General features: G+C 73.4%; 212 protein-coding genes, 1 tRNA gene and 1 pseudogene (2 of these 214 only partly in view). 83 read left to right on the forward strand and 131 right to left on the reverse strand.

The window, feature by feature from the left end:
• Positions 1-330, reverse strand: the 5' portion of a protein-coding gene (locus OG618_RS16730; protein ID WP_329488241.1) for a DJ-1/PfpI family protein. It extends 291 nt beyond the left edge of the window; only the first 330 of its 621 coding nucleotides appear in the window; it begins with the start codon at positions 328-330; the stop codon falls past the left edge of the window.
• Between the two features lie 285 nt (positions 331-615).
• On the opposite strand from OG618_RS16730, the gene OG618_RS16735 reads away from it, so the two are divergent.
• A complete protein-coding gene (locus tag OG618_RS16735) occupies positions 616-828 on the forward strand; it encodes a DUF4287 domain-containing protein (protein ID WP_329488242.1) in 213 nt (70 codons plus the stop codon).
• A 58-nt stretch (positions 829-886) separates the two neighbouring features.
• Here OG618_RS16735 and mqnP read toward each other — a convergent pair whose 3' ends face one another.
• Positions 887-1795, reverse strand: coding sequence for a menaquinone biosynthesis prenyltransferase MqnP (mqnP, locus tag OG618_RS16740; protein WP_329492146.1), 909 nt, complete (start codon positions 1793-1795; stop codon positions 887-889).
• Entirely contained in the window at positions 1792-3243 is a 1452-nt protein-coding gene (locus tag OG618_RS16745; RefSeq protein WP_329488243.1) for a menaquinone biosynthesis decarboxylase, read from the reverse strand. Before OG618_RS16745 ends, mqnP begins: the two co-directional genes overlap by 4 nt.
• Before the next feature lie 113 nt (positions 3244-3356).
• Here OG618_RS16745 and OG618_RS16750 point away from each other — a divergent pair, with 113 nt between their 5' ends.
• The 4 genes from OG618_RS16750 (at position 3357) to OG618_RS16765 (ending at position 6929) form a co-directional block, all read left to right on the forward strand.
• Positions 3357-3752, forward strand: a complete 396-nt coding sequence (locus tag OG618_RS16750; RefSeq protein ID WP_329488244.1) for a PLD nuclease N-terminal domain-containing protein — start codon at positions 3357-3359, stop codon at positions 3750-3752.
• A gap of 441 nt (positions 3753-4193) precedes the next feature.
• On the forward strand, positions 4194-5795 hold the full coding sequence (locus tag OG618_RS16755) for an acyl-CoA carboxylase subunit beta (protein ID WP_329488246.1): 1602 nt from the start codon (positions 4194-4196) through the stop codon (positions 5793-5795).
• Between the two features lie 60 nt (positions 5796-5855).
• A complete protein-coding gene (locus OG618_RS16760) occupies positions 5856-6068 on the forward strand; it encodes an acyl-CoA carboxylase epsilon subunit (RefSeq protein WP_329488248.1) in 213 nt (70 codons plus the stop codon).
• Positions 6069-6305: 237 nt separating this feature from the next.
• Complete coding sequence (locus OG618_RS16765; protein WP_329488249.1) at positions 6306-6929, forward strand: ScbR family autoregulator-binding transcription factor; 624 nt, start codon at positions 6306-6308, stop codon at positions 6927-6929.
• A gap of 48 nt (positions 6930-6977) precedes the next feature.
• Here the strand turns inward: OG618_RS16765 and OG618_RS16770 are convergent, their stop codons facing one another.
• Positions 6978-7583 (reverse strand): ScbR family autoregulator-binding transcription factor, encoded by a 606-nt coding sequence (locus OG618_RS16770; protein WP_329488250.1) that lies wholly within the window; start codon positions 7581-7583, stop codon positions 6978-6980.
• 349 nt (positions 7584-7932) lie between these two features.
• Here OG618_RS16770 and OG618_RS16775 point away from each other — a divergent pair, with 349 nt between their 5' ends.
• Entirely contained in the window at positions 7933-8985 is a 1053-nt protein-coding gene (locus OG618_RS16775) for a ScbA/BarX family gamma-butyrolactone biosynthesis protein (RefSeq protein ID WP_329488252.1), read from the forward strand.
• A 55-nt stretch (positions 8986-9040) separates the two neighbouring features.
• On the opposite strand, the gene OG618_RS16780 is transcribed toward OG618_RS16775, so the two are convergent.
• From OG618_RS16780 to hemL, 7 genes are all read right to left on the reverse strand, one after another.
• Entirely contained in the window at positions 9041-9445 is a 405-nt protein-coding gene (locus OG618_RS16780; protein ID WP_329488253.1) for a hypothetical protein, read from the reverse strand.
• Between the two features lie 123 nt (positions 9446-9568).
• Entirely contained in the window at positions 9569-10702 is a 1134-nt protein-coding gene (gene ccsB, locus OG618_RS16785; protein ID WP_329488254.1) for a c-type cytochrome biogenesis protein CcsB, read from the reverse strand.
• A 3-nt stretch (positions 10703-10705) separates the two neighbouring features.
• Positions 10706-12523 (reverse strand): cytochrome c biogenesis protein ResB, encoded by a 1818-nt coding sequence (resB, locus tag OG618_RS16790; protein ID WP_329488255.1) that lies wholly within the window; start codon positions 12521-12523, stop codon positions 10706-10708.
• A gap of 2 nt (positions 12524-12525) precedes the next feature.
• Entirely contained in the window at positions 12526-13299 is a 774-nt protein-coding gene (locus OG618_RS16795) for a cytochrome c biogenesis CcdA family protein (RefSeq protein ID WP_329488256.1), read from the reverse strand.
• Positions 13296-13904: a TlpA disulfide reductase family protein gene (locus OG618_RS16800; RefSeq protein WP_329488257.1), complete on the reverse strand. Its 609-nt coding sequence runs from the start codon at positions 13902-13904 to the stop codon at positions 13296-13298. The genes OG618_RS16795 and OG618_RS16800 overlap by 4 nt, the downstream gene beginning before the upstream one ends.
• 110 nt (positions 13905-14014) lie before the next feature.
• Complete coding sequence (locus tag OG618_RS16805; protein WP_329492147.1) at positions 14015-14662, reverse strand: histidine phosphatase family protein; 648 nt, start codon at positions 14660-14662, stop codon at positions 14015-14017.
• A gap of 62 nt (positions 14663-14724) precedes the next feature.
• Positions 14725-16056: a glutamate-1-semialdehyde 2,1-aminomutase gene (gene hemL, locus OG618_RS16810; RefSeq protein ID WP_329488258.1), complete on the reverse strand. Its 1332-nt coding sequence runs from the start codon at positions 16054-16056 to the stop codon at positions 14725-14727.
• Positions 16057-16346: 290 nt separating this feature from the next.
• Here hemL and OG618_RS16815 point away from each other — a divergent pair, with 290 nt between their 5' ends.
• A complete protein-coding gene (locus tag OG618_RS16815; RefSeq protein ID WP_380383597.1) occupies positions 16347-16976 on the forward strand; it encodes a hypothetical protein in 630 nt (209 codons plus the stop codon).
• 796 nt (positions 16977-17772) lie between these two features.
• Here the strand turns inward: OG618_RS16815 and OG618_RS16820 are convergent.
• The 4 genes from OG618_RS16820 to OG618_RS16835 form a co-directional block, all read right to left on the reverse strand.
• Entirely contained in the window at positions 17773-18381 is a 609-nt protein-coding gene (locus tag OG618_RS16820; RefSeq protein ID WP_329488260.1) for a hypothetical protein, read from the reverse strand.
• A 5-nt stretch (positions 18382-18386) separates the two neighbouring features.
• On the reverse strand, positions 18387-20156 hold the full coding sequence (locus OG618_RS16825; RefSeq protein WP_329488262.1) for a DEAD/DEAH box helicase family protein: 1770 nt from the start codon (positions 20154-20156) through the stop codon (positions 18387-18389).
• Positions 20153-22678 (reverse strand): ATP-binding protein, encoded by a 2526-nt coding sequence (locus tag OG618_RS16830; RefSeq protein ID WP_329488263.1) that lies wholly within the window; start codon positions 22676-22678, stop codon positions 20153-20155. Before OG618_RS16830 ends, OG618_RS16825 begins: the two co-directional genes overlap by 4 nt.
• Before the next feature lie 90 nt (positions 22679-22768).
• Positions 22769-24181 (reverse strand): PIN-like domain-containing protein, encoded by a 1413-nt coding sequence (locus OG618_RS16835; protein WP_329488264.1) that lies wholly within the window; start codon positions 24179-24181, stop codon positions 22769-22771.
• Between the two features lie 424 nt (positions 24182-24605).
• Between OG618_RS16835 and OG618_RS16840 the strand changes: the two genes are divergently transcribed.
• Entirely contained in the window at positions 24606-25943 is a 1338-nt protein-coding gene (locus OG618_RS16840; RefSeq protein ID WP_329488265.1) for a DNA cytosine methyltransferase, read from the forward strand.
• Here OG618_RS16840 and OG618_RS16845 read toward each other — a convergent pair.
• The 10 genes from OG618_RS16845 to OG618_RS16890 all read right to left on the reverse strand — a co-directional run bounded on the left by OG618_RS16845 (position 25936) and on the right by OG618_RS16890 (position 37289).
• Positions 25936-26388 carry a very short patch repair endonuclease gene (locus OG618_RS16845; RefSeq protein ID WP_329492148.1) on the reverse strand — a complete coding sequence of 151 codons (453 nt, stop codon included), beginning with the start codon at positions 26386-26388 and terminating at the stop codon, positions 25936-25938. The genes OG618_RS16840 and OG618_RS16845 overlap by 8 nt on opposite strands.
• Before the next feature lie 309 nt (positions 26389-26697).
• Positions 26698-27642 (reverse strand): EamA family transporter, encoded by a 945-nt coding sequence (locus OG618_RS16850; protein ID WP_329488266.1) that lies wholly within the window; start codon positions 27640-27642, stop codon positions 26698-26700.
• Positions 27643-27824: 182 nt separating this feature from the next.
• Positions 27825-29045, reverse strand: coding sequence for an ATP-grasp domain-containing protein (locus tag OG618_RS16855; RefSeq protein ID WP_329488268.1), 1221 nt, complete (start codon positions 29043-29045; stop codon positions 27825-27827).
• 66 nt (positions 29046-29111) lie between these two features.
• A complete protein-coding gene (locus OG618_RS16860; protein ID WP_329488269.1) occupies positions 29112-30452 on the reverse strand; it encodes a hypothetical protein in 1341 nt (446 codons plus the stop codon).
• Between the two features lie 143 nt (positions 30453-30595).
• Positions 30596-31336: a GNAT family N-acetyltransferase gene (locus OG618_RS16865; RefSeq protein ID WP_329488271.1), complete on the reverse strand. Its 741-nt coding sequence runs from the start codon at positions 31334-31336 to the stop codon at positions 30596-30598.
• Positions 31333-32574 carry an ATP-grasp domain-containing protein gene (locus OG618_RS16870; RefSeq protein ID WP_329488272.1) on the reverse strand — a complete coding sequence of 414 codons (1242 nt, stop codon included), beginning with the start codon at positions 32572-32574 and terminating at the stop codon, positions 31333-31335. The genes OG618_RS16865 and OG618_RS16870 overlap by 4 nt, the downstream gene beginning before the upstream one ends.
• Positions 32567-33823, reverse strand: a complete 1257-nt coding sequence (locus OG618_RS16875; protein ID WP_329488273.1) for an ATP-grasp domain-containing protein — start codon at positions 33821-33823, stop codon at positions 32567-32569. Before OG618_RS16875 ends, OG618_RS16870 begins: the two co-directional genes overlap by 8 nt.
• Before the next feature lie 89 nt (positions 33824-33912).
• The gene (locus tag OG618_RS16880) at positions 33913-34614 is read right to left on the reverse strand and encodes a hypothetical protein (protein WP_329488275.1); all 702 of its coding nucleotides are present in this window, start codon (positions 34612-34614) and stop codon (positions 33913-33915) included.
• A 357-nt stretch (positions 34615-34971) separates the two neighbouring features.
• Positions 34972-36258, reverse strand: coding sequence for an MFS transporter (locus OG618_RS16885; protein ID WP_329488276.1), 1287 nt, complete (start codon positions 36256-36258; stop codon positions 34972-34974).
• Between the two features lie 53 nt (positions 36259-36311).
• Entirely contained in the window at positions 36312-37289 is a 978-nt protein-coding gene (locus tag OG618_RS16890; protein WP_329488277.1) for an ArsR/SmtB family transcription factor, read from the reverse strand.
• Positions 37290-37376: 87 nt separating this feature from the next.
• Here OG618_RS16890 and OG618_RS16895 point away from each other — a divergent pair, with 87 nt between their 5' ends.
• On the forward strand, positions 37377-38654 hold the full coding sequence (locus OG618_RS16895; protein ID WP_329488278.1) for an MFS transporter: 1278 nt from the start codon (positions 37377-37379) through the stop codon (positions 38652-38654).
• A 16-nt stretch (positions 38655-38670) separates the two neighbouring features.
• Here OG618_RS16895 and yczR read toward each other — a convergent pair whose 3' ends face one another.
• The 4 genes from yczR to OG618_RS16915 form a co-directional block, all read right to left on the reverse strand.
• The gene (yczR, locus tag OG618_RS16900) at positions 38671-40107 is read right to left on the reverse strand and encodes a MocR-like transcription factor YczR (protein WP_329488279.1); all 1437 of its coding nucleotides are present in this window, start codon (positions 40105-40107) and stop codon (positions 38671-38673) included.
• The gene (locus OG618_RS16905) at positions 40104-40424 is read right to left on the reverse strand and encodes a hypothetical protein (protein ID WP_329488280.1); all 321 of its coding nucleotides are present in this window, start codon (positions 40422-40424) and stop codon (positions 40104-40106) included. The genes yczR and OG618_RS16905 overlap by 4 nt, the downstream gene beginning before the upstream one ends.
• Positions 40425-40485: 61 nt before the next feature.
• On the reverse strand, positions 40486-41481 hold the full coding sequence (locus OG618_RS16910; RefSeq protein ID WP_329488281.1) for an NAD(P)/FAD-dependent oxidoreductase: 996 nt from the start codon (positions 41479-41481) through the stop codon (positions 40486-40488).
• A gap of 210 nt (positions 41482-41691) precedes the next feature.
• A complete protein-coding gene (locus OG618_RS16915; RefSeq protein ID WP_329488282.1) occupies positions 41692-42669 on the reverse strand; it encodes a ParB/RepB/Spo0J family partition protein in 978 nt (325 codons plus the stop codon).
• Positions 42670-42862: 193 nt separating this feature from the next.
• Here OG618_RS16915 and OG618_RS16920 point away from each other — a divergent pair, with 193 nt between their 5' ends.
• On the forward strand, positions 42863-43036 hold the full coding sequence (locus tag OG618_RS16920) for a hypothetical protein (RefSeq protein WP_329488283.1): 174 nt from the start codon (positions 42863-42865) through the stop codon (positions 43034-43036).
• Positions 43037-43147: 111 nt separating this feature from the next.
• Complete coding sequence (locus OG618_RS16925; protein WP_329488284.1) at positions 43148-44392, forward strand: helix-turn-helix domain-containing protein; 1245 nt, start codon at positions 43148-43150, stop codon at positions 44390-44392.
• Between the two features lie 755 nt (positions 44393-45147).
• Here OG618_RS16925 and OG618_RS16930 read toward each other — a convergent pair.
• The 5 genes from OG618_RS16930 to OG618_RS16950 form a co-directional block, all read right to left on the reverse strand.
• Positions 45148-46665 carry a DHA2 family efflux MFS transporter permease subunit gene (locus tag OG618_RS16930; protein WP_329488285.1) on the reverse strand — a complete coding sequence of 506 codons (1518 nt, stop codon included), beginning with the start codon at positions 46663-46665 and terminating at the stop codon, positions 45148-45150.
• A 93-nt stretch (positions 46666-46758) separates the two neighbouring features.
• On the reverse strand, positions 46759-47247 hold the full coding sequence (locus OG618_RS16935; protein ID WP_329488286.1) for a MarR family winged helix-turn-helix transcriptional regulator: 489 nt from the start codon (positions 47245-47247) through the stop codon (positions 46759-46761).
• A 117-nt stretch (positions 47248-47364) separates the two neighbouring features.
• Positions 47365-48636, reverse strand: a complete 1272-nt coding sequence (locus tag OG618_RS16940; RefSeq protein ID WP_329488288.1) for a hypothetical protein — start codon at positions 48634-48636, stop codon at positions 47365-47367.
• Between the two features lie 215 nt (positions 48637-48851).
• On the reverse strand, positions 48852-50537 hold the full coding sequence (locus tag OG618_RS16945; protein ID WP_329488289.1) for an RICIN domain-containing protein: 1686 nt from the start codon (positions 50535-50537) through the stop codon (positions 48852-48854).
• A 250-nt stretch (positions 50538-50787) separates the two neighbouring features.
• Positions 50788-51027 (reverse strand): chaplin, encoded by a 240-nt coding sequence (locus tag OG618_RS16950; RefSeq protein WP_329488290.1) that lies wholly within the window; start codon positions 51025-51027, stop codon positions 50788-50790.
• 231 nt (positions 51028-51258) lie between these two features.
• Here OG618_RS16950 and OG618_RS16955 point away from each other — a divergent pair, with 231 nt between their 5' ends.
• The 4 genes from OG618_RS16955 (at position 51259) to OG618_RS16970 (ending at position 52950) form a co-directional block, all read left to right on the forward strand.
• Complete coding sequence (locus OG618_RS16955) at positions 51259-51510, forward strand: chaplin (protein ID WP_329488292.1); 252 nt, start codon at positions 51259-51261, stop codon at positions 51508-51510.
• A 311-nt stretch (positions 51511-51821) separates the two neighbouring features.
• Positions 51822-52064, forward strand: a complete 243-nt coding sequence (locus OG618_RS16960) for a chaplin (protein ID WP_329488293.1) — start codon at positions 51822-51824, stop codon at positions 52062-52064.
• A 110-nt stretch (positions 52065-52174) separates the two neighbouring features.
• Positions 52175-52444, forward strand: a complete 270-nt coding sequence (locus OG618_RS16965; RefSeq protein WP_329488294.1) for a chaplin — start codon at positions 52175-52177, stop codon at positions 52442-52444.
• A gap of 119 nt (positions 52445-52563) precedes the next feature.
• Positions 52564-52950, forward strand: coding sequence for a hypothetical protein (locus OG618_RS16970; protein ID WP_329488295.1), 387 nt, complete (start codon positions 52564-52566; stop codon positions 52948-52950).
• A gap of 90 nt (positions 52951-53040) precedes the next feature.
• Here OG618_RS16970 and OG618_RS16975 read toward each other — a convergent pair whose 3' ends face one another.
• A complete protein-coding gene (locus OG618_RS16975; RefSeq protein WP_329488296.1) occupies positions 53041-53697 on the reverse strand; it encodes a hypothetical protein in 657 nt (218 codons plus the stop codon).
• Positions 53698-53998: 301 nt separating this feature from the next.
• Between OG618_RS16975 and OG618_RS16980 the strand changes: the two genes are divergently transcribed.
• From OG618_RS16980 to OG618_RS16990, 3 genes are all read left to right on the forward strand, one after another.
• Complete coding sequence (locus OG618_RS16980; protein WP_313764319.1) at positions 53999-54343, forward strand: rodlet layer protein; 345 nt, start codon at positions 53999-54001, stop codon at positions 54341-54343.
• A gap of 75 nt (positions 54344-54418) precedes the next feature.
• Positions 54419-54763 (forward strand): rodlet layer protein, encoded by a 345-nt coding sequence (locus OG618_RS16985; RefSeq protein ID WP_329488298.1) that lies wholly within the window; start codon positions 54419-54421, stop codon positions 54761-54763.
• 221 nt (positions 54764-54984) lie between these two features.
• Positions 54985-55242 (forward strand): hypothetical protein, encoded by a 258-nt coding sequence (locus tag OG618_RS16990; RefSeq protein WP_329488300.1) that lies wholly within the window; start codon positions 54985-54987, stop codon positions 55240-55242.
• Positions 55243-55310: 68 nt separating this feature from the next.
• On the opposite strand, the gene hemB is transcribed toward OG618_RS16990, so the two are convergent.
• The 7 genes from hemB to OG618_RS17025 form a co-directional block, all read right to left on the reverse strand.
• Positions 55311-56291 (reverse strand): porphobilinogen synthase, encoded by a 981-nt coding sequence (gene hemB / locus OG618_RS16995; RefSeq protein WP_329488301.1) that lies wholly within the window; start codon positions 56289-56291, stop codon positions 55311-55313.
• 79 nt (positions 56292-56370) lie between these two features.
• Positions 56371-58038, reverse strand: a complete 1668-nt coding sequence (locus OG618_RS17000; RefSeq protein WP_329488302.1) for a uroporphyrinogen-III synthase — start codon at positions 58036-58038, stop codon at positions 56371-56373.
• Positions 58035-59048, reverse strand: coding sequence for a hydroxymethylbilane synthase (gene hemC, locus OG618_RS17005; protein WP_329488303.1), 1014 nt, complete (start codon positions 59046-59048; stop codon positions 58035-58037). The genes OG618_RS17000 and hemC overlap by 4 nt, the downstream gene beginning before the upstream one ends.
• 41 nt (positions 59049-59089) lie before the next feature.
• Positions 59090-60424, reverse strand: coding sequence for a glutamyl-tRNA reductase (locus tag OG618_RS17010; RefSeq protein ID WP_329488304.1), 1335 nt, complete (start codon positions 60422-60424; stop codon positions 59090-59092).
• Positions 60425-60524: 100 nt separating this feature from the next.
• Entirely contained in the window at positions 60525-61424 is a 900-nt protein-coding gene (locus OG618_RS17015) for a redox-sensing transcriptional repressor Rex (RefSeq protein ID WP_329488305.1), read from the reverse strand.
• Between the two features lie 101 nt (positions 61425-61525).
• Complete coding sequence (locus tag OG618_RS17020; RefSeq protein ID WP_329488306.1) at positions 61526-62269, reverse strand: 3'-5' exonuclease; 744 nt, start codon at positions 62267-62269, stop codon at positions 61526-61528.
• Positions 62270-62420: 151 nt separating this feature from the next.
• On the reverse strand, positions 62421-62705 hold the full coding sequence (locus OG618_RS17025) for a glutaredoxin family protein (protein ID WP_329488307.1): 285 nt from the start codon (positions 62703-62705) through the stop codon (positions 62421-62423).
• 152 nt (positions 62706-62857) lie between these two features.
• Here OG618_RS17025 and OG618_RS17030 point away from each other — a divergent pair, with 152 nt between their 5' ends.
• From OG618_RS17030 to OG618_RS17040, 3 genes are all read left to right on the forward strand, one after another.
• Positions 62858-63874 (forward strand): HAD family hydrolase, encoded by a 1017-nt coding sequence (locus OG618_RS17030; protein WP_329488308.1) that lies wholly within the window; start codon positions 62858-62860, stop codon positions 63872-63874.
• Between the two features lie 562 nt (positions 63875-64436).
• Complete coding sequence (locus tag OG618_RS17035) at positions 64437-65264, forward strand: ECF subfamily RNA polymerase sigma factor, BldN family (RefSeq protein ID WP_442906945.1); 828 nt, start codon at positions 64437-64439, stop codon at positions 65262-65264.
• 280 nt (positions 65265-65544) lie between these two features.
• Positions 65545-66843, forward strand: a complete 1299-nt coding sequence (locus OG618_RS17040; protein WP_329488311.1) for a DUF5667 domain-containing protein — start codon at positions 65545-65547, stop codon at positions 66841-66843.
• A 202-nt stretch (positions 66844-67045) separates the two neighbouring features.
• Here the strand turns inward: OG618_RS17040 and OG618_RS17045 are convergent, their stop codons facing one another.
• The 6 genes from OG618_RS17045 to OG618_RS17070 all read right to left on the reverse strand — a co-directional run bounded on the left by OG618_RS17045 (position 67046) and on the right by OG618_RS17070 (position 71678).
• A complete protein-coding gene (locus tag OG618_RS17045) occupies positions 67046-68056 on the reverse strand; it encodes a lysophospholipid acyltransferase family protein (protein WP_329488312.1) in 1011 nt (336 codons plus the stop codon).
• 7 nt (positions 68057-68063) lie between these two features.
• Positions 68064-69158, reverse strand: a complete 1095-nt coding sequence (locus tag OG618_RS17050; protein WP_329492149.1) for an NAD-dependent epimerase/dehydratase family protein — start codon at positions 69156-69158, stop codon at positions 68064-68066.
• 147 nt (positions 69159-69305) lie between these two features.
• Entirely contained in the window at positions 69306-69422 is a 117-nt protein-coding gene (locus OG618_RS17055) for a 30S ribosomal protein bS22 (protein WP_425311139.1), read from the reverse strand.
• 172 nt (positions 69423-69594) lie between these two features.
• Positions 69595-69804 (reverse strand): helix-turn-helix domain-containing protein, encoded by a 210-nt coding sequence (locus OG618_RS17060; protein ID WP_148644250.1) that lies wholly within the window; start codon positions 69802-69804, stop codon positions 69595-69597.
• A 226-nt stretch (positions 69805-70030) separates the two neighbouring features.
• Complete coding sequence (locus OG618_RS17065) at positions 70031-71227, reverse strand: acetoin utilization protein AcuC (RefSeq protein ID WP_329488313.1); 1197 nt, start codon at positions 71225-71227, stop codon at positions 70031-70033.
• 85 nt (positions 71228-71312) lie between these two features.
• Positions 71313-71678, reverse strand: a complete 366-nt coding sequence (locus OG618_RS17070; RefSeq protein ID WP_329488314.1) for an HGxxPAAW family protein — start codon at positions 71676-71678, stop codon at positions 71313-71315.
• Positions 71679-71807: 129 nt separating this feature from the next.
• Between OG618_RS17070 and OG618_RS17075 the strand changes: the two genes are divergently transcribed.
• Positions 71808-72287, forward strand: a complete 480-nt coding sequence (locus OG618_RS17075; protein WP_329488315.1) for a MarR family transcriptional regulator — start codon at positions 71808-71810, stop codon at positions 72285-72287.
• A gap of 24 nt (positions 72288-72311) precedes the next feature.
• Here OG618_RS17075 and OG618_RS17080 read toward each other — a convergent pair whose 3' ends face one another.
• The 3 genes from OG618_RS17080 to proC all read right to left on the reverse strand — a co-directional run bounded on the left by OG618_RS17080 (position 72312) and on the right by proC (position 75121).
• Positions 72312-73517 carry an MFS transporter gene (locus OG618_RS17080; protein ID WP_329488316.1) on the reverse strand — a complete coding sequence of 402 codons (1206 nt, stop codon included), beginning with the start codon at positions 73515-73517 and terminating at the stop codon, positions 72312-72314.
• A gap of 100 nt (positions 73518-73617) precedes the next feature.
• A complete protein-coding gene (locus tag OG618_RS17085) occupies positions 73618-74271 on the reverse strand; it encodes an HAD family hydrolase (protein ID WP_329488317.1) in 654 nt (217 codons plus the stop codon).
• A 22-nt stretch (positions 74272-74293) separates the two neighbouring features.
• On the reverse strand, positions 74294-75121 hold the full coding sequence (gene proC / locus OG618_RS17090) for a pyrroline-5-carboxylate reductase (RefSeq protein WP_329488318.1): 828 nt from the start codon (positions 75119-75121) through the stop codon (positions 74294-74296).
• A gap of 202 nt (positions 75122-75323) precedes the next feature.
• On the opposite strand from proC, the gene OG618_RS17095 reads away from it, so the two are divergent.
• Positions 75324-75758 (forward strand): hypothetical protein, encoded by a 435-nt coding sequence (locus OG618_RS17095; RefSeq protein WP_329488320.1) that lies wholly within the window; start codon positions 75324-75326, stop codon positions 75756-75758.
• A 114-nt stretch (positions 75759-75872) separates the two neighbouring features.
• Complete coding sequence (locus tag OG618_RS17100) at positions 75873-77222, forward strand: SCO2583/SCO2584 N-terminal domain-containing protein (RefSeq protein ID WP_329488321.1); 1350 nt, start codon at positions 75873-75875, stop codon at positions 77220-77222.
• Between the two features lie 4 nt (positions 77223-77226).
• On the opposite strand, the gene OG618_RS17105 is transcribed toward OG618_RS17100, so the two are convergent.
• The 9 genes from OG618_RS17105 to OG618_RS17145 form a co-directional block, all read right to left on the reverse strand.
• Positions 77227-77760: a hypothetical protein gene (locus tag OG618_RS17105; RefSeq protein WP_329488322.1), complete on the reverse strand. Its 534-nt coding sequence runs from the start codon at positions 77758-77760 to the stop codon at positions 77227-77229.
• Positions 77761-77866: 106 nt separating this feature from the next.
• Complete coding sequence (gene ilvD / locus OG618_RS17110; RefSeq protein ID WP_329488323.1) at positions 77867-79711, reverse strand: dihydroxy-acid dehydratase; 1845 nt, start codon at positions 79709-79711, stop codon at positions 77867-77869.
• Positions 79712-79830: 119 nt separating this feature from the next.
• Positions 79831-80610: a class I SAM-dependent methyltransferase gene (locus OG618_RS17115; RefSeq protein ID WP_329488324.1), complete on the reverse strand. Its 780-nt coding sequence runs from the start codon at positions 80608-80610 to the stop codon at positions 79831-79833.
• Positions 80611-80638: 28 nt separating this feature from the next.
• Entirely contained in the window at positions 80639-81442 is an 804-nt protein-coding gene (locus OG618_RS17120; RefSeq protein ID WP_329492150.1) for a sugar phosphate isomerase/epimerase family protein, read from the reverse strand.
• Positions 81443-82078: 636 nt separating this feature from the next.
• Positions 82079-83041, reverse strand: a complete 963-nt coding sequence (locus OG618_RS17125) for a Ppx/GppA phosphatase family protein (protein ID WP_329488325.1) — start codon at positions 83039-83041, stop codon at positions 82079-82081.
• A gap of 108 nt (positions 83042-83149) precedes the next feature.
• The gene (locus OG618_RS17130) at positions 83150-84010 is read right to left on the reverse strand and encodes a glycerophosphodiester phosphodiesterase (protein ID WP_329488326.1); all 861 of its coding nucleotides are present in this window, start codon (positions 84008-84010) and stop codon (positions 83150-83152) included.
• Positions 84011-84221: 211 nt separating this feature from the next.
• Positions 84222-85526, reverse strand: a complete 1305-nt coding sequence (locus tag OG618_RS17135; RefSeq protein ID WP_329488327.1) for an SUKH-4 family immunity protein — start codon at positions 85524-85526, stop codon at positions 84222-84224.
• A gap of 162 nt (positions 85527-85688) precedes the next feature.
• Positions 85689-88559 carry a toxin glutamine deamidase domain-containing protein gene (locus OG618_RS17140; RefSeq protein WP_329488329.1) on the reverse strand — a complete coding sequence of 957 codons (2871 nt, stop codon included), beginning with the start codon at positions 88557-88559 and terminating at the stop codon, positions 85689-85691.
• Between the two features lie 181 nt (positions 88560-88740).
• Positions 88741-89157, reverse strand: a complete 417-nt coding sequence (locus OG618_RS17145; RefSeq protein WP_329488330.1) for a hypothetical protein — start codon at positions 89155-89157, stop codon at positions 88741-88743.
• Positions 89158-89414: 257 nt separating this feature from the next.
• Here OG618_RS17145 and OG618_RS17150 point away from each other — a divergent pair, with 257 nt between their 5' ends.
• A complete protein-coding gene (locus OG618_RS17150) occupies positions 89415-90251 on the forward strand; it encodes a hypothetical protein (RefSeq protein WP_329492151.1) in 837 nt (278 codons plus the stop codon).
• A gap of 56 nt (positions 90252-90307) precedes the next feature.
• Here OG618_RS17150 and OG618_RS17155 read toward each other — a convergent pair whose 3' ends face one another.
• Both OG618_RS17155 and OG618_RS17160 read right to left on the reverse strand, forming a co-directional pair.
• The gene (locus OG618_RS17155; protein ID WP_329488331.1) at positions 90308-91477 is read right to left on the reverse strand and encodes an NADH-quinone oxidoreductase subunit D; all 1170 of its coding nucleotides are present in this window, start codon (positions 91475-91477) and stop codon (positions 90308-90310) included.
• Entirely contained in the window at positions 91474-92493 is a 1020-nt protein-coding gene (locus tag OG618_RS17160; RefSeq protein WP_329488332.1) for an SAM-dependent methyltransferase, read from the reverse strand. Before OG618_RS17160 ends, OG618_RS17155 begins: the two co-directional genes overlap by 4 nt.
• A 128-nt stretch (positions 92494-92621) precedes the next feature.
• Between OG618_RS17160 and OG618_RS17165 the strand changes: the two genes are divergently transcribed.
• From OG618_RS17165 to OG618_RS17255, 19 genes and pseudogenes are all read left to right on the forward strand, one after another.
• Positions 92622-93848 carry a sensor histidine kinase gene (locus tag OG618_RS17165; protein WP_329488333.1) on the forward strand — a complete coding sequence of 409 codons (1227 nt, stop codon included), beginning with the start codon at positions 92622-92624 and terminating at the stop codon, positions 93846-93848.
• A gap of 31 nt (positions 93849-93879) precedes the next feature.
• Entirely contained in the window at positions 93880-94569 is a 690-nt protein-coding gene (locus OG618_RS17170) for a response regulator transcription factor (RefSeq protein ID WP_329488334.1), read from the forward strand.
• A gap of 193 nt (positions 94570-94762) precedes the next feature.
• The gene (locus OG618_RS17175; protein ID WP_329488335.1) at positions 94763-95707 is read left to right on the forward strand and encodes a Rossmann-like and DUF2520 domain-containing protein; all 945 of its coding nucleotides are present in this window, start codon (positions 94763-94765) and stop codon (positions 95705-95707) included.
• A complete protein-coding gene (gene panC, locus OG618_RS17180) occupies positions 95707-96615 on the forward strand; it encodes a pantoate--beta-alanine ligase (protein WP_329488336.1) in 909 nt (302 codons plus the stop codon). The genes OG618_RS17175 and panC overlap by 1 nt, the downstream gene beginning before the upstream one ends.
• Before the next feature lie 90 nt (positions 96616-96705).
• The gene (gene panD, locus OG618_RS17185) at positions 96706-97155 is read left to right on the forward strand and encodes an aspartate 1-decarboxylase (protein ID WP_329488337.1); all 450 of its coding nucleotides are present in this window, start codon (positions 96706-96708) and stop codon (positions 97153-97155) included.
• A 17-nt stretch (positions 97156-97172) separates the two neighbouring features.
• The gene (locus OG618_RS17190) at positions 97173-98846 is read left to right on the forward strand and encodes an L-aspartate oxidase (RefSeq protein ID WP_329488338.1); all 1674 of its coding nucleotides are present in this window, start codon (positions 97173-97175) and stop codon (positions 98844-98846) included.
• Positions 98847-98850: 4 nt separating this feature from the next.
• The gene (nadC, locus tag OG618_RS17195; RefSeq protein ID WP_329488339.1) at positions 98851-99813 is read left to right on the forward strand and encodes a carboxylating nicotinate-nucleotide diphosphorylase; all 963 of its coding nucleotides are present in this window, start codon (positions 98851-98853) and stop codon (positions 99811-99813) included.
• A 35-nt stretch (positions 99814-99848) separates the two neighbouring features.
• The gene (locus OG618_RS17200; protein WP_329488341.1) at positions 99849-100634 is read left to right on the forward strand and encodes a type III pantothenate kinase; all 786 of its coding nucleotides are present in this window, start codon (positions 99849-99851) and stop codon (positions 100632-100634) included.
• A gap of 323 nt (positions 100635-100957) precedes the next feature.
• Complete coding sequence (locus OG618_RS17205; RefSeq protein ID WP_329488342.1) at positions 100958-102544, forward strand: peptidoglycan-binding protein; 1587 nt, start codon at positions 100958-100960, stop codon at positions 102542-102544.
• A complete protein-coding gene (locus OG618_RS17210; RefSeq protein WP_329488343.1) occupies positions 102541-103236 on the forward strand; it encodes an ABC transporter ATP-binding protein in 696 nt (231 codons plus the stop codon). Before OG618_RS17205 ends, OG618_RS17210 begins: the two co-directional genes overlap by 4 nt.
• On the forward strand, positions 103233-104468 hold the full coding sequence (locus tag OG618_RS17215) for an ABC transporter permease (RefSeq protein WP_329488345.1): 1236 nt from the start codon (positions 103233-103235) through the stop codon (positions 104466-104468). The genes OG618_RS17210 and OG618_RS17215 overlap by 4 nt, the downstream gene beginning before the upstream one ends.
• A gap of 99 nt (positions 104469-104567) precedes the next feature.
• Complete coding sequence (locus OG618_RS17220; RefSeq protein WP_329488346.1) at positions 104568-105320, forward strand: hypothetical protein; 753 nt, start codon at positions 104568-104570, stop codon at positions 105318-105320.
• Positions 105321-105458: 138 nt separating this feature from the next.
• A pseudogene (gene lysX / locus OG618_RS17225) lies at positions 105459-107006 on the forward strand (bifunctional lysylphosphatidylglycerol synthetase/lysine--tRNA ligase LysX); the annotation flags it as partial.
• 4 nt (positions 107007-107010) lie between these two features.
• The gene (locus OG618_RS17230; RefSeq protein WP_329488349.1) at positions 107011-107133 is read left to right on the forward strand and encodes a hypothetical protein; all 123 of its coding nucleotides are present in this window, start codon (positions 107011-107013) and stop codon (positions 107131-107133) included.
• A gap of 116 nt (positions 107134-107249) precedes the next feature.
• On the forward strand, positions 107250-107687 hold the full coding sequence (locus OG618_RS17235; protein WP_329488350.1) for a BlaI/MecI/CopY family transcriptional regulator: 438 nt from the start codon (positions 107250-107252) through the stop codon (positions 107685-107687).
• Between the two features lie 9 nt (positions 107688-107696).
• Positions 107697-108233 (forward strand): amino-acid N-acetyltransferase, encoded by a 537-nt coding sequence (locus tag OG618_RS17240; RefSeq protein WP_329488351.1) that lies wholly within the window; start codon positions 107697-107699, stop codon positions 108231-108233.
• A gap of 92 nt (positions 108234-108325) precedes the next feature.
• Positions 108326-108676, forward strand: coding sequence for a histone-like nucleoid-structuring protein Lsr2 (locus OG618_RS17245; protein WP_329488352.1), 351 nt, complete (start codon positions 108326-108328; stop codon positions 108674-108676).
• A gap of 709 nt (positions 108677-109385) precedes the next feature.
• Positions 109386-111905 carry an ATP-dependent Clp protease ATP-binding subunit gene (locus OG618_RS17250; protein WP_329488353.1) on the forward strand — a complete coding sequence of 840 codons (2520 nt, stop codon included), beginning with the start codon at positions 109386-109388 and terminating at the stop codon, positions 111903-111905.
• A gap of 351 nt (positions 111906-112256) precedes the next feature.
• Positions 112257-114611 (forward strand): immune inhibitor A domain-containing protein, encoded by a 2355-nt coding sequence (locus OG618_RS17255; RefSeq protein WP_329488354.1) that lies wholly within the window; start codon positions 112257-112259, stop codon positions 114609-114611.
• A gap of 162 nt (positions 114612-114773) precedes the next feature.
• Here the strand turns inward: OG618_RS17255 and OG618_RS17260 are convergent, their stop codons facing one another.
• Positions 114774-115937, reverse strand: a complete 1164-nt coding sequence (locus OG618_RS17260; RefSeq protein WP_329488355.1) for a threonine aldolase family protein — start codon at positions 115935-115937, stop codon at positions 114774-114776.
• Positions 115938-116311: 374 nt separating this feature from the next.
• On the opposite strand from OG618_RS17260, the gene OG618_RS17265 reads away from it, so the two are divergent.
• Positions 116312-117244, forward strand: a complete 933-nt coding sequence (locus OG618_RS17265; protein WP_329488356.1) for a M23 family metallopeptidase — start codon at positions 116312-116314, stop codon at positions 117242-117244.
• Positions 117245-117325: 81 nt separating this feature from the next.
• Here the strand turns inward: OG618_RS17265 and OG618_RS17270 are convergent, their stop codons facing one another.
• A complete protein-coding gene (locus OG618_RS17270) occupies positions 117326-117952 on the reverse strand; it encodes a TetR/AcrR family transcriptional regulator (protein ID WP_329488357.1) in 627 nt (208 codons plus the stop codon).
• 237 nt (positions 117953-118189) lie between these two features.
• Between OG618_RS17270 and OG618_RS17275 the strand changes: the two genes are divergently transcribed.
• Entirely contained in the window at positions 118190-119797 is a 1608-nt protein-coding gene (locus OG618_RS17275) for an MDR family MFS transporter (RefSeq protein ID WP_329488358.1), read from the forward strand.
• A gap of 114 nt (positions 119798-119911) precedes the next feature.
• On the opposite strand, the gene OG618_RS17280 is transcribed toward OG618_RS17275, so the two are convergent.
• Positions 119912-120859: an A/G-specific adenine glycosylase gene (locus OG618_RS17280; protein ID WP_329488359.1), complete on the reverse strand. Its 948-nt coding sequence runs from the start codon at positions 120857-120859 to the stop codon at positions 119912-119914.
• 237 nt (positions 120860-121096) lie between these two features.
• On the opposite strand from OG618_RS17280, the gene OG618_RS17285 reads away from it, so the two are divergent.
• Positions 121097-122002, forward strand: a complete 906-nt coding sequence (locus OG618_RS17285; protein ID WP_329488360.1) for a hypothetical protein — start codon at positions 121097-121099, stop codon at positions 122000-122002.
• Positions 122003-122189: 187 nt separating this feature from the next.
• Here the strand turns inward: OG618_RS17285 and disA are convergent, their stop codons facing one another.
• Positions 122190-123296, reverse strand: a complete 1107-nt coding sequence (gene disA / locus OG618_RS17290) for a DNA integrity scanning diadenylate cyclase DisA (protein ID WP_329488361.1) — start codon at positions 123294-123296, stop codon at positions 122190-122192.
• A gap of 140 nt (positions 123297-123436) precedes the next feature.
• On the reverse strand, positions 123437-124948 hold the full coding sequence (radA, locus tag OG618_RS17295; protein WP_329488362.1) for a DNA repair protein RadA: 1512 nt from the start codon (positions 124946-124948) through the stop codon (positions 123437-123439).
• 169 nt (positions 124949-125117) lie between these two features.
• On the opposite strand from radA, the gene OG618_RS17300 reads away from it, so the two are divergent.
• The gene (locus OG618_RS17300) at positions 125118-127184 is read left to right on the forward strand and encodes a sigma-70 family RNA polymerase sigma factor (RefSeq protein ID WP_329488364.1); all 2067 of its coding nucleotides are present in this window, start codon (positions 125118-125120) and stop codon (positions 127182-127184) included.
• A 101-nt stretch (positions 127185-127285) separates the two neighbouring features.
• Here OG618_RS17300 and OG618_RS17305 read toward each other — a convergent pair whose 3' ends face one another.
• The 3 genes from OG618_RS17305 to OG618_RS17315 all read right to left on the reverse strand — a co-directional run bounded on the left by OG618_RS17305 (position 127286) and on the right by OG618_RS17315 (position 130851).
• Complete coding sequence (locus OG618_RS17305; protein ID WP_329488366.1) at positions 127286-127957, reverse strand: GAP family protein; 672 nt, start codon at positions 127955-127957, stop codon at positions 127286-127288.
• 38 nt (positions 127958-127995) lie between these two features.
• Entirely contained in the window at positions 127996-129330 is a 1335-nt protein-coding gene (locus OG618_RS17310) for a DUF1254 domain-containing protein (RefSeq protein ID WP_329488367.1), read from the reverse strand.
• Positions 129331-129465: 135 nt separating this feature from the next.
• On the reverse strand, positions 129466-130851 hold the full coding sequence (locus OG618_RS17315) for a DUF1254 domain-containing protein (RefSeq protein ID WP_329488368.1): 1386 nt from the start codon (positions 130849-130851) through the stop codon (positions 129466-129468).
• Between the two features lie 301 nt (positions 130852-131152).
• Here OG618_RS17315 and OG618_RS17320 point away from each other — a divergent pair, with 301 nt between their 5' ends.
• Positions 131153-132220, forward strand: coding sequence for an NAD-dependent epimerase/dehydratase family protein (locus OG618_RS17320; protein ID WP_329488369.1), 1068 nt, complete (start codon positions 131153-131155; stop codon positions 132218-132220).
• Between the two features lie 215 nt (positions 132221-132435).
• Here the strand turns inward: OG618_RS17320 and OG618_RS17325 are convergent, their stop codons facing one another.
• Positions 132436-133485 carry a family 2 encapsulin nanocompartment cargo protein polyprenyl transferase gene (locus OG618_RS17325; RefSeq protein WP_329488370.1) on the reverse strand — a complete coding sequence of 350 codons (1050 nt, stop codon included), beginning with the start codon at positions 133483-133485 and terminating at the stop codon, positions 132436-132438.
• Positions 133486-133572: 87 nt separating this feature from the next.
• Positions 133573-135000, reverse strand: coding sequence for a family 2B encapsulin nanocompartment shell protein (locus OG618_RS17330; RefSeq protein ID WP_329488371.1), 1428 nt, complete (start codon positions 134998-135000; stop codon positions 133573-133575).
• A gap of 370 nt (positions 135001-135370) precedes the next feature.
• On the opposite strand from OG618_RS17330, the gene OG618_RS17335 reads away from it, so the two are divergent.
• Positions 135371-136435: an ATP-grasp domain-containing protein gene (locus tag OG618_RS17335; RefSeq protein WP_329488372.1), complete on the forward strand. Its 1065-nt coding sequence runs from the start codon at positions 135371-135373 to the stop codon at positions 136433-136435.
• Positions 136436-136553: 118 nt separating this feature from the next.
• Here the strand turns inward: OG618_RS17335 and OG618_RS17340 are convergent, their stop codons facing one another.
• The 3 genes from OG618_RS17340 to OG618_RS17350 all read right to left on the reverse strand — a co-directional run bounded on the left by OG618_RS17340 (position 136554) and on the right by OG618_RS17350 (position 137914).
• Positions 136554-137099 carry a methylated-DNA--[protein]-cysteine S-methyltransferase gene (locus OG618_RS17340; RefSeq protein WP_329488373.1) on the reverse strand — a complete coding sequence of 182 codons (546 nt, stop codon included), beginning with the start codon at positions 137097-137099 and terminating at the stop codon, positions 136554-136556.
• 136 nt (positions 137100-137235) lie between these two features.
• Positions 137236-137469, reverse strand: a complete 234-nt coding sequence (locus OG618_RS17345) for a hypothetical protein (protein ID WP_329488375.1) — start codon at positions 137467-137469, stop codon at positions 137236-137238.
• A gap of 371 nt (positions 137470-137840) precedes the next feature.
• Positions 137841-137914, reverse strand: a tRNA-Thr gene (locus OG618_RS17350).
• Positions 137915-138192: 278 nt separating this feature from the next.
• On the opposite strand from OG618_RS17350, the gene OG618_RS17355 reads away from it, so the two are divergent.
• From OG618_RS17355 to OG618_RS17365, 3 genes are all read left to right on the forward strand, one after another.
• Positions 138193-139284, forward strand: a complete 1092-nt coding sequence (locus OG618_RS17355; protein ID WP_329488376.1) for an ABC transporter ATP-binding protein — start codon at positions 138193-138195, stop codon at positions 139282-139284.
• 184 nt (positions 139285-139468) lie between these two features.
• Positions 139469-139909 carry a hypothetical protein gene (locus OG618_RS17360; protein ID WP_329488377.1) on the forward strand — a complete coding sequence of 147 codons (441 nt, stop codon included), beginning with the start codon at positions 139469-139471 and terminating at the stop codon, positions 139907-139909.
• A gap of 37 nt (positions 139910-139946) precedes the next feature.
• A complete protein-coding gene (locus OG618_RS17365) occupies positions 139947-140783 on the forward strand; it encodes a nucleotidyltransferase family protein (RefSeq protein WP_329488378.1) in 837 nt (278 codons plus the stop codon).
• Between the two features lie 112 nt (positions 140784-140895).
• Here the strand turns inward: OG618_RS17365 and OG618_RS17370 are convergent, their stop codons facing one another.
• The 7 genes from OG618_RS17370 to OG618_RS17400 all read right to left on the reverse strand — a co-directional run bounded on the left by OG618_RS17370 (position 140896) and on the right by OG618_RS17400 (position 148259).
• Positions 140896-142527, reverse strand: coding sequence for a DoxX family membrane protein (locus OG618_RS17370; RefSeq protein ID WP_329488380.1), 1632 nt, complete (start codon positions 142525-142527; stop codon positions 140896-140898).
• Positions 142528-142907: 380 nt separating this feature from the next.
• Complete coding sequence (gene rlmB / locus OG618_RS17375) at positions 142908-143903, reverse strand: 23S rRNA (guanosine(2251)-2'-O)-methyltransferase RlmB (RefSeq protein ID WP_329488381.1); 996 nt, start codon at positions 143901-143903, stop codon at positions 142908-142910.
• 134 nt (positions 143904-144037) lie between these two features.
• A complete protein-coding gene (gene cysS, locus OG618_RS17380; RefSeq protein WP_329488382.1) occupies positions 144038-145432 on the reverse strand; it encodes a cysteine--tRNA ligase in 1395 nt (464 codons plus the stop codon).
• Positions 145433-145548: 116 nt separating this feature from the next.
• The gene (locus tag OG618_RS17385; protein ID WP_329488383.1) at positions 145549-145944 is read right to left on the reverse strand and encodes a PPOX class F420-dependent oxidoreductase; all 396 of its coding nucleotides are present in this window, start codon (positions 145942-145944) and stop codon (positions 145549-145551) included.
• A gap of 231 nt (positions 145945-146175) precedes the next feature.
• Positions 146176-146748, reverse strand: coding sequence for a 2-C-methyl-D-erythritol 2,4-cyclodiphosphate synthase (ispF, locus tag OG618_RS17390; RefSeq protein WP_329488384.1), 573 nt, complete (start codon positions 146746-146748; stop codon positions 146176-146178).
• Entirely contained in the window at positions 146738-147496 is a 759-nt protein-coding gene (gene ispD, locus OG618_RS17395; protein ID WP_329492152.1) for a 2-C-methyl-D-erythritol 4-phosphate cytidylyltransferase, read from the reverse strand. The genes ispF and ispD overlap by 11 nt, the downstream gene beginning before the upstream one ends.
• A 280-nt stretch (positions 147497-147776) precedes the next feature.
• Entirely contained in the window at positions 147777-148259 is a 483-nt protein-coding gene (locus OG618_RS17400; RefSeq protein ID WP_030244332.1) for a CarD family transcriptional regulator, read from the reverse strand.
• 547 nt (positions 148260-148806) lie between these two features.
• Here OG618_RS17400 and OG618_RS17405 point away from each other — a divergent pair.
• Positions 148807-149478, forward strand: a complete 672-nt coding sequence (locus OG618_RS17405; protein WP_329488386.1) for a DUF461 domain-containing protein — start codon at positions 148807-148809, stop codon at positions 149476-149478.
• A gap of 219 nt (positions 149479-149697) precedes the next feature.
• Here the strand turns inward: OG618_RS17405 and OG618_RS17410 are convergent, their stop codons facing one another.
• Both OG618_RS17410 and OG618_RS17415 read right to left on the reverse strand, forming a co-directional pair.
• Positions 149698-150390 (reverse strand): response regulator transcription factor, encoded by a 693-nt coding sequence (locus OG618_RS17410; RefSeq protein WP_238863613.1) that lies wholly within the window; start codon positions 150388-150390, stop codon positions 149698-149700.
• A gap of 2 nt (positions 150391-150392) precedes the next feature.
• Entirely contained in the window at positions 150393-151679 is a 1287-nt protein-coding gene (locus tag OG618_RS17415; RefSeq protein WP_329488388.1) for a sensor histidine kinase, read from the reverse strand.
• 307 nt (positions 151680-151986) lie between these two features.
• Between OG618_RS17415 and phoU the strand changes: the two genes are divergently transcribed.
• Together phoU and OG618_RS17425 are read left to right on the forward strand one after the other, a co-directional pair.
• The gene (gene phoU / locus OG618_RS17420; protein WP_329488389.1) at positions 151987-152664 is read left to right on the forward strand and encodes a phosphate signaling complex protein PhoU; all 678 of its coding nucleotides are present in this window, start codon (positions 151987-151989) and stop codon (positions 152662-152664) included.
• Between the two features lie 355 nt (positions 152665-153019).
• Positions 153020-153196, forward strand: coding sequence for a hypothetical protein (locus OG618_RS17425; RefSeq protein ID WP_329488390.1), 177 nt, complete (start codon positions 153020-153022; stop codon positions 153194-153196).
• 145 nt (positions 153197-153341) lie between these two features.
• Here OG618_RS17425 and OG618_RS17430 read toward each other — a convergent pair whose 3' ends face one another.
• Positions 153342-153929, reverse strand: a complete 588-nt coding sequence (locus OG618_RS17430) for a lytic polysaccharide monooxygenase (protein WP_329488391.1) — start codon at positions 153927-153929, stop codon at positions 153342-153344.
• Between the two features lie 274 nt (positions 153930-154203).
• A complete protein-coding gene (locus OG618_RS17435; RefSeq protein WP_329488392.1) occupies positions 154204-154962 on the reverse strand; it encodes a phosphoglyceromutase in 759 nt (252 codons plus the stop codon).
• Between the two features lie 147 nt (positions 154963-155109).
• On the opposite strand from OG618_RS17435, the gene OG618_RS17440 reads away from it, so the two are divergent.
• Entirely contained in the window at positions 155110-156513 is a 1404-nt protein-coding gene (locus OG618_RS17440; RefSeq protein ID WP_329488393.1) for an MDR family MFS transporter, read from the forward strand.
• A gap of 35 nt (positions 156514-156548) precedes the next feature.
• On the opposite strand, the gene OG618_RS17445 is transcribed toward OG618_RS17440, so the two are convergent.
• A complete protein-coding gene (locus OG618_RS17445) occupies positions 156549-157064 on the reverse strand; it encodes a YbjN domain-containing protein (RefSeq protein ID WP_329488395.1) in 516 nt (171 codons plus the stop codon).
• 152 nt (positions 157065-157216) lie between these two features.
• A complete protein-coding gene (mshA, locus tag OG618_RS17450; RefSeq protein WP_396485874.1) occupies positions 157217-158593 on the reverse strand; it encodes a D-inositol-3-phosphate glycosyltransferase in 1377 nt (458 codons plus the stop codon).
• Between the two features lie 464 nt (positions 158594-159057).
• On the opposite strand from mshA, the gene OG618_RS17455 reads away from it, so the two are divergent.
• On the forward strand, positions 159058-159888 hold the full coding sequence (locus OG618_RS17455; protein WP_329488396.1) for a class I SAM-dependent methyltransferase: 831 nt from the start codon (positions 159058-159060) through the stop codon (positions 159886-159888).
• A 253-nt stretch (positions 159889-160141) separates the two neighbouring features.
• On the opposite strand, the gene OG618_RS17460 is transcribed toward OG618_RS17455, so the two are convergent.
• Positions 160142-160777: an O-acetyl-ADP-ribose deacetylase gene (locus OG618_RS17460; protein WP_329488397.1), complete on the reverse strand. Its 636-nt coding sequence runs from the start codon at positions 160775-160777 to the stop codon at positions 160142-160144.
• Positions 160778-161020: 243 nt separating this feature from the next.
• Between OG618_RS17460 and OG618_RS17465 the strand changes: the two genes are divergently transcribed.
• Positions 161021-162505 (forward strand): PP2C family protein-serine/threonine phosphatase, encoded by a 1485-nt coding sequence (locus tag OG618_RS17465; RefSeq protein ID WP_329488398.1) that lies wholly within the window; start codon positions 161021-161023, stop codon positions 162503-162505.
• A 138-nt stretch (positions 162506-162643) separates the two neighbouring features.
• Here the strand turns inward: OG618_RS17465 and OG618_RS17470 are convergent, their stop codons facing one another.
• The 5 genes from OG618_RS17470 to OG618_RS17490 form a co-directional block, all read right to left on the reverse strand.
• Entirely contained in the window at positions 162644-162997 is a 354-nt protein-coding gene (locus OG618_RS17470; protein WP_329488399.1) for a DUF2516 family protein, read from the reverse strand.
• 146 nt (positions 162998-163143) lie between these two features.
• Positions 163144-163671: a hypothetical protein gene (locus OG618_RS17475; RefSeq protein WP_329488400.1), complete on the reverse strand. Its 528-nt coding sequence runs from the start codon at positions 163669-163671 to the stop codon at positions 163144-163146.
• Positions 163672-163688: 17 nt separating this feature from the next.
• Complete coding sequence (locus tag OG618_RS17480) at positions 163689-164105, reverse strand: helix-turn-helix domain-containing protein (protein WP_329488401.1); 417 nt, start codon at positions 164103-164105, stop codon at positions 163689-163691.
• A gap of 127 nt (positions 164106-164232) precedes the next feature.
• Positions 164233-164424, reverse strand: coding sequence for a hypothetical protein (locus tag OG618_RS17485; RefSeq protein WP_329488403.1), 192 nt, complete (start codon positions 164422-164424; stop codon positions 164233-164235).
• A 394-nt stretch (positions 164425-164818) separates the two neighbouring features.
• The gene (locus OG618_RS17490) at positions 164819-165943 is read right to left on the reverse strand and encodes a DNA polymerase III subunit beta family protein (RefSeq protein ID WP_329488404.1); all 1125 of its coding nucleotides are present in this window, start codon (positions 165941-165943) and stop codon (positions 164819-164821) included.
• Positions 165944-166191: 248 nt separating this feature from the next.
• Between OG618_RS17490 and OG618_RS17495 the strand changes: the two genes are divergently transcribed.
• Positions 166192-166803 carry a YceI family protein gene (locus OG618_RS17495; RefSeq protein WP_329488406.1) on the forward strand — a complete coding sequence of 204 codons (612 nt, stop codon included), beginning with the start codon at positions 166192-166194 and terminating at the stop codon, positions 166801-166803.
• Between the two features lie 135 nt (positions 166804-166938).
• On the opposite strand, the gene OG618_RS17500 is transcribed toward OG618_RS17495, so the two are convergent.
• The gene (locus OG618_RS17500; protein ID WP_329488407.1) at positions 166939-167904 is read right to left on the reverse strand and encodes a LysR family transcriptional regulator; all 966 of its coding nucleotides are present in this window, start codon (positions 167902-167904) and stop codon (positions 166939-166941) included.
• 110 nt (positions 167905-168014) lie between these two features.
• On the opposite strand from OG618_RS17500, the gene OG618_RS17505 reads away from it, so the two are divergent.
• Positions 168015-169319 (forward strand): MFS transporter, encoded by a 1305-nt coding sequence (locus tag OG618_RS17505; protein ID WP_329488408.1) that lies wholly within the window; start codon positions 168015-168017, stop codon positions 169317-169319.
• A 10-nt stretch (positions 169320-169329) separates the two neighbouring features.
• On the forward strand, positions 169330-169815 hold the full coding sequence (locus tag OG618_RS17510; RefSeq protein WP_329488409.1) for an Appr-1-p processing protein: 486 nt from the start codon (positions 169330-169332) through the stop codon (positions 169813-169815).
• 18 nt (positions 169816-169833) lie between these two features.
• On the opposite strand, the gene OG618_RS17515 is transcribed toward OG618_RS17510, so the two are convergent.
• Positions 169834-170376: a GNAT family N-acetyltransferase gene (locus OG618_RS17515; RefSeq protein WP_329488410.1), complete on the reverse strand. Its 543-nt coding sequence runs from the start codon at positions 170374-170376 to the stop codon at positions 169834-169836.
• Positions 170377-170559: 183 nt separating this feature from the next.
• On the opposite strand from OG618_RS17515, the gene OG618_RS17520 reads away from it, so the two are divergent.
• Entirely contained in the window at positions 170560-171387 is an 828-nt protein-coding gene (locus tag OG618_RS17520) for a TetR/AcrR family transcriptional regulator (RefSeq protein ID WP_329488411.1), read from the forward strand.
• 113 nt (positions 171388-171500) lie between these two features.
• Here the strand turns inward: OG618_RS17520 and OG618_RS17525 are convergent, their stop codons facing one another.
• The 4 genes from OG618_RS17525 to OG618_RS17540 all read right to left on the reverse strand — a co-directional run bounded on the left by OG618_RS17525 (position 171501) and on the right by OG618_RS17540 (position 174311).
• A complete protein-coding gene (locus OG618_RS17525) occupies positions 171501-172805 on the reverse strand; it encodes a GNAT family N-acetyltransferase (RefSeq protein WP_329488412.1) in 1305 nt (434 codons plus the stop codon).
• Between the two features lie 123 nt (positions 172806-172928).
• Positions 172929-173714 (reverse strand): response regulator transcription factor, encoded by a 786-nt coding sequence (locus tag OG618_RS17530; protein ID WP_329488413.1) that lies wholly within the window; start codon positions 173712-173714, stop codon positions 172929-172931.
• A complete protein-coding gene (locus OG618_RS17535; RefSeq protein WP_329488414.1) occupies positions 173711-173935 on the reverse strand; it encodes a hypothetical protein in 225 nt (74 codons plus the stop codon). The genes OG618_RS17530 and OG618_RS17535 overlap by 4 nt, the downstream gene beginning before the upstream one ends.
• A gap of 79 nt (positions 173936-174014) precedes the next feature.
• Positions 174015-174311: a DUF4190 domain-containing protein gene (locus tag OG618_RS17540; RefSeq protein ID WP_329488415.1), complete on the reverse strand. Its 297-nt coding sequence runs from the start codon at positions 174309-174311 to the stop codon at positions 174015-174017.
• A 275-nt stretch (positions 174312-174586) separates the two neighbouring features.
• Here OG618_RS17540 and OG618_RS17545 point away from each other — a divergent pair, with 275 nt between their 5' ends.
• Positions 174587-175762 carry a sensor histidine kinase gene (locus OG618_RS17545; protein WP_329488417.1) on the forward strand — a complete coding sequence of 392 codons (1176 nt, stop codon included), beginning with the start codon at positions 174587-174589 and terminating at the stop codon, positions 175760-175762.
• Here the strand turns inward: OG618_RS17545 and OG618_RS17550 are convergent.
• The 6 genes from OG618_RS17550 to OG618_RS17575 form a co-directional block, all read right to left on the reverse strand.
• Positions 175678-177039: a C40 family peptidase gene (locus tag OG618_RS17550; protein ID WP_329488418.1), complete on the reverse strand. Its 1362-nt coding sequence runs from the start codon at positions 177037-177039 to the stop codon at positions 175678-175680. The genes OG618_RS17545 and OG618_RS17550 overlap by 85 nt on opposite strands.
• A gap of 235 nt (positions 177040-177274) precedes the next feature.
• The gene (locus tag OG618_RS17555; protein ID WP_329488419.1) at positions 177275-178354 is read right to left on the reverse strand and encodes a hypothetical protein; all 1080 of its coding nucleotides are present in this window, start codon (positions 178352-178354) and stop codon (positions 177275-177277) included.
• 152 nt (positions 178355-178506) lie between these two features.
• Positions 178507-180399 carry a threonine/serine ThrE exporter family protein gene (locus tag OG618_RS17560; RefSeq protein WP_329488420.1) on the reverse strand — a complete coding sequence of 631 codons (1893 nt, stop codon included), beginning with the start codon at positions 180397-180399 and terminating at the stop codon, positions 178507-178509.
• A gap of 178 nt (positions 180400-180577) precedes the next feature.
• Positions 180578-181231, reverse strand: coding sequence for a DedA family protein (locus OG618_RS17565; protein ID WP_329488421.1), 654 nt, complete (start codon positions 181229-181231; stop codon positions 180578-180580).
• Between the two features lie 151 nt (positions 181232-181382).
• Positions 181383-183740 (reverse strand): hypothetical protein, encoded by a 2358-nt coding sequence (locus OG618_RS17570; protein ID WP_329488423.1) that lies wholly within the window; start codon positions 183738-183740, stop codon positions 181383-181385.
• Between the two features lie 240 nt (positions 183741-183980).
• Positions 183981-185945, reverse strand: coding sequence for an ATP-binding protein (locus tag OG618_RS17575; protein WP_329488424.1), 1965 nt, complete (start codon positions 185943-185945; stop codon positions 183981-183983).
• A gap of 428 nt (positions 185946-186373) precedes the next feature.
• Between OG618_RS17575 and OG618_RS17580 the strand changes: the two genes are divergently transcribed.
• Positions 186374-186694 carry a hypothetical protein gene (locus OG618_RS17580; protein ID WP_329488425.1) on the forward strand — a complete coding sequence of 107 codons (321 nt, stop codon included), beginning with the start codon at positions 186374-186376 and terminating at the stop codon, positions 186692-186694.
• A gap of 151 nt (positions 186695-186845) precedes the next feature.
• On the opposite strand, the gene OG618_RS17585 is transcribed toward OG618_RS17580, so the two are convergent.
• Positions 186846-188018: a TetR/AcrR family transcriptional regulator gene (locus OG618_RS17585; protein ID WP_329488426.1), complete on the reverse strand. Its 1173-nt coding sequence runs from the start codon at positions 188016-188018 to the stop codon at positions 186846-186848.
• A gap of 320 nt (positions 188019-188338) precedes the next feature.
• On the opposite strand from OG618_RS17585, the gene OG618_RS17590 reads away from it, so the two are divergent.
• A complete protein-coding gene (locus tag OG618_RS17590) occupies positions 188339-189496 on the forward strand; it encodes an acyl-CoA dehydrogenase family protein (protein WP_329488427.1) in 1158 nt (385 codons plus the stop codon).
• Positions 189497-189802: 306 nt separating this feature from the next.
• On the opposite strand, the gene OG618_RS17595 is transcribed toward OG618_RS17590, so the two are convergent.
• On the reverse strand, positions 189803-190081 hold the full coding sequence (locus OG618_RS17595) for a hypothetical protein (protein WP_329488428.1): 279 nt from the start codon (positions 190079-190081) through the stop codon (positions 189803-189805).
• A gap of 169 nt (positions 190082-190250) precedes the next feature.
• On the opposite strand from OG618_RS17595, the gene OG618_RS17600 reads away from it, so the two are divergent.
• Positions 190251-190568 carry a cupin gene (locus OG618_RS17600; RefSeq protein WP_329488429.1) on the forward strand — a complete coding sequence of 106 codons (318 nt, stop codon included), beginning with the start codon at positions 190251-190253 and terminating at the stop codon, positions 190566-190568.
• Positions 190569-190631: 63 nt separating this feature from the next.
• Here the strand turns inward: OG618_RS17600 and OG618_RS17605 are convergent, their stop codons facing one another.
• Positions 190632-191222, reverse strand: coding sequence for a TetR/AcrR family transcriptional regulator (locus tag OG618_RS17605; protein ID WP_329488430.1), 591 nt, complete (start codon positions 191220-191222; stop codon positions 190632-190634).
• A 122-nt stretch (positions 191223-191344) separates the two neighbouring features.
• Between OG618_RS17605 and OG618_RS17610 the strand changes: the two genes are divergently transcribed.
• The gene (locus tag OG618_RS17610; RefSeq protein WP_329488431.1) at positions 191345-192943 is read left to right on the forward strand and encodes an MFS transporter; all 1599 of its coding nucleotides are present in this window, start codon (positions 191345-191347) and stop codon (positions 192941-192943) included.
• Between the two features lie 407 nt (positions 192944-193350).
• On the opposite strand, the gene OG618_RS17615 is transcribed toward OG618_RS17610, so the two are convergent.
• Positions 193351-194043, reverse strand: coding sequence for a response regulator transcription factor (locus tag OG618_RS17615; protein ID WP_329488433.1), 693 nt, complete (start codon positions 194041-194043; stop codon positions 193351-193353).
• Positions 194040-194876: a sensor histidine kinase gene (locus OG618_RS17620; protein WP_329488434.1), complete on the reverse strand. Its 837-nt coding sequence runs from the start codon at positions 194874-194876 to the stop codon at positions 194040-194042. The genes OG618_RS17615 and OG618_RS17620 overlap by 4 nt, the downstream gene beginning before the upstream one ends.
• Positions 194877-195015: 139 nt before the next feature.
• Between OG618_RS17620 and OG618_RS17625 the strand changes: the two genes are divergently transcribed.
• Positions 195016-195726: an ABC transporter ATP-binding protein gene (locus OG618_RS17625; RefSeq protein WP_329488435.1), complete on the forward strand. Its 711-nt coding sequence runs from the start codon at positions 195016-195018 to the stop codon at positions 195724-195726.
• Positions 195723-198032, forward strand: coding sequence for an ABC transporter permease (locus OG618_RS17630; protein ID WP_329488437.1), 2310 nt, complete (start codon positions 195723-195725; stop codon positions 198030-198032). The genes OG618_RS17625 and OG618_RS17630 overlap by 4 nt, the downstream gene beginning before the upstream one ends.
• Positions 198033-198080: 48 nt before the next feature.
• Here the strand turns inward: OG618_RS17630 and OG618_RS17635 are convergent, their stop codons facing one another.
• Positions 198081-198938, reverse strand: a complete 858-nt coding sequence (locus tag OG618_RS17635; RefSeq protein ID WP_329488438.1) for a DUF3626 domain-containing protein — start codon at positions 198936-198938, stop codon at positions 198081-198083.
• Positions 198939-199083: 145 nt separating this feature from the next.
• Between OG618_RS17635 and OG618_RS17640 the strand changes: the two genes are divergently transcribed.
• The 3 genes from OG618_RS17640 to OG618_RS17650 all read left to right on the forward strand — a co-directional run bounded on the left by OG618_RS17640 (position 199084) and on the right by OG618_RS17650 (position 200718).
• Complete coding sequence (locus OG618_RS17640; RefSeq protein ID WP_329488440.1) at positions 199084-199473, forward strand: YidH family protein; 390 nt, start codon at positions 199084-199086, stop codon at positions 199471-199473.
• A gap of 180 nt (positions 199474-199653) precedes the next feature.
• Positions 199654-199974, forward strand: coding sequence for a Sec-independent protein translocase subunit TatA (gene tatA, locus OG618_RS17645; protein WP_329488441.1), 321 nt, complete (start codon positions 199654-199656; stop codon positions 199972-199974).
• Between the two features lie 129 nt (positions 199975-200103).
• Positions 200104-200718, forward strand: a complete 615-nt coding sequence (locus tag OG618_RS17650) for a potassium channel family protein (RefSeq protein WP_329488442.1) — start codon at positions 200104-200106, stop codon at positions 200716-200718.
• A gap of 17 nt (positions 200719-200735) precedes the next feature.
• Here OG618_RS17650 and OG618_RS17655 read toward each other — a convergent pair whose 3' ends face one another.
• From OG618_RS17655 to OG618_RS17670, 4 genes are all read right to left on the reverse strand, one after another.
• Positions 200736-201104 carry a VOC family protein gene (locus OG618_RS17655; RefSeq protein WP_329488443.1) on the reverse strand — a complete coding sequence of 123 codons (369 nt, stop codon included), beginning with the start codon at positions 201102-201104 and terminating at the stop codon, positions 200736-200738.
• A 102-nt stretch (positions 201105-201206) separates the two neighbouring features.
• The gene (locus tag OG618_RS17660; RefSeq protein WP_329488445.1) at positions 201207-201491 is read right to left on the reverse strand and encodes a hypothetical protein; all 285 of its coding nucleotides are present in this window, start codon (positions 201489-201491) and stop codon (positions 201207-201209) included.
• On the reverse strand, positions 201488-201727 hold the full coding sequence (locus OG618_RS17665) for a hypothetical protein (protein ID WP_329488446.1): 240 nt from the start codon (positions 201725-201727) through the stop codon (positions 201488-201490). Before OG618_RS17665 ends, OG618_RS17660 begins: the two co-directional genes overlap by 4 nt.
• A gap of 37 nt (positions 201728-201764) precedes the next feature.
• Positions 201765-202139 (reverse strand): ATP-binding protein, encoded by a 375-nt coding sequence (locus OG618_RS17670; protein ID WP_329488447.1) that lies wholly within the window; start codon positions 202137-202139, stop codon positions 201765-201767.
• A 330-nt stretch (positions 202140-202469) separates the two neighbouring features.
• On the opposite strand from OG618_RS17670, the gene OG618_RS17675 reads away from it, so the two are divergent.
• Both OG618_RS17675 and OG618_RS17680 read left to right on the forward strand, forming a co-directional pair.
• Positions 202470-203336: a helix-turn-helix domain-containing protein gene (locus OG618_RS17675; protein ID WP_329488448.1), complete on the forward strand. Its 867-nt coding sequence runs from the start codon at positions 202470-202472 to the stop codon at positions 203334-203336.
• Positions 203337-203340: 4 nt separating this feature from the next.
• Positions 203341-203532: a DUF397 domain-containing protein gene (locus OG618_RS17680; protein WP_329492154.1), complete on the forward strand. Its 192-nt coding sequence runs from the start codon at positions 203341-203343 to the stop codon at positions 203530-203532.
• A 110-nt stretch (positions 203533-203642) separates the two neighbouring features.
• Here OG618_RS17680 and OG618_RS17685 read toward each other — a convergent pair whose 3' ends face one another.
• From OG618_RS17685 to OG618_RS17695, 3 genes are all read right to left on the reverse strand, one after another.
• Positions 203643-203867, reverse strand: coding sequence for a hypothetical protein (locus OG618_RS17685; RefSeq protein WP_329488450.1), 225 nt, complete (start codon positions 203865-203867; stop codon positions 203643-203645).
• A gap of 85 nt (positions 203868-203952) precedes the next feature.
• Entirely contained in the window at positions 203953-204789 is an 837-nt protein-coding gene (locus OG618_RS17690) for a helix-turn-helix domain-containing protein (RefSeq protein ID WP_329488451.1), read from the reverse strand.
• Complete coding sequence (locus tag OG618_RS17695) at positions 204786-205541, reverse strand: DUF6879 family protein (protein ID WP_329488452.1); 756 nt, start codon at positions 205539-205541, stop codon at positions 204786-204788. Before OG618_RS17695 ends, OG618_RS17690 begins: the two co-directional genes overlap by 4 nt.
• 330 nt (positions 205542-205871) lie before the next feature.
• Here OG618_RS17695 and OG618_RS17700 point away from each other — a divergent pair, with 330 nt between their 5' ends.
• Together OG618_RS17700 and OG618_RS17705 are read left to right on the forward strand one after the other, a co-directional pair.
• On the forward strand, positions 205872-206033 hold the full coding sequence (locus tag OG618_RS17700; RefSeq protein WP_329488453.1) for a hypothetical protein: 162 nt from the start codon (positions 205872-205874) through the stop codon (positions 206031-206033).
• Between the two features lie 3 nt (positions 206034-206036).
• Positions 206037-207209, forward strand: coding sequence for a methyltransferase domain-containing protein (locus tag OG618_RS17705; RefSeq protein WP_329488454.1), 1173 nt, complete (start codon positions 206037-206039; stop codon positions 207207-207209).
• A gap of 39 nt (positions 207210-207248) precedes the next feature.
• On the opposite strand, the gene OG618_RS17710 is transcribed toward OG618_RS17705, so the two are convergent.
• The 4 genes from OG618_RS17710 to OG618_RS17725 all read right to left on the reverse strand — a co-directional run bounded on the left by OG618_RS17710 (position 207249) and on the right by OG618_RS17725 (position 212713).
• Positions 207249-208625, reverse strand: a complete 1377-nt coding sequence (locus OG618_RS17710; protein WP_329488456.1) for an FAD-dependent oxidoreductase — start codon at positions 208623-208625, stop codon at positions 207249-207251.
• A 128-nt stretch (positions 208626-208753) separates the two neighbouring features.
• The gene (locus OG618_RS17715) at positions 208754-210271 is read right to left on the reverse strand and encodes a protein kinase domain-containing protein (RefSeq protein ID WP_329488457.1); all 1518 of its coding nucleotides are present in this window, start codon (positions 210269-210271) and stop codon (positions 208754-208756) included.
• Positions 210272-210860: 589 nt separating this feature from the next.
• Positions 210861-211919, reverse strand: a complete 1059-nt coding sequence (locus OG618_RS17720) for a hypothetical protein (RefSeq protein WP_329488458.1) — start codon at positions 211917-211919, stop codon at positions 210861-210863.
• Complete coding sequence (locus OG618_RS17725) at positions 211916-212713, reverse strand: RNA polymerase sigma factor (RefSeq protein ID WP_329492155.1); 798 nt, start codon at positions 212711-212713, stop codon at positions 211916-211918. The genes OG618_RS17720 and OG618_RS17725 overlap by 4 nt, the downstream gene beginning before the upstream one ends.
• 164 nt (positions 212714-212877) lie before the next feature.
• On the opposite strand from OG618_RS17725, the gene OG618_RS17730 reads away from it, so the two are divergent.
• Positions 212878-214341 (forward strand): VC0807 family protein, encoded by a 1464-nt coding sequence (locus tag OG618_RS17730; RefSeq protein WP_329488459.1) that lies wholly within the window; start codon positions 212878-212880, stop codon positions 214339-214341.
• A gap of 186 nt (positions 214342-214527) precedes the next feature.
• Positions 214528-215283 (forward strand): tyrosine-protein phosphatase, encoded by a 756-nt coding sequence (locus tag OG618_RS17735; RefSeq protein WP_329488460.1) that lies wholly within the window; start codon positions 214528-214530, stop codon positions 215281-215283.
• A gap of 25 nt (positions 215284-215308) precedes the next feature.
• Here the strand turns inward: OG618_RS17735 and OG618_RS17740 are convergent, their stop codons facing one another.
• Positions 215309-215881, reverse strand: coding sequence for a GNAT family N-acetyltransferase (locus OG618_RS17740; RefSeq protein ID WP_329488461.1), 573 nt, complete (start codon positions 215879-215881; stop codon positions 215309-215311).
• A 47-nt stretch (positions 215882-215928) separates the two neighbouring features.
• Here OG618_RS17740 and OG618_RS17745 point away from each other — a divergent pair, with 47 nt between their 5' ends.
• The 3 genes from OG618_RS17745 (at position 215929) to OG618_RS17755 (ending at position 218148) form a co-directional block, all read left to right on the forward strand.
• On the forward strand, positions 215929-216375 hold the full coding sequence (locus OG618_RS17745; RefSeq protein WP_329488462.1) for a GNAT family N-acetyltransferase: 447 nt from the start codon (positions 215929-215931) through the stop codon (positions 216373-216375).
• A 236-nt stretch (positions 216376-216611) separates the two neighbouring features.
• Positions 216612-217319: a class I SAM-dependent DNA methyltransferase gene (locus OG618_RS17750; RefSeq protein WP_329488463.1), complete on the forward strand. Its 708-nt coding sequence runs from the start codon at positions 216612-216614 to the stop codon at positions 217317-217319.
• 79 nt (positions 217320-217398) lie between these two features.
• On the forward strand, positions 217399-218148 hold the full coding sequence (locus tag OG618_RS17755) for a Clp protease N-terminal domain-containing protein (protein ID WP_329488464.1): 750 nt from the start codon (positions 217399-217401) through the stop codon (positions 218146-218148).
• Between the two features lie 42 nt (positions 218149-218190).
• On the opposite strand, the gene OG618_RS17760 is transcribed toward OG618_RS17755, so the two are convergent.
• Entirely contained in the window at positions 218191-218682 is a 492-nt protein-coding gene (locus OG618_RS17760; RefSeq protein ID WP_329488465.1) for an NUDIX hydrolase, read from the reverse strand.
• Between the two features lie 72 nt (positions 218683-218754).
• A complete protein-coding gene (locus OG618_RS17765; protein ID WP_329488467.1) occupies positions 218755-219192 on the reverse strand; it encodes an SRPBCC family protein in 438 nt (145 codons plus the stop codon).
• 59 nt (positions 219193-219251) lie between these two features.
• On the opposite strand from OG618_RS17765, the gene OG618_RS38035 reads away from it, so the two are divergent.
• Positions 219252-219737, forward strand: a complete 486-nt coding sequence (locus OG618_RS38035; protein WP_442906813.1) for an STAS domain-containing protein — start codon at positions 219252-219254, stop codon at positions 219735-219737.
• Here OG618_RS38035 and OG618_RS17770 read toward each other — a convergent pair.
• The 5 genes from OG618_RS17770 to OG618_RS17790 all read right to left on the reverse strand — a co-directional run.
• Positions 219648-220631 (reverse strand): sigma-70 family RNA polymerase sigma factor, encoded by a 984-nt coding sequence (locus OG618_RS17770; RefSeq protein WP_329488468.1) that lies wholly within the window; start codon positions 220629-220631, stop codon positions 219648-219650. The genes OG618_RS38035 and OG618_RS17770 overlap by 90 nt on opposite strands.
• Positions 220632-220715: 84 nt before the next feature.
• Entirely contained in the window at positions 220716-221954 is a 1239-nt protein-coding gene (locus tag OG618_RS17775) for a serine hydrolase domain-containing protein (protein ID WP_329488469.1), read from the reverse strand.
• 221 nt (positions 221955-222175) lie between these two features.
• Positions 222176-222442, reverse strand: coding sequence for a hypothetical protein (locus tag OG618_RS17780; RefSeq protein WP_329488470.1), 267 nt, complete (start codon positions 222440-222442; stop codon positions 222176-222178).
• A gap of 219 nt (positions 222443-222661) precedes the next feature.
• Positions 222662-222928: a UBP-type zinc finger domain-containing protein gene (locus OG618_RS17785; protein WP_329488471.1), complete on the reverse strand. Its 267-nt coding sequence runs from the start codon at positions 222926-222928 to the stop codon at positions 222662-222664.
• 162 nt (positions 222929-223090) lie between these two features.
• Positions 223091-223607: the 3' portion of a helix-turn-helix transcriptional regulator gene (locus OG618_RS17790; RefSeq protein WP_329488473.1), read on the reverse strand. 326 nt of this gene lie beyond the right edge of the window; only the last 517 of its 843 coding nucleotides appear in the window; its start codon lies off the right edge, out of view; its stop codon occupies positions 223091-223093.

The following is a 223607-nucleotide window of genomic DNA, read 5'->3' on the forward strand; positions in this document are numbered from 1 at the left end:
CCCGGCCGCGCCGAGCACCAGCGCGCCGGTGCAGACCGAGGTGGTGAACCCGCTGTCCCCGTGCACCGCCCGGACCCAGTCCAGGAAGTCCTCGTCGGCGACCAGCGCCCGGGCCCCGGCGCCGCCGGGGACGAGCAGCACGTCGCAGGACCCGATCTCCGAGTACCGGGTGGGGACGTCGACCGTCAGCGCCCCCAGCGCATCGGTGACCCGCCCCGGCTCGGGCGCGACGAAGCGCACCTCGGCGCCCGGGACACGGCCGAGGACCTCGTACGGCCCGATCGCGTCGAGCGGCTCGAAACGGTCGAAGAGCGGGATCACGATGTCCATGGGCGCAGCGTAACGGCGGCCCCGCCCGGGCCGGTCGGCCGCGCGGCCGGGTTCACGGGATGGAGTGATCGTGCGGCCGCGGGGGAATACCGGGGGCCGTCAGCGCAGCGCGTCGAGCCCGGCCCCGACGGCGGCCCGGAGGCCGTCCTGCGCCGGGCCGAGCGCGTACCGGGCACCCCTGTGACGCGGGTCACTCCGGCGGACCGATGAGTTCGGCGGTCCGCTCCGGTCCAACTCTCGTAAGCACCGCGCGAAGGCGACCGAACACCCCGACAGGAGACTCCCGTGACCGCGTCCGTGAAGGGCCCCGCCAGCTACTTCCCGTCGATCGAGAAGACGTACGGCCGGCCGGTCGCGCACTGGAAGGAGCTGATCCGCTCCTCGCCGCTGACCAGGCACGGCGAACTGGTCGGCTGGCTCAAGTCCGAGCACGGACTGGGCCACGGCCACGCCAACGCCCTGGTGAAGCACACCCTCGACGAGGACGCCGGCCGGTAGCACGGGCCGAGGCCCGGCCGGGGCGTCCGGGCCCCGGCCGGGTACGAGCGGATCCGGGTCAGGTGCCCAGACCGCGCAGGAGCAGGTCCACCAGGGCGAAGAAGAACAGCGAGATGCCGACGAAGCCGTTGGTCTGGAAGAACGCCCGGTTCAGCTTCGACAGGTCGTGGGGCTTCACGATGGTGTGCTCGTAGACGAACGCCCCGGCCACCACGAGCAGGCCGACCCAGAACGCCGGACCGGCGTCGGTCAGCACGGCGTACCAGCCGAGCAGCAGCGTGGTCAGCACGTGACAGGCGCGGGCGCCGCGGATCGCCGCCGGGACGCCGAAGCGCGCCGGCACCGAACGCACGCCCCCCGAGCGGTCGGAGGCGACGTCCTGGCAGGCGTAGATCAGGTCGAAGCCGCCGATCCAGATGCCCACCGCCACGCCGAGCACGACCGCGTCCCAGGACCAGGAGCCGGTGACGGCGAGCCAGGCGCCGACCGGGCCCATCGCCTGGGCCAGGCCGAGGATCGCCTGCGGGAAGTCGGTGAACCGCTTGCCGTACGGGTAGACCACCATCGGCACGACGGCGACCGGCGCCAGCGCCAGGCAGAGCGGGTTGAGCAGCGCGGCGGCGCCGAGGAAGACCACCAGCGCGACCGCCGAGCCGATGTACGCCGTCTTCACCGACACCGCGCCGGTGACCAGTTCGCGCCCGGCGGTGCGCGGGTTGCGGGCGTCGATCTCGCGGTCGATGATCCGGTTGGCGGCCATCGCGAAGGTCCGCAGTCCGACCATGCAGACCGTGACGATGAACAGTTCGGCCCAGTGCACCCGCTCGTCGGCGAGGAACATGGCCGTCAGCGCGGCGATGTAGGCGAAGGGCAGGGCGAAGACCGAGTGCTCGATCATCACCAGCCGCAGGAACGCCTTGACCTTGCCGGGCGGGACGTCGGGGAGGGCGGCGGCGGTACTCATCAGAGCCCGTACTCCTTCCAGCGGCGGTCCACCAGGGCGGCGGTGGCCGGGTCGGAGGAGACCATCTCCGGCCAGCCGCCGTCGCGCGTGTAGCCCTCCTCGGGCAGCTTCCGGGTCGCGTCGATACCGGCCTTGCCGCCCCAGAACTGCTGGTAGGAGGCGTGGTCGAGGTGGTCGACCGGGCCCTCCACGACGGTGAGGTCCCGGCTGTAGTCGACGTTGCCGAAGGCCCGCCAGGCGACTTCCTGGTAGTCGTGCACGTCGCAGTCGGAGTCCACCACGATGATCAGCTTGGTCAGCGACATCATGTGGGCGCCCCAGATGGCGTGCATCGTCTTCTGGGCGTGCTTGGGGTACTTCTTGTCGATCGAGACGATCACGCAGTTGTGGAAGCCGCCGGCCTCGGGCAGGTCGTAGTCGACGATGTCCGGGATGATGATCTTCAGCAGCGGCAGGAAGAACCGCTCGGTGAACTTGCCCAGCGGGCCGTCCTCGGTCGGCGGCCGGCCCACCACGATGGACTGCAGGATCGGCCGGCGGCGCATCGTCACGCAGTCGATCGTCAGCGCCGGGAAGGGCTCCTGCGGCGTGTAGAAGCCGGTGTGGTCGCCGAACGGACCCTCGGGCAGCATCTCGCCGGGCTCCAGCCAGCCCTCCAGCACCACCTCGGCGTCGGCCGGGACCTGCAGCGGGACGGTCTTGCAGTCGACCATCCGCACCCGCTCCCCCGCCACGAAACCGGCGAACAGGTACTCGTCGATGTCACCGGGCAGCGGCGCGGTGGCGGCGTAGGTGACGGCCGGCGGGCAGCCGAAGGCGATCGCGACCGGCAGCCGCTCGCCGCGCTTCGCGGCCACCGCGTAGTGGTTGCGGCTGTCCTTGTGGATCTGCCAGTGCATGCCGATGGTCCGCCGGTCGTGCCGCTGGAGCCGGTAGAGGCCCAGGTTGCGCACGCCGCTGTCCGGGTCCTTGGTGTGGGTCAGGCCCAGGTTGAAGAAGGAGCCGCCGTCCAGCGGCCAGGTGAACAGGGCCGGCAGGGCGTCCAGGTCGACGTCGTCGCCGGTGAGCACGACCTCCTGGACCGGGGCGTCCTTGACGTTCTTCGGCGGCACGTGGGCCATCGAGGCGAGCTTGCCGAAGGCGTCCCGGAAGCCGGTGAAGCCCTGCGGCAGCTCCGGCTTGAGCAGCCCCGCGATCTTCTCGGCGATGTCCTCGGGCCCCTTGAGGCCGAGCGACTTGGCGAGCCGGGCCTCGGTGCCGAAGACGTTCATCGCCAGTGGCATCGACGAGCCCTTGACGTTCTCGAACAGCAGGGCCGGGCCCTTGGCCTTCTGCACCCGGTCGACGATCTCGCCGATCTCCAGATGGGGGTCCACCTCGGCCTTGATGCGCTTGAGATCGCCCTCGCGGTCGAGGGCCCGCAGAAACGAGCGGAGATCGTCGTATGCCATGCCAGCCAGTATCCGCCACCCGATAGCCTGGCTCGGTCAAGGGCCCCCGTGAAGCCGTCCACCGCTTCCGGGCCGCCCGCCGCAAACCGCCGTCGCCGGGGGAGATCGCCGCCGTGCTGAGGATCCTGACCTTCGTACTCCCGCTCGCCCTCTGGGTGTGGGCGTTCATCGACTGCCTGACCACGCCCGAGGACGAGGTGAAGCACCTGCCCAAGGTGGTCTGGGTGATCATCGTGCTGCTCTTCCCGCTGGTCGGCTCGATCGCCTGGCTGGTGGCCGGCAAGCGGCGCGGCGCGGCGGTGACCGGCGGCCCCGGCGGCTCCCCGGAGTACGAGCGCCCGCGCGGCGGCCGGCCGCTCGCGCCGGACGACGACCCCGAGTTCCTCGCCTCGTTGAAGAAGGACGACAAGAAGCACGAGGACATGCTCAAGCAGTGGGAGGCCGATCTGCGCCGCCGCGAGGAGGAGCTGCGCGGCAAGGACGAGCCGGAGGACGGCCGGAAGAGCTGACCCGGCTACCCCGGACAGCCCAGCCGGACCGGTTCCGGGTGGGCTGCGGTGTTTTTGGCGCATCCCTACGAGTGGCGGACGCGCCGACCCGCTGCGCCGCGCCCGCCGCGACCGCCCGGCGGCCGTCGGCGGCCCCCTGCGGAGCGCCCCGCCCGGCCCCTTGGCGCACGCCCCTGACCTGCACGTTCCCTCATGTTCAGATCATCTTCCGGAAGCCGTGACGACGGCTTCGGGTAATCGAACGGACACCTACCGTACGCAGTCCCACCGACCGGTTTCTGTGCAGCCCTGACATCTAAACGGACCCGACCTTGTACGGAATCGACGCCGAAACCAGCGTGCGGCCCCTCGTACAGTCATAAGTGAAGAAAGTGATTCGCAGCCGGGGGCACAGCAGACGTTGGCTGTCGGACAGTTCCCTCACCCTTGGAGTGGTTCGAGATGACGGTTGTGCATGAGGCGCCGGTCGGCGACGAGATCCCCGAGATCGCGGCCGACGCCCACGGGCGGGTCGCCGAGCTGCACGAACTGCGCGACCAGGTCCGCCGCGGCCCGAGCGAGAAGGCCACCGAGGCCCAGCACGCCAAGGGCAAGCTGACCGCACGCGAGCGCATCGAGCTGCTGCTCGACGAGGGCTCGTTCCGCGAGGTGGAGCCGCTGCGCCGGCACCGCGCCCAGGGCTTCGGCCTGGAGGCCAAGAAGCCGCACACCGACGGCGTGGTCGTCGGCTGGGGCACCGTGCACGGGCGGACCGTCTTCACCTACGCCCACGACTTCCGGATCTTCGGCGGCGCCCTGGGCGAGGCCCACGCGCAGAAGATCCACAAGATCATGGACATGGCCATCGCGGCCGGTGCCCCGCTGGTCTCGCTGAACGACGGCGCCGGCGCCCGCATCCAGGAGGGCGTCACCGCCCTGGCCGGCTACGGCGGCATCTTCCAGCGCAACACCCGGGCCTCCGGGGTCATCCCGCAGATCTCGGTGATGCTCGGCCCGTGCGCCGGCGGCGCCGCGTACTCCCCGGCCCTGACCGACTTCATCTTCATGGTCCGCGAGACCTCGCAGATGTTCATCACCGGCCCGGACGTGGTCCAGGCGGTGACCGGCGAGAAGATCACCCAGAACGGTCTCGGCGGCGCCGACGTCCACTCCGCGGTCTCCGGCGTCTCGCACTTCGCGTACGACGACGAGCAGTCCTGCATCGAGGAGGTCCGCTACCTCCTCTCGCTGCTGCCGCAGAACAACCGCGAGATGCCGCCGACGGTCGTCAGCGACGACCCGGTGGACCGCCGCAACGACGTGCTGCTCGACCTGGTGCCGGCCGACGGCAACCGCCCGTACGACATGCGCAAGGTGATCGAGGAGATCGTCGACCACGGCGAGTACCTGGAGGTCCACGAGCGCTGGGCCACCAACGTGCTCTGCGTGCTCGCCCGGATCGACGGCCACGTCACCGGCATCATCGCCAACCAGCCCCAGTCGCTGGCCGGCGTGCTGGACATCAACGCGAGCGAGAAGGCCGCGCGCTTCGTCCAGATGTGCGACGCCTTCAACATCCCGCTGGTCACCATGCTCGACGTGCCCGGCTTCCTGCCCGGCGTCGACCAGGAGCACGACGGCATCATCCGGCACGGCGCCAAGCTCCTCTACGCCTACTGCAACGCCACCGTGCCGCGCATCCAGCTCATCCTGCGCAAGGCCTACGGCGGCGCGTACATCGTGATGGACTCCCGCTCGATCGGCGCGGACCTCTCGTTCGCCTGGCCGACCAACGAGATCGCCGTCATGGGCGCCGAGGGCGCCGCCAACGTGATCTTCCGCCGGGACATCAACGGCGCCGAGGACCCCGAGGCGATGCGGGCGCAGAAGATCAAGGAATACAAGAACGAACTGATGCACCCGTACTACGCGGCCGAGCGCGGCCTCGTGGACGACGTCATCGACCCGGCCGAGACCCGCCAGGTCCTGGCCTCCTCGCTGGCCATGCTGCGGACGAAGCACGCGGACCTGCCGTCCCGTAAGCACGGCAACCCGCCGATGTAGCACCGCGGTTACCACGCCACCGACCACACACCACACTTGCGCCGGGGGAGAAACCGAATCATGACCGCTTCCGCCGAACCTCTCGTCCGTATCGTCCGCGGCTCCCTCGACGACGAGGAACTCGCCGCCCTGACCGCCGTCCTGCTGGCCCGCGCCGCGGCCGCCCAGCAGGCCGCGGCCGCCGCCGCCCCGATCGAGCCGATCGCCAGCTGGCAGCGCCTGGAGCGCCGCCCGGCGTACTACTCGCCGGTCAGCTGGCAGCAGGCCGCCTGACGGCCCGACACGCCCGCCCGACGGCCGGCCACCCTCCCCGGGTGGCCGGCCGTCGGCGTACCGGGGCCCCGCTCACCGGGCGTCCCGGCCCGGACGGACCCGTCCCGGCCCCGGACGGTCCCGGTCGGGCCCGGGGCGGCTCGGTAGAATACCTACTGGACGGTATGTGATCTCCGCGCCGTCTCGGCCCTAGGATCAGCCGCTGCCGGAGCGTGCGAACTACCCAGGGAGGCTGCGATGGCCAGGCAGGCCCGGGCACTGGCGACCCGCCAGGCGGTGCTCCTCGCCGCGGCCGAAGTCTTCGACGAACGCGGCTACGCCGCGGCCACCATGGCGGACATCCTGGAGCGGGCCGGCGTCACCAAGGGGGCGCTGTACTTCCACTTCCACTCCAAGGAGGAGCTGGCGCTGGCCGTGATCGAGGGCCAGGCCGACTGGCTCGCCACCTGGCGGCCGACCTCCGACAGCCCGGTGCAGACCCTGATCGACCTGGGGTACGCCTTCGCCCACGCCCTGCTGGACGATCCGCTGGTGCGCGGCAGCATCCGGCTGACGATCGAGCACGGCAGCTTCACCCAGCCGCAGATCGAGGCCTACCAGGGCTGGTCGGACGCGGCACGCGCGCTGCTGGAGCAGGCCCGGGAGGCCGGCGACCTGCACCCGGGCCTGGACGTCGCGGCGGCGGCCGGGGTGATCACCGGGGCGGTGACCGGGATCCAGCTGAGCTCCCAGGTGCTGGCCGGCCGCCGGGACCTCCTCCAGCGGATGACCGACCTCTGGACGCTGCTGCTGCCGGGCCTGGTCCAGCCGCACGCGCTCGCCCGGCTCAGCGTGGCCGAGCGGGGCGCGGGCGGCGGCTGATCCGGCGGGGGCCGGTCCGGCGGCGGCCGCCGATCGCGGGGTGCGGCGCTACGGCGCGCAGGTCCGGTAGGCGGCGCAGCGGTCCCCCGGGACCAGCGCGGGCAGCGCCGCTCCCCACAGGCTCCGCACCGCCTCCGGGCGGAGCCGGTCGGCGTCCTCGGGGGCGAGCAGCACCAGCCCCGCCGCCAGGGTGGTGAGCAGTTCGGCGGCCGGGCGCGGGTCCAGCCCCGGGCGCAGCTCGCCGGCCGCCGCCGCGCGCTCCAGCAGCCGCCGGACCACGGCGGTCAGGCTGTGCCAGGCGTCCGAGCCGCCCCGGGCGCCCTGGCCGAGCTGGACTCCGGCCCGGACCACGACGTCCTCGCGGAGCAGCCGGGCCAGTTCGTGCGTGAAGTCGATCAGGCCCTGGAGGGCCGGTCCGCCACCGCGCAGGGCGCGGAGCGCGGCCGAGCCGATCTCGCGCCCGGCCGCGGCCCGGACGCCGTCGGCGAGTGCCTGCTTGGAGACGAAGTGGAAGTAGAGCGCGCCCTTGCTGACGCCCGCCCGGCGGCTGATGTCGATCAGGCTGGCGGACTCGAACCCCGCGTCCGCGAAGGTGACCGCCGCGGCGAGCAGGACGGCCTGCCTGGTCCGACCCGCGCGTTCCTGCTTGACCACTCGGCCCCTCCGGCCTCGGCGCCGGCGAGATCGCGGCTCGCCCGGCTGCTCTCAGGGCGTCGTCGTCGATGGTGCGACGCCTCGCATGCGGACGGGCCATCCCAAACCGCATGGTTGGTATCTAATCTAGCCCCTCGCTCGACGCCGCCGTCCAGGGGGGATCGGCGCCCGTCCGGGGCGCGGACTACTCCCCTCGGCACGTTCCCGCAGTCCAGCCCGCGGGTACCGTGATCACGCGGAGTGCTCGGCAGCGACGACCCCGCCAGTAGTGCGCAAACCGGGTGGTCTGTATGTTTTACCGAGGCCGTCTGCGCGGCCGGTCGGCCGAGACCCGGGAGTGGGGCCAGTCATGCCATTGATCGTAGATCCGGACGCCGGCATCCCCTATGCCCACCCCGGTCCCGGCTACGACTTCCACGAGCGGACCGTCTCCCGGCACCTGGTCCACCGCTCCTGCGTCTCCGACGTCCTCATCACGGGCTGGCAGTCGGCCGGCCCCTACGACTTCCTGCTGGGCGCCCAATGGCCGCGGCTGCACGGCTTCTACCGGCTGCCGGACGACCGGCACCACGACCCGCTGCTGATGGCCGAGACCGTCCGCCAGGCCGGTCTGCTGATCGGCCACGTCGGCTTCGGCGTGCCGCGCGGCCACCACTTCACGCTGGACGAACTCTGCTTCACGCTCGGCCCGGCCGGGCTGGACGGGCTCGCCGTGGGCGCCGGACCGGCCTCGCTGATGCTCAAGGTCGGCTGCCAGGACGTCCGGATGCGGCACGGCCGACCGGCCTCGCTGCGGGTGCACGTCGAGGTCGAGCGGGACGGCCGTCCGGTCGGCCACGGCTCCGGAGAGCTACGAGTGCACTCCCCCGCCGCCTACGCCCGGCTGCGCGGTCCGGGGCCCCGGCCGGTGCCTTCCCGACTGTCCGGCGCGCCCTCGATGCGGGCCGCGGCGCTGTCCGCGCCGACCGCGCCCGAACTCGTCGGCCGCGAGCGGTCCGCCGACGTGGTGCTCGGCGCGTCCCCCGCGCCGGACAGCTGGCTGCTGCGGGTGGACCCCGGCCACCCGGTGCTGTTCGACCCGGCGGCTGACCACGTCCCCGGGATGCTGGTGCTGGAGGCCGCCCGGCAGGCCGCCCAGCGGCTGCGGCACCCCGAGCCGGTGGTGCCGGTCGAGCTGCTGTCCTCGTTCGACCGCCTCATCGAGCTGGACCGGCCCTGCCTGGTGCGGGCCGTCCGGGAGAGCGGCGCGGACGGCCGGCGGGTACCGGTCCGGGTCCAGCTGGTCCAGGACGGCCGGACGGCGGCCGAGTGCCGGCTGCTGACCGAGCCGGCCCGGCAGGAGGCCCGGGACACCCGCCCCGCCGGCTCCGGACGCGCGAGGGGCCTGCCGCTCGCCAGCTGACCCCGGACCGGTGTCCGGGGCCGGCGGGCGGCCGGCAGGCCCCTCGTCCGCACCCTCAGGCGGCCACCAGCGCCGCGGGGCGGCCGGCGTGCATCACGCTGAGGTTGGCGGCCAGCCTGGTCGGGTCCTGGGCCAGCCAGAGCCGCAGCGCGGCGCCCAGCATGGCGCTGGCCGAGCCGATCCGCACCTGCGTCACCTGGGCGATCCGGGCCGCCCCCGGCACCAGCAGATCGGCCAGCGGCGTCGGCAGCCAGACGGTCAGCGCGCACGGCGCGGGGGCCGTCAGGGCGCCCAGCAGCCGGTAGGCGTCCGCCTGCGAGCTGAGCGTCGGAATGATGTCCAGCAGGCCGTCGGCCACGACCTCGGACACGTCGCTGCGGTGCCCCTGGGCGAGTCTGCGGAGCAGCGTGCGCTCGGCGGCGGTGATTCGGACGGTCAGCATGACCTCGTCGCACTCCATTGCGCGATTTCCTCCTCGGTTCCTCCCCGTGCCGGACCGGGTGGCCGGCACGAACTACCCCTGTCGCACCACGGCCCGGCTTCCTTGGTCGGAGCGCCGGGCCGGTGGGTGGTGCAGCCCCGGTCAGAGCCCCGCGTACGAGTGCTTGCCGGTGACGAAGATGTTCACGCCGTAGTAGTTGAACAGGTAGCAGGCGAAGGCCAGCACCGCGAGGTACGCGGCCTTGCGGCCCCGCCAGCCCGCCGTGGCGCGGGCGTGCAGGTAGCAGGCGTAGGCGACCCAGGTGATGAACGACCAGGTCTCCTTCGGGTCCCACTCCCAGTACTTGCCCCAGGCGGCCTCGGCCCAGATCGCGCCCGCGATGATGGTGAAGGTCCAGAGCGGGAAGACCAGGGCGTTGATCCGGTAGGACAGCTTGTCGAGCGTGGAGGCGGCGGGCAGCCGGCGCCAGATCGACGGCGAGGTGCCGAGCGGGCCCTTGGCCAGGCCGGCCGCCATCCGCTTGTCGAAGGAGTCCTTGCCGAGGTACAGCAGGGTCGCGATGAACGCCGCGTACAGGGCGCCGCCGCAGATGATCGCGGTGGAGACGTGGATCGCCAGCCAGTACGAGTGGAGCGCCGGGACGAGCTGCTCGGACTCGGTGTACAGCACCGAGACGGCGATGCCGAGGGTCAGCAGCACCGCCAGGGTGACCGGCAGGCCGAGCCAGCGGACCGGCTTCTTCGTGAGCAGCAGACCGAGGAAGGCCACCGTCATGGCGAGCGCGAAGGCGCAGGAGAACTCGTACATGTTGCCCCACGGCCAGCGTGAGACCGAGAGGCCGCGGGTGACCACGCCGCCCGCGTGCAGCATGGCGCCGAGCACCGTGAGCGAGATCGCGATCCGGCCCGACAGGTCGGCCTTCTCGCTGGTGCCGGCCGCGCCCGGGCCGTCGACCTCGCCGTCGCCGCGCCCGCTGGTGACCACCGTCGCGCCCTCGCCCGCCAGCGCGGTGCGGGTGAGCGTGGTGGTGCCGCCGCCGGCCGAGGCGACCGTGACGGTCACCTTCTTGCCGCTCCCGGCCGCGGGCGCGGCCTCGGCGACGGTCTCGGCCAGGCCCGCCTGCGCGGACGAACGGACGGCGACGGCTCCCTTGGAGCCGAACGTCCACTCGAACATGTAGGCGAACATGGCGATCAGGTAGACGGCCATGGCCGAGTAGATCAGCTTGTTGGACAGGTCGGCCAGCTGTGGGTCGACCGCCGAGGCGAGATGCACCGTCTACTCCTTGGAGTTCTGGTCGGCAGGGACTGCGGGGTCTGCGGGTGCCGAGGGCTCGGGGGCCGCTGCGGCCCCGTCGGGCCCGGCGGGCTCGGCGGGTTGATCGGGCTCGGCGGCCTCGACGGCCCCGGCGGGTTCATCCGGCCGGTGGGGACCGGTCGCGCCGGAGTCCGGCTCGTCGGCCGCCGGAGCGTCGTCCTGGAGGTCGACCGCCAGCTCGGCCAGCTCCTCGGCGGTCTTCGCCGACTCGCTGCGGCCCAGCCCGGCCAGCTCGACCAGGGTGCCGCCGCCGGGCAGCGCCACCGCGCGCACCCAGATCCGCCGGCGCTGCACGAAGAGCGAGCCGATCAGGCCGAGGATCGCCAGCACGCCGCCGGTCAGGGCGATCGCGTTGCCCGGGCGGTGCGAGACGTTGAAGCTGGCCCACTGCTTGTAGCCCTCGAAGGTGACGCTGCCGTAGCCGTCCGGCAGGTCCCACGCCTGGCCCGGCTTCAGCCGGACCTTGGCGATCTTGCCGTCCTGCTGCAGCTGCGTCAGGTTCTTGGTGTTGAGCTGGTAGACGTTCTGCGGCAGGCCGGAGTCGGTGCCGAGGTCGCCCGCGAAGGCGTTCAGCACCAGCGCCGGGTCGGCGTCGCCGGGGAAGAGCGAGCGCGGACCGGTGTTGGCGTCGAAGGCCACCGGGGCGGTCGGCAGGAAGAAGCCGGAGAAGCCCATCTGGGTCCGCCTGCCGTCCTTCTCGCCGTAGTCGGAGACCTTGATGACGCCGGTGGAGGTCAGGTTGGGGTCCTGCGGCAGGAACGGCGTCGCACCGGTGTAGACCACCGTTCCGGCGGCGTTGCGCACGGTGACCACCGGGGCGTAGCCGTGGCCGATCAGGTAGACCTTGCTGCCGCCGATCTCCAGCGGGTGGTTGACCTCGATCGAGCCCTGCTTCAGCTTCGACGCGTCGCTGCCGGAGTAGTACTCGACGTTCGCGGTGAACTCCCGGGCGGCGCCGATCTGGTCGCCCTTGGTCTGGAAGCGCGAGGTGAAGTCGTTGAGCTTCAGGTAGAACGGGTCGAGGTCCTGGGAGCTGTAGAACCGCGAGCCGGTGAAGTCGTCGAGCTGGGTGATCGTGTTGGAGTAGCCCTCGCCGGCGACCATCAGCTTGCCGCCGGTGCCGCTGGCCAGGCTCGCCCAGGCGAAGCCGCCGAGCAGCGCGAACAGCGACAGGTGGAAGACCAGGTTGCCGACCTCGCGCAGGTAGCCCTTCTCGGCGGCCACCGCGCCGCCGGCCAGGTTCGCCCGGAACCGGCGGCGCCGCAGCAGCCGGTGCGCGGCGGCGTTCACCTCCCGGGCGTCCGCCTCGGTGCGCCAGGCCGCGTAGACCGGCATCCGGGTCAGGTTGCGCGGCGCGGCCGGCGGCTGGGCGCGCAGCACGCCGACGAACTGCCAGGTGCGCGGGACGATGCAGCCGGCCAGCGAGACGAACAGCAGGATGTAGATCGCCGAGAACCAGACCGAGCTGTAGACGTCGAACAGCTGGAGCTTCTGGTAGATCGGCGCGACCGTGGTGTGCCGGGCCTTCCAGGTCTCGACCTTGAACTCGTTCTGGCCGCTCTGCGGGATCAGCGAGCCCGGGATGGCGGCCAGCGAGAGCAGGAAGAGCAGGATCAGCGCGACCCGCATCGAGGTCAGCTGGCGCCACATCCAGCGCAGCCAGCCGAACGCCCCTATCCCACCGGGGCCGTCCGACTCGACCGGGGCGCTGGTCAGCCGCTCGGCCGCGTCCTCGACCGCCTGGGGGGGCAGCTCGGTATCGGTCGTGGTCTTGCTCACGGTCAGATTCCGATCTGGAAGTCGGCGGTCCAGGACTGCAGTTCGTTCACCATCGAGTCCCAGACCCCGGTGACGAGCAGCAGACCGACCGCGACGAGCATGCCGCCGCCGATCCGCATGACGAGCGGGTAGTGCCGCTTGACCCAGCCGAAGGCGCCCAGGGCCCGGCGGAAGGCCACCGCGGCCACGACGAACGGTACGCCCAGGCCCAGGCAGTAGGCCGTCATCAGCAGCGCGGCGCGGCCGGCGTCGGCCTCGTTGAGCGCCAGGTTCTGGACGGCGGCCAGGGTCGGGCCGAGGCAGGGCGTCCAGCCGACGCCGAAGACCACGCCCAGCATCGGCGCGCCGAGCAGGCCGACCGCCGGGCGCCGGTGCGAGCGCACCTCGCGCATGCTCAGCCCGGGCACCAGGCCCATGAAGGCGAGGCCCATCACGATGGTCAGCGCGCCGAACACGATCGAGATGACCCGCCGGTGCTCCTGGAGGGTCGAGCCGAAGAAGCCGAACAGCGCGCCGGTGGAGACGAAGACGGCGGTGAAGCCGAGGATGAACAGCAGCACCCCGAGCAGCATCCGGCCGCGCCGGGCCCCGCGCGCGTCGGCGAGGTCGGCGGCCGAGAAGCCGGTGACGTAGGAGAGGTAACCGGGCACCAGCGGCAGCACGCACGGCGAGAAGAACGACGCCAGACCGGCCACCAGCGCGATCGGCGCGGCCACCAGCAGCGCCCCGCTCTGGATGGTCCCGGTGGTGTCGGCGAGCTGGGCCGCGGCACTCACTGCTGCTGCTCCGCGAGGACCGGCTGGAGCATCGACTCCAGGCCGTCGTCCAGCTGGCCGCCGACGGCCCGCACGGCGAGCCTGCCCTCCCGGTCGACCACGATGGTGGTCGGCACGGACTGCGGGTTGAGGCTGCCCTTGGGGAACTTCAGCAGCTGCGTCCCGGCCGGGTCGTAGAGGCTCGGGTAGGTGACGCCCCGCTCCTGCTCGAAGCGGACGGCGTTGGTGATCTCCGGGTCCCGGGTGTTGATGCCGAGGAACTGGACGCCCTGGTCCTTGTACTTGTCCCAGATCCGCTGGAGGTCGTCCGCCTCGGCCCGGCAGGGCCCGCACCAGGAGCCCCAGACGTTGAGGACGACGACCTTGCCCCGGTAGTCCGAGAGCTTGACCGGGGTGCCCTCCAGGGTGGTGCCGGAGAGGTCCGGCGCGTCCTGGCGGTGCCCCACCGCGGCCTTGGAGATGTTGCTGCCCTTGGCCGAGACGAAGCCGATCTGGCCGTCACCGCTGGCCGACGAACCTGAGGAGCTGCAGCCGCTGAGGGCGAGCGCGGCAGCGGCGGCGGTGGCGGCGGCCGCTGCGGCGACACGGGGACGGGGGCGCGTCATGCCAGACATGTGAAAAGTTTCGCATGGAGTTCCGGGCAGGTTCGGGGGGGTCCGACATTCCGTGTCGAACCCCCTCTGACCTGCGGCTGGGCCAGACCACCCGGCGGCGGTCAGGCGCCGAAGCTCTTACCCACCGGCTTGCTCTTCCCGCCCTTGCCGACCAGGTGCGCGGGCAGCAGGTCGCGGGCCGGCTCGCGGTAGCCGACGGACACGATCCGGTCGCCCTCGTAGGTGAAGCTGGTCAGCGAGGCCAGCGAGCACTGGCGGTTGCGCGGGTCGTGCCAGAGCCGGCGGCGCTCCACGAAGGAACGCACGATCCAGATCGGCAGCTGGTGGCTGACGCAGACCGCCTCGTGGCCGCGCGCGGCGTCCCGGGCGGCGGCCAGCGCGCCCATCATCCGCACCGCCTGCTCCAGGTACGGCTCGCCCCAGGACGGCTTGAACGGGTTGGTCAGGTACTTCCAGTAGCCCGGGTTCTTCAGCGAGCCGTCGCCGACCCCGAAGGTCTTGCCCTGGAAGATGTTGTCGGCCTCGATCAGCCGCTCGTCGACCGCGAGGTCCAGGCCGTGCGACTTGGCGATCGGCTCGGCGGTCTCCTGCGCCCGCTCCAGCGGGGACGCCACCACGTGGGTGATGTCCCGGCCGGCCAGGTCCTCGGCGACCCGGTCGGCCATCTGCCGGCCCAGCTCGGACAGCCGGTAGCCGGGCAGGCGGCCGTACAGGACGCCCTCCGGGTTGTGCACCTCGCCGTGTCGCATCAGGTGGACGACGGTGGTGTCGTTGGTGCTCACTTCTCAGTACTCCTGGTGGTCGGCCGCGGCTACGCGGGCTGGGCCTCGGCGGCCGCGCGGGCGGCGGCCGGCAGTGCGGCGGCGATCCGCTCGATCGCCCGCTCGTCGTGGGACGCCGAGACGAACCAGGACTCGAAGGCGGACGGCGGCAGGTAGACGCCCTCGGCGAGCATCGCGTGGAAGAAGGCGTTGAAGCGGAACGCCTCCTGGGTCCTCGCCTCGTCGTAGTTGGTCACCGCGGCCTCGGTGAAGAACACCGAGAACATGTTCCCGGCGGTCTGCAGCCGGTGCGCCACACCCTCCTTGGCCAGCGCGCCGGAGACCATCGCCGACAGCTCGGTGGCCACCCGGTCCACCGTGGCGTACACCTCGTCGGTGCAGCCGCGCAGCTGGGCCAGGCCCGCCGCGGTGGCGATCGGGTTCCCGGAGAGGGTACCGGCCTGGTAGACCGGGCCGGCCGGGGCCAGGTGGCCCATGACGTCCGCGCGGCCGCCGAAGGCCGCCGCCGGGAAGCCGCCGCCCATCACCTTGCCGAAGGTGAGGAGGTCCGGCGCCCAGCCCTCGTGCGCCGCCTCCAGGCCGTACCAGCCCGCCTTGGAGACGCGGAAGCCCGTCATCACCTCGTCCGAGATGAACAGCGCGCCGTTCTCCCGGCAGAGCCGGGCCAGACCGCCGTTGAAGCCGGGCAGCGGCGGGACGACGCCCATGTTGCCGGGCGAGGCCTCGGTGATCACGCAGGCGATCTCGCCCGGGTGCGCCCGGAAGGCCTGCTCGACCGCGGCCAGGTCGTTGTACGGCAGCACGATGGTGTCGCCGGCCTGGGCGCCGGTGACGCCCGGGGTGTCCGGCAGGCCGAAGGTCGCGACACCGGACCCGGCGGCGGCCAGCAGCGCGTCCACGTGACCGTGGTAGCAGCCGGCGAACTTCACGATCTTGGCCCGGCCGGTGAAGCCACGGGCCAGCCGGATCGCGGACATGGTCGCCTCGGTGCCCGAGGAGACCAGCCGGACCTGCTCGACCGGGGCGATCCGGGCGACGATCTCCTCCGCCAGCTCGACCTCGCCCTGGCCGGGCGTGCCGAAGGAGGTGCCGTGCGCGACGGCCCGCTGCACGGCGTCGATCACCGCGGGGTGCGCGTGGCCGAGGATCATCGGGCCCCACGAGCACACCAGGTCGACGTACTCGCGGCCGTCCGCGTCGGTGAGGTAGGGGCCGCTGCCGGACACCATGAAGCGCGGCGTACCGCCGACCGCGCGGAAGGCGCGCACCGGGGAGTTCACGCCGCCGGGCGTGACGACCGAGGCGCGGTCGAAGAGCGACTGGGACTGGGGGGCTTCGTAGGGGTAGCTCACGGGAGACATGGTCTCAAATCGTGTCCTTCACCTCTGCATGTCGGACCTCATCATCTGGAACGATGATCCGGGTGACGAAGTCTGTACGGTTATCCGTACAACGGGGGTCCTGGCGACCCCGGCTGCACGGACCAGTCAGACTGTGTACTCCGGGTGTGCGCAAGCTCCGGTGTTTCAGGGGTGTGAAGAGGACTGCCGCGTGCCATGACTGGGTACGGCGGCGCATGACGGGTAAGGAGCACGACCGGTGGGACGCCGGACGTGCGGGGGTCTGTCGATTCCGGCGAATTCCGGTGAGGATGGTCCGAGTGTCCGAGGCGCAGGACGGCTACGACGAGGCCGCGGGTGGCCCCCGCCGCCCCGCCGAGGCCGCACGCGGGGGTACGGGAGCGGGTACGGGGCGTGGCGGTCGCGGTGGCGAGAGGCGGGGTGAGGGACGCGTGGGGGTGACGTACAAGTACTTCGGCGCACCCGACCGCGCCACCGCCGCCAGAGTCCCCACCGCGCTCGGCCCCGGAGGGCTCGGCCTGGACGCGGGCGAGCTCGGCTCGCTGGGGCGGCTCGGCGACCTGATGGAGACCAGCGGCTCGCCCAACGGGCACCTCTCCACCAAGATCAAGCCGGAGACCATGAGCGCCATGGTCCTCACCGGCATCCAGGGCGTGCCGCTGCACCAGGTGCCGCCGCTGGAGCTGGTCGTGCTGCACCCCGACTACGCGGTGGTGCAGCTCCCGCAGAACGTCGTCGAACCGCTGCGCAAGGCCGACGAGACCGAACTCGGCGCCGCCGCGTTCATCTGGTCCACCGTGCCCGACCGCCGCGGCCCCCGGGACGCCTTCGTGATCTACAGCATGCTGCACGAGTGGCAGGACTTCGCCAACCGCCTCCACGACGCCGGCCACCAGCTGTACTGCCTGGTCTGGCCGTAACCTCCCGCCGCCCGCACGCGCGTCCGCCCCGGGGCGGGTGCTCCGGGGCGGACGGTGGCACCCGGCTGCGGATGCCGCAGCCGTTGGAGAAGCCCTGCAGGACGACACGGACATGCCTGGTCGGCGACCGAACTCATCACCCAGGGCGAACGCCTGGCTGGTCTAGCGCTGGTTACCAGCGCTAGACGCCTGTCATGGCGGCCGTTGCGATGTGCTGATTGTCTGCTCCGCGGCGCCGCCCACGGGGGATACCGAAGATGAAGGCGCCCCCGAGCGCTCCGCACAGCCCGAGCACCACCTGACGCTGCCACTGGCGTCACGCGGCCCAGGAAGACGAGGCGGAGCGGGTGCGGGAGCGCTCGACCGCGCCTCGGCCTCGGCGGCCCGCTCTGGCACACCAACGCCGACCGAACAGCGGATCCAGCGTGAAAGGCGCTCTGGCCCTAACGATGGCTGACGGGGCTAGGACTGACGCCGATCCCCGACAGCCATCGATGGCCGGCTGCCGCATCAGCCTTGGCTACCGGCCAGGCGAAGCACTGGCACGCTCACCTTCCTGCCCGGCTTCCGGGCTGACTGCCCCCCGGCGGAGGTCGTCGCGGGGACTGGGCTCCGCCAGGGGGCAGAAAGGCGAGCATCGCGCTGCAGACCCCGACTGCGGAAACCGCTCTGGAGGCTTGAGCAAGCTCGGGATTCGGCTCCAAGGCAGCACCTGGCGGGCCCGGTCCGCCAGGCCGACGGCGGCAGGCCGGACCACGCTGAGAACGCCATCAGCCTTCCACTGGCGGGTCGGGGGTCAGCCAGCGGCTTGCGGGAGCAACGCCAAGACCGCCTCCTTCTCACGGGCAGGCGCCTTCTTGTCCCGGAGGTTGTTGATGATGATCGTCGGGATCAGCGAGATGTCGAGATCGAGCGACCTGAGCGTGTAGACATCGCCTCCGCCCTCACGGCTGGTGACGATGTCGAGGCCCAACTCCCGCAGCTCACGGGTACGGCGCTCGGTGTGTACAGAGTCCCCCGTAACCACCCGCAGGAGGGCAGCGCCCACCGGCTGCCGTATCCGCTGCAGGAGCATGGCGAACAGCTCCTCATGGGTCCGGCTGCCGTAGGGGACGGTCAGGTAGCGCTGCGGGATCCGTTCGCCGTACTCCTCGGCCATACGCTCGGCAAGCTGCGTACGGAGGTCCGAGAAGGTGCTGCACGCCTCAGGAAGAGCGGTCCGTACAAGGGCCTGCATCGACTCAGCCAGCAGACGCTTCGCGTAGAGGTACGCGTCCAGCAGGTTCTGGGCGTCGGCATCCTCCTTCTCAAGCAGGCCGAGGACGCCCTGAACCGCAAGGAGCGTGTCCGGCTTGAGCCGGTGCCAGTCTGACGCGGGGTCGGGTCGGCGGTCTGTCACGTTCACCAGTCCTATCGTTTCGACGCAGCCGTGATCGAGCTGTCAGGCGGGTAGCGAAGGATGTGCACATCCTCCCCGGCATCCTCGACCGCCCCGAGGTCGTCGAGCCATTCACGGAGGAACTGCTCGCCTTCCTGGTCCGTGCGGTTGGCCCGCATGAACCTGACCTGACTGCCGATGGTCACCCGGGGGTCGCGAGCGGCACCGATACGGGCGCTGAGCGACTCCTGCAGGCTGAGGCCAGCGGCAAAACGGCGGATGTCGGAGACGAAGTCGAGGACGACCACCCTCTCCTTGCCGGGAGCCAGACGGAGTCCACGGCCGAGCTGCTGGACGAAGATCCGTCGGCTGTGAGTCACCCGCTGGAAGACGACGATGTTGACGTCAGGGACGTCCACCCCTTCGTTGAGGACGTCCACCGCGCACAGGATGCCGGTACGGCCGTCGGCAAAGTCCCAGAGGACACGGTTCCGGGTGGCCGCGTCCACCGCCTTGCCCTGTGCCGTCCGGGACGCGATCACCTCGGCGCTAGTGAACCCGAGCGCGTTGATCCGACCTGCCATCCGCTCCGCGTGGTCGATTGTCCCGCAGAAGACGATGCCCCTGGGCTTCTTCTGCTCGGCCCACGCCTCGGCGAGGCGGTCGACGACTGCGTCGTCCCACTCGTCGATGAAGACAGTGCGGTTGATACCACGGGGGGTGAGCGCGGGCGCGGTCTTGCTGAGCCCGGCCGCGAGTGCGTCCCAGTCGATATTGTCGGTGAACATCCGGTAGTCGACGTTGGCTAGGTACCCCTCACGGAGTCCGCGCACCATGTCGATATCCACGACTGGGAAGTCGAACCAGTTCCGTAGGGACTTCCCGTCGGGCCGCCAGGGCGTCGCGGTCATCCCCAGGAGGAACGCCCCCCCGTCGGCGGCCGACAGCTCGCCGAGCACCGCGTCGTAGGCGGCGGTGCCGAGATGGTGGCACTCGTCGACCACGACGAGCCCGAAGTGGGGCAGGTCCCGTCCAGCCCTGACGGCAGTAGCGACACTGTCCACGCAGGCGAACACGACGTCCAGGTCGTTGAGGGCGTCCTTGTCCGGGCGCTCGTAGCCGTTCCACACCCCGGTGGCCGCCGAGGCCGGGAGCAGCGGCCAGAAGGCCCGCTCCAGCTGGTACACGAGCTCATTGCGGTGCGCGAGGACCAGCGTTCTCGCCCCGGGCCGCAGGGCACGGGCACGCCGGTGGAACTCGGCAGCCACGAAGGTCTTGCCGAGCCCGGTCGCAAGGACGATGAGCGCACTGCGGGCGCCGTTCACCAGCTCGTCCATCAGTCCGTCGACAGCCCGCCCCTGGTAAGGGCGGAGCTGGAGGCGCTGCGGATCCTGCAGCGCGGGCGGAGTCTCCGGAATACGGTCCGCCTGCCGCTGGAGTGTGCGCCGGTCCCACAGCTGCAGGGGGATACCCTTCGCCGCGAGCTGCTCCTGCTGGGCTCTGACTGAGGCCTCGAACCCGTTCAAGCTGACCACGACAGGGATTTCCGCGTCGTAGCGCCGACAGGCGTCGACGGTCTGCGCGATGACCTCGGGCCCCACCGGGGACCGCCACCGCTTCATCTGGAACAGCCATCGCCGCCCCTTGAGGCTGCCGATCACATCGGCTCCGCCATCGCCGGAGGCGCCGGCCAGCTGGACCCCCGAGTAACCGCGTGCCGTGATCAGACGCTGAACGGTCCGCTCGAAGGACTGCCAACCTGTCCCGGCCAGATTGAGGTCGGTGACAATGCGCTGGGTCATGCGAGCTTTCCGACCAGGAAGTCGACGGCCGCACGTGCCCGGACGACGATCAGCCGCTCCGGCTGGTCGTACCGGAGGTACGAAGCGCAGTCCTCCAGGCAGCGCAGGTACTTCACCCGAAGGTCCTCCTGCAGCTTCCCGGCGATCACCGGCCCCGCCTCCTGCTCGCTGGGCCACGGATCCTCCCACACCAGGCCGCTGAACCAGCCTTCGGCATGGTGGGCGAAGAAGGCAGTGACCGTCTCCCGGTCGCAGTAACGGAGAAAGCCACCGGTAGCCCTGAGGCGCCCGAGCTCCGTGAGCTCCGCCCCTGACTTGATCATGGAATCGGCAAGCGCCAGCTGTTGGCCGGCATCCAGTTCGTCATAGAAGCTGTCCGCGTACGGAGCCCGCAGGATCCTCTCCGTAATCTGGTCGAAGAGAGCCTTGATCGCGGTCCGGACGCTGTCAGCGCTGTCTGTGACCGCGTCCCCCCACCCCTTCCTGAGGACCTCCGCGGTGAGGACCGCCACCGTGTGTCCGGGACGGCTCTGCAGGTTGCGGTGGAGGGAGTGCAAGAACTGGGCGGCCTCGGTCGCGATCAGGTACTCGGGCCTCAGCCCCATCGCCGTGAACACCGTGTGGGTCGGATCGATGTAGACGGTGATCTGCCGGGTGTCTGCGCGTGTGACGAGCGGAACGGCGGCCTGCCCGAAGGCCGGGAGGATCGGCCGGTGCGCTGTACGGACGCGGACGTCGAGCGGGCTGCTCGCCTTCCCGTCCGCCAGTACGACAGCCACCTGGTCCGCGCTGAGCTCCTCGGCGTCGGAGGACACCGCGTCCAGAGCCTCGGGACTGGCTGGATGGGGGGCGTCCTTGACATGCCCGCATGCCTCGCACCGCTCGGCGCCCGCCTTGTTCTCCAGTGCACAGAAGGTGCACTTCCACGGCAGCTGCACCTTGGGCACCTGGGAGGTGCCGCAGTGCAGGCAGACCGTCGCCGAGCGCAGGATCTGCTTGCCGCATCCGGTGTCCAGGCACGGCTTGCCGTCGAGCACCTCCCCACAGCCCCCGCACTCCTCGGCCGTCGACGTGTTCTGGAAACCGCACTCCGCACATTCCGGGAGCACCTGGATCGGCGGCTCCCCGGCCGCCTCGACGAGCTCCCACCACTTGGCGTCGTCGTAGTAGCCGGGCACCCGGTCGAGGAAGCGCTGGTAGTAGTCGGCTTCGACACTGCGGGGGATCCGGTCAGCCTTGCCCTTGGCGGGGTTGTACTGACCCATGTACATGTCCCCGCGACCGAAGTTGCGGACCTTGCGGTAGCCCTGGAAGAGCAGCGACACAGGCGATTCGTTCACCACGCCGTCATTCCAGTTGTTCGGCAGCAGCGAGCCGCCTCGCAGGAACCCGATGGCTTCCTGCCACTCGTCCGAGGCCTGCTGGAAGTGCTGCTTCTGGAAGTCCACCGGCACCTGGTCGAGGTGGACCTCACCGACGATCCGGCCGTACTGCTGGTCCACGGGGTACTCGCGCTCAGCACGCCCGGTGGTCTCATCGGAGAACTCGAAGAACGCCGTCTTCTCCGCCTGGCGGATGGCCCGCCCATTGCGGATCAGGTCGATCCCGAAGTCGTTCTGGTCGTCGAAGCGCTGGATGCCGACCCACCCGTGTACCCGGTGGTTTATCTCCCGGCTCTCCACGCCTCCACACCGCGGGCAGGCACCCTGGTCTCCGAAGTCCGTGCCGTCGTGAAGGCAACGCCGAGCGCTGCTGATCACCTGGTCGAAACTGATACGAGCGGGGATCTTGCCGTGGGCTCGCCGTTCGACGAAGCGTTCCGGCGACCACACGCAGTGTTCGTACGGCTGGCAGCGCTCGTTGTTGACGGTGATCACCACCGGGTCTGCCGCCCCCGGTCGCAGCAGGCTGGCGTACCGCCTCCCGAGCCGACTGCGCAAGGTCTTCTTCGACATCTTCGCGAGCTCTCGGATGAAGCCGCTGTTGGCGTCGCCGTCCGGCCACCAGCTCCGGATCTCGACCACTGTCCCGTGGCGCAGGCCCGCCGGCTTCTCGATCTGCTCGGCCCTAGCCGAGAAGGTCTGGGACTGCATGAGCTCCGGCAGATCGAGGGTGACCTGGACCGCGTGGTCGTCCTCCGCGCGTGCGGAGATGACCCGCGTGATGCGCCCGAGCTTCCCGGTCGCGATGTTGAAGCCCATGCCGAACAGGCCGAGGGTGTCGTAGTGGTTCTTTGAGGTGTAGCCGGCCCGCATCGAGTTGGCGATCTGGCTCTCGGTGAGACCCGGTCCGGTGTCGCGTACGCGGATCATCCCTTCGGCCCGGGCGACCTCGGCAGGCCCTGGGACTTCGATGATCACCTGGCGTACCGCCGACGGAGCCCCCGAGGTGGCTGCGGTCCGGAAGGAGTCGACGGCGTTGTCGATGAGCTCGCTCAGCGCGTCGATCGGCAGGATCGGGGTGCGGGTGAGCGCCACGAGCACCTGCGGGTTGGGAGTGATATCGATCGGCCTGTGCGCCATCTTCTGCGGGCTCCGTGTTCGAGGTCGGTCACTGGGCTCACACCGTCAGTGGAGCGGCCTATTGCGATCTGTCGAGGTAGGCACTGGCGGTCAGGCCCTCGACTGCACCTGTCGCGCAGCCAGGCGCTGCAGCGGCAACCGGTCGGTCTCGCCGAGCTCGCGCACCAGCTGCACGAACCACGGGGCCACCCAGGTGTCGCTCCGGTAGGGCCACTCGCCCTGTGCCAGCACCGTTCCCGGGTGCCACTCCGGTGCCGGCCGGACCTTCGACCGGACCGCCGCACAGACATCGACCAGCGGCTCTTCGTCGGCGGGAGCCCGGAAGCCGAGTTCGGCCGTCGCCCCGATCAGCCACCACTGGAAGTGGCGGCGGCGCTCCGACTCCGCGAACTGCCGAGCCGCCCTCGTGGTGAGCCCTGCTGCCCGGTACGCCTCAACGGCTAGCCCGTCCGGCGGCACGGCGGCGTGGGCATTGTCGTCCCTTACCGCAGGAAGGCCCTCGGTGCTGCGCTGCGCAACCGCCTCCGCAGCCCGGTCGATCTCGTCGTAGGTGGCAGTGGTGAGCTCGATTGTCGGTGCGAGGAACTCCTCGACGCCTTGGAAGAACTGCCCCGGCTGCTCGATACGGAGCTCTGCCCCCGTCCTCTGCCGAATTTCCTCGAAAAGCTGCGGCCACGGGCGCTTAGCGTCCTTGCCGTCGAGCTCCTCGTACCAGTCCTTCTTCGTATCAGCGGATACGAACAGGACCCGCTTCACCTCGGGATCGGCTGCCATGTCCAGGATTTCAGCCCAGACGAGGTAGTCGCCCACCTGGTCCAGCGGCTTCCCCTTCCCGGCGTCAGCGAATCCTGGCGGGATCTCATTCGGGAACCGAAAGGAGACGGCCTCCTCCAGCCGTTGCTGCACCACCGCATAATCCGTCGGCGGCGCGATACGGTCCCCGAACAGCGCTGCGACCTCCGGCAGGACCGGATCGTCCGACTCGACAGCGGAAGGCAGGAGGTCGTGGTCGGACTTCAGCCGCTTGGCATGCCCCTTCAGGAGGTCCTGCCACTCGGCCAGCAGGGATTTGAACGTCGCCTGGTTGACCGTTGCATCCAGAATGCTCTGCGCAGCATCGTCGTTGGCATACTTCTTCAGCAAGTGCTTCACGTGGCCACTGGCAGCCTCGACAGCCTTGTAGGCCTGCTGCAGGTGTCGGTCGATGACGACCGCGGCACCGCCGAGCTCCTTGCTGCGCGCGATGATCACGCGGCGCCGACCGCGCACGAACTCCTGCCCCACCTGGTAGGGCAGCCAGAGGTGCTCGGAGATCTGCTTGAGAGCCGCCAGGACCTGGTTCCGCACAGCAGGGTTGTACTCGTAGAGGCTGAGGAGCACGTTGGTGTCGAGCACGACGACAGCGTCCTCGAAGAACGCCTTCCGGTCAGCCTCGCGCGCACCGCCGTCGGGGAGGATCCAGGATCTGAACTGCTCCACCAGTGGTAGATCTGCCTGGCCCACGCTTCTTCCGTCCCTCCCGGCTGCGGGCTCCCTATCCTGTCGAGGCAAGTGAAACCCGTCAAGGCGCAATTACGGAGCGGAGTCGCCGCGACGGGCTCCCCACCCTCGTGACTACGACACAGGCATCCTTCGTACACTCCTTCGATCTTGCCCGGGAGCGCAGGGCTGGGACAGCAGGACGCCCCGACCACGACTGAGACGGCCTTGTCCACGCAGGTCCGGCGTTTGGGCGGTGTCAGTGCTGTCGCCTACGCTTCTGGTTCTACTGGCAGCGCCTGCTCGTAGAGCTGCCGCGACTACCGGACGAGCCGGCCCGGGCTAGTGCTGGCACGGCTGTCACCGGCAATAGCGAGCAGACGGCTGCCGATGGCAGAGGAACACGTCGGCGTCCGCCCTGAGTGCGGCGCCACCGAGAGGAGGTCTCATGGCATCTGAGCGCCTTGAGGTGGTCGAGATCTGTGCGGGCGCGGGCGGTCAGTCCCTCGGCCTGCACAACGCCGGGTTCAGGCACAAGCTCGCCCTTGAGCTCGACGAGAACGCCGCGAAGACCCTCCGCCACAACCTCGCCCGGCTCCTGAAGGAGGAGGGCTCCAGTCCCGAGGACGCTGATCGCGAGGCCGAGTCCGTCGTCCGGGTCGGGGACGTGGCCGATGAGTCACTCTGGGATCACGCTGCGCACAAGGATGTCGACCTCCTCGCAGGAGGCGTCCCCTGCCCCCCCTTCAGCATCGCCGGCAACCAGCTCGGTGCTACCGACGAGCGCGACCTGTTCGCCTGGGCCGTGCACCTGTGCAGGGACATCCAGCCGAAGGCCCTGCTGCTCGAGAACGTCAAGGGTCTGAGCGGCAACCGCTTCTCCGCCTACCGGCAGCACATCCTCGAGCTGCTCCACGATGCCGGATACGTCGGTGAGTGGCGCCTGCTGGAGGCACACCAGTTCGGGGTCTCCCAGCTGCGGCCGCGGTTCGTCCTGGTCGCCCTGCGGAAGGAGTTCGCCGAGTACTTCCAGTGGCCCGAACCGTCCACGGTGCCGGCCCCCACCGTGGGGGAGCTTCTCAAGGACCTCATGGAAGCAAATGACTGGGCTGCTGAACACGTGGAGGCCTGGGCCAAGAAGGCCTCGGCAATCGCCCCCACCATCGTCGGAGGCTCCAAGAAGCACGGCGGCGCGGACCTAGGCCCGACCAGGGCCAAGGCCGCCTGGCTGAAACTGGGGGTCGACGGGATGGGCGTCGCGGACACCGCCCCGGGCCCTGAGAAGGACGGCGACCACATTCCGAGGCTGACCACGGCCATGGTCGCCCGGATCCAGGGCTGGTGCGGCGAGAACGCCCACTGGGAGTTCCCAGGTCGTAAGACCACGGTCTACCGCCAGATCGGCAACGCCTTCCCGCCGCCGGTCGCGGAGGCTCTCGGCAGGGCGATCGCGAGCGCTCTGCAGAAGGAGAAGAAGCGCCCTGACTCGGTCGAGTCGGGGCGCCCGGACCTCGACCCCGTCTACGTCCTGCTGCGCCACCACCCGGACAAGGCCCTCACCGCCCAGAGGATCGCCGACCTCATCGCCAGATCCGGCGGGAAGAAGCTGCCCGTGCCGGAGATCGAGCGGCGCATCGCCCACATCGAGCGGGACTTCCACGTGGAGAAGGCAGCCCGCAGTTCTGGCGAGCTCGCTTACCAGCTCGGCGAGTTCAAGGCCTTCATCGGCCAGCAGGACCACGCCCGCCACGACTACTTCGCCCAGCACCGGGGAAAGGTCAGCTGACGGTGCCGCCTGCGCGCCGCTGGCGGACGCTGTCCACCACCGTCGGCGCGCAGGCCTCCGCCGACTCGTGTTCCCAGAAGCGCAGGACGAGCCAGCCCTGGGCCGCGAGGCGGGCATCGGTGTCCCGGTCGCGTTGGACGTTGCGGCCGATCTTGTCCCGCCAGTAGTCCGGATTCGTCTTGGGCGGGACGAAGTGCTCCGGACACCCGTGCCAGAAGCAGCCGTCGACGAACACCGCGACCCGTGTGGACCGGAATACCAGGTCCGCGCTGCGACGCATCCCCTGCAGAGGCTTCGCCGCCACGCGGTACCGCAGTCCTGCCGCATGGACGAGCCGCCTGAGCGCTAGCTCCGGCTGGGTGTCCCGGCTGCGGTTGCCCAGCATGCTCCGGCGGTTGGCCGCCGACGACGCCCAGGATCCGGTCGGCGGGATCCAGTCCGGCACCGACTGGTCCGGTGTGCCACTGGTCACGGTACCGGCTCCTGTTGCTCGGGAGGACCCCCTTCGACGCCTGGCGCGACGCCTTCCGCAGTCCTCAGCGCTGCTCCACCCATCAGTCGGTGCCAGCCTAGTGCCGCTCCTCAAGAGTCCGCCAAGATGCTTCGTCCAGGCGGCCTTGAGCAGGGTTCCTTCACCCGCCCGGGAAGGTGGTGAAGGCCACCGCCGCCCTTGGCGGCCGGCCTCGAACGGACCGCACGCGCGTCCGCCCCGGGGCGGGTGCTCCGGGGCGGACGGTGGCGGGTTACCGGCCGGTCAGCCGGTGGCGGCCTTCTCCGGCGCGGGGACGGCCGCGTCGGATCCGGGGCCGGCGGACGCCTCCGGGGTGCGCTCGCCGCGGCGCACGGCGCCGAGGCTGGCCGCGACCACGCAGACGACGCCGGCGAGCTGGAGCAGGCTCATGGTCTGGTGCAGCAGCACGAAGCCGATCAGCGTGGCGAAGCCCGGCTCAAAGCTCAGCAGCGTCCCGAACGCGGCCGTGGTGAGCTTGCGCAGCGCCAGCATCTCCAGGACGTACGGCAGGACCGGCAGCAGCACCGCGGCCCCGGCCGCCCCGGCCACGATGCCCGGGGTGAGCACCGGCACGGCCTGCACCAGCCCGAAGGGCGCGGCGCACAGGGCCGCCACCGACAGCGAGATGGCCACCCCGTCGACGCCGGAGAACCGGTCGCCGACGCGCTGGGTGAAGATCACGTAGCCGCCGAGCGCCGCCCCGGACAGGGCCCCGAAGGCGAGCCCCACGAGGTCGACCGAGCCGTTCCACGGCTGGGTCAGCGCCAGCACGCCGCAGACCGCGAGCAGCGGCCAGATCACGTCGATCCGCCGGCGCAGGCCGGCCACGGCGACGGCGAGCGGCCCGAGGAACTCCAGCGCGCTGGAGACCCCGAGCGGGATCCGGGAGATGGCCACGAAGTAGGAGATCGTCATCAGCGCGCTGACCGCGCCGAGCGCGGCGGCGAGCAGGAGGTCCTGCCGGCTGCGCCCGCGCAGCCGGGGCCTGGCCCAGATCAGCATGATCGCGGCCGCGAAGGCGAGCCGCAGCGAGGCGGTGCCGAGCGGCCCCGCCGTCGGGAACATCCAGGTCGACACCGCGGCACCGGACTGGACGCAGATCATCGCGCCGACGGCGAGGGCGGCGGCGCCGTAGGTGCCCGGAAGTGCCTTCCGGGCACGGCCCGTCGTGGTGGTCGCTGGGGGCATGAGGTGGTGGTCCTTCCGCGGGTACTCGGCGCAGGTCTCGGGTCTCGGATCCGGCCGTGGGGGGTGGCCCACGGCCGTCCGCCACGGTCACCGTACGCACGTCGCGGGCCTCCTGACAGGCCGTCGCGAGATGTACGGGCCGGGCGGCCGGAGATCCGGGACACCGGGCTCCCGAGCCGGCGTCACACCGCGGCGGCTTCCACGGTCTCCGCCGAGACGGTGTAGCCCTTGAAGGTCTCGGTGATCGACTCCAGGACGTCCTCGGCGGTGGCGCCGCGGAACCGGAAGCGGCCGCCGACGTGCTCGTAGCCGTGCGCGACCGGCAGGACGTCGCCCACCTTGGCCAGCGACTCGGCGTACGGACCCGGCGTCCGCCCGACCATCGAGGTGATGTGGGTGAAGCGGCACGGCCGGGGCGCGGGCGCCGGCACCACCAGGAAGCCGGCGACGTCCTGGGTGTCCCAGTCGGGGCCCTCCTCCAGCGGCACCCCGAGCTGGAGGTGGAACGCCGCCTTCATCAGGTCGTACCCGTGCACCTCGCGCCAGAGGAACGGCGTCTCCGCGCCGCCGACCCGGGCACCGGTCTCCAGGAAGGAGCAGGTGGCCCCGGTCCCGGTCTCCTCCAGGAACAGCTCCAGGTGGAACGGGGTGGCCCGGTCGGTGAGGGCGCGCATGTACCGCTCGGTGGCCTCGCCGATGATCCGGTGCAGCTCCGGATCGGCCTCCTCGATCGAGCCGTAGAAGGTGCCCTGGGCGAAGTCCAGGCAGGTGTTGACGTAGCGCGAGCCGCGCCAGACCAGCAGCCGCTCGCCGTCGAACACGCCGTCGACGTGGCAGATCGGGTGCGGGTTGCGCACCTGGGCCATGAGCTTCCAGCGGCCGAACTCGATCCGGTCGAGGTCCTCCGGGCCGGAGACCACCACGACGCCGGCGCTGCCGCTGCCGTCGCGCGGCTTCACCACGAGGTCCCAGCCGTGCTCGGCGGCGAAGGCGGTGATGTCCTCGGCCGCGGAGACCGCGGCGAAGGCCGGGATCGGCAGGCCGGCGGCGGCGATCCGCTCGCCCATGACGACCTTGTCGCGGAACGCGAGGACCTCGTCGAGCCGCATCCCCGGGAGCCCGAGCTCGGCCCGGACGACGGAGGCGTTCTCCAGGTCCTCCTCCTTCAGCGTGATGAGGCGGTCCGGCGTGCCGTGGCGCTCGGCGAGGCCGAGGACGGCGGCCCGCAGCTGCGCGAGGTCCTGGATGTCGTCCAGGGTCACGACCTCCGCCGCGCCCTCGGGGACGGCCCCGCGCCCGAGCGGGCTGGTGATGTACGTGACGGCACACCGCGTGTGGTCGAGGTAGGCCGCGTAGTCGGCGTAGGTGTCCTTCCAACGGTTCATCACGATGACGTGTGACATTCCGTGGTCTTCCGACGTTCTCACTTCACCCATCCTGATTCTGTACGGCGGTTCGGCGCGGACGGCTCAGTACGTCAGCACCGAGCCGGTGTGGACCTGGTCGATGGAGCGGTGCCCGATGACCTCGGTGGAACCGGCCGGGACGACCCGGGCCTGGGCACCGGCGTAGCCGTCCGGCTGGTAGAAGACGCCCCAGAGGGTCTGCCAGGGCCGCTCCTCGCCGGTGGCCGGGTCGACCATGGACTCGGTGCGCGGGACGACCCGCTCCTGCACCACGCAGCCCGCGGCCGCGCCCTCGGTGAGGGCCGTGCGCCAGGCGTCCTCGGCCGTCTCCCAGCCGGCGACGACGCCGTGCCCGCCGAAGAGGTTGTTGGGCTTGAGGATCAGGGTGTCGCGGCGGGCCATCAGGTCGTCCAGCCGGCCGGGGACCAGCAGGTCCTCGGCGCGCTGGAGGGACCTCGTCCAGGGCAGCGCGCGGTCGATGACCTGCCGCTCGGCGGCCGTGAAGCCGCTCGCGTAGTGCGGGTCGGAGAGCAGCGCCATGCAGCCCTTCTCGCCGAAGAGGTTGCTCTGCAGGGTGTGCCAGAGCAGCACCGTGCCCGCCTCGTGGGCCCGGAAGACCGGCTCCGCCAGCTCGACGAACGCCGGGTCCTCCAGCAGCTGGTCGGTGTCGAAGGCGCGCCACACCACGTCGATGACGTGGCCGTCCAGCACCAGCCGGCCGTCCTTCACCTGGAGGTCGTCGAGCTCGCCGAGGTGGAGGTCCAGGCCGAGGCCGCGCATCACGCGGTGCACGTTGTACCAGGTGGCCGCGCCGAAGGTGTCCAGGCCGCCCGGGCCCTCGATGATCGCGACGACCGGCTCGCGGTCGCCCGCGACGGCCTTGGCGGCCTCCTTGATGGTGCGCACCGTCTCGCGGCCGGTGTGCACGTAACCGAGGCCGTGCTCCTTCGCGAAGGCCGCGAAGGCGTCGATCTCCAGCAGGCCGCGCGGCACCTCGCCGGCCCAGTCCCAGCCGCCGAGGTCGCTGCCGATGCCGAACTCCAGCAGCTTGAACGCGTCGCCGTCGTGGTAGACGTCGGCGCGGCCGAAGACCACCGGGGTCTGGTGCGCGTGGCGGCGCATCAGCTCGGCGCGGGCGCCGTGCACGCCGACGGCGTCGAGGAAGCGGTCCAGGTCGCCGTCGAAGAGCCGGTCGGGCAGCGTGGTGAGCATGCCCAGCAGGGCCATCAGGTCGTCGGCGAACGCGCGGATCTCGCGCTCCTCGACGAAGTTGGGCCGCGGCGGGTAGGGGCGCTTCCAGGTCGGGATCGCCGGGTTCGCCGCCAGCGTCCGCATGACGTCGACCAGGCCGTTGCCCGGGATCTTGCAGGCGGCGTTGTACGCCTCGGTCACGCGGTTGGTCATCGTCTGTTCTCCGTCATCACGTTCTCCGTACTCGCTTCCGTACTCGCGTCCCGCACGGCCGCCCACGGGCGCCGGCACCCCCGGTGCCGGCGCCCCTGTCCGCGGCCGCCCCCGTACCGGCCCCCGTGCCGGTCACGGTCCGCTCAGAGGTCGAGCACCAGGTCGGTGACCGGCCGGGTGATGCAGAGCAGCACCTCGTCGTCCTCGGGGTCGACGCCCGGGTCGGTGTTGTAGCTGACGGTGCCGCGCTTGATCCGGACGGCACACGTCCCGCAGACCCCGGCCCAGCAGAGCGACTCGGGCTTCAGCCCGCCGCGCTGCGCGAACATCAGCAGCGCGGTGGAGGACGGCTCCCAGCGCAGCGTCCGGCCCGAGCGCTGGAACTCGATCTGGAGGTCGGCGATCCGGCCCAGGGTCTCCAGCGCGTCGTAGCCGCCGGCGGTGTCCCGGCGCAGCACGGTCGGCGACAGCTCGGTGAAGCCGAGCCCGGTGAACCACTCCCGGGCCTCCCCCGGCTCCACCCGGACCTCCGCCACCGGCTCGCCGCTGAGCATCAGCAGCACGGCGGCGACCAGGAGCCGGCCGAGGCCGATGCCCCGCCGGTCCGGCGCCACCGCCAGGTCGTACAGCTCGGCGCCCTCGTCGGTGCGGTGGACGCCGACGCAAGCGATCACCGTGCCGAGCTGCTCGACCAGGCAGAACTCCTCGATCCGCTCGGCGTGGAACGCCTCCGGCCGGACCGGCAGGGCGGCACCCGCCGCCCCGGTCAGCTCGCGGACCGCCGCCAGGTGCGCGGGGCCGGCCCGGCGGATCTTCACCTCGTCGATGTCCGGCCCGCCCCGGGCGATCAGGATCCCGACCGGACTGGTGAGAGCAGAGGTCATCGGGCGTCCGGCCCCTCGTGCTCGACCACCAGCCGGTAGCGGTCCATCACGGCGAGCGCCGCGCGCCGCACGGCGGCGTGGTCGGTGCCGCGCAGCCGGAACCGGCCGCCGATGTGCTCGTACCCGCCGCTGCCGTCGAAGACGGTGCCGACGTCGGGGACGACCTCCGCGTACACCTCGTCGACCGTGCCCAGCAGCGAGCTGCGGGACACCACCGTGCTGGGGTACGGCCGCGGTTCGGGGATGCTGACCCAGCCGCCGGCCACCCCGTCGGGCAGCGCCTCGGCGGGCACCGCGGGCGGCAGGCCGATGGTGGCCCGGAACGCCTCGGCGAACAGGTCGATGCCGAACAGGTCGCGGTGCACGAAGGGCACCTCCGCGCCGCCCGGGCGCAGACCGACCTCCAGGAAGACCAGCTCGCCGCCGGGCGTGTCGAAGAGCTCCAGGTGGAAGGGGCCGTCGACGAGGTCCAGCGCGTCCAGGCAGCCGCCGGTGAACTCGGTGACCCGGTCCAGCCGGGCGCCGGGGTCGAGCAGGACCGACCCGAGCGGCGTGCCGGTCAGGAAGTCCAGGCAGGTGTTGATGTACTCCGACGCGCTGACGAAGTGGAACTTGCCGTCCCGGCGGATCCCGTCCACGTGCAGGATCGCGCCCTCGACGTACTCCTCGCACTCGAAGCCTTCGAGCTCCGCGCCCTGCTCGACCAGCAGCGCGGCCAGCTCGGCCTCGTCGCGGACCAGCACCACACCGCGCGCCGACCAGCCGGCCCGGGGCTTGAGGATCAGCGGCAGCCCGACCTCGGCGGCGATCCCGGCGGCGGTGCTGCCCGCGTCCAGCCGGCAGAACCGCGGCACCCGCAGGCCCGCGCCGCCGACGAGGTCCTTCATCCGGGCCTTGTCGCGGAAGGCCGTCACGAACTCCGGCCGCCAACCGGGGACTCCGAGCTCCTCCCGCAGCTGCGCGGTGGAGAGCACGTCGTACTCCGAGGGGCCCACGATCGCGTCGAAGCCGCCGTGCAGCTCGGCGAGGCGGCGGGCGATCGGCAGCAGCGTCCCGATCTCCAGGTCGTCGACCACGACGAGGTCGAGGGCGCTCTCCTCGTCCAGGATCGGCAGGCCGCACGGCAGCGTGATGTACGCCAGCCGGCAGCTGCCCGGCTCGACGAACCGGTGGTACTCGCCGAACTCGTCGTCGAAGCGGTTGACGACCAGGTACTGGGGGATCTCTCGACTAGACAAAGCGCACCTCGTCCCGGACGGCGTGCCAGCGCGTCGCGGCGTCCTCGTACGACTCGGCCTTGTAGACCACATGGCCGAGGAAGCAGCGGAAGTCCTCGGCCGGCGGGATCGGCTCCCCCGGCCGGACGTAGAGCTTCACCTCCAGGGTGTCCGGGTGGTCGCGCAACTCGTCCAGCCCCTCGATGTGCTGGTACCGCGTCAGCCCGTAGGCGGTGAAGCAGGCGATGCCCACGTACTTGGCGGTCGGCGCCGACTCGGCGCCCACCTCCTCGGCGGTCAGACCGGTGTAGCCGGCGAGCATGATCCGCACCTGGGAGATCCCGGTGACGGCCTCCACCAGGTTCGGGATGCGGTGGCCGGCCAGCCGGGCGCCGAGCTCGATCAGGACCGGCTCCCCCGCCGGCAGCCGCAGCTCGCAGTGGAACGGTCCCCGGGTCACGCCGAGCGCCTCGCAGACGCCGGCGACGTACGCGTCGATGGCCGCCCGGGCCTCCGGGGCCGCCGGGTGCGGCATGATCTGGCCGAGCTCCACGAAGTAGGGCTCCGGGCCGAGCATCTTGGTGGTGACCGCCAGGACGACGGCGCGGCCGTTCTCGACGTACCCCTCGACGCTGACCTCGGGTCCGTCCAGGTACTCCTCCAGCAGCACCGGGCCGTCCAGCACCCGGCCGAGGTCGGTGCGGTGGTCGGCGCGCAGGCTGCGGAAGGCGGCGAGGAGCTGCTCGGGCGAGTCGACGCGGCTGACGTGGATGCTGCCCGCGGACTCGGTGGGCTTGAGGACCGCCGGGTAGCCGACGTGGGCCGCGGCGGCGAGCAGTTCCCGCTCGTCGGTGGCCTCGGCGTGCCGGGGCACCCGCAGCCCGGCCGCCTCGACCAGGCGGCGCATGGTGGCCTTGTTGCGCAGCCCGCGCGCGGTGTCGGCCCGCAGGCCGGGCAGGCCCAGGGCCGGCGCCAGCCGCGCCACGGTGTCCACGTAGAACTCGAAGCCCGGCACGATGCCCGCCAGCGGGCGCTCGGCGTGGAGCGCGGCGGCGACCTCGGCCAGCGCCTGCTCGTCGTTGGTGTCCACCACGACCAGGCGGTCGACGTGGGTGCGGGCCGCGTCCGGGAGGCGCCGGTCGTCGACGTCCGCCGTCGCCACGACGGTCTCGAAACCGAGCGCGTGCGCCTCCGCGAGCAGGGCGACCCCTGACGAACTCGGCTCGACGATCAGGACGCGCCCGCGCGAGGCGGGCAGTTGTTCAGACATCAGTGTTCAACCCTCACGGACGGGTGCGCGACATGATCAGGGGCGGCCGGCACGGGCGCGGCGGGAGGCCGCGCCCGTGCCGTTCTCACTCAGACCCCGGCGGGCTGCTTGCTGCCCACGGTCAGCTCGTAGAGCTCGGCGAAGTAGTCGCCGATGAGCTCCACGAAGGTCGTGAGGTCCTGGTACGCCTGCTTCGGGGTGCCGAACACCTCGACCGCGCGGGCGACCGTACGGAACATCAGCTCGTCGTGGTCGTGCGACTCGTCGAACTCGATGTGGGTCGCGGTGCCCGCGACGAACTCGCGGCCGAAGTCCTCGGCGGCCTTGTTCGTGATGATCGGGTTGTAGCGGTCGGAGTACCACTCGACCAGCCAGTCCCAGACCGTCGTGGGCGCCGGGCCGCGCGAGTCGGCCTCAAGACGCAGGTAACCCATCAGCTTCTTGGTCGACGGGAAGACATCGGTGGCGTCGATGTCCTCCTGGGTGAGGCCGAACTTGAAGAGGTCACGGGTGAACATGCTCTCGTGGCCGAACTCCTCCGCCAGGTACTTGGCGAGGTGGGCGGCGAGGGTGTCGTCCTTCGAACCGACCTTGAAGAGGGCGTAGGTGTCGACCTCGTTGTTCAGCCGGATGCGAAGCACGGTCTCGGTGATGTGACGGATGTAGAAGTCCCGGTCCGTCCACTCGCCGGTGTGCAGCTCGCGCATCTTGGGGACGCGCTGGAACTGCTTCTCGATCAGCTCGGCCGCGAGGTTTTCGAGCTTCTCGCGGTCCAGGGTTTCCGCTGCCACTTGTTTTCCTCCTAGTACCAATGCGCTGCCATGCCAGGGAGACGCCACATACTGCTCCGAATGTGCGGCTCAATGGCGCATTCCCCGTCGATAAGGACGCTAGCAACCGGCGCGGTGGTCGGACAGTGCCAATTCGCCATGCTTGGCACCATGGCCCCGCCGGGTGCCAGGACGCGAAAAGGCCGGTGGCCGGCTCGACGGATCGAGCCGGCCACCGGCCGGGAAATTACCGGGGGTCCGGAGAAACCACCCGCGGGAGAAATCGGGCGGCGTCCGGAGAAACCGTGCGCGAATGGCGCGGGGCCGCCGCGGCCCGGCCGGAGATCATCCGGCCGGGGAATGCGGGGAAAGCGGAGGTCAGACGGTGGCGGGGGCCGCCGCGGGCTCGTCCTCCGGCGCCGTCGGAAGCTCCCGCATCGAGCGCAGCGGCGAGACCACCACCGGCAGGACGGCGAAGAGCTCGCCGACCACGCCCACCCACATCGCCGCCCGGACTCCGTACTCCTCGGCCAGCACACCGGCCAGCAGGGCGCCGATCGGCACCACGCCCCAGACCATGAAGCGGATCGTGGCGTTCATCCGGGCCATCAGGTGCTTGGGCGTCACCCGCTGCCGGAAGCTGACCTGGGTGACGTTGTAGATGATGAACGGGATCCAGCCCAGGCCGTGCAGCACGATGCCGAGGGCGAGCCGCCAGTCGTCCTGGTACAGCGGGAGGGCGAGGAACCAGCAGACCGTGCTGGCCACCATGCAGATCCAGATGGCCGGCCCCTGGCCCAGCCGGGCGACCACCCGCTCCGCCAGGACCGCGCCGGCGATGCCGCCCGCCGCCGCGGCGCTGAACACCAGGCCGACCAGCAGCGCCGACAGGTGCAGGGTGTCCGCCAGCAGGACGACCAGCAGCGAGATGCCGATGGTGCCCCACAGGTTGGAGATCGTCGCGGTGGCGGCGATCGGCCGCAGGATCGGGTGGCCGAGCACGAAGCGCAGGCCCTCGCCCATCTCCTTGCGCAGGTTGCTGTCCGGGCGGGGCTCGGCGCGCCGCTCGGGCCGGCGGATCCTGGTCAGGAAGAACGCGGAGCCCAGGAAGCTGACCGAGTTGATCGCGATGGCCAGCGGCGCGCTGAGCACGTTGATGACCGCGCCGGCCAGCCCGGGCCCGCCGACCTCGGCCACCTTGCGGGTCGCTTCGAGCTTGGCGTTCCCCTCGACCAGCTGCTCGTCGGCCACCAGCGACGGCAGCACGCTCTGGTAGGCCACGTCGAAGAAGAGGGTGAGCACCGAGGTGCCGAACGTGACGGCGTAGAGCTGCGTCAGCGTGAGCGCGTCGAAGGCGTGGGCGACCGGAATGGAGCCGAGCAGAATCGCGCGGCCCACATCGCCCACGATCATCACCCGGCGGTGCCGCATTCGGTCGACCCAGGCGCCGGCCGGAAGGCCGAGCAGCAGGAATGCGAGGTACTGGAACATCGTGAGCAGTGTCACCTGGAAAGGCGTGGCGTCCAGCTCTTTGATCGCCAGATACGGCAGGGCCAGCAGCGTGACCGCCGAGCCGATCTGGCTGATGGACTGGCCGGCCCAGAGTTGCCGGAAATCGTGGTGGGAAATCAGGCTCTTTTTGGGCGCCGGGCTCGATTGGGACACCAGAGGAGCATGCTGCGCGGCCGGTCGGTCTGTCAACGCGATACCGCCCGGAACTACGCCTGCTGCAAGAGGGCCGTCCCCAGGTCACTGACCGTGTAATTCACCTCGCGCCGGTACCGGTGGCTGGTGACCAGTCCGGCGTCGCGCAGCACCGCGAGGTGCTGGGAGACCGCGCCCAGGCTGAGCCCGGTACGGGCGGCCAGCTGGGTGGTGGTGGCCGGCGAGGCGGTGCAGGCCAGCAGCTGGGCCCGGCTGCGGCCGAGCAGCCGGGCCAGACCGTCGCCGGCGCTCTCCCGGCGCTCCCAGAGCACCCCGAGCGCCCGGGAGGGGTAGACCGCGCCGGGCGGGGTGGTCCGACGGGCGGTCAGCAGGTGGCAGCGGCCCGCGAAGGCGCTGGGGGTGAGGGTGATGCCCGCGCCGCCGAGGTCGAGCCCGGCGGCCGGGAGGTCCGGCGAGACCAGGCGGTCGCCGACCCAGTGCAGGCTCGGGTGGAGGCCGCCCAGCACCTGCTGGATGCCGTCCTCGGCGAGCTGGCGGGTGCGGTGGGCGATGTCCGCCTCCAGGACGGCGCGGATCCGCGGCCAGTGCGGCTTCACCGCCGCCAGCCACCAGGCGTGCACGGCCTCGGCCAGCTCGGGCAGGGCCCGCTCCGGGTCCTCGGCCAGCAGCCGCTCGAACGGCGGGGTGGGCCGGCCCGGGCAGGCCGGGTCGAGGCCGGCCCGGACCTCCTCCGCGGGGGTGGCCAGCATGATCGCCAGCTCCTCCTCGATCTCGGCCAGCGGGCAGCGCGGCGACGGGGTCAGGAAGGCCGGCCCGTGGTCGCGCCTCGGCAGCAAGGCGGAGAGCGCCGCAGTGCGAACGACCAGCGAGCGGTCCTGCCGCAGCGCCAGCGCCCTTCTGATCCACGGCAGATGGACCACGTGCCGGCCCGGGTCGGCGACCGCCCGGAGGCTGGCGACCGTCTCCCAGAGCGGCGAGATCGCGAACCTGATGTTGACGATGTCGTGCACGCCGAACCGCAGTTCACCCATGGCCTCGTCCTCCGCCCGCCCCTGCGAGGTTTTCGCCCAGACTAAAACAATGGCCGTTCCGGCTCCAGGGTGGTGGTGTTGGCCGCCATGACGCCGCCTCGCACCAGTCTCCTCCGCCATACCGACTTCCGTCGGTTCTGGGCGGCCGACTCGGTGAGCCAGGCGGGCACCGCCGTCACGCTCATCGCCCTGCCACTCGTCGCGATCGGCACGCTGAAGGCCACGCCCTTCCAGGCGGGCCTGCTGGTGACCTTCGAATACCTGGCCTTCCTGCTCATCGGCCTGCCGGCCGGCGCCTGGGTGGACCGGGTGCGCCGGCGCCGGGTGATGGTCGTCGGCGACCTCGGCCGGGCCGCCCTGCTCGCCTCCGTCCCGATCGCCTCCTGGCTGGACTGCCTGACGCTCCTCCAGCTGTACGGGGTGGCCTTCGGGATGTCGGTCTGCACCGCGTTCTTCGACGCGGCGCACGGCAGCTACCTGCCGCACCTCGTGGAGGACGACCAGCTGGTGGAGGCCAACGTCAAGATCGAGGCCAGCCGCAGCACCATCCAGGTCGGCGGGCCGGGCGCGGGCGGGGTGCTGGTCGGCGCGCTGACCGCACCGGTCGCGATCGTGGTCGACGCGGTGAGCTTCGTCCTCTCGGCGCTCTTCGTGGGCCGGATCAAGCGGCCCGAGGAGCGGCCCGAGATCCACCCGGACGCCAGCCTGCGGGCCGAGATCGGCGAGGGGCTGCGGTTCGTCTTCGGCGACCGGCTGCTGCGCTCGATCACGCTGACCGCGGCGATCTCCAACATGTGCGGCACCATCGGCGCCTCGATGCTGCTGGTGCTGCTGGCCGGCGAGCTCCACCTGTCGCCGTTCCTGTGCGGCCTGGTGTTCACCGCGGAGGCCGTCGGCGGCCTGATCGGGAGCCTGGTCACGGTGCGGATCGTGACCAGGTTCGGCCAGGGGCCGGCGATGTGCGCGGCGATGATCACCAGCGCCGTGCTCTGGCTGCTGGCGCTGCCGATGTACCAGGCCGACTGGCGGTTCGCGATCGCCCTGGCGCTCCAGGCGCTGGGCTGGGTGGTCTTCATGACCTTCAAGATCACCGGGGTGGCGTTCCGCCAGCAGCTCTGCCCGAAGCCGCTGCTGGGCCGGATGACCGCGACGGTGCGCTTCCTGGTCTGGGGAGCGATGCCGCTGGGCGCGCTGATCGGCGGGGTGCTGGGCCAGAGCATCGGCGTCCGCCAGGCGATGTGGGTCGGCGTGATCGGCGAGCTCTTCGCCGTCCTGCCGGTCCTCCTCTCGCCGCTGCGGCGGATGCGCGAACTGCCGGTCGCACCCGCGCCGGCGGGCGGGGCGCCGCTGGCGCTGGCCCCGTGACGCCGGCCCGCCGGCATCAGGCCGCCGCCTGCGTCCGCCGGCTCCCCCGGCCGGTCAGCTGGACCTCCCGCCAGGCCTCCGCGAGGCGCCCGCAGCCCGCGACCAGCGTCCGCTCGTCGGCGACGAAGGGGATCCGGATATGGCTCTCCAGCGTGCCGTCCACGCCGAACCGGCCGCCGGAGAGGATCTCCAGCCCGCGCCGGCCCGCCGCCTGCGCCAGCGGCGAGCCCAGCCTGGCGCCGAGGTCCACCCAGAGCGAGAGCCCGCCGTGCGGCAGCGTGAACCGCCAGTCGGGGAAGTCCCGCGCCAGCAGGTCGACCAGCACCCGGCGGCGCTCCAGCAGCAGCTCCCGCCGCTCCCGCAGCAGGCCGGCGCCGGCCTCCAGCACCCGCAGCGCGATGAGCTGGGTGAGCAGCGAGTTGCCGGTGTCGACGAGGTTGCGCAGCCCGATCAGCCGGGCGATCACCGACTTGGAGGCGCGGATCCAGCCGACCCGCAGGCCGGCCCAGCAGGTCTTGCTCATGGTGCCGATGGTGATGACGTGATCGGGCGTCGACCAGGCGGCCATCGGCGGCGGAAGCTCACCGCCGTCGAGCGCGAGTTCGCGCAGCGCCTCGTCCACCACCAGGTACGTCCCGGAGCCGCGCGAGGCGTCGACGATCGCGGACCGCGCGGAGTCCGGCATCACCAGGCCGGTCGGGTTGTGGAAGTCCGGCATCAGGTAGGCCAGCCGCGGCGCCTCCTGGCGCAGCGCGGACTTCCAGACGTCGGTGTTCCAGCCGTCGGCGCCGAGGCCCACGGTCAGCAGCCGGCGGCCCAGCGCCCGGGTCAGGTCGAGCACGTTGGGGTACGTCGGGCTGTCGGTCATCACCGCCTCGCCCGGGCGCGACAGCAGGCGGATGAGCAGGCCGAGCGCGTGGTCGGCGCCGGCCGTCACCAGGATCTGGCCGGGGTCGGTCGGCGCACCCCGGCGGGTGAAGTCCTCGGCGATCGTCCGGCGCAGGTCGGCCACCCCCGCCACGTCGTAGCCGAGCAGGTGGGAGTAGCGGCCGAGGTCACCGGCGGCCAGCCGGGTCGCGGTGCCGAGGACGGCCTCCGGCGCGGGCAGCGAGGCCACCGCCAGGTCGATCGACCCGGCGCTGCGGGCCGCCAGCGAGTACGGGGCCCGCGTCCGCCGGCCGGGCTCCGGCAGCCGGACGAACGAGCCCGCCCCGCGGTCGCTCGCCAGGAAGCCCCGCTCACGCAGGATCCGGTACGCGGCGGTGACGGTGTTGCGGCTGAGCCCGCACTGGACGGCGAAGGTCCGCTCGGCCGGGAGCCGGGCGCCGGCCGGCAGCCGGCCGTCGGAGATCAGCACCTGGAAGGCCTCCGCGAGGTCCGCGTAGGCCGGGCCGGCCGCTCTCCACTCGCCGAGCATCCGCACGACCTGGGAGGCCGTCAGCGCGTAGCTCAACGCGCCGACGGACCGGCGGAGGCGAGGTCCGCTTCGGTCCCGCTGAAGGGGGAGTTCAGCCGGACGCCCACCGAGCAGGGCACCGGACCGGTCCGGGCGGCGGTGGCGTTGGTCAGCATCTCGCCCAGCTGCCGGGCGTTCTCCTCGGTGAGGATGAACTCGATGCGGTCGCACCGCTCGGAGTTCCGGCCGTGCCGGCCGACCAGGACGTGGAGGGAGACGTTGCCCTCCGCGTCGAGCGTGGCCGTGACCGTCCCGTCGACCACTCCGGGGATCACGTCGCTGAACTGGCCCGAATCAATCTGAGGTGTCGTCATCATTGGCTTCCTCTCATCGGTGTGGCGGCACGCGCCGGGGCGCGTCGGGGCGGTCGTCGGCTCAGGCCGGACCGGACTGCGGGAAGTCGGAGGAGTGCTCCGGGGCCAGCTGGGCGCCGGGGCGCAGCGCCACGGCCGCGTGGTTCACGGCGGTGGCGGCCTCGCCGAACCCGACCGAGATCAGCGGGACCCGGCCCTCGTAGGTGCAGCCGTCACCGACCGCGTAGACCTGCGGCAGGCTGGTCCGCATCGCCGGGTCGACCAGGATCTGGCGGTTCTCCAGCTTCAGGCCCCAGTCGGCGATGGGGCCCAGCTGGGAGGAGAAGCCGAGCGCGGCGACCAGCGCCTGGGCGGGCAGCTCCAGTTCGCCCTCGGCCCCCCGGACGGTGACGCCCTCCAGCCGGTCCGCGCCGTGGCAGGCGGTGACCTGGGCGTCGGTGACGACCCGGACCGGGGCGGCGTACAGCTGCTTCACGCTGTGCTCGTGGGCCCGGAAGCTGCCGCGCCGGTGGACGACGGTGACCGACCGGGCGATCGGGGCCAGTGCCAGTGCCCAGTCCACCGCGCTGTCGCCGCCGCCGACGATCACCACGTCCCGGTCGCGGTGCTCCTCCAGCCGGGGCACGTGGTAGGCGACGCCCCGGCCCTCGAAGGGCAGCGAGCACGGCAGGGTTCGGGGCACCACGCGGCCGATGCCGGCCGAGATCACCACCGCCCCGGCGAGGACCCGGCTGCCCGCGTCGGTGGTGATCTCCCACCCGGCGCCGTTCGGCGTGAGGGTGGTGGCGGTCTGCCCGAGCAGGTAGCGGGGGTCGAAGGTCGCCGCCTGCTCCAGCAGGTTGTCGACCAACTCCCGCCCCTTGACCGCGACATGGCCGGCCACGTCGTACAGCCGCTTCTCGGGGTACAGCGCGGCGACCTGGCCGCCCGGCTGCTCCAGCGCGTCGATGACCGCGCTGGTCAGGCCGCGGAAGCCGGCGTAGTAGGCGCCGTACAGGCCCGCGGGGCCGGCTCCGACGATGGCGATGTCGACAGTGGACTCGGTGGCTGGCGCCACGGCCGTCTCCTTTGGTGTTCGGAAGCAGGGATGGTCGCGGTCCGGCCGGCCAGGGCGCCGGCCCGGGATCCGGGGCCGGCGGTGCCGGCGCGCTGCGGGCGCCGGGCACGGGAGAAGGCGGGACGGACGCGCGGAGAGCCACCACGCCGGGGGCTCTCGTCGCACTCACGGCAGCAGCGCGTCGATCCTCGCAACGCCTCTGATCGAGCGTCAAGAAGCCTTGGGTCGGCCATCGTCCGGGACGTCGGCGCGCTGGGCGAGCTCCTCGGCGAAGCGGCTCCACTCGCGCGCGAAGCTGCTCGCCAGGTCGGCCACGGCGGCGGCGCAGTGCGGCGGCACGGCGGCGATCAGCTCCTGACCGGTCCGCGCGTCGAAGTCGTGGGTGCCCAGCCAGCGCAGCAGCAGCCGGCCGGATTCGGTGAACCGCAGCGACGGGTCCTTGGCGAGCCGCTCCAGGATGCCCGACCGGTCGGCCGGCTCCGGGGTCCGGGACCGCTGGGCGGTCCGGGCCGGGAGGGCGCGGCGGTCCTGCCGCGGGACCCGGCCGGCCAGCCGGAGCGGGTCCTCGCCCTGCCGCAGCAGCCGGCGCACCTCGTGCGCGGTGCTGGACGAGATGCCGACGGCCTGCGAGATCTCCCGCAGGGTCGCCTCGGGCCGCTCGGTCAGCAGCGCGACCGCGGCCCGGCGCCCCTCGACCGGATCCACCGGACGGATCCGCCCGTCCTGGCCGACCCGGGCGCTCGACTGAGGATTTTCCTCGCTCGACCGGCGCCGGATCGCCCCCACGGTCTTCGGCGACAGCCCGGTGGTGCGGGCGATCGCCCGGTCCGACCAGCCCGGGTGGGAGGCGAGGATCCGGGTGGCCGCCGCCCGGCGGTCCCCCAGGGTCAGCGGGAGGCCGTGCGCCACGTTGGCCTCCACCGAGCGGATGAAGATCTCCTCCTCCGGCCCGTCCAGGTACCGCACCCTGATCTGGCGCTCGCCGCGCATGGCGGCGGCGCGCAACCGGTGCATGCCGTCGACCACCCGCCGGGTGGCCCGGTGCACCAGGATCGGGTCGAAGGCCGTCCCGCTCTGGGCAAGCGTCTCTACATGTCCGCTGTCCTCGCCCGCGAGCCGCGGCGAGTCGGCCGGCCTCAACTCGGCGATCGGCACGCTGTTGACCTCGGACGTGACAGCCCCCGTCACTGCCACCACCCCCTTCTCCGCTACAGCCTCATAAGACAGCACCCTTCGATCGCTTGCCAAGTTTGTCAATCTCTTTGGCAGATGCTTGTCAAATAACCCCAGGTGGGCTACGTTGCCGCTGCGGAGTGATCGGGGGGAAGCCGGCCCGTACCGCCGCCAGGATTCACTGCTGAACAACCCTAGGGAAAGCACGATGAACACACTCCGCCGCACGCTCGCGCTCACCGGACTGGCGGTGGTCCTCGCATTCGGCGCCGCCCAGAGCATCCATGCCCTGACGGCCCACTCGGGCTCCGCCACCACGGCCGGAAAGGACATCACGATCGTCGTACCGGACGGCAAGGAGGGCGACATCGAGTGGCCGTGAGCCGCTCCGACCAGCCCTGATTCCACTGCGCGCGGGCCCCGGTTGACAGAATTGCCGGGGCCCCGGTGCGGGCTTGACAAATGGCGGTGGCGCTGTGGCAGTGTCGTCGCCATGCTCCAGACGTCCCTCCAAACCCTGCCACAGCCCTACTTCGGCATCCGGCTACGGACGATCCGGCAGAACCGAGGCATCTCGCAGGCCCAGCTGACAGGGCCCGGCATGTCCGCCGCCTACCTCTCCCGTCTGGAGTCGGGCAGCCGCCCGCCGACCGACCGCGCGGTGGCCTACCTCTGCGACAAGCTGGACCTGCCGCTCTCGTCGTTCCAGGCCGAACCGACCGACCGCACCGCCGAGACGCTCGCCATGGTGGTCTCCGGGAGCGACGCCGAGGACGCCACCCGGATGCTGCTGGACACCGTGCAGCAGGGCGTCCCGACCCACCCCGCGCTGCGCTGGCAGTCCCTCTGGATGCTGGCCGAGAACCAGCGCAAGAGCGGCGCCCGCCAGGACCAGCAGCGCACCCTGCAGTCGCTCACCGAGCTGAGCGACCAGATCGAACACCCGCACCTACAGGTCAGAGCCAGGGTCCAGCTCGCCCGATGTCAGAGGACCACCGGCGACGTCCCCGCCGCCCACCGGATGGCCACCGAGGCCTACGCACTCGCCACCGAGCACCAGCTCTCCCGCAGCGACCTGACCCGCACCCTGCTCGTCCTGATCTCCGTCGAGGCCGAGACCGGCCGGCTGGTCGAGGCCCTCGACCACACCGACCAGGTGCTCCGGCTCGTCGACGAACTCCCGGTCACCCTGCGCGCCGAGACGTTCTGGACGGCCGGCAGCATCCGGATCCGCCAGGGCCGGCACGCCGAGGCCGCCGCCCTGCTGGAACAGGCCATGGACCTGCTGGGCGCCGGCAACGAGGAACTCGTGCTCTGGATGCGGCTGAGACTCGCCGCCGCCTCGCTCTACCTGCGGATGGACCCGCGCCGCACCGACCAGGCCGAACGCCGGCTCCGCGAGGCCGCCCCGGCCGTCGAGCTGCTGAACCTGCCGGTCCACCAGCAGGAGTTCCTCACCCTCCGGGCCCACCTGGCCTTCCACCAGGACGACCACCCGGCCGCCCTGGAGCTCTGCGAACGGCTCGGCGACCACCCCGAGCACCTCTCCTTTCGGGACCGCGTCCGGCACCTCATGCTGCGCAGCCAGCTGCGCATCCTGAACGGTGAGCGCGACGCCGCCATCCGGGAACTCGAACAACTCGCCCAACAGGCCCAGGAAGCGGCCAACATCGACCTCGCCTCCGAGGTCTGGCGCTCCCTCGCCGTCACGCTGGCCCAGGCCGAACGCCCCGCCTGAGCCGACCGGTCCGCCTTCCGGTCACCGTCGGTCACGATCCGACCCACCGGTGGAGTACGGACCCCGCTCGAACGTCGCGACGCGATGTGCCGGCGGCCGGAGAACCCGGCTCAGCACTCGCGCACCGCGCCCCCTCGGTGGCCCCGTGCCGACCCCGCCGGCCGCCACCCGCGCAGCACCCCGCCTCCTCCGCCGTCGCCGTTGCTCGCCGCCGGTCGTCTCGTGCTGCCCCCGTACCGCCCTCGCGCCTCCTCCGCCGTCGCCGTTGCTCGCCGCCGGTCGTCTCGTGCTGCCCCCGTACCGCCCTCGCGCCTCCTCCGCCGTCGCCGTTGCTCGCCGCCGGTCGTCTCGTGCTGCCCCCGTACCGCCCTCACGCTGCCCTCGCGTACTGCCCCGTCGCACGGCTTCGCGGTGCCCTTTCGTGCGCTCCCGCGCTCCCTGTGTCTCCCCCGCCGCGGCGCCACGCTCCGGCGCACGCCGGGGCGGGAGGACGGCCGGGTGCCTTTCCCCATCGCCACGGATTCCGTCCTGAATTTGGCGATGATCACACCTAATGCCCATATCCGGAAGATCTCCGGCCACTTAGCACCGTTCCGCGAACCCACGAAGACCGGCATAGCCGACATGTCCTGACGGGGGACATGAGAATTGCCCCGGAATCCCTTCCGAATCCTTGACAGCCGGCCCCGTCCACGCCGCGACAGCCCTGCGGGCCACCGGGGCGGATGCCCCGGTGGCCCGTCCGGTTCGGCGGGTCAGAGCACCGCCGCCGCGGGCCGTTCGGCGGAGCTCGCGGCCCCGGCGGGCTTCAGGACGACGGCCGTGACCACCAGGGCCAGCGCCAGCAGCCCGGCCGCGACCGCGAAGGCCAGGCGGAACCCGCCGGTCAGCGCCTCGGCCGCGGGGTCTCCGGCACCGCTCAGGGTTCCGGTCCGGGCGGCGGCGAGGGTGGTGAGGACGGCGACGCCGAGGGCCGCGCCGACCTGCTGGGTGGTGTTGAAGAGGCCGGAGGCGGTGCCCGCGTCCGCCGCGCCGGCGCCCGACATGCCCAGCGCGGTCAGGCCGGAGAGCACCAGCCCGCCACCGCCGATCAGCAGCATGGTCGGCAGCAGGTGGACGGCGTAGTCGGCGTCCGCCGGCAGCCGGACGAGCAGCCCGAGCGCGGCGACCAGCAGGGCCAGTCCGGCCATCAGGACATTGCGCTCGCCGAAGCGGGCGTTCAGCCGGGCGGAGAGGAAGAGCGACACGGCTCCGATGGACACCGCCGCCGGGAGCATGGCCAGACCGGTCGCGGCCGCGCCGTAGCCGAGCACGTTCTGCAGGTAGAGGGCGAGCAGGATCTGGAAGCCGAACATCCCGGAGATCGCGAGGACCTGCACCACGTTCGCCCCGGCGACGGTCCGGGAGCGGAGCATCCGCAGCGGCAGCAGCGGCTGGGCGGCACGAGCCTGGCGCAGCAGGAAGCCGGCCAGCAGCAGGGCGGCGAGCGCGCCCAGGCCGAGGGTGCGGGCGGAGGCCCAACCGTGTTCGCCGGTACCGACGATGGTGTAGATGCCGAGCATCAGGGCGGCGGTGATCAGCACGGCGCCGAGGGTGTCGGCGCCGGCCCGCAGGCCCGGGCCGCGGTCGGTGTCGAGCACCCGCACCGCGAGCAGTACGGCGGCGAGGCCGAGCGGCAGGTTGATCAGGAAGATCCAGTGCCAGTTCAGGGCCTGGGTGAGGACGCCGCCGAGGACCTGGCCGATCGAGGCGCCGGCCGCGCCGACGAAGCTGAAGGCGCCGATCGCCCGGCCGCGCTCGCCCGGCTCGGGGAAGAGCGTGACGATCATGCCGAGGCTGACCGCGGACGCCATCGCCCCGCCGACGCCCTGGAGGAAGCGGGCCGCGATCAGCATGCCCTGGCCGGTGGCCACCGCGCAGAGCACCGAGGCGGCGGTGAAGAGGGCGAGCCCGGCGACGAAGACCCGCTTGCGGCCGATCAGGTCGCCGAGCCGGCCGGCCAGCAGCAGCAGTCCGGCGAAGGCGATCAGGTAGGCGTTGACCGTCCAGGTCAGGTCGGCCGACGAGAAGCCGAGGTCCGCCTGGATGGCCGGCAGCGCCACCGTGACGATGGAGCCGTCCAGGATGATCATCAGCATCCCCGCGCAGAGCACCGCCAGGGCGAGCGCACGGGAACGGGCCGAGGCGGCCCGGGTCGGGGCGGGCGCATCCGGGGCGGATGCGCTCCGGGCCGGTGCGCCCGGGGTGGGCGTGCTGGGGGCGTGCGTGGTCATGGCGGGTCTCCCGGTTCGTCGAGTACCGGGTATGACGCTAGCAGATTGTTTTGTTCGGGACTATCTTTCTCTGGAAGGTCTCTTTCGAGATGCTCAGCTCCGGGAGCGACGGGCTCGCCGGACCGTCCGGTCGCTCTCCACCGGCTCCGCCAGGTGCCCGCCCACCAGCTGGGTCAGCGCCGAGACGAAGACCGTCCGCTCGGGCTCGGGCAGCGACTCCAGCACCTCGCGGTGCACCCGGTCGGCGATCGCGGTGCCCTCTTCGACGGCGCGCTCGCCCGCCTCGGTGACCGAGATGATCCGCGCCCGGCGGTCGGTGGCGGACGGGCGGCGCTCCGCCAGGCCCGCCTTCTCCAGCTCGTCCACGGTGACGACCATGGTGGTCTTGTCCAGGTCCGACAGCTCGGCCAGCTGGATCTGGGTGCGCTCGGTCTCCAGCGCGTGGAACAGCACGCAGTAGGCGCGCGGGGTGATCCCGAGCTCGGTGAAGGCGGCCGCCATCCGGGTCGCCAGGACATGGCTGGCGTGGTCCAGCAGGCCGGAGAGGTCTCGGATCCGGCGCACCGGCGGGCTCGTCGTCATACGTCCGAGCGTAGCAAGGCCGTCTGCCGGCAGATGATCCCGTGAACAACGATCCCGCGGGGCGGCGGCCCGCGGTACCGGCGGGCGGGCGGGGCAGGGCGGCGGGCGCGGCCCGGCCTACGGAATGCCGAGCTCGAACAGCGCGTACCCGGCGTACCAGCCCGCCGCGAGCGTCGGCATCGCGCACAGGCCCAGCAGGGTGGGCACCTTCACCCGGCGCAGCGCGACCGCCAGCCCGATGAAGAGCGGGAAGGCGGGCAGCAGGTAGCGCGAGATGTTGCCGAAGATCTGGTTGCTGCTCAGCGCGGTGAAGACGGTCAGCAGCGTGTAGACCACCAGGACCAGCGGCGGCCGGATGCGCAGCAGCAGCACCAGCAGCGCGGGCAGGAGCATCAGCAGGGCCACCGCGATCAGGTCGGGCGCGGGGTTGGACTGCCAGAAGTCCCAGTGCCCGGTGATCACGTCCAGGAAGGTGCGCGAGGTGGAGGCGCCCCAGTCGAAGTAGCGGTTCCAGGCACCCCGCTGCAGCTTGAAGTAGCCGCCCCAGTCGCCCATCCGGTAGCCGACCCAGCCGACGTACCAGACCAGGCCCCACGGCGTGATCAGCATCGCGGTCAGCGGCCGCGCGACGCCGTCGGTGCGCCGGACCAGTGCCACCAGCGCGGAGATCGAGACGGCCGCGATCAGCGCGGCGGCGGTGGGCCGGTTGAGGCCGGCCGCGAAGGCGAGCAGGCCGGCGGCGAGCCAGCGGTGGGTCATCACGCAGTAGCAGGCCCAGGCGGAGATGGCGACGAACAACGAGTCCGAGTAGACCGCCCACTCGACGCCCGACCCCGGGAAGAGGCCCCAGATCACCGCCGCGATCACCCCGGCCCGGAACCCCCCGAGCCGCTCGGCGACGGCGAAGACGCCGGCCGCCGCGACGAACGAGGCCACCACCGAGACCGCGATGCCCGACCCGTAGGGGCCGAGCCCGGTGACGGCGCCGACCAGGCGCATCAGCCACGGGTAGAGCGGGAAGAACGCGGCCGAGTTCTCGTAGTAGGTGGCGAGCGGGAAGCCGTGCAGCGGGACCAGCTGCGGGTGGTAGCCGTTCTCGGCGATCCGCTGGTACCAGACGCCGTCCCAGGTACCGAGCACGTCCCAGGGCTGGGCACCCCCGCCGCGGCCCGGCTCCTTCCGGAGGAAGTCACCGGTGTGCGAGAGCAGCAGCAGGAGCACGGCCAGGCCGGTGGCCTTCACCACCGCGTACGCGCCGAGCGCGGGCGCGAACCGGTCCACGACGGCGCCGAGGCGGCCCTGCCGCCCGGCCTCGGCCGAGGGGGCGCCGGTGCCGGACGGCTCGGCGCTCGCCGGCTCCGCGCTCGATGTACTCGATGCCGTGCTCATCAGCTCTGGACTCCCGCCCCCGCTCGTGGTCGGCGCGGCCACGATCGCGCCGCCGAGCGAGCCTACGGCACGGGATCGGGCCTCTCCGGCCGACCTTCCGGTGCCGCCCCGGACCCGGCGCGGACCCGCCCCGGAGCCACCCCGGACCGGGCGCGGCGCCGGGCAGCGGGCCGCCGCCGCCCGGGTGGGGGCGGCGGCGGGGTGGGCGGGGCGGGTCAGCCGTGCAGGTAGACGATGCCGAGCTTGGTGAGCCGCCAGAGCTGGTTGGCGGCGCCGGTGTCGGTGGCGAGCTCGACCAGGGTGTTGCCCTTGGCGTCGCGGCTGCCGCCGGCGGTGGCGACCTTGGTGCGGTCCTGGGAGTCGGCCAGCTTGTAGAGGCCGTCGCCGGCCGGCTCGAAGACCCAGTGCTGGTTGCCGCCGCCGTTGCAGCCCCACTGCTGGAGCCGGGTACCGGGGGCGGTGGAGCCGGCGTCGGCGTCCAGGCACATGTTCCGGTTGCCGCTGAAGTCGAGCTCGTAGCCGCCGCCCTGCTTGGCCTCCAGGACGAAGGACTGGTTCAGCCCGCCGGTGGGGGTGTAGGTGAGGGCGCCGCGGCCGTTGGTGGAGTCACCGTAGGTGCCGCCGCCGGAGAAGTCGAGCGCCTTGCCGTCGGCGGCGGAGGTGAGCTGGTACCAGGCGCCGTCCTCCGGCCCGTCGCCGAACGGCTTCCCCGGGGTGAGCGGCTGGATGGAGGTGGTGTTCCGCTGGTCGAGGGTGCAGTAGGCCTGCTGCTGGTCCGGCCTGGCGTAGAACTGGCCGAGGCAGACGCCCTCACCGCGGTAGCCGGCCACCCGCAGGTGGTAGGACTGGCGGACCATGTTCATGCAGAGGCCGGGGATGCCGATCTGCTGGTCGCAGCCGTTGCGGATCCACTCGGCGAGGTTGATCACATCGCCGTTGGTGTACTCGTACGGCGAGCTGGTCCACTCGGCGCAGACCTCGTGGCCGAAGGCGACCCGGCGCTGGTCCAGGTACCGGACGCCGGGCACCTGTTCGGCCGCGGCGCGCAGGGTGTCGCTGAAGAGCGGCACCACCCAGTTGTGGCCCCACGCGAGGTCCTCGGGGAACGCCGGACAGCCGTCGGCGACCTTGCCGACGTAGTCGTTGCGGCGGATGTCCGGGGTGATCGGGTTGAAGTAGGACTGGTAGACCAGCTGGTAGGCGTTGTCGGCGTAGCCGGCCCGGCGCATGGTCTGCCGGATGTCGCGCAGCGCCGCGACCACCTTGGGCTGGACCGCCCTGGCCCGCTCGGCGATCTCCGCGCTGCCGATGGTGTCGCGGCAGCCCTGGTCCTTGGGGACGGGGAAGTACTGCGCGAGGCAGTGCATCATGATCCCGCTGAAGTCGAAGTCGTCGTTGGCGCCGATCGTGACGACGACCATCTTGACGTCGTACCGGCCTGCCACGTCGGCGAGTTGGACGTCCTGCTTGGGCTCGCCGAAGTCCCCGCTGCCGGAGCCGGTGATGGCGGCCAGTTCGGGGTCGCTGACCAGGTCGCCGGTCTGGGCGCCGGAGCAGGCCAGGTCGATCGGGGTGACGTCGGGGATGCCGGTGACGAAGATCTCCGACTTGGGGTGCCGGTGGCAGTAGTTGGTGGGCGAGTCGGTCTCGGGGAAGTAGCCGTCCCCGGTGTCGGTGCCGGCGCCCTCCCCGGAGATGGCGCTGTCGCCGAGGGCGACGACCGCGGCCGGGCGGCCGGTGGCGGAGGCCGCGGAGGAGGCGCCGGAGTCGGCGAGGGCGGTGGGGGCGCCGACCAGACCGAGGGCGGCGACGAGGGCGCCCGTCGCGAGCAGTGCGCCGTAGGGGGAGCGGCCCGCGACCGACCGGGATCCGCGCGCGCCTGACAGGGGTGACCTGATCACTCGTGACTCCTTGCGGGGTGGGGGACCGCCCGACCGGGGACGCCGGACGGCTCGGAGCAAAGAAAGGTGAGCAGGTCTCATATTCTAGGTACTGACAAGTAACGCAACAAGGCTCCGGACAGCACCGGCCGGGACGCCCCCGGCCGGGCCCGCGTCCGCCGGCGGCGCCGGAGAACGCGGAGAGCCGCCGCCCCGCGCCCCAGGAGGGAAGCGCGGAACGGCGGCTCGCGCCGGCCGAACCGGGCGTCGGTCAGCCCGCGTTGACGCAGTGGTTGCCGAACGCCGGGTTCAGCAGACCGATGATGTCGATGGTGTTGCCGCAGAGGTTGACCGGGACGTGGACCGGCACCTGGACCTGGTTGCCGGAGATGACGCCGGGGGAACCCGCGGCGACACCCTCGGCGCCGGAGCTGGCCATCGCGGTGCCGGCACCGGCCGCCACGATGCCTACCACGGCGGCACCGACGGCGGCCGTCTTCTTGATGCTCATAGGAGCCTCCTGACTGATCGACAGAACTGCACGGGGAGTGCGACATCTAGAACGACACCCGTCCGGCCCGGTTGCTGCACCGCCCCCTTTGTCACCCGGCTGGCCCAACGGGCCCGGGCCTCCCGGCATTCGGGTGATCACCGGACCCGACCGTTTCCCTCCGGCCACTGCCTCGTTCTCCCTCTCGGAACCCGTTCCGCACAGGCCCACGAGACGAATCGAGTACCGCACATGCGCAAGCTCGCCCACGGCGCCCTCGGCACGGCGGCCACCGCCGCCCTGCTGGCCGCCGGCGCCGGCGTCGCCGTCGCCCACCACGCCCACGGCGCGTCCGCCGAGGGCGTCGCGGCCGGCTCGCCCGGGGTGGCCTCGGGCAACCAGTTCGAGATCCCGGTGCACGTCCCGGTGAACCTGTGCGGCAACTCCGTCGACGTCGCCGGCCTGCTCAACCCGGCCTTCGGCAACCACTGCGCGAACGCCTGAGCCGGCGCGGAACGGCCGCCCGGCCCACCGGGCGACCCATCGACTCCGGGAGATCCGCCGCCGGTCCGAGCCCGTCCGGAATCGCTCCTGGTCGCGCGTCTGCGCGAGTTGTTCCCGGCCGTGCGGGAATTCCTCGCGACGCGCGGGTGCAGCGGCGGCCTCCCCTCGTCCAAGCCACGGGCGACACGCGCCACTTGGGCCGCCAGAGTGACAATCACGGCAATCCCAGAAACCAGCGGGCGATGATTTCCCTTCGCCCGGCTCCCGACTCATTCCATTTACGGTCGGGCAGAAAACGGAGGAAGAACCACATGCGTAACCTCAAGAAGGCCGCCGCCCTGTCCCTCGCCGCCGCCGGCCTGGTCGTCGGCGCGGCCGGCGGCGCGTTCGCCAGCTCCGGTGCCGAGGGCGTCGCCGCCGGCTCCCCCGGTGTGCTCTCCGGCAACCAGATCCAGATCCCGGTGCACATCCCGGTCAACGTCTGCGGCAACTCCATCGGGGTCATCAGCATCCTGAACCCGGCGTTCGGCAACAACTGCGCCAACATCGGCTGAACCGGCGGTCGCCGCACCGGCGACGGCAGTTCCACCGAGTCCGTGCCGCATCCCGCCCCCGGGCGGGATGCGGCCCGCTCAACCCGTGTGTGATCGAGGAGATCAACCCCATGCAGAACGTGAAGAAGGCCGCCGTCCTCTCCGCCGCCGCTGCCGGCCTGGTGCTGGGCGCGGCGGGCTCCGCCGCCGCCAGCTCCGGTGCCGAGGGCGTGGCCGCCGGCTCGCCCGGCGTGCTCTCCGGCAACCAGCTGCAGATCCCGGTGCACATCCCGGTGAACCTCTGCGGCAACTCCGTCAACGTGATCGGCGCCCTGAACCCGGCGTTCGGCAACAGCTGCGCCAACGTCGAGGCGCACCCGCAGCCCGCCGACGACTGCTGATCCCCGATCGGCACGCGTACCGGCCGAACTGCCCCCCGTCCAGCCGGTCGGGGGGCAGTTCGGCATACCCGGGCGCAGTACGGCCGCCCGGGGACCCGATCTCCCGAAGGTGACTGAGCATGGTTGCGAAGAGCATGGTTTCGATGAAGAGCGGGGCCGGCCTGGCCGCCGCCCTGGGCGCCGCGATGCTGCTCGGCGCCGGCGCCGGCACGGCGCACGCGGCGCCGGCCGAGGGCGGCGCCAGCCTGGCCAAGACCGACCTCGCCCAGGCGCTGGGCGGCACCACCACCGGTCTCGGCTACGGCATCGCGCCGGTCAAGGACCTGCGCGTCGACCCCTGGGCCAACTCCTCCGCCGACGTGCTGAACAACGGCGCGACCGTCCAGCCGGAGGACACCGGCCTGGCCCCGGTCAGCACCAGCACGCTGACCGGTCCGCTGAGCGCCGGCGGCGGTCCGCGCGACCTGCCGGTCGTCGGTCAGCTGCTCGGCGCCCTGCCGGGCTGAGCACCGGCGCCGCACGGCCGGGAGCCCGGCGCGCCCTCCGCGGGGAGGGGGCGCCGGGCTCCCGTGCGCGCCGGGTCGGCCCGGACCGGCTCAGAGCTGGGCGAGCCCGGTCAGACCGCTCTGCTCCACGACACCGGTGGTGGTCGCCGTGGCGGTCGTGGCGAGGTTCCCCACCGAGTCGGTGACGGAGATCCGCTCGTCCTCGTTGCCGAGCGTCGCCTTGGCGCCCGGGACGGCCTGCACCGCGCCGGTGACCAGCCGCGGGTCGATCTCGCCGACCTTGAGCGTGCCGTCGGCCAGCTGCCCGGTGCCGTCCTGGGCCAGCGCGAGCGGCTTGCCCAGGCCGATCCCGGGGGTGTCGGCGTGCAGCGGGGCGGCCGGGGCCTCCAGCAGCAGCTCGCCGAGGTCGGCGCCCTGGTCGACCAGCGGCAGCGGGAGCTCCGCCTTGGCCGAGGGGCCCACCTTGCCGGTGCCGAGCTGGGGCACGATCCGCTCCGGGAGCAGCTCGTTGCCGGTGGTGCGGCCGGGCACGGCCGGCATCACCAGGGAGGTGGGGATGCCACCGGAGATGCGGCTGTCCAGAGGTGCGAGCGGGACGTCGAGGGGGACCTGCTGGGTGGCCAGCCGGTCCTCCAGGGCCCCGACCTGGTCGGGACTGACCGCGGCGGCGGAGGCCGCGCCCTGGGAGGCGAGCACGCCCGCACCGACCGCCAGCAGCATCGCGCCGGCCCGCTTGGAGAACTTCATGCTTTTCACCGTTCTGCCTGTCCGTACTGGGGATCTGGGGGTCGGCCGCGCGCAGGGCGCAGCCGAAAGCAATCTGTCTCAACGAGACACCCGGAGCCCTGATTGCGGCCGTTAACCGGTTCGGCCTAATAATCCGACCGGAATCCCCCGGAAGTCGCGCCTCCCGGACTCTTTTCAAGAATCCCCGTAACCTTCCGTGGCGTCATTCTTTGATCTGAATGTCAGTGACCGCAGACCGGGCCTGAGCGTTCTACGCGTTGTACGCACGGAAACCAAAAGCATTCCAGAGAGGGATCTCCCCATGATCCAGAAGTCCTTCGCCGCCGCCGGCCTGGCCGTCGCCGCGCTGGCCGCCGCTGCGGCGCCGGCCTCGGCCATCGCGGACTCGGACGGCTCCGCCGCGTCCCTCCAGGGCAACGGCGGGACCAACTTCACCGGCACCGTCGGTGACAACAGCCCGAACTTCCACTTCCTGGACAACGCGAACGTCTGCCTCCCCGAGATCCACAACATCGCGGTCGGCGTGCTCGGTGTGGCCGTCCCGGTCGAGGTCCCGATCGCCAACAGCGGTGGCAAGCAGTACTGCACCCAGGGCCAGGGCACCCAGAGCAAGGGCGACTCCGGCGTCTCCCACCTCATCGGCTGACCTGCCGACCCCGCACCACCTCCTGAACCACCCTTCGAATCGCTCCCCGATTCATCCCCCGAGAGGAAACCCGAAATGATCAAGAAGACCCTCGCCGCCGCCGGCCTGGCCGCCGCCGCCATCGCGATGTCCGCCGGTTCGGCCTCCGCCATCGCCGACTCGGACGGCTCGGCCGTCTCCGCCCAGGGCAACGGCGGCACCAACCAGACCGGCACCCACGGCAACAGCTCGCCGAACTTCCACACCCTGGACAACGCGAACATCTGCCTGCCGGAGGTCCACAACATCGCGGTCGCCGTCATCGGCGTCGCGGTTCCGGTCGAGGTCCCGGTCCTGAACAGCACCCCGAAGCAGATCTGCAACGTCGGCCAGAACACCCAGTCCTCGGGCGACGCGGGCGTCTCGCACCTGATCGGCTGATTGCCGCCACAAGACAGCGACGGAGGGCCCGGGGACGTGTCCCCGGGCCCTCCGGGCTTCGGTGGATCGACTGTCCGGTCGGCCCGTACCCACGGGCGCGGGCCGTCCGGGTGACAGGCCGTCGGGGCGGCGCGTGGAGCGCCGCGGCCGACGGCAGCGTGTGTTCACGTGTCAGTGGCAGGGCGCTCCGACCGAGCGCTCCGGAAGAGAGGGCAGATCCAATGAAGAACAAGCTGGGCAAGGCCGCGCTGACCGCCTTCGGCGCGCTGGCGCTCGCGGGTGTCGCCACCCCGGCGTTCGCGCACGTCGGCCTGGCCGGTGGCGGCGAGTTCGTCGCCTCCGCGCACCCGGTGTTCGCCGCCGGTGAGTGGTACGGCCTCGCCCACACCTCGCACATCCACACCGGCGCGCATGCGTTCGGCGCCGCCACCTCCACCGACGCGCTCGGTGGCCTGGAGGGCTTCGCCCACGTCGGCTGACGCCCGGGTGGTACGACGGAGGCCGGACCCCGCCCGGGGTCCGGCCTCCGTCGTGCTCACGGCTCCGACTACTTGATCATCGCGGCGGTTTCGAGTGCCCAGTAGGTGAGGATCTGCTCGGCCCCGGCCCGGCGGATCGAGGTCAGCGTCTCCAGGATCATCCGCTCCCGGTCGATCCAGCCGTTGGCCGCGGCGGCCTCGACCATCGCGTACTCGCCGGAGACCTGGTAGGCGACGACCGGCACCGGCGAGGCGTCGGCCACCTGGCGCAGGATGTCCAGGTAGGCCATCGCGGGCTTGACCATCACCAGGTCGGCGCCCTCGGCGACGTCCAGCTCCAGCTCGCGCAGCGACTCCCGGGCGTTCGCCGGGTCCTGCTGGTAGCTCTTGCGGTCACCCTTCAGCGAGGAGCCGACCGCCTCGCGGAACGGGCCGTAGAACGCCGAGGCGTACTTGGCGGTGTAGGCGAGGATGCCGGTGTCCTGGTGCCCGGCCTCGTCCAGGGCCTTGCGGATCACCCCGATCTGACCGTCCATCATCCCGGACGGGCCGACCAGGTGGACGCCCGCGTCCGCCTGCACGCGGGCCATCTCGGCGTAGCGCTCCAGGGTCGCGTCGTTGTCCACGCTGCCGTCGGCGGCCAGCACGCCGCAGTGGCCGTGGTCGGTGTACTCGTCCAGGCAGAGGTCGGACATGACCACCAGGGAGTCGCCGACCTCGGCGACCACGTCCCGGATCGCCTGCTGCAGGATGCCGTCCGGGTTGGTGCCCTCGCTGCCGACCGCGTCCTGCACCGCGGGCACGCCGAACAGCATGAGGCCGCCCAGGCCCGCCTCGGCCGCCTCGACCGCGGCCTTGCGCAGCGTGTCGCGGGTGTGCTGGACCACGCCGGGCATCGACGACACCGGGACCGGCTCGCGCACGCCCTCGCGGACGAACAGCGGCAGGATCAGCTCCGCCGGGTGCAGCCGGGTCTCGGCGACCAGCCGGCGCATCGCCGGGGTCGAGCGCAGCCGGCGCGGGCGAACGTACGGGAATTCAGCGGACACGGCTTCTCTCTCCGAACGGTTGGGCGGCGCCGGGGGCGACGGTCGGCCGCCCCCGGCCCCGGTTGGTGGGGCGCCGGCCTCAGCGCGCCTTGCGGCGCGAACCGGGACGGCGCTCGCTGGGCCGGTAGACCGGCTCGCCCGCCGCGGTCGCGGTGTCGCGACGCCTGGCCCCGAAGTCTGCCAGGGCCTGGGCCAGCGCGGCCGCCGACGGCGCCGGGGCCATCACGTCGACCCGCAGGCCGTGCTCCTCCGCGGTCTTGGCGGTGGCCGGGCCGATGCAGGCGATGACCGTGACGTTGTGCGGCTTGCCGGCGATGCCGACCAGGTTCCGCACGGTCGAGGACGAGGTGAACAGCACCGCGTCGAAGCCGCCGCCCTTGATCGCCTCGCGGGTCTCGGCCGGCGGCGGCGAGGCGCGCACCGTCCGGTAGGCCGTCACGTCGTCGACCTCCCAGCCCAGCTCGACCAGGCCGGCGACCAGGGTCTCGGTCGCGATGTCGGCGCGCGGCAGCAGTACCCGGTCGATCGGGTCGAACACCGGGTCGTACGGCGGCCAGTCCTCCAGCAGCCCGGCGGCGGACTGCTCGCCGGACGGCACGAGGTCCGGCTTCACGCCGAAGTCCACCAGGGCCTGCGCGGTGGTCTCGCCGACCGCCGCCACCTTGATCCCGGCGAACGCCCGGGCGTCCAGGCCGTACTCCTCGAACTTCTCGCGGACGGCACGCACCGCGTTCACCGAGGTGAAGGCGATCCACTCGTAGCGGCCGGTGACCAGGCCCTTGATCGCCCGCTCCATCTGCTGCGGGGTGCGCGGCGGCTCGACCGCGATGGTCGGCACCTCCTGCGGCACGGCGCCGTACGAGCGCAGCTGCTCGGAGAGGCCGGTGGCCTGCTCCTTGGTGCGCGGCACCAGGACGTTCCAGCCGAACAGCGGCTTGGTCTCGAACCAGGAGTGCGAGGCGCGGTGCGCGACCTGCTCGCCCACCACGGCTATCACCGAGGTCGCCGGGTCCACCGGGGCGGAGACCGGCGAGGGCAGCACCCGGGCCACCTTGAGGTCCGCCGCGATGGTGGCCAGGGTGGCGGTGAAGGTGCGCTGGCGGGTGGTGGTGCCGGAGAGCGTCGCGCTGAGCGCCGACTCCGGCTTGCGGCCGTTGGAGACCAGCGCGTTGGCGGTGGCCGGCAGCTGGCCCAGGGTGGTGCGCACCACCAGGGTCGTCTCCGGCGCGCCCAGGTCCACCGGGCTGCCGGCGAGCAGCGCGGCGCCGTCCACGAAGCGGACGTCGGTACCGCCCACACCGCGCAGCGGGACACCCGCGTAGGCCGGCACGCCGACCGACTGGGCGACGCCCGGGATCACCTCGAAGTGGATGCCGTGGCCCGCGCAGCCGAGCATCTCCTCGGCGGCGCAGCCGTCCAGGCCGGGGTCGCCGTCGACGGTGCGCACGACGTGCTTGCCCGAGCGGACCGCCTCGGCGACCAGCTCGGCCAGGTCGAACTCCGGGCCCTCGGCGCCGGGGGTGTGCACCTGCACACCGGCCGGACAGTGGCTGCGCACGGCGGCGGCGGTGAGCGGGTCGGCGACCAGGACGTCGGCCGAGGACAGCACCTCGACCGCGCGCAGGGTCAGCAGGCCCGGGTCCCCGGGGCCCGCGCCCAGGAAGGTGCACCGGCCCGCGGCGGGCGTCCCGCCCGGGAAGGGGCTGTCGGCCGGGAACGGCGTCTCGGTGGCGGCGGTGGGGCTCATCGGGCTCGCTCCCCCATCAGGGCGGCCGCGCCCGCGTCGAGCAGCCGGGCGGCCAGCGCGCGGCCGAGGGCCGCCGCCTGCCGCTCGGCGGTCTCGTCGAGGACGATCGGACCGTTGGCGGACATCTTCAGCAGGGTGGCGCCGTCGACGGTGCCGACCACGCCCTCCAGCCGCAGTTCGTACTCGTGGCCCCAGGTGGCCAGCGCGGCGACCGGTGCGGAGCAGCCGGCCTCCAGGGTGGCCAGCAGGGCCCGCTCGGCGGCGACCGCGGCCCGGGTGGGGGCGTGGTCGAGGGCCGACAGCGCGGCGGCCAGCTCACCGTCGGCGCGGGCGCACTCGATGGCGAGCGCGCCCTGGCCGGGTGCCGGGAGCATCAGCTCCGGGTCGAGGTGCTCGGTGACCTCGGCGGCGCGGCCGAGCCGGTTCAGGCCGGCGGTGGCCAGCACCACCGCGTCCAGCTCGCCGGAGGCTACGAAGCCGATCCGGGTGTCCACGTTGCCGCGGATCGCCACCGTCTCGATCTGGGCGCCCCGGCCGCGGGCCCAGGCGTTGAGCTGGGCCATCCGGCGCGGGGAGCCGGTGCCTATCCGGGCGGTGCGCCCGGCGCCGGCCAGCTTCTCCACCAGCTCGTCCAGGGCCAGGCCCTCGCGCGCCACCAGGGCGTCGCGAGCGTCCTCGCGCGCGGGGACGGCGGCCAGCGCCAGCCCCTCGGGCTCGGCGGTGGGCAGGTCCTTCAGCGAGTGCACGGCGAAGTCGATCCGGCCCTCCAGCAGCGCGTCCCGCAGGGCGGAGACGAAGACGCCGGTGCCGCCGATCTGCGCCAGCGCCTCCTTGGAGGTGTCGCCGTAGGTGGTGATCTCCACCAGCTCGACGGGGCGCCCGGTGACCCTGGTCACCTCGCGGGCGACCATGCCCGACTGGGCCATGGCGAGCGCGCTGCGCCGGGTGCCGAGCCGCAGCGCTGCTGCGGTGGCGGCCGGGGCCTGGTCGGTGAGCGGTTGACCATTCATGAGGTGATCGTCCCGGTGGTACTCGTGGGATGGCTGACGGTTCATCTGGCGCCCCCGCCCGAAGGCTGGGTGCCGATCGGGGTGCCCGAGACCGCGTGCACGGCCGCCGGGTCGAGGTCGAACAGCTCGCGCAGCGCGTCCGCGTAGGACGCGCCGCCCGGCTCGGCGGCGAGCTGCTTCACCCGCACGGTGGGGGCGTGCAGCAGCTTGTCGACGACACGGCGGACGGTCTGGGTGATCTCGGCGCGGGACCGCTCGTCCAGGGCGGGCAGCCGCGAGTCGAGACGGCCCAGCTCGGCGGCGACCACGTCGGAGGCCATCGCCCGCAGCGCCACCACGGTCGGGGCGATCCGGGCGGCCCGCTGGGCGGCGCCGAAGGCGGCGACCTCGTCGGCGACGATGCCGGAGACGGCGTCGACGTCGCCCGCGCCGGGGGTGGCGGCGTGGGCCTGCGAGAGGCTCTCCAGGTCGACCAGGAGCGCGCCGGGCAGCTCGTGCACGGCGTGGTCGACGTCCCGCGGCATGGCGAGGTCGAGCAGGGCGAGCGGGGTCCCGCCGGCGCGTGCGGCGACCGCCGCGGCGACGTCCTCGGCCCCGATCACCACGCCGGCCGCGCCGGTGCAGGAGATCACCAGGTCGACGTCGGCCAGCGCCTCGGGCACCTTGGCCAGCTCGACCGTCCGCGCCACGTCGGCGCCGAGGATCTCGACCAGGCGCTCGGCGCGCTCGGGGGTCCGGTTGGCGACCAGCAGATCGGTGACGCCGACGCGGACCAGCGTGGCGGCGGCCAGCGAGCTCATCGAGCCCGCCCCGACCACCAGGGCGCGCTTGCCCGCGATCTCGCCCGCGCCGGCCGCGACCTGCTCCAGGCCGAAGGTGACCAGCGACTGGCCGGCCTTGTCGATGCCGGTCTCGCTGTGCGCCCGCTTGCCGACCCGCAGGGCCTGCTGGAACAGCTCGTTCAGGCCGCGCCCGGCGGTGTGCTGCTCCTGGGCCTTGGCCAGCGCGTCGCGCAGCTGGCCGAGGATCTGCCCCTCGCCGACCACCATCGAGTCCAGGCCGCAGGCCACCGAGAAGAGGTGGTGGACGGCGCGGTCCTCGTAGTGGACGTAGAGGTGGGAGGTCAGCTCCTCCAGGTCCACTCCGCTGTGGTGGGCCAGCAGCAGCGAGAGCTCGGCGACGCCGGCGTGGAACTTGTCCACGTCCGCGTACAGCTCGATCCGGTTGCAGGTGTTCAGCAGCGCCGCCTCGGCGACGGTCGCGGTGGCCGCCGCGTCGTGCAGCAGCCGGGTCGGGACGTCACCGGTCAGGGCGGCGCGCTCCAGCACGCCGACCGGGGCGGTGCGGTGGCTCAGGCCTACGACGAGGAGGCTCATGCCCGCCCCCCGGTGCCACGGATCCCGCACCGCACGCGCCCGGCCCGCTGCGACCGACGACCGCTCCGCACCACGCGCACCTTCCCGATGGTTCGCTCGCTCACGCCGGCATCACCGCGGAGAGCTCGCCCTCGCCGCCGGCCTTGCCGGGCTTGGCCTTCGCCGGCGCCTCGTCGTCCTTGGCCGGCTCGGCGGCCGGACGGGCCTTGCCGGAGCCGGCCGCGGCGCGGCGCAGCTTGGCCGCGGCCGCGCGGACCGGGCCGGGGGCGCGGTCCAGCACCGACTCGGTGCGGTCCGGCTCCTCGCCCGCCTTGCGCTGCTCGTGGAAGGCCAGGATCTGCAGCTCGATGGAGAGGTCCACCTTGCGCACGTCCACGCCGTCCGGAACGGTGAGCACCGTCGGGGCGAAGTTCAGGATGCTGGTGACACCGGCCTCGACCAGGCGGTCGCAGACCTGCTGGGCGGCACCGGGCGGGGTGGTGATGACACCGATCGAGACGTGCTGGTTCTCCACGATGGACTCCAGTTCGTCCATGTGGCGCACCGGCAGCCCGGCGGCGCTGCTGCCGACCACGGCCGGGTCGGCGTCCAGCAGGGCCGCCACCCGGAACCCGCGGGACGCGAAGCCGCCGTAGTTGGCGAGCGCGTGGCCGAGGTTCCCGATGCCGACGATGACGACGGGCCAGTCCTGGGTCAGGCCCAGCTCGCGGGAGATCTGGTAGACGAGGTACTCGACGTCGTAGCCGACGCCGCGGGTCCCGTACGAGCCCAGGTAGGAGAAGTCCTTGCGCAGCTTCGCGGAGTTCACGCCGGCGGCGGCCGCCAGCTCCTCCGAGGAGACGGTCGGCACGGAACGCTCGGAGAGCGCGGTGAGTGCCCGCAGGTAGAGGGGAAGGCGGGCGACGGTCGCCTCCGGGATGCCCCGGGCACGCGAGGGTCGGCGCGCGGCGCCCTGGTCGGGCGTCTGCGAACTGCTCTGTGGTGATCGGCCGATTGCCACGGTGCTCCTGTGGGTGAAGCTGGGCTTTGGCAGCCAGGCTATGCGTTTGTGAACGTGTGCACAAAGATGGTGTCCGATTTGTCCCCGCACAGTGATGCGCATCACGCCGACGAGTCCATAGCACCGGTCCCCGTCGGCACCGCCGCCGGGGGCTGCGCACCGGGCGGCCGGGGGCCGTACGGCGGCTCCCGGCGGAGCTGCGGGACGACCGCCCCGGCGGCGCCCGAGCGGGCCCGGCCCAGCCTCGGCCACGGCACCCGGGCCGCCTCGCGCAGGGGCGCCGCCCAGTCGTCGGGCGGGCAGGAGGGCGCGTCCAGGCAGTGCCGGAGCAGCCCCGCGGTGGCCCGGGCGTCGCCCAGCGCGGTGTGCGCGGGGAACCGGCCCAGCCCGGCCGCCTCCGTGCAGGCCGCCAGGCCGAAGCCGCCCGCCTCCGACAGGTGGGCGCGGGCCAGCCGCATCGTGCAGAGCAGCGGGACGGGCGGCAGGGCGACCCCGATCCGGGCGAACTCGCGATCGAGGAAGGCGTGGTCGCAGGTCACGTGGTGGCCGACCAGCACCCGGCCGGCCAGCAGCTCCAGCAGCCGCGGCGCGACCTCGCGGAACCGGGGGGCGCCCTCCACGTCGGCCTGGGCTATCCGGTGCACATGGGTGGGGCCGACCGGACCGGCCGGATCCAGCAGGGTGCAGAACTCGCCCTCGGGGCGGAGCCGCTCGTCCAGCAGGACGACGGCGACCTCGACCACCCGGTGCCGCCACGGGCTGCGGCCGGTCGTCTCCACGTCCACCACCGCGAAGCCCCCGCCGGCTGCGGGCACGGGCGTCCCTGGGGTCGGACCGGGAAGCATGGCGGCACTCCTCGTGTGCTCAGCCCCCCATGGGCGCGGACGAGTTCGATCGTAAGCCGACGAACATCGCCGTTCCCAGGCCCGGTACGGGATTCTTCACAACGATTCGGCGAACCGCCCCCGCCGGTCGGCGGGGGGCGGTTCGCCGCCGTCAGGCGCCGAGGGCGGCGCGCAGGCGGCGCTCGTCGACCCGCCAGAAGTCGTGCTGACGCCCGTCGATCAGGGTGACCGGGATCTGCTCCCAGTACGCGCGGTACAGCTCCTCGTCCTGGGTGATGTCCTTCTCCTCGAAGGTCGCGCCCAGCTCGCCGGTCACCCGCACGATCACCTCCCGGGCGTCGTCGCAGAGGTGGCAGCCCGGCTTGCCGACCAGGGTCACGGTGCGGTCGGCCGGCTCGGGGCTCTGGTTCTTGTCACGTCGCAGCAGTGGGCTCACCCCGCCATTGTGCGCCCGCCTCACACCGGCCCCGACGCCCGGCCGGCCCGGGCACCGCCCGCCCGGGACCCGGCGCCGGACCGATCGCTGTTCACCCGGTGGGCACGTCGCCGTCACGGCTCCTCCCGGCCCGGCTCGATATGCTCGACGGCATGGCCGTGCTCCGAAGGCTCACCCCGTCAAGGCGTTCCACCACCGAGCGGAACGCCCTGGCCGGCGAGGCCGCCGCCGAGGCCGCGGAGGCCGCCCTGCGGGCCGCCACGGACGCCCCGCACGACCCGGACGCCCCCGCCACGCCGACCGCCGCGCACGCGGCGACCGCCCCGGACCGCTCCGACGAGCGGCCCGCGAAGGCCCCCAAGGCACCCGCCGGCAACCACACCCCCGAGCGGGACGACCCGCGCGCCGCCGCCTTCTTCGACTGCGACAACACCATCCTGCGCGGCGCCGCGATCTTCTACCTCGGCGTCGGCCTCTACCGCCGCGGCTTCCTCACCCGCCGCGACATCGCCCGGTTCGCCTGGCAACAGGCCTGGTTCCGGCTGCACGGCACCGAGGACCCGGACCACATGGCCGACGCCCAGCACACCGCGCTCGGCCTCGTCGCCGGCAAGCGCACCGCCGAACTCGAAGCCATCTGCGAGGAGGTCTTCGAGGAGGTCATCGCCGAGAAGATCTGGCCCGGCACCCGGGCCCTGGTCCAGATGCACCTGGACGCCGGCCAGCGGGTCTGGCTGGTCACCGCCGCACCGCTGGAGGTGGCCCGGGTGATCGCCCGCCGGCTGGGCATGACCGGCGCGCTCGGCACCGTCGCCGAGGCCCGGGGCGGCCTGTACACCGGCCGGCTGGTCGGCGACCTGCTGCACGGGCCCGCCAAGGCGGCCGCCGTCGGCGCGCTGGCCCGGCGCGAGCGGCTCGACCTGGAGCGCTGCGCCGCGTACAGCGACTCGGCCAACGACATCCCGATGCTCTCGCTGGTCGGCCACCCGTACGTGGTGAACCCGGACGGCGCGCTGCGCCGCCACGCCCGGGCCCAGGGCTGGCGGGTGCGGGACTTCCGGACCGGGCGCAAGGCGGCCCGGGTCGGGCTCCCGGCCGCCGCCGCGCTCGGGGTGGCCGCCGGGGCGACGGCCGCCGGCATCGCCCTGCAGCGCCGCCACCGCGCCTGAGCCGCGGACCGGACCGGGGTGGGGGGCCACGCCCGGCGGCCACCGCCGAACCACCCCCCTGCGAGGGTGACCGGCCGTCAATCCGTACACCGAACATGGCCCCCGTACGGGCTAACTCCCCTCCGCCGGCCGGGAGCCCGAAGAGCCTGAACGAAGCTGTCACTGGGTGACCGGTTCTGATCGTTCGTCAGACGGGGAAAGTCGGGGGTTACCAAGGCCAACCAAGGGGAAACCGGCCGTCCGACCGCCTAATTGGTCACCCGGTGCACATGTTCGATCACGTTGAGCCGGATGAACGATGACACGTTCGGTCAGTGTCAGCCGAATATGCACGCCATGTGGATCCCAAACGACCACTTCGACCACACGGTGTAGCTGTCATTGCACAAAGCGTTATTCTCTCCTGGATGCACGTCACCCACGCGCCCCGCTCGAACGGGCGGCGCGGGCGTGCTCTCCGCGCAGGCGGAGGTGATCCGTCCACAGTTCTGCCTCTGGGAGTCCCGTGTACCCACCCGTCCGGAACGACGCGCCTGCACCCTCCCGCCCGTCGCCCGCCACCCTGCGCTCCCGCACCAGCCTGCGCGGCCGCCCGGCCTCGGCCCGGCAGATCTCCACCGGCCTGGAACTGTTGCGCACCCTGCTCCGCACCCAGCTCGCCACCTCATCCCAACTGGTGCCCGCCGGAGTCCCGTTCGGCCAGCAGCCGCAGCCGGCCGGTCTCGCCCTGCGCACCACGGCCGCCGGCTCCACCGGAACCGGCTCGCGCGGACGGACCGGAGCCACCGGCAGCAGCGGCCGCAGCCGGGCACGGACGGCCCCGGCCCCCGGCTACGAGACCGAGCACAACCCGATCATGGAGCTGGTCGAGCGGGCCCAGGCCGGCGAGAGCGACGCCTTCGGCAGCCTCTACGACCACTACGCGGACACCGTCTACCGCTACATCTACTACCGGGTCGGGAGCCGGGCCACCGCCGAGGACCTCACCAGCGAGACCTTCCTCCGCGCCCTGCGCCGGATCGGCACCTTCACCTGGCAGGGCCGCGACTTCGGCGCCTGGCTGGTGACCATCGCCCGCAACCTGGTGGCCGACCACTTCAAGTCCAGCCGGTTCCGGCTGGAGGTCACCACCGGGGAGATGCTCGACTCCAACGAGTGCGAACGCAGCCCGGAGGACTCGGTGCTGGAGTCGCTCTCCAACGCGGCGCTGCTGGACGCGGTGCGGCGGCTCAACCCGCAGCAGCAGGAGTGCGTCACGCTCCGCTTCCTGCAGGGGCTCTCGGTGGCCGAGACGGCCCGGATCATGGGCAAGAACGAGGGCGCCATCAAGACGCTCCAGTACCGCGCGGTACGGACGCTGGCCCGGCTGCTGCCGCCCGACGCGCGGTGAGCGGCGCGAAGACCGGGGGCGGTGCCGCGGACGGCACCGGCGAGATATCCGGCGGGCCGTCACCGACGGCGGCGGTCCGACACGTCCGGGTGAACGGTCGATCCGATGATCAGCCGTGCGTAACCGACCGCCCGCACCGCTCGTTGGCCAGCGTGCAAGCCTCCACCAGGCGTACGGTCAAGTCGAATTGCGACCTCTCACCCGATGGAGTGGCTTTGGCCCGCCGAGGCAACCGTCCGGCAGGCCGGGGTGTCGACAACGACGAAGGGAGGTGTGGCCCGTGACGGCAAACGTGCTGGAGCACCGGCGGGCGAAGGCCTTCGCCGAGGCGCTGGAGGCCCACCAGGCAGAGGAATGCGGCGCCGCCGGTTCCGCGGCGGCCAACGCCGCTTCCACCGGCGCCGGTTCGGCCGCGATGGCGGAGCTGGTCGGCATGGTCGGCGCACTCGGCGCGCTGCCCGGACCGGCACTGGACCAGGAGGTCCGAACGGTCCAACGCGCTCAGCTGATGGCCGCGTTCGAGCAGGTCTTCGCCGGTGGGCCGGGTGCCGCGGTGCCCCGCCAGCGCGGCCACCGGGCGGTCCGGACCGCCCCGCGCGGCCGCTGGAGCCGCCGGTTCGCGATCGGCGGCCTGGTCGCCGGGCTCGCCGTCGGCAGCCTCGCCGGCGCGGCCGCCGCGAGCGCCAACGCCCTCCCCGGGGACACGCTGTACGGCATGAAGCGCGGTCTGGAAGGGCTCCGGCTCGACCTCGCGGACACCGACAGCGAGCGCGGCGAGCTGCTGCTGGACAACGCGGCCACCCGGCTCGGCGAGGCGAAGAGCCTGGTCGGCCGGACGGACCCGGGCGGCTCGCTCAGCCCGGGCACCGTCGACCAGGTCCGCAGGGCGCTCGACGACATGCACGCCGACGCCCTCAAGGGCCGCGACCTGCTGCGCTCGGTCTACCGCAGCAACGGCTCGCTGGACCCGATGCGGGCCCTGGCCGGTTTCGCCCAGGACGAGGACGGCCACTGGACGGAGCTGCAGAGCAAGCTGCCCGTCCAGCTGACCTCGCAGGCCCACCTGGTGGACCAGCTGTTCGACGACATAAGCGAGGACGTCGCGCCCCTGCGACTTGCCCAGCCCCCCGCCAAGAGCGGTGGACCGGCCGGCAGCGGGGCGGGCGGCGGCGCGGGCCATCCGGCCGACGGCGGCTCGCAGGGCGACGCCCCGGCCGTCGGCGGCAACGCCGCACCGGGCGCCGGGACGGCCCAGGGCGGCGCGGGCAGCGCGAACGGTGGCAAGCCCGGCAGCACCGAGCGGGCACCGTCCACCGGGGCGAGCACGCCCGGTGGCGGCGCCGGTGCGCCCAGCAGCGCACCGAGCAACGCGGCGGGCGCGGTCGGCGGGCTGGTCGACAACCTCACCAGCGGGCTGACCGGTCAGAAGCCCTCGCCGAGCGCGGACCCGGCACCGGACCAGGCGGCCCCGCAGCCGTCCGGCTCGCCCAGTGCCGCGCCCGGCACGGCACCGCAGGGTGTCGACGTGCCGCCGCTGATCCCCGGGCTGCTGCCCGGTCTGCGGATCCTCGGCGGCTGAACGGGCTGCATCGGCTGCATCGGCTGAATCAGCTCGACCGGCTGGCCGGGCCGATCCGGCCGAACTGCCGGACGGTCGACGGGCCGGTGGTGCGGTACGGCGTGAGCCGCCCCGCACCACCGGCCCCGCGACGCGGGAGGGGCCCGGCGGTATCCGCCGGGCCCCTCCCGCGTCCGTGCCTCACGGGCACCGGCGGACGGCCTCAGAAGAACACCGAACGCCGCTGCACCAGCAGCTTGTAGAGGGTGTGCTGGATGGTCTCGCGCACCTCGTCGGCGAGGTCGAAGGTCAGCATCGGATCGTCCGCCGCCTCCACCGGGTGGCCCTCGGTGGCGATCGGCTCGCCGAACTGGATCGTCCACTTGGTCGGCAGCGGCACCGCGCCGAGCGGCCCGAGCCACGGGAAGGTCGGCGTCACCGGCACGTACGGCAGCCCCAGCAGCCGGGCCAGCGTCCGGAAGTTGCCGATCATCGGATAGGTCTCCTCCGCCCCGACGATCGCGCAGGGGACGATCGGCACCCGGGCCCGCAGCGCCGAGGAGACGAAGCCGCCGCGCCCGAAGCGCTGCAGCTTGTACCGCTCGGAGAACGGCTTGCCGATGCCCTTGAAGCCCTCCGGCCAGACCCCGACCAGCTCGCCGCGCTCCAGCAGCGCCTGGGCGTCCTCGTTGCAGGCCAGCGTGTGACCGGCCTTGCGGGCCAGCTCGTTGATGCCGGGCAGCACGAACACCAGGTCGGCGGCGAGCATCCGCAGGTACCGCCGGCTCGGGTGGTGGTCGTGGATGGCGACCTGGGTCATCAGGGCGTCCAACGGGATCGTCCCGGAGTGGTTGGCGACGATCAGCGCGCCGCCCTCGGCCGGGATGTTCTCGATCCCGCGCACCTCGACCCGGAAGTACTTCTCGGCGAGCGGGCGCAGCAGCGAGAGCAGCACCTCCTCGGTGAGCTCGCGGTCGAAGCCGAACTCGTCCACCTCGTAGTCACCGGTGACCCGGCGGCGCAGGAAGGCGAGGCGCTCGGCGGCCCGGCCCTCCCAGCCCTTGCCGAACAGCCGGCTGGCGGCCGGGCCGAGCCGGCCGGCCAGCGCCCCGCCGACGGCGTCGGCGAGCTGGTCGGCCAGGCCGGCGGGGCGGTCGGGCTCGCTCCAGCTCGGCGCGGACTCGATCGGGATGACCTTGGCCTGGCCCGGCGCGTTCTCGGCAGCGGCACTCATCGCGGGTTCAGCTCCTGGGTCGGCTGGCATGGGAACGGGCGGCCCGCGCGTACTCCGGCCCGAGCAGCGCGGCCAGCCCGTCGGTGACGGCGGCGAGCCGCGCGGGCGGCAGCAGGCCGGCGGACTGGGCGGCGGCGAAGTCGGCGAAGGCCTCGGCGGTGGTGAACCGCGGCCGGTAGCCGAAGGTCTCGCGCAGCCGGGCGGTGTCCACCACCCGGCCGTGGGTGAGCAGCCGCAGCTGCTCCGGCGAGAAGTCGACCATCCTGGTCTGCCGGGCCAGCGCCGCCATCCAGCTGATCGCGGGCAGCAGCAGCGGCAGGGTCGGCCGGCCGAGCCGGCGGGCGCACTGGGAGAGCAGCAGGACGCCCTCTCCCGCCAGGTTGAAGGTGCCGGTGTTGACGGTGTCCGGCTCCGGCGGCAGCGCCGCCCGGCAGAGCACCTCGACCACGTCGTCCTCGTGGGCGAACTGCAGCCGGGGGTCGTAGCCGAGGACGGTGGGCAGGACCGGCAGCGCGAAGTACTCGACGAGCGGGGTGTCCGCGCCGGGGCCGACGATGTTGGCGAACCGCAGGACGGTCACCGCGACGTCGGGGCGGCGCCGGGCGAAGCCGCGGACGTAGCCCTCGACCTCCACCGCGTCCTTGGCGAAGCCGCCGCCCGGCAGGTTCTTGGGCTGGGTCCGCTCGGTGAACACGGCCGGGTCGCGCGGCGCCGAGCCGTACACGCCGGTGGTCGACTTCACCACCAGTCGGCGCACTCCGGGGGCCTTCTGGCAGGCGCCGAGCAGCTGCATGGTGCCGATGACGTTGGACTCCTTGACCGAGGAGCGGTTCGTGGAGCCCAGTCCGGTGGCGCTGACGGCGAGGTGGACGACGGTGTCGACCCGGTGCTCGGCGATCACCCGGGCGACCGCCGGGCGGCGCAGGTCCAGCTGGTGGAAGCGGTACGGGGCGGCGGGGCCGTCCGGTTCCTCGACGGGGTGCCGGGGCGGCTGCACGTCCACGCCGACCACCAGGTCGACGTCGGGCCGGCGGCGGAGCTCCGCGACGAACCGGGCTCCGAGGTGGCGCGCCACGCCGGTGACGAGCACGACCATGCCCACAGTGCTGCACCCCATTCCTCGGCCTCGGCGGGCCTGCGTGCACCGTACCGCGCCGCCGTGGCGGGCCGTGAGACGACACCGCCCGCCCGGGCCACGAGGGCCTGGACGGGCGGTGGAAGCACCGGGCGCGCAGGGCGCGGCGGGCGCTTACTTCTTGTTGCGACGCTGCACGCGGGTGCGCTTCAGAAGCTTGCGGTGCTTCTTCTTGGCCATACGCTTACGACGCTTCTTGATGACAGAGCCCACGGAACAACCCTCGCTCACTGAGACTCCCGTCCGTGAGAGACGGAGTCCATACGACTGACGGAGGGCCTAGCCTACCGTCCACGCGGCCAGGGCCGTAATCGTGCTCCCCGGACCGGCAAACTCGCGGGAAATCCGTGGCAAACGAGCGCGGGGGCCACCGGCTGTGACCCCCGCCCACGTCAGCCGAGTCCTAGGCGCTTTCGAGCCGCACGTAGGACTCCTTGAGGTACTCGTGCACCGCCTGCTGGGGCACCCGGAAGGACCGACCGACCCGGATGGCCGGCAGCTCTCCGCTGTGCACCAATCGGTACACCGTCATCTTGGACACCCGCATGACCGCGGCCACTTCGGCCACGGTCAGGAAGACGACTTCCTGCAGGGGGCGTTCGCCGGAACTCATGACCATCACCCGACCCTTACCCGTGTGCAAGGCACCGGCTTCCCCTCCGGTGACTCCACCGGCACACGTGTATCCCCAGAGTAGTTATGGGTGGTACCAGTGGGAAGAGGGAGAAGCCCAGTCCTCGTACGGTGAGAGATAGTCCTGTTGCATTACGTAGTCACTCGGCGGTCTGTCGCAGGGGTCGTGCGCACCGCCCGGCGCCTCCACAACCGGGGGCCGGGATTCAGGGCAGCAGGCCGTGGTGCGGCAGCACGGCGCGGCGGCTGGCCAGGATCGCCTGGTCGAGGCGGTCGGCCGGATCGTATCCCGCGTCGAAGTCCCGCCAGACCGGCCGGGCGCCGTCGGTCATCCGCAGCGGGGCCGGCCGGCGGGTGCGCCGGTAGACCTCGGCGCGCCAGGCCTCCGGGGTCTCGGTGGCCGGGTCGACGGGCCGGCCGGCGGCGGTGGCGACCAGATGGGTCCAGGTCCGCGGGACGACGTCCACGACGGCGTACCCGCCGCCGCCCAGCGCGATCCAGCGGCCGTCGGCGTGCTCGTGGGCCAGGGCGTGCAGCTCCTCGGCGATCATCCGCTGGGCGTCCACGGTGACGGCGAGGTGGGCGAGCGGGTCCTCCAGGTGGGTGTCCGCGCCGTGCTGGGTGACCAGCACCTGCGGGCGGAAGGCGGCCAGCAGTTCGGGCACCAGGGCGTGGAAGGCGCGCAGCCAGCCGGAGTCACCGGTACCGGCCGGCAGCGGCAGGTTGGCCGCCGAGCCGGGCGCGGCCGGGCCGCCGGTCTCGGTGGCCCAGCCGGTCTGCGGGAAGAGCGTGGCGGGGTGCTCGTGCAGCGAGACGGTGAGCACCCGGGGGTCGTCCCAGAACGCCTGCTGGACGCCGTCCCCGTGGTGGACGTCCACGTCGACGTAGGCGACCCGCTCGGCGCCGAGTTCGAGCAGCCGGGCGATGGCGAGCGCGGGGTCGTTGTAGACGCAGAAGCCGGACGCCCGGGCGGGCATCGCGTGGTGCAGTCCGCCCGCGAAGTTGACGGCGTGCGGGGTCTCGCCGCGCCAGACCGCCTCGGCGGCGGCGACCGACTGCCCGGCGATCAGCGCGGAGGCGGAGTGGACGGCGGGGAAGGCCCAGTTGTCGTCGGTGCCGAGCCCGTGCCGCAGGTCCACCTCCTCGGGGTGGGCGGCCGCGTGCTTGACCGCCGCGACGTACTCCCGGGTGTGCACCAGCCGCAGGGTGGAGTCGCCGGCGGGCGGTGCGGACCGGACGGTGACGCCGGGCCCCGCGCTCAGCCCGAGGGACTCCACCAGGCGCATGGTGAGCGCCAGCCGGTCCGGGTCCATCGGGTGGCCGGGACCGAAGTCGTAGGCGGTGACGGCCTCGTCCCAGAAGAGGTGCAGGCCGCAGGGGGTGTCACGCTCGGCTTCGGGCATGGCGTCCACGGTAGTGCGTGCGCGCGCCGCGACCGCCGCCAGGTCACACCCCCGGGGTCGGTGAACGGCCCGCCCGGGCGCGGGCCTACCTCCGGGAGAGCCGGGCGGCCGGGCCCGGCGCGGGCGCCGGTGCGGGCGCGGCGGCGACGCCGGTGCGGCCCGCCAGCCGGCAGCCGAGGCAGTCGGTGTGGCCGGCCCGGGCGGCGGTGTCCCGGGTGCGCCAGTGCCGGCGGCCGGCCGGGCGGGGCCCGGTGGCCTTGCCCCAGCCCGCGAGGTGCAGCAGCCAGGCGGCGGGCGCCCCGGCCGCGGCGACGGCGAGGCCGGTCCAGAACGCGGCGGCCGAGCCCGCCGCGAAGGCCACCCCGGCGACCGCGCTGCCGGCGATCGCGATCGCGACACCCGTCCAGCCGGCGACAGTGTGGCCCATGTCGTGCTCGTCGTGTGCGCCCATGTCTCCCTCTTTGGTGTGATGGGGTTCCGCTGTGATGGGCTTCGCGGACGGCCGGCGCGCCCGGGGAGCGGGCCGCGACCGACGTTTTATCTCGCGAGCTAAGTAACTTAGATACTAAGGAGATGCTCCGTGGAGGGCAAGCCGCGCCCGCGGGCGACGACCGAGCAGGCGCAGTACGCGATGGACCGGATGATCGCGCTCGCCCAGTTCGGACAGCAGGACATCGCCGCCCGGCTCGGGCTGAACGTCACCGACCTCACCTGCCTCGGCTTCGTCATCGAGGCGGCCATGGCCGGGGAGCCGCTCGCCGCCGGCGACCTCGCCGAGCGGGCGCAGCTCACCACCGGCGCGGTGACGGGCGTGCTCAACCGGCTGGAGAAGTCCGGGTACGCCCGCCGCGAGGCCGACCCGGCCGACCGCCGCCGGGTACGGGTGGTGATGGAGGACTCCGCGCAGGCCCGCATCCTCCAGGTCTACGGTCCGATGTACGAGCGGTTCGGCCGCCTGTTCGCCGACTACACCCCGGACGAGATCGCCGTGCTCGCGGACTGGTTCACCCGCGCCAAGGCCCTGATGCGGGAGTCGCTGGACGAGATCCGCGAAGGCTGAGCGCCACGCGGCGCGGCGCCGCCGTCAGGCCCGCGCCGGGACGAGCGCCGGGGCGGGGGCGAAGCGGTCGGCCAGCGGGAGGACGGCGAGCACCAGGAGCATCGGGGCGAGCAGCGCCCAGCGGTACGAACTGGCGTCGGCGATCGCGCCCACCAGCGGCGAACCGATCAGGAAGCCCACGTAGTTGAAGAGGTTGAGCCGGGCCACGGCGGCGTCCGAGTCGTCCGGGAGGAGCCGCCCGCCGGCCGCGAAGACCTGCGGGATGATCGCGCAGATCCCGAAGCCGAGCACGGTGAACCCGGCGATGCCGGCGGCCGCACCGGGCGCGGCGGCGGCGATCGCGAAGCCCAGCGCGGCCAGCGCGGCGCCGCCGCGGACCACCGGGACGGCGCCCCAGCGCTGCACCGCGCGGTCCCCCAGCGCACGGCCGAGCAGCATCGCCACCATGTAGCCGAGGTAGGACAGCTTCGCCACGTCCTCGGCGCTGCCCAGGCCGTCGGTGAGGTACTTGACGCTGTAGTTGGAGACCGAGGCGTCGGCGATGTACGCGAAGGCCATCGCCAGGCAGAGCGGCAGCAGCGGCCGCCACGGGACGCTGCGGGCCGCGGCCTCGGCGGCCTCCCGGACGGCGTCACCGAGCTCGGCGGGCCCGGCGAACCGCGTCCCGGCCAGCACCGCGAGCGGGGCGATCACCACGGCGGCCGTCCCGAACAGCACGGGCAGGCCGAGGTGGTAGTGCGAACCGAGGCCGGTGACCACCGTGCCGAGGATGCCGCCGAGGCTGAACGCGGCGTGGAAGCCGAGCATGATCGAGCGCCCGTAGCGGCGCTGCAGGCCGACCCCGAGCATGTTCATACTGGCGTCCAGCGCGCCGACCAGCAGGCCGAACGCGCCGAGCGCGAGCGCGAGTTGCCAGAGCGTGCGGCCGAACCCGGCGCCGGCCAGGCTGAGGCAGACGGCGGGCTGGACGACCCGCAGCACCGCCCGCGCGCCGGCCCGCCGCACCAGCTGCTCGGAGACGATCGACCCGACGCCGGCCAGGATCGGCACGGCGGCCAGGAAGACCGGCAGCAGCGCGTCGCTCAGCCCGTACCGGTCCTGGATCTCGGGGATGCAGGTGACCAGCAGCGCGAAGGTGACGCCCTGGAGCAGGAAGCTCGCGGTGAGCGCGGCCCGGCCCGCCCGCAGCCGTGGCGGTGCCGCGGCACCGGGCGCCGTCCCGATCTTCACGCACACCTCGCTACTGGCCGGTACAACGATGTTGGCGAGAGCGTAGGGGGTGGCGCGGTTTTTGGGGAGGGGGTGCGCACGCCGGTACGGGCCCCGCCGCTCAGCCGAGCAGCGCGGCGGCCTCGGCGAGGTCCCCGATCAGCCCGGTGGCGCCCGCCGCCGTCAGCCGCGCCGGGTCGGTGAGCGCCGTGTAGCCGTAGACGTCCATCCCGGCCGCCCGGGCGGCCAGCACGCCGTTGACGCTGTCCTCCAGCACCAGGCAGCGGGCCGGGTCGACGCCGAGGGCGCGGGCGGCGTGCAGGAAGAGGTCGGGGGCCGGCTTGCCCACGCCGACGTCCTGCGCGCTGAAGATCCGCTCCTCGGCGAAGTACCCGCGCAGACCGGTGACGTCGAGGGCGGTGCGGATCCACGCGTGGTGCGCCGAGGAGGCCAGGCAGAACGGCACGGAGCGCTGCCCGAGCTCCTTCAGCAGCGTCTCCGCGCCCCGCACGGCGGTGAGTTCGGCGTCGAAGGCGGCGAACACCCGGCCGTGGAACAGCTCGTCGAAGCCCTCCGGCAGCTTCGCGCCGTCGTGCCGCTCGGCGATCACGTCGTGGATCCGGTGGGCCGCGGTGCCCATGAAGTCCCGGTAGGAGTCCTCGATCGTGGTCGGGTAGCCGAGTTCGGTGAGGTACTCGGCGAGCAACCGGTTGGAGAGCGGCTCGCTGTCCACCAGCACGCCGTCGTTGTCGAAGATCACCAGGTCGTAGGCCATGCGGCCGAGCCTACTGGGCGGCCTACCGGCCGCCGGAGGCCAGCTCCCGGGAGCGGTCCCGGGCCGCCTCCAGGGCGCCCAGCAGCGCGGCCCGCACCCCGTGGTTCTCCAGCTCGCGGATGGCCGCGATGGTGGTGCCGGCCGGCGAGGTGACCGCCTCGCGCAGCTTCACCGGGTGCTCGCCGGAGTCCCGCAGCATCACCGAGGCGCCGATCGCGGACTGCACGATCAGGTCGTGCGCCACGTGCCGGGGCAGGCCGAGCAGGATGCCGGCGTCCGTCATCGCCTCGACCAGGAAGTAGAAGTACGCCGGGCCCGAACCGGAGAGCGCGGTCGCCGCGTCCTGCTGGGACTCCGGCAGCCGCAGCGCCTTGCCGACCGAGCGGAAGATCTCCTCGGCCCGCTCCAGGTGCGCCTCGGTCGCGTGCGAGCCGCCGGAGATCACGCTCATGCCCTCGTCCACCAGGACGGGCGTGTTGGGCATCACCCGGACCACCGGGGTACCGGGCGCCAGCCGCTCCTCGAACCAGGCGGTGGGGATGCCGGCCGCGGCCGAGATGACCAGCCGGTCCGCGCCGACGTGCGGCGCCAGTTCGTCCAGCAGGGTGCCCATGTCCTGCGGCTTCACCGCGAGGATCAGGGTGTCGGCGAGCTTGGCGGCCTCGTGGTTGGCCACCACGCCGACGCCGTACTTCGCGGCCAGCTCGGCGGCCCGCTCCGGCCGGCGGGCGGTCACCAGGACGTCCGCCGGGTCCTTGCCGGCCCGCAGCAGACCGGAGAGCAGGGCCTCCCCGATCTTGCCCGTCCCGAGGAAGGCGATCTTCTGCCCGTGCGCCGCGCCGCTGCCCATGCCCGCTCCTTGCATCCGTTCCTGCCGCCATCCTCGCACCGCTCCCCCGCCCGCGGCGGGACCGTCCACCCTGCGGAAGGGCACGGCGGCGTCCGCCCCGGGGCCGGGCCCGGGGGCGTCCGCCCTAGGGAGAAACTCGGGGTTCTCCCCTATGGCTTCGGGCCGTGCGCGGGCGCACCGTGGAGGCATGGCACACGGAGAGATGTCCCGACGTGAGAACCGGCAAGCCGCCGTCGCCGCCGCGACGCTCGGGCCGTGGCGGACGGCCGCGGGAGTCGGTGCGGTGGTGGGGGCGACCGCCCTGGGGATCGACGCGATCACCGGCGACTGGTCGCTGAGCATGCTGGCCGGACCGGCCGGCTGGGCCCTGTTCTTCTTCTTCCTGGTCGGCACGGTGGGCGGCCAGCTGCGCAAGGACACCACCGACCGGCGGCTGCGCCGGTGGGCGGACGCGCATCCGTGGAAGTCGGCGATGCCGGCCGCGGGCGGGCTGCTGGTGCTGAACATGCTGGCGCAGACGATCCTCGGGGACGCGGGCCTGTTCGGCGCGTTCTTCCTCTCGCTGCTGCCGGCCGGTCTCCTGCTGGCCGTCGCGGGCGTGGTCGGCTCGGTGAAGCAGGCCCGCGGCAAGGGCTGAGCACCGGCCCGCGAGCCGGACAAAACGGGGTGATTCCCGCACGCCGCACCCGAGTTCACCACACGGTGTGCCCCCGATCGATTCCCTGTCACACCCCGTCGGCATACTGGCGCGATGCCGATAGCCGAAGATCCAGAACCGCGCCCGTCCGAGGGCCGGGCCCCGGACGGGGCGGACCCGTCCGGAGCGGGCGGGAAGGACCCGTTCGCCGACCTCGTCCTGGACGAGGAGTTCGTCCGCGGGGCCGCCGTCAAGGAGCCCGCCGGCCGCACCCGGATGCTCTCCGCCCGGTGGCAGCACACCCCGCCGGTCGACCCGGGCGGCCGGCGCTCGGTGAACGACGGCCCGAGGAAGGCCGGGCGCTTCGGGCGCGCCCCGAAAGCGGTCGACCCCTGGGGCAACGCCCGCCCGCGGCCGCGGTGGCAGGCACCGCTGTACGTGCTGCTGACGGTGGTCGTGCTGCTGGGCGCGCTCAACGTCGACGGCGTGCGCTCCTGGTTCTCGACGACCTTCGGCGCCGCCCCGGACCGGTCCGGCACGTCCGCCGCGCCGGTCGCCCCGGAGACCGCGCGGCCGACCGGCGCGCCCTCACCGGTCGACGAGGAGCAGCCCACCGTCGACCGCCCGTGGGCCGGCTCCCCCGCCAAGGACTGGCCGACCACGATGGACGCCTTCGACCTGCCGCAGGCCCCCGGCGCCATCGGGGTGTTCGGCGCCGAGCAGGTGGCCGCCCAGGTCAAGCTGGTGAAGGACTACCTGGCGGCGGCCAACCTGGATCCGAAGGTGATCGCGGGCGGCCGGCCGGACGCCGCGCTGGCGATGCTGGAGCGGGAGAGCCGGGACAAGCTGGAGACCGCGCTGGCCCGCCCCAGCAAGGAGGACGACCCCACCTCGGCGTTCGACCGCTTCGATCCGCGCGAGGCGGTCCAGGTGGCCGACGGGGTCAGGCTGCAGGGCCGGATCAGCGTCGAGGGCGACGGCGAGAAGGGGGTGGTGGTGCACACCGACTTCACCTACGTCTACGCGCTGCGTCCCGGCCCGGAGGCGGCCCAGCGCGCCACGGCCCAGCGGCCGACGCCGGGCGCCCCGGCGCAGTCCCCGCGGTCGGCGCCGCCCGCGCCGCCCGCGCCCGGGGACGGCGCGGTCAAGCCGGTCGGCCTGCTACTCCCGGTGGCCGACGTCCCCGGGGACACCCGGACCGCCCGCACCATCGTGCGCAAGACGGAGGACTTCCGGTTCTACGACCCGGGCAAGTACCAGAACAACCCGAAGAAGATCAACTTCGGCAAGCGCCGGTCCGAGGTCGGCAACACCGCCTGCGAGGTCTACGACGGCTTCCTCCACCCCCGGTTCCCCCAGTTCGCCCAACCTGACCCGGAGCGGACCGGACCGGCCACCGACCCGTACGACCGCTCCAAGGAGCTGACCGCGCGGGGCGAGTGCGGCACGATCACTCGCAGCTGAGCGCTCAGCGCTTGCGCCCGCCCCGGCCCGGCGCCGCCTTCTTCGCGCCGGGCCGGCCGCCGCGGCCCGCCTGCCGCCGCCCGTACTGGGCGGTGGCGCGCTCGTACCGGGCGCGCTTGACGGCCTCGCCGGGGGCCTCGACCAGGCCGCGCAGGAAGTAGGCGAACAGCGCGCCGACCCCGCCGATGACCCAGACCACGCCGAGCGACTTGTCCTCGGCCATCCAGCCGGTCAGCTGGTCCCTGCCCTCGCTGAGCAGCTTCCAGTTGCGCAGCCCGGCCAGGCAGGAGCAGATCGCCACGGCGGCGACCAGCAGGCCGTTGACGAACCCGCCGTTGTCGGACAGCTGGACGCCCTCGACGGCGAAGCGCAGGACGAACGCCCCGGCCACCGCCGCGAGCAGGGCGCCGAGCGGCACCACGACCCGGCGCAGCCGGTAGTCGGTGCCACGGCCGACCCAGCTGGTGCCGAACCAGCGGATCGGTTCCGGCTCGGGGGCGCCGGCGGGCCTGGGGGTGGGGGTGGGGTCCTCGTTCACACGGCCGATTATCACCCGGCGCCCCGCCCGCGAGACAGCATCCGGCGGCCGACGCGGGAGGAGCCGTCCCGCCCGGGGCGGAACGGCTCCTCGTGGCGCGGGGGTGTCAGCCGAGCTTGGAGACGTCGCGGACGGCGCCCTTGTCGGCGGAGGTGGCCATCGCGGCGTAGGCCCGCAGCGCCTGGCTGACCTGGCGCTCGCGGTTCTTCGGCCGGTAGCCGCCCCCGGCCTCCAGCTTCAGCCGGCGCTCGTGCAGCACCTCGGCGGGGACCTCCAGCGAGATCGTCCGGCCGGGGATGTCGATGGCGACGATGTCGCCGTCCTCGACCAGCGCGATGGTGCCGCCGGAGGCGGCCTCCGGGGAGGCGTGGCCGATCGACAGGCCCGAGGTGCCGCCGGAGAAGCGGCCGTCGGTGACCAGGGCGCAGGCCTTGCCGAGCCCCCGGCCCTTGAGGAACGAGGTCGGGTAGAGCATCTCCTGCATGCCGGGGCCGCCCTTGGGGCCCTCGTAGCGGATGACGACGACGTCGCCCTCCTTGATCCGCTTGGTGAGGATCGCGTCGACGGCGTCCTCCTGGGACTCGACGACGACCGCGGGGCCGCTGAAGGTCCAGATCGACTCGTCGACACCGGCGGTCTTCACGATGCAGCCGTCCTCGGCGAGGTTGCCGTACAGCACGGCCAGGCCGCCCTCGACCGAGTAGGCGTGCTCGACGCTGCGGATGCAGCCGTTGGCGGCGTCGGTGTCCAGCGACTCCCAGCGCTCGGACTGGGAGAAGGCCTCGGCGGAGCGGACGCAGCCGGGGGCGGCGTGCCAGAGCTCGACGGCCTCGGCGGACGGCGAGCCGCCGCGGACGTCCCAGGTCTTCAGCCACTCGGCGAGCGAGTCGGAGTGGACGGTGGTCACGTCCTCGTGGAGCATGCCGCCGCGGTAGAGCTCGCCGAGGATGGCGGGGATGCCGCCGGCCCGGTGGACGTCCTCCATGTAGTACGAGCCGTTGGGCGCGACCTTGGAGAGGCAGGGCACCCGGCGGGAGACCGCGTCGATGGCCCGCAGGTCGAAGTCCAGCTCGGCCTCCTGGGCGGCGGCGAGCAGGTGCAGGATGGTGTTGGTCGAGCCGCCCATCGCGATGTCCAGCGCCATGGCGTTCTCGAACGCGGACCGGGTGGCGATCGAGCGGGGCAGGACGCTGTAGTCGTCCTGCTGGTAGTGCCGGTTGGTGATCTCGACGACGGTCCGCCCGGCCTTCTCGTACAGCGCCCGGCGGGCGGTGTGGGTGGCGAGCACCGAGCCGTTGCCGGGCAGCGAGAGGCCGATCGCCTCGGTCAGGCAGTTCATCGAGTTGGCGGTGAACATGCCCGAGCAGGACCCGCAGGTCGGGCAGGCGTTCTCCTCGATGATCGCGATGTCCTCGTCGGAGACGTTCTCGTTGACCGCCTGGGAGATCGCGTCGACCAGGTCCAGCCTGCGCACGGTGCCGTCGACCAGGGTGGCCTTGCCGGCCTCCATCGGGCCGCCGGAGACGAAGACGGTCGGGATGTTGAGGCGCAGGGCGGCCATCAGCATGCCCGGGGTGATCTTGTCGCAGTTGGAGATGCAGATCAGGGCGTCCGCGCAGTGCGCGTTGACCATGTACTCCACCGAGTCGGCGATCAGGTCGCGCGAGGGCAGCGAGTAGAGCATGCCGCCGTGGCCCATCGCGATGCCGTCGTCCACCGCGATGGTGTTGAACTCGCGCGGGATGCCGCCCGCCTGCTTGATCGCCTCGGAGACGATCCGGCCGACCGGCTGGAGGTGGGTGTGCCCGGGGACGAACTCGGTGAAGGAGTTGGCGACCGCGATGATCGGCTTGCCGAAGTCCTCGCGGGCTACGCCGGCGGCCCGGAGAAGCGCCCGGGCGCCTGCCATGTTGCGACCGTGGGTGACCGTACGGGACTTCAGCTCGGGCACTGTGCTCCACTCCTTCGGAGGCTGCTGGCGGCCCCGCCGGGTGAGGAGGGTGCGCGGCCGCTGTGTCTTTCGAGACTACGCCCGCCGTCCGGCGGGCGGACACCGCGTCCGCGATGCGGTCAGGCCGTGGCGTCCGGGGTCCGGGCCACGGTGAGGTCCAGGACGTACGGCTCGACCACCCAGCCGTCCGGGAACTCCGCCAGCAGCGCCTCGCGCTCGACGGCCAGCAGCGGCGCCCGCTCCTCGGGGGCGAGGGAGGCCAGGTAGGAGCGCGAGACCAGGTCGGTGATCACGTGGTCGACGGTGACCCGGCGCTCCCAGCGCAGCGTGGCGGTGCCGATCCGCAGGTCGTGGGGGGCGAGGTGCGAGACGATCTCGTTGACCGCGCCGTAGCCGTGGTACGTCCCGGTGAGCGCCTTGGCGAGCCGCTCGCCCATCGCCGCCACCCAGGCGACGCCGCTGTCCTTCACGTTCCACCAGGTCGCGAGCGCGCCGCCGGGGCGCAGCACCCGGATCGCCTCGGGCACGGACCGCTCGGGGTGCGTCCAGTGGAAGGCCTGGGCGTAGGTGACGAAGTCGGCCGAGCCGTCGTGGAAGGGCAGGTCGTCGCCGTCGCCCCGGACCAGCGGCAGGCCCGGCGAGGAGGTGAGGAACTGGGCGCCCATGCCGGGGGTCGGCTCGACGGCGATCACGTCCGCGCCGCGGCCGGCCAGCAGCCGGGTGGCGATACCGGTACCGGCGCCGACGTCCAGCACCCGGGCGCCCTTCAGGGTGCGGCCGGCCAGGCGCTCCAGCGCGTCGAAGAGCTCGTCGGGGTACGAGGGACGGGCCCGGTCGTACTCGGCGGCCACCCCGCCGAACGAGCCGGCGAGCCGCCGGTAGTCCGTGCTGTCCGTCATATGTCCCCCTCGGTAAGGCAGTTCGTGGTCAGCGTACCCGGGCGGGGGTGGCCAGGTGCAGACGGGTGAAGGCGAGCGCCTCGGCGAGGTCGGCCTCGCGTTCGGCGGGGGACGCGGAGCGCCGGGTGTTGACCTCCAGCACCACGTGGCCGTCGAAGCCGGTCCGGGCGAGGTGCTCCAGCAGTTCGGCGCAGGGCTGCTTGCCCCGGCCGGGGATCAGGTGCTCGTCCTTGCCGGAGCCGCTGCCGTCGGCCAGGTGGATGTGCGCGAGCCGGTCGCCCATCCGGTCGACCATGGCGAGCGCGTCGATCCGGGAGGTCGCGGCGTGCGAGAGGTCGATGGTGAAGTGCCGGTACTCCTCCTCGGTGACGTCCCAGCCGGGTGCGTAGGCCAGCATCTCGCGGTCGCGGTAACGCCAGGGGTACATGTTCTCGACGGCGAAGCGGACGTCGGTCTCGCCCGCCATCCGGTTGATGCCCTCGACGAAGTCCCGGGCGTACTGGCGCTGCCAGCGGAACGGCGGGTGGACGACGACGGCGCTCGCGCCGAGCTTCTCGGCCGCCGCGCGGGCCCGGACGAGCTTGGTCCACGGGTCGCTGGTCCAGACCCGCTGGGTGATCAGCAGGCAGGGCGCGTGCACGGCCAGGATCGGCATCCGGTGGGCGTCGGAGAGCCGGCGCAGCGCCTCGATGTCCTGGCTGACCGGGTCGTTCCAGACCATCACCTCGACGCCGTCGTAGCCGAGCCGCTCGGCCAGCTCGAAGGCGATGGCGGTGTTGGCCGGGTAGACCGAGGCGGTGGAGAGGGCGACCTTGGTGTCGGGGATGCACAGGCCGGGGTGCGGGGGCAGGACCAGGCGGTCGGTGGTGCGCAGCAGCGGGGCCGGGTGGGCCGCGGCCTGCCGGGCGGCCTTGACGGACTTCACCGACTGGACGGCGGCCTTGGCGGCGCCGGCCGCCCGGGCGGTCCGGTTCCCGCGGGGCGCCGTGCCGGTCCCGCCGGTCGCGGTCCCCGCCGCGGGTGGCTGCCCGGTGGCCTTCTTCGCCGCCTTCTTGGCGGCCTTCTTCGCCGCCTTCTTCACCGCTCCGCCGGTGGCCTTCCGGGCCGCCCGGGCGGACTTCGCCGCGGCCGCCGCCCCAGAAGTACCAGAATCCTCAGACGCCCCGGAAGCCCCGGCCGGCCCGGCGCTCTTCGCGCCCTTGGCACTCCGCGCGCTCTTCGCGCCCTTCACGGCCTTGCCCAGCTTGCGGGCCCGTCCGGCACCGCCGGTCCCGGCCGGCTCGCCGCCGGCGGCCGCGGGCGGCGGGTCCGTGCGGCGCGGGGTGTCCGGCCGCGGCTGCCCGTCCCCGGGAGCGCGACCCTCCCGCGTCCCGTCCTCGTCCGCTGGTTGCGCCACGGGAGACAGCGTAAGCGGACCGCGCCCGGAACGGGGAGCGGCCCTCCCGGCGCGGGCCGGCCGGACCGCCCCTCAGGTGGCGAGCGCGGGCCGGCGGCGGTCGACCGCGCCGTCCATGGTGTCCAGGCGGCGCAGGATGATGCCCTCGCGCAGCGCCCACGGGCAGATGTCGAGCTCGTCCAGGCCGAAGAGGTCCATCGCGGCGTCGGCGACCAGGGCGCCGGCCAGCAGTTGCTTGGCGCGGCCCTCGGAGACACCGGGGATCTGCGCCCGCTCGGCGACGGTCATCGCGGAGAGCCGGGGCAGCCAGGCGGAGAGGTTGCTGCGGGTCAGCCGGCGGTCGGCGTACGGGCCGGCGTCGGCGGGGGCCGCGCCGGTCATCCGGGCGAGCTGCTTGAAGGTCTTGGAGGTGGCGACCGCGTGGTCGGGGGAGCCCAGCCGGGCGATCTCGCCGACGACGGTGGCCATCTCGGCCCGGATGTGGCGTCTGAGCTCGCGCAGGCCCTCCGGGTCGGCGACGTCCCCGGGCAGCCAGCGGCCGGTGAGCCGGCCGGCGCCCAGCGGCAGCGAACAGGCCACGTCGGGCTGCTCGTCCAGCCCGCAGGCGATCTCCAGCGAGCCACCGCCGATGTCCAGGTTGAGCAGCCGGCCGGAGGACCAGCCGAACCAGCGGCGGACGGCGAGGAAGGTGAGCCGCGCCTCGTCCTGCCCGGAGAGCACCCGCAGTTCGACCCCGGTCTCCTCGGCGACCCGGCGCAGCACCTCCTCGCCGTTGGCGGCCTCCCGGACGGCGGAGGTGGCGAACGGCAGGATGTCGAGCACGCCCTTGTCCTCGGCGACCCGCAGCGAGGAGGCGACCATGCCGACCAGCTTCGCCACCCCGGGCTCACTTATCGCGCCCCGGTCGTCGAGGAGTTCGGCGAGCCGCAGCTCCGCCTTGTGGGAGTAGGCGGGGACGGGGGCGGCACCGGGGTGCGCGTCCACCACGAGGAAGTGGACCGTGTTGGAACCTACGTCGAGAACACCGAGTCGCATAGCCCTTCACGCTACGCGATCCCGCCTCCGGACAGACCTGGCGCGTCGGTATTCGTGCTGGTCCGGCGGTCCGGGCCCGGTGACTTGGTCCGGACCAGCGGCGCCGGCTCAGGGCCCGTGAGTGCCCTGCGGCGCGGTCGGGTGGAGGGTGCGGCAGCCGGCGTCGGCCCAGCGGCGGGCCCGGCCGGGGGCGTTGGTGATCAGGCCGTCGGCGTCCCGGTCGGTCATCAGCTGCCAGGACGCCTCGTCGTCCAGCGTCCAGACGTAGACCTCGCGGCCGGCCGCGCGCTCGGCGGCGATCCGGTCGGCGGTGGCCAGCGCCCCCTCCAGGGCGATGCCGTGCAGCGGCAGGTCACCGGGGTCGTCGGCGAGCGAGGCGCCCTGGATGAGGACCACCGGCAGGGCGGGGGCGGCGGCGTGGGCCTGGCGCAGGTGCTCGGCGGAGAACGAGTACAGGTAGACCCGGGCGCCGCTGCCGGCGGCGATCCGGGCGATCCGGGCGACGTCCTCGGCCCGCTGCCACTTGATCTCCATCAGCAGCGTCACGGGGCTGCCGGCGAGCCGCTTCAGCAGGTGCTCCAGCGTCGGCACGGCCTCGGCCGGGCCGGGGCCGACGGTCACCCGCAGCTCGGCGACCTGAGCGGCGGTCAGGTCCGCGACGGCGCCGTGGCCGTCGGTGGTGCGGTCCACGGTGGGGTCGTGCATCAGGACCGGCACGCCGTCCCGGGTGGTCTGGACGTCGGTCTCCAGCCAGTCGGCGCCCTGGTCGAGGGCCGTCTCGAAGGAGCCCATGGTGTTCTCGGGGGCGTCGAGCGGGGCGCCCCGGTGGCCGATCACCGTCGGGGCGTCGCAGCTCCGCTCGGCCGCGACCGGACGGGCGCGGAGCTCGGGGGCGGGGGCGCAGCCGCCGGCCAGCACCGCGAGGGCGGCGAGGACGGCCGCGTGGGCGGTGCGGGGCGAGGCGGTCACGGCTCGGGCTCCAGCTCTGGTTCGGACACCGGGCGGACGCGGGTGTCCGGCGGGGTGCCGGGCGTCCGGGACATCGTCGACGCGTCGGCGGGGGATCAGCGAACCGGTCCGACAACCTGACCGTGCCGGCGGTCGCCTCCAGCGTGCGCCCGCCGCCCGCTCCGGCCCGGCGGCGGCGCACCGCGGGTCACCCGGACGCGCCGCCCCGGCGTCACAGCAGACCGTCCCACAGCTGCTCGACGATGACGGCCCACCAGTTCTCCGGGTCGTCGAAGACCGTCGGGTCGATCGCCGCCAGAGCGCGCTGCAGCTCGGCGACGGCGGTGCCGGCGGCCCGCGGGTCCAGCCCGGGCAGACCGGGCAGCCACCCGGCGAACAGGGCCAGGCTGCGGACGAAGGCCGCCGGCCCGGCGTTGCAGTGCCGGGCGGTGGCGTAGTCGGGGTCGACGGCCCGGACGGCGCCGCAGGCGGTGTCCAGGGCGATCAGCGCCCAGCCGTCCGTCCCGAGCAGCAGTTGCGGGGCCAGTGCGAGGCGCTCCCGCTCGGCCACCCGGGTGCCGCGGCCGGTCTGCGCCAGGTGGGCGGCGAGCGGCGGCAGCACCGTACCGGGCCGGGTGCCGTCGGCGATGGCGTCCGGCCGCGGGTGGTGCAGCGCGAAGAAGCCCTCGACCGCGACGGGCACGCCGACCGTCAGCAGTACCCGGGCGGTGGCCTCCGGCAGGTCGGCCCGGGCGACGTCGGCCGGGTCGAAGCGCCGGACGCCGCCGGCGCCGAAGCGTTCCACCAGCAGCGCCGCGAGCCCGTCGTCCGCTCCGGCGGCCGGGGCCGGGCCGCCGCGCGGGAAGGGCACCCGGTTGCGGACCGGTCCGCCGGGCTCGGCCGGGAGCGCGCGGACGGCCGCCGCCCGGTGGTCGAAGCGCGGTCCGTAGGACAGCTCGGCCTCCACCCGGGCGCCCGGCAGCTCGGCGGCCAGCGCGTACGCCCAGTAGCCGCCGGGCAGCGCGCTCAGCCGCAGGTCGGTGCGGACGGCCAGCACGTCCTCCGGGCGGACGCCCCGCTCGCGCAGCCACCACCAGCCGCGCAGCGCCGGGTGCGGCAGCCCGGGCGCCGAGCGCAGCGCCAGCGAGCGGACCTCGCCGAGGTCGTCACGGTAGGTCAGCTCGGCCCGGGTGCCCCGGCCGGTGGACGGCGGCCGGGCCGGGTCGTGGGCGCCGGCGCCCACGAAGTCCCGGTAGAGCGCGGTCACCTCGTCCACCGGTACGGACGGCCAGACGGTGAACCGCCCGGTGATCCGGTCCACCACCGCACAGGCCGCCCCCACCTCCTCGGGTGCGCGCCGCTCCCCCGTCAGCGGGTCGACCCCCACCGGCGAGGGCTCCGCCCAGACCACCCAGCCGAGGTCGAACTCGTGCGAGTGCACCCGCCGGCTCCCGGTCGAGCCGTCGGCGGAGGCCCTCGGCAGCTCGCCGTTGATCCAGCGGTGGGCGGCCTCGACCGCCTGCGCGCGGGTGGTCACAGGGTGGTGCTCCTTGCATGGACGCGGGCCGGGAGGGGCGCGCGGGCGGAGAGGGGCGGACGGAGGGTCACCGGGCACCGCCGGTCAGCGGCCCCGACGCGGCGCCCGGCGGCTGCCGCCGGCCGGCGGCAGCCGCCGGCTCGGGACGGCTCAGGACGGCGGTCACCGGGCGCCGCTCGTCGCCGGCTCCGGACGGCGCGCGGCGAGGTCGAGCGGGCACCCGTCCGGGTCGAGGGCGATCGCCCAGAGGCCGTGGGCGGCGTCGTGCAGCGGCTCGGCCCCCCGGCGGCCGACCTGGTGGTCGAGGTAGGTCACGGTGTCCCGGTGGTTGACGGCGTTCCAGGCGTGCGGACGACCGAAGCCGTCCAGGGTGAGCAGCACGGCCTGGGCGCCTTGGCCGGCCCGCCGCAGTTCGCCGGTGAGACGGCCGAAGGCCGGGCCGCCGTCGCCGAGGTCGCGGAAGGGCGCGCCGAGTTCGCGTTCGGCACGGTCCCGGCCGCCGCGCTCCCCCGCGTCGCCCTCGGTGGGGATCCGGGGCGCGGCGCAGGTCGGGCGGCCGGTGAAGGTGTCGACGGCGGACAGCGCGATCTCCAGGCTGTTGTTCGCCCGGCCCGGGGCGTGCGGGCCGTCGGCGTTGACCACCTCCGTCCAGCCGCCGGCCGCCGGGTCGGGGTGGCGGACGGGCAGACCGGCCGCGTCCCGGGGCGCCCGGCGCTCGACCTCGCGCTGGTGCTCCGGGTCGACCGGGGCCAGGCCGCCGGGCAGTCCGTAGGGGCGGCTGTCGGCGATGGTCCGCAGGCGCGCCTGGAACTCCTCCTCGGCGCCGCCCCGCAGGGCGCGCCGGGCCAGCTGGAGCGCCAGGGCGTGCGCGGTGGCGACCGGGACGGCGGCCCAGGCCAGGCTGTCCCCGCCCTCGACCGGGGAGCCGCCGGGGCGCCGGCGGTGGTCCTCCGGGTGTTCCTCGGGGCGGCCGGGGCCGGCGACCGGCGGGGCCGACGGCGGCAGGACGGTCACCGGGCCGGGCGCGGTGACCGGGTGCGGGGTGCCGGTGGCCCCCCGCGGGGCGCCCGCGCCCACCCCGGCGCCCGGCCGGCCCTCGGCGGGCGCCTGCTGTCCGGAGGCGGGGGCGCCGGGGTGGCCGGACGCGCCCGGGGCCCCGGCCGCCGGGGTGCCCGGGCCGGGGACGACGACCGGGCCGACCGCGCCCACGGGCCCGGCCGGGACGGCGCCGGGGGCGCCCCCGGCGGCGGGCGGTCCGGCGCCGACCCCGCTGCCGAACGGCGCCGGACCGTGCCCGGCCGCCACCGGGCCCGGGTAGGAACCGCCGGACGGGCCGGCCAGCGGACCGGGGCCGGTCGGCCCGGCGGCCACCGGAACGGTGAACTGGGCGCCGTAGGAGGTGCCGTGCGGGCCGCCCTGGGCGGGTCCGCCGCCCGACGGCACGTCCGGCGCGCCGAGGTGCGAGGGCGCGGCGGGGGCCTGCGGTGCGGGCGGCGCGAGCACCGAGTCGGTCCGTACGGTCACGGGCGCGCCGCCGCCACCCCCGGGGTGGGCGGGCGGCAGGTGGTAGTCGTCGTCGGCCCGGCCGCCGTAGCCGACCGCGCCGCCACCGCCACCACCGTCGCCGCCGCCACCACTGGCGAACTGTGCCGGGGCGGCCGGACGGCCCGGGCCGTCCGGCGTCCGGTCGCCGCCGGCCGAACCGGTCCGCAGCGGCCCCGTACCGCCCCCGTCCGGGGTCCGGTCCGGGTGCTCCCCCGGACCGCCCGGGCCGGGGCGGCCGGCGCCGTCCATCACGACCACGCCGTCCGGCCCGGCCCCGGGGACGCCGGGCGCCCCGGGTGCGCCCGGCAGCACCGCGCCCGGCCCGTCGGCGAGCGGCCCGCCCGGTTTGCCGTCCAGTCCGTGGCCGTTCCCGCGGCCCGCCGCGGGGTCGGTCAGCGGTATGCCGCGGACCTCCTTGCCGTCCTTGTCGGTCAGCACCGGCAGGCCGTCCCTGCCCAGCACCGGCCGCCCCTGCTCGTCCACCTTCACGGCGAGGTCCTCGACCCCCACCACCGGCTTGCCGTCCGGGCCCTGGACGACGAGCAGCCCGCTCGGGTCCGTCACCGTCGTGCCGTCGGCCCGGACGATGACCGGGTCTCCGTGCTCGTCGAGCACCGGTCGGCCGGCCTCGTCGAGCTTGACCGCCAGCCCCGGCACGCCGACCACGGGCCGGCCGTCCTGACCGAGCACCACCGCCAGGCCCGCGCCGTCCGCGCCCAGCACGCCCGGCTCGCCGAGCACGGCGGGCAGCCCGGCGGCGACCGGGTCGAAGGCCCCGCCGGTGAACGACGCCGGACGCACCCCCGGGACGCCGCCCGGCGCGAGGCGCAGCAGCGCGACCACGGCGGGCTCCTTGAGCGTGCCGTCCAGCCCGTCCTTCATCGCCCGGCCGAGCTCGTCCAGCAGGCCGCCGATCTTCAGCCCGGCGGACTCGACGGCGGCGGCCGCCACCGCTTCGGCGACGTGTTCGGTGGCAGCGTCGCGCACCCCGGCCGCCACCGCGCCGAGGCCCTGCCGCAGCCCGCCGAAGACCCCGCCGGGCGCCGCTCCGTCGCCGCGGGTGGCGGTGGCGACCTCGGCCGCGGCCGCCTTGGCCCGGGCCGCCTGCTCCTCGGCCTTCTTCAGCTCGGCGGCCAGCTCGGTGAGGGTGGCGACGAGGTCGGCCTTGCAGCTGTCGACGGCCCGGGCGGCCTTGTCGAAGGCGCCGGCCACCAGGATCGTGGCGCTGTGCGCGTCGTCCAGGTGGCCGGTGCCGCGGCCGCTGAACGCCCGCCAGTACTCGCCGAAGGCGTCCACCGCGCGGCCGGAGTTCTCCCCGGTGACGCGCTTGGCGGAGTCCCCGCCGCGCTTGCCGAGGCGCTCGGCCTCGACGCCGAAGTCGCGCCAGAGGCCGGCCGCCCTGCGCAGCCCGTCCTCGTCGGCCTGCGGCCACTGGTGGCCGGTCCTGGCCAGCAGCGGTGCCAGCTCCTCGGGCAGCTTGCGGGACATGCGCTTCCCCCTTCGACGTACGGACTTCGACGTACGGACCGCGGCGTGCGGACTTCGGTGTGCGGGCCACGGCGTGCGGGCCACGGCGTGGCGGAGCACGGCGGCGACGGAACACGGGGTGCCGACCGCCGCGCACGGACCGCGTCACCCGCGGTCCGCGTCCGGCGGACGGCCCCGGCCGTCAGGCCGACCTGTCCTTGGGGACGGTCGTACGGGCCCCCGGGGTTGCCGCGGGCGTCACCGGCCCGCCCTGCCCCGCCGCGCCGCCGAAGCCGGCGGCCGCCGCGGTCTCCGCGTCGACGGTCCGCTCGGCCATGGTGTGCAGCCCCGAGCCGACCTGCCCCAGCTGCCCGGCCAGCCCGCGCAGACCGCCGAGCAGACCGCCGCGCGCGTCCTTGTAGGCGGCGGCGAATCCGCTGCCCGGCCGGTCCTGCCCCCACGGGCTGCCGAGCGCCGCGAGCGACTGCTCCAAGGTGCTGGCGGCCTTCCCGAAGTCCTCCGAGATCTTTTCGAACTCGCGCCCCTCACCGTGCAGTTCCCACGGTTTGAGGGCGAAGGTGCCGCCTCCGGCATCGCCGTTGCCACTGCCGCTCGCCATCCCCGTACCTCCCCGTAGCGGACCGGCCGCCATCCTAGAGGGGCGGCCGGTCCGGGCCGCAGCGCGCCGGAGACCTCTTCACCCCGCCTTCACCTCGCCCGACGGCGGCTCCGACCGCCGCCGCTCGGCGAAACCACCGCAAATGCCCCGCCCGCAGGCGGTTCGCACCGCCGTGAAGGCTCTACCCTTGCCGGGTGGCAGCAGCAGAGACCTCCAAGAAGAAGACCAAGGCCGGCGCGACCCCGGTCGACCTCGCGATGCCGACCCTGCGCGTCGAGGCCCCGCTCGACGCCCCGCGCCCCGAGGTCCCGCTCGACTTCCCCCGGGCCTGGGTCGAATTCGCCGACCCGGCCGACGAGGAGCAGGTCTTCCGCTGCGACCTCACCTGGCTGACCTCCCGCTGGACGTGCATCTTCGGCCGGGGCTGCCAGGGCATCCGCGAGGGCCGCGGCGAGTCGGACGGCTGCTGCACGCTCGGCGCGCACTACTCGGACGAGGACGACGAGCGGCGCGTGGCCGGCCACGCGGCCCGGCTGACGCCCGAGATCTGGGAGAACCACGCGCACGGCACCGACGCCAAGGGCCGGATCCGGCTCGACGGCGGCATCACCATGTTCGACGAGGACGGCGACCGGCAGACCCGCCGGGTCAACGGCGCCTGCCTCTTCCTCAACAGCCCCGGCTTCGCCGGCGGCGCCGGCTGCGCGCTGCACACCCTCGCCCTCACGGAGGGCAAGGAACCGCTGGAGACCAAGCCGGACGTCTGCTGGCAGCTCCCGGTGCGGCGCACCTACGACTGGATCGACCGCCCGGACGACACCCGCTACCTCCAGGTCACCATCGGCGAGTACGACCGCCGCGGCTGGGGCCCGGGCGGCCACGACCTGCACTGGTGGTGCACCGGCAGCCCGGACGCGCACACCGGCCCGGACCCGGTGTACATCAGCTACCGCCCCGAGCTCACCGAGCTGATGGGCAAGGCCGGGTACGAGGTGCTGGCCGGCCTCTGCGAGCAGCGGATCGCCACCAAGGGCGACCGCAAGGTGGCGCCGCACCCGGCCGACCCGGGCCGGAAGCCGGGCCGCAGGAAGTAGCCCGCCGGAACGCCCTCGCCGCCGCCCGGCGCCCCACCGCCACGTGTCGATGCCGCCTACTTGTCGATGTCGCCGACGACGAAGAACATCGAGCCCAGGATGGCCACCATGTCGGCGACCAGGGTGCCGGGCAGCAGTTCGGTGAGCGCCTGGATGTTGTTGAAGGACGCCGAGCGCAGCTTCAGCCGCCACGGCGTCTTGTCGCCGCGCGAGACCAGGTAGTAGCCGTTGACGCCGAGCGGGTTCTCCGTCCAGGCGTAGGTGCTGCCCTCGGGGGCCTTCAACACCTTGGGCAGCCGCAGGTTGACCGGGCCGGGCGCCAGCGTGGCGAGCTTGTCCAGGCAGGCGTCCGCGAGGTCCAGCGCGTTGACGGTCTGCTCCAGCAGGCACTCGAACCGGGCCAGGCAGTCGCCCTCCTCACGGGTGACCACGGTCAGCACCGCGCGCAGCTCGTCCGAGCCGTACGCCAGGTAGGGCTCGTCGCGGCGCAGGTCGAAGTCGAGCCCGCTGGCACGCGCGATCGGGCCGCTGACCCCGTACGCCTCGGCGTGCGCCCGGCTGAGCACGCCGACGCCGGCGGTGCGGGCCCGGAAGATCTCGTTGCCGAGGACGAGGTCCTCGAAGACCGGCAGCTGCGAGCGGACGGTGGCGATCGCCGCCCGGACCCGGCCGAGCCAGCCGGCCGGCAGGTCCTCCTTGAGGCCGCCGACCCGGTTGAACATGTAGTGCATCCGGCCGCCGGAGGCCTCCTCCAGCACGTGCTGGAGGTCCTCACGGCCGGTGAAGGCGTGGAAGATCGGGGTGATCCCGCCCAGCTCCAGCGGGTAGGAGCCGAGGAACATCAGGTGGTTGAGGACGCGGTTCAGCTCCGCGAGCAGGGTGCGGATCCAGACCGCGCGCTCGGGCACCTCCATGCCGAGCATCCGCTCGACGCCGAGCACCACGCCCAGCTCGTTGGCGAACGCGGAGAGCCAGTCGTGCCGGTTGGCCAGCATGATGATCTGCCGGTAGTCACGGGCCTCGAAGAGCTTCTCCGCGCCGCGGTGCATGTAGCCGATCACCGGCTCCGCGGTGACGATCCGCTCGCCGTCCAGCACCAGCTTCAGCCGCAGCACACCGTGGGTCGCCGGGTGCTGCGGGCCGATATTGAGCACCATGTCGGTGCTGCCCGCCGCGCCGGTGAAGTTCTCGGCTCCCGCCCCGATGCCGACCGTGGTCTCCCTCATGACCCGAGAGTCTGCCATCCCCCGAGGCCGGCGAGGGTCTCCGGTACCGGCATGCGGACGGCCTGGGCGAGCCAGCCGAACGCGCCCAGGCCCGCAGGGTCGGTCAGCTCGGCGGCCTCCCCGGCGCCGCCGAGCGCCCGCAGGTAGGCCGCCGGGTCGGTGGACGCCAGCGCCAGCGGCGGTCGGGCACCGTTCACGCCGAGCGCCCGCAGCGCCTCGCGCTGCGTTGTCCACAGGCTGTGGACGGCGGGCGCGGCCACCGCGTCCAGCGCCACGTGCGCGGTGAGGTCGCAGGTGCCGTCCGGCACCGGGCGCACCTCCCGGCCCGCCCGGAACCCGGTCAGGGTGGGGAGGGGCGGGCGGCTCGCGGCGGTGTGCCCGTAGTCCGCCGCGACCGCGAGACCGCGCTCCAGCCCGGCGACGGCCGAGGCCCAGACGGCGTCGCGCGGGGCGCCGAACTCCACGACGTCCCCCGGCTCGGGGGCCGGCCACCAGCGCGCGGCCCAGGCGGCGTCGGCCGCGTCCACCGCGGACCCGAGCCGCTCCTCGCCGGTCGCGGTGTCCACCTCGACGTAGCGCAGCACCCCGTCCTCGTCCACCTCGCCGAGGTCCAGCGGCACGTTGTCCAGCCACTCGTTGGCGAACAGCAGCCCGCTGACGCCGTGCGGCACCTCGTCCGTCCACAGGGCTGTGGACGGCAGTCCCGCCGGGCGGTCCGCCGCGATCTCCACCCCGTACGGCCGCAGCCGGGCCAGCACGCCGTCCGGCAGCTCGGCCAGCACACCGGTCAGCAGCTCGCCGCGGCCCGCCCCGACGTCCACGAAGGCCAGCTCCTCCGGACGGCCGAGGGCCGCGTCCACGTCCAGCAGCAGCCGGGCCACCGCGCGGGCGAACAGCGGGGAGGCGTGCACCGAGGTGCGGAAGTGCCCGGCCGGCCCCTCCGGCCTGCGGTAGAAGCCGCCGACGGGGGCGTAGAGGGCCTCTTCCATGGCGGGCCGCCACCGCATCCAAGTCATGCGGCGGGACGCTACCGGCGCCGGGGTTCCCCTCCCAACCGGAGTCCGGGCTTCTCCGACCTAGGGAGTAGGACGGATCGCCCTCCCGGCGGACCTGACCACGCTCCGCGACTGCCTACGCTTGAGACGTGCAACGACTCAACGCCTGGCTCCGCCGTCACCCCATGGTGGTCGACTCCGCCTGGGCGGCGATCGTGCTGTTCCTGGGGCTCCTGCCGGACGGCGGCGACAACAGCGCCTGGCGGGCCCCCGCCCAGTTCGTCATCGCCCTGCTCATCCCGCTGCTGATGGTCTTCCGGCGCCGCTACCCCGACGCCACCGTGGCCGCCGCCACCGCGCTGGGGATCGGTCAGATCACGCTGGGCATCCTGCCCGCCGGCTCCAGCATCGGGTACCTGGTCTTCGCCTACACCGGCGCCGCCTTCGGCTCCGCCTGGATCTCCCGGCTGGCCCTGGCCGCCGGGCTGGCGGCCGGACCGCTGACGTACTGGCAGCTCCACCTCAGCAAGACCGTGATCGACCCGAACGGCGACGCCCAGCAGCGCTCGTACAGCCTGGGCGAGTTCCTGCTGCTCACCGCGGCGATGAGCAGCCCGTTCATCCTCTGCTGGGCCTGGGGCCGGCTCACCCGGGTGCGCCGCGCCTACCTGGTCGAGCTGGAGGACCGCGCCGCCCGGCTGGAGCGCGAGCGCGACGCCCAGGCCAAGGTGGCGGTCGCCGCCGAGCGCGCCCGGATCGCCCGCGAGCTGCACGACGTGGTCGCGCACAACGTCTCCGTCATGATCGTCCAAGCCGACGGCGCCGCCTACGTGCTGGACAACTCGCCCCAGCAGGCCAGGGAGGCGCTGGGCACGATCGCCTCCACCGGGCGCCAGGCGCTCGTCGAGATGCGCCGGCTGCTGGGTGTGCTGCGCACCGCGGACACCGCCGAGGAGTACGTGCCGCAGCCCGGCGTCGAGGAGCTGCCCGAGCTGCTGGACCAGGTCCGCACGGCCGGCCTCCAGGTGGACTTCGCCACCTCCGGCGACCCGCGCGAACTGCCGCGCGGCGTCGAGCTGACCGTCTACCGGATCGTCCAGGAAGCACTGACCAACGTCCGCAAGCACGGCGGCCCCGATGTGCACGCCCGGGTCGCGGTCGACTTCGGCGAGCGCGAGCTGGCCGTCCTGATCGAGGACGACGGCCGCGGCTCGACGGACGAGCAGCTCGCCGCCGGCGGGACGGACGGCCAGGGGCACGGCCTGATCGGCATGCGCGAGCGGGTCGGCATGGTCAGTGGCAGCCTCGACGTCGGGCCGCGCCCCGGCGGCGGCTTCCGGATCCGCGCCGTCCTGCCCCTCAAGGCAGCACACTGACCCCGTTGCCGCCCACGAACTAGGAGCCACCTTGACCATCCGCGTGATGCTCGTCGACGACCAGGAGCTGCTGCGCACCGGCTTCCGGATGATCCTGCAGTCCCAGGGCGACATCGAGATCGTCGCCGAGGCCGGCGACGGCGCGCAGGCCCTGGAGCGGCTGCGGCACACGCAGGTGGACGTGATCCTGATGGACGTCCGGATGCCCCGCCTGGACGGGGTGCAGACCACCCGCCGGATCTGCCTCGCCGAGGACGGCAGCCCGCTGCCGAACGCGCCGCACGTGCTCATCCTCACCACCTTCGACCTGGACGAGTACGCCTTCGCCGCGCTCAAGGCCGGGGCCAGCGGGTTCCTGCTCAAGGACGTGCCGCCGACCGAGCTGGTGGCCGCGATCCGCGCGGTGCACGGCGGCGACGCGGTGGTCGCGCCGACCACCACCCGCCGCATGATCGACCGCTTCGCCGAGGTGCTGCCCACCGCGGCGAGCACGCCGGGACCGGACACCCTGGGCCCGCTCACCGAGCGCGAGCGCGAGGTGTTCCTGCTGGTCGCCCAGGGCCTCTCGAACGGTGAGATCGCCGCCCGGCTGGTCCTGTCCGAGGCCACCGTGAAGACCCACGTCGGCCGGATCCTGGCCAAGCTCGGCCTGCGCGACCGGGTCCAGGCCGTCGTCCTCGCCTACGAGGCGGGCCTGATCCGGGCCGGCGCCGCGGATTAATCCGCCGTCCGCCCCGGCCGTAGAATGGGCCGGTGCGTCCGGTACCCGCAGAGGACCGGAACGGTAAGAGTGAGGACCAGGGCCGAGCTGTGAGCGAGCGAACCGGGCTCACCGTCGAGAGGTGCGCCATGGCGATTGCCCCCGCCGAGCGCCGGGGTGCCCCCCGGCCCGGGAACGACCCGGAGGTGGCCGCGTGAGCGCCTCCCACAGCGTCGGCCCCGGCCCGCTCGACGACGGTTTCGGCGACCCGGCCGACCCCGGCAACCGGCCGGCCCGGCTCGCCGTCGGGGTGGTCGGCACCGGCCGGGTCGGCCCCGCGCTGGGCGCCGCCCTGCAGCTCGCCGGGCACCGGGTGGTCGCCGCCTCCGGGGTGTCCGCCGCCTCCCGCCGCCGCGCCGAACAGCTGCTGCCGGGCGTGCGGATCGTCACTCCGCCGCAGGTGCTCGCGGCCGCCGACCTGGTGCTGCTCACCGTCCCCGACGACGCGCTGGCCGACCTGGTGGCCGGCCTCGTCGCGACCGGCTCGGTCCGCCCCGGCCAGCTGGTGGTGCACACCTCGGGCGCGCACGGCGTCGCCGTCCTGGAGCCCGCCACCCGGGCCGGGGCGCTGCCGCTGGCACTGCACCCCGCGATGACCTTCACCGGCACCACGGTCGACCTCGCCCGGCTGGCCGGCTGCCCGTTCGGGGTGACCGCCCCCGAGGAGCTGCGCCCGGTGGCCGAGGCCCTGGTGGTCGAGATGGGCGGCGAGCCCGAATGGGTGCCGGAGGGCGTCCGCCCGCTCTACCACACGGCCCTCGCGCACGGCGCGAACCACCTGGTCACCCTGGTCTCCCAGGCGCTGGAGCTGCTGCGCACGGCCGGGGTCGCCGAGCCCGGCCGGCTGCTCGGCCCGCTGCTGGGCGCCGCCCTGGACAACAGCCTGCGCTCCGGCGACGCGGCCCTCACCGGCCCGGTCGCGCGGGGCGACGCGGGCACCGTTCGGCGCCACCTGGCGCAGCTCAGTACGGTGTCCCCGGACATCCCGGCCGCCTACCGGGCGATGGCCCGCGCCACCGCCCAGCGGGCGCTCGCCCACGGGACGATCGACGAAGCGTCGGCGGCGGCGCTGCTGGACGTACTGAACGAGGAGAACTGATGGCAGCACGCGGCAAGCAGGCCGGCAAGGCCCAGCGGGCACCCAAGGTCCACCGGGCCGTCGTCACCCGGAGCGTCACCGACTTCGAGGCGGCCTTCTGGCCGGACGAGCAGCCGGTGGACAACGCGGTCGTGATGACGATGGGCGCGCTGCACGAGGGCCACGGCGCGCTGATCCGGGCCGCCCGCAAGCAGGTCGGCCGGGAGGGCCGGGTCGCCGTGACCGTCTTCGTCAATCCGCTGCAGTTCGGCGCCGGCGAGGACCTCGAACGCTACCCGCGGGACCTGGAGGCGGACGTCCGGCTGGCCGAGGAGAACGGCGCCGACGTCGTCTTCGCGCCGTCCGTCGAGGAGGTCTACCCGAACGGCGAGCCGCAGGTGCGCCTGGCGGCCGGCCCGATGGGCGAGCGCTTCGAGGGCACCACCCGGCCCGGGCACTTCGACGGGGTGCTGACCGTGGTGGCCAAGCTGCTGCACATCACCGACCCGGACTTCGCCTTCTTCGGCGAGAAGGACGCCCAGCAGCTGGCGCTCGTCCAGCGGATGGTCGCCGACCTGGACTTCGACGTCGAGATCGTCGGCGTGCCGACCGTCCGCGAGGAGGACGGGCTGGCGCTCTCCTCCCGCAACCGCTTCCTGTCCGCCGAGGACCGCGAGCACGCGCTCGTGCTGTCCCGGGCCCTGTTCGCCGGCCGCGACGTGGCCGCGCAGGGTCCGCAGGCCGTGCGCGAGGCCGCCGCGGCCGCCCTCGACGCCGCCGAAGGTGTCACCCTGGACTACCTCGCCCTGATCGACCCGCACGACTTCACCGAAGCGGCGGACGACTTCCGGGGCGAGGCGGTGCTGGCCGTCGCCGCGAAGGTGGGCTCCACCCGCCTGATCGACAACGTCCGCATCATCTGCCGCTGACGCGGCGACGCACCACCCGCGGTCGCACCACCCGCAGGACCGTCCGGCAGCACATTCCCTCAGGCATGCACTCACTGGAGGCGTGACCCCATGCTCCGCACCATGCTCAAGTCCAAGATCCACCGGGCCACCGTGACCCAGGCCGACCTGCACTACGTCGGCTCCGTCACGGTGGACGAGGACCTGCTCGACGCCGCCGACCTGCTCCCCGGCGAGCTGGTCCACATCGTCGACATCAACAACGGCGCCCGGCTGGAGACCTACACCATCGCCGGCCCGCGCGGCTCCGGCGTGATCGGCATCAACGGCGCCGCCGCCCGCCTGGTCCACCCCGGCGACCTCGTCATACTCATCGCCTACGGGCAGATGGACACCGCCGAGGCCAAGGGCTACCTGCCGAAGGTGGTCTTCGTGGACGCCGACAACCGGATCACCGGCATGGGCGGCGACCCCGCCGAGGCCGGGGAGGGCACCGGGCTGCTCCGCGGCGACGCGGCGTACCGTGACGGCAACGGCGCGGCCCCGACCGCCGCGCGCTGAAGGAGCCACTGAACGCCATGCCCGTCACGCACCGCCTCACCGCCCCCGCCCCCGGCTGGACGGCCACCACCGACATCGTCGTGGTCGGCTCCGGCGTGGCCGGACTCACCGTCGCCCTCAACGTCCGCAAGGCCGGCCTGCGGGCCATGGTGGTCACCAAGGCGATGCTCGACGACGGGTCGACCCGCTGGGCCCAGGGCGGCATCGCCGCCGCCCTGGGCGAGGGCGACACCCCCGAGCAGCACCTGGCCGACACCCTGGTGGCCGGTGTCGGGCTCTGCGACGAGGAGGCCGTCCGCACCCTCGTCACCGAGGGCCCGGAGGCCGTCCGCCACCTGATCGCCACCGGCGCCGCCTTCGACCGCGGCGACGACGGCGAGATCCAGCTCACCCGCGAGGGCGGCCACCACCGCCGCCGGATCGCGCACGCCGGCGGGGACGCCACCGGCGCCGAGATATCGCGCGCCCTGGTCACCGCCGTCCGGTCCGACCCGGGCCTGGAGCTGATCGAGCACGCCCTCGTCCTCGACCTGCTCACCGACGCCGACGGCCACGCCGCCGGCCTCACCCTGCACGTGATGGGCGAGGGCCAGCGCGACGGCGTCGGCGCCATCCGGGCCCGCGCGGTGGTCCTCGCCACCGGCGGCATGGGCCAGGTCTACTCCGCCACCACCAACCCGGCGGTCTCCACCGGCGACGGCGTGGCGCTCGCGCTGCGGGCCGGCGCCGAGGTCACCGACCTGGAGTTCGTGCAGTTCCACCCGACCGTGCTCTGGCTCGGTCCGGACGCCGAGGGCCAGCAGCCGCTGGTCTCCGAGGCGGTCCGCGGCGAGGGCGCGCACCTGGTCGACGGGGACGGCACCCGCTTCATGCTCGGGCAGCACGAGCTGGCCGAACTGGCCCCGCGCGACATCGTCGCCAAGGCCATCACCCAGCGGATGCAGCTCCTGGGCACCGACCACATGTACCTGGACGGGCGGCACTTCGGCGCCGGGATGTGGGAGGAGCGGTTCCCGACCATCCTCGCCACCTGCCGCGCGCACGGCATCGACCCGGTCACCGAGCCGATCCCGATCGCCCCGGCCGCGCACTACGCCTCCGGCGGCATCCGCACCGACCCGACCGGCCGCACCACCGTCCCCGGGCTCTACGCCTGCGGCGAGGTGGCCTGCACCGGGGTGCACGGCGCCAACCGGCTGGCCTCCAACTCCCTGCTGGAGGGCCTGGTCTTCGCCGAGCGGATCGCCGCCGACCTGACCGCCCGGCACCGCGCGGACGAACTGCCCGAGCGCTCGGTGGACGTCGCCGCCGCGCGGGCCGCCCGCCCGGTGCCGCTGCCCGCCCCCGAGGCGCGGGCCGAGATCCAGCGGCTGATGTCGCGCGGCACGGGCGTCCTGCGCTCGGCCTCGTCGATGGCCGGCACGGCCGCCGGACTCGCCCTGATCGCCGAGCAGGCCCTGGCGCACGTCGCCGAGGAGAAGCCGGCCGACCCCCGGGTGGAGACCTGGGAGGCCGCCAACCTGCTGCTGGTCGGCACCGCCCTGGTGACGGCCGCCGCCCGGCGCGCCGAGACCCGCGGCTGCCACTGGCGCGAGGACTTCCCCGAGCGGGACGACGCCCACTGGCAGCGCCACCTGATCACCACCCTCACCGCCTCCGGCGACCTTGTCAGCACCCCTGAGGAGCAGTAGAACCATGACCCACTCCCACGAGGAACTCCCGATGGCCGGCGGTTGCGGCGACGGCTGCGCGTGCGGGGACGGCGAGGGCTACGAGACCGGCCTGGACCCGCGGCTCGCCGAGCTGCTGGAGGAGGCCGGCCTCGACCCGATCGAGGTCGAGGACATCGCCACCCTGGCGCTGGCCGAGGACCTGGCCGGCGGCGAGGACGTCACCTCGGTCGCCACGGTGCCCGCCGACGCCGTCGCCACCGCCGACTTCACCGCCCGCGAGGCCGGCGTGGTCGCGGGCCTGCGGATCGCCGAGGCGGTCGTCTCGCTGGTCTGCGAGGAGGAGTTCGAGGTCGAGCGGCACGTCGAGGACGGCGACCGCGTCGAGGCCGGCCAGGTGCTGCTCTCCGTCCGCAGCCGCACCCGCGACCTGCTGACCGCCGAGCGCAGCGCGCTCAACCTGCTCTGCCACCTCTCCGGCATCGCCACCGCGACCCGCGCCTGGGCGGACGCCCTGGAGGGCACCGGCGCGGTGGTCCGCGACACCCGCAAGACCACCCCGGGCCTGCGGGCGCTGCAGAAGTACGCGGTCCGCTGCGGCGGCGGCGCCAACCACCGGATGGCGCTCTCCGACGCCGCCCTGGTCAAGGACAACCACGTGGTCGCGGCCGGCGGCGTCGCCGAGGCGTTCCGGGCCGTCCGGGCCGCCTACCCCGACCTGGCGGTGGAGGTCGAGGTGGACACCCTGGAGCAGATCCCGCCGGTGCTGGAGGCCGGGGCCGACCTCGTCCTGCTGGACAACTTCACCGTGCCGCAGCTGAAGGAGGCCGTCGAGCTGGTGGCCGGGCGCGCCCGGCTGGAGGCGTCCGGCGGACTGACCCTGGCCAGCGCGCGCGAGGTCGCCCAGACTGGGGTCGACTACCTGGCCGTGGGCGCGCTCACGCACTCCTCGCCGATCCTGGACATCGGCCTGGACCTGCGCGCCTGATCACCTCTGATCACCCCTCACGCAGAAGGCACCCCATGCTGCTCACCATCGACGTCGGCAACACCCAGACCACGCTCGGCCTGTTCGACGGCGAGGACGTGGTCGAGCACTGGCGGATCTCCACCGATCCGCGCCGCACGGCCGACGAGCTGGCGGTGCTCCTGCAGGGCCTGATGGGCTCGCACACCGCGGTCAACGAGGCCGCGGTGGAGGGCCTGGCGATCTGCTCGTCCGTCCCCTCCGTGCTCCACGAGTTCCGCGAGGTGACCCGCCGTTACTACGGCGACGTCCCCGCGGTGATCGTGGAGCCGGGGGTGAAGACGGGCGTGCACGTCCTGATGGACCACCCCAAGGAGGTCGGCGCCGACCGGATCGTCAACGCGCTGGCCGCCAACCACCTGTACGGGGGCCCGTGCATCGTGGTCGACTTCGGCACCGCCACCACCTTCGACGCGATCAACGCCCGCGGCGACTACGTGGGCGGCGCGATCGCCCCCGGCATCGAGATCTCGGTCGAGGCGCTCGGCGCGCGCGGCGCCCAGCTGCGCAAGATCGAGCTGGCCCGCCCGCGCAACGTGATCGGCAAGAACACCGTCGAGGGCATGCAGTCCGGCATCCTCTACGGCTTCGCCGGCCAGGTCGACGGCCTGGTCGACCGGATGGCCAAGGAGCTCGCCAAGGACCCGGACGACGTCCAGGTCATCGCCACCGGCGGACTGGCCCCGCTGGTGCTCGGCGAGGCCAGCACCATCGACGTCCACGAGCCCTGGCTGACGCTGATCGGCCTGCGCCTGGTGTACGAGCGCAACCGGCCCAGCTGAGCCGGGAGTTCGCCGCACCCACCCGGCGCCGCACGGCCCGAACGGGACATTCCCCCGCAGTTCCCCGCAGCCGCCCCGCCGTTGCGGGCGAACCCGGCCGGCGGGCCCCCGCGCTGTGTTAGTTTCACGCCCCGGGACGGGGCAGCACGCCCGTCCCGCGGCCGGGGGGACCGGCGGGCACCGGGGGGTGCGGGCGCACGTCCGGCCCGCCCGACGAGCCCGCCCGCCCAGGCCGAGGCACTGCCGCCCCGTCACGTACGGAGCGGGCGAACCGTACGGGGCCGCTCGGTCGGGCGGCCCGGAAGCCGGATCGAGGGTGGGGCGTGTCGATCGTCGAAGGGTCCGGGGCCGCTCAGGACGACGGCCCGGCCACCGGCCCCGGGGCGCCGCCGCCGGGCCCCGGCGGGTCGGTGCCGCGCCGCCGCGGGCGGCTGCTGCTGGCCGTCACGCTGGTCGCCGCGGCCGTCTCGGGGGCCGGGCTGGCCGCCTCACTGGTGATCAGGTCGCCCGCGCAGGCCGCCGCCGAGAGCGAGCCCCCGCCGCCCGACGTCCTGACGGCCGCCGTGGAGCAGCGCGTGCTGACCGACTCGGTGGTGCTCCGCGGCCAGGTCGGCGCCGGCCAGACGGTCGAGGTGGCCCCGGCCGGGAGCGGCGGTCCGGCCGGCGCCAAGCCGGTGGTCACCAAGCTCCCGGTGCGGACCGGCGACCAGGTCGCGGCCGGGCAATCGGTGCTGGAGGTCTCGGGGCGGCCGGTGTTCGCCCTCCGCGGCGGCCTCCCGGTGTACCGGGACCTCCGGCCGGGCGCCACCGGGCAGGACGTCGAGCAGCTCCAACAGGCTCTGAAGGAGCTCGGGTTCGGCTCGGACGGCGACCCCGCGGGGCGCTACGGCGCGGCCACCGGGGCGGCGGTGACGGCCTTCTACGCCGCCCGCGGCTACGACCCGCGGCCGGCCTCGCCGGACGGCGACGCCCAGGTGTCGGCCGCCCAGGACGCGGTGACGGGCGGCGAGCGGGCCCTGGCGGACGGCAGGGACGCGTTGAAGGCCGCGCAGAAGCGGCTCGACGACGCGCTGGCCGCCGAGCGGGCCCGGTCCGCCGCGCCGACGCCCGGCGCCCCGGCCGGCGAACCGGTCGGCGCCCCGGTAGGCGCCCCGGTGGGCGAGAGCCCGGTGGACGCGGCCCGCACCGCCGTCGAGACCGCCCGCAAACAGGTGACCCGGGCCGGCGAGGACCTCACCGGGCTCCGGAAGAAGGCCGCCGACGTCCGGGCCACCGTCGGCCCGATGGTCCCCGCCGCCGAACTGCTCTTCCTCACCGGCTTCCCGGCCCGGGTGGACGGCGTCGCCGGCCGGGTCGGCGGCGAGGTCACCGGCACCGTGCTGACCGTCTCGGCCGGGGCGCTGGTCGTGAAGGGCAGCCTGACCGCCCCCGACAAGGGTCTGGTCCGCCCGGGCCAGCAGGTGGAGATCCTCTCCGAGGTGACCGGCACCACCGCGACCGCGACGGTGACCGCGGTGGCCGACACCCCAGGCGAGGGACCCCCGTCCGGCAGCGGCACCGGCACCGCGCCCGGCGGCGGCGCCCGGCAGCCCGGCACGGACCGGACCGGCTACCCGCTGGTGGTCGAACCGGACGCCCCGCTCGACCCGAGGCTGGCCGGCCAGGACGTCCGCCTCACCGTCCGGGCCGCCTCCTCGGCCGGTCCGGTGCTGGTCGTCCCGCTCTCCGCCGTCTCCGCGACGGCGGACGGCCGGACGGTGGTGACGGTGTACGAGGGCGGAGGGCGCCGACGGGTCGAGGTGACCCCGGGCATGGTCGGCGGCGGCAGCACCGAGGTCCGCCCGCTGGCCGGGGGCGCGCTCGGGCCTGGCGACCGGGTGATCGTCGGGGTCCGGGCGGGCACCCGGTGAGCGCCCCGCTGGTCGAGTTCCGCCGGGTCGGCCTGACCTACCCCGGACCGCCGCCGGTCACCGCCCTGGCCCCCTGCGACCTGGCCGTCGACCCGGGCGACTACGTCACGGTGACCGGCCCGTCCGGCTCCGGCAAGTCCACCTTCCTCAACATCGCCGGCCTGCTGGACGCCCCCACCACCGGCCGGTACCTGCTGGACGGCGTCGACACCGGCCGGCTCGCCGACGGCGACCGCACCGCCCTGCGCGGGCGCCGGATCGGCTTCGTCTTCCAGTCCTTCCACCTGCTCCCGCACCGCAGCGCGGCGGAGAACGTCGCGCTCGCCCTGCTGTACACCGCCGCCCGGGGCCGCCGGGCGGCGGCCGAGCGGCGCGAGCGGGCCCGCGAGGCGCTGGTCCGGGTGGGCCTCGGCCACCGGGCGGACGCCCTGCCGTCCCGGCTCTCCGGCGGCGAGCGCCAGCGGGTCGCGATCGCCCGCGCGCTGGTCGGCCGGCCGGCGCTGCTGCTCTGCGACGAGCCGACCGGCAACCTGGACACCGCCACCGCCCGGTCCGTCCTGGCCCTGCTGGACGACCTGCACGCGCAGGGCCTGACCCTCCTGCTGATCACCCACGACCCGCAGGTGGCCGCCCGCGGCCGGCGGACGGTGGCGATCCGCGACGGGGTGCTGCGGGAGGTGGGCGCCGGATGAGGCGGCGCGGCCGCCCCCGCCCCGTCGAGCCCACCCGGCTGCTTCCGCGGGACCTGCTCGCCGAGGCCCTCGCCGGCGTGCTCCAGCGGCCCGCCCGCTCGGCGCTGACCGCGCTCGGCACCGTCCTCGGGGTCGGCGCCTTCGTCGCCGTGCTCGGGCTGACGGCCACCGCCTCGGCCCGGATCGACTCCCGTTTCAGCGTGCTCACCGCGACCGAGGTGAGCGTCGAGGACACCGGCGGCCCGCGACCGGACCTCACTCCGCTCTCCTTCCCCGCCGACGCCGACGCCCGGATCCAGCGGCTGAACGGGGTCGAGGCGGCCGGCGTCTACTGGCCGGTCCAGCTGCCCGCCGGGTCGGTCCGGGCCGCGCCGGTGGGCCGGCCCTCCGGCGGCGAGCAGGCGACCGTGGTCGCGGCCTCGGCCGGCGTCCTCACGGCGGCCGAGCCGCACCTGGCCCAGGGCCGGACCTTCGACGCCTGGCACGACACCACCGGGCGGCAGGTGGCGGTGCTCGGCTCCGCCCTGGCCGCCCGGCTCGGGATCGGCACGCTCGACACCCAGCCCGCGGTGTTCCTGGCCGGCCGGCCGTTCACCGTCATCGGCATCGTCGACGACGTCCGGCGCCGGCCCGAGCTGCTGCTCTCGGTGGTCGTGCCGCGCGGGGCCGCCGCCCGGCTCTGGGGCGGCCCCACCGGGGACCGCGCGAAGATGCTCGTCGCCACCAGGATCGGCGCCGCCCGGCAGATCGCCGACGAGGCCGCGCTGGCGCTGGACCCGGCCCACCCGGAGAACTTCGCCGTGACGCCGCCCCCGGACCCGCGCACCCTGCGCTCGGGCGTCACCTCCGACCTCGACCGGCTCTTCCTGCTGCTCGCCGGGATCTGCCTGGTGATCGGGGCCGTCGGGATCGCCAACACCACCCTGGTCGCGGTGCTGGAGCGGACCGGTGAGATCGGGCTGCGCCGCGCGCTGGGCGCCCGCGGCCGGCACATCACCGGCCAGTTCCTCTGCGAGTCCGGCTCGCTGGGGCTGCTGGGCGGCCTGGTCGGCAGCTCGCTGGGGGTGCTGACGGTGCTCGGCGTGGCGCTGGCCCGGGACTGGACCCCGGTGGTGTCCCCGGCGACGGTGGCCGCCGCCCCGGTCGCCGGGCTGGCCACCGGGCTGCTGGCCGGTGCCTACCCGGCCTGGCGCGCGGCCCGGATCCAGCCCGCCGAGGCCCTGCGGCGCTGAACGGGCGGTCGTTCGTCCACCGGACATTCACCGGGCCAAACGTGGGGGATCGGCGCGACGTTACCGACAAATCGGATATTCCTCACGTAGTGTCAGTCCATGCCTACGCCACACGGATCGCGCGGCGGCATGGCCTTCAGCGCCGACGAAGTCCGCGTGCTGCGCCGCGCCCTCGCCCAAGCCCTGCACCCCGCCGTCCCCGTCCACTTCCAGGCCTCCGACCGGCTGCCGTTCGCCGGCGCGGGCGCCGAGCTGTGGGCGGAGGACGTCCAGGACGCCCTGCGCCTGACCGAGGCGATCGACGAAGCCGTCCAGGAGGGCGGCCGGCTGCGCGCCTTCCTGCTCGCCGACCTCGGCCGCTACCGGGCGGCGCTGCCCGGCAGCGCCGCCGGCTACCTGGAACGCCTGGAGGAGGCGGTGGCCGACGGCTACCTCCCCGCGCCCGAGGACCTCACCGCGCTGCGCGGGCTGACCCGTCAGCCGTGCGGCCAGACCGAGCGGACCCGCCGCTCGCGGCTGGCCGGGCGCTGCCACGCACTGGCCGAGGCGGCCGTCCGCGAGCGGCTCGCCCTCACCACCGGCCAGCGCCACCTCGTCGCCGTACCGAGCCCCGCCGCCGTCGCCGTACCGAGCCCCGCCGCACCCCCGAGCAGTCTCCCCACCCCTGTTGGAGGACGGATCCCGATGAGCAGCACCGAGCCCGGCGCAGAGCAGCCCGACGCCCCCCAGCCCCGTCCGCACCGGATGCCGACCCCCGCCGAGCTCTTCGGCCGTCGCCCCCGGCCGCCGGCCCGGCCCGCCCCGCCCGCCACTCCCGACGAGGAGCTGGAGCTGGCCACCGGCACCGGCTGACCGCCCCGCCCCTGGAGGGGGAGACCGCACCGGCGGTCTCCCCCTCCGGCGTGCGGTCGACGCCGCGAGCGGCACGGCCAACCCGTGGCGGAGCGGCGGGCCGGGGCTGGCTACCCTGGTGGGGTGAGCGATCAGAGCCCCATCCCCGCGACCGACGACCTCCCCGAGCAGATGCGCGTCCGGCGCGAGAAGCTGGACCGGCTCCGGGCGGCCGGCGTCGACCCGTACCCGGTCGGCTTCCCCCGGACCAGCACCATCGCCGACCTCCGGGCCAAGCACCCGGACCTGGCGCCGGACACGGCGACCGGCGAGCGGGTCGGCATCACCGGCCGGGTGATCCTCTCCCGCACCGGCGGCAAGCTCTGCTTCGCCACCCTGCGCGACGGCAGCGGCGACCTCCAGGTGATGTTCTCCCTGGACAAGCTCGGCGAGGAGCGGCTGGCGGCCTGGAAGTCCGACATCGACCTCGGCGACCAGGTCGGCGTCGAGGGCGAGGTGATCACCTCCCGCCGCGGCGAGCTGTCGGTCATGGTGGACGCCTGGGCGCTCACCGCCAAGTGCCTGCGCCCGCTGCCGGACAAGCACAAGGGCCTGACCGACCCGGAGGCCCGGGTCCGCCAGCGGTACGTCGACCTGATCGTCAACCCCGAGGCCCGCGAGATCCTGCACCTGCGCAGCAAGGTGGTCCGCTCGATCCGCCGCACCTACGAGGAGCGCGGCTACATCGAGGTCGAGACCCCGATGCTGCAGCCGGTGCACGGCGGCGCCAACGCGCGTCCGTTCAAGACCCACATCAACGCGTACGACATCGACCTGTTCATGCGCATCGCCCCCGAGCTGTACCTCAAGCGGCTGGTGGTCGGCGGCGCGGAGAAGGTCTTCGAGATCAACCGCAACTTCCGCAACGAGGGCGCGGACTCCACCCACAACCCGGAGTTCACCTCGCTGGAGTCCTACGAGGCCTACGGCGACTACGACACCCAGGCCGAGCTGATCCGGGCGACGATCATCAACGCCGCCCGGGACGCGCTGGGCACCACGGTGATCCGCGGCCTCGACCCGCACGGCGTGGAGCACGAGATCGACCTGGCCGAGCCGTGGGCGGAGGTCAGCGTGTACCCCGGCATCTCGGCGCACCTGGGCACCGAGGTGACCCCGGAGACCGGCGTCGAGGAGCTGCGCGAGCTGGCCGCCGCGCACGGCATCCCGTTCGAGAAGGACTGGGGCCACGGCCAGATCGTGCTGGAGATGGTCGAGCGCCTGCTGGAGGAGAACGCCGTCGCGCCGACCTTCATCAAGGACTACCCGACCGAGGTCTCGCCGCTGACCCGCCAGCACCGCTCGGTCGCGGGCGTGGCCGAGAAGTGGGACCTGGTGATCTTCGGCACCGAGATCGGCACCGCCTACTCCGAGCTGGTCGACCCGGTCGAGCAGCGCGCCCGGCTGACCGCGCAGTCCCTGCTGGCGGCCGGCGGCGACGTCGAGGCGATGCAGGTCGACGAGGACTTCCTGCGGGCCCTGGAGTACGCGATGCCGCCCACCGGCGGCCTCGGCCTCGGGGTGGACCGCCTGATCATGCTGCTCACCGGCAAGAACATCCGGGAGACCGTGCTCTTCCCGCTCGTGAAGCCGGAGCCCAAGGCGTCCGCCGCCACCGCGGCGGCGGACAGGACCGAGGAGGAGTGACCTGATGGACTACGTCAGCGCGATCGTCCCGCCGCTGGTCATGGCGATCGGCTTCGGCTTCCTGGTGCGGGCCATCATCCGCAGCCAGGGCGGGGCCCAGAAGGCCAAGGAGGACGCGGTCGACTGACCCCGTCCCCGCCCGCGAGCACCGGCGCGCCGCCATTCCCGATTCCGGGGTGGCGGCGCGCCGGTTTGCCGCACTTCACAAGATTTGCCCCATTCACTCCCTATCCTGGCCGCACTATGGTCCGGCAACTCGGCGAACTTGAGAACGCCATCATGACCCGGGTGTGGCGGTGGAACCGACCGGTCACGGTTCGCGAGGTTCTGCTGGATCTGCGGTCGGAACGGGAAATCGCGTACACCACCGTGATGACCGTCCTGGACAAGCTCCACAGAAAGGGCTGGCTGCGCCGGGACCGCGCCGGGCGGGCCTATCGATATGAACCGGTCTCGTCCCGCGAGGCGTACACGGCGGCTCTGATGAACGACGCCTGGGCCACCAGCGACAATCCCGCGGCCGCCCTGGTGCACTTCTTCGGCCTCATGTCGCCCGAGCAACGGGAGGCGCTGCGCGACGCGTTGCGGGTGGCCGCTCTGTTCCCGACCGATCCGGCCGGGCCGGATTCCGCGGAGTCCGGACCGGATACCGGGGGGACCGGACCGGCGCCGGCACGATAACGTCCCGCCATGGAGGTCACCATCCGCCGGGCGCGGACCACGGACGTGCGGGCAGTGCGCGGGCTCATCGACGCCTACTCCCGTGACGGCATTCTGCTCGACAAGCCCACCGTCACCCTGTTCGAATCCGTGCAGGAGTTCTGGGTCGCCGAACGCGACGACACCGGGGCGGTCGTGGCCTGCGGCGCGCTGCACGTCATGTGGGAGGACCTCGCCGAGGTGCGCACCCTCGCGGTCGATCCGTCCTGCCGCGGCCACGGGGTCGGCCACCTGCTGCTGGAGAAGCTGCTGCAGACCGCGCGGTGGCTCGGCGTCCGTCGGATTTTCTGCTTGACGTTCGAGGTGCCCTTCTTCGCGAAACACGGTTTCGTCGAGATCGGCGAGGTCCAGGAAACCGATGATGGTACGACAGACCCGGCGGCGATCGCTACGGATGTCTATGAAGAACTTCTCCGCTCGTACGATGAAGGTGTCGCCGAGTTCCTCGACCTGGAGCGGGTGAAGCCCAACACACTGGGCAACTCGCGCATGCTGCTGCACCTGTGAGCGGCTCCCGACCCGGGCAGGGGTTTGTGTTTTCCGGAGAAAGGCGCTTTCCTTTCCTTAGGCAATGGGTCGTTTAGCGGAAAGGGAAGCCCGTGGCACAGAGGGTGCAGGTCATTCTTGAAGACGATCTCGACGGCGGTTCGGCGGACGAGACGGTGACGTTCGCGCTCGACGGCGTTGCCTACGAGATCGATCTGAAGAGCGCCAACGCGGACAAGCTGCGCGGTCTGCTGGCGCCGTACGTGGAGAAGGGCCGCAAGCAGAGCGGCCGGCTCGCCGGCGCCCGGCGCCCGGGCCGCGGCGCGGCTCCGCGCCCGTCCGGCAGCGCGCCGGACACCGCGAAGGTCCGCGCGTGGGCCAAGGAGCAGGGCCTGGAGGTCAACGACCGCGGCCGGGTGCCGAGCACCGTCCGCGAGGCCTACGACAAGGCCAACGCGGCCTGATCCCGGCAACGCCGGACCGCCGGAGCGGATGCGGGGCCCCGGTGGTCGCCGGAGGCGCACCTGGCACATGCGCGGGGCGCGGAGGAACCTTCTCCGCGCCCTGCGGCGCGTGCCCGCCCGGCCCGCCCGGCCGTTCCGGGCCGTCCGCCCGGCTCCGCGGGCACGCCGGCGGACCGGGGCACGGGCGCCCCTTCGGGCACCCGCCCGGGCAGCACCGGATCGGGCGGCGGAACAATCACGAGCTGTGCAACGCTGTAGGGGCGAAGCGGTAACGCCGACACCACCGGGATGGCCTACCGACCCCGAGGGCCGGAGCTGACCCACCGTCACCGCCGGCCGACTTCTCGCCAGGCGAACACCGCCACCGCGGAAACTGCGCGAGAACCATCCCGATACCGGGTATGAATGCAGGTGGACGGCGCCCCGCGCACCGTCCGGGGCAGTACGTGCGACCCGCCGGAGACCCTCCGGATCCGCCGGGGCCGGTGTTGTTCGCCGATGGCGTAGCGGTATCTGGTGCATCCGGCCCACCTGTGGGAACACCGTCTCCCAGCATCAGGTTGGGATTGGTGTCGGCTGGTCGCGCAGCATCTCGCTCCCGTACCGGGGAGTGAATCCGTGGGCCGCGCCGCTGAGCGGGACTAGCATGCGGAAGGACAGGGCGGGGACCGACCCCGAACTGCCCGACCGCTCTGAGGAGCGATAAACGATGTTCGAGAGGTTCACCGACCGCGCGCGGCGGGTTGTCGTCCTGGCTCAGGAAGAAGCCCGGATGCTCAACCACAACTACATCGGCACCGAGCACATCCTCCTGGGTCTGATCCACGAGGGTGAGGGTGTCGCCGCTAAGGCCCTGGAGAGCCTCGGGATTTCTCTTGAGGCCGTTCGCCAGCAGGTCGAGGAGATCATCGGCCAGGGCCAGCAGGCCCCGTCCGGTCACATTCCCTTCACCCCCCGGGCGAAGAAGGTCCTGGAGCTGTCGCTCCGGGAGGCCCTGCAGCTCGGCCACAACTACATCGGCACCGAGCACATCCTGCTCGGCCTGATCCGCGAGGGCGAGGGCGTCGCCGCCCAGGTCCTGGTGAAGCTCGGCGCCGACCTCAACCGGGTGCGCCAGCAGGTCATCCAGCTGCTCTCCGGGTACCAGACCGGCGGCGGCAAGGAGTCGGCCACGGCCGGCGGGCCCGCCGAGGGCACCCCGTCGACCTCGCTGGTCCTCGACCAGTTCGGCCGCAACCTGACCCAGGCCGCCCGCGAGGCCAAGCTCGACCCGGTGATCGGGCGCGAGAAGGAGATCGAGCGGGTCATGCAGGTGCTGTCCCGCCGCACCAAGAACAACCCCGTGCTGATCGGTGAGCCCGGCGTCGGCAAGACGGCCGTGGTCGAGGGCCTGGCCCAGGCGATCGTCAAGGGCGAGGTCCCGGAGACGCTCAAGGACAAGCAGCTCTACACGCTGGACCTGGGCGCCCTGGTGGCCGGCTCGCGCTACCGCGGTGACTTCGAGGAGCGCCTGAAGAAGGTCCTCAAGGAGATCCGCACCCGCGGCGACATCATCCTGTTCATCGACGAGCTGCACACCCTGGTCGGCGCGGGCGCCGCCGAGGGCGCCATCGACGCCGCCAGCATCCTCAAGCCGATGCTGGCCCGTGGCGAGCTGCAGACCATCGGTGCCACCACGCTCGACGAGTACCGCAAGCACCTGGAGAAGGACGCCGCGCTGGAGCGCCGCTTCCAGCCGATCCAGGTCGCCGAGCCGTCGCTGCCGCACACCATCGAGATCCTCAAGGGCCTGCGCGACCGCTACGAGGCCCACCACCGGGTCTCCATCACGGACGCCGCCCTGGTCGCCGCCGCCACCCTGGCCGACCGCTACATCTCGGACCGCTTCCTGCCGGACAAGGCGATCGACCTCATCGACGAGGCCGGCTCCCGGATGCGCATCCGCCGGATGACCGCGCCGCCGGACCTGCGCGAGTTCGACGAGAAGATCGCCGACGTGCGCCGCGAGAAGGAGAGCGCGATCGACGCGCAGGACTTCGAGAAGGCCGCGTCCCTGCGCGACGACGAGAAGCAGCTCCTGCAGGCCAAGGCCAAGCGTGAGAAGGAGTGGAAGGCCGGCGACATGGACGTCGTCGCGGAGGTGGACGAGGAGCTCATCGCCGAGGTCCTGGCCACCGCCACCGGCATCCCGGTCTTCAAGCTGACCGAGGAGGAGTCCTCCCGGCTGCTGCGCATGGAGGACGAGCTGCACAAGCGCGTCATCGGCCAGAAGGACGCCATCAAGGCGCTCTCCCAGGCCATCCGGCGCACCCGTGCGGGCCTCAAGGACCCGAAGCGCCCCGGCGGCTCGTTCATCTTCGCCGGCCCGTCCGGTGTCGGTAAGACCGAGCTGTCCAAGACGCTCGCCGAGTTCCTCTTCGGCGACGAGGACGCGCTGATCTCGCTCGACATGTCCGAGTTCTCGGAGAAGCACACCGTCTCCCGGCTCTTCGGTTCGCCCCCCGGCTACGTGGGCTACGAGGAGGGCGGCCAGCTGACCGAGAAGGTCCGCCGCAAGCCGTTCTCCGTCGTCCTCTTCGACGAGGTCGAGAAGGCCCACCCGGACATCTTCAACTCGCTGCTGCAGATCCTGGAGGACGGTCGCCTGACCGACTCCCAGGGCCGCGTGGTCGACTTCAAGAACACCGTCATCATCATGACGACCAACCTCGGCACCCGGGACATCTCCAAGGGGTTCAACCTGGGCTTCGCGGCCACGGGCGACTCCACCACCGGGTACGAGCGGATGAAGGCGAAGGTCGGCGAGGAGCTCAAGCAGCACTTCCGCCCCGAGTTCCTGAACCGCGTCGACGACATCGTGGTCTTCCACCAGCTGTCCGAGGAAGACATCATCCAGATCGTCGACCTGATGATCGACAAGGTGGACGGCCGGCTGCGGGACCGCGACATGGGCCTGGAGCTCAGCATCGAGGCCAAGAAGCTGCTCGCCAAGCGCGGCTACGACCCGCTGCTCGGTGCCCGTCCGCTGCGCCGCACCATCCAGCGCGAGATCGAGGACCACCTCTCCGAGAAGATCCTCTTCGGCGAGCTGCGAGCCGGTCACATCGTGGTCGTCGGTGTCGAGGGCGAGGGCAAGGAAGCGAAGTTCACCTTCCGCGGCGAGGAGAAGTCCGCGGTCGCGGACACTCCGGCGGCCGTTGCCTCGTCCGGTCCGGACCTGACGAAGTAGTAACAGTTAACAGATAACAGCACACCGTCTGAGCCCCCGGCGTTCGCGCCGGGGGCTCAGTCCGTTTACGTGCCGTTACGAAAACTGTGATCCACCCCACGGGCTCGCAGGTGGGAGGCCTGGGCGGGCGGTGGTGCGAGTGCGACCCAGTAAGCAGGCATCTTTAATGCCAATGTTGTTGACGGATCGTCAGTTGATAGCGAGTCGCGGAGCATAGCGGTGTGGCCATGTAACGGTCAAGGTCTATCTTTTCCGTCCACGCTTGGATCAAATGTCGTCCACCTGTCTTTCATTGGTTTACCGGAAGGCCAAGAGCCGGACCGGTTTGGGGAGGACGTCACAACGTTGAAGATGACCAGGAAAGCCGCCGCGGCCGCCACGGCCGGGGCGGTCATAGCCGCTCTGGGCGCGGGTCTGTTCCCGAGCACGGCCCTCGCGGCCGGCTCGGCGCCCACGCCGAAGGACCCCGCTGACGCCGTTCAGTCGGTCAAGACGGACCACAACCTGCCGGGCCCGCTGACCGAGAAGGTCGAGGCCGAGCAGAAGGCCGCCACCGAGCAGCTGCTCGCCGGCACCGCGAAGGTCGAGGAGCACGGCGGTAGCTCCAGCATCAAGCTGGGCAAGGACAAGTACGTCGAGCTCGCCCGCGAGCGCACGGACAAGATCTTCACCATCCTGGTCGACTTCAGCGACCAGGTGGACAACACCACGAAGACCCCGGACGGCAAGATCAAGTTCGGTGGGGACCCCGGTCCGCAGCACAACCAGATCGAGAAGCCCGACGCGGCGACCAACAACTCGACGCTCTGGCAGGCTGACTACAACCAGCAGCACTACCAGGACATGTACTTCAGCAAGACCCAGGACTCGCTGAAGACCTTCTACGAGAAGCAGTCCTCGGGCCGCTACTCCGTCGACGGCCAGGTCACCGACTGGGTGAAGGTCCCGTGGAACGAGGCCCGTTACGGCTCGGACTACTGCGGCCAGCACGTCTGCAACAACGCGCAGGACCTGATCCGCGACGGCATCAACGCCTGGGTCGCCGACCAGAAGGCCAAGGGCCAGACGGACGCTCAGATCAAGGCCACCATCGCGCAGTACGACCAGTGGGACCGGTACGACTTCGACCACGACGGCAACTTCAACGAGCCCGACGGTTACATCGACCACTTCCAGATCGTGCACGCCGGTGAGGACCAGTCGGCGGGCGGCGGCAAGCAGGGCGACAACGCGCTGTGGGCCCACCGCTCGTACGTCTACGGCACCCAGGCCGGCTCCACCGGCCCCGCCAACAACCTGCTCGGCGGCACCCCGGTCGGCTCCACCGGCATCTGGATCGGTGACTACACCATGCAGCCGGAGAACGGCGGCCTCGGTGTCTTCGCCCACGAGTACGGCCACGACCTCGGCCTGCCGGACCTGTACGACACCTCGGGCAGCGGGATCGACAACTCGGTCGGCTTCTGGTCGCTGATGTCCTCCGGCTCCTGGCTCGGCGAGGGCAAGAACTCGATCGGCGACATGCCGAACGACCTCGACGCCTGGAGCAAGCTCCAGCTCGGCTGGCTGAAGTACGACAAGGCCAAGGCCGGCACCGAGACGACTCACCACATCGGCCCGGTCGAGTACAACTCGAACCTGCCGCAGGCCCTGGTCGTCGACCTGCCGAAGAAGACCGTCACCACCGAGATCAACACCCCGTTCGCGGGTGCCAACGAGTGGTGGAGCGGCAGCGCCGACGACCTCAACGTGTCGCTGGCCCGTGACGTCGACCTGACCGGCAAGACCAGCGCCGCGCTGACGGCCAAGGCCTGGTACGACATCGAGCAGGACTTCGACTACGGCTACGCCGAGGTCTCCACCGACGGTGGCGCCAACTGGACCGCCCTGAACGGCACCTTCAACGGGGTCGCGATCCCGAAGAACGCCGCCGACAAGGCCGGCCTGACCGGCAACTCGGGCAACAAGTGGGGCGACCTGTCGTTCTCGCTCGACGCCTACGCGGGTAAGGCCGTCAAGGTCCGCTTCCACTACACCACCGACGGCGGTCTGCACCTCAAGGGCCTGGCCCTGGACGACATCGCCATCGCCGCCAACGGCGCCACCGTCTTCACCGACGGTGCCGAGAACGGCGACAACGGCTGGACGGCCAACGGCTTCTCCCGCATCACCGGCAAGTTCTCGAACGACTACGCGCAGTACTACATCGCCGAGAACCGCCAGCACATCTCGTACGACCGGACCCTGAAGACCGGCCCGTACAACTTCGGCTTCTCCAACACCAAGCCGAACTGGGTGGAGCACTACCCCTACCAGGCCGGTCTGCTGATCTGGCTGTGGGACACCTCCCAGAGCGACAACAACGTCACCAACCACCCGGGTTCCGGCCTGATCCTCCCGGTCGACTCGCACCCGACCCCGATCAAGTGGACCGACGGCACCCTGATGCGCCCGCGCATCCAGGGCTACGACTCGACCTTCGGCTCGCGCAAGGTCGACAGCCTGACCCTGCACAAGAGCGGCGTCGAGACGGTCGTCCCGAAGGCCAAGGGCGTCGACGAGTTCAGCGACCTCAAGTCGTACTGGTCGAAGGACAACCCGTACAGCAGCGTCATCGTCCCGAAGACCGGCACCAGCATCGAGGTCGAGAACGAGTCCTCGAACTACCTCGAGACCTGGATCCGCGTCCGCCCGGTCGACAACTGATCGAAACGAGCAGTGACGATCAGCCTCTGACCAGGCACTGATTCACCAGTCCGGCCCGTCCCCGCAGCTGCGGGGGCGGGCCGGACGCTTGTCCGCGAGAGGTCCGCGCGGCCGCCGGAGTCCGCACGTCCGGCGGGGTCCGCGAGGCACTTCCGGTCGGACCTACCGGTCCGGCAGCAGGGCGAGGAAGGCGTCCACCGCCTCGGTGACGTCCTTCCCGGTCCACTCCAGCGCGTCCGCGGCCACCGTGACCTCCGTCATCGACAGCCCCGGCAGGCCCTGCTCGCGCCAGCCGCCGAACAGGGCCGTCCCCGACTCCTCCGCCAGCCGGAGTCCCGCGAGGTCCAGCTCCTGCGGGGGGTAGGGAAGCCAGAGCTGGAACTGATGGGTGTGCGGCGGGGCCGGGTGGACCCGGGCGCCCGGAACGCCCGCGAACCCCTCGACGAGCGCCGCCGCGACCGTCCCGGCGTGCGCGACGTACTGCCCCAGGCGCGGCAGTTCGCGGTCCAGGCCGGCCAGCGCGGCGAGCGCCGCCGGCCACTGCTGGAACAGCTGGCCGCCGTAGCGGTGCCGCCAGGCCTTGGCGGTCCGCACGAAGCGGGCCCGGCCGGCCAGCGCGGCGCCGCTGATCCCGCCGAGCGTCTTGTAGAAGGAGACGTAGACCGAGTCGGCCTGGGCGGCGATCTCCGGCAGCGGGCGGTCGAAGTGCACCACCGACTCCCAGATCCGGGCCCCGTCCAGGTGCAGCGCGGCGCCGTGCTCCTCCCGGACCACCGCGGCCACGGCCAGCAGGTCCGCCCAGGACGGCAGGACGAACCCGGCCTCGCGCAGCGGCAGCTCCAGGATCATCGCCGCGTACGGCTCGTCGAAGGCCCGCAGCTCAGCCACGGTGGGGAGCCGCGGCGCGACCGTGGGCCAGACGCTGCGCAGACCGCTGAGCCGCCCCAGCGCGTGCCGCTCGTGCAGTTCGGTGTGCCCGAGCGGGTGGGTCGCCACGGTCGGCAGCGCGGCGGCCTCGGCGTGGATCCGCAGCGCGACCTGCTGGGCCATCGTGCCGGTGGGGAAGAACGCGGCGTCCTCGGTGCCGAGCAGCTCGGCGACCCGGTTCTCCAGGGCCCGCACCACGCCGTCGCCGTACATGTCCGGCCGCCGGTCCAGGTCGTAGGCGCCCTCGCCCTCCTCGGCCAGGGCGGCGAGCCGCTCGCGCAGGCTTCGCGGCCGGGTGCCGGAGAGCAGCCGCTCGCAGCCGCGCAGCGCGGTGTACCGGCGCTCCTGGACGCCGGGCCCGCGGTCGGCTTCGGTCTCTTCGCTCCTGTTGGGATACATGCGTCGATGGTCCCGCAGGGACGGCGCGGGGTCAGCGGTGCGGACACGACGGGCGCCGCGGGCCCGGCCGGAGCCCGGTGCCGGGTGGCACTGGTCACAAGCACCCCCCGTGGTACGAGCGGCGGTAGTAGCGCGACGCGGCGGGGCCCCGGAGACGCGGGCCGTGACCCTACTGTCGGATCACATGATCGTTACTCCGTCGGCTTGAATCTCCGGCCGGACGGTGACTACACGCCGTAGTACGTCACACCGTTTGGGAGTCCGCTCGGTGACGGTTACACCTGAGTGGTCCCTGCTCAGCACGCCCGAACGGGCTCGTTGCGCTGCCCCCGTACGTCCGTGAGGTCGAGCTACCGATGTCTTCCGTCCCGCCCATGGGGCCGGCCCTGCGCCGCCTCGCCGCCGACGCGGCGAACCGGGCGGCCGCCTGGCAGCCCCGGCTCGGCCAGGCCGTCCGCACCCACGCCGCCCCGCTGCGCACGCTCACCGCGCCCCGCCACGTGCTCCCCGGGGGCCCGCTGCGGGCCGACCGGCACCGCACCGTCACCGCGATCGGCGCGAGCGCGGTGATACTGTCCGGCGCCCTGCTGGTCGCCGCCCCCGGCAGCGCCTCGGCGCAGACGGTCATACCCACCACCCCCGGCAGCTCCGCCTTCACCTCCTCGCCCGCCGCGGTGCCCGCCCCCACGCCGGTGCAGGTCGCCGGCCCGAGCGCCTACAAGCTGCCGCACGAGCACGGCTCGGCGCAGGAGTACGTGGCGGTCGCCGCCAACCTGCTGCCCCCGGAGCCGCCCGCCCCGGCCGCGCCGTCCGCCGACCAGGCTCCGGCCGCCGAGCCCGCCCCGGCTCCCGCTCCGGCTCCGGCCCCCGCACCCGCACCCGCTCCGGCCCCCGCGCCCGAGTGGTCCGCGCCGGTGCCGGGCGCGCCGACCAGCAACCCGTACGGCGTGGCCAACCCCGAGTACGCGGCCGGCTACCACACCGGCGTGGACTTCGCGGTGTCCCCGGGCACCGCCCTGCTGGCGGTCGGCAACGCCACCGTCGTGTCGGCCGGCTGGGACGGCGCCTACGGCAAGGAGGTCGTGCTGCGGCTGGCCGACGGGCGGTACGCGCAGTACGCGCACATGTCGTCGATCTCGGTGTCGGCGGGCGACCGGGTGTCGGCCGCCGAGCAGATCGGCCGCTCCGGGAACACCGGCAACTCGACCGGGCCCCACCTGCACTTCGAGATCCGCTCCAGCAACCACTACGGCGCGGTGGTCAACCCGATCGCCTACCTCTCCGGGCACGGGGTCACCGGCTTCTGAGGCCGCGGCACACGACGAGGGGCGGACCGGTCCACGCGACCGGTCCGCCCCTCGGGCGTTCGTGGGCGGGCGCCGGGCCGCTCAGACCCGGACCGGGGGGCTGATCAGGGCGCCGATCTCCAGCGCGACCCGCTGCGCGGCCGCCATCGCCTCCTCCACGGTGGCCACCGGTACGGCGTGCTCCGGAGCGTGCCCGGGCTCCTGGCACTCGGCGGCGTCCTGCTTGATCAGGAACAGGGCCGAGTTGATGGTGAACAGCGACATCGCGGCGCGCAGCCGGTCCTCGAAGGTGGCCTCCGGGCCGTGCACCAGCCGGACCATCGCGATCATGCGGTCCTTGAACTCCACCCCGGCGGGCGAGTCGCGCAGCGCGGGCTGGTTCTCGTGGAAGAAGCGCAGCAGCGGGGCCCGCTCCGACATGCCCGCCGCGAACCGGCGGATCAGCTCGTCGCGCAGCGCGGGCGTCCACTCCTGCTCGCGGCCCCAGGCGATGGTGTCGTCGATCGGCGCGGCCATGCTCTGCACGATGCCGTGGACGATGTCGTCCTTGGTCTTGAAGTGGTAGTAGAGCGCGGCCTTGGTGACGCCCAGGCGGTCGGCGATCTCGCGGAGCGAGGTCTGCTCGTACCCCTGTTCGGAGAAGAGCTCCAGTGCGACCGCGACGATACGGGCCCGGGTGTCGCTGCGGGGGCTGTGCGTCGTACCCATGGCCTGCCTCGTTGACTGCGTCGGTGACTGCTGTGGCTGCGTCCGGCCGGCGCCGGTCGACACCTGCCCGTCCGAACTCATTCTCCCCGTTCCGGTGGTCGACCTGGAAACTGGCTTGACGACCGGCTAGTGCACAACTTACCGTGCCGACGGTCCACAAACTAGCCGGGCGACAAGTAAGTAAGCCTTCCGCAGGCCAGATCGGTCGTCCGCCTCCAGTCCGGGAGACACCACCCCATGTCACAACCCAAGGCCGCCACCCCGGCACCGGAAACGACGACGCCCGAGGAGCAGCAGTCGCGCTCCCCCCGGGAGATCCGCCTGGTCATGATCGGCCTGGTGGTCACCATGCTGCTGGCCATGCTCGACAACCTGATCGTCGGCACCGCGATGCCGACGATCGTCGGCGACCTCGGCGGCGCCGAGCACCTGTCCTGGGTGGTGACCGCCTACACCCTGGCCACCGCCGCCTCCACCCCGATCTGGGGCAAGCTCGGCGACCTCTACGGCCGCAAGGGCATCTTCCTCACCTCGATCGTGATCTTCCTCGTGGGTTCGGCGCTGTCCGGCCTCTCGCAGAACATGAACGAGCTGATCGGCTTCCGCGCCCTCCAGGGCCTGGGCGCCGGCGGTCTGATGGTCGGCGTGATGTCGATCATGGGCGCGCTGGTCCCGCCGCGTGACCGCGGCAAGTACCAGGGCATGTTCGCCGCGGTGATGGCGCTCGCCACCATCGGCGGCCCCCTGGTCGGCGGCTTCATCACCGACCACCTGAGCTGGCACTGGACCTTCTACATCAACCTGCCGCTCGGCGTGATCGCGCTCGCCGTCGTCGTGGTCACCCTGAAGCTGCCGAAGGTCCGCAGCAAGGCCCGCATCGACTACGTGGGCGCGCTCCTGCTCACCACCGGCATCACCGCGCTCACCCTGATCACCACCTGGGGCGGCCAGGAGTACGCCTGGGGCTCCAAGCAGATCCTGGGCCTGGGCGCGCTCGCCGCCGCCACGCTGATCGCCTTCTGCTACGTCGAGCAGCGGGTCGAGGAGCCGATGCTCCCGCTCGACCTGTTCAAGAACCTGAACTTCACCCTGGTCTCGCTGATCGGCTTCATCGTCGGCTTCGTGATGTTCGGCTCGACCGTCTTCCTGCCGCTCTACCAGCAGACCGTTCAGGGCGCCTCGGCGACCAACTCCGGCCTGCTGCTGATGCCGATGATGTTCGGCATGCTGGTCGTCTCGCTGGTGGTCGGCCAGGCGGTCACCAAGACCGGCAAGTACCGGATCTACCCGATCATCGGCACCATCGTGATGACCGGCGGCATGCTGCTGCTGTCCATGCTCTCCACCGACACCAGCAGCTTCGCCTCGGCCTGCTACATGGTGGTGCTCGGCGCCGGCATGGGCTTCCTGATGCAGATCACCATGCTGGTCGCGCAGAACAGCGTGGAGCTCAAGGACATGGGCGTGGCCAGCTCCACCGCCACGCTGTTCCGCACCATCGGCGGTTCCTTCGGTGTGGCGCTGTTCGGGGCCCTGTTCAACAACCGGGTGACCGAGACCATGAAGGAGCGGCTCGGCGACGCGGCCGCCAACGGCGGTGGCAAGGGCGACCCGAGCTCCCTGAGCCCGGCCGCGCTGCGGGCGCTGCCCGCCCCGGTCCAGGACGCGTACCACCACGCCGTGGCCAACGGCATGCACACCGTCTTCCTCTGGGGCGCCGCGGCCGCGGTGATCTCGATCGCCGCGGCGGTGTTCCTGCGCGAGGTGCCGCTGCGCGGCGCTGGCTCGCCGGCGAAGGACGACGCCAAGGGCACCGAGCCCAACATCGAGGCCGTCGCGATCTGACGCCCGGAGAGCCCCCCTCCCGCCCTGGGAGGGGGGCTTTCGCGTCTCCGGGCGCGGGTGGTTCCGGTCCGCCGTCCCGCAGGCCGCCAAGGGCCGCCACGGGCCGCCCCCGTGCTACTGCGGCAGGCGGTAGACCCCCTGCTCGACCGGCTCGACCAGGCCGTCGGCGACCAGTCCGTCCAGCGCCCGGGCCCGCTGCACCGCGTCCGGCCAGACCGCGTCCAGCCGTGCCTGCCCGACCGTGCCGTGCGCGTCCCGCAGCACCGCGAGGAGCTTCCCGCGCACCTGCCGGTCCGTTCCCTCGTAGGTCTGGCCGCGCCGGGCCGGGCCCTCGTACGGCGGGCGGCCGGCCCGCTGCCACGCACAGTGGCTGAACAGCGGACAGCCGCCGCACTCCGGTGCGCGCGCCGTGCAGACCAGGGCCCCCAGCTCCATCACGCCGACCGCCCAGGTCGCCGCCGTGTCGGCGTCGTCGGGCAGCAGCGCCGTCGCCGTCCGCCGCTCGGCCGCCGTGGTGGCCTGGGCCGGGTACTCCACCCCGGTCACCGCGCGGGCGAACACCCGCCGGACGTTGGTGTCGAGCACCACGTGCCGCTGGCGGAAGGCGAACGAGGCCACCGCCGCGGCCGTGTACTCCCCGACGCCGGGCAGCGAGAGCAGCGTCGCGTGGTCGTCCGGGACGACGCCGCCGTGCTTCTCGGTGATCGCCACCGCCGCCCCGTGCAGGCGCAGCGCCCGCCGCGGGTAGCCCAGCCGGCCCCACATCCGGACCGCCTCGCCCGGCGCGTCGGCCGCCAGGTCGGCCGGTGTCGGCCAGCGCTCCAGCCATGCCGCGTAGGCCGGCAGCACCCGCTTCACCGGGGTCTGCTGGAGCATGAACTCGCTGACCATCACCGCCCAGGGCGAGGCCTCCGGGGTCCGCCAGGGGAGGTCGCGCTGGTGGGCGTCGTACCAGCCGAGGACGGTCGAGTGCAGCACCGGCAACGGCAGCGGCAGCGCCGGTACGGCGGCCGCCGCGGACGAGGGGGCGGGGACGGCGGGGGTGACGGTGATGGCAGCCATGGCCCTTCGATCCTCCCATGTCCGCGCCGCCGCTCGAAGCGGGTGCGGGCCCGGGCGCGGAGCGGCCTCGGAGCTGCCTCTGATCAGGCTCTGAGCGGACGGGCAGGTTCCGGATTGCCTCGGAAGGCCCCCACCCGGACTCCCCCGAACGGCTCATATGGCGGATCATGTGAAGGAAGGGACGAGTGTGCGGTGTTGATGAGTCACAGGGCACACACTGTCTCGTAGAGTTTGGGCGTGCCTTCTCTGCGTCAACCCGTGGGACCGTTGCCGGCCTCGATCTACTGGCGACGGCGTCTCGTCGTCGCCGTCGCCGCCGCCGCGGTCGTCGCCCTGCTCGTCTGGCTGATGTCCGATCAGGGCGGTGGTGGTGACGGACCGGCGGGCAAGGGCGCGCAGGCCGCTCCCTCCCAGACCCCGGTCCAGACGATCACCCCGGGCGCGTCGTCGACCGGGCCCGCGAACAACTCGCGCCCCGGCAGCGGCGGGACGGGCGGCACCAACCCGGGCGGCGGCGCGGTCTCCGGATCCGGTGGCGGCGACGCCAGCCTCAGCACCGGCGGCACGGGCGGCTCCGGTGGCGCGGCCAACCCGGCCACCGGCGGCGGCTCGGCCACCGGCGGATCGGCCGGCGGCGGGTCCGCCGCGGGCGGTACCGGCGGCGGCGCGGCCGGCGGCTCCGGCGGCAGCGGCGGCGGCACTCCCCCGGTGAACACCTCCGAGGTGATGGCGCTGCCCGTCTGCGCCTCCTCCCAGGTGACGCTGGAGCTGGCCAGTGCCCAGAACTCCTACCAGCCCAAGGACAAGCCGAAGCTGACGCTGACCGTCCACAACTCCTCCGGCGCCAACTGCCGGGTGGACCTCGGGCGGACGGCCTCCGCCATCACGGTGACGGCCAGCAACGGCGACCGCGTCTGGTCCTCCGGCGACTGCCCGGCCGACCGCGGCGGCAACTGGGTGCAGATCCCGGCCAACAGCGGCCTGACCGAGACCTTCACCTGGGACCGCGGTCGCAGCAAGCCGCAGTGCGCCACCGCCGATCCCGCGGCCGCGCCCGCCGGCACCTACCTGGTGGTCGCCGACCTCACCGGCCTCTCCGGCGGCCAGGTGTCGGCGCGCTCCTCGATCCGCCTGGAGAGCTGAGCGCCCCGAACACCCCGCTCTCCCGACGCCCTCCCGCGAAGCCCCGGCGCACGCCGCGCCGGGGCTTCGCGGCGTTTCCGGCCGCCTCCGGACGGGGTTCGCCGGGGCGGCGCGACGGGCGGCGCCGCGACACGGAGCGGCCCCCGGGGAAGGTTCCCCGAGGGCCGCCCGCACGTACTGGTCGTCGTCAGACGTAGCGCTCCAGGATGGACGATTCAGCAAGTCGGGACAGTCCCTCGCGCACCGAGCGTGCCCTGGTCTCGCCGACGCCCTCGACCGTCTGCAGATCGTCGATGCTGGCCGCGAGCAGCTTCTGCAGTCCGCCGAAATGCTCGACCAGCCGCTCTATCACGGTGTTGGGCAGGCGCGGGATCTTGGCCAGCAGGCGGTAGCCGCGCGGCGAGACCGCGGAGTCCAGCGACTCCGGCGAGCCCGAGTAGCCGAGCGCCTTGGCCACCGTCTGCAGATCGAGCAGCTCGGCGTGGGTCAGCGCCTCCAGATCGGCCAGCACCTCGGCGACCGTCCGGCCCTTCTTCGCGGCCCGCTCCGGGAAGTAGTCCCGGGCGACCAGCTCGCGCTCCGGCTCCACGCCCGCGATCAGCTCGTCCAGTTGGAGGGAGAGCAGCCGGCCGTCGATACCGAGCTCCAGCACGTAGCCGGCGATCTCGGTGGCGATCAGCCGGACCATCTCCAGCCGCTGGGCGACGGCGGTGACGTCCCGGACCGTCACCAGGTCCTCGATCTCCAGGGCGGAGAGCGTGCCGGCCACCTCGTCCAGCCGGAGCTTGTACCGCTCCAGCGTGGCCAGCGCCTGGTTCGCCCGGGAGAGGACGGTGGTGGAGTCCTCCAGCACCCGGCGGGTGCCGTTGACGTACATCGCGATCAGCCGCATCGAGTGCGACACCGCGACCACGGGGAACCCGGTCTGCCGGTTGACCCGCTCCGCGGTGCGGTGGCGGGTGCCTGTCTCGTCGGTGGGGATGGTGGAGTCCGGCATCAGGTGTACGCCGGCCCGAACGATCTTGGTGATGTCCTTGTCCAGCACCACGGCGCCGTCGAGCTTGCACAGCTCGCGGAGCCGGGTCGCGGTGAACTCGACGTCCAGGACGAACCCGCCGGTACAGATCGACTCGACGGTCTTGTCGAAGCCGAGCACGATCAGACCGCCGGTGTTGGCCCGCAGCACGCGTTCCAGGCCGTCACGCAGCCCCGTGCCGGGGGCGATGGCGGTGAGGGAGGCCCGCAGCAGGGCCTCCTCGCGGGAGGACTTGTCCACCCGGTCGCTGCCTGCCACGTGACTCCTCCGGTCGACCCCGTGCCGCGCGCCTCGCGCCGTGCGCCGGCCTACGGTCTGTCGCTCTGTCGCTTATTACTGCCTTATTGCCAATTAGACAGGGGAAAGTCTAACTGCGTGCGGCATTAACAGGGCTTGGGTCAGCGCAGTTCGTCCGAGTCGACCGGCTCCCACCCCTCCATGAGCTCCTCCGGGTAGGCCGCGACGGGCGCCGCGGCGGCGGCCCGGCGCGGGGTCGGCGGCGCCGACGGCGCCTCACCGCGCGGCTTGGCGGCGGCCCGGCGGCGGCCCGGGACGGCCCGCAGCGCCTCCCCGATGTCCGCGACCTCGACGACCGTCATCCCCGCCGGCACCTTGCCCGGGTCCGGCGGGACCAGCGCGTGCGTGAAGCCGAGCCGGTGCGCCTCGGCCAGCCGCCGCTGCACACCCGTCACCCGCCGTACCTCGCCCGCCAGACCGACCTCGCCGATCGCCACCAGGTTGCTCGGGAGCGGGGTGTCCGAGGAGGAACTGGCCACGGCGAGCGCGATCGCGAGGTCCGCCGAGGGCTCGCTCAGCTTCACCCCGCCGACCGTCGCGGTGTAGATGTCCTGCTTGCCGAGCTTGACCCCGCCGTGCCGCTCGACCACGGCCAGGATCATCGCGATCCGGGGCGACTCCAGGCCGGAGGTCGTCCGGCGCGGGGACGGGATCTGCGAATCCACCATCAGCGCCTGCACCTCCGCCACCAGCGGACGCCGACCCTCCAGCGTGACGGTCAGGCAGGTCCCGGGGACGGGCTTGTCACGCCTGGTCAGGAAGAGGCCGGAGGGATCGGCCAGGCCCACGATGCCCTCGTCGTGCAGCTCGAAGCAGCCGACCTCGTCGGTGGCGCCGTAGCGGTTCTTGATCCCGCGGATGATCCGCAGCCGGGCGTGGCGGTCCCCCTCGAAGCTCAGCACCACGTCCACCAGGTGCTCCAGCAGGCGGGGCCCGGCGATCTGGCCGTCCTTGGTGACGTGCCCGACCAGGAGGGTGGCCATGCCGCGGTCCTTGGACGCCCGGATCAGCGCACCGGCCACCTCGCGGACCTGGGCCGGCCCGCCGGGCGCGCCGTCCAGCTCGGCGGAGGCGATGGTCTGCACCGAGTCCAGGATCAGCAGGCCCGGGTTCACCGCGTCGATGTGCCCGAGGACGGCGCCGAGATCGGACTCGGCCGCGAGGTAGAGGTGCTCGGAGAGCGCGTTGATCCGGTCCGCCCGCAGCCGGACCTGACCGGCCGACTCCTCACCGGTGACGTAGAGCGTGCGGTGCTGGGCACTGGCCGCCTTGGCCGCGACGTCCAGCAGCAGGGTGGACTTGCCGACGCCGGGCTCGCCGGCCAGCAGCACCACGGCGCCGGGGACGAGGCCACCGCCGAGCACCCGGTCCAGCTCGGGCACACCGGTGGAGCGGGCCGTCGCGACCTGGCCGTCGATCTGGGCGATCGGGCGGGCGGGCGCGCTCACCGGCCCGGCGGCCGTCGTCCTGATCGGCACCGCGCCGTACTCCTCGACCGTGCCCCAGGCGTTGCACTCCGGGCAGCGGCCGACCCATTTGGGCAGCTGGTTGCCGCACTCGGTGCAGCGGTACGCCGGGCGCGGCTTGGCGGTGGTCTTGGTGCGGGCAGCCATGCGGTCACCGTAGCGCCTGGGTACGACAACGCGGGTCCGGCGGCCGCGGCGCGGGGACGGGACGGTGCGGGCACCTCCGGTCCACGAATGGGCGATGTTGTTACCCGAAAGAAGTACAACAGCAGGGAAGAGCCCGGCCGGGGGCCCGGGTCTCTCTACCGTCGGACGGGTGACAACGCGTATCGAAGGGCCGCGCGACCCCGTGCTCGCGGCGTACGACCGGCAGGTGGACGGCCTGTTCACCTACTGCCTCTCGGTGCTGTGCGAGCACGACGCGGCCGCGGCCGCCCTGCGCGAGGTGCGCGAGCTGGCGCGGCGGCACGGGGCCCGGCTCGCCGAACCGGGGATGGTCCGGGCCTGGCTGTACTCGCTGGCCCGGTACTGCTGCCTGCGGCGCCTGGAGGACGGGGGCGGACTCGGCGGCGGTGGCGCTGCCGGTCCTGGTGCCGCCGCCGGGGCCGCCGCCGTCGCCGGCCTGCTCGACGCGGTGACCGGCGCGGGTACCGGCGGTACGGGCCCGTCGGACGCCGCCGGGACCTCGGCCGCGGAGGCGGGCCGTCGGCGCCGGGAGCTGGCCTCGCTGGCCTGGCCCGAGGCGGCCGGCACCGACCCCGAGCAGCGCGAGGCGCTTGAACTGTCGGTGCGCCACCGGCTGAGCCCGATCGAGGTGGCGGCCGTCCTGGGCGTCCCCTTCGAGAGCTGCCGCGCACTGCTCGCCTCGGCCGAGGCCGAGGTCGGCCGGACCAGGGCGGCGCTGCTGGTGCTCGGTGTCGGCAGCTGCCCCGAACTGGACCGGCTCGGCGGGGCCGGGGCGGAGAGCTGGCGAGACTGGGTGCTCGGCCCCGCGCTGCGCCGCGAGCTGGTGCAGCACGTGGCGGACTGCCCGACCTGTCGGGGCACCGCCGAGCGGGTGGCCGGCGAGGTGACGCAGGGCGCCGACGGCCTGTCCGGGCTGCCGGTCCTGTCCGCCCCGGCGGCCCCGGCGGCGACCGGGGCAGGGGCCGACGGGGCGGTGTTCCTGCCGCGTGCGGCGGAGGAGGCGGCCCGGCGGAGGTCCTCGGGGCCGGCCCCGGTGGTCGAGCCCGGTCTCCGGTTCGACCAGGGCGGGTTCCCGCGCCACCGGGCGCCGGACAGCGGCCGGGCCCGGGCGGTACGCCGCCGGGTGGTGACCACCGGGGTGCTGGCCGCCGTCCTGGCCGCGCCGGTGGTGGCGCTCTGGGCCGGCCACCGGGGTGGCGGCGGCACCGGGGCGGCGGCCTCCGTCTCCTCGGTCCGGGTCGAGGACGACGCGCGGGCCGCCGGGCACCGGCCGGGCGGGCCGGGGGCGGTGGCCGGGCAGTCCGGGCTGCCCGGCGGGGTGGTGGGGGCCGTGGGCGCGGCCCCGGCGGTGGCGGGGCTGGAATTGGCCGGGGCCAGGGGTGCAGAAACGTTGCTCCCGGGGATCCAGGGCCCCGCGATTCCGGTCCCCGGCCGGGGCGCCACCCCGCTCGGCAGTCCGACACTGGTCGCCGCACCGGCCCCCGCCGTCACCGGCGGCCCGGGCACCGCGCCGGGCGCCGCAGGCCCCGCCGGTGGTCCGGGGGCACCGGCCACCGCGCCGATCGGGCTGCTGACCGTCGAGGCCGGCGAGTACGGCAACCGCACCGTCCTCACCCTGACCAACTCCGGCGCCACCGAGATCCGCTGGCACGCCGAGGTGGGGGCCGCCTGGCTGCGCCTCAGCCGGGACGCCGGAACGCTCGCACCGGGCCAGCGGATCACGGTGATCGTCACCGTCGACGAGGACCTCGCGCCGGACGCGCACTGGACCGCCCGGATCGCCCTGCCGCCCTCGCAGGCGGTGGTCACCCTGGAGGGCGGCCCGCACCACCGGGGCGGCAGCACCTCGGCGCCGGGCGAGCCGACCTCGGCCCCGACCGATCCGGGGCCGGCGCCCACCGGCGGTACGCCGACGGGCCCGCCGACCGGTGGTACCCCGACCGCGACCGGGCCCACGGCGGCGCCGACCGGACCGACGGCGACGGCCGCGCCGAGCGGCACGCCGACGACCGCTCCCCCGGCGACACCGACCGGGGCTCCGACGGGCGCGCCGACAGGGGCGCCCACGGGCGCGCCGACCGGTCCGGGGACGGGGACAGGCACTGGGACGGGGACGCCCAGCGGGGCCGCGTCGCCGGGCGGGTCTGCGTCACCGGCGTCGAGGGGCGGCGCGTCGGCGCCCGCTTCGCCGCGCTGAACCGGGAGGGGAGCGGGAGGCACGGGCCGGGGTGGGTGGGGACGCTCTGCCCCCGGCCCCGCCACCCGCCCCCCGGCCCCGTGGCTCAGCCGGTCAGCCGGTCAGCCGGTCAGCCCGGCGATGCCGTCGCCGAGGTACTTCGCCCCGAGGACGACCAGGAGGACGATCATGATGGCCGCGTTGTGCGCGGCCATCCACGCCTTCCACTCACCCAGCACCCGGGTCGACCGGTCGCCGCCGAACCGGGACACCGCCAGCGGCACCACCGTGCAGAGCGAGCCGATCACCACCATCAGCGCGGCCGCGCCCGCCTTGCCGCCGCCGGAGGCCGTACTGGTGGCGATCGAGACCGCGCCGCCCACCGCCAGCACCAGGTTCTTCGGGTTGGCCACCACCAGGGCGGCGCCCAGGCCGGCCGCCCGGACCGGGGTGAAGCGGTCGATCGCCTGCATCCACGTCGGCGGCGCGTGCACATGGCCCTCGCGCGGGCGGCCCCGCCACTGCTCGAACCCCAGCAGCAGGAACAGCGCGCCCAGCGCCAGCTTCAGCCACCACGCCCAGGCCGGCGGGGCTGAGCCGGTGCTCAGCCCGGAGCCGGCCGACACCACCACCGCGACCACCGCTCCCAGCGCCGCCACCCAGCCGCCCGTGAAGGCCGGCCCGTTGGTCCGGCCCTGCGGGGTGGCCAGCATCAGGATCACGGCGATCAGCGGCATCGGGCTGAGCGCGATGCCGACGGCCGAGGCCAGCATCTGGCCGACGGCGTCACCCATCCCGACTCCTCCCGGTCACCGGTGTGCGGACAACCCGCTCAGCTCCGCCGGATCGGCGGCACCCGGTAGGTGCCGTCGAGGGCGGCCGGCTTCGGCTGGTAGAGCCGGATGATCGGCCGGAACTCCCCCGCCGGGGTCGGCAGCCAGTTCGCCTCCTCCGCCGGGTCGGTGGGGCGGTCGTGCTGCAGCCGGAGCGTCAGCGAGCCGTCCTCGGCGTAGACCAGGCCGGGCGTCCGGTCGCCGATCGAATAGCGCTCGATCGGGTTCGCGACCAGGTAGTAGTCCGGCAGGCCGTACATGGTGACGGACCAGAAGGCCTCGGCCGGCGGCGGCTGGTCCAGGCGCAGCGTGTACCTGTGGGCGCCGCTCAGCGGCCGCCCGTCGGCGTCGTCGTACGTCATCGCGTAGGTGGCCTCGTACGCGTGGTTGCCCCAGAGTCCGGCGCGGGCGGCGGCGGCGCGGCTGAGGTAGGCGGCGCGGCGGTCCGGGATGCGCCACTCCGGGTCGTCGATGGTGCCGGGGCCGAGGAAGTCGACGTTGAAGTCGAACAGGTGCAGCCCGGAGCGCCACTCGCCGGCCGGGTGGTCCTCCGGCGGCCGGGTGGCGGCCTCGACCCGTTCCCGGCCCGCGGCCAGGCCCTTGAGGAGGGCGAGGGTCCACTCGGGCTCGGCGGCGCGGTACGGCGACGGTCCGGTGTCGAGCAGGCCGAGCGGGGCGAAGCGCTGCTGGTACTCGACGTCCGGCCCGGCGGGCGGGAAGGCCGCCATCCAGATCCGCAGCCGTTCGAAGAAGGCCAGCCGCTCGGGCACCGCGGGGTCCGGCTCGGGCAGCCCGGCGGCCAGCCCGCCCGGCTCCAGCGGTTCGAGCGTCAGCCCTTCCTGGAGGACCCGGACGCGCGGCAGGTCCTCCGGGCCGGTGCAGGCGAAGCGGCCGACGACGGTGGCCACGGTGGTCGGCGAGACGATCACGCGTTCCCGGTCCGGCGGGGTCCCGTGCCAGCCGGGCGGGACGACCAGCCAGGTCTGCGCGCCGGTGCCGGTGGCCCGCCGGCCGAGGTAGGCGAAGTTGTCGGTCCACGCGCCGACGAACTGCAGGACGTAGTAGGCCCCGTCGGTGTCCGGTACCCGCAGCACCTGCGGACCCTCGGAGAGGTCGAGCTGGGCGATCGAGTAGACGGTGTCGTTGTTGACGGAGACGAAGGGGTCGTCCGGGCCGGCCAGTCTGGTCGCGTGGCTGAAGTCGTTGAAGGGGGCCGCCGGCAGGGTCCCCAGGCCGCCTGCGGTGAAGCGCTCGACCATGGTGAGGTCGGAGACCAGCGGGTAGCCGTAGACGTAGGCGTCGGCGGCCAGGGCCTCCAGCTCGGGCTGGGTCATCGGTAGTCCTTCCCGGGGTCCGGGTGGCGGGGTCGGGGTGTGTCGGTGGTGGGTCGTAGGTGGGTGGCGGGTGGTGGGTGGGTAGCGGGTCGTGGGTGGGTGGTGCCGCTCGCGGGGCTGGAGGCGGTGCCGGGCTCAGCGTGGCGTCAGCGGTGGGAGCGCCCAACGGCCTTCGCGGGCCCGCTCGTCCGGTCCGTAGAGCCGGACGACCACCTCGAACGGGCCGTCGGGCGCGGGCAGCCAGTTGGCCGAGTGCTGGGCGTCGGCCGGGCGCTTGTGCTGGAGGTAGAGGGTGAGGCCGCCGTCCGGGTCGCGGGCCAGCCCGGGGGTGCGGTCGCCGATCGAGTAGCGGTCCAGCGGGTTGTCGACCAGTCGGCGCCCGGGGAGCGCGTACATGGTCGCCGACCAGAAGAACCGAGCGGGCGGCAGCGCGTCCGGTCCGAAGCGCAGGACGTAGTCGTGCTCGCCGGTGTTCGGCGGGCTGTTGCCGTCGCTGTCGGCCGTCCAGGCGCCGTACCAGACCTCCTCGACGGGCAGCCCGTACAGGTCCCGCAAGGCGCCGACGGCCCGCCGGAGGTGGTCCGTGCCGAGCCGCTCGCGCGTGCCGGAGAGGCCGGCCGTGTCCCCGGCCCCTTGCCCGGTCCGATCCCCGGTCCGATCCCCGGTCCGATCTGCGGCCCGATCTGCGGCCCGTTCGGCGGCCCGGGTGAGTTCGGCCCGGGCGTCGGCGATGCCGCGCCCGATCTCGGCGCGGACCTCGATCGGCAGCGCGGCGGGCTCGAACTCGCCCCGGCCGTCGATGCCCAGATCGGTGAGCCGGCCGCGCAGGTCGGCGTCGGCGGGCAGCACGGGGCAGAAGCCGAGCAGGAAGTCGAGGAAGCCGAAGAACTCGATGGTGCCCAGCACCTCCTCCCGCCAGACCGGCCAGACGGGGTTGGGTGCGGGCGGCGGTGCCGCGGTGCCCGCGTACTCGTGCAGCGGGCGCAGCCGGTACTGCCGCTGGAGGCCCTTCAGCTCCTCGACCGCCTCCGGCGAGGTACCGCCGAGGTGGGTGCGGCCGACGATGCCGATCAGCTCGGTGGCGGTGCGGATGACACCGGCCGTGCCCTCGGGCACCGCGCCCTGCCAGCCGGGGCCCGCCACCAGGTAGTCGCCGGCCTCCCGGCCGGTGGCCCGGGTGCCGATGAACCCGGCATAGGAGGTGTCGAGTTCGTGCAGTGGGAGGACGTAGTAGCGGTCCTCGGCGGGCACCGAGACGACCCACGGTTCGGCCCGGAGGTCGAGCCAGGCCCAGGAGTACCGGGTGTCGTTGTCGGGCGTGACGACGTCGGTGGTCGCCGGGGTGGGGGGCTGCGCATGGTGCCGGAAGACGCCGAAGCCGCCGATGTGGCGCGGGTCCGCGTCGTCGACGGCCTGCGGGTAGAGCGTCCGGTAGTTCTCCAGGAGCGGGAACCCCCAGATCCATGCCTCGGCGGCGGTCGCGCGGACGGTGGCCGGATCCACGAGTGCCGGGTTGCCCATGCTGTCGCTCTCCCCTGCCTCGGCGCATGCCCCTTATCCGGACATACAGGTTCAAACGGATCCTAGGGGCGGCCCAGTCGATCAGCATGTCGGCGATGCCGGAAGGGGCCCCGCCCGCGCACCCGGGCCCCGGGGTACATCCGGAGTGGGTTCGCGATGCTTCCGGAGTACGCCTGGGGTACCTCCGAGGTAGCTCCGGGTGCGTCCGGAGGCCTCCGGAGTGCGCCCGGGGTATCTCCGGGTGCGTCCGCCCGCCGCGAACGGAAGCCTGTGGCGGGTCCGACCGGGAGAGGCTGGCGATATGAAGATCCTCTTGCTCGGCGGTTCGTCCTTCCTCGGACGGGCCTACGCTTCGCAGGCCCTCGACCGGGGCCACGACGTGACCACCTTCAACCGCGGCCGCTCCGGCAGCGACCTGCCCGGCGTCGAGACCGTCCGGGGCGAGCGCGACTCCGCCGACGACCTGGCCCGGCTGGTCGAGGGACGGCGGTGGGACGCCGTCGTCGACACCTCGGCGCAGCAGCCCGCCCAGGCCGCGCTCTCCGCCCGGCTGCTGCGCGCGCACGCGGACCACTACACCTTCGTCTCCTCCGTGCACGCCTTCGCCGACTGGCCGGCCCGGGCGGTGGACGAGACCGCGCCCCTGCACCCCTGCCCCGCCGACACCCCGCCCGACCAGCCCCCCGGCAACCCCCTCAAGGCCGGCTGCGAACGCGCGGTGCTGGAGGGATTCGGGGCCGACCGCACGCTGATCCTCAACAGCGGCCTGCTGATCGGCCCTCACGAGAACGGCGGCCGCCTGCCGTGGTGGCTGGAGCGGATGGCCCGCGGCGGCCGGGTACTGGCTCCGGGTGACCCGACCCGGGCGATGCAGGTCATCGACGTCCGCGACTTCGCGGTGTTCGGCGTGACCGCGCTGGAGGCCGGTCGTACCGGGCGCTACCTCACCACCGCCCCGGCCGGGAACGTCACCTTCGGGGAGTTCCTGGCGACCTGCGTCGAGGTGGTCGGCGAGACCGTCGACGGAGACGGCGCCGCCCACCCGCCGGCGGAGCTCGTCTGGGTCGAGGACGGCCAGCTGCTCGCCGAAGGTCCGGACAGCGTCCAGCCCTGGAGCGAACTCCCGCTCTGGGCACCCGACGTGCCGGAGCTGGCGGGCGTCTGGCTCGCCGACACCGCCCGGGCGCAGGCGGCCGGCCTGCGGTGTCGGCCGTTCGCCGACACCGCCCGGGACACCTGGGCCTGGCTCCGCGCGCGCGGCCCGGCCGAGGACACCGACGCCGACGGGCTCAAGGGCCGCAAGGGTGCCGCTCAGAAGGCCGGCATGGTCCCCGCCAAGGAGCAGCGCCTGCTCGCCGCCCTCGCGTAGCGCGATGCGGGCCGCGTCCTGCGCACCGACGCTGTCTGGCTCGCCGCCCTACCGAGGCGGCGAGCCAGGCGGGTCCGTCGGGCCCGGGCGGGCCAGGAGACCGGGGCTGTGGTCACCGGACCGACGCGATCAGTGCGCACGCCCGGGCGGCAGGAACCGGCACGCGCGCCGGGCGGCGCGGACCGGACCGTGTGTCGCGGCCGACGGGCCCCCGGTCAGTGCGTCCGCCGGGTGACCAACTCGGCGAGCGCCAGCAGTTCGTCGGCCGCGGACGGCTCGGGCACCGCCGTCGCCAACTGGCCGAGCGCGGTGGCCATCCGCTCGCACGACTCCCCCTGCGCCCAGCCCCGGCCGCCCGCACCCTCCACCGCGGCCGCGCAACGGCTCAATTCCTCCGGGCTGAGCGGACGCGCGACCGCGTACAGCTCGGCCAGCGCCCGCCCGTCGGGCGTGTCGGAGCCCAGCGCCGCCACCACCGGCAGGGACTTCTTGCGTGCCACCAAGTCCGCCCCGACCGGCTTGCCGGTGACGGCGGGATCCCCCCAGATCCCGATCAGATCGTCGATGAGCTGGAATGCCAGGCCGATCTCCCGGCCGAAGCCGTCCATCGCCTGCGCCGCCTCCTCCGAGGCGCCCGCGTACTGCGCGCCCATCGCGCAGGCGGCCCCGAGCAGCGCACCCGTCTTCGCCTCCGCCATCGCCAGACACTCGGCGAGCGAAACGTCACTGCGCTGCTCGAAGGCGCAGTCGATCTGCTGGCCCTCGCAGAGTTCGACCACGCAGTCGGTGAGCCGGCGGATCGCGCCCTGCGCGGCCGGGTGGGTGTCCTCCGCGAGGAGGCGCAGCGCCAGCGAGTGCATGGCGTCGCCCGCCAGGATGGCCTCGGTCGTGCCGAACACCCGCCAGGCGGTGGGGCGGTGGCGCCTGGTCTCGTCACGGTCGATGACGTCGTCGTGGAGCAGGGTGAAGTTGTGGACGAGCTCGACGGCCGCCGCCGCCGCGGTCGCGGTCACCGTGGTGCCGCCGAGCGCCTGGGTGGCGGCCAGGACCATGGCCGGCCTGATCGCCTTGCCGGAGGGTGCGGCGGCCGGTGAGCCGTCGGCCTCCCACCAGCCGAAGTGGTAGCCGGCCACCTTGCGCATCGAGCCGGGCAGCGAGTCGACCGCGGCGCGCAGGACCGGATCGACCAGACCACGGGTGCGGGCGAGCACGTCCTCCGCCTCGTGGCCCTCCCGGTGCTCCCGCTCCAACGTGAAACTTCCCATGGGTTCCTCCCCCTGATGGTGGGCGCCGTCCGGCCGGCCGCGGGACCCCCGCGACCGGCCGGACGGCGCGATGCCGATCGACCCCGGTCAGTCGTGGTGGTGCGCGACGTCGACGTTCTCCAGCACGCCCACCGCGTCGGGCACCAGAATGGCGGCGGAGTAGTAGGCGCTGACGAGATAGGAAATGACGGCCTTCTCGCTGATCCCCATGAACCGCACCGAGAGGCTCGGCTGGTATTCATCGGGAATTCCGGTCTGGTGCAGCCCGATGACACCCTGGTTGTCCTCGCCGGTGCGCAGCGCGAGGATCGAGCTGGTGTGACCACCGACGACCGGGATCTTGTTGCACGGGAAGACCGGCACCCCCCGCCAGGCGAACACCGGCTTGCCCTGGACCTCGACGGTGTCCGGGTAGAGGCCGCGGCGGTTGCACTCCCGGCCGATGGCGGCGATCGCCTTGGGGTGGGCGAGGAACATCTTGGTGCCGCGGCGCCGGCTCAGCAGCTCGTCCATGTCGTCCGGGGTGGGCGGGCCGGAGTGGGTCTGGATCCGCTGCTCGTACGCGGCGTTCCGCAGGAGCCCGAACTCCGGGTTGTTGATCAGCTCGGCCTCCTGGCGCTCGCGCAGCGCCTCGATGGTCAGCCGGAGCTGGTGCTCGGTCTGGTTCATCGGCTGGTTGTAGAGGTCGGCGACCCGGCTGTGCACCTTCAGCACCGTCTGGGCGACGCTCAGCTCGTACTCGCGCGGCTTCAGCTCGTAGTCCACGAAGGCGCCGGGCAGCTCGTACTCGCCGTGGTGCCCGGCGGAGAGCTCGATCGCCGCCTCGCCGTGCTTGTTCTGCGCCTGCTGGAAGCCCGCCAGGTAGTCCATGATCTGCAGCTGCAGTGCCTCGGAACGCTCCGCGAGCTCCTGGAACGACGGCCAGGAGAGCGCCAGCAGCGTGCCCGCGGTGGCGGCCTTCACCGCGTACGGCCAGCTGCCGTCCTCGCGCTGGAGCACCTCGTCGCCCAGGTGGTCGCCGTCGGCGAGGGAGCCGAGCACCACCTCTTCGCCGTACTTGCCCGTTCCCCACCGGTCGAGCTTGCCGTGCGCGATGATGAGGACCTCGTCGATCGGCGTCCCCGCCGTGACCAGGACCTCACCGGCGGAGAAATCGCGTTGGACGAAGCGACCGGCCAGCGCCTCCAGCACCGCGTCGTCCTCGAACCCGCGCAGCACCGGCACCTCGCGCAGGGTGGGTGGGACGATCCTCACCTCGGAGCCCGTCTGGACGACACTCACCCGGCCGCGGCCGACCGCGTACCGCAGGCGCCGGTTGACCCGGTAGGTACCGCCGGAGACCTGGACCCACGGCAGCATCCTGAGCAGCCAGCGCGGGCTGATGCCCTGCATCTGCGGCGCGGACTTGGTGGTCGTCGCGAGGTTCCTCGCGCCGGCCGTACCGAGGCTCTGCTGCGAACCGGATTGCGGTGTACCGCCCGGCGCAGGAATACCGACGTTGGTTTCGGTCGACATAGGGAGCCTTTCGCATACCCGATGAAGTGTCGCCTTGCAAGAATCATGATGGGCCCATTCGAAGGCTTCCACAATCACTCTTTCGAGTGGTCGGAATAACCGAACAAATAGGACCACTAGATCACCTGATCTATTTCAGTTCGACCCCTATTCGAACGCGGTCGAACCCCTCCTTCCGGACCCCGGCCGCACCCCGACGCCACCCCCGGCCGACCCCCGGCCGGACCCCGCCCCGGCCACCGGCCCACCCGCCGTCCACCCCGGCGAGCCGGGCCGCTAAGGTGCGCCTCAAGGGCCACGGGGCCAGTGACGAACGAGTGGCCGCACCGGATGCCCTCCCCCTCGTTCACCCCTGCCCTGGGAGGCCTTCATGAGTGCCCCCGTACGTGTCTGGCTCAACCGCACCTACGCCGAGAACGTCTTCTTCATCGAACAGTTGCGCGCCGCGCCGCGCCCCGTCCGGATCCACGCGACCCACGTCGACGCCGACTCCCCGGTGCTCGCCGCCGCCGACCACGCCACCCTGGAACCGGGCGACCTCCCCCCGGACGCCTACGTCGCCTACGCGCTCGACTACTGCGCCCGCCACGCGATCGACGTCTTCCTGCCCCGGCTCAACCAGCTCGCGATCTCGCTGCACCACCAGGAGTTCGAGGCGATCGGCACCGCCCTCGTCTGCCCGCCCGCCACCGCCATCGCGGCCTTCGACAGCAAGGCCGACGGCTACGCGGCGATCGCCGCCGCCGGACTGCCCACCCCGCCGTGGTGGCTGGTCCGGAGCGCCGACGACCTGCTCGCCGCCGTCGACCGGATCGAGTCCGCCGGGCTCACCGCCTGCCTCAAGCCCGCTTCCGGCGCCGGCGGCGAGGGCTTCCGGATGCTCACCCGCGAGCCCTTCGGCCTGCACCGGCTGGCCGGCTGGGACAGCCGGGTCCAGGTCGACCAGGTGGCCGCCGCGCTGGCGGCCGCCGACGAGCCGGCCGACCTGCTGGTGATGCCCTACCTGGAGGGTCCCGAGATATCGGTCGACTGCCTCGGCGACCGCGACGGCACCCTGCTCGCCGCGGTCGGCCGCAGCAAGCACCGGCGCCGCCGGAGCTTCACCACCGCGCCGCGGTACCTGGAGCCCACCCGCCGGCTGATCGAGTCCGTCGGGATGTCCTTCCTGTCCAACGTGCAGTTCCGCCACCTGGCCGGGGAGCCGGTGGTCATCGACGTCAACACCCGCCCCTCCGGAGGTCTGCACCAGCTGCGCCTGTGCGGCCTCAACCTGCCGTGGAACGCGGTGCAGTTGGCGCTCGGCGAGCGGCCGGACACCGTGCCCACCGGGGATCCGGCCGGGATCGACTACACCCTGGTCTCCGGGATCCAGCCGGTCCTGCCGCGCCAGGGTTCGTTCGACCGCGGTCCGGCCGCGGTCGAACTCGTGCACTGACACCCGTACCGACACCCGCGAACCGCCGCCGGCGCCACCCCGCCGGCGGCCACCCCGCCGGCGGCCACCCCGCCGGCGGCCACCGCCCCGGTCGCCGCCCGTGCTCCGCCCGGCCCCGCTACAGCGGGCCGTCCCAGTCCAGCGTCGGCTCCAGCACGCCCTCCAGGGTGAGCAGCCAGCGCTTGACGTCGATCCCGACCCGGCCGCCGCCGAATCCGCCGATGCCGTCCGCCGCCACCACGCGGTGGCACGGCACCAGCAGCGCGACCGGATTGGCCGCCATCATCTGCCCGACCGTCCTGGCCGCCAGTCCCGGCTCCGTGACACCCTCGAACACCCCGCTGCGGGCCGCCAGTTCGCCGTAGGTGATGGTCCGCCCGAACGGCACCTCGTGCCAGAGCGTCCGCAGCACCGCGCGATGCGGTCCGGTGCTCAGGCTCCAGTCGATGGGCAGCCCCAACTCCCGCCGCCCGCCCGCCAGGTACTCGGCTATCCGCCCGGTGACCGCGTCGATCTTCGACCGGTCGGTGCACGGCGGCCGCTCGCCCGGCTGCCCCAGGTAGCCCGCGGCGGCCACTCCCAGCGGCGTCACCGCGATGTGCATCGGACCGCTCGGCAGCGGCGTCTCCACCGTCATCCAGGACATCGCCGTGGGCTGTGACACGGACTGCGGCACGCTCGGGACCCCGCCCTCCTCCGCCGGGCCGGCCACCGGCCACGCCGGTACCCGCGGGGCGCGCGAGGACCACCCGCCCCGCTCGCCATCGTACGGCGGGTCCGCCCGGCGTGGCCGGACCGTCCTAGAGCCGCCCCTTCAGCTCGGCGGCGATGCCGCGCGACCACCGGGACAGCTCGGTCCGGTCGGCCGCCCGGCCCTCGCACAGGGCGTCGAGCTGCGCTTCGTTGATCCGGTTCGGCCCCGGGATCTCCAGCAGGTACGCGAGCTCCTCCAGCACCGTGGCGAGGCGCTTGGCATCCGCGTGATCGAGGGCGACCGCCGCCTCGTGGTGGCTGATGGTGAGAGAACCGGGCATGGCCAACCTCCTCCGTTCGCCCCCGCCCCTCCACCGTACGACCGCTCCGGCGCCCGTGCCCGCCGCACGACCGCGGGTGCCCCTCCGGGCCCGGCCGGCCACGCTCCGCGACGCACCCGCCACCTCGCGCGAGGGGCTCGGGAGCCCCTCCTCACCCGCGACCCGCGACCGCCCCATGGCCGACCGGCGGCGTTCACGGCCATTGCGCCACAGACACGCTGACCAGGCGTCAGGCAACCCGACTGGGGACGACGGGGCCGTGTGGAGGAGCTGGGCGCCTGACGGCCGGGGCGGCCGGACCTCCCGCCCCACGACGACGAAGGGCCGGCCCGCCCGGGACCACCCCGGCCCGACCGGCCCTTCGAACACCGAGCCCCCTGTCGGGTTCGAACCGACGACCCCCGCTTTACAAGAGCGGTGCTCTGGCCAGCTGAGCTAAGGAGGCATGGTGACCGTCCGCGACGAGGTCACGGCGGCACCGGGGGCAGTCTACCGGGCGGCCGTGGGGCGGTGGTGGCATATCCGGGGGATCGCGGGTGGGGCGGGCGTGATGGAACCGATGCCGAATTCCAGGGGTCCGGGGGCTGACAAGCGGCGTAGGCGCAGGTAGCGTCGCCCGGAGTTGACCCGCGCCGTGGTTCGGACCAGGAGCGGGCCCGCGCACGACATCCACCTTTACTCGGATCGTCCGGCACGTTCCTGCCGGTGAAGGAGAGCACAGCCATGGCTTCTGTGACGTACGACAAGGCGACCCGTGTCTACCCCGGGTCCGACAAGCCCTCCGTGGACGCGCTGGACCTGGAGATCGCGGACGGTGAGTTCCTCGTCCTGGTCGGCCCCTCCGGCTGTGGCAAGTCCACCAGCCTCCGGATGCTGGCCGGCCTGGAGGACGTGAACGCCGGCGCGATCCGCATCGGTGACCGCGACGTCACGCACCTGCCGCCGAAGGACCGGGACATCGCCATGGTGTTCCAGAACTACGCGCTCTACCCGCACATGACCGTCGCGGAGAACATGGGCTTCGCGCTCAAGATCGCGGGCGTCAACAAGACCGAGATCCGCACCAAGGTCGAAGAGGCCGCGAAGATCCTCGACCTCACCGAGTACCTGGACCGCAAGCCGAAGGCGCTCTCCGGCGGTCAGCGCCAGCGTGTCGCGATGGGCCGCGCGATCGTCCGCGAGCCGCAGGTCTTCCTGATGGACGAGCCGCTGTCGAACCTCGACGCCAAGCTCCGCGTCTCCACCCGCACCCAGATCGCGGGCCTGCAGCGCCGCCTGGGCATCACCACCGTGTACGTCACCCACGACCAGACCGAGGCGCTCACCATGGGCGACCGCGTCGCGGTGCTCAAGGGCGGCGTGCTGCAGCAGGTCGACACCCCGCGCAACATGTACGACCGGCCCGCCAACCTCTTCGTGGCCGGCTTCATCGGCTCGCCCGCGATGAACCTGATCGACGTGCCGCTGGTGGACGGCGGGGTGAAGTTCGGCGGCTCGATCGTCAACATCTCCCGCGAGGACCTCTCCGGCGCCGGCACCGACAAGTCGGTGACCGTCGGCGTCCGCCCGGAGCACTTCGAGATCGTCCCGGCCGGCGGCATCGAGGGCGTCGCCGTGACCGTCAACGTGGTCGAGGAGCTCGGCTCGGACGGCTTCGTCTACGGCACCACCAAGCTCGGCGGCGAGGACAAGGACCTGGTCGTGCGCGTGCACGGCCGCCAGATCCCGCAGCGCGGCGAGACCATCCACGTCGTGCCGATCGCCAACGAGACCCACGTGTTCTCCACCAGCAGCGGTGCCCGCCTGAGCAACTGACGCTCGCGGCGGCGAACGACCCGGGCGGAGCCCCGCCGGACCACGTGGTCCGGCGGGGCTCCGCCGTCGTTCGGCCGTCCGCACCACCCGCGTCAACACGGTGAAGGGACGAACCCGGACACCACGTCACTCGATGGTGTAACGGAGGGCGATCCGGGCCCCACCCAGCGCTACTCTCCTGAGCGTGAAGCAGCTAGTTCGCCGAATCGGCCAGACCATCGCCCTGACCCTGCCCGTGGTCCTGGTGACCACCGGCACCCTCGCCGTGACCAGGGTGCCGTGGGCTCCGCCGACCGGGCTGGACCAGCAGGTCGTGGCAGCCTCCAGCGAGGACGGCGCCGGCATCGGCCGGGTGCCCGCGGCCAAGGCCCCAGAGGGCCTGGCTCCGCAGGACGCCCTGCGCGTGGCCCTGCTGGAGGAGTTGCGCGCGCACAACCCGGGCAGCGCGCTGGACCTGTTGGAGCGCTCGATGCGCGAGCAGCCGGCCCTGACGCCGTACTGCACCTCGCTCGCCGGTGAGCTCGGCAAGGCGGCCGTGCGCAAGTACCAGGGGGACGTCCAGCGCGCCCGGTCCTTCGCCCGGCCGGTCTGTGACGGCTCGTTCGCCTCCGGGGTCGCCGCCTAGGGGTGCCACGCCCCGGCGGCCGCCCTATTGTGCAGGCATGACCGCTGACTCCGGCTCCGCCGCCGACATCACGTCCGCCCAGGCACCGCAGGCACCACAGGCTCCGCAGACGGCTCAGGCACCACAGCCGTCGGCGGCCCCGCCCGGTACGACGGCCGTCACCCAGGCCGTCATCCTGGCCGGCGGCCAGGGCTCCCGGCTGCGGCCCTACACGGACGACCGGCCGAAGCCGCTGGTCGAGATCCCCGGCACGGGAACGCCGATCCTCGGACACCAGCTCTCCTGGCTCGCCTCCGAGGGCGTCACCGACGTGGTCATCTCGTGCGGTCACCTGGCCGGCGTGCTGGAGGAGTGGCTCGACCGGACCGACCTGCCGCTGAAGGTCCGCACCGTCGTCGAGGCCGAACCGCTGGGCCGCGGCGGCGGTCTGAAGTACGCCGCCAAGGCGCTGCCCCGGCCGGACGAGCCCTGGTACGCCACCAACGGCGACATCTGGACCCGCTTCAGCCTGCGCGACATGGCCGCCTTCCACCACGAGCGGGACGCCGTAGCGACGCTCGCCCTGGCCCGTCCGCGCATCCCGTGGGGCGCGGTGGAGACGGACCAGTTCGGCAACGTGCTGGACTTCATCGAGGCGCCGCCCTCGCCCTTCCTGATCAACGCCGGCCTGTACGTCTTCAGCCCGGAGTTCGCCGAGCTGCTGCCGGACGTCGGGGACCACGAGCGGACCACGTTCCCCCAACTCGCGCGCGGCAAGCGCCTGGCGGGGTACCAGCTGCCGCAGGGCGTCTACTGGCGCGCCATCGACACCGCGAAGGACCTCACCGAGGCGGCCAAGGAACTCGCCGCCGGAGCCGGCCACACGCCCCGGTAACCCACCCCGGCGGCGGCCCCACGGCCCCCGGCCCCGGGACCACGAACAGGTGGCCGGGTGCTCCCCCACGGAGCACCCGGCCACCTGTCGTTCCCGAGGGCCCGACGGCCCGTCAGGTCGCCGTCGGCGAGCCCGGCCGGGAGTTCCGGGCCCCGCCGCCGGACAGCTCGGCCAGCGGCCCGCTGCCCAGCACGCCGCCGAGCAGCCCCGAGCCGGAGCTGCTGCTCGGGCTCGGCTTGGGCGCCGCCCCCGAACCGTTGCCCGGCGCCGGGGTGCTGCGCGACGCGGGCGCCGAGGCGGCCGGGGCCGCGGTCTGCGGCGCCGCCGGGGCCGAACTCGGACCGCTCTCCGGCTTGGTGGACCGCGCCTTGCCGCTCGGCGTGGGCGTCCCGGCCTTCGGCGAGGCCGCGCCCTGGGCCGGCGCCGAGGACGACGGCGCGGACGAGCCGGCCGCCGGCGAGGCCGGCCGCGCGGGCGCGGGCGAGATGGACGGCCCCTGCCCACCGGGGGTGGCGGAGGGCCCGCCACTCGGCCAGACCGGCGTGCCGTAGTCCGTCGCCGGCCGGGACGGCCCCGGGTGCGGACGGCCGCCGGTGCGGACCGCCGCGCCCAGCATCGACCCGAGCAGCAGGGTCAGGCCGACCACGACCGCGGTGACCACCGCACCGCGCCGCAGCACCCGCCGGCGCAGTGCCGCCGGCGCGCCCGAGCCGTGGCGCCGCCACGCCTCCAGGTTGAGCCGCCCGTCCAACGAGGCGAACGGCGCTCCGGCGATCAGCAGCGGGCTCCAGGCCGCCAGGAAGATCAGGTCGGGCGTGTCGTAGACCGGCACGGCCCGCCAGCTGACGGTGAACAGCAGGGCGGCGGAGAGCAGCATCGCCGCTCCGGCCGCGAGCCGCTGCCAGAGGCCCAGGATGGTCAGCACGCCCACCACGATCTCGGTGAACGAGACCACCAGCCCCGAGCCCACCGGGTGCGCCATCGCGAACGACAACAGCGGTTCGGCGACCTTCCAGGGGTGCAGCGAGGAGAGCCAGCGCATCATCGAGCCGCGCTCGCCGCCGTCGAAGTACACCGGGTCGCAGAGCTTGCTGAAGCCGGCGTAGACCGAGAGCGAGCCCAGCACCGCGCGCAACGGCAGCAGCACCAGGCCGAGGTCCACCCGGCGGCCGGGGTACCACGGCGGCTTGCCCTCACCGGCGGTGGCGGAGACCTCGGGCAGCTCGCCGCTGGGCGTCCAGCCCTGGGGCGCGCCGACCGGGCCGACGCCCGCCTCGGTGGCGGTACCGGCGCCCTCGCGCGGCTGGCGCGGGACCGTCCGGGCACCCGCGTACGACGGGATCACCCGGGTGTCGTCGTCGGCCGTGGAGCCGCCCGGGGCGCGCCCGCCGACCCCGGCCGGCGCGGGCACGCCGGTCAGCCGGACGGCCTCCAGCAGCCGGGTGGCCGCCTGGTCCCCGGGGGGCGCCTGGCCGCTCCAGGTGACGGCGGTGACCCGGCCCTTGCGCCGCGGCGCGCCGGCACCGCCGGCCCCGGCGAGCGCCGGTACGGCCGAGGCGGGCACGACCACCTGCGGGGTGACCAGCGGACGGCGGATCAGGCCCTGGCCGGCGTACGGGTCGCCGAACGCGGCCCCGGTGGAGAGCGCTCCGGCCGGGGCGTCGATCAGCGGCGCCACCGGGGTGCCGAGCCGCAGCCGGAAGCTGGCCTGGGTGACGCTGAGGCGCGCGGGGTCGGACGGCACCTTGACGGTATTGAGGCCGGGGCCCGCGTCTATCCCGGTGCTGCCGTTGCCCAGGAGGGGGCGCCGAGGTGTTCTGGTGTCCACACCCGTCTAACCGGGTGACACCCGGTTAGGACACTCTCCCGAGTGGATGTCCGGCGCCCACTTGAAGTGATCATGAGAAAAGCGATCGGGCCCGGTCGGGCCCGATCGCTTTCACCCGAATTGCGGGCGGACTGCGGAGAATCCGGAAGATCTCCTGCGCCGCCCGACCCCGCTGTGCTGCGGCGAAACGGCTCACCCGGGCGCGGAAACGGCCCGGCCGGACCGCCGTACCGCCCGCCGACCCGGTCGGGCCCGCCGCGGTACGACGGCCCGGCCGGGCCGCGCGTCGGGAGGGGTCAGCCGACCTTGCTGCGCAGGCGCGCGGCCTCGTACAGCACGATGCCCGCGGCGACGCCGGCGTTCAGCGACTCGGTGGCACCCGGCATCGGGATCCGCACGCGGATGTCACAGGTCTCCGAGACCAGCCGGGACAGGCCCTTGCCCTCGCTGCCCGCGACGATCACGACCGGACCGGCCAGCACCTCCAGGTCACCGATCTCGGCCTCGCCGTCGGCGGCCAGGCCGACCACCATCACGCCGGCCTTCTGGTAGGCCTCCAGCGTCCGGGTCAGGTTGGTGGCCCGGGCGACGGGCAGCCGCGCCGCGGCACCGGAGGAGGTCTTCCAGGCACCGGCGGTCATGCCCGCCGCCCGGCGCTCGGGGATGACCACGCCGTGCGCGCCGAAGGCGGCGGCGGAGCGGACCACGGCGCCGAGGTTGCGCGAGTCGGTGACCCCGTCGAGCGCCATGATCAGCGCGTCCTCGCCGTTGTCCGCGGCCTGCGCCAGCAGGTCCTCGGGGTGCGCGTACTCGTACGGCGGGACCTGCAGCACCAGGCCCTGGTGGTTCATGTTGCCGGTCATCTGGTCCAGCTGCGGGCGCGGGGCCTCCATCAGCGGGATGCCCCGGTCGTTGGCGGCCTGGAAGGCGTCGCGCACCCGGTCGTCGGTGTCGATGAACTGCAGGACGTAGAGCGCGGTGGCCGGCACCCCGCCCTGCAGGGCCTCGACCACCGAGTTGCGGCCGAAGACCAGCTCCGCCGCGCCGGCACCGCCACGGCCGCCCTTGCCGCCACCGCCGGCCCGGCGCATGCCGGCCCGGGCTTTGGCGTCCCGCTCGCGCTTGACCGCGGCGTTGGCCGCGCGCTGCTTCGGGTGCCCCTTGCGCTCTGCGCCGGGGGGCGTCGGGCCCTTGCCCTGGAGCGCCTTCCGGCTGTGGCCGCCGGTACCGACACTCGCGCCCTTCTTCGACCCGGGGTTGCGGCGGTTCCTGCGTGCACTGTTGCCGGCCATGGCTGTACTTCCTGTCTGTCCGGCATGCCCGGCCGCACCGTGAACCCGGTGCCGGCCGACGACATGCGCTACGTCATGCGGGAGGGCCGCACCGGTTCGGTACGGCCCACCCTCACCCCATCGCTCGGATGGAGTTACTGGTTGTTGATCGTCCAGCGCGGGCCGGACGGGGTGTCCTCGATCGCCAGCCCGGCCTCGCCGAGCTGGTCACGGATGGCATCCGCGGTGGCGAAGTCCTTGCGGGTCCGGGCCGCCTGCCGCTGCTCCAGGACCAGCCTGACCAGCGAGTCGACGACCCCGTGGAGGTCCTCACCGTGCTCGGCCCCGGTCCACTGCGGGTCCAGCGGGTCGAGGCCCAGTACTCCGAGCATCGCACGGACCTCGGCCAGACGCGCCACCGCGTTCTCCTTGTCGTCCGCGGTGAGGGCGCTGTTGCCCTGGCGGACGGCGGTGTGCACGATGGCCAGCGCCTGGGGAACGCCCAGGTCGTCGTCCATCGCCTCGGCGAAGGCCGGCGGCACCTCGGGCGCCGCGTCGACCGCGCCGCAGCGCTCGACCACGCGCTGGACGAAGCCCTCGATCCGGCCGAAACCGGCCTCGGCCTCGCGCAGCGACTCCTCGCTGTACTCGATCATCGAGCGGTAGTGCGGGGCCGCCAGGTAGTACCGGAGCACGATCGGACGCCAGCGCTCGACCATCTCGGAGACCAGCACCGAGTTGCCGAGCGACTTGCTCATCTTCTCGCCGCTCATGGTGACCCAGGCGTTGTGCACCCAGAAGTTCGCGAAGTCGTCGCCGTACGCCTTGGACTGGGCGATCTCGTTCTCGTGGTGCGGGAAGATCAGGTCGATCCCGCCGCCGTGGATGTCGAAGGCCCGGCCCAGGTACTTGTGCGCCATCGCGGAGCACTCCAGGTGCCAGCCGGGACGGCCGCTGCCCCACGGGGTCTCCCAGCTCGGCTCACCGGCCTTGGCGGACTTCCACATCGCGAAGTCGCGCGGGTCGCGCTTGCCGGTCTCGCCCTCGCCCTCGGGCTGGCGCAGGTTCTCCAGCTTCTGGTTGGAGAGTTCCAGGTAGCCGGGGAAGGACTTCACGTCGAAGTAGACGTTGCCGTCCGACGCGTAGGCGTGCCCCTTCGCGATGAGCGTCCGCATCATCTCGATCATCTCGGGGATGTGCCCGGTGGCCCGCGGCTCGACGGTCGGCGGGAGGCAGCCGAGCGCCGCGTAGCCGTCGTTGAAGGCCCGCTCGTTGGCGTAGGCGATCTGCCACCACGGCGTACCGAGCTGGCGCTCCTTGGCGATGACCTTGTCGTCGATGTCGGTGACGTTGCGCGCGAAGGTCACCTGGTAGCCGCGGTAGGCGAACCACCGCTGCATGATGTCGAAGCTGAGCCCGGACCGGATGTGCCCGATGTGTGGCGCCGACTGGACGGTAGCGCCGCACAGGTAGATCGAGACACAACCCGGTACAAGCGGGACGAAGTCGCGTACCTGGCGGGTGCTGGTGTCGTACAGGCGAATGCTCACAGCGTCAAGCGTAGTGGGCATGAGGGGGTGCCCCGCGACATTCTCGAATGTCAATACCGCGGCTACGCCGTTTCTTCTTCATGGCCTACCGGAGCCACCCGCTCCGCCTGGCTCTCTCAGAGGTTGCCGACCACCTTGCGCGGGCTGAGCCGGACCACCACCCGGACGTCCTCCGGGCCGTCGTAGCCGTAGGACTCCTCGCCGCGGTACTTGCGCGCCAGCTCGTCGATCAGCTCCTTGCCGCCCTCCCGGGTGAGGGTGGCCTCGCCGCGCAACTCCACGTAGGAGTAGGGGCTCTCCGGCGGGTTGACCACCAGCGAGATCCGCGGGTCCTTCAGCAGGTTGAGGTGCTTGCGGCGGCCCTCCACCGTGGAGAAGAGCACGTCGTCGCCGTCCCGCTTGACCCAGACCACCGAGGACTGGGGGCTGCCGTCGGGCTGGATGGTGGAGACCACGGCGAAGCTCTTGCCGTCGATCAGGGCCTTGGCCCGGTCGGAGAGCTGTGCGGCCATCGGGGACCTCTTCTCGTCAAGCGGCGTCGGACGCCCCGCGGTGAGCGGGCGGGCCTCGCTCGGCCCGCTCCGAACGGTAGCGACTCGGGCACCGGCCAAGGCTCCTGAACACCCGTCACGGGCCGGGTATTCCCGGCCCGGACCACCCGGACGGCCTACCGACCGCCGCCACCGCTCTACCGCCCCCGGGCCGCCCCTGCCGCTGTCCGGCGCTCCTGGTGCGCCCCCGGGTCAGCGGCGCTCGTACACCAGCGCGGTGGCGATCGCCGCGAGCCCCTCGGCCCGGCCGGTGAGGCCGAGGCCGTCCGTCGTCGTCCCGGAGACCGAGACCGGCGCGCCGACCGCCGCCGAGAGCGCGGCCTGCGCCTCGGCGCGCCGCTTGCCGATCTTCGGCCGGACACCGATCACCTGGACGGAGACGTTGCCGATCTCGAAACCGGCCTCGCGCACCAGCCGGGCCGCCTCGCCGAGCAGCCGGACGCCGGACGCGCCCGACCACTCCGGCCGGTCGGTGCCGAAGTGCGCGCCCAGGTCCCCGATCCCGGCGGCCGAGAACAGCGCGTCGCAGGAGGCGTGCGCGGCCACGTCGGCGTCGGAGTGCCCGGCCAGGCCGTACTCGGCGCCCGGCCACTCCAGGCCGGCCACCCAGAGCGGGCGCCCGGCCTCGAAGGCGTGCACATCGGTGCCGATCCCCACCCGGGGGATCAGCGGCGGCCGCGAGTCCGCGGCGGGCGGCGCCGGGGCGTGGGCGGTCGGCGCCGCGTCCTCGGCGCGCGGGCCGGAGGCCGTGGGATCAGTAGGCATCGGCGGCCCTCCGGCGGGCGAGAACGGCCTCGGCGAGCACGAGGTCCAGTGGACGGGTCACCTTGAACGCCTCCTCGTGGCCGGGCACCACCACCACCCGGCCGCCGAAACGCTCCACCAGGCCCGCGTCGTCGGTGACCGCCGGCAGGGCGTCGGCCCCCGCGGCTGCCTCCTCGGCGAGCGCCTTCTCGTGCACCTCGGCCAGCGTCTCCCGGCGGAAGCCCTGCGGAGTCTGCACGGCCCGCAGGGTGGAGCGGTCGGGCGTGTCGAGGACCGGCTCGGGACCGCCCGGCCGCGGCTCGACCCGCTTCACCGTGTCGGCGAGCGGCACGGCGGGCACCACCGCCTCCGCCCCGCCGCGGACGGCGGCCGCGACGGCGTCCACCACCTCGACCGGCACGAGCGGACGCGCCGCGTCGTGCACCAGGACGATCTCCACCTCGGCCGGGATCGCGGCGAGGCCCAGCCGGACCGACTCCTGGCGGGTCGCCCCGCCCGGCACGACCCGGATGTCCTTGCCGTCCAGGCCGTGGGTGTCGAGCAGTCCGACCACCTCGGCCACGCCGTCGGCCGGCGCCGCGACCACGACCAGCCCGACCGCCCGGCTGCGGGTCAGCGCCCTGACGGCGTGCACCAGGAGCGGCACCCCGCCCAGCTCCCGCAGGGCCTTCGGGGCTCCGGGCCCCAGTCGCTCACCGCGTCCCGCGGCGGGCACCACCGCTGCTGCAACTGCTCCTGTGGCGTTCAGGTTTCACTCCTTCGGCGAAGTGGGTATGGCCATGGCGTGCACGACGGGCGCGCGGGACCCCTTCCGAAAAGCTCCACGGTCTCCCGCCCACAGAACACGCAGAAACGGTCATGCGGGCCCGGGGCCGGCCGGCTCGGGTGCGTCGGGTGCGGGGGCGTCGTCCGGACACGCCTCAGCGCCCGAAGTGCCACTGCACCACTCCAGGACGGTTCGTCCGGTGAGCGGCGCGCCGGCATCGGGCGCTGTGAACGTGTGGGCGGTGGGCGCGAGCCCGACTGCGCTACGAGGCGAGCACCTCGTCGAGCAGCGTCTCCGCCTTGTCCTCGTTGGTGTTCTCGGCCAGCGCGAGCTCGCTGACGAGGATCTGGCGCGCCTTGGCGAGCATGCGCTTCTCACCGGCGGACAGACCGCGCTCGCGCTCGCGACGCCAGAGATCGCGCACAACCTCGGCGACCTTGATAACGTCACCCGAAGCGAGCTTCTCCAGGTTTGCCTTGTAGCGACGGGACCAGTTGGTCGGCTCTTCGGTGTACGGTGCGCGAAGCACCTCGAAGACCCGGTCCAGACCCTCCTGGCCGACTACATCGCGCACGCCGACGAACTCCGCGTTCTCGGCGGGCACCCGGAGCGTCAGGTCTCCCTGCTGCACCTTGAGGACCAGGTAGGTCTTGTCCACACCTTTGATCTGGCGAATTTCGATGGCCTCGATCAGCGCGGCCCCGTGATGGGGGTAGACCACCGTGTCGCCAACCTTGAACGTCATGTGACAGGACCCCTTCCGTGGCTTTCCAGAATAACACGCTTTTCGGCGCACCCGAAGGGCGTTTTCGCAGGTCAGGGCCGGTCTCGGGGCTTGACAAGGACCCCCATGACGTGCTGCGGGCGGCCTTCGGCGCGGGCTTCCCGCAGGTCGGAGGCGGTTCCGGTACCTCCCGAAACCTGCGGCAACACTCCTGAAACCGTGATTGGATCTTGAGATTTCACCGTTTATCGGGCCGTTTCCCGATCGTGATCCGATCTTGGTCGACACTTGACCAGGACACGCCGGTGTGTTGCCACGAGTACGGCGCCGGGTCGCGGCCGAGGTCGGAGCCGTACCGCCGTCCGGGCCCGCGCCGTGCCGGTGCCGGGCGCGGGGCCCCGCCGACGCCGCCCCGCCGGTCGTCTCCGGGCGTGGCGGGGTGCCGCCGTCCGGGCGCCGGGCGGACTCCCGGAGCGCGACACGGGGACCACCCCGTGAGGAGCGCATAAGCGAGGTCGATAATCTGAGGCCTGACCACCCGACATGTGACCTAGGAGAAGCCGCCGCCGTGAGCCGCAGCATTCGAGTCGGCAGCATCGCCGCCATCGCCGCCCTCGCCATCGCCTCGCTGTCGTCCTGCTCGGCCGGCAACAAGGCGGAGACTCTGGAGATCAAGCCCGACAACGCCTACGCGACGGTCGGCACCGACCTCCGGCTGAACAACATCGTTGTCATCACCGGGGACGAGTCCTCCGGCGAGCACACCGGTCCGGCCAACGTGTCGGTGAACATCAGCAACACCGGGACGGAGCCCGTCGAGCTCCAGTCCATCGTCGTGGGCGACGGCGGGGCCGCCGCCTTCGCCGACCAGAAGGGCGCCCCGCTGGGCAGCATCGTCGTCCCGGCCGGCGGCGCCGTGCTGATCGGCGGCGAAGGCAACCCCTCCGCCAAGGTCGCCTCGGCCAGCGTCCACGTCGGTGGCTTCGTGCCCACCGCCTTCGCCTTCAAGAACGGCGAGAAGGTCGCGACCGAGGCCGCGGTCAGCCCGAACAAGGGTCTGTACAAGGGCTGGGGCCCGACCGCCTCCCCCGCCGCCGTGCCGTCCAAGGCCGCCGGCTCGCCCAGCGCCTCGGCCGGTGCCGCCACCCCCTCGGGCACCGCCGCCCCCTCCGGTACCGCGGCCGGCACCGGTGCGGCCACTCCGGCCGGCACCGCCTCGCCGACCGCCGGCTCCCACTGACCCACCGCCTCCGGCGCCCGGTCCCGCGAACGCGGGATCCGGGCACCGCGGAGGCGGACACGCGGAGGGCCGGCCGGGCTCGGTCGCGCACGCGAAGGACCCCTCCGGGCGGCTGCCCGGAGGGGTCCTTCGTGGGGCCGCCCGGTCCGCGTCGGCGGAGCGGGCCGCTCTACTGAGCCGCTCACCCGCCCCCGGCACGGGGGCTCAGGGTCGTCCGGTCTACGGCTCGAACTTGTAGCCGAGGCCGCGGACCGTGACCAGGTAGCGCGGCGCGCCCGGGTCCGGCTCGATCTTCGCCCTCAGTCGCTTCACGTGGACGTCGAGCGTCTTGGTGTCACCGACGTAGTCGGCGCCCCAGACCCGGTCGATCAGCTGCATCCGGGTGAGCACCCGGCCCGCGTTGCGCAGCAGCATCTCCAGCAGGTCGAACTCCTTGAGCGGGAGGTCGACCTTGGCGCCGTCGACGGTCACCACGTGGCGGTCGACGTCCATCCGGACCGGGCCCGCCTCCAGCGCGCCCGGGCCGCCACCGTCGCCGGGGCCCTCGGCCTCGCCGCGCCGGCGCAGCACCGCACGGATCCGGGCCACCAGCTCACGGGTGGAGTAGGGCTTGGTCACGTAGTCGTCCGCACCTATCTCCAGGCCGACGACCTTGTCGATCTCGCTGTCCTTGGCGGTGACCATGATCACCGGGACGTTCGAGCGCACCCGGAGCTGGCGGCAGACCTCGGTGCCGGGCAGGCCCGGCAGCATCAGGTCGAGCAGGACGAGATCGGCGCCGTTCCGTTCGAACTGCTCCAGGGCGTCGGGGCCGGTGGCGGCGATGGCCACCTCGAAGCCCTCCTTGCGGAGCATGTACGAGAGAGCGTCGCTGAACGACTCCTCGTCCTCGACCACCAGTACTCGGGTCACGATCAGGCCTCCGGGGCAAGCTGGGGGGTTGTGTCTGACAGGGGTTGCGCGGACTCCCCGGCGGGGAGCGTGTGGTCCTCGGGGGCCTGCCCGGCGGGCAGGCGCACGGTGAAGGTGGAGCCCTGGCCCTCGACGCTCCACACCGAGACGGTGCCGCCGTGCGAGGCGGCCACGTGCTTGACGATGGAGAGGCCGAGGCCGGTGCCGCCGGTCGCCCGGGACCGGGCCGGGTCGACCCGGTAGAACCGTTCGAACACCCGCTCGCGGTCCTTCTCGGAGATGCCGATGCCCTGGTCGGTCACCGAGATCTCGATCAGCTCGCCGTCGGCCTCGCCGAGGGCGGCGGCACTGGAGATCCGGCGGGTGGCGATCGCGACCCTGGTCCTCGGCGGGCTGTAGTTCACGGCGTTCTCGACCAGGTTGCCGAGCGCCGCGGCCAGCTGGCCGCGGTGGCCGTGCAGGTAGAGGCCGGCGATGCCGCCGGCCGCGATCAGGATCTGCTTGGCGGCGGCCTGCTGGCGGCAGCGGTCGATCGCCTCCGCGATCAGCTCGTCCACCGCGACCGGCTCCGGGTCGACCATCAGCCGGTCGTCCTGGACCCGGGAGAGGTCGATGATCTCCTGGACCAGGCTGGCCAGCCTGGTCGCCTCGATCTGCATCCGGCCGGCGAAGCGCTGCACCGCCTCCGGGTCGTCGGACGCGTCGGCGACCGCCTCGGAGAGCAGCGAGAGCGCGCCGACCGGGGTCTTGAGTTCGTGGCTGACGTTGGCGACGAAGTCGCGGCGGACCGCCTCGACCCGGCGGCGGTCGGTCTGGTCCTCGACCAGGACCAGGACCAGCCGGGAGCCCAGCGGGGCGACCCGGACCGACACCGCGAGCGGCTCGGCGGCCCGCGCCGCGCCGGGGCGGGGCACCTCCAGCTCGACCTGGCGGATCTCACCGTCCCGGCGGGTGGCCCGGGCCAGCGAGAGCATCTGGTCGATGGCGACCGCGCCGCCGCGCACCAGTCCCATCGCGTACGCCGCGGAGCTGGCCTTGACCACCTCGTCGCCCTCGCCGAGCACGATCGCGCAGGAGCGCAGCACGGAGAGGACGGTGTCGACCCCCGGGGGAAGGGGAGGTTCATGGGTGGGGTTGTTGAGCCCCTGCTGTCGGGTTCTCCCGTTGGTGCCGCCGTATCTGCCCTTGGCCTGTTCGCGCTCGCTCCAACGGAAGGCGATGGAGGCCGTGAGGCCGACGCCGAGCCCGGCTATGGCGCAGGCAGCGGCGGCGGCCACGTTCACGTCCATACCGCCAGCCTAAGCGCATGACGTGGCCACTCCTCCAGGGTCGGATCAAGGGATCGGCCGCCCGTTGCCGAGAATTCACCTCCACGTAGCTGCCGATTCACCGCACGGGTCGTGCGTGGTCGCCCGGGCGGCCCAGAGTTGGTCACGCAGCCCGTGTGGGAAGGAACGGTGGATCGAACGCCTGTCCGTCGTCCCCGGTGCGCGCGTACGATGCGCGCCACCAGCAGCGGTCATTCGTACGCCCTACCGACGGTCGTACGGGATGACCGGTCGGCACCGCCACCGACACAGCTACTGAGGAGAGAGCATGCGCGACGCGTACCACGAGGAACTCGACTCGATCGGCGACAGCCTGATCGAGATGGCCCGGCTGGTCGGCTCGGCCCTGGGCCGGGCCACCACCGCGCTCCTCGACGCGGACCTGGCGCTGGCGGAGAGCGTGATCGCCGCCGACGAGAGGATCAACAACCTGCACCACGAGCTGGAGAACCGGGCGATCGACCTGCTCGCCCGCCAGCAGCCGGTCGCCACCGACCTGCGCATCGTCGTCACCTCGCTGCGGATGAGCGCCGACCTGGAGCGCTGCGGCGACCTGGCCCGACACGTGGCCAAGGTCGCGCGGCTGCGCTACCCCGAGTCGGCGGTGCCGCGTGACCTGCACGCGACCGTCCTGGAGATGGGCCAGCTCGCCCAGCGGCTGGTGGCCAAGGCCGGCCTGGTGATCGCCACCAAGGACGTCGACAAGGCGCTGGAGCTGGAGCAGGACGACGACGCGATCGACGCGCTGCACCGCGACCTGTTCGCGCACCTGATCGACGACCGCTGGCAGCACGGGATCGAGACCGCGGTCGACGTCACGCTGGTCGGCCGCTACTACGAGCGCTTCGCGGACCACGCGGTCTCGGTGGCCAAGCGCGTGGTGTACCTGGTGACCGGCGAGCACGTGAGCGAGTTCATCGCCTCGTCGGAGGCCGCCGGGGAGTGACCCCGGTACGGCACCGCGCCCCCGGAGGCAGGGTCGGTCCCGCCGCCGGGGGCGGCGCCGTGTCCGCTCCGGGCACCGTGGTCTCCGCTCCGGGCGGTGGGCCGGCCCTGTCCCGGACGGGTGGGTCGCCGCTGGTCGGGGTGGGTGGACCGGCTCCGCCGGTGGCGGGCCGGGGCTCCGACGGGCCGGTGGCGCTCACTCCGCGGGGTGAGTAAACCTCGAACAGGGGTGGTGAGGGCGCACGGCTTCTCGGATCGCCCACCACTGCGCGCCCGTTGACGCCCCGTCCGATCGGCGGTTTCACTCGATGCCGTAGGCACCGAAGTGTGCCCGTCACAAGGAGGGTTCCAGCGCGATGAAGGCAAACCCGACCCGACCGGCACCGGCCCACGAGATCGTCGAGCCGCCCGCCCCGAAGCTGCTGCCCGTCCTCGCGGCCGGCTGCGGCTGTGGTCCGGGCTGCGGCTGCGGCTGCCAGTCCGGCGCCCCCTGCCAGTGCGGCGGGGTCAGCGGCGGCTGCTGCGGCCACTGAGAACCGCCGCACCCGGCGAAGCCCCGTGGTGCACGGCCGCCGTGGGAGACGGTCGTGCACCCCGGTCACCGGGTCGGAGTCCTCCGGCCGCCCGACCGCTCGCTCGCGGCGTGCGGCGCGTGGCGTCCAGCGTGCCGCGCCCTGATCAGAACAGGACGTCGGTGCAGGAGTAGAAGGCGTTGCCGGTGTCGGCGATCTCCCAGACCGCCACGACCACCTGGTGCCCGGTCCGGCCGCTCGGGATCGTCGCGGTGTGGCTGAGCGTGCTCGGCACCTGGGTGCCGTTGTAGGGGACGGTCAGGAACGGCGTCAGCTCCAGACCGGCCCGGGTGACCTTCTGGCCGGCGTTGTAGCCGGCCTTGGTCAGGTAGTACTTGAAGTTCGCGGTGGCGTGCCGGGCGGTGAACTTCCAGGTGAAGGTGAGCCGCTGCCCCGCCGCCACCTTGGTGGTGGGCCAGGCACCGCCGCGCGGGTCGTCCAGCTCGGCGAACCGGCTGTTGCCGCCGGCGCAGATGGTGCCGTCGGCCGGCCCGGCGCCAGGGAAGCCCTTCGACCCCTCGACGCTCTGCGGCTCCCAGCGGATCGCACCGCAGTCGGTGACCGTACCCGCCCCGCAGAGCGCGGCCCGGCTGGGCGGGGTGGAGACGTAGCCGTGCGACTGCGCCGGCAGGGCGACGGTGAGCGGAACCGCGAGCGCGGCGACGGCCGCTCCCACGAGATGACGTGTGCGCATGGTGCTCCTCCGTGGGGGTGGATGGAGAGTGCGCCGGGCACAGACGCGCGCGCCTGGGGGTGCGGCGGCCATGGAAGATCCGTTGGCATGCCTGTGCCAGGACAGTGCTCACACGGTAGGAGCCCCCACGGCGACCGTCAATGGTCTGAACCACCTTCGCCACACACTGAACCCCCTTGCCGCGCACGAGGATTGCACGAGGATTGACTGCGAAGCCGACACGGCGACGGCCCCGCCTCCCGGAGCGGGAAGCGGGGCCGTAGCGGCAAGCGGGTTACTTCTTGCCCTGGTTCTTGACGGCCTCGATGGCGGCTGCGGCGGCGTCCGCGTCGAGGTAGCGGCCACCCTTGGCGACCGGCTTGAAGTCGGCGTCCAGCTCGTAGACCAGGGGGATGCCGGTCGGGATGTTGAGGCCGGCGATGTCCTCGTCGGAGATGCCGTCGAGGTGCTTCACCAGCGCGCGCAGGCTGTTGCCGTGGGCGGTGACCAGGACGGTCTTGCCGGCGGCGAGGTCCGGGACGATGGCGTCGTACCAGTACGGGAGCATCCGGTCGACGACGTCCTTGAGGCACTCCGTGTTCGGGCGCAGCTCGCTCGGGATGTCGGCGTAGCGGGCGTCACCGGCCTGCGAGTACTCGGCGTCGTCGGCCAGCGCCGGCGGCGGGGTGTCGTACGAGCGGCGCCACAGCTGGAACTGCTCCTCGCCGAACTCGGCCAGGGTCTGGGCCTTGTCCTTGCCCTGGAGGGCGCCGTAGTGGCGCTCGTTCAGACGCCAGCTGCGGCTGACCGGGATCCAGTGGCGGTCGGCCTTGTCCAGGGCGATCTGCGAGGTGCGGATCGCACGGCGCAGCAGCGAGGTGTGCAGCACATCGGGGAGCAGGCCCTCGGCGGCGAGGAGCTCGCCGCCACGCGCGGCCTCCTTCTCGCCCTTCTCGTTGAGGTCGACGTCGACCCAACCGGTGAACAGGTTCTTCTGGTTCCACTGGCTCTCGCCGTGGCGGAGGAGGATGAGTCGGTACGTCGTGTCAGCCATGGCCCCCAGCTTAATGGAGGCGTTTAAACGGCTGGTCGGGACCCGCCCCCATGTGTAATGTTTGCTTCGCGTTAGTGACACTTACCTCGCCGCAGCGCGGACATGCCGGTCCGCTCAGCGGAACGCCTGCCGCCCGGGAGCCCTCAGATGCCCGCTTCGCCCCTTCCTGCCCGAATTCGAAGAGTCGCGAGCGAAACGGTGGGCGGACTGCCCCGGCAGTTCTGGTGGCTCTGGACGTCGACCCTGATCAACAAGCTCGGCGCGTTCGTCGTCACGTTCCTGGCGCTCTACCTGACGACCGACCGAGGCTACTCGGCCGCGTACGCGGGTCTGGTCGCCTCGCTGTTCGGCCTGGGCTCGGCCATCGCCGCGATCGTCGCCGGCGTGCTTACCGACCGGATCGGCCGGCGCCCGACGCTGGTCGCCGCACAGCTCGGCACCGCGCTGTTCACGGCGGTGCTGGGCTTCACCGACGGCCAGGTGGCGATCGCCGCGGTCGCCTTCCTGGTCGGCTTCTGCAACAACGCGACCCGCCCGGCCACCTCGGCGATCATCGCCGACATCGTGCCGGCCGCGGACCGGGTCCGGGCCTACTCGCTGAACTACTGGGCGATCAACATCGGCTTCGGCCTCTCCGCGGCCGCCGCCGGCCTGATCGCCACGCACGGCTACCTCACGCTCTTCCTGCTGGACGCACTCTCCACGCTGGTCTGCGCGGTGGTGATCTTCGTCCGGATCCCCGAGACCAGGCCGGACACCCCGGCCGTTCGGGTCGACCAGCCCACGGTCGGCCTCGGCACGGTCTTCCGGGACAGCCGGTTCATGGCGGTCGTGGGACTCAACCTGCTGCTCGCGCTGGTCGCCCAGCAGGGCAGCACCACGCTCGCCGTGGACATGGGCCGCAACGGCATCACCTCGACCCAGTACGGCCTGGTCATCGGCCTCAACGGCCTGCTGATCGTGGTGCTGCAGATCCCGCTCACCCGGTGGATGGAGGGGCGCAACCGGACGGCGCTCCTGGTCGCCAGCGCGCTGTTCATCGGCTGGGGCTTCGGGCTGACCATGCTCGCCGGGTCCTCCGCGTGGTTCTACGCGTTCACGGTGGCGGTCTGGACGATCGGCGAGATCCTGAACGCGCCGACCATGATGGGCCTGGTCGCCGAGCTGTCACCGACCCACGCCCGGGGCCGCTACCAGGGCGTCTACTCGCTGTCCTGGTCGCTCGCCTCGTTCCTCGGCCCGGCGGTCGGCGGAGTGCTGCTGGAGCGGGCCGGGAGCACGGCGGTGTGGGGCGCCTGTGCGGCCTGCGGCACCGTCGCGGCGGCGGGGTACGTCCTGCTCGGGCGGCGCCCGGGCGCCGCCACGGCCGCCGCTCCGGCGAAGCGGACGCCGGTGGTCGAGGCGTCGGCGGTCGAGGCGTCGGCGGTCGAGGTGCCTGTGGTCGAGGTGCCTGTGGTCGACCTGTCGGGGGTGGAGCCGTCGGCCGACGTGGCGTCGACGAAGGTGCCGACCGCGAAGGTGGCGACGGCGAAGGCCCCGGTCGGCCGCTGAGGCGGAGCGCCCCGGAGCCCCGCTGGTCCGGGGCGCTACTGCTGCGCCGTCGGCGCGGCCAGGTGGGCGAAGGCGGCCAGGTTGCGGGTGGACTCCCCGCGCTTGGTGCGCCACTCCCACTCGCGCCGGATCGCCGAGGCGAAGCCCAGCTCCAGCAGCGTGTTGAACGGCTCGTCGGCGCTCTCCAGCACCGTCCCGAGCAGCCGGTCGACGGAGTCCCCGGTGAGCGCCTCCAGCGGCAGCCGGCCGGCCAGGTAGACGTCGCCGAGCGCGTCGATCGCGTAGGCGACGCCGTACATCCGGGTGTTGCGCTCCAGCAGCCAGCGGTAGACGGCCTCGTGGTTCTCGTCGGGCCGGCGGATCACGAAGGCGTTCACCGAGAGCGTGTGGTCGCCGACCCGCAGGGCGCAGGTGGTGCTCAGCTTGCGAGTGCCCGGGAGGGTCGCCACCAGGGTGTACGGGTCGGTGGTGGCCGGCTCCCAGCCGACCCCGGCGTCGTCCAGGGCGGTACGCAGGAGGGTGAGGGCCTCGTCCTTGGTGCGAATTGCCATGGGGGTGACGTTACTCGGCGGTACCGGTGGCGCGCAGCAGCGCAGCTGCGGCGGCTCCGTGACTCCCGGCCCTGGCCGGGAGCCGGGACGGCTCGGAGCCGCACGGCCCCGACCCCGCACCTCCGCCCACCGGCCCCGGCGACCGCCCCGGCTCAGGCCAGTCGCAGCCGGGATCCGGTGAGCCGGCCGGCCGGGCGGGCCAGGCTGCCGGCGTACACCTCGGCGGTGGTCGCCGCCGCGGTGTCCCAGCCGAACCCGGCGGCATGCCGGGCCGCCGCCTCGCCGCGCCGGGCGACCAGCGCCGGTTCGGTGACGTACGGCTCCAGCGCCTGTGCCCAGGCGAGCGGATCGTGGCCGTGGACCAGGGTGCCCGTCACGCCGTCGCGGACGGCGACCGGCAGACCGCCGACCGCCGCGGCCACCACCGGCGTCCCACAGGCCTGCGCCTCCAGCGCGACCAGCCCGAAGGACTCGCTGTACGAGGGCATCACCAGCGCCGTGGCCGCGCGGTACCACTCGGCGAGCAGGTCCTGGCCGACCGGCCGGTGGAACCGGACGACGTCGCCGATGCCCAGCTGGGCGGCGAGCTTGTGCAGGCTCTCCGGCTTGGCCAGCCCGGTGCCGGACGGACCGCCGACCACCGGGACCACCAGCCGCTCGCGCAGCTCGGGCCGCGCCTCCAGCAGCGCGGCTACCGCCCGGAGCAGCACGTCCGGCGCCTTCAGCGGCTGTATCCGACCGGCGAACAGCAGCACGGCGGCGTCCTGCGGCAGGCCCAGCCGGGCCCGCGCGGCGGCCCGCGCGTCCGGGGCGCCGGGGCGGAAGACGTCCAGGTTGACGCCCGGGTGGACGACGGCGAGCTGGTCGGGCCGGGCCGCGTAGTGCAGCGCCAGCTCGGCGGCCTCCTCGGTGGTGTTGGCGATCAGCCGGTCGGCGGCCTCCACCACCTGCGTCTCACCGATCACCCGGGCGGCCGGCTCGGGGGTGTCGCCCTCCGCCAGCGCGGCGTTCTTGACCTTCGCCATGGTGTGCATGGTGTGCACCAGCGGCACGCCCCAGCGCTGGGCGGCCAGCCAGCCGACCTGACCGGACAGCCAGTAGTGCGAGTGCACCAGGTCGTAGTGGCCGGGGCGGTGGCCGGCCTCGGTGCGCAGCACGCCGTGGGTGAAGGCGCAGAGCTGGGCCGGCAGGTCCTCCTTCACCAGGCCCTCGTACGGGCCGGCGGTGACGTGGCGCACCAGGACGCCGGGGGCCAGCTCGACGGTGGGCGCGTCGTCCGAGCAGATCGCCCGGGTGAAGACCTCCACCTCGATGTCGAGCTCGGCGAGGCGCTTGGCCAGCTCCACGATGTAGACGTTCATCCCGCCCGCGTCACCGGTACCGGGCTGGTGCAGCGGGGAGGTGTGGACGCTGAGCATGGCGATCCGGCGCGGACGGCGCTGGCGGCCCGGGACGAGCGACTGGAGCCGGCTCCGCACGGGCGGGGTCGGCTGGGCACGGCGTACCGGACGGACGGGGTGCTGGATCACCTGGCTGAAGCCTCCTCTGAGCTGCCCGTCTCTGCAGCCTGCTTGCCTGCTGTTCGGTGTGTGCGCGGCCGCCCACGCCGTACCGCCGCGTCACGGGATGTGGCGCGGCGGTGTGCCGCCCCGTCCGGGCGCACATCACCACCAGTGTGCCAACCACGTGGTCATCGACCGGCATTCCCGTCCCGGCCCATGAGATGGCCCACGGACGGGAACCCGGGCGGCGGGCGGGGGTGCGGGGTGGTGCCGGGAGGCGGCCGGGCGGGCCGCCGCGCCGGGGCGGAGCGGAGCGCAGGGGTCGTCGGAAGGCTTCAGGAGGTGCGGCGGGGGCGCGTGCCTCGCCGCGCGGGCGTGTGTCGGGCGGCCGGCGCGGACCGTCCGGGGCGGGTCTGCCGCGGGGCGAGCCCGTGCGGCGGCCGGAGCCGGGGCGGCGCGGGCGGCCGCGGGCGGGCCGTACGATTTCCGGCATGGCCGCCTTCTTCGACTCCGCGACCGCGCCTGCCCGCGGACGGACGGGGCGCCCGGTCGGGACGGTGACCCGGGGGACCACCAACACCAACCGGCTGCGCCGGATGGACCGCTGGATCGCCCACACGCTGGGACCGGCACTGCGCTCCGCCGACCGCCCGCCGGTCGCCGTGGACCTCGGGTACGGCGCCGCGCCCTGGACGGCCGTGGAGCTCTCCGGGCGGCTGCGGACGGTGCGGCCGGACGTCCGGGTGGTGGGGATCGAGATCGAGCCGGAGCGGGTCGCCGCGGCGCTGCCGTACGCCGAACCGCCGCTGCTCACCTTCCGGCGCGGCGGCTTCGAGGTGCCGCTGGACGGCGGCGCGCCCGCCCAGCTGATCCGGGCCGCCAACGTGCTGCGGCAGTACGACGAGTCGGCGGTGGCCGGCGTCTGGGACCGGCTCCGGGCCCGGCTGGCGCCGGACGGGCTGCTGGTCGAGGGGACCTGCGACGAGATCGGGCGCCGGCACGTCTGGGTCGCGATCGGACCGGAGGGCCCCCGCACGGTGACCTTCGCGGCCCGGCTGGGCGGCCTCGGACTCCCCTCCGATCTGGCCGAGCGGCTGCCCAAGGCGCTGATCCACCACAACGTGCCGGGCCGGCCGGTGCACGCCTTCCTCACCGACTTCGACCGCGCCTGGGCGGCCGCCGCGCCGTACGGGGCGTTCGGCGCCCGGCAGCGCTGGGTGGCCGCGTGCACGGCGCTGGCGGGCAGCTGGCCGTTGGTGGACGCGCGCGGGCGGTGGCGGCAGGGCGAGGTCACCGTCCCCTGGACGGCGCTCGCCCCGTAGCGGGCGGCGGCCGGAACGCCCGGACGGCCGGACCTGCCTACCGGACCGGCCGGCCTGCCGGACCGGCCTCGGACGTGCGCGGATGAGCGAACCCGGGGATTCACTCGAACGAGTTATCGAATACCTCTGGCGTGTTGACGCCTCGTCACGCCACGATGGGGGCACTTGGCCGGCACCTCGTGTGCCACCCCTCCGACCCGGCGTTTCGCCTCTTCCCAGCCCCTCCGCTCCCGCTCCGCCACGCCCCTACGACTCATGCCCGCTCCTCCGGCTCCCGCCCCTCGGCCTCCTCCGCCTCTTGTCCGTGCGACCGGCCCCCGTCGAGCCCCAGCGCCCGCCACTCCCGCTCGAACGCCCGGTACGCCTCCGCCCCGAACAGCACGAACCGCACCTCCTCCAGCTCTCCCACCGACCCCGACCCCGACACCGCCCCCGACCCCGACCTCGCGGCCGCGACGGTGCCGAGGGCGATCCGGGCCGCATCGTCCAGCGGCCACCCGTACACCCCGGCCGACACCGCCGGAAAGGCCACCGTGCGCGCGCCGAGCTCCACCGCCACCCGGAGCGACTCGCGGTAGCACGAGGCCAGCTGCTCGGCCCTCTTGTCGTACTCCTCCGCCAGATGAACCGGCCCCACCGTGTGGACCACCCAGCGGGCCGGCAGCCGTCCCGCCGCGGTCGCCACCGCGCACCCGGTGGGCAGCCCCTTGCCGTACTGCGAGGCCCGAAGCCTTCGACACTCCTCCAGGATCTGCGGTCCGCCCTTGCGGTGGATCGCACCGTCCACGCCACCGCCTCCCAGCAGGGAGGAGTTGGCAGCGTTCACCACCACGTCCACCTGCTGTTCCGTGATGTCACCCTCGACCAGGGTGATCCGCGTCACCGTCATGTCCGACCTCCACCGTCCGTTCCGGAGCTCGCGGGCGCGTGCTCCGGCTGTCGCTGTCGTTCCCGTCATCCCCGTACCCACCGCACCGCCACCGGCGTGGCAGGAGCCACCACAGCGCCGGGCGGCCGAAGAAATCCCCGGAGTCACGTTATGGTCGCGAGAAGTTCCCCGGCGCAGAGTGCCAGGCGGGCACTGCGGACGGGCTCCGACCGTTACGCACTCGGGGAAAAGGAGGAGCAGTCGATGCCCGCTACGGGAGACGGGCGGGCACCTGGTGCCGCGGACCTGTGGGGTGCCCTCGACGGCACCCTCACCGACCGCGCCCGCATTCGGGCCGCCGCCACCGAGCAGTCGGCCGGACCGGCCACGGCGACTCCGCCGATACCCCACCCCCGGTCGGTCACCGCCGGAGCCCCCTCCCGGGGCGCCTCCTCCGCCGTTCCGTCGGCCGCCCCGCTCAAGCTGCTGGTGATCGAGGACGACGCCTCCGACGCCCAGCTGCTCAAGGACGCCGTGGCCGACAGCGGCGCCCAGATCGAGATCCACTGGGCCCGCGGGCTGGAGCAGGCCTCCGAGCTGCTGGCGACCGGCACCTCGGGAGGCCGGCGTGGACGGCAGCGCGCCGCCGGTTTCAGCTGCGTCCTGCTCGACCTGGCCGCCCCCGCCGACCTGCCGCACCCCTCGGACGCCTCCGACGGCCTGGAAGGTCTGCACGAGCTGCTCCGGCGGGCCCCGCACACCGCCGTCGTGGTGCTCACCGACGCCGCCGGCGCCGAACTCGGTGCCGCCGCGGTGGCCGCCGGGGCACAGGACTTCCTGATCAAGCACGAGACGGACGGTCCGCTGCTGGCCCGCGCCCTGCGGTACGCCGTCGAGCGCAAGCGCGCCGACGAGTCGCAGCGGCGACTGGTCGAGGCCGAGCTGCGCGGCCAGGAGAACGCCCGCCTCCAGCGCCACCTGCTGCCCACTCCCCTGCTGGACGGCGCCGGGTTGTCCTTCACCCGGCGCTACCGCCCCGGCCGCCGCCGCGCCCTGCTCGGCGGCGACTTCTACGACGCCGTCCGCACCGACGACGGCACCGTCCACGTGGTGATCGGCGATGTCTGCGGTCACGGACCGGACGAGGCGGCCCTCGGGGTCGCCCTCCGGATAGCGTGGCGCACCCTGGTCTTCGCCGGCCTCACCGGCGAGGCCCTGCTGACCACCCTCCAACACGTCCTGGAGCACGAGCGCCGCAGCGACGAGATCTTCGCGACGCTCTGCATGCTGGTCATCGAACCCAACGACGCGACCGGCGAACTCGGCTCACTCGGCGCCGTCGAGCACGCGCAGCTGTACCTCGCCGGGCATCCCGCTCCGCTGCTGCTCGGCACGGACCACAAGCCGGTGACGCTGCCGTCCGACCCGGCCGGCCCAGCGCTCGGTCTGCTGCCCTGCGACGACGGCCTGGCCGTCTGGCCCTCGCACCCGCTCGAACTCCGCCCCGGCTGGCGGCTGCTGCTCTACACCGACGGGCTCATCGAGGGCCGGGTCGGCGCCGGCTCCCGGCGTCTCGGCCAGGACGGGCTGGCCGACCTCGTCGGCGACCACCAGGCCGCCGGGCTGACCAGGGGCCGCCTGATCGACAGCGCGATCGCCGAGGTCGAGGAGCTCAACGGCGGCGCGCTGACGGACGATGTGGCCGTCCTGCTGCTGGAGCGCAACCCGGTGCAGCTGATCCTCGGCTGATGCTCCTCGGCCGAGGCGGCCGGCCCTGCTACCAGGGGCCGCGTCGAGGTGGCACGGGGCACCGGCACAGCAGCGAGCCCCGGTGCGCGCGGATCGGTCCCGCGAGCACCGGGGCTCGTCGCTGAAGTGCCCGGCGTCCTACCAGGGGCCGTACGGGCCCATGTTGCGCTGGTCGCCCCGGCCACCGCCCCGGTTGGTCAGCTCCCGGATCGCCGGCCGCACGTCGACCATGTAGACGATCGCGGCGACGAGACCCGCCAGGGTCAGGAAGCTGGTCAGGAAGTTCGCCCCGAACAGCAGGTCCAGCCCGAACGCGATGCCCAGGACGGCCAGCCAGAACCCCTTGGTCTTCTTGTCCGTCGCCCGATAGGCGTCCTCCGGGCGGGTGGCCGCGTCGATCAGTGCGAACAACTTGAAGCCCAGAATGGCGACGGCCAGCCACCAGAACGGGTTCAGGTAGTCCATGCCCAGGATCTGAGCCACTCCGCCCATCGCGGTCTCCTCTGCGTCTCGGCTCCGGCGTGCCGACCGTCGTCCATCCTGGCACGACGGACCGCTCGCCACGGTGTCAACGTCCCGAGGTCACCGGATGTGCCCTGCGGGCAGCCCGGTCCCACCGGAGTGCGGCGGTGCCGGTGCTACTCGGCGGCCTTCTTGGCCCGGGCCTTCTTCGGTGCGGGCTCCTCGGCGGGGGCGACGGCCGGCTCGTCGTCCTCGACCAGCTCGGCCTCGACCGGCTCGGGGCCCTCGGCGGACTGCGCCGCCCCGACCGGCTCGACCGCGTCGGCCGGGCCACCCCGCTCGACGACGCCCTTGCCGCGCTCGGCCAGCTCGTCGTAGGCCTCCTTGGCCTTCACCGCCAGCTCGACCGCGCGGCCGACCTGCTGGAGGGCGAAGCTCTGCGCCTTCTCCTGGAGCACCTTGAGGTCGGCGGGCAGGGTGGTCACGGTGCCCGCGACCTTCGCCTGCGCCTCGACCAGCCTGGCCTGCGCGTCCTGGAGCCTGGCGGCGGCCTTGTCCTGCGTGCCCTTGCGGTCCGCGGCCAGGGCCTCGACCTTGCCGGGCACCTCGCGCAGCTTCTCGTAGGCGAGGTCGCCCGCGCCGGCGAGTGCGTAGAGCGGGGTCGGGTCGCTCAGGGTCTTCTTGATCTCGTCCGTGATCGGCATGCCGGTCCTCCCGTGGTCTAGGTTGCCGAGCCGACGGCGGTCGGACCGTCGGCCTCGGGGTCGTGCGGCGCCGCGTCCGTGTCCTTGCGGGCGGCGTTCTCCTTGAGGAAGGCGTCGTAGACCGCGAGCAGCGCCTGTTTCTGCTGCTCGTTGATCAGTGGATCGGCCAGGATCGAGGCCCTCAGCTCCAGGCCCTCACCCCGCCGCTCCTCCAGGATCCCGGCCTGGACGTACAGCGTCTCCGCCGAGATCCGCAGCGCCTTGGCGATCTGCTGCAGGATCTCCGCACTCGGCTTGCGCAACCCTCGCTCGATCTGGCTGAGGTAGGGGTTGGACACGCCGGCGGCCTCGGCGAGTTGCCTCAGCGAGTACTGCGCGTTCCGCCGCTGCTCGCGGATGTACTCGCCCAGCGAGCCGACGTTCAGTGAGGCCATGGGCCCAGCCTGCCCCACCGTGCTTGCAAATGCAAGCACGGTGCTAGCAACAGCAAACGCGTCGGTGCCGAGTGCTGCCGCCCGCGCGCCTGCGGGAACGTCCGGCCCGCTCAGGCCGGCGGGCCGCCTACTCGTCGCCGCCGCTGGACCGCTTGATGCTCCGGCGGCGGTTCCGCCGCGCGATGTGCAGCAACTCGCCCGCGGCCAGGGTCACCGCCGCCACCGCGCGGACCCATCGGGGCCCACCCCGATCGGCCCACACGACACAGACGCACCCGCCGATGGCGAGCGCCAGGATCCCGAGCAACAGAACGATCATGAGCCCACCCCTGCGGTCGTTCGTCCATCCGTGAGATGGAGTCTTCCGGAGTGGCGACGTTCTACGCGTGGCACGACGGGATTGCCGGGCAGCTGAGGTGTTCGACCTGCTCGGTGCCGCCGACCGGGTTGCCGTTCGGCGGCACCTGGCCGACGGCCCGGCTTCCTCGAAGCTCCACGCCGGCCGACGGGCCCGACCGGCCAGAGCGACGGCACCGGACCCCTCGGACCGGCGGGCGGAAGCCAGGCCGACCGGTGCCCGTCGAGCCGGGGGCGGGGGCCGGCTCCGGACCGCGTGGCAGGGGCGCGCGCCGTCCAGGATTCGTCGGGACCGCCGGTGCTCCCCGTGGCGGTCGAGGGCCGCGACCAGCGCCGCCCCGACCGACCTCGGCGGATCAGACGGCGTCCGCCACCCGGACCGGCATCAGGATGGAGAAGGTGCCGTCACGGCCGGCCGTGCGGATGGCCAGGGGGGCGATGGGACCGGCGAGTTCGAGGACGAGCTGCTCGGGGCCGGCGGCCGGCAGGGCGTCGAGGAGGAAGGCGCGGTTGACGGCCACCCGGAGGTCCCCGGGGGCCGGGTCGCCGTCGGCGGCGACGGTGAGCCGCCCGTCCCGGCCGACGGTGAGCACGGTGACCTCGCAGACTCCGCCGTTCGGGCCCGAGGGCAGGCTGCGGGTGGCACCGGACTCGACGGCGTCGCGCAGCTCGGCGGCGGCCAGGTCGATCCGGTGGACCGGGTCCAGCCGGGTCAGCGAACGGTAGTCGGGGAAGTCGTGGTCGAGGGCGGCACCCTCGATCCGGTGGCCGCCGGTCTCGGCCCGGACCAGGCCCGCGCCGAGGGTCAGTTCGGCCTCCTCGGCCCCGGAGCCCAGCAGCGCGCGGATACCGTCGACCAGGGCGGTCGGAGCGATCGCGGCGACCGGGGCCCAGCCCTCGTCAGGTGCGTCCGGCAGGTCGGGCGCGTCCGGCAGCCGCACCTCGGCGAGCGCCATCCGGTACCGGTCGGTGGCCACCAGCCGCAGCAGTCCACCCTCCAGGTCGAACAACACCCCTGACAGCACCGGGAGTTCGGGGTCGGCGCCGACCGCGAAGCGGACCGCGCCGAGGGCCTCGGCCAGTTCGCGCGCGGGGACGGTGACGGTACGGGCGGCGGGCGTGGCGGTCATGGGGTTCTCCCTCTGGTCGATCAGCATGCGGATCAGGGAGAGCTCCCGGCGCGCGTCCGCGAGACCGGCCTCCAGCCGGCGCAGGTGGGCGTCGACCACCCGGTGGGCCGCGCCGGAACCGGCTTCCGCACCGAGCACGGCCCGGATGTCGGCCAGCGGCAGGCCCACCCGGCGGAGGCGGCAGAGCAGCCGGGCGTCGGCGAGCTGGGCGGGCGCGTACCAGCGGTAGCCGGTCTGCGGGTCGACCCAGGCGGGGGTGAGCACGTCGGCGCCGTCGTAGAAGCGCAGCGCGCTGACGCCGAGGCCGCTGTCGCGGGCCAGTTCACCGATGCTGCGCAGGTCGCTCTCCATGCCCGGGACTCTCCGGCCTCGACCAGGTCGAGGGTCAAGCCGCGCGGCCGGACCGGACGTGACGATACCGATCGCCGCCCGTCGGCCACCCCCGGGGCGGCAGGCGCCCGCCACCAACTCGCCGCTCCGTCGTCCGGGTGATTCGGCGAGCCGCGCGGGCCTCATGGTTGAACTTTGAACGAAACCGTCCTATGGTGGAGCCAACAAGTTGAAGCCTAAACAAATGGCTTCGGACCCGAGGAGGAGCCATGGGCCTTTTCAACCGCACCAAGACCGCCGCCACCGCCACCGCCGTCGTCGAGACCCCGGCCGGACCGGACCTCGCCCACCTCACCGGTGACTGGGCGATCGACACCACCCACAGCGAGGTCGGCTTCTCGGTGCGCCACGCCATGGTCACCAACGTCAAGGGCCGCTTCACCGAGTACGACGGCAAGCTGCACCTGGACGGCGCCCTCCCGCACAACTCCACCGCCGAGCTGGTGATCAAGGTGGCGAGCATCGACACCAACCAGGCCCAGCGCGACGAGCACCTGCGCACCGGCGACTTCTTCGCGGCCGAGGCCCACCCGGAGATCCGCTTCCGCAGCACCTCCGCCGAGCGCCTGCGCGGCGACTCGTACCGGATGACGGGCGACCTCACCATCAAGGGCACCACCCGATCGATCGTCCTGGACCTCGACTACACGGGCAGCGCCACCGACGCCTACGGCGCCGAGCGGGTCGGCTTCGAGGGGACGGCCGTGCTGGACCGCACCGACTGGGGCCTCAGCTACAACGCCGCGCTGGAGACCGGCGGCGTGCTGATCGGCGAGAAGGTCAAGCTCAGCTTCGACATCTCCGCCGTCAAGGCGGCCTGACCCGGCCGACCGCTGTCACGGCCCCGCGTTCGACCCGCCCCTGCCGACCCCCGAACGGCAGGGGCGGGTTCATGCCGCGAACCGCGCCCGCCCCGGGCCGCGCCCCGAGCCTCCCCGCCCCACGGCTAAGGACGCCTACGCCGCGAGCAGCGCGGCGTCCGCCTCCGCCAGCCAGCTGCCCGCCGGGCGGCTCAGCCAGCCCTCGCGCGCCCCGAGTTCGGCGGCCGCCGCCTCCAGCGCGGACAGGCCCGGGTGCCGCAGGTCCGACCGGCGCACCAGGCTCACCAGCGTCAACGGCACCGGATCGACCAGTGGCACGTTCACCACACCGGGGATCAGCGGGCCCCCGACGGTGGTCAGCATCGGGTCGCCGTGCCGGGTGAGGTAGCGGGCGGTCTCGTCCACCCCGACCGGCGGCGCGTACGGCGCGGCGGGCGTGAGGCCGTGGTCGCGCAGCAGGCAGGTCCCCAGGTCGGCCCACTCGGTGGTGGCCGGATTGCCCGCGCAGACGTCCACCGGGTGCCCGGCCAGGTCCGCGAGCCGCAGCGCGGGCCGGTCGGCGAGCGGGTGGCCGACCGCCATCATCACCGAGACCCGCTCCAGCCGGACCGGCGTCTGGGCCAGTTGAGCACGCAGGCCGGCCGGCAGACCGGCGAAGCGCCCGAACGCCGCATCCAGCCGGTGCGCCGCCAACTCCTCGGCGGCCGCAGCGAGTCCGCCGAGGAAGCGGGCCAGGATCTCGCCCTCCGGCCAGGCGGCCCGGGCCCGTTCGAGCACCCGGTCGGTGGTCAGGTCCGGCCCGGAGACGTCGCTGTTGAGGTCGAGCAGCAGTGGGCGCCGCTCGGCACCGTTGACGATCTCGTCGTGCAGGGCCAGCAGCCGGCGGGCCTGCGGCAGCAACCGCCGCCCGGCCGGGGTGAGGTCGACGCTGCGGGTGGTGCGGGTGAAGAGCGCGTCGCCGAGCAGCTTCTCCAGCGTGCGGACGTCGCGGCTGAGCGCCTGCTGGGCGACGTGCAGCCGCTGGGCGGCCCGGCCGAAGTGCAGCGTCTCGGCCGTGGCGACGAAGCCGCGGAGCAGCCGGGGGTGCAGGTCATGGGGCATGGCGGCAGATTAACAACAGCCTGATGTGAGTACGGCGAAACAGGTGTTGGACCGGAAGCGGGCGGCTGTTCGAGGCTGGAGCCCTCCCCCACCCCTCCACGAGGAGTTCCATGCCCGCCTCCTACCGCCGGCTGTTCGCACTGCCCGGTACCGCCGCCTTCACCCTGGCCGGGCTGCTCGGCCGGCTCACGATGTCGATGACCGGCGTCGCCCTGGTGGTGCTGCTCTCGGAGCGGCGCGGCTCGTACGCGCTGGCGGGCACCGTCGCGGCGGTCGGCCTGGCCACCGGAGCGATCGGCATGCCGCTGCTCGGCCGGCTGGTCGACCGGTACGGGCAGGCCCGCGTCACCGTCCCGGCCACCCTGTACAACGCCGTCCCGCTCGTCGGCCTGCTGCTCTGCGTCCGGTTCGACGCACCGGACTGGACGCTGTTCGTCTGCTGGGCGGCCTGCGCGGCGGCACCGAACCTGGGCGGCATGGCGCGGGCCCGCTGGGCACACCTGTACCGGGACGACGCGGCGGCCCGGCACCTGGCCAACTCCTTCGAGCAGTCGTTGGACGAACTCTGCTTCATGGCCGGTCCGGTGCTCGCGATGGTGCTCTGCACCACCGTCGCACCGGAGGCCGGTCTGCTCGCCGCCGGGGTCTTCGGCAGCGCCGGCGCCCTGCTGTTCGCCGCCCAGCGCCGGACCGAACCCCCGCTCGCGGACCGGCGCCCCGGCTCGACGCCCGACCGGTCCGGCCCCCACCCCGAGTGCTCGGACCCCGCCGATCGCGCGCACCGGCACGGCTCTCCGCTCCGGACACCCGGGCTGCGGGTGCTGCTGCTGACCTTCCTCGCCACCGGCGTGGTCTTCGGTTCGATGGAGCTCACCACCGTGGCGTACGCCGACGCGCTCGGCCACAAGCCGCTGGCGGGCGGGCTGTTGGCGCTGGTGGCGGGCGGTTCCTGCGTGGCCGGACTGGTCTTCGGCCTGCTCCGGCCCCGCCGGGCGGCGGGCGTCCGCTTCCTGTTCGGCGTCACGGCGATGGCCGTGCTGCTGCTCCTGCCGCTGGCCGCCGGGCTCGGCGGGGCCGGGCTCGTCCTGCTCGGCGCGGCGCTCTTCGTGGCCGGGACGGGCACCGCCCCGACCATGGTCACCGGTATGACGCTCGTCCAGGAGCTCCTGCCGGAGAGGCAGATGAACGAGGGCATGGCGGTGGCGGTGTCCGGCATCGTGGTCGGCATCTCGGCCGGGGCGGCGCTCGCCGGCGCGGTCGCCGAGCACACCGCCCCCGGCACCGGCTACTGGCTGCCGGCCGGCGCCGCCTCGCTCGCCCTGCTGATCGCCCTGGCCGGCCGCCGCCACCTGCGGACGCCGGCCGCTCCCCCGGCGCCCCGGGGTTCCGGACGGATTGTCAGTGCCGCGCACTAGCGTGCTCGACATGGAACCGGCGACCATCCGATACGTCCGTGGCGATGCCACCGCGCCCCAGGGCAAGGGCGTGAAGGTGATCGCCCATGTCTGCAACGACCTCGGCGGCTGGGGGAAGGGCTTCGTCCTGGCGCTCTCACGGCGCTGGCCGGAGCCGGAGGCGGCGTTCCGCCACTGGCACCGGGAGCGCGCGAAGAACGACTTCGGCCTGGGCGCGGTGCAGATGGTCCAGGTCGAGCCGTACGTCCGGGTGGCCAACATGGTCGGCCAGCGCGGCATCCGGACGGGCCGGTCGACGGGCCCACCGGTGCGGTACGGGGCGATCGACTCCGCGCTGGCGGCACTGGCCGGACACGCACTCGCGCTCGGCGCCTCCGTCCACATGCCCCGGATCGGCTGCGGCCTGGCGGGCGGGCGCTGGGAGCTGGTCGAGCCGCTGGTGACGGCCCGCCTGGTGGATCAGGGGGTGCCGGTGACGGTCTACGACCATGACTAGCCGACCACCACCGGTTCGCTACCTCCGCGATCCGACCGTCAGTGTGGCGGCGGGCCAGGTGTACTCGTACTCGGGCAGCACGTATCCGCCCGGGAAGACGCCCTCCTGCTCCGCCGTCCGGTGACCGCCCTCGCGCTCGTAGAAGGCGACCGCCCGGGTGTTGTCGCGCAGCACCTCCAGGTAGAGGTCGGCTCCGGGGTGGCACTCGGCGACGTGCAGGCGCACGGCGTCGAGCAGCGCGCGGCCGATGCCGCCACCGGTGCGGTCGGGCCGGACGTGCAGGTTGTCGATCAGCACCCGGCCGTCGGGCTGCGGCACCGCGTAGGCGAACCCGACGGTGCTCCCGGCCTGCTCGGCGATCAGCAGCTCCGGGGTGTTGGCCGGTTCGCCGTAGTCGACGGCCAGCCGCAGGGCCCACACCTCGTGCCGCTCGGCGGTCAGCCCGTCGCCCAGCGCCCGCGCCGGGACGATGCCGGTGTAGGTGGTCCGCCAGCTGAGGGCGTGCAGCTCGGCGACGGCCCCGCTGTCGTCCGCGGTGCCGCGGCGGATGGTGATGTCCATGGGACGAGCGTCCCACACGGCCGGACTTGATCATGATCGGACTTTGCGCCTACAGTCTCCCCATGCTTTTGAACGCGTTCGAAATGCATGGGGCGGGGCGTCGGTACCGGATGTGGAGGGGGCATCCGGTACCGCACGCACCGACACCGGCCGTCGAGGGGCGATCCGGCTAGGCTCGGGGCCGTGGACGACCTGGCAGCGACGAACGGTACGAACAAGAAGAGCGGCACGAACGGCACGGACGGCCCCGAGGTCGCGCCCGGCACGCCGTCGATCCCGGCGGCACCACCCGCCGAGGTGCACGGCAGTCGCGCGCAGCCGAAGACCGACAAGAGCGAGGCGACCAGGGCCCTGATCCTGGAGACCGCGATGCGGCTCTTCCAGGAACGGGGCTACGAGAAGACCACCATGCGCGCCATCGCCTCCGAGGCCGGTGTCTCGGTCGGCAACGCGTATTACTACTTCTCGGCGAAGGAATTCCTGATCCAGGGGTTCTACGACCGGATGACGTACGACCATGCGGCGGACGCCAGGAATCGCATGGCCAAGACGCGGGATTTCTCCGAGCGACTGGAGATCGCGCTGACGTCCTGGCTCGACACGGCCGCGCCGTACCACGAGTTCGCGGCGCAGTTCTTCCGGACGGCGGCGGACCCGAACAGCGCGCTGAGCCCGTTCTCCAACGAATCGCACCCGGCCCGGGCCACGGCTGTGGAGCTGTTCCGCGATGTGCTGCAGGGCTCCGACCTGGCGCCGAAGCTGGACGCCGAGCTGGTCGAGCTGCTGCCCGACGTGCTCTGGCTGCACCTCATGGTCGTGGTCCTCTACTGGGTCTTCGACCGGACCGAGGACACCGAGCGGACCCGGGAGTTCGTCCGGCGCTCGACCCCCATGGCGGCCCGGGTGATCAACCTCTCGCGCTATCGGGTGTTCCGGCCGATCGTCCGCGACGCCAAGGGCCTCATTCAGGACTTCATCCTGCCCACCATCGGAAAGAACGCCGTCAAATAGGGCCCACCTCCGCCCTGGAACACATGCGACGGCCGGGCGCTCCCGATATCGGGAACGCCCGGCCGTGAACACGCGGCCGTGAACACCCGGATGCGTGGGCTCACCCACGCGACTCAGAAGTTGTCCGGGTTCCAGGCGAGCAGGGGCGTGCGCAGCAACAGGTCGGCGGCGGCGGCCGCGCCCGGGCGCAGTTCGGTGACCAGGCCCGCCGCGGCCAGTCGGGGGACTGTCTCGCCACCCAGGTAGAGCGAGCCGAGCGCGGAGACGCCCAGCGCCAGGTCGGCCTCGTCGTCGGTGCGGGTGCAGCGGCCGCTGCCGTCGGCGGCGACCTCGACGGCCCACCGGCCGGCCGCGTAGCCGTCCCGGTCCTCGACCTCCAGGACGACCCGGCCGGGCGCGCCGTACGTCCGGGCGTTGAAGGCCGCCTCGACGTCGAGCACCCGGAGCCACATGAAGTCGGCGTTCTCCGCGTAGGGCGTGGCGGCGCGCGGGTCGGCCAGCAGCAGCGGCAGCGGGTCGTCCGGTCCGATGTTCTCCACCACGACCTTGCGCACCCAGTCGACGGAGAGGACGAACCGCCACAGCTCGGCGGCGGTGCCCCGGTCCAGTGCGAGGAAGTCGACGACGGTGAGGGTGCAGTTCGGGTAGCTGCCGTCCCAGGTGTCGTCGACCCGGTAGACGACCAGGCCGGTGGCGGTGCCCTCGGCGTCGCGGTGGACGGCGGCGAAGGGCTCCTTCCATTCGAAGCCCGGTACCTGGACGTCCCCGGTCTGGCGCCTCCACCAGAGCTCGTTGCGGGCGATCGCACCGGGCTGGGTGCGCCGCCAGCGGTCGTGCAGCTCGGAGCCGACCTTGCGCAGCTCCTCCATGCCGACGAGATCGATCCGCCCACCGGGCACGGTCGGCAGGCCCTCGCGCAGACCCCGGGCCCGCAGCAGGTCGATGTTCCAGCCGTGGCCGCGGGTGGCCGGGCCGAAGCCGTAGCGCCCGTAGATGTTGTACTCGGCGGCGACCAGGATGGCGACGGCCGAACCTCGTTCCCGGGCGGCCGCCAGATCCTCCGTCATCATCCGGCGGAGCAGGCCGCGCCGGCGGTGGGTGGCGGTCACGGTGACGGAGGTGATGGCGTCCGCCTCGACGACCGCTCCGCCGGGGACGGTCAGCTCGACGTCGAAGCTGCGGAAGGTGGCGACGTAGCGGCCGGCGTCCAGGGCGCCGAGCACCCGGCCGGGCGCCCACTGCTGGCGACGGAAGTCCGCCGCGCTGTCCACGTGTGAACGGAGGAATCCGAGAGCGAGCGCCCGGTCCCAGCCCTCGATCTCGTCCTTGGCGATCGCACGGATCTCGACTCCGCCGATGCCTTCTGTCTGCTGGGCGCTGCCCGGATCGCGGGTGCCGCCGTCCACATCGTTGCCCATGACGTCACGGTACGACCGCCCTCCGGCGACGGCACCTCATTTTCGGCCGCCCCGGAATCGGCCCTGCGGGCCGGTGCGCGGCCGGGCCCCGCGCTGTCGGCCCACCCTTTCGCGCCGGTGGCGTCAGGCGGCGCACCCCGGCACCACCAGGCCGGACTCGTACGCGATCACCACCGCATGGGTCCGGTTCTGTGCGCCGAGCTTGGTCAGCACGTTTCCGACGTGCGTCTTGACCGTCTCCTGGCTCACTGTGAGCGAGTCCGCGATCTCCGGGTTGGACAGACCGGTGGCCATCAACCGCAGCACCTCCTCCTCCCGCCCAGTCAGCGCCGCCCTCGGCAACGCCTCGGCGGAACCCAGCGGCCGGGCGGCGACCATCCGGCGCAGCGCCGCCGGGAAGAGGATCGCCTCTCCCGCCGCCACCACCCGCACCGCCTCGGCGATCTGCCGGACCGGGAGCCGCTTGAGCACGAACCCGCTGGCCCCCGCGCTGAGCGCGGCGGTGACGTAGCCGTCGTTCTCGAAGGTGGTGATGACCACGACCTTCGGCGCATCGGCCGAGTCGGCCAGCAGCTGCCTGGTCGCCTCGATTCCGTTGCGACGCGGCATCCGCACGTCCATCAGGACCACGTCCGGCCGCAGCAGCCGCGCCTGCTCGACCGCCTCGACGCCGTCGGCGGCCTCCCCGACCACAACGATGCCCGGCTGCACCGCGAGCAACATGCGCAGACCGCTGCGGGTCACCTCGTCGTCGTCCGCGATCAGCAGGGTGACGGGGTTGCCGGTGGGGCCGGCGGTGGCCCGGCTCGTGGTGGCGGCGCCGGTGTCGTCACCGGTCGCGCCCGCCGGGTTCGCCTCCGGGCCGGTCGCGGCGGCCTCAACCGGCCCGGAGCCGGTCGTGCCGATCATGCGGACAACCGTACCGGCAGCCGGACGTCCAACCGCCAGTGCTGCGGCCCGCTCGGCCCGGCCTCGATCTCACCGTGCAGCAAGCGCACGCGCTCGGCCAGCCCGGGCAGGCCGTGGCCGGACGTGGGGAAGGCGCCCGGGCCCTTGCCGGCTGCCGCCGACCTGACCGGGTTGACCACGCTGAGCGACAGTCCGTCCGGCGCAGCCAGCCTCTGGATCATGGGCACCCCGGACTTCTACGCCCGCCCGTAACGGATACGGCCCCGGGGAGAGGGGCCGATTCATTTCGCGCGGCACTGGTCACCCTCCGGTCAGCTGGTGGTGGACGCATTCCGTGTACTGCCGGAAGCCGTCGGGCTGATAGCACTCCTGGGTGTTGTCGGCGTACCAGACGAAGAAGACGGCCATCAGGGCGGACAGCACGATCGCGACGCACGACGCCACCACACCGGTGATGGCGCCGGCCCGGCCGACTCCGGTGCGCTTGGCCGTCCTCAGCGCGAGGACGCCCAGGACCAGGCCGATGACGCCGAGCGGGCCGCCGATGAGGATGATCGAGGTGGCCAGGGCGGTGATGCCCACCACCCAGGCGGCCACCGCGGCGCCGTTGCTCGCCGTCGGAGGCTGCGGGCCCTGACGGGGGGTCGGGCCGTGGAGGCCCGCCCCGGTGCGGGGCGGTGCCGGCCGGCTCGGTACTTCCGGCGCCGTCGTCCGTCCTTGAGCATTCATCAGCCGTACTCCCGTCCCGTCGATTGGTCAGGGCATGATTGTGAGTTCCGGGGGGTGGGGTGCACATCGCTGAAAGGCGGGATATATCGATCCCCCGATCGGGGGAGGTCGACGGCGGACGTTCCGGCAATACTGGCTCGATCATGGTTAAGGGACTCCCGCCGCTGTTGCGCGGCTTCACATTCTCGGGCGCGCTGTTCGCGTTCGGCGGCGCGCTGGCAAGCCTTCCGCTGGTTCCTCTCGCGATGCTGCCGGCGGCAGCCTGGCGGACCGCTCCCTACGGGGTGCAGGTCGCCATGACGCTGTCGGCCTGGGCGGCAATGATCGCCGCGGTCGGGCTCGCGCGCCCCACGCGGCAGGTGCTGATCTCGTGCGCCCGCCGTCTGCTGCGGGTACCGCTGCCGGATCTCGTGGCCGCCCGCCGCCCCGTCCCCTCCCTTTCGCACGACACTCTTCCCGGAGCGCCGTCCGCCAGCGTGCAGGCCGTGACCGGGTCGGCCGTCAGCGCGCAGTCCGTCACTGGGCCGTCCGGGGTCGGCCGTTGGCGGACCCCGGCCTGGCTGCTGCTGCACGCGGCACTGGGGTGGACGGGAGTGCTGGTGAGCGGCGCCCTGTTCATCGCCGGCCTCACCCTGCCGGGGGGCTGGACCGGGGCCGAGGCGGGGCTGAGCCTGTTCGGCCGGTCGATGCGGCCGGGGACGGGCTGGGCGAGCTGGGGGGTGGCGCTGGTCTGCCTGCTGCTGGCAGCGGCCGGCTGCATCGTCGTGACGGGCGCCCTGCGGTGGCTCGCACCACGGCTGTTGGGCCCGTCGGCGGCCGAGCGCCTCGCGCTGGCGGCCGAGCGTGAGCTGCGGCTGGCCGAACGCAACCGGTTGGCACACGAGTTGCACGACTCGATCGGTCACACGCTGACGTCCGCCACGATCCAGGCGGCGGTGGCGGGCGAGGTGCTCGCGGCCGATCCGGTGGCCGCGCGGGCCGCCCTGCGAAGCATCGAGGAGTCGACCCGGGCCGCGTTGGAGGACTTGGACTACGTGCTGGGCGTGCTGCGCGAGGAGAAGGCGGGGACGGCCCCGACCAGGACCTTGGCCGACCTGCCGGAGCTGCTGGACCGGTTGCGGCATGCGGGCGCGGTGGTGGTGTCGGAGCTGTCGGGCGAGCCGGCACAGGTCCAGGGGACGCTCTCCCGGGCGGCGTACCGGATCCTCCAGGAGGGCCTGACGAACGCGTTGCGTCACGGGGCGGGCGGTCCGATCGAGGTCCGGGTTACGGGCATGCCCTGGCGGGGGGCCTCGATCATCTGGTCGTCGCCGATGTAGAGGCCGACGTGGTGGATGTCGGCGGCCCGGCCGGTGTCCGTCCAGAAGACCAGGTCGCCGGGGCGGAGCTGGCGGTAGCCGATCGGAGTGCTCTGCGCGTACTGGTCGGCGGCGAAGTGGTTCAGCTGCTTGCCGCCCTGGCGCCAGGCCATCATGGTCAGCCCCGAGCAGTCGTAGCCGCCGGGGCCCTCGCCGCCCCAGACGTAGGGGAGGCCGATCTTGGAACGGGCGAAGGCCACGGCGGCGGCCGCGCCCTCGGCCGACCACGGGCGGGCAGCCGGGGGCGAGCTCGGAGCCGGCGCCATCGCGGTGCCCGCCGCCTCGGCTGCCGTCTTCTCCGCCGTGGCCTTCTCCGCTGCCGCCTGTTCAGCCGCCGCCTTCTCGGCAGCGGCCTTCTCGGCGGCCGCCCGGGCCGCGGCCTCGGCCTCACGGGCGGCGATCGCCTCCAGCGCCTCGCGCCGCTGCCGCTCCAGTTCGACGGTGGTGTGGCGGGCGGCGGCGAGATCGGCGAGCAGTTGTTCGCGGCGCAGGCCGACCGCCGTGACCTGCGCCTGCTGCGCGGCCAGCCGCGCCTCGGCCCGGCCCCGCGCCGCACCGACCTCGGCGGCGGCCTTCTCGGCGGCCTCGGCGGCGGTGCGGGCGGTGGCCGAGGCGCGGGCCGCAGCGGCTGCCGTGGAGGTGGCCGCGTCCAGGATCTGCCGGGTGCGGTCGCTGGCGACGCCGACCACCGCCGCCTGGTCGCCGGCCTCGCGCGGCCCATGGGCGCCGATGAGGGCGTTGACGGCGGAGAGCTCGGCGCTGGTGCCCTGACGGTACGTTTCGGCGGCCAGCCGGGCGGCGTCCTCGGCGGCCTCGGTCCGCGCCGCCTCGGCGGTGGCGGCCCGTCCGACGGCGGCGGACTCCTCGGTGCGAGCGCGGGCGAGTGCGACCTGCGCGCCGTTGTAGGCCTCGACGGCCTGCTCGGCGGTGCGGGCGGCCCGGTCCAGTTCGGCGGTCGCCGCGGTGAGCCCGGCTTCGATGGTGGAGACCGAGGCGGCCCGGCGGTCGGCCTCGACCCGGGAGCGGTCGACCTCCTCGGCGGAGGGGTAGGCCCCGTCGGCCGGCGCCCCCGCTGCAGAACCGGACTCGGAACCGGCCCCGGCCCCGGACGCGGAACCGGCTGCGGCGCCGGACGCCGCGTCATCGAGCGCGTCCGCCGGGACTGCCGCGGCGGCGGGAAGCAGCCCGAGCAGAGCGGTGAGGGACAACAGGAGGGTCGGCAGGAGCCTGCGCACCACGGGACATCCCTTCTCAGGTGTCGGACGTGGGCCTTCGGAGAGCCCCAGGCGGACCTGGTCACCCCGACCACCCAGCGAATCTGGCGAAATATCCCATCACGTGACAAGTCGGTCACTCATCGCCATATTCTCAAGCCGGACGGCCTTCACACCCCAAGCCCGCACCGCCGGCCGGGTGACCCATCAGATGATCTGACCGGGAATCACCATCAGCCAAGGGCTCAGGGTATACGAACTACCGATGGATCCGAGGGGTGTGCGGCCTCAGTCGGGGGTGTCGGTCGGGCCGGGGCTCCAGACCGGTCGGACGTACCGCGTAGGTGCGGTTACGGCCCGCCCGGACGGTGCGGCGGCGTTGCTGCGCGAGCGGCCGGGGGCCGGGCTCGGGCCCGATGGGAGCGGGCCCGCCGGGGCCGAGGCGCTGCCTGCCCCCCGGCCCCGGCGTCGCCGCCGAGCGGCGATCGGCCAGCCGGGCGGAACGCCGGGCCAGCGCGCGGGCGGCGTGCGCGTCCAGGTGGGCGGAGGCCCGGGCGGCCATCCGCTCGGCGACCCGGTGAGCGGCGGGGTGGCCGGCCGGCACCTTGTCGGGGGCGCCCGCGATCAGGTCGAAAAGCCAGGTACGGGCGATGTCCGCACGCCGGTGCAGCCGTCGCTCACGCCGGAGCGCGCGGGCCCGGCGCCGCGGACGGGTCGCGTAGCGCCAGCGCGCCCACGGGCTGCTCGGGCGGGCCAGCCGGATGGCACCGATCCAGGACAGGCCGGGCACCAGGATGCCGAGCAGTCCGGTCCACATCTTGCCCTTGAGCAGGGTGATGACCGAGACCAGGGCGTTCACCGAGATCACCGTGACCAGTCCCCACCTGGTCTCCTGACTGGGTACCACGCCGAGTGGCACGTACCCGACGAGCAGCAGTGAGGTGCAGAGGATGCCGAAGATCACCGCGTCCACCGACTTGCGGCCCTGCTCGCTCCAGTAGACGTCGTCCAGGTGCAGGATCAGCGCGAACTCGTCCAGCACCAGGCCGCAGCCGATGCCGAAGAGCAGTCCGAAGACATCGATCCACGGGTGGCCGCCGTAGGTCGCGAACACCCCGATGCCGCCGGTCAGCAGGAAGCCGAGACCGAAGACCATGTGGTGGATGTGCAGGCCGCCGGGGGTCACATTGCCGGGCCACCAGCGGACCTTGGCCCGGATCATCCGGACGCTGAACCGGATCAGAACGAAGGAGGTGATGAATCCGACCAACAGCAGGAACAGCGGTTGCTTGTGCGCGGCGACGATGTGCTCGCGGCAGCCGTCCAGCAGTGTGGTCATGCGTCTTACCTTCGTTCCTGGTCCTGCGTACGTCCTGCCACGACATGACCCGGGGGCCAACACCGGCCCAACGAGCCCACCACCCGCACCGACGCGGCGCCGGGGGCCGGGGCCCGGGGCCCGGAGGCCGGGGTGCGCGTCGGTGCGGGCGGTCAGAAGCCGCGCGTGCGCTTGGCCGCCCGGCGGGGGGCGGCGAGGTACGGTTCCGGCCGCTCGGCGCCGGCCGGGAGCTTCATGAAGAGCCGGGCGATCTCACCCCCGAGGTTCACCCCGATCGCCAGCGCCAGGGCGATCGCGGCGGCCCGGGTGATCTGCACCAGACCGGCGCTGGCGTGGCCCTGGGTGAACGAGAGCATCCCGAGGTAGAGCGCCGAACCGGGCATCAGCGGGCCGATCGCGGCGGTCACGTAGGGCAGCGCCGAGCCGTTGCGGTAACGGGCCATCAGCTGGCCGAAGAGACCGACCAGGCCCGCCGCCACTCCGGTGGCGGCGATCGGAGAGACCCCGGCGTTGTAGACCAGCACGCCGTAGCTGGCCCAGCCGATGCCGCTGTTCAGGGTGACCAGCGCGAGCGAGCGGCGGTCGGTCTGCAGCAGCATCGCGAAGGCCAGCGTGAGCACCAGGGCGGCGATCATCTGGACCGGTGGGTAGTTCGCCCCGGCCAGGCTCTCGTCCGGTTTGAGCTGGGGGTCGAAGCCGACCCCCAGGTAGAGGATCAGCATCACGCCGATGACGATGCCCGACACCAGGTAGATCACTTCGAGCAGCCGGGCGGCGGCGGTGATGTAGAAACCGGTCAGGCCGTCCTGGACGGCGGCCACCAGGGCGCGGCCGGGCAGCAGGGCGAACAGCCCGCCGGTGATCACCACCGAACCGCGCAGGCCCAAGGTGTTGAACGAGAGGATGATGCCGGAGGCCGCGGCCGGCATCGCGGCCAGCACGAACTGGTAGAACTCCGGCAGCCCGCGCCGGGCGATCAGTGAGGCCAGCCGGTCGCCGAGGACGGCCGCGATGAACGCGCTGGCGAACACCAGCCAGGCCTTGTCGTCGATCCGGCCGCCGACCAGGAAGGTCGCCGCGCCGGCCAGCAGTCCGGTGTTCAGCGCGAGCAGCCAGGTCGGGTACGGGTGCCGGTTGCGGCGGATCAGCGCGAGGCGGCGGTACGCGTCGTTGACCGAGACCGTCTCGGCGGTGATGTCGGCGACCAGCTCGTACACCGCGTTCAGCCGGGTGTAGTCCGAGGTGCGGCGGCGCACCACCCGGTCCGCGGTGACCGGCGGTTCGACCAGCGAGGGCTGGTGCGAGATCCCGATCAGGGTGAAGGTGACCTGCGGCTCGCAGTGGTCCAGCCGGTAGGCGTGGGCGATGCCGAGCATGGCCGCCTCGACGTCCTCGGCGGCCTCGCCGCTGGCGAGCAGCAGTTCGCCGATGCGCAGGGTCAGGTCGAGGATGCGCGGGACGCTCCGGCCCGCGGAGGGGTGCAGCTCACGGGGGGTCCGCTCGAAGGCCGGGCGCTCGGACATCGGGGTGCGCAGCAGGGTGCGCATCCGGTCCGGCCAGGGCGCCTCGCCGGGCGCGCCCGCCGTCAGGGTGGGGATGGCGATGCCGTCGGGCGGGGTGTAGCCGGCGGCCCGCCACTCCTCGGGGGTGAGGGTGTCCTCGGCGACCGAGCGCCGACGGCTGCCGGGCACGGTGTCGGTGTCCAGCCCCCCGGCGGCCGCGGCGGCCGCGGCGGCACCAGCGACGACGCCCTCGGCGACGACCGCGCCCGCCGCACCGACCGCGCCCGCCGCACCGACCGGCCCCGGCTGGGGCCCCACCTCCAAGAGCTCCGCCTCCGCGAGCTCCGGCTCCGAGGGCTCGGCGGCCGGCTCCGGGTTCAGCAGGCCCTTGGTCTCCCGGACCGGCGTGACCAGCGGGATCACGGTGGCGGGTTCGACGGTCGGGGCGGGGTGGCCGAGCAGGCCCTCGGTGGGTGGGGCCTCGGAGGGGTGGAACGGACGCGGCTCCGACCCCGGGCCTGTCTGTCGCGCCTGACGGGCCACCCTGCCGCCCCTGGCCCGCTTGCCTCCGCCCGGTCGGCCCCGCTTAGGCACTTCCGCTCCTTGCCGCCCCTGATGGCGCCGGGTCGGCCCGGCGCCGTTCGATCACGGGTTACACCTTGCCTGATCGAACTGCCGGACGCACATGTACGTCGCGGCGGGCGGCCGCCCGCGCGGGTGCCTACCCGGCGCGGTGGCGGGCGGGGACGGACCGGCCGGACCGGCGGGCCCGCAGCAGTTCGACCGCCACCGGCACCACCGAGACCAGCACGATGCCGACCAGGATCGCCTCGATGTGCTCCCGGACGAAGGGGATCTGGCCGAGGAAGTAGCCGAGCACCGTGACGCCGACGCCCCAGAGCACACCGCCGATGACGTTGTAGACGACGAACGTGCGGTAGTTCATCCTGCTCACCCCGGCGACGATCGGGGTGAAGGTCCGCACGATCGGCACGAAGCGGGCCAGCACGATCGCTCTGGGGCCGTGCCGGTCGAAGAAGGCGGCCGCCTTCTCCACGTTCTCCTGCTTGAACACCCGGGAGTCGGGCCGCCGGAAGAGGCCCGGTCCGACCTTGCGGCCGAAGAGGTAGCCGACCTGGTCCCCGGCCACGGCCGCGGCCACGATCAGCACGCACATCAGCCAGAGCGGCAGGTGCAGGTAGGTGCCGTCGGCGATCAGCAGGCCGGTGGTGAAGAGCAGGGAGTCGCCGGGCAGGAAGAAGCCGATCAGCAGACCGGACTCGGCGAAGACGATGGCGAGGATGCCGAGCGGCCCGAAGGTGGAGATCAGGGTGGTCGGATCGAGCCAGGACGGGCCGAGGGCGAGGCTGGTCACGGGGCAGGCACTCCTGGAGGTCGAGTCTTGGCAATGAAACAGTAAAGCATTTGCCAAGAACCTCTTGATCCGGGAGTCCCTGCCCCGTGCCGGGGGCACTACTCGGGGCCGCTACTCGGGGTCGAAACTCGGGCCGGCTACCAGCGGCCCGCTACAGCCCGTAGCGCTCGATGATCTCCTCGTGCCGGGCGGTGTCCGTGCCCGCCGCCCGGGCCAGGTCGAGCCAGGCCGGCGGGTGCGGCCAGGCCGCGGTGAGTCGGCGCAGCAGCGCGTCGGCGTCGGCGGCCCGCTCGGTGGGCGGCACCCCGACGGCGGCGTAGATCCCGGGCAGGACCTCGTCCTCGTCGGTCGGGTCGGTGACGCTGTACTGCTCCCCGCTGTAGGCCCAGACCGCGTACCCGGCCTGTCCGAGCTCCTCGCGCAGCCGGGCCCAGGCCTCGTCGCCGGGCCAGCCGCCGTCGATCCAGTAGGTGGTGTAGCCGGCCGGGTCGAGCAGCGTCAGCAGTCCGAACACCGGGCGGTGGCGGCGCCGCTCCTCCTCCGGGGCATCCTCGCCGGGCGGCTCCTCCAGCAGGGCCGGGGCGAAGACCACCACGTCGCCGTGGTTGAGCGTGAGGTCGTCACCGAGCACCGGCAGGATGCGGGCGGTGGCCGGGCCGGTGCGGACGGCCGGGAGGTCCGCGGTCGCGCCGTTGGTCCGGGTGGCCCGGACGGTGACGATGTGCCACTCCTCGTCGACCGGGCCCTCGGCCTCGTCGAACTCCATGCCTATCAGCGCGCCGGTCGAGCGGACCGTCGCCCAGTCCCGGTTGACGGTGGCCGCGGTGATCAGGTGCCAGAGGTCGGGCTCCTGGACGGTGCGGTGCCGCTGCTCGTCCGGAGTGCCCTCGGCGGGCAGCGCGTGCTCCAGCAGTTCCTGGTAGTACCGCTGCGCGGCCGCGTGGTCGCCCAGCTCGGTGGCCGCGGCGGCGGCCAGCCGGCGGGTGTTGATCCGGTCCGGGTGCAGGGCCAGGATCGCCTCGCACTGCTCCACCACGTCGGCCCAGCGGCTCTCGGCGGCGGCCCAGCGCGCCCGGATCCAGTGGCCGCCGGACGGGTTGGTCCCGGTGATCCGGTCGGCGAGCCGACGGATGCCCTCGTCGTCCCCGGCCTCGATCAGGGCGCTGCCGAGCATCGCGGTCAGGCCCTCGCTCGCCGGGTCGGCGTCCAGCCGGTCCCAGAGCAGGTCCGCGGCGGCCCGGGAGTGGCCGAGGCCGCCCAGCACCGCGGCCAGGTCGAGCGCCAGCCCGGTGGCGCCGGCCGGCTCGCCCCGGTACTCGTCCAGGGCGGCGGCGAGCAGGTCGGCGCCGGCCTCGTAGGGCACCTGCGCCTCCCCGAGGTACTCGGACAGCTCGTCCGCCGGGACGGGCAGCTCCGGCACGGGCAGCGTCTCGGCGTCCGCGCGCAGCCGGGCGACCTGCTCGGCGACGCCGTCGGTGCGGCGCAGCCGGGACAGCTTCCGTTCGCCGAAGGCCGCCAGGGTGAGCGCGATCGTCCGGGCGCCGCGTGCGACGGCCAGCCGGCCGGCGGCCAGCAGCAGGTCGACGCAGGGGCGGTGCGAACCGGTGCCGTCCAGGTACCCGACCCAGCCGGCCAGCGCGGCGCCGAGCTCGGCGTCGTTCTCGCGGGCGCCGGCGGCGACCAGCAGCTCGACCGTCGCCGTCCAGGCGGCCCGGATGTCGGCATGGCGCTCGGCGTCCGCCAGGCTCGGCAGCAGGGCCAGTGCCTCGTCGGTGCGGCCGAGCGAGGCGAGCGCGCGGGCGCGCAGCACGGCGCCCCAGCGCCGGTCGCTCTCGTCGATCTCACGGCCCCGGCCGCGCTCGGCCTGCTCGGCGGTGTCGAGCAGGGCCAGTACGTCCTCGTGCCGGCCGAGCAGGTGCAGGGTGCCGGCCCGGGAGTGGTGGAAGTGCAGCGAGAGCCGCTGGCCGGCCGACTGCATCCGGGCGGCGGCGGTGTCGAGGTGGCTGAGCGCCTCGGCCGGCCGGCCGTCGTCCTCCAGGGCGTCCGAGTACTCCCGGGAGAGGCAGTCGAAGCAGGCCCGGGCGGGCTCGATCCGCTCCAGCGTCTCGCTCAGCACGGCGAGCCGCTCGGGCACGTAGCCGGGACCGTCGACCCGGGCGTGGCAGATCGCGAAGTCCTGCACCACGCAGACGGACTGCGGGCAGCCCGCCGTCTCCTCGCGGTGCGCGAACTCCAGCAGGTCGACCGCCTCGGGCAGCGCCTGCTCGCCCTGGTGGCGCTTGTTCAGCAGGTTCTGCATCCGCCAGTGCCGCAGGTAGACCTCGACCCAGGGCAGGCCGAGCGCCCGGGCGGCGGCGACCGCCTCCGGGTAGACGGCGTCGAGCTGGTCGTTGCGCCCCTCGTTGGCGTGGCCGGGGAGTTCGTAGATGGCGTCGGCCAGCCGCCGGTGGCCGGCCTCGGCCAGCTGCTGGTGGGTGTCGTGCACCCAGGCCCAGATGTCGGTGCTCATACTGCTTGCGTCTCCCCCTGCGGGTGGTGCGCTGTGCTGGTGGACAGTGTGCTGACCACCTCTGACAATCCGTCCGACGGTCCCGGACGGGCGGGTCCCGGACGAACAGGTTCCGGCCGGCCCGGACCCGAACGGGCGGGTCCCGGACGGCCGGGACCTGGACGGGCGGGACCTGGACGGGCGGCGCGGGGCATGGCCCCCGGGCGGGCGCCGGGGACGGGCGCCGGGGACGGGCGCCGTTCAGGCCCGGTCGCGAAGGCCCCCCGGGTCACCGGGGCCGCCCGGTTCCCCGAGCTCGCCGGGGCTGTCCGGCACCGTGCCCAGCCCGGCTGGCACGGCGGCGGTCAGCGCGGAGACCGCCGTCCCGATGCCCGCCAGCGCGCCGCCCAGGTCGCCACCGCCCGAGCCCGAGCCGGCGGCCCCGGCGGACCCGGCCGAGGCCGCCGCCATGATCACCTTGAGCGAGCGGAGCAGCCCCGCCGCGGTCGCGCTGCCGGTGTGCCCGCCGCGGTAGGCGGTGAGCAGGTCCTGGACGGCCGGGCAGGCCAGGTTGAGGTAGAGCCGGGCCTTCACCTCGCCGCCGGACCGCGCGGTGAAGGCCCGGGCCAGACGCAGTGCGGCGGACGGGATCCGGGCGTCCGCCTGGTCGTCCTCGATCCGCGCCTTCAGCTCGGCCTCGCGGTCCGGGACGAGGACGAGCGGCAGGCCCGGCGGGTCGAACCGGGCCGGGACGAGTTGCTCGCCGGGGTCGGCCAGGGCGCCGGTCAGCCAGGCGGTCTCCTCGGCCGGCAGCGGCCGCTCCGGGTCGCGGAACAGCTCACGGTTCCCGTTCTCACTGCCGAGTTCGACGATCCGGCAGTCGCGCAGTGCGGCGTAGCGGCGCAGGAAGGGCAGCACCGCGTAGCGGTCGCCGCGCGCGATCGGCACCTGCATCGCCCGGTACAGCATCTCCTCGAAGCCGCCGCCGCTGCCGAGCGCGACGTGCACCGCGCCGCCGCCGGCGGCCCGCAGCGCACCGGCCGTCAGGTCGCCCTGCGAGGTGGGCACCGGGACGTCGTCGGCGAGCAGGGTGAAGAGCCGGTCGTCGCAGAGCGCGGCGCCGAGCAGGTCCTGGCCGTGCCGGGCGAGGATGCGGCGCCAGACGGCGGGGCGCAGCCGGGCGGTCTCGTAGAGGCCCTCCACCACGGCGTCGGTGAGGGCCTGCTGGAGCGCCCGGTAGTGCTCGTCGCGCTGGAGGTCCTCGCGGCTGGCGGTGGGGGTGAGCCGGCTGGACTCGACCACACCGCCGATGAACCCGGCCCAGCTGGGCAGCAGGTCGCGGGCGTCCTCGGCGAGCAGCATGCCGCGCAGGTAGACGGCGAGGTCGCGGTTGTCGCTGCTGCCGTAGGTGCCGCCGTCCTGGACCCAGAGCAGGCCGACCGCGTCGCTGCCGCCTTCGACGGGCCGCACGGGGAAGGCGGTGAGCGGTTCGAAGCGGCGGCCGAAGGCGCCGGCGAACCTCATCCGGGCCGCGTACGGGTCGCCGTCGACCGCCTGGCGCCAGGGCACCGGGACGGCGTTGACGGGTTGTTCGTCGTCGCCGACGTAGACCGGGATCGGCAGCAGGACGCAGTACCGGCCGAGCACCTCGCGCAACGCGTTCTCGTCGGCGAGGTGGGCGTGCTCGGTCTTCAGCGCGAGCTCGACCAGGGTGCCGGGGGCCGGCCGGGCGGGCACCCGCTCGACGCTGTACTGCTCGCCGCCGAAGCTGCGGTAGCGGTGGCCGAGCAGCGGCTCGCGGTGCGAGGTGGTGGTGACGGTGACCTCGTCGGCCACCGAGAAGGCGGAGAGGAAGCCGAGCCCGAAGGCGCCGATGAGCTCCTGGTTGCCGGTGAGTTCGCGCAGCATCCGGGTGTAGCCGGTGCCGACGGTGGCCAGGTAGGCGTGGATCTCCGGCTCGGTGAGGCCCGCGCCGGTGTCCTCGATGCCGACGGTGCGCCGGACGGCGTCGGCGCGTACCCGGATCAGCGGGCGGTGGCCGCCGTCCGGGTCCTCCAGGAGCCGCCGGGTGTGCGAGTCGTGGGCGTTCTGGACGAGTTCGCGCAGGGCCACCAGCGGGGTGGAGTAGAGGTGGGTGGCGAGGACGTTCACCAGTCCGCCGAGATCGACCTCGGTCGTACGCAGATCCTCGGTGGGCACGGGGTCGGGCGGGAGACCATCAGACATGGGTCCTCAGTGTGCCAGTGCGACTATCCGGCGACCATTTCTTTCTGAGGCCGGCCCGAAATCGGTTCGGGATCGACCGGCGCTCGGCCCGGGTCGACCGGGACTCGGGCTGACACTGGCCTGGCACCGGGCTGACACCGGAGGACCGGTCAACCTGGTATTGACAGTGCGGTCCCGTCGAAGCCGCCGTCCGGTGGACCCAATCCACCCTCCTTCGAGGGAACTTGACGCTCTCCGCGTGACCGCGCGCGGCTCCTCCCGGCCCTCCCGGTTCGTCGTCTTCATGACACCATCGGGCGAATTGCCACCCATTCGGTGGAGTTCGCCCAGGTGCTGGTGAATGCTGGTCGTGCGACGTCAGGAACCGGCGCTGCGGGGCGGCCACCCCGGAACGCGCCACTTTTTCGCACTCTCTCAGGGAGATCAGCGTGTCCCGTATCCGCGCAGCCGCCGCCGTCACCGCCCTCGGGGCCTTCCTCCTGGTCGGTCTCGGGTCCGCCACGGCGTACGCCGACAACGGCGCCGGTGCCAACGACCACTCCAACAGCAGCGTCGTGAACAACAACGGCTCCGGCAACGTGATCGGCAACGTGACCGGCAACCTGGTCAGCACCCAGCAGACGGCCACCGGCTCCGGCGCCGGCAACCAGAACAACGGCCTCGCGGTCGCCGGCAACGCCGGCAACGTCGGCGCCCTCCAGGGCAACGGCAACCTCGCCGCCGACGTGCACCCGCACATCTTCTTCTAGTCCCGGCCCTCCTCGCCGCCGCTTCCGCTCCGGCGGCGGCGAGACCCGGACCGAGCACCAGTGCGCTCGCGGCCCGACCGGATCCACCGGGTCGCGACGCCGGGCCGGGTGCCTGCCCCCACCATCCTCGGGGGCGGGCACCCGGCCGTCGCTATGCGGGCCCGGGGAGGCCCAGGACGGCTCGGCCGAGCCGCCGCAGGCAGTCCCCGAGGTCCGGCCGTTCACAGTACGGGCGGTTCCGCACCCCGTCGTTGACCAGGGCGAACAGGGCGTGCACCCGGATCCTGGCCTGGGCCGCGTCGTACTCGGGGCGGACCTGGCAGAGCAGTTCGACCCAGGTCCGCAGGAAGTCCCGGCGGAAGTCCACCGCGGCCCGCCGGTCCGACGCGGCCAGCCGCTCGGTCTCGCTCAGCATCGCGCCCAGGTAGTCGTTGTTGCGCCGGGCGAAGCCCACGTAGGCGGCCAGCGCGGCCTCCAGGGCCGGCCCGGGCCCGTCGGCGACGGCGATCGCGCCCTCGACCTCGTGCCAGAGCCGTTCCCGGCTGCGCACCAGTGAGGCGGCCAGCAGCTGGGCCTTGCTCTCGAAGTGCCGGTACACGCTGGGCCCCGAAATGCCGACCGCGGCGCCGAGTTGGTCGGTGCTGACGTTGTCGAACCCGCGCCGGTGGAACAACCGCACCGCCACCGCGAGCAGTTCCTCCCGGCGGGACTGCGCCCGGGCCACCGGCGCGGCCGCCGGGCAGTAGTCCCGCGGGTCGGGCGAGGTGTCGCCCAGCGGCACCGCCAGGATCGCCGCCACCAGCTCGCGCAGCAGCCGCTCGGCCCGGCGCGGTTGCGGCACGGCCGACTGGTAGGAGAGGCCGGCTCCGGCGGAGAGCGCCGACCAGCAGAGCAACTCGGCGTCGGCAAGGCCGAGTTCCGGGCGCTCCGCCCGGAGCACGCCGGCCATCAGCGCGACGTCCGCGCGCAGCTCGCGGCGCAGTCCGGCCCGTCGGACCGGCGGCAGCAGCCGGGCGTCCCGCTGCACCAGCGTGCCGAGCGGCCGGTGCCCGACCGCGACGGCGGCCAGCGCGGCGCCGACGTCAGCCGTGGTCGATGCCGCGCGCAGTCCGCCGGACAGCTCGTCCAGCCCCAACCGGAGAGTGCGGTCCAGTAGTTCGGGCTTGCCCCGGAAGTGTCGGTAGAGGGCCGGCGCGGTGATGCCGACCCCGGCGGCGACCTCCGTCATGGAGACCTGGTGGTAACCGCTGCGGTGGAAGCGCTCGGCGGCCACGGCGAGGATCTGCGCCTGCCGGGATCGCGCGGGCGGCCGTCGTACCACCATGACGTCGCTCCTCGCCCTCGCCAGCCCGTATGTCGGGCACCTCGCCCGGATGCCGGTCCACGAGGTCTGCGGCACCGCGGCCCCGCGCCGCGGTCGGAGCGGACTACGGGCGCCACCCGCCGACCGTAGGCTAGCAAGGATTCACTTGTGGGGGGCCGGAGCCGGTCACAGCGGGCTCGGTCACGGTACGGACACCGCCGCGCCGACCCTGGACAAGTCGAAGCTACCCGGGATTAACTTGTGGGGCGATCAGCTGTCCACCGGCCCGCAGCCGCCCGTGCCGGCCCGCACCGCCTGGCACCACCGAAGGGAGCGCCGTCGTGCGCCGCACCGTGTTCACCGAGGACCACGAGGCCTTCCGGGAGACCATCCGGGACTTCATCGCCAACGAGGTCGTGCCCGTCTACGAGGGCTGGGAGGCCGAGGGCCACCCGCCGCGCGACTTCTACCGCCAGCTCGGCGCGCTCGGCGTCTTCGGCATCGAGGTCCCCGAGGAGTACGGCGGCGCGGGCGAGAGCGGCTTCAAGTACCAGGCCGTGGTGGCCGAGGAGACCGCCCGGGCGGGCGTCAGCTTCGGCTCCTCGGGCGTGCACACCGGCCTGGTGCTGCCGTACCTGCTGGAGTACGCCGACGAGGAGCAGAAGCAGCGCTGGCTGCCCGGTTTCGTCTCCGGCGACATCATGACCGCCATCGCGATGACCGAGCCGGGCGCCGGCTCCGACCTCGCGGGCATCACCACCACGGCCCGGCTCTCCGAGGACGGCACCCACTACGTCCTCAACGGCGCCAAGACCTTCATCACCGGCGGCGTGCTCGCCGACCTCGTCCTGGTGATCTGCCGGACCGCGCCGTACGACCCGGAGAACCGCCGGGCCGGCCTCTCCATCCTCTGCGTGGACACGGCCTCCGCGGGCTACACCGTGGGCCGCAAGCTGCAGAAGATCGGTCTGCGCACCTCCGACACCGCCGAGCTGGCCTTCAGCGACGTCAAGGTGCCGGTGGAGAACCTGCTCGGCGAGGAGGGCAAGGCCTTCTCCTACCTGACCCACAACCTGGTCCAGGAGCGGCTGGCGATCGCGGTCGGCGCCTACGCGGCCTCCGCGGCGGCGGTGCGGTTCGCGGTCCAGTACGTCAAGGACCGCAAGGTGTTCGGCAAGGCGGTGGCCGAGTTCCAGAACACCAAGTTCACGCTGGCCGACTGCGAGGCCCAGGTGGTCGCCCAGCAGTCGATGGTCGACCGCGCGCTGGAGCTCTACCAGAGCGGCGAGCTGACGGTCGCGGACGCGGCGGCGACCAAGCTGTTCTGCACCGAGTCGGCCTCCGGCGTGATCGACAAGTGCCTCCAGCTGCACGGTGGTTACGGCTACATCCTGGAGTACCCGATCGCCCGCCTCTACACCGACAACCGGGTGTTCCGGATCTACGGCGGCACCAGCGAGGTCATGCGCAGCATCGTCGCGAAGTCGCTCGGCCTGTAGCGAGGACCCTGCGTCGGGACCTCTGCGGCGGGGCCCCGGCGGCAAGGCCCCGGCGGCGAGCGCCCGGCGGCGAGGACCCCCGCAACGGGAGCCGGGCCGGCCGCACCCACCGCGCCGGCACAGCCGGGAACGCCGGCGGGCCGCACCCCCATGGCGGCCCGCCGGAGCTCCCCCCGCCCCCCCGCCCGCACGGTCGCGACGGTTGCGCCGCCCGGGTGAAACCGGGCGGCGCGGCGGGACGGTGGAGAGGGCGGCGGGGCGGGCCGGCGGGCAGCGGGACGGCACGCGGACCGCGCCCGGGGCCGCTCAGTTGGGCGAGCTGTGCTCGGCGCGCCAGGCCTCCCAGCCGGCCGCCGAGGCCACCTTCGCCTCGCGCAGCGCCCGCTGCGCGACGGCCGTCGCGACCGCCGTCGGCGGGGTCTCCAACCGCCTGATCCACGTACGCCCGGCCGTGGCCAGCGCCGCGCACACCATGGCCGCACCGGCCGCGCCGAGCACCGCGCCGATGCCCGTGAGAACCGCTCCGCCGGCCAGCAGCGAACGGTTGACCTGGAAGCCACTGAGGAAACTGTCATTGGTCGCCATGCGTCCACCATGGGCGCAGTCGGCGATCCCCGCACGCCGAGCTGCTCCGGGGTGCGGGAGCCGGGCCCGTCCGCGACGCTGGCCCCAGGGCCGCCGCGAACGGCCCGGCAGTCGGGCCCGGCGACGGACCCGGCGACGGACCCGGCAGGCAGGCCCAGGAGGACACCCGATGGTCGATCTCGAACAGCTCGCCGTGGAGCACGCGGCCAAGGCCACCGAGAGCCCGCACGGGCGAAGCGCCCACCTCGTGGTGCACGACGGCGTGCTGCGGCAGACCGTGATCGCGCTGACCGCCGGGACGTCGCTGGACGAGCACAACGCCCCCGCCGCCGCCAGCATCCAGGTGCTGCGCGGCCGGGTCTCGCTCACCGTCGCCGGGCATCTGCAGGAGCTGTCGGCGGGCCAGCTGCACCCGATCCCGCAGGACCGGCACGGGCTGCTGGCCCACGTCGACTCGGTGGTGCTGCTGACGGCGGTCACGGCGTAGCCGCCCCCGCCGGGCGGCGCGGCCCACGGCGGCCCACGGCGGCCCACGGCGGCCCACGGCGGCCTACGGCGCGGCCGCGCCCAGCACGGTGGGGGCGACCAGCTGGAGGCCGCGCAGGAAGTCCCGCCCGGTCGGCGCCATCTCGGGCGCGGCCAGCCACTGGGCGGCCAGGCCGACCAGCAGCGCCTGGTAGAACATCCCGCGGGCCAGTTCGTCCTCGGTGTCCGGCACCTCGGCGAGGCCCTGGAACAGGGCCGCGAGCCCGAGCCGCCCGCCCTTCTGCGCCGCGGTGAGCGCCGCCGCCAGCTCGGGTGCCCGGTCGGTCTGCACCATCGCCTCGAACTGCGCCGCCCAGAGGCCGCGGTGCTCGACGAAGGTCTCCTTCACCCCGTCCCAGACCGCGACGAACCGTTCCTCCGGCCCGTCCGCGAGTTCGTTCGCGCGCGCCACCACGGCGCCCAGTGCGACGCCCCACTCCCCCGTCGCCTCGATCAGCGCCGCGTTGAGCAGCGCCTCCTTCGAGCCGAAGTGGTAGCCGATCGCCGCCAGGCTGACGCCGGAGGCGGTGGCGACGTCCCGGGCGGTGGTGCGCCCGTAGCCCTTCTCGTACAGACAGCGCTTGGCGCCGGCCAGCAGGTCCTCACGATTTCCCATGGCCCGATGCTACGGCCTGTCTGGACAGATGTCTTGCACGTGCGTCTCACACGGTGGCCTGAGACAAATGATTTAGACACTTGTACTAGACAAGCGTCTGACACGCCCGTACCGTCTTCCCCATGACCGCAACCACCGGCCGCGCAGGCCGTCGCGAATGGATCGGCCTGGCCGTCCTCCTGCTCCCCACGCTCGTCCTGACCATGGACATGGGCGTGCTCTTCTTCGCCGTCCCGTACATCTCCACCACGCTGGCGCCGAGCGGCACCCAGCAGCTGTGGATCATGGACATGTACTCGTTCCTGCTGGCCGGGCTGCTGATCACGATGGGCTCGCTGGGCGACCGGATCGGCCGGCGCCGGCTGCTGATGATCGGCGCCGCCGGTTTCATCGGGGCCTCGGCCCTGGCCGCCTACGCCGACGGCGCGGGCCAGCTGATCGCCGCCCGCGCCGTGCTGGGCGCCGCCGGGGCGACCGTGATGCCCTCGACCCTCGCGCTGATCCGGAACATGTTCCACGACCCCAAGGAGCGGCAGATCGCCCTCGGCGCCTGGGGCGGCGTCCTCACCACCGGGGCCACGCTCGGCCCGGTCGTCGGCGGGTTCCTGCTGGCCCACTTCTGGTGGGGTTCGGTCTTCCTGGTCGCCGTCCCGGTGATGGCCCTGCTGCTGGTCGTGGCCCCCTTCCTGCTGCCCGAGTACCGCTCCCCGCAGCAGGGCGGCTTCGACCTGCTCGGCGCCGGCCTCTCGCTGGCCTCGATCCTGCCGCTGGTCTACGGCGTCAAGACCCTCGCGGTGGACGGCTGGAGCCCGCTCGCCGCCGCGGCCGTCCCGGTCGGGCTGGTCTTCGCCGCCCTCTTCGTCCTCCGCCAGCGCACCGCCGCCGCCCCGCTGCTCGACCTGAGCCTGTTCAGGATCCGCGCCTTCACCGGGGCGATCAGCGTCAACATGGTCGCGATGTTCGCGATGATGGGCTTCACCCTCTTCACCTCGCAGTACCTGCAGCTGGTCAAGGGCATGAGCCCGCTGACGGCCTCGCTCTGGTCGCTCGTCCCCAGCGTGGGCGTCGGTGCGGCGGTCGGGCTGGGCGCGGCGCTCGCCGGGAAGGTCCGGCCGGCGGTGCTGATGGCCGGCGGCTTCCTGATCGGCGCGGCCGGCTTCGCGATGATGACCCAGGTCGGCGCCGACTCGCCGCTCGCCCTCATCCTCACCGCGGCGGGGGTCCTGGCCGCCGGCACCGTCGGCACCATGACGCTCACCGCCGAGATGGTCGTCTCCGCCGCACCGATCGAGCGGGCCGGTACCGCCTCCGCCACCTCCGAGACGGCGGTCGAGCTCGGCAGCTCGCTCGGCATCGCCCTGCTCGGTGCGGCCGGCGCCGCGGTCTACCGGTCTCGGCTGGACGGCGCCCTCCCCGTCGGGATCGACGGCGAGGCCGCCCGCACCGCCCAGGACACCCTCGGTGGCGCGGTCACCGTCGCCGCCCAGCTGCCCGGCCGCCTCGGCACCGAGCTGCTCGACACCGCGCGGACCGCCTTCACCGACGGCCTGCACGTGGCCGCCCTGGTCGGCCTGGTCTTCGCGGTCGGCGCCGCCCTCCTCGCCTACCGCCTGATGTCCCACCTCCCCGCCCGGCCGGCCACGGACGACACCGAGAGCGTCGAGGGTGCCGGGGGTGCCGAGGGCACCGACCGGAAGGCCGCCGAGCCCGCCACCGTCTGAGCGAAGAAGCCGATCGGAGCAACCCGCCCCCGCGCGTCATCAAGAGCCCCCGCCCACCCGGGCGGGGGCTCTCGCCCGTCCGCCCGGTGGTCTTGTTCCTGAGAACCGACATTCACTCATCCGGCCGAAGATCAATGCCAGGTGCCGGGGGTTGGCGTGGCGTGCCGTGGAGGATGCGCCTGCGCCCCGGCGACGCAGCCCGATCCGCGGGGTCTCGTGCGCCCCAGGCGGCCCAGCTGTGCTCGCTGTCCGAATCGCGGCGCTGCCGAAACTGCCGAACATGTACTGCCGCATCCCGGGTTCCGGTCCAGCACCGCGGTCCAGCCGACCGGCCGGCCACCGCGGTGTGACGGGGCCGGGCGGAGGCGCGGCTGCCCGAAGGTCGTCCGCGTCGCGGCGGCGGCCTCTCAGCCGCCCGGCGCGACGAGCCCCGTCTCGTAGGCGAGGACGACGGCTTGGGCTCGATCGCGCAAAGTCAGTTTGGCGAAGATCCGGGCCACATGGGTCTTCACCGTCGCCTCGCTGAGCGTCAGTTCCTTGGCGAGTTCGGCGTTGGAGAGGCCCCGGCCCATGAGGGTCAGCACCTCGCGCTCGCGCGGCGTCAGGGCGGCCAGGTTCCGGTGGACGGCCGGGGTCGCGGAGGACGCACCGGCGGCCGGGGCGGCGGAGGAGAAGCGCTCCACCAGGCGGCGGGTGATCGAGGGTGCGAGCAGGGCGTCACCGGTGTTGACCAGGTGGACTGCGGCGGCCAGGTGCGCGGGGGTGACGTCCTTGAGCAGGAATCCGCTGGCTCCGGCGGCGAGGGCGGCGTAGACGTAGTGGTCGAGGTCGAAGGTGGTCAGCATGATGACCCGGCAGTGCGGGGACTGCGCGAGGATGCGGCGGGCGGCTTCCAGGCCGTCCATAACGGGCATGCGGATGTCCATCAGGACGACGTCGGGTTGCAGCCTGAGCGCGGTGGCCACGGCCTCGGCCCCGTCTCCGGCCTCGCCCACCACGTCGAGGCCGCGCGCGGTCAGTATCAGTCGGAAGCCGGTACGGACCAGTTCCTGGTCGTCGGCGATCACGACGCGGGGCGCGGGGTCGGTGTGCGTCGTCACGGCCGCTCCAGTGGGATCCGGGCCCGGACGCGGTAGCCGCCGCCGAGGCGGCGTCGGGCGTCGAGGTCGCCGCCGTAGACGGCGACCCGCTCCCGCAGGCCGAGCAGCCCGCGGCCCGTTCCGGCGGCCTTGGCCGGGGCCGGCGCCGTCGTGGGCCGGCCGCCCGACAGGACGCTCGGCCCGCTGTTCAACACCTCGACCCGCAGGTGGGTGTCCGCGTATCGCACCGTCACCTCGGCTTTGGCTCCGTCCCCGTGTTTGAGGGCATTGGTCAGGGCCTCCTGAATGATCCGATAGGCGGTGACGTCGATGCCGGTCGGCAGCGGGCGCGGCTCGCCCGAGACGCGCATCTCGACGGGCAGGCCGGCGAAGGCGATCCGGTCGATCAGCGGGCTGAGCCGGCTCAGGCTCGGCTGCGGTGACAGGTCGACGTCGTAGGGCTCCTCCTCGCCGTTCTGCGGGGGTGCGAGCAGGCCGAGCAGGTGCCGCAGCTCGGTCATGGTGTTGCGGCCGGCGGTCTCGACGGCGCTCATCGCCGCCGCGGCCTCCTCGGGCATCGTGGCCAGGACCTCGCGGGCGGCCCCGGCCTGGACCACCATGAGGCTCACGTTGTGGCTGACGATGTCGTGGAGTTCGGCGGCGATCCTGGCCCGCTCGGCGTCGACCGCCGTCCGCGCCGCGCTCTCGCGCTCCCGCTCCAGCAGCCAGCCGCGCTCCTCGATGGCGGCTCGGTGCCGCCGCCGCGCCCGTGCCGCCGCCACGCCGAGCCACCCGGCGGCGCCGACTGCCGCCACCAGGGCGATGCCCAGCCAGATCGTCCAGGATTCCCACACGTGATCATCTTCGCAGCCGCACGCCCCCGCGCACTCCTCCCCGGGACGCAGTCTCCCTACATCCCCGGGATGACCTCCCCGGAGGGATACATCCGGTGGGTGACGCCCCGTCCAGCGGCGTCGCCATAGGTTTCGAGCCATGACGACTGATCATGGAAATGACCGGCCCGTGGTGGTGCGGCTCGACGGCGTGCACAAGGAGTTCGGCGACGCGAAGGCCCTGGACGGCCTGTCGCTGGAGATCAGGGCGGGGGACGCGGTGGCCGTGATGGGCCCCTCCGGCTGCGGGAAGTCCACCCTGCTCAACATGGTGGCCGGGCTGGACCGGCCGACCTCCGGCACGGTCGAGGTGCAGGGCCACGACCTCGGGAAGCTGAACGAGACCGGTCTGGCGCTGTTCCGGCGGCGCAACGTCGGCATGATCTTCCAGTTCTTCAACCTCATCGACGATCTGCCCGTGCTGGACAACGTGGCGCTGGCCGCGCAGCTCACCGGCACCCCGGCCCGGCAGGCCCGCCGCCGCGCCCTGGAGCTCCTCGACGAACTCGGTGTCGCCGAACGCCGGAACAACTATCCGGCGACCCTGAGCGGCGGCGAGCGGCAGCGGGTGGCCGTGGCGAGGGCCCTGATGAACCGGCCCGCGCTGCTGCTCGCCGACGAACCGACCGGCGCCCTCGACAGCCGGTCGGGCGAGCAGGTGATGGACCTGCTGATCGACCTGAACCAGATCGGCCAGACCCTGTTGATCGTCACCCACGACCCGCAGCTGGCCACCCGCTGTGCCAGCCGGTTGATCGAAGTGGCCGACGGCCGGGTCGGTCGCGAGAGCGTGCTGGAGGCGAGCGCGTGAGCGCCGTGTGGAGGGCCTCGCGCGCGGCCGTGAAGCGCCGCCGGCTCCAGACCTTCGTCATCGGGCTCGTCGTGTTTTGCTCGACCACGACCGTCCTGCTCGCGCTGGCCCTGCTCGGCGTCGCGTCGAGCCCCTTCGACAAGGCCTTCGCCGAGCAGCGCGGCGCCCATACGGTGGCGACCTTCGACACCACGAAGGCATCGCCGGAGCAGCTGGCGCGGACCGCCCGGCAACCCGGGGTGGAGGCCGCGGCCGGGCCCTTCGGGCAGGCCGTCGTCGACATTCCCAAGGACTGGCTGTGGATGGCCGGCGGCACCCTCACGGTGGTCGGCCGGGCCGATCCGGCGGGACCGGTGGACCGGATCGAGCTGCTGGAGGGCCACTGGGCCACCGCGCCCGGGGAGATCGTCGTCAACTGGTCCGTCCAGGGTTCCCCCGGAACGAAGCTGCTGGGCACCAGGCTGGAGACGCCCGGGGGGCCGACGCTGACCGTCGTCGGCTTCGCCACCAGCATGAGCAGGTCGGCGAGCGCCTGGGTCACCCCCGAGCAGCTGGCCGAACTGCACCCGTCCGCGGCCCAGATGCTCTACCGCTTCACGGAGTCCTCGACGCAGGCCCGGCTGGGCGCCGGGCTGGCCGCGGCCACCGCAGGGCTGCCCGCGGAGTCGGTGACCGGCGCGCAGACCTGGCTCGACCTCAAGCAGGCCTTCTCGGCACTGGTCGACTCCTACCTCCCCTTCATGACGCTCTTCGGCATCCTCGGCCTGCTGGTCTCCACCCTGATCGTCGGCAACGTGGTCAGCGGCGCGGTCGTCTCCGGGTACCGGCACATCGGGGTACTCAAGGCCCTGGGCTTCACCCCGAACCAGGTCGTCGCCGTCTACCTGGCGATGCTCTCGGTGCCGGCCGTGGCGGGCTGCGTGCTGGGCACGCTGGCCGGCAACGCCCTGGCCGGGCCGATCCTGAAGGTCGCCTTCACCGGCATCGACGTGGGCCGGGCCTCGGTCGGCGGCGTCAGCCCCTGGGTCTCGGTGGCCTGCCTCCTGGGCATGCCCGCCCTCGTCCTGCTGACCGCGCTGGTCCCCGCCCTGCGGGCCCACCGGCTGCCCGCCGCGCAGGCGATCAGCGCGGGCGCCGCGCCGAAGACCGGGCGCGGGCTGCGCGTCCAGCGGATCCTCGGCGCCACCAGGCTGCCCCGTCCGGTCAGCCTGGGGCTGGGCCAGCCGTTCGCCCGCCCCGCCCGCACGCTGCTGACCCTGGCGGCCATCGTCCTCGGGGTCACCACGGTGACCCTGTCGACCGGACTGACCAGCACCCTGGTGGCCTTCGGCAACGTCGGGAAGGAGGACGGCGGCGCCCGGATCCAGGTGCAGACCGGGGGACCGGGCAACGGCCGGACCGCCCCCCTGCCCGACGACCGGCAGATCGAGGAACGGCTGCGCTCCCTCCCGGGCGCGGACGGGGTGCGGGCCCGCGCGCTGGCCCAGGCGGGCATGACCGGGCAGAGCCAGCCCGTCTTCGCCGACTTCTACCGCGGGGACGACTCCTCGTACGCCCACGTGATCGTCAGGGGCCGTGCGCCGGTGGCGGCGGGCGAGGCCGTGGCCGGGCCGTCGTTCCTGACCCAGCGCGGGTTGAAGGTCGGTGACCGGGTCATGCTGGAGCTGAACGGCAGGCAGGTCCAGGTGACCATCGTGGGTCAGCTCATCGAGGGCAACGCCCGGGCGCTGGAGGCCTCGTGGCAGACCCTCGCCCGACTCGCACCGGAGGCCCGCGCCACCGAGTACACGGTACGGCTCGCCCCCGGGGCCGACGCGCGCGCCTACGCCGAGGCGGTCCAGGCGATCGACCCGGGACTGAGCGCCTCGGTGCTGGACGCGGGCAACGCCGGCACCGCCACCGTCATCACCATCTCGACGGTGTTCACCGTGCTGCTGACCCTCGTCGCCTCGCTCGGTGTCTTCAACACCGTCCTCCTGAACACCCGCGAGCGGCGCCGCGACCTGGGCATGCTCAAGTCGATCGGAATGACCCCCCGGCAGGTGGTGGCGATGACGGTGACCTCCGTCGCCGGGCTGGGCGCGGTCGGCGGGCTAGTCGGAATCCCGCTAGGAATCGCGGCGCACCGCCTCGTGGTGGACCACGTCGGGGTGGTCGACTTCCCCGAGTACATGAAGGACGTCTGGCACGCGCCGCAGCTGGCCGCGATGCTTCTGGCGGGCGTGGCGATCGCCGTCCTCGGCGCCCTCGTCCCGGCCCGCACGGCGGCCCGGACGACCATCGCCTCGGTGCTGCACACCGAGTAGACGGGTGACGTCACGGGGCCGACGTCACGGGGGGCGCAGGCCGACCGGCTACTCGACGGGTGAGCCGAAGCGCGCCAGGTAGTGCCAGACCCGCTTGAGGGCCTGCGGATCGTGCCGGCCGGTGCGGACGGCGTCACCGATGACGCGCGGGTCGAGCAGCCCGTCCTCGGCGATCGCGAGGCCGAGGGCGACGAACTCGGCCCCCCGGTAGTCGGGGTGGCGGCTCAGCTCCTCGGTCGACAGCCGCAGGCCGGGGTGCCAGGCGAGCGGGCACGGCAGCCGGCGGGCCCGCTCCTCGACCGCGGTGCCCCGGTAGCTCGGGTCCAGCACCACCGCCTCCACGTCCCTGTCGAGCCGGACCGGCCCGTGCACCTGGGCCTCGATGTAGTCGTCCAGCTCGTCCGCGTCGTCGGCCTCGGCGAGGGCGATCAGGGCCATCCGGTCGGCGGTGCCGAAGTCGGACGGGTCGAGGTAGCTGTCCGGGTAGCAGAAGGTGGCCCGGGCGAGAGCCTGCGGAGCGAGCCGGAGATGGGCCGAGCCGAAGCGCGGCGCCGCGCCGACGGGCTTGCGCCGGTAGTCCAGCGCCCCGTACACCGGGCGCTCCTCCGCCGGGGCCTCGTCGTAGGCGCCGCCGAAGATCCGGCTCTCCCAGCGCCAGCGGTCACCGCCGGGGTGGGCGGTCAGCCCGCCGTTGCCGGTACCGGTGACGAACTGGGAGCGGTAGACGCCGTCCTGGGCGAGCGCCTCCAGGATGTCCCGGCCGCCGTCGGCCCGGTCGGGGTGGAAGTTGAGGGTGATGCGCAGTCCGGCGGCGAGCGGGCCGCCGGTGGCGAGCGCCGTGACGTGCCGCAGGGCTCGTTCCTGGGCGGGGCTGGGGGTCGCGGGGCCGGCCGTGTCGATGCTCATCGCGGCAGTCTGGCCGAGGCCGGCCGCCCTCCGCACCCGAGTTCCCGCCGGACGGGCGGCCCGCCCGGTCCTGAGCTGCGGGGCCGGGCGCGCCAGGGCAGCCTGGGGTTCGACGGGAACACTCGGGAGAGCGGCGGGAGGGCCGATGCCGGAGGCGGAGCCGGGGCCGGGGCCGGAGGCGGACGGCGCGCGGTCGCCGGGCGGTGGCGAGCCGGACTACCGGTTCTCGCTGGCCAACGAGCGGACCTTCCTGGCCTGGATCCGGACGGCACTCGGCCTGCTCGCGGGCGGCATCGCCGTCGACCAGCTGACCCCCGACGTCGCCCCCGCGCCGCTGCGGATCGCCCTGGCCGTGATCTGCGCCCTCGGCGGGGCGGTGCTCGGTGCCACCGCGTACCGGCGGTGGATCCGGGTCGAGGCGGCGATCCGCGCCGGGGCGCCACTGCCGGGCACCCGGGTCCTGCTGGTGCTGTCGGTCGGGGTGGCGCTGGTGGCGGCGGTGTTCTGCGGTCTCATCATCGGATACGGCAATTGACCCGGTGGCCGGAATTCATCACGGGGCTTGCGACTAATCGCCATCCGCCTGGTCAACACCTGGTTTTTGACCAGCGTTTCCCGACCGGTGTATACGTTCGCCTCCGCGGCCATGCATACTGGCCAGGTCGGGCGCTTTGCCCACCCGTGACTCTAGACAAGAAGGGACCGGTGGCCGGGGATGCTGCGGAACGGTCTTGAGCCCTGGCACCTCCTGGTGGTGCTGGCTGTCGTAATCCTGCTGTTCGGATCGAAGAAGCTGCCGGAGATGGCCCGGGGCCTCGGCAAGTCGATGCGCATCCTGAAGGCGGAGACCAAGGCGCTGCGCGAGGACGAGGCTCCGGCCGCGGACGCCGCTGCCGCCGCCGCGCCGGGTACGGCGCAGAGCACCGCTGCTCCGCAGGCGCAGACCGCGCCGCAGCAGCCTGTGGCCCCGCAGGTGGTCGCGCCGACCAATGTGACCAAGGCCACCGAGACCCCCCGGACCACGACCACGGCCTGAGGTTTCTCCGACCGAGCCCCCACCGGCAACGGTGGGGGCTTCGTCGTGTCCGGGCCCCGCCGTGGCCGGCCGGTCCGTTCGGAGCAGCCCGGCGGGCGGGACCGGTGGCACTGCGACAGGCTGAGCGGGATGTCCGCGACCCCGACCCCCCTCGCCCAGGAGCACCGCGTCGACGTGCGGGCCTGGTTCCTGCTGCTCGGCTCGTTCGCCGTGCTGATGCTCGCGTACTTCACGCTGCCGCTGCGCTACTTCGGCGAACGCCGCCCGGTCCTCAGCTGGCTCGTGTTCGCCGGTGTCCTGACCCTGCTGAGCGGCCTGCTGCTGGGCCGGGTCCTCGACCTGCTGCGCGGGACGGGCCGACGGCCGGGGCTGTGGCTGGTCGTACTGATCTGCCTGTCGATGAACGTCTTCGCGGGCACGTACTACGTGCTGGCCGCCTCGGTGGGCGAGTTCGACGGCCTGCACACCCGGCTCGACGCGCTCTACTTCACCGTCGTCACAATGGCCACCGTCGGCTACGGCGACATCACGGCGGCCGGGCAGGGGCCCCGGCTGGTGGTGATCCTGCAGATCGTCTACAACTTCGTCTTCCTCGCGACCGCCGCCGGGACACTGACGCAGCGGCTCCGCACCGGATTGGAGAGCCGGATCCCCCGGGCGCAGGGCGGGGAGCACCGGCACGGCCTCCCCCGCCGCCGTCACCGGGCGGTGGAGCAGGACGAACACGACGAGCAGGGCGACTGACGGAGCCCGGCCGGCCGTCAGCCGTGGGTGGTGTCGATCACGCAGAACCGGTTGCCGTCGGGATCTGCGAGGACGACGAAGTCCGGGTCCTCGGGGTAGCTGTCCCAGTCGACCGAGCTGGCTCCGAGGGCGAGCAGCCGCTCGATCTCGGCCGCCTGCTCGGCGGCGTCCGCCGTGTACAGGTCGAGGTGGACACGCGGGTGCTCCTGGAGGGGCGATTCGCTGAGGCCGAGCGCCAGTTGCACGCCCGGCCCCTCGGCGGGTTCCAGAACGGCCCAGTGGTCCTCGACCTCGTCGCGGGCCGCGTAGCCCAGCGCCTCCGTCCAGAAGTCGACGGCCCGCCGCACGTCCGCGACACCCAACACGATGGATCCGATCGTCAACATGGGCCCGATTCTGCCCGGTCGCGGGCCCCGGACACCGGGAATTCCGGCCGGGTCGCCCGGGGTGACGGGCGGATGGCCCATCACCCCGGTACGGGCGTCCGGTCAGTGCGGTGTGGCGTGGCGTGCGGGTTTCTTCTGGGGGGTGCGGTGGTGGGTTTCGGGGCCGTAGTGGCCGGCCTGGCGGGCGATCCAGGCGTATTCGTGGGTGCCGTCGGGGCGGGTGCGGAGTTCCCAGCGACCGTGGGGGGTGATGGGTGGGGGCGGTGGTGGGGGGTGGTGGTTGATTTTGAGGGTGGTGAGGACGCCGAGGGCGACGGTGGTGAGGGCGAGGGCGAGGAGGGTGAGGAGGGCCGCGCCGACGAGGAAGTTGGCGGTGCCGGTTCTCATCGGCGGATCCCGAGGACGCGGTGGCCGAGGTGGGCGGCGAGGTCGTGGAGGAGGTCGTGGGCCTGGTCGTGGGTGAGGGGGAGGGCGAGCTGTTCGCCGGGGCCGGTGTGGAGGTCGAGGTCGACGGCGAGGCGGAGCTGGACGGTGGCGTCGGGGGCGTGTTCGACGGTGAGGTAGGCGACGGTGGTGCGTTCGGTGTGGATGGCGTCGGTGGTCATCGGGATCAGGACTCCCACGGGGGGTTCCTCTCGGTGTCGGGTCGGGGGGTGGTGCTCACGCGGCGGCGTCCAGTTCGAACCAGACGCGCTTGCCGTGCTTGCGGGGGTCGGTGCCGAAGCGGTGGGTGAGGGAGCGGACGAGGTGCAGGCCCCGGCCGGAGAGGGCGTAGGGGTCGGCGGGGGTGCGGGGTTCGGGGAGGTGGGGGTTGTCGTCGGCGACGGAGACGCGCAGGGTGTGGTCGCGGAGCAGGACGACGACGAGCGGGGCGGGGCTGCCGCCGTGGCGCCAGGCGTTGATGTAGAGCTCGCAGAGGGCGAGTTCGGCGTCGTGGATGAGGTCGTCGGGCCAGCCGGCGCGGTCGAGGGCCTCGCGCAGCTCCTCGCGGGCGGCGGACCAGTCGGGCGGTTCGGGCAGGGTGAAGGCACACATGAGGGACCTCCGAAGAGAGGGGGAGTGGAGTGGAGTGGGTGCGGTGGAACCGGCGGATACGTCGCCGTGAGCCAGGCCGGGACGGGACTGGGAGTGCCGCGTACGGCTGCTCTGCGGTGCGCGGGCAGCAGGCGCCTACTGCCCTGGAAACAGGCGTTACTGACGATCCGTCGGATCGATGTGAGACGACCGTAGCGCATCACTGGGTCAACTTTTACCCAGAATCAAGATGTTCCCTCTACCGTGTTAACAACCGCCTGACCGCTGCCCAGATGGACCGACCAGCAAGCGGCGCGGCAAACTTGGAACGATCCCGCCCGAAAGGACGTCATGGCTGCACGCACGAACCCCACGCTCCGCCAGCGACGCCTGGGCGCAGAGCTGCGACGGATGCGAGAGCAAGCCGGGTTTGGCGGCAGCCAGCTCGGCCGCGCCGTCGGAATGAGCCCAGCGCAGGTCACGCAGATGGAGGCCGGGAAGATCGGCATCAGCGTGGACCGGCTGCGCACCATCGCTGCAACGTGCATGTGCATCAACGATTCACTGATCGATGCCCTCGCCGACATGATCACGGAACGCGCAAAGGTCGGTTGGTGGGAAGAGTACAGAGGCACTCTGGCCGCGGACTTCCTTGACGTCGCGGAGTTCGAAAGCCAGGCAACGAAGCTGTCCACCTACACGATGACGTTCATCCCTGGACTACTTCAAACCGGCTCATACGCCTCCGCCGTCTTCGCGCAGACCTTTCCGCCGCTTCCTCGCCATGAGGTCGATCTCCGGACAGCTTTCCGCATGCAGCGCCAACGCGCCATCCGATCCGGCGCCGTGCCCTACTCCGCATTCGTCCACGAAGCCGCACTGCGTATGCAGTTCAGCGGGCCGATTGTCCTTGCGGAACAGCTCGGCGCCCTCATCGAGGACTCCGAGCAACCGAGCATCTCGGTGCGAGTAGTGCCGTTCGACATCGCTGCCATGCCCAGCTCCAGTGACAACTTCACCTACGCCGAGGGTCCGATTCCCGAGCTCGACGGAGCGCAGACCGACACGGGTCTTGGTTGTCGACTCTTCGATGCCCCGGCCCACATGGCAAGGTTCCGATCCCTGCTCGCCCAGATCGCGTCGGCTGCCCTCTCCGAAGAGGAATCCCGAGACTTCGTGCGATCCATCAAGAAGGAAATGGAAAGCAAGCGTGGCTAGTACCGTGTGGCAGAAGTCCAGCTACTCAAGCGCAAACGATGAGTGCGTCGAAGTGCGTGCCCTGGACGGACTGGTCGAACTCCGCGAGTCCGACACGGGCGCCGTCATCGTCCGCACCACTCCCCTCAAGTTCGCCAAGTTCCTCCAGGGCGTCAAGGCCGGCGAGTTCGACCACCTCACCGACCTCACGACCTGACCCGATCGGCGGCCCTCGCTCAACCGAGCGAGGGCCGCCGATCCACACCCGTCCCCAATCTTCGCGAAACCGCCCTCACCGGGGCGCACTCCGAAGGCATCCTTATTCGATCACCTGTCCAGCCCCTTCCGAATCAGAGCGGCGAGCGTGGCGGCCTCGACCTCCTTGAGGTGCCCCAGGACCACCCATGAGAACCTGGATTCCGCGAACACGTCCGGACCACCCCGGACGAGGGTGGAGATCCCGGCGGCGCGCAGCGCTTCCCGTAGATCGTTGGCAGCGGACTCCTCGACGCCCACCCGTTCCGACTGTCCAGTTGGCTCAAGCTCCGACATACGCTCTCCCTTGACCGGCGAGGCCCCTTGGCCAGGAAGGTAGGGCCGACAGTCGGGACCGGTGGGCGGTGATTCTCGGTGATTCTCAGAGCAGCGATCGGCGCGCTCGGGCGATCACCCGATGGGCCGACGGGCCGTAGACGGCGCTCTCCGCCAACGCCTCCCATGCCCGGACATGAAGCGCGAGGTCGGCCGGGTCGTCCAACCACATTTCTGCGTGCCAGGACTCGGTGATGACCAATGCGCCATCGTGAATGGAGAATCCGACTCCTGCGGGCACTCTGAGATCGGCATCGAACGGCACGATGCCGAGTCGGACGTTCCCGCACGCCAGCCGTGCGGCAAGTGACTCCAGCTGATCCACGAGTACGGCCGGCGAGCAGAGCCGAGAGACAAGAGCGCCTTCCCACACCAGGAAATGGAACGATCGCAAGCGATCGCCGAGGACCTTCTGGCGTTCCATCCGCGCCTCGACCGCAGCCTCGACATCGCGGATCGATGGATGGACCCTGGTATACCGGGTGAGGACCGCTCGCGCGTACTCTGCGGTCTGAAGCAAGCCGGGAATCAGGGTCGGATCGAACGACCGGCGGTCACTGGTCCTCTTGCCCTGCGCGGCGTGCGCCTCCTGCACCGGCCTCATACCGCCCGCGAGTTGACGCCGCCACGATCGGTACTGAGTCTCCACGGTCCGCAGTCGACCCACCAGTTCGGCCACCGCATCGGGCCTGCCGACGGCCTCTGCCCATGCGGTCACGTCGGCTCTGGTCGGGGACTGCCTACCGTTCTCCAGTTTGCTGACCTTGGACTGGGCCCAGCCCAGTCGTGCGGCCAAGGCGCGTCCCGACAGGCCGCTCTCGGTGCGGAGTTCACGCATCCGGGCACCGAGAGCGAGCCGTGCCTGCTGATAGTCGGTGCTCACATGCCGGAAGGTACCTGAGCCCGGAACCGCGCGTAGCGCGTTGCGTGGTGCCAGGCGGCATCGCGAGTCTGGCAGGCTCGCAGGACCTCCAGCGGGTCAGTGACCAGCTCCATCCCTACGGTGCGCTCTCCTTCGAAGTGGAAGCGCGCGACCGTGCGGGAGTCGAAGAGCCAGAAATCCGACAGCCCTGCCATTCCCGCCTCTGCCGCGTCCGAGCGCCACATGTACCGGATGTCTTCGCCGGCCGCCACGTTGGTCCGGGCGCACGCCAACAGATACCGCTGCCCCTCGGTCGGCGGATCATCCACCAGACGGACCCGCTCGAACCTCTTGCCCTTGTCCACCATGCGGCGCACGTTCTCGAACCAGGGGTGCCCGACCTCACCTGCCGTGTCACCGGTACGAAGGAACTCGTCGTAGGAGGGCATCTGCTTGTCGGAGAGGTAGCCGGTCCGCGTCTCCAGTCGCCACGCGGTGTGCTCGAATCCGTCGTTGATGAACTCGGTGATCTTCTGCTGAGGCACGAACTCCGGCACTGACGTGGCCTCCTTCGGTGCGAACCTCACGAGCAGCTCGCGGGGGACGACGACGAAGCCCTCATCGTCCCTCACGTACTTGAGTTGCGTCACGTCCTCGGGGTCCGTCACGGCGTACCCCTGCACGACCACTTCACCAGTGTCCACATCCTCGTACAGCGTCGGGCAGTCACCAACTCCCGACGTGCTCCCGATGACCCGCAGTCGCCTTGCCATGGCCGTTCCTCTCGCCGAGAGACAGGAAGGTCCCATGATCGGCGCGAGCCGGGAATCCGGCAGCGGTGATTCTCGAATATTCTCGGGTGCTGACGGGACTGTCCCGAAGGCCCCGGGGGAATCCGCGCGGACCTCGGGCACCGCGTCTGGAATATCTGCGAATCACCCACCCACCAGCGGCTTTCGTGCACCTAGCGTGCTTGTCATTGGCGTCGATCATTGACGCCCCTTGTTCGCCCCCGTCCCGGTGCGACCTGGACGGGGGCGAACAAGACGCAGGCCGGGTCGGGGGCTCCCCCCTGGCCCGAGGTGACGACGGAGGGGCAGCAGGTGGCCATTCCCACGTTCGACGGCAAGCACGGCGGCGGGACCGGTGACGGCAAGGGCGGCGGTCAGCAGGACGACTCCAACAGCGGCAACAAGCACGGCGGCGGCGGGTCGTCCGAGGGTGGGAACTCCTCGGACGGCAAGGGCCCGGCGGACGGTAAGTAGCCGGTGACCGGGAAGCACGAAGCGGAGGCCGGTCGGGCCCGGCCGGCCTCCGCGCTCATCGCGAACGGGTCGCTCACCACGGACTGGCTGGCGTCGTACGACGCCGTTCCCCGTCACCTCTTCGTCCCGGACACGATCTGGCCCGGTCGGGCCGACGGCGTCCGCCAGGGCCGGGCCGTCCACCGGGACACCGACCCGGCGGCCTGGTGGGAGGCCGTCCACTCGGACGTGCCGCTCACCACCCAGTGGGACGACGGTGAGCACACCGGGGACGACGTGGGCACCATGCCCACGTCGTCCAACTCCATGCCCACCATGGTCTTCTCGATGCTCGCCGCCCTGGACGTCGAGGACGGCCACCGGGTCCTGGAGATCGGCACCGGCACCGGGTGGAACGCCGCCCTGCTGGCCCACCGGGTCGGCTCCGGGAACGTCGTCAGCGTCGAGGTGGACCGGGCCAGCGCGGCCGACGCCGAACGCCGCCTCGCCCGCGCCGGGTACACCCCGCGCCTCGTCGTCGGGGACGGCGCCGAAGGCCACCCGGAGGCGGCGCCGTACGACCGGGTGATCGCCACCTGCTCGGTCGGCTGGGTGCCGTACCCGTGGGTGGCACAGGCCCGACCCGGCGCGGTGATCGTCGCGCCGTGGGGGCCGGAGTACGGCGGTGAGGCGCTCGTACGCCTCACCGCCGCCGCCGACGGCACGGCGAGCGGCCGGTTCGTCGGCTCGTCGGCCTTCATGCGGCTGCGCCGGCAGCGGAGCGCCCGGCCGGACAGCCTGGCCTACCTCTCCGGCCCCTGGCCCGCGGACGGCACCGCGTCCACCACCAGCCTGTCCCCCGAGGCGGTCGGCGGCTGGCTGGAGATGTTCGCCGTCGGCGTGCAACGGCCCGGGGTGTTCCCGCTGACCGAGCGCTACGACGACGGCACGTACACGCTGTGGCTGCACGACACCGCCGTCACCTCGTGGGCGACCGCCGACTGGGCGCCCGGCCGCGCCGCGTACGAGGTCGTGCAGTCCGGGCCCCGACGGCTGTGGGACGAGGTGGCGACGGCCTGGCAGTGGTGGCGCGACCAGGGCCGACCGGGCTTCGACCGCTTCGGGCTCACGGTGACCCCGTCCGGCCACACCGTGTGGCTGGACGCGCCGGACAACCCGGTGCCGCTCGGCCCGTGACCCCGACCGGCAGCCGTGCGGGGGGTGTCGGCCCCGCGCTCAGCCCGCTATGAGCGCGTCCCACTGGTCGCGGGTCGGGCCGTCGTGTTCCGGCTCGAAGTCGGGGTGGGCGGCCAGCCAGGCGGTGACGTGGCGGTCCACCTCCTCGGTGGCGTAGGCCTCGTCCGGTCGCGAGACCAGGTGCCGCACCTTGGCGCGGGCCCGCATGACGACCGGGTCCTCGAAGGCGCAGGTGGCCACGGCCGCCGCGCGCCGCTCCGGGGGCGGCGCGCTCTCGGCGAGCCGCTGCTCGTTGGCGCGGTCGGACGCCACCTGCGCGTCGAACCACGGGCGGAGGGCCTCCACCGTCCACGCGTGGTAGCCGGCGGGGTCCGCGACGACCTCGTCGACGTGTCCGGCGAGGTACCGGGCGGCACGCAGGCCCAGGGACACCCCGTGGCCCGAGGTGGGGTTGGTGTGAATGAGGCTGTCCCCCGCGTTGACCAGACCCGTGACGACCGGTCCCTCCGCGTCGGCGAGCGCCGTCCAGCGGTTGTCCAGGCCGGCCATCGCCAGCACGGCCGACTGCGGCTCGGCGTCCAGGTCGAGCCAGGCGGCGCAGGCGGGGAAGCGGCGCGCCACGGCCTCGAACACCTCGGGGTCGGTGAGCGCGCCCCGGGTCGGATCCGCCGTGGAGAGCAGCAGGTTCACCGCGAAGGTGTCGTTGTCGGAGGGGAAGACCCCGGCCAGCGCGAACGACGCGGCCGAGCCGGTCTTGACCCCTCGCCCCGGGTCGCGCGGGCCGTCCGCCCGCAGGCGGTACCAGCGGCACAGGTAGGCGATCCCGGTGCGGTGGCTCTCGACCACCGGCGGCCGGCAGCCCGCCTCCACCAGCCAGGCGGGCACCGGCGAGCGCCGGCCGGCCGCATCGACGACGAGGTCCGCCCCGAAGGTCTCCGCGCCGACCCGCACGCCGGTGACCCGGACGGGCCGCCCCTCCCCGACGGCGAGGCCGCTCACCCGGCGCCCCCGCCGCACCTCCACGGTGGCCTCCCGCCGCACGGCCGCGGTCAGGGCGGCCTCCAGCACGATCCGGCGGGTGCGCAGGGTCACCAGGTCCTCGTCACCGTCCCGGTGCGGCGGGTGCTCGTCGAACCAGTCGAAATCGTGGAACTCCCGGGCCCCGCGCGCCAACAGGTCCTCGTAGACGTCGGGCGCCTCGGCCCGCAGCACGGTGCGCACCGGTGCGAGCAGCGAGTGCGGCTGGACGGCCTGCGGGACCCGCGGCCTGCCCCACCCGAAGAAGTCCTGCTCCAGGTCCGCGCCGGCCTCCCGCGCGTCCTGCTCGTACAAGGTGACCGTGTGACCCCGCCGACCCAGCATCAGCGCCGTCCCCAGCCCGCTGATGCCTCCACCGATCACTGCAACCCGCGCCACTGAGCTCCCCTTCGCGTCGTGTTGCGAAGCGAGCCTACTTCTCGACGATCTTCGATCGAGCACCGGCGCCGGCTTCGGCACCGGCTTCGGCGGTCACGGCGCGGACGCGGGGCTCCCCGGTCACCGGATCAGTCGCTCTGGTCGTGGTCGGCGGAGGCGTTGAGGGAGGTGATCAACGTGCTGAGGCGGGAGTTCCAGTTCTGGGCCGTCTGCCCGTCGATCGCGTGCTTCTTGGCGATGTCCCGGACTGTTTTCTGGGCATTCTTCAGCTCCTGCGCGGCGTCCTCCTCCTTGCCCTGGTTGAGGCGCGCGGCGGCGCCGTCGAGGGTGTGCAACAGGTCGAGCTGGCGGTCGCGCTCCTTGGTCATCTGGGTTTGCGCCACCGCCCCGCGAAGGGCGTTGAGCTGGACGGCCGGGGCCTGGCCGCGCGGCGGGGTAGTGGCGGCGCTGGGCGTGGCCGACGGGGTCGGGAGCGCCGTCGGGGTGGTGGGCGCGGCCGTGGTCGGCGTGGGCGTCGCGGCGGCCGAGACCGACCGGGTCGGCTTGGGCGGCGGCGCGGCGGTGGGCGTGGCCGGGTCGTCGAAGGCGGTGATCGCGAGCATCGCGGCGCCCGCGACCCCCACCAGGCCCAGCGCGCCGAACAGCAGCGGCTTGCGGCGGCTCTCCCGGACGGGCCCCTCGCCGTCCGGCACGGGGGCCATCGCCGGCACGGGCGCCATCACCGAGGTCGCGGCGGGCGCGGGCCGGAACGGGACCGGCGGCAGCAACTGGGTGGCCTGACCGGCCGCACCGGTGGCGAGCAGCTCACTGGTCGGGTCCGAGAAGGCCAGCCCCGGAATCGTCGCCAGCAGCTCGGCGCGCGCGGCCGCGCCGGTGCCGGGCCGGTCGGCCGGGTCCTTGGCGAGCAGGCGCAGCACCGCCGCGTCCAGTGCCGGCGGCACCCCGGCCCGCCGCGCGGACGGCGGCAGCGGCTGCTCGGTGACGTGCTTGAACGCGATCGCCACCGGCGTCTCGGCGGTGAACGGCGGTGCGCCGGTGAGCATCTCGGTCAGCACGCAGCCGACCGCGTACAGGTCGGTGCGCCCGTCCAGCTCGGCGGCGGTGGCCTGCTCGGGCGACAGGTAGGCGGCCGTGCCGAGCACCATCGCCGCCTGGGTGAGGTTGCTGGACGACCCGGCCCGGGCGATGCCGAAGTCGACGACCTTCACCCCGCCGTCGTTGGTGATCATGATGTTGCCGGGCTTGATGTCCCGGTGCACCAGGCCCGCGCCGTGCGCGACCTCCAGCGCCTCGCAGACCGCCGCCGCGATGCCGACCGCCCGTTCCACCGGGAGCCCGGGCTGCTGGGCGAGCAGGGTGGCCAGCGAGAGGCCGTGCACCAGCTCCATGACGATGTACGGCGAGCCCTGGTCCACGCCGGAGTCGAAGACCATGACGATCCGCGGGTGCACCAGCATCGCCGCGTGCTGCGCCTCGCGGCTGAACCGCTCGGCGAAGCGCGGGTCGTCGGCGAGGCCTCCGTTGAGGACCTTGACGGCCACCTGACGGCCCAGCACGTGGTCCACGCCCCGCCAGACGGTGGCCATCCCGCCGACGCCGAGTATCTCGACGAGTTCGTACCGTCCGTTAAGCGCCCGTCCGATCACCTGGAACCGCTCCCCTCACGTGCCCTGCCCGGGGCCCCGGACCGCCTCGTGCACGTGTGCACGATAGCCCCCGGCGTCAACGTGCCCGGGCGGAGCGTGCATCGGGCTCCCGTAGCCCGGGGCGTCGTACCCCGGGGGCCAGGTACCCCGGGGCCTGGTACCCGGAAGGCTGGTGGCCCGGGGCGGCGGTGGTCTCGGCGGCCTGCCGGGAAGGGGTGGCGGCCGGGGAACCGGGCAGCGGTTCCCCGGCCGCCGGCTCGTGGTCGTACAAGGTGACGGTCACGGTCGGGTCCAGGTCTGGTCTCGCGGAGTGCAGGTGCGCTGGGTGCGCCCTGCGGCCCGCCCGACTGCGGGGCGGGCGGGCCGTGGGGTGCGCCCTGGCCGGGCCGGCGGCGCGTCCGGGGTGCGCCGTCCGGTCCGGCCGGAGCCGGCCGGGTGGACGGTTGGCACGGGGGAGCCGACCGGCCACCCGGGGTCTGCGGGTGGTGAGGTTGGAGCGGTCCTGCGGTCCTGCGGTGGAGCGGTGGAGCGGTCCGGATGAGCGACGGGCCCGGGGGGTTTCGCCCGCCGCCCATCCGGAGTTCTGGGGTTACCTCCCCGGAGGGGAGTCGGCGGACTGCCCGGAGCGGTCGGGCTTCGGCAGGACGCCGGGAAGCGTCGGCACCGCGGTCGGCAGCGGGCCGGGCCCGCTCCCGCCGCCACCGGAGCCGTTCTTCCCGTCGGCGGTCTTGCCGTCGTCCTTCTTTCCGCCGTCGCGGCCGCCGCCGTCGGTGCTGCCGGGGCGGGACGGGGACGGGACGGCCTGACGGTCGTCGTCGTCCTTGTGCCGCAGGACCTCCCCGCAGTACTCGTCCACCTTGTCCGGACCGCCGGCCGCCGCGACCAGCGCGGCGAACTGCGGATCCGTGACCAGCGGGCGTGGGTGCCCGCCCTTGCCCTTCCGGTCGGTGTAGCCCTGGCAGAGCGCCACCAGCGCGGCCCTGGCCTGCTGGCCCCTGGTCTCCGTGGAGGCCGAGGGCGAGACGCCCGGCGACGGCGGCTTCGCCGCACCGGTGGACGGACCGGCGGTGGACGTCCCGGCGGACGGCCCGACGGTGGACGGTCCGGTGGTGGACGGTCCGGTGGTGGACGGCCCGGTGGAGGGCCGGCGCGTGGACGAACCGCTGTCCGCGGCGGACGAGGCGACCGGGGCGGAGGAGGCCGTGGCGGGCGCCAGCAGCGAAGGCCTCGGCTCCTCGGAACCGCCGCCGAGCGCTGACGGAAGGTTGCCCGTCCCGGCCGCGACCGCCACACCGCCGAGCGCAGTGGCTCCGAGCACGACGGCAACAGCCTTCGTGCTGAAGGCCCTGGCCAGCGCGGCGGTTGCCATCGATCGTCTCCGGACGGGTGCGGATGGAGCGGGAACAGCGGGGACGGGCGCGAGACGGGCCTCCCGGAACGCGGCCAGGGCGGCCTCCTCACCGGCCAGCTCATCCGCCACCGCTGGGGCGGCGGCGGCGGCCAACACGTGGGCAACCCCCGTACGCCCGGTACTGGCATCCGGTCCGGTGAGCGAGGCGTCCTGCCCGGCCGACGGGCCGCCCACGGCACCGCCGAGCAACTGCTCGGCCGTGTCACGGTCGATCCGACGGGATCGGTTGGTGCTCATCTCATGTCCTTCAGCGTCGCGGCCCTGCGTTCTGTCACACCCTGCGGAGGAACTCTTTTCCTGCCGTCCTCCGCGCTCTGTCCGACGCCTCTTCCGGCACCCCCCGCCCCGGCCGGTCCGGCAGGCCCTGCCGTTGGCCGGGCCGGCTGCCCGGACGGCCCGGTCGCCGGCCGGTGCGCCGGAATTCCCACACCCGCCGCGAGGGGCTGCTCCAGCAGCTTGGCCAGCCGCTTCAGCCCCCGGTGCGCGGCCATCCGGACGCTGCCGGACTTCTTGCCGAGCACCCGGGCGGCGCTCTCCGCGTCCAGCTCCATCACCACCCGCAGCAGCACCGCCTCGGCCTGGTCACGCGGCAGCCGGGAGATCAGGGCCAGCGCGTCCGCCGTGCCGACGGCGGCCAGCGCCGCCCCCGCTGTGTCGTCCCCGGCGGCCAGCTCGGCCAGGTACTCGAAGGGCAGGTCGGCGACCGGGCGGCGACGGCGGGCGCGCAGGTGGTCCAGCGCGCGGTTGCGGGCGATGGTGGCGGCCCAGCCGCGGAACCCGTCCCCGTCGCCGGAGAAGGTCCGCAGGTCGCGGGCGATCTGCAGCCAGGCCTCGGAGGCGATGTCCTCGGCGTCCTGCGCGTCCTCGGGCCGGCCGCCGACGAGCACCCGGAGGTAGCGGAGCAGGCCCGGCTGGACGCTCCGGAACAGCAGCCGGAACGCCTCCTCGTCCCCGTCCTGCGCCGCCCGCACGGCCTCGGACAGGTCGACGGCGGTGCCCGGCCCGGCGGGCGGGACCGCGGGCGGCCCCACGGACGCGGTGGACGGCGGGCCGGGCGGGGGGCCGCCGGACACCGGTGCCGGTCCGGACCGGCCGACGGGGTTGTCGGTGCCCGCTCCGGGGCGCTCTGCACTCTGCACCCGCCACATCATGCGCCATTCGCGCCGCCCGTCCGACCCGCCCGGCCCTCCACGACGTGCTCCCGCGCTCCCGCTCCCCCCGCTCGCGGGCCACCGTCTACGCCGCCCCTGCCCTCCGGCACGCCCCGGCGGAGACCGGCATCGAGACCTGGCGGGCCCGGATCGGCGAGGTGCTGCCGGTCGGCGAGGACGTCTGGTGGGAGGTGCGGCAGGGACCGCGCCGGCGGGTCGCGCTGGACGACTCGATCGCCGCCGTCGACCACTACGGCCTGCCCGATCTGCGGCGCCGGGCCGAGCGGGACCGCACCGGCACCGGCGAGACCTGTCTCTGGACACCGCCCGGGCTGAAGCAGGTCAACGCCGTCCTGCCGGCCGCCTCGGTGGCGCGGATCCAGCGCGCCGAGCTGGTCGACGAGGAGCTCGTCCTGACCGGCGCGTGGACCGGGGCGGACACCGTCGCGTGGTCCGGGGCGGACACGGTCGCGCGGACCGGGGCGGACGCGGTCGCGCGGACCGTCCTCCAGGGCGTCGCCCGCGGGTTCCTCTCCGTCGGGGACGAGCGCTTCCGCACGGTGCGCTGCGTGGACACCCCCGGCCGACCGCTCTGGCACATCGCCCGCCCACCGGCTGAACGCGCAGGTCAACGGCGCTGTCATGGTGCGCGTCGTGACAACTGTCATGCGGATCCCGCAACGGACGACACTGCTCTGACGCAGGGTCGGCTCGGGAGACTGGAGGCACGACGCGGGCACCGGCCCGCAGGCCGAGCACCAGTCAGGGGAGAGCCCACCATGAGCCAGACCGCCACCACCGCCACCGCCACCGCCACCGCCACCACCGCCGGGACCGCCGCCGCCAAGGCCCCGAACCCGCTGGCCGCCACGCTCCGCCCGCTCGCGCTGGACGTCGTGACCCCGCTGGCCGGCTACTACCTGCTGCACTCCGCGTTCGGGATGAGCCAGTTCGCCGCCCTCGCCTGGAGCGGCGCCGTCCCGGCCGTCCGGACGGTCGTCGGCCTGGTCCGCGAGCGGAAGGTCAACCTGTGGGCCTCGATGATGCTCGGCGTGAACGTGATCGGTCTGGCGCTCACCACCGTGACCGGCGACGCGCGGTTGATGCTCGCCAAGGACGGCGCGCTCAGCGGCTCCCTCGCACTGGCGATCCTGGTCTCCGTCTTCCTCGGCCGGCCGATGATGTCGCCGATGCTGATGCCCTTCCTGACCAAGGGCGACCGGGCCCGCTCCGCCGCCTGGCAGCGGCTGGCCGACGGCCGGGCGGCCCGCTCGCGCTCCTTCCGCCGCTACGAGCGGCTCTTCTCCGGCATCTGGGGCACCGCCCTGCTGACCGAGTGCGTGGCCCGGGTGGTCGGCGCCTTCACCCTGCCGGTCTCGACCATGGCCTGGCTGTCCACCGCCTTCCTGATCGGCGCGATCGCGGCCGGCTCGGTGCTCGGCCACCGTGCCGCAGACCCGATGGAGAAGCTGGTCCGCGCCGAGGCCGCCGAGCCGACCGGCCTCTGAACCACCAACCGCCGCGCACCGCAAGCACGTTGACCTCCATGATCCACCGCACCCGCACCACCCGTCCGACCCGCTCCACCCCGCCCGCCCCCGACGGCCTGCCGCACGGCAGAGGAACCATCGGGACGGCTCCGGAGTCCATATAACGAGGGGGTAACGGACCCCCGGCGAGGAACGGGGATCCTGATGAGCCGGACGCACGCGCTGACCACCACCGAGGACCGCACGCTCGACTGGGACGGTTGCCTCAACGTCCGCGACCTCGGCGGCCTGCGCACCGGCGACGGCACCCGCACCGCCCACCGCGCGATCGTCCGGGCCGACAACCTCGACCGCCTCACCGCCGAGGGCTGGGACACCCTGCTCGACCACGGCATACGCACCGTCGTCGACCTGCGCAACATCGAGGAGTACCGCCCGCTCCTCCCGCTCCCCGAGGACGTCCAGCTGGTCCGCGTCCCACTGGACGAACTCGCCGGCCCCGCCTGGTGGGAGCGGTACGGACGACTGGACGGCACCCCGCTCGCCCTCCGCCCCTACCTCGACCACTGCCCGCGCGCCGCCGCCGAACTGGTCGCCACCGTGGCGGGCGCCCGGCCCGGCGGGCTGGTCGTGCACTGCGGCGCCGGTCGTGACCGCACCGGCCTCGCCGCCCTGCTGCTGCTCGCCCTCGCGGGCGTCGAGCCGTCCGAGATCGTCGCCGACTACCTGCTCAGCGCGGCCAACGTCCGCCCGCTGTACGGCATGCTCGGCCTGCCGGACCAGTACCGCCGGATCGACACGGTGCTCGCCGAGGCCGGCACCACCGCCGAGGCCGCCCTCCACGCCACCCTGGAGGGCTTCGACCCGGCCGGCTACCTGCTGGCCGCCGGCGTCGACCCGGCGGACCTCGCCGCCGTCCGCTCCCGCCTGCTGGACTCCCGCCCCGACCACACGATCTGACGCTCCGTCCGCTACGTCAGCTCCGCTACCAGAGCCGGTCGATCTCACCCGGGTGGAGGGCGATCCGACTGCCCGGGAAATCCGCCCGGTGCCGGCGGGCGCGCTCCGTGAAGAAGCCCGCCATGGTCACCTTGTCGAAGCCCTCCCGGTCGCTGGGGAACGGCAGTTCGGGCGTCCCGCCGACCAGCACCGCGCCCGGCAGCAACTCCCAGCCGGCCCCTTCGTAGAAGTGCCGGAGCACCCGGTCGCAGGTGAAGAGCCCGAGGTCCGCGCCGCCCTCCTCGACGAGGGCGCGGGCGGCCGCGACCAGCCGGCGCCCGTACCCGCGGCCGCGCTCCACCCGGTCGGTGACCACGGCGCTCAGCCCGCACGCCGCGTACGTCCGCCCGGCGTGCTCCAGCCGCTTGGAGAGCACGTCGAGCGCGGCGACCACCCGGCCGCCGTCCAGCAGCAGCATCGACACCGGGCGCAGCGCCGGGTCGTGCACCGGAGCGGTGGACGGCGCCGGCGGCCCTGGCCAGGCCTGCTCCTGCAACCCGGCCACCTGGAGCTTGAGTTCGTCCGGCACGGCGGTCTCCGGAAGCGTGACTATGCGCATGCCCCTCCCAGGGTCGTCGCCGCCGTCCGCTCTGGCAGACTCCGGGCGTGATCCTCCGAACCGCGACCCGCCAGGACCTGCCCGCCGTCATCGCGCTGCTCACCGACGAGGACGGGGTGACCGACCCCGCCACCGTGCAGGTCGACGAAGCCTACGCCCGCGCGTTCGCCGCGGTGGACATGGACGCCCGCAACGAGTTGCTGGTGCTCGACGAGGGCGACGGGACGGTGCTCGGCTGCCTCCAGCTCACCTACATCCCCGGTCTCGGCCGACGCGGCGAGGAGCGCGCCCTGATCGAGGCCGTCCGGGTGCGCGCGGACCGCCGGGGCGGCGGCCTCGGGCGGGACCTGCTGACCCGGGCCGTCGAGCGGGCGCGCGGGCGCGGCTGCACGCTGGTCCAGCTCACCAGCCACAAGCGCCGCACCGAGGCGCACCGCTTCTACGCCTCACTGGGCTTCGCGCGCAGCCACGACGGGTTCAAGCTGTCCCTCTGAACGCACGGGGTGGGCGGGGCGGGCAGGGGCGGGCGGGCCGCGGGTGCGGGCCGCGGGTGCGGGCCGCGGGTGCGGGCCGCGGGTGCGGGGTGCGCGGAGCGGGGTGCGCGGAGCGGGGTGCGCGGAGCGGGGTGCGCGGAGCGGGGTGCGCGGAGCGGGGTGCGCGGAGCGGGGTGCGCGGAGCGGGTGCGGTAAATCGTTCGCGGTCGTTCGCCCCGGGCGGAGATACTCGCGCCATGGTGCGCTTCTCCGACTTCGACACCCGCAACTACCCGACCGTGGACGTCCGTACGGGCTACGCCCAGTGGGTGGAGACGTACGAGAGAACGGTCGAGGACGCCATGGACCTCGCGGTGCTGGAGCGGCTCGCGACCCCCGACTGGGCGGAGGTGACCCGCGCGGCCGACCTCGGCTGCGGCACCGGGCGCACCGGCGCCTGGCTGCGCGGGAAGGCCGCCGACGGCCTGGTCCTGGACGGCGTGGACCTCACCCCCGAGATGCTGGCGGTCGCCAAGGGCAAGGCCGTCCACGACACCCTGACCGAGGCCGACGTCGCCGCCACCGGACTGCCCGGCGGCGGCTACGACCTGGTGATCTCCTCGCTGATCGACGAGCACCTGGCCGACCTCGGCCCGCTCTACCGGGAGGCCTTCCGGCTGGCCCGCCCGGGCGGGCGCTGCGTCCTGGTCGGCCTGCACCCGTACTTCATCATGGCGGCCGGCATGCCGACCCACTTCACGAGCGCCGCCGGTGCCGACGTCGCCATCACCACCCACGTCCACCTGGTCTCCGACCACCTGAGCGCCGGCCTGGCGGCCGGCTGGCGGCTGGCCGAGATGGCCGAGGCGGTGGTCGACGACGCGTGGATCGCCCTGAAGCCCAAGTGGGAGAAGTACCGCAGCCACCCGGTCTCGGCCGCGTACGTCTGGGAGAAGTCCGGCTGAGCGGGGCCGGTCGGGGCCAACTCACTCAATCGTCAACCGATGGTTGACGACCGTCGGGTCGACAACCTACGGTTGACGCATGGAGAATCCCGTTGTTCCCAAGACCACACCGATGCGCCTCGACGACCTGATCGACGCGATCAAGAAGGTCCACTCCGACGCGCTGGACCAGCTCTCCGACGCGGTCATCGCCGCCGACGCCCTCGGCGAGCTGGCCGACCACCTCATCGGCCACTTCGTCGACCAGGCCCGCCGCTCCGGCGCGTCCTGGACCGACATCGGCCGCAGCATGGGCGTCAGCAAGCAGGCCGCCCAGAAGCGGTTCGTCCCCAAGGACCCGGGCGCGCCCTCGGACCTCGACCCGAGCCAGGGCTTCAGCCGCTTCACCCCCCGGGCCCGGCACGTCGTGATGGCCTCCCAGGAGGAGGCCCGGACGGCGGGCAACGCCGAGATCGGCACCGTGCACCTGCTGCTCGGCCTGCTGGTCGAGCCGGAGGGCCTGGCGGTCAAGGCGCTGGCCGCCCAGGGCGTCACCCCGGCAGCCGTCCGGGAGGCCTCCACCGCCGCCCTGCCGGCCGCCGTCGAGGAGGTGCCCGGGCTCATCCCCTACGACACCGAGGGCAAGAAGGTGCTGGAGCTGACGTTCCGGGAGGCGCTCAAGCTGGGCCACAACTACGTCGGCACGGAACACATCCTGCTGGCGCTGCTGGAGCAGGCCGACGGCACCGGACCGCTGGCCGACCTCGGTGTGGACAAGGCCGAGGTCGAGAACTTCACCTCGGAGGCCGTCACGGCCCTCATCGCGGCGACCACCGGCTCGCCGGAGTGACCCGCCCGTCGGGGGCTCCGGCCCGCCGGGGCCCCCGACCGCTCAGAAGCCGGAGATGGGCGTGGAGATGATCCGCACCCGCCCGTCGGCAGCCGCCTCCATCGCCGCCCGAAGGCGCAACGAACGGGCCGGACCGAGGAGTTCGAGCGCCTCCTGATCGGTCGCCCAGCGGTGGTCGTCCAGTTCACCGGCCGGGACGGTCACGGGGGTGCCGTCCGGGACGGTGCCGAAGTCGAACAGGAAGTGCTCGGCCGGGTGGTCGAGTTCGTCGGAGGGGTGGGTCCAGGAGATGACGAGCAGCTCGCCGGCCGGGCGGACCAGCCCGGTCTCCTCGGTCAGCTCCCGCTCGGCGCACGCGACCGGACCCTCGCCGCGGTCGATCGTGCCGCCCGGGAACTGCCAGTGCTCCCGGTACCCGGCCTTCACGATCAGGATCCGGCCGGACTCGTCCCGCAGCACGCCGCCGGCTGCCGCGTAGATCCGCGGCAGCGACGCCAGCCACTCTTCGCGGGACTTCAAGGGCTCAGCCGACACAGCGGGCCTCCTACGGCGCGGGGATCACTGCGCCCCACTCTGCCACTACTGCCGCTCCCCGCGCCCGGCCGGTCAGGCCTGGCCCAGGAGGTACTCGACCAGGCGGTCGAAGCTGGAGTTGAGGCCCGCCCGCGCCTCCGGACCGCAGTAGAAGTCCGGTGCGTCGGTCTGGTGCAGGACGGCCTCGGTCCGGCCGTCGCCGAGGTCCGTGAGGGTGAGGCTGGAGCGCAGCCCGACGCCCTCCTCCTGGAAGGCCAGCAGCTCTCCGGGCCGGATGTCGGTGATCTCGCCCCGCAGCGGATAGCGCTCCCCGGTCGCGTCGATGACCATGGTGCTGTCGTAGCGCCCGCCGACCTTCGGCTCGATGGTCACGGTGTCCAGCGGGACGTGGGTGCCGACCGGGCCCCAGAAGCGGACGAACCGCTCCGGCTCGGTGTACGCCCGGAAGACCACCGCCGGGGTGGCGGGCAGCTCGCGGGTGATGGTCAGCTCGCCGAGGTTCTCGCTCATGGTGTGTCCTCCGTGGTCGTGGTCGTGGTCGTGGTGCGGTGCGGTGCGCCGCTTCCGCGGTGCGTCGCTTTCACAGGGGTAGACCGGGGCCGGCAGCGGAACTCATCGCTCCACCGGAGACTTTTCCGAACTTCTCCGAGAGACTCCGCCGCCGCCTGCTCCAGGAACCTCGCCGCAGGCCGATGAGCCGGGACCGCCCGCACGGTCTGCCCTGCATGGACACTCACCCGAACAGCCCTCACCACACCCACCGCGAACCCCTCACCCGCCCAACGCTGACCTGCGACGTCGGCGCCCTCACCACCCCCGACCTGGCGGTGGTCGACGCCCTCGCCCGGCTCCGGCTCGCCGCCGGGCGCCACGGTGTGCGGGTGGTACTGCTGAACGCGAGCGGCCCCCTGCGGGAGCTACTCGCGTTCAGCGGCCTGGCCGGCGCCCTGCCGGTCGCCGGGGCGCTACCCGTCCAGCCGGGGCGGGAGACCGAAGAGCGGGAAGAGCGTGTCGGTGTCCAGGAAGTTGGTGAGACCGGTGATCCGGCCCGCTGACACCTCCAGCACGATCAGCGCCCACGGCTCGTGCCCGCCCGCCGGGCTCGGCCGGTACTGGCCGAACGCCGGACTGCCGTTGGCCTCCACCGGAACGAGCCGCGAACCCCGGCACCCGTGGCCGGGGCCCAGCATCCACTCGCGGATGTCGGCGTGCCCGGTCAGCCACAGCTCGTACGGCGGCATGTTGAGCGTGACGTCCTCGTGCAGCAGCGCGGCCAGCCCGTCCATGTCGTACGCCTCGAAGGCGCTGACGTAGCGGGCCAGCAGCGCGCGGTGGTCGTCGTCCAGCGCGGGCGCCGGACGGGCGGCCGAGGCGTCCGCCGCGAGCACCGCCCGGGCCCGCTGGAGCGCGCTGTTGACCGAGGCGACGGTGACCCCGAGCAGCTCGGCGACCTCGGCCGCCTTCCAGCCCAGCACCTCCCGCAGGATCAGCACCGCCCGCTGCCGGGGCGCGAGCCGCTGCAGCACCGACACGAACGCCAGCCGCACGGAGTCGCGCTGGGCGGCCACCTCGGCCGGGTCCCCCGTCTCGGGCAGGATCCGGCCGTCCGGCGCCGGCCCGATCCACGTCACCTCGGGCAGTTGCGCCTCGGTGGCGGTGGCCACGGTGGACGGCCCGGTGAGGTCCATCGGACGGGCCCGGCCGTTGCGGCCGTTCAGCGCGTCCAGGCAGACGTTGGTGGCGATACGGTACAGCCAGGAGCGCAGCGCGGACCGGCCCTCGAAGCCCCGGTGGCCGCGCCAGGCGCGGACCATCGTCTCCTGCACCGCGTCCTCGGCCTCGAAGACCGAGCCGAGCATGCGGTAGCAGTAGCCGGTCAGCTCCGTCCGGTACCGCTCCAGCTGGAGCTCGACCGGCTCGACCGGCTCGCCCGTCATCAGGTCGGCCATCGCGCGCCCCCGTGTCCTCGCCTCGCCAGTGATCACGGTGAACGTACCGCAGGGCACTGACAACCCGGGCCGCCCCCCTTCCGGTCACCCCGCCTTCGGGTACTCCTGGGCCGAGTCGAAGGAGGTGGTCACGATCTGCCAGACCTTCGGGAACTCCGCACCGGACAGACCGGTCGGGTTGATCGAGTAGACCACCTTGCGGCCGAGGTCCTTGGTGGCGAACACCCCGCTGGTGTACCCGGGCCGGGAGCCGGTCTTGCCCCAGACCTGGACGCCGTTGGGCAGGGTGGCGCTCATCAGGCCCTTGCTGAAGCAGGCGTGACCGGCGGTCGGACCGATCTCGCAGTTCTTGTTCCGGTGGTTGGGCACGTCCGGCACGTCGAACAGCTCGGCCTGCTGGGCGGGCGGCAGCAGCCGGCCGCGCAGCAGCGCCGTCATGAAGCGGTCCAGGTCGGCGGCCGAGGAGACCATGCCGCCCTCCGCCCACGGCCAGGGGCTCTGCCCGGTCACGTCCACCCGCTGCCGGACGCCGTCCGGGCCGGTGACGTCCACCCACGCGGGAGCGTGCGGGGCGGGCAGCGCGAGGTCGTCGCGGTCCGGGACGACGGTGTCGCGCAGGCCCAGCGGCCGGGCGATCCTGGTCTGCACCTCGCGGGCGAAGGTCCGGCCGGTGACCTTCTCGACCAGCATCCCGGCGATGAAGGTGTTGATGCCGTTGTACTGCTGCGCGGTGCCCGGCGCGAAGCCCATCGGCTGCGCGACGGCGTCCGCGACCACCTGGGCGGGCGTCCAGGAGTCGGCCTTGTGCGCGGCGAACCAGCTCTCCGTGCCGTCCCCCGAGGTCAGACCGCCGCCGCCCGGCAGCCCGCTGGTGTGGTCGAGCAACTGGCCCACGGTGACCGGCGGGTAGGAGGCCGGCAGCAGCCCCGGCAGGTAGTGCTGGACGGTGCCGTCCAGGTCGATCCGCCGCTCGGCGGCGAGCTGGAGCACCACGGTGGCGGTGAAGACCTTGGAGATGCTGCCGATCCGGAAGCGGGCGTCCGCCGACACCCCGGCCCCCGCCGTGCCGGACCACTGACCGCCCCGGCCGCCGACCCGGACCAGCGCGCCGGTGACGCCCCCGGTCGGCAGGTCGGCGAGCGTCCGCGCCAGTGCCGCGCCGTCCGGCGGCCCGGCCAGACGGACGGCGGCGGCCGAACTCGCGCTGTCCGTCGGACGGTCGGCCGCCAGGGCGGGCGTCGCGATGCCCGCGACGGCGGCCACCAGCAGCGCGCCGGAGACGGCGAGGGTGTTCCAACGGCGGTCGCGTACGGGGGTCTTCATCGGTTTGCGCTCCAAGTGCGGCTCGTCCGGCGGGTGACGCTCTCCCAGCGGGTGGCGGTCCACCCGGGAACGAGTCTTCGGGAGCGCGGCACACCGGCCATCCGGGACGGGCCCCCAGCTGCCCCGGAGGCGACCCCGAGACGGTTCGGGGACGCTCCCGGGCACACGTCAGGGGGCGGGCGCCGCATTCGGCGCCCGCCCCCTGGCGAAAGGCGTCCCGCTCAGTGCGCGGAGTGCTTCTCCGCGCCGCGGTGGCGGTGGCCCTTGAGTTCGGCGTGCATCGCGGGGGCGGAGTGCATGGCCGTCGTCCCGACGTCCCGGCCGCCGTGCCGGAAGGCCCCGTCGGAGCCGGACCCGGCGGCGGACGGGGCACGGGTGCCGAGCCTCGGGGGGAGCGGCTTCGGGGTCATCGCCATGCCCCGGCGCTCCAGCAGCTCCTGGGTGCCCCGGCGGAGCTTGTCGGTGCCGCTCGGCGTTCGCTTGGTCATCGTCGACCTCCCTTCGGCGGTCACCGGCCCACGAGGGGCGTCGACCGGGAGGGCCGCACGGGCGTTATGTCCGGGATTGGGCAGGATTACACATCCGGACGGCCGGCGACGTCCGTGCGAGCCGGTGCCGGCGGGGCGGTGCCGGTAGGGGCGGGGCGGGGGCGGTGGGGCGGGGGTGGTGGGGCGGTGCCGGTACGGGCGGGGCGGGGGCGGTGGGGCTCAGCCCATGACCTCGTGGACGAAGCACCAGCGCCAGTCCTCCCCCGGCTCGTACGAGCGGATCACCGGGTGGGAGCTGTTGTGGAAGTGCGCGGTGGCGTGCTTCCCCGGTGAGAAGTCGCAGCAGCCGATGTGCCCGCAGTCCAGGCAGAGCCGCAGGTGCACCCAGTCCCGGTTGCCCGCGGCCAGGCAGTCGGCGCAGCCGTCGGGCGGCGGCAGGGGCGCGATGTCCTGGGGTGCCGTGGCGAGGTCTTCGCAGGAGCTCATGCACGCAGAGTAGTGACGGCAGCCCCGGGCCGTCGCCCAAGACACGCCCGAGCCGGGCCGCACCGGGCCGTCTCCAGCCCGAGCCGTCTCCCGCCCGGCCGTCTGCTGCCCGGCCGTACGGCGGCCACGCCGTGTGACGCGGGCCCGCGTCACACGGCAGGCTCACTCCGCGGGGACCCGCGCCCCCGGGGCCGTCCAGCTCGCCAGCATCGCGAGCTTCTGCGCGGTCGGCGAGCCGGGCGGGGCGGTGTAGGCGACCAGCAGCTGGTCGGGCGAGCCGTTGACGCTCAAGGTCTCGTAGCCGAAGTCGAGTTCGCCGACCAGCGGATGGTGGATCAGCTTGACGCCGTGGGTCTTCTGCTTCACCAGGTGGTCCGCCCAGAGCCGACGGAAATCCTCGCTGCGCACGGAGAGTTCGCCCACCAGTGCGGCCAGCTTGGCGTCCTCGGGGTGCCGGCCGGCGTCCAGCCGCAGATAGGCGACCGTCTCGGCCGCCACCGCGTCCCACTGCGGGTAGAACTCCCGCGCCGCCGGATCGAGGAAGGCGTACCGGGCGGCGTTGCGCCGGTCCGGCGGGGTGGCCGAGTAGCCCTGCACCGCGTCACCGAGGGCGTTCCAGGCGAGCACGTCCATCCGGCGGCCGAGGACGAAGGCCGGCACCCCGGCCATCAGGTCCAGC

Source organism: Kitasatospora sp. NBC_01246 (assembly GCF_036226505.1).
In the GTDB taxonomy this organism is placed as follows: domain Bacteria; phylum Actinomycetota; class Actinomycetes; order Streptomycetales; family Streptomycetaceae; genus Kitasatospora.

What these genes read in the sequence shown, in the direction of transcription:
- OG618_RS16745 (WP_329488243.1), bottom strand. Translation starts at nt 3,243, where the DNA reads ATGGCATACGACGATCTCCGCTCGTTTCTGCGGGCCCTCGACCGCGAG.
- OG618_RS16755 (WP_329488246.1), top strand. Translation starts at nt 4,194, where the DNA reads ATGACGGTTGTGCATGAGGCGCCGGTCGGCGACGAGATCCCCGAGATC.
- OG618_RS16760 (WP_329488248.1), top strand. Translation starts at nt 5,856, where the DNA reads ATGACCGCTTCCGCCGAACCTCTCGTCCGTATCGTCCGCGGCTCCCTC.
- OG618_RS16765 (WP_329488249.1), top strand. Translation starts at nt 6,306, where the DNA reads ATGGCCAGGCAGGCCCGGGCACTGGCGACCCGCCAGGCGGTGCTCCTC.
- OG618_RS16775 (WP_329488252.1), top strand. Translation starts at nt 7,933, where the DNA reads ATGCCATTGATCGTAGATCCGGACGCCGGCATCCCCTATGCCCACCCC.
- OG618_RS16780 (WP_329488253.1), bottom strand. Translation starts at nt 9,445, where the DNA reads ATGGAGTGCGACGAGGTCATGCTGACCGTCCGAATCACCGCCGCCGAG.
- OG618_RS16800 (WP_329488257.1), bottom strand. Translation starts at nt 13,904, where the DNA reads ATGACGCGCCCCCGTCCCCGTGTCGCCGCAGCGGCCGCCGCCACCGCC.
- OG618_RS16805 (WP_329492147.1), bottom strand. Translation starts at nt 14,662, where the DNA reads ATGCGACACGGCGAGGTGCACAACCCGGAGGGCGTCCTGTACGGCCGC.
- hemL (WP_329488258.1), bottom strand. Translation starts at nt 16,056, where the DNA reads ATGTCTCCCGTGAGCTACCCCTACGAAGCCCCCCAGTCCCAGTCGCTC.
- OG618_RS16815 (WP_380383597.1), top strand. Translation starts at nt 16,347, where the DNA reads ATGGTCCGAGTGTCCGAGGCGCAGGACGGCTACGACGAGGCCGCGGGT.
- OG618_RS16825 (WP_329488262.1), bottom strand. Translation starts at nt 20,156, where the DNA reads ATGACCCAGCGCATTGTCACCGACCTCAATCTGGCCGGGACAGGTTGG.
- OG618_RS16830 (WP_329488263.1), bottom strand. Translation starts at nt 22,678, where the DNA reads ATGGCGCACAGGCCGATCGATATCACTCCCAACCCGCAGGTGCTCGTG.
- OG618_RS16840 (WP_329488265.1), top strand. Translation starts at nt 24,606, where the DNA reads ATGGCATCTGAGCGCCTTGAGGTGGTCGAGATCTGTGCGGGCGCGGGC.
- OG618_RS16850 (WP_329488266.1), bottom strand. Translation starts at nt 27,642, where the DNA reads ATGCCCCCAGCGACCACCACGACGGGCCGTGCCCGGAAGGCACTTCCG.
- OG618_RS16855 (WP_329488268.1), bottom strand. Translation starts at nt 29,045, where the DNA reads ATGTCACACGTCATCGTGATGAACCGTTGGAAGGACACCTACGCCGAC.
- OG618_RS16860 (WP_329488269.1), bottom strand. Translation starts at nt 30,452, where the DNA reads ATGACCAACCGCGTGACCGAGGCGTACAACGCCGCCTGCAAGATCCCG.
- OG618_RS16865 (WP_329488271.1), bottom strand. Translation starts at nt 31,336, where the DNA reads ATGACCTCTGCTCTCACCAGTCCGGTCGGGATCCTGATCGCCCGGGGC.
- OG618_RS16875 (WP_329488273.1), bottom strand. Translation starts at nt 33,823, where the DNA reads ATGTCTGAACAACTGCCCGCCTCGCGCGGGCGCGTCCTGATCGTCGAG.
- OG618_RS16890 (WP_329488277.1), bottom strand. Translation starts at nt 37,289, where the DNA reads ATGGGTGAACTGCGGTTCGGCGTGCACGACATCGTCAACATCAGGTTC.
- OG618_RS16895 (WP_329488278.1), top strand. Translation starts at nt 37,377, where the DNA reads ATGACGCCGCCTCGCACCAGTCTCCTCCGCCATACCGACTTCCGTCGG.
- OG618_RS16905 (WP_329488280.1), bottom strand. Translation starts at nt 40,424, where the DNA reads ATGACGACACCTCAGATTGATTCGGGCCAGTTCAGCGACGTGATCCCC.
- OG618_RS16920 (WP_329488283.1), top strand. Translation starts at nt 42,863, where the DNA reads ATGAACACACTCCGCCGCACGCTCGCGCTCACCGGACTGGCGGTGGTC.
- OG618_RS16925 (WP_329488284.1), top strand. Translation starts at nt 43,148, where the DNA reads ATGCTCCAGACGTCCCTCCAAACCCTGCCACAGCCCTACTTCGGCATC.
- OG618_RS16930 (WP_329488285.1), bottom strand. Translation starts at nt 46,665, where the DNA reads ATGACCACGCACGCCCCCAGCACGCCCACCCCGGGCGCACCGGCCCGG.
- OG618_RS16935 (WP_329488286.1), bottom strand. Translation starts at nt 47,247, where the DNA reads ATGACGACGAGCCCGCCGGTGCGCCGGATCCGAGACCTCTCCGGCCTG.
- OG618_RS16940 (WP_329488288.1), bottom strand. Translation starts at nt 48,636, where the DNA reads ATGAGCACGGCATCGAGTACATCGAGCGCGGAGCCGGCGAGCGCCGAG.
- OG618_RS16950 (WP_329488290.1), bottom strand. Translation starts at nt 51,027, where the DNA reads ATGAGCATCAAGAAGACGGCCGCCGTCGGTGCCGCCGTGGTAGGCATC.
- OG618_RS16955 (WP_329488292.1), top strand. Translation starts at nt 51,259, where the DNA reads ATGCGCAAGCTCGCCCACGGCGCCCTCGGCACGGCGGCCACCGCCGCC.
- OG618_RS16960 (WP_329488293.1), top strand. Translation starts at nt 51,822, where the DNA reads ATGCGTAACCTCAAGAAGGCCGCCGCCCTGTCCCTCGCCGCCGCCGGC.
- OG618_RS16965 (WP_329488294.1), top strand. Translation starts at nt 52,175, where the DNA reads ATGCAGAACGTGAAGAAGGCCGCCGTCCTCTCCGCCGCCGCTGCCGGC.
- OG618_RS16970 (WP_329488295.1), top strand. Translation starts at nt 52,564, where the DNA reads ATGGTTGCGAAGAGCATGGTTTCGATGAAGAGCGGGGCCGGCCTGGCC.
- OG618_RS16975 (WP_329488296.1), bottom strand. Translation starts at nt 53,697, where the DNA reads ATGAAGTTCTCCAAGCGGGCCGGCGCGATGCTGCTGGCGGTCGGTGCG.
- OG618_RS16980 (WP_313764319.1), top strand. Translation starts at nt 53,999, where the DNA reads ATGATCCAGAAGTCCTTCGCCGCCGCCGGCCTGGCCGTCGCCGCGCTG.
- OG618_RS16985 (WP_329488298.1), top strand. Translation starts at nt 54,419, where the DNA reads ATGATCAAGAAGACCCTCGCCGCCGCCGGCCTGGCCGCCGCCGCCATC.
- OG618_RS16990 (WP_329488300.1), top strand. Translation starts at nt 54,985, where the DNA reads ATGAAGAACAAGCTGGGCAAGGCCGCGCTGACCGCCTTCGGCGCGCTG.
- OG618_RS17000 (WP_329488302.1), bottom strand. Translation starts at nt 58,038, where the DNA reads ATGAGCCCCACCGCCGCCACCGAGACGCCGTTCCCGGCCGACAGCCCC.
- hemC (WP_329488303.1), bottom strand. Translation starts at nt 59,048, where the DNA reads ATGAATGGTCAACCGCTCACCGACCAGGCCCCGGCCGCCACCGCAGCA.
- OG618_RS17010 (WP_329488304.1), bottom strand. Translation starts at nt 60,424, where the DNA reads ATGAGCCTCCTCGTCGTAGGCCTGAGCCACCGCACCGCCCCGGTCGGC.
- OG618_RS17020 (WP_329488306.1), bottom strand. Translation starts at nt 62,269, where the DNA reads ATGCTTCCCGGTCCGACCCCAGGGACGCCCGTGCCCGCAGCCGGCGGG.
- OG618_RS17030 (WP_329488308.1), top strand. Translation starts at nt 62,858, where the DNA reads ATGGCCGTGCTCCGAAGGCTCACCCCGTCAAGGCGTTCCACCACCGAG.
- OG618_RS17045 (WP_329488312.1), bottom strand. Translation starts at nt 68,056, where the DNA reads ATGAGTGCCGCTGCCGAGAACGCGCCGGGCCAGGCCAAGGTCATCCCG.
- OG618_RS17060 (WP_148644250.1), bottom strand. Translation starts at nt 69,804, where the DNA reads ATGAGTTCCGGCGAACGCCCCCTGCAGGAAGTCGTCTTCCTGACCGTG.
- OG618_RS17065 (WP_329488313.1), bottom strand. Translation starts at nt 71,227, where the DNA reads ATGCCCGAAGCCGAGCGTGACACCCCCTGCGGCCTGCACCTCTTCTGG.
- OG618_RS17070 (WP_329488314.1), bottom strand. Translation starts at nt 71,678, where the DNA reads ATGGGCGCACACGACGAGCACGACATGGGCCACACTGTCGCCGGCTGG.
- OG618_RS17085 (WP_329488317.1), bottom strand. Translation starts at nt 74,271, where the DNA reads ATGGCCTACGACCTGGTGATCTTCGACAACGACGGCGTGCTGGTGGAC.
- proC (WP_329488318.1), bottom strand. Translation starts at nt 75,121, where the DNA reads ATGGGCAGCGGCGCGGCGCACGGGCAGAAGATCGCCTTCCTCGGGACG.
- OG618_RS17095 (WP_329488320.1), top strand. Translation starts at nt 75,324, where the DNA reads ATGTCCCGACGTGAGAACCGGCAAGCCGCCGTCGCCGCCGCGACGCTC.
- OG618_RS17100 (WP_329488321.1), top strand. Translation starts at nt 75,873, where the DNA reads ATGCCGATAGCCGAAGATCCAGAACCGCGCCCGTCCGAGGGCCGGGCC.
- OG618_RS17115 (WP_329488324.1), bottom strand. Translation starts at nt 80,610, where the DNA reads ATGACGGACAGCACGGACTACCGGCGGCTCGCCGGCTCGTTCGGCGGG.
- OG618_RS17125 (WP_329488325.1), bottom strand. Translation starts at nt 83,041, where the DNA reads ATGCGACTCGGTGTTCTCGACGTAGGTTCCAACACGGTCCACTTCCTC.
- OG618_RS17140 (WP_329488329.1), bottom strand. Translation starts at nt 88,559, where the DNA reads ATGTCCCGCAAGCTGCCCGAGGAGCTGGCACCGCTGCTGGCCAGGACC.
- OG618_RS17145 (WP_329488330.1), bottom strand. Translation starts at nt 89,157, where the DNA reads ATGGCGAGCGGCAGTGGCAACGGCGATGCCGGAGGCGGCACCTTCGCC.
- OG618_RS17150 (WP_329492151.1), top strand. Translation starts at nt 89,415, where the DNA reads ATGCCGACCCTGCGCGTCGAGGCCCCGCTCGACGCCCCGCGCCCCGAG.
- OG618_RS17155 (WP_329488331.1), bottom strand. Translation starts at nt 91,477, where the DNA reads ATGAGGGAGACCACGGTCGGCATCGGGGCGGGAGCCGAGAACTTCACC.
- OG618_RS17160 (WP_329488332.1), bottom strand. Translation starts at nt 92,493, where the DNA reads ATGACTTGGATGCGGTGGCGGCCCGCCATGGAAGAGGCCCTCTACGCC.
- panC (WP_329488336.1), top strand. Translation starts at nt 95,707, where the DNA reads ATGGCAGCACGCGGCAAGCAGGCCGGCAAGGCCCAGCGGGCACCCAAG.
- panD (WP_329488337.1), top strand. Translation starts at nt 96,706, where the DNA reads ATGCTCCGCACCATGCTCAAGTCCAAGATCCACCGGGCCACCGTGACC.
- OG618_RS17190 (WP_329488338.1), top strand. Translation starts at nt 97,173, where the DNA reads ATGCCCGTCACGCACCGCCTCACCGCCCCCGCCCCCGGCTGGACGGCC.
- nadC (WP_329488339.1), top strand. Translation starts at nt 98,851, where the DNA reads ATGACCCACTCCCACGAGGAACTCCCGATGGCCGGCGGTTGCGGCGAC.
- OG618_RS17200 (WP_329488341.1), top strand. Translation starts at nt 99,849, where the DNA reads ATGCTGCTCACCATCGACGTCGGCAACACCCAGACCACGCTCGGCCTG.
- OG618_RS17215 (WP_329488345.1), top strand. Translation starts at nt 103,233, where the DNA reads ATGAGGCGGCGCGGCCGCCCCCGCCCCGTCGAGCCCACCCGGCTGCTT.
- OG618_RS17220 (WP_329488346.1), top strand. Translation starts at nt 104,568, where the DNA reads ATGCCTACGCCACACGGATCGCGCGGCGGCATGGCCTTCAGCGCCGAC.
- OG618_RS17230 (WP_329488349.1), top strand. Translation starts at nt 107,011, where the DNA reads ATGGACTACGTCAGCGCGATCGTCCCGCCGCTGGTCATGGCGATCGGC.
- OG618_RS17235 (WP_329488350.1), top strand. Translation starts at nt 107,250, where the DNA reads ATGGTCCGGCAACTCGGCGAACTTGAGAACGCCATCATGACCCGGGTG.
- OG618_RS17240 (WP_329488351.1), top strand. Translation starts at nt 107,697, where the DNA reads ATGGAGGTCACCATCCGCCGGGCGCGGACCACGGACGTGCGGGCAGTG.
- OG618_RS17250 (WP_329488353.1), top strand. Translation starts at nt 109,386, where the DNA reads ATGTTCGAGAGGTTCACCGACCGCGCGCGGCGGGTTGTCGTCCTGGCT.
- OG618_RS17255 (WP_329488354.1), top strand. Translation starts at nt 112,257, where the DNA reads ATGACCAGGAAAGCCGCCGCGGCCGCCACGGCCGGGGCGGTCATAGCC.
- OG618_RS17260 (WP_329488355.1), bottom strand. Translation starts at nt 115,937, where the DNA reads ATGTATCCCAACAGGAGCGAAGAGACCGAAGCCGACCGCGGGCCCGGC.
- OG618_RS17265 (WP_329488356.1), top strand. Translation starts at nt 116,312, where the DNA reads ATGGGGCCGGCCCTGCGCCGCCTCGCCGCCGACGCGGCGAACCGGGCG.
- OG618_RS17270 (WP_329488357.1), bottom strand. Translation starts at nt 117,952, where the DNA reads ATGGGTACGACGCACAGCCCCCGCAGCGACACCCGGGCCCGTATCGTC.
- OG618_RS17275 (WP_329488358.1), top strand. Translation starts at nt 118,190, where the DNA reads ATGTCACAACCCAAGGCCGCCACCCCGGCACCGGAAACGACGACGCCC.
- OG618_RS17280 (WP_329488359.1), bottom strand. Translation starts at nt 120,859, where the DNA reads ATGGCTGCCATCACCGTCACCCCCGCCGTCCCCGCCCCCTCGTCCGCG.
- radA (WP_329488362.1), bottom strand. Translation starts at nt 124,948, where the DNA reads ATGGCTGCCCGCACCAAGACCACCGCCAAGCCGCGCCCGGCGTACCGC.
- OG618_RS17305 (WP_329488366.1), bottom strand. Translation starts at nt 127,957, where the DNA reads ATGGGTGACGCCGTCGGCCAGATGCTGGCCTCGGCCGTCGGCATCGCG.
- OG618_RS17310 (WP_329488367.1), bottom strand. Translation starts at nt 129,330, where the DNA reads ATGACCCAGCCCGAGCTGGAGGCCCTGGCCGCCGACGCCTACGTCTAC.
- OG618_RS17315 (WP_329488368.1), bottom strand. Translation starts at nt 130,851, where the DNA reads ATGGGCAACCCGGCACTCGTGGATCCGGCCACCGTCCGCGCGACCGCC.
- OG618_RS17320 (WP_329488369.1), top strand. Translation starts at nt 131,153, where the DNA reads ATGAAGATCCTCTTGCTCGGCGGTTCGTCCTTCCTCGGACGGGCCTAC.
- OG618_RS17325 (WP_329488370.1), bottom strand. Translation starts at nt 133,485, where the DNA reads ATGGGAAGTTTCACGTTGGAGCGGGAGCACCGGGAGGGCCACGAGGCG.
- OG618_RS17330 (WP_329488371.1), bottom strand. Translation starts at nt 135,000, where the DNA reads ATGTCGACCGAAACCAACGTCGGTATTCCTGCGCCGGGCGGTACACCG.
- OG618_RS17335 (WP_329488372.1), top strand. Translation starts at nt 135,371, where the DNA reads ATGAGTGCCCCCGTACGTGTCTGGCTCAACCGCACCTACGCCGAGAAC.
- OG618_RS17345 (WP_329488375.1), bottom strand. Translation starts at nt 137,469, where the DNA reads ATGCCCGGTTCTCTCACCATCAGCCACCACGAGGCGGCGGTCGCCCTC.
- OG618_RS17355 (WP_329488376.1), top strand. Translation starts at nt 138,193, where the DNA reads ATGGCTTCTGTGACGTACGACAAGGCGACCCGTGTCTACCCCGGGTCC.
- OG618_RS17365 (WP_329488378.1), top strand. Translation starts at nt 139,947, where the DNA reads ATGACCGCTGACTCCGGCTCCGCCGCCGACATCACGTCCGCCCAGGCA.
- rlmB (WP_329488381.1), bottom strand. Translation starts at nt 143,903, where the DNA reads ATGGCCGGCAACAGTGCACGCAGGAACCGCCGCAACCCCGGGTCGAAG.
- OG618_RS17385 (WP_329488383.1), bottom strand. Translation starts at nt 145,944, where the DNA reads ATGGCCGCACAGCTCTCCGACCGGGCCAAGGCCCTGATCGACGGCAAG.
- ispF (WP_329488384.1), bottom strand. Translation starts at nt 146,748, where the DNA reads ATGCCTACTGATCCCACGGCCTCCGGCCCGCGCGCCGAGGACGCGGCG.
- OG618_RS17400 (WP_030244332.1), bottom strand. Translation starts at nt 148,259, where the DNA reads ATGACGTTCAAGGTTGGCGACACGGTGGTCTACCCCCATCACGGGGCC.
- OG618_RS17415 (WP_329488388.1), bottom strand. Translation starts at nt 151,679, where the DNA reads ATGGACGTGAACGTGGCCGCCGCCGCTGCCTGCGCCATAGCCGGGCTC.
- phoU (WP_329488389.1), top strand. Translation starts at nt 151,987, where the DNA reads ATGCGCGACGCGTACCACGAGGAACTCGACTCGATCGGCGACAGCCTG.
- OG618_RS17425 (WP_329488390.1), top strand. Translation starts at nt 153,020, where the DNA reads ATGAAGGCAAACCCGACCCGACCGGCACCGGCCCACGAGATCGTCGAG.
- OG618_RS17430 (WP_329488391.1), bottom strand. Translation starts at nt 153,929, where the DNA reads ATGCGCACACGTCATCTCGTGGGAGCGGCCGTCGCCGCGCTCGCGGTT.
- OG618_RS17435 (WP_329488392.1), bottom strand. Translation starts at nt 154,962, where the DNA reads ATGGCTGACACGACGTACCGACTCATCCTCCTCCGCCACGGCGAGAGC.
- OG618_RS17440 (WP_329488393.1), top strand. Translation starts at nt 155,110, where the DNA reads ATGCCCGCTTCGCCCCTTCCTGCCCGAATTCGAAGAGTCGCGAGCGAA.
- OG618_RS17445 (WP_329488395.1), bottom strand. Translation starts at nt 157,064, where the DNA reads ATGGCAATTCGCACCAAGGACGAGGCCCTCACCCTCCTGCGTACCGCC.
- OG618_RS17455 (WP_329488396.1), top strand. Translation starts at nt 159,058, where the DNA reads ATGGCCGCCTTCTTCGACTCCGCGACCGCGCCTGCCCGCGGACGGACG.
- OG618_RS17460 (WP_329488397.1), bottom strand. Translation starts at nt 160,777, where the DNA reads ATGACGGTGACGCGGATCACCCTGGTCGAGGGTGACATCACGGAACAG.
- OG618_RS17465 (WP_329488398.1), top strand. Translation starts at nt 161,021, where the DNA reads ATGCCCGCTACGGGAGACGGGCGGGCACCTGGTGCCGCGGACCTGTGG.
- OG618_RS17470 (WP_329488399.1), bottom strand. Translation starts at nt 162,997, where the DNA reads ATGGGCGGAGTGGCTCAGATCCTGGGCATGGACTACCTGAACCCGTTC.
- OG618_RS17475 (WP_329488400.1), bottom strand. Translation starts at nt 163,671, where the DNA reads ATGCCGATCACGGACGAGATCAAGAAGACCCTGAGCGACCCGACCCCG.
- OG618_RS17480 (WP_329488401.1), bottom strand. Translation starts at nt 164,105, where the DNA reads ATGGCCTCACTGAACGTCGGCTCGCTGGGCGAGTACATCCGCGAGCAG.
- OG618_RS17485 (WP_329488403.1), bottom strand. Translation starts at nt 164,424, where the DNA reads ATGATCGTTCTGTTGCTCGGGATCCTGGCGCTCGCCATCGGCGGGTGC.
- OG618_RS17490 (WP_329488404.1), bottom strand. Translation starts at nt 165,943, where the DNA reads ATGGAGAGCGACCTGCGCAGCATCGGTGAACTGGCCCGCGACAGCGGC.
- OG618_RS17495 (WP_329488406.1), top strand. Translation starts at nt 166,192, where the DNA reads ATGGGCCTTTTCAACCGCACCAAGACCGCCGCCACCGCCACCGCCGTC.
- OG618_RS17500 (WP_329488407.1), bottom strand. Translation starts at nt 167,904, where the DNA reads ATGCCCCATGACCTGCACCCCCGGCTGCTCCGCGGCTTCGTCGCCACG.
- OG618_RS17505 (WP_329488408.1), top strand. Translation starts at nt 168,015, where the DNA reads ATGCCCGCCTCCTACCGCCGGCTGTTCGCACTGCCCGGTACCGCCGCC.
- OG618_RS17510 (WP_329488409.1), top strand. Translation starts at nt 169,330, where the DNA reads ATGGAACCGGCGACCATCCGATACGTCCGTGGCGATGCCACCGCGCCC.
- OG618_RS17515 (WP_329488410.1), bottom strand. Translation starts at nt 170,376, where the DNA reads ATGGACATCACCATCCGCCGCGGCACCGCGGACGACAGCGGGGCCGTC.
- OG618_RS17525 (WP_329488412.1), bottom strand. Translation starts at nt 172,805, where the DNA reads ATGGGCAACGATGTGGACGGCGGCACCCGCGATCCGGGCAGCGCCCAG.
- OG618_RS17530 (WP_329488413.1), bottom strand. Translation starts at nt 173,714, where the DNA reads ATGATCGGCACGACCGGCTCCGGGCCGGTTGAGGCCGCCGCGACCGGC.
- OG618_RS17535 (WP_329488414.1), bottom strand. Translation starts at nt 173,935, where the DNA reads ATGATCCAGAGGCTGGCTGCGCCGGACGGACTGTCGCTCAGCGTGGTC.
- OG618_RS17545 (WP_329488417.1), top strand. Translation starts at nt 174,587, where the DNA reads ATGGTTAAGGGACTCCCGCCGCTGTTGCGCGGCTTCACATTCTCGGGC.
- OG618_RS17555 (WP_329488419.1), bottom strand. Translation starts at nt 178,354, where the DNA reads ATGACCACACTGCTGGACGGCTGCCGCGAGCACATCGTCGCCGCGCAC.
- OG618_RS17570 (WP_329488423.1), bottom strand. Translation starts at nt 183,740, where the DNA reads ATGAGCACCGACATCTGGGCCTGGGTGCACGACACCCACCAGCAGCTG.
- OG618_RS17575 (WP_329488424.1), bottom strand. Translation starts at nt 185,945, where the DNA reads ATGTCTGATGGTCTCCCGCCCGACCCCGTGCCCACCGAGGATCTGCGT.
- OG618_RS17585 (WP_329488426.1), bottom strand. Translation starts at nt 188,018, where the DNA reads ATGGTGGTACGACGGCCGCCCGCGCGATCCCGGCAGGCGCAGATCCTC.
- OG618_RS17595 (WP_329488428.1), bottom strand. Translation starts at nt 190,081, where the DNA reads ATGGCGACCAATGACAGTTTCCTCAGTGGCTTCCAGGTCAACCGTTCG.
- OG618_RS17600 (WP_329488429.1), top strand. Translation starts at nt 190,251, where the DNA reads ATGGTCGATCTCGAACAGCTCGCCGTGGAGCACGCGGCCAAGGCCACC.
- OG618_RS17605 (WP_329488430.1), bottom strand. Translation starts at nt 191,222, where the DNA reads ATGGGAAATCGTGAGGACCTGCTGGCCGGCGCCAAGCGCTGTCTGTAC.
- OG618_RS17610 (WP_329488431.1), top strand. Translation starts at nt 191,345, where the DNA reads ATGACCGCAACCACCGGCCGCGCAGGCCGTCGCGAATGGATCGGCCTG.
- OG618_RS17625 (WP_329488435.1), top strand. Translation starts at nt 195,016, where the DNA reads ATGACGACTGATCATGGAAATGACCGGCCCGTGGTGGTGCGGCTCGAC.
- OG618_RS17635 (WP_329488438.1), bottom strand. Translation starts at nt 198,938, where the DNA reads ATGAGCATCGACACGGCCGGCCCCGCGACCCCCAGCCCCGCCCAGGAA.
- OG618_RS17640 (WP_329488440.1), top strand. Translation starts at nt 199,084, where the DNA reads ATGCCGGAGGCGGAGCCGGGGCCGGGGCCGGAGGCGGACGGCGCGCGG.
- tatA (WP_329488441.1), top strand. Translation starts at nt 199,654, where the DNA reads ATGCTGCGGAACGGTCTTGAGCCCTGGCACCTCCTGGTGGTGCTGGCT.
- OG618_RS17650 (WP_329488442.1), top strand. Translation starts at nt 200,104, where the DNA reads ATGTCCGCGACCCCGACCCCCCTCGCCCAGGAGCACCGCGTCGACGTG.
- OG618_RS17655 (WP_329488443.1), bottom strand. Translation starts at nt 201,104, where the DNA reads ATGTTGACGATCGGATCCATCGTGTTGGGTGTCGCGGACGTGCGGCGG.
- OG618_RS17660 (WP_329488445.1), bottom strand. Translation starts at nt 201,491, where the DNA reads ATGAGAACCGGCACCGCCAACTTCCTCGTCGGCGCGGCCCTCCTCACC.
- OG618_RS17670 (WP_329488447.1), bottom strand. Translation starts at nt 202,139, where the DNA reads ATGTGTGCCTTCACCCTGCCCGAACCGCCCGACTGGTCCGCCGCCCGC.
- OG618_RS17675 (WP_329488448.1), top strand. Translation starts at nt 202,470, where the DNA reads ATGGCTGCACGCACGAACCCCACGCTCCGCCAGCGACGCCTGGGCGCA.
- OG618_RS17685 (WP_329488450.1), bottom strand. Translation starts at nt 203,867, where the DNA reads ATGTCGGAGCTTGAGCCAACTGGACAGTCGGAACGGGTGGGCGTCGAG.
- OG618_RS17695 (WP_329488452.1), bottom strand. Translation starts at nt 205,541, where the DNA reads ATGGCAAGGCGACTGCGGGTCATCGGGAGCACGTCGGGAGTTGGTGAC.
- OG618_RS17720 (WP_329488458.1), bottom strand. Translation starts at nt 211,919, where the DNA reads ATGAGCACCAACCGATCCCGTCGGATCGACCGTGACACGGCCGAGCAG.
- OG618_RS17735 (WP_329488460.1), top strand. Translation starts at nt 214,528, where the DNA reads ATGAGCCGGACGCACGCGCTGACCACCACCGAGGACCGCACGCTCGAC.
- OG618_RS17740 (WP_329488461.1), bottom strand. Translation starts at nt 215,881, where the DNA reads ATGCGCATAGTCACGCTTCCGGAGACCGCCGTGCCGGACGAACTCAAG.
- OG618_RS17750 (WP_329488463.1), top strand. Translation starts at nt 216,612, where the DNA reads ATGGTGCGCTTCTCCGACTTCGACACCCGCAACTACCCGACCGTGGAC.
- OG618_RS17755 (WP_329488464.1), top strand. Translation starts at nt 217,399, where the DNA reads ATGGAGAATCCCGTTGTTCCCAAGACCACACCGATGCGCCTCGACGAC.
- OG618_RS17765 (WP_329488467.1), bottom strand. Translation starts at nt 219,192, where the DNA reads ATGAGCGAGAACCTCGGCGAGCTGACCATCACCCGCGAGCTGCCCGCC.
- OG618_RS17770 (WP_329488468.1), bottom strand. Translation starts at nt 220,631, where the DNA reads ATGGCCGACCTGATGACGGGCGAGCCGGTCGAGCCGGTCGAGCTCCAG.
- OG618_RS17775 (WP_329488469.1), bottom strand. Translation starts at nt 221,954, where the DNA reads ATGAAGACCCCCGTACGCGACCGCCGTTGGAACACCCTCGCCGTCTCC.
- OG618_RS17780 (WP_329488470.1), bottom strand. Translation starts at nt 222,442, where the DNA reads ATGACCAAGCGAACGCCGAGCGGCACCGACAAGCTCCGCCGGGGCACC.
- OG618_RS17785 (WP_329488471.1), bottom strand. Translation starts at nt 222,928, where the DNA reads ATGAGCTCCTGCGAAGACCTCGCCACGGCACCCCAGGACATCGCGCCC.